This window comes from Acidimicrobiales bacterium (assembly GCA_016794585.1).
Lineage (GTDB): Bacteria > Actinomycetota > Acidimicrobiia > Acidimicrobiales > DATDAH01 > JAEUJM01.
On sequence record JAEUJM010000040.1, the window covers coordinates 1 to 213,734 of the forward strand.

Consider the following 213,734-nt stretch of genomic DNA (forward strand, 5'->3'; position numbering starts at 1 on the left):
GGCGCGTACAGAGGTCGTGGTTGGCCGGGTCGACCTCGTAGGACAGGCCGTCGAGCCAGACCGTGCGCGAGTGGTAGTCGTACGCGAGGGTCGCGGTCGCCCGCTCACTGCAGCCGGGGCGCGCGCAGAGTCGGTTCATGACCACCGAGCGTAGGGCGGGGGGCGCCCGTGGCGGTGGCCCCTCCGCGCCCGAGCATTGGGTCATGAGCCAGGAGCGGGACACGTGAGCCCCGACAACCTGCCGCCCCCTCCCCCGCCCCCCTCGGCGGGCAAGGGCCCGCGGACCACCAAGCCCGACAGCAGCTGGCCTCGCTGGTCGCTCTGGGTGCTGCTCGGCCTGGTCACCGCCTCGATCGTGGCCTCGAGCCTCCTGTCGTCGGGCGACGACGGCTCGGCCATCAGCTACGACGACTTCATGTCCCGCGTCGAGGCGGGTGACGTCAAGAGCGTCGAGATCAACAACGACAACGCCAAGATCTCCGGCGAGCTCGACGACGGCGAGAAGTTCACCACCACGGGCCCGCTCGAAGGCGGCATCCCCGAGGCCGACCTGGCGGCCATGCGCGAGCAGGGCGTCGAGGTCGAGTTCAAGACCCCCGAGTCGGGCATCTTCGCCACCCTCATCCCGCTGTTGCTGCCCGTCGCCCTGCTGATCGGGTTCTTCTGGTGGATGCAGCGCCGGGCCCAGGGCCAGATGAGCGGGATCATGTCGATCGGTCGCTCGAAGGCCAAGACCTACTCCACGGAACGACCCGGCACGACGTTCGCCGATGTGGCCGGCTACGAAGGGGTCAAGCAGGAGATCACCGAGGTGGTCGACTTCCTGAAGCACCCCGAGCGCTTCGGTGAGATCGGTGCGCGCATCCCCAAGGGGGTGCTGCTCGTCGGGCCGCCGGGGACGGGCAAGACGCTCATCGCCCGCGCCGTCGCCGGCGAGGCCGGGGTGCCCTTCCTGTCGGTCACCGGGTCGGACTTCATGGAGATGTTCGTGGGCGTGGGCGCCAGCCGCGTCCGCGACCTGTTCCAGTCCGCCCGCAAGATGGGTCGCGCCATCATCTTCGTGGACGAGATCGACTCCATCGGCCGCAAGCGCGGCGCCGGCCTCGGCGGCGGCCACGACGAGCGTGAGCAGACCCTCAACCAGATGCTGTCCGAGATGGACGGCTTCGAGGCGACCGAGGGCATCGTCATGATGGCCGCCACCAACCGCCCCGACATCCTCGACGCGGCCCTGCTGCGCCCCGGGCGCTTCGACCGTCAGGTCACCGTGCCCCTCCCCGAACTGGCCGACCGCCGAGCCATCCTCGACGTCCACGTGAAGGGCAAGCACATCGGCCCTGACGTGGACCTCGACGTGGTGGCGCGGGGCACGCCCGGCATGAGCGGCGCCGACCTCTCCAACCTCGTCAACGAGGCGGCGCTCTTCGCCGTGCGCAACGGCCAGGAGCAGATCGACATGGCCAGCTTCGAGAACGCCCGCGACCGCGTCCTGATGGGTCAGCGTCGCGAGTCGATGGCGCTGTCCGATGCCGAGAAGGAGGCCATCGCCTACCACGAGGCCGGCCACGCCGTGTGCGCAGCGGTGCTCACCCACGCCGACCCCGTGCACAAGGTGACCATCCTGCCCACCGGCATGGCCCTCGGCGTCACCATGCAGCTCCCCATCGAGGAGCGCCACATCCACCGCCAGGACTACATCGAGGACTCCCTCGTCGTGCGCATGGGCGGTCGGATCGCCGAGGAGCTCGTGTTCGGGGTGTACTCCACGGGCGCCAACAACGACCTCGTGGGCAGCACCGAGCTGGCCCGCAAGATGGTCCGCGAATGGGGCATGAGCAAGCGGGTCGGGCCCATGGCGTGGGGGTCCCAGGGCCAGGTCTTCCTGGGCGAGGACCTCATGCACACCCGCGACTACAGCGACGAGACGGCCCGCATCATCGACGAAGAGGTCGAGCAGATCCTCCGTGCCGGCGAGGAACGCTGCCGCCAGACGTTGCTGCGGGAGCGCAAGGGCCTCGACCTCGTGGCCCGGGCACTGCTCGAGTACGAGACCATCGACGGCGCCGAGGTCAACCGCCTGATCGCCCTGGCTCGCGACGGTGGTGGCAGCAGCGGGGGAAGTACCGACCCCGGCCATGGCGGGCACGCCCCCACCGAAGGCGTCACCATCACCGCCGACGACTGATCGCGGGCCCCGACCCTGGGCATCGCACCCCGAGAGGGTGGGACCCGGCCGAGGACCTCAGATCACGTCGTGCCCCGGCAGACCGTGCCCCGGGCAGGCCCTGCCGCGGCACGCCGGAGAAGGGCCGGTCAGCGCTCGGCGGGCCCGTCGCCCCGGGCCTCGGCCACGCGGGCCCACAGCTCGGCGGACGTGGGCGGCCCGATGAACGAGCCTCGGACCGCGCCCTCGGCGTCGGCGATCACCACGGTGGGCACGGCCTCGATCCCGTAGCGCTCGTGGACCTCCGGCCGAGCGCCCACCTCGACCTCCTCCACCGTCACCTCCGTGCTGGCCAGAGGGTGCGCCTTGTCGACGGTGTCCTGGCACGACCGGCACGTGGCCGAGGTGAACACCACGACGAGCCACGGGGTCGAGGGTGACGAGAAGTCGGCCCGGTCGAGCCACGTCGGCACGGCCCACGAGGTGCGCACGGGCTCGTCGGGCTGGCGCCGGCGCAGCACCAGGGCGAGGGCCACGGCGCCGATCAGCAGCACCCCGGCCACGAGGAGGCGCTCCACGGGCTCAGCCGCCGGGCTCGAAGAGGCTGCCGGCCACGGGCACTGCGATGGCGCTCGACACGTCGCCGTCGAACACCAGCCGGCGCTCGACCACGACGGGCTGATCGGACGACACCACGAGCGGCGTGCCGTCGTCGACGCCGTCCACGACCACGGAGATCCGTTGCCCGGCGGGCACCGTGAGCCCGTCGAGCCCGTCGACCGCGGCGACCTCGCCGCCGACCAGGGCCGACACCGTGACGGTGGCGCCGGCGTCGGACTCGGGGTTGAAGACCATCAGCGCCTGCGTGGCGTCGCCCGAGGTGCCGGCGGCCACGATGACCTCGTCGGCGAGGAGCGGTGCGCCGAGGACGAGGTCGACGCCGGCGAACTCGCTGTCGGGTCCACCGATGCTCTGGCGTTCGGCCACCACGGGCACACCGTTGACGGAGCGGACCACGGTGGCGTGGCGCAGGGCCCCCTCTCCCCCACGGGCCGACGTGATGCGCGCCTCCTCGTTCAGGAGGATCTCCTCGTAGCCCTCCGGCGGGACGGTGAGCTCGAAGGGCTCGATCTCGCCGGTGAGCTCGGGATCGTCGACGATGATCTCGAGGTCGACCTCGGCCCGCTGGTCGGTCGGGTTGTAGACGACGATGCGCTCGTCCACGCCCTCGCCGACGGTGCCCTCGGGGAAGAACCACGCCTCGGCGGGCACCGGGGCCCCGAGGGTCACGGTGAGCCCCTGTACGCCCTCGCTGCCGTCGAAGCTCTGGATGCGGTCGACCACCACCCGACCCGAGCGGGCCACCACGCTCGCCGAGACGTGCTCTCGACGGGTCACGACCTCGCCCACGTCGCGGGCGATGACCGACTGGCCGGGGATGACGAGGCCCTCGAACTGCTCGGGGGTGCGCAGGTCCTGGTCGGTGCGGAACGACACGTCCACCACGGCGTCGTCGGGGAACGGGTTGAAGAACACCAGGGTCTCGACCGCGTCCTTGGTGGTGGCCCCGGCGGCGAAGTACCAGGTGGGCGACGCGGTCGAGGAGCAGGGGCTGACGTCGGTCCCGTCGTCATCGCTCACGCGGTGCTCGACCACGACCTCCCCGCCGTTGAGTTCGACCAGCGCAGCGGTGAAGCCGGGCTGGACCCCGTCGATGTCGCCCAGGTCGACCTCGACGCTCGAGTGGGCGGCCACGTCGACCGGAGCGGACACGGGCGCCGGCGGCGGCACCTCGGTGGTGGTCGTGACGGGGACGGTGGTCGTCGTGGTGGGCGGCGCCGTCGTGGTGGTGGCCTCGTCCTCGCCGTCCTCTCCGTCGGTGGGTGGGGCCGTCGTGGTGGTCGCCACGGTGGGCTCGGGCAGCACGGGGTTGGCGCTGTCGGCGTCGCCGTAGACCGTGATGGTGCCCGTGAGGTCGCGGTCTGTGGGGTTGGCCACGATCACGAGGTGCTCGGCGTCGTCACCGACGACACCGCCGGCGCAGTACCAGGTGGCGCCGAGGGCGGTGTCGGGCGCCGCCACCGGCATGAGGCCCTGCTCCTCGAGGGTCTGGGTGACGTCGCGGCCGTCGACCACCGGCGCGGTGTCCTCCTGGGCGCGGTCGAGGACCACGTACCCGACGAGGGCGGCGGGGATGACCAGCAGGGCGGGCCAGCGGTGGGGCTTCACGGGCGGGCCTTCCGTCGGGAGCGGGGGCCCGCCACCTGGCCCCGGAACAGGGCGAAGAGCACGAGGACCCAGAGGGCGACCTGGACGGCGAGGAGCCCGTAGCGGGTCACCGCGGTGCGATAGCGGAGCGTGGCGTCCCCGGCCTGCTCGACCGTGAAGGCGTTGGCCCAGCCGAAGGCCTCGCGACGCTCGGCGGTCTCGCCGCCCGAGCGCAGTTGCCAGCGCGAGGAGCTGGCCGAGGCCAGGTACACCTCGTCGCCGGCCTCGACGGGGCCCTCGAACTTGTTGAAGTGCACCTCGTCGGGAAGGGCCACCTCGAGACCGGTGAGGTCGGTCGCCACCGACTGCCCGAGCGCCGAGCCCTCGCCGCCACCGACGTCGGCACCGGGCAGGAAGGCGCGCGAGGGCGCCCACGCGATGTTGCGGTAGACGTCGAGAGCGGGGTTGACCTCGATGGCCTCGAGGTCGAGCTGCTCGTCGAGGGTCCTGGTCAGGCTGGGGGGCACCGGTCGCTTCTCGTCGCTGAAGGGCGCGGGGGCCAGCTGCTGCACGACGATGATGTACTGCACGCCCATGGGTGCCAGGAGTCGACCCAGGCGGTTCGTCTGGCGTGAGCCCGCGGCGTCGAGCGCGTCGCCGAGCACCTGGGTGGCGCCTCGGGGGGACCCGGCCCAGAGGTCGGTGACATCGGGCTGGCCCTCGTCGGTGGTGGCGTAGATGACGTCGTCCTCGAGCTCCCACCCCGAGAGCGGGACGACATCGGGGTCACCGAGCCACAGCACCCGGAACGGGGTGTCGGCCGCCTCCTCATCGAGGAAGGACAACGAGGAGTCGAAGTCACCGCGAGGGGCGAACCAGCGGCCGTTGAACATGGCGCCCAGGCTGGGCAGGACTGCGAGGACGAGGGCGGCGACGGCGACGAGCGAGGCGATCTGGCGCCAGGAGAACGAGCTCGGCCGGTCACGCTCGAAGGCGGTGGCGCCGAGGCCCGCCGCCATGGCCAGGCCGGCGGCGGCGGGCGCCAACAGGAGCTCGGCCGTGGACGGCCCGAAGGGGACCCAGCCCGCCTCGGTGGCCCACAAGAGCCCCCAGCAGACCAGGGCCAGGACCCATCCCCGGATGGCCCAGTCGAGGCGCCAGCCCCGACCGAGCAGGAGGGCCAGGGCCGCCACGACGAGGAAGCCGTAGCCCAGGGGCCCGGCGCCGAGCGGGCCGCTGTCGAAGCGGAGCAGGTGGGGCAGGTCGATCCCGCCCGTCGACGCCGTGGCCTCGGCGCCGACCGCCGACCACTGGAAGCGCGGCGGCAGGAAGTCGAGCACCCACGGGACCTGGAGGAGGGCGGCGACGAGCGACCCGAACACCGCGACACCGAGGATGCGGCCGGCGGCGTGGAGCGAGCCGCCGAGCAGGCCGCCGAGGACGAGGGCCACGGCCATCACCAACACGACGGGCACCACGAGCGGCACGAGGCAGGCGACGATGGCGAGGAGGACGCCGAGGGCCAGGACGTGCTGGCGCCGGGTGCGGGGGACGACGCCCTCGGTCGGCTCGGGGAGGTCGTCGGCGTCGACCCCGTCACCGTCGGTCACCTGGGGTGCCTCGATGGGAGCGAAGGGCGGGAGGCCTGACGCCCGCGCGAGGCGGGCCAGGAGCCACGGGGCCGTCCCGTAGAGCACGAGGCCGCCCCAGTGCCCGAGGGCCACGGCGTTGTAGGCCACCGGGATGGCCACGTAGACGATCAGGGTGATGAGGCGCGTCCACCTCGAGCGGGTGGGCGCCAGGAGGCGCCAGGCACCGAAGGCGCCGAGGGGGAGCATGGCGAGGATGAGGGCCTTGCGCAGGAGGCCCATGGCCCCGAGCGAGAGGTAGCCGAGGCCGCCGAGCAGCCCGAAGCCGGTGGGGTTGGGCGCCTCGGAGCCCAACCCGGCGGCCGACCAGCCGCTCGCCCACTGACGGAGGAGGTCGGTGGGTGAGCTGGGGAAGGCCGCGAACTGTCCGATGGCCGGGATCTCGCGGGTGATGAGGTGCCGGCTGCCGAGCACGAGGAACACCGCGACCGCGATCCAGACGATGGCCGACGCGCGGCTCGGCCCCTCGCGGAAGAACGTGGCCAGGTCGCGACCGGCCGAGCCCACCGAGGTGAGGCGGTCGTCGCCGGTCCGGCCGATCTGGCCCCTTGCGAGGGCGTTGATGCGCCCGAAGCCCCCCGCCTGCAGCGGCCGTACGTCGCCATCGGGCACCTGGCGCACGGCGTTGAGCCGCTTGCGGGCCCGCCGGATGGAGCCGTGGTGGCGGAGGTTCCACGTCCAGGCGCCGGCGATGTCGCGCGCCTGACGCCCCCGACCCACGAGCAGGGCGTAGACGACCTCGAAGAAGGCGAGCAGCGCCGCCTGAGGCAGCACCCGGAGTCGGTGGAAGGCGCCGTAGCAGACCATCGACGTGCGCAGACGGTGGCGGGCTTGGAGCCGGCGGCGGTCGTCCGAGGGGCGACGGTCGCCGAGGGCCTCGAGATGGCAGACCCGCGCCTCGGGAGCGACGACGACGCGCGCGCCCGCCACCTGGGCGCGCCAGCAGAGGTCCACGTCCTCGCCCAGGTAGTCGATGGCCTCGTCGAAGCCGCCGAGGGCGCCGTAGAGGTCGGCCCGCACGAGCAGGCACGCGCTCGGCAGGGCGAACACGTCGCGCACGGCGTCGTGCTGCTCCTGGTCGAACTCGCCGCGGTCGACACGGGGGCTGGCGTAGCCGGTCTTGTCCACCGCCAGGCCGAGCTGGAGGATCTCCCGGGGTGCGTCCCAGCGGACCAGCTTGGGGCCGACGAGGCCGGCGTTGGATCGATAGGCCTCCTCGACGAGCACCCGCACGGTGTTGGGCGCGAGCTCGATGTCGTCGTGGCACAGCAGCAGGAACGGCGCGCCCTGGACCATGGCCACGGCCTCGTTCGTGGCGGCGCCGTACCCGGGGTTCTCGTCGAGGCGGCGGACGAGGGCGTTGGGGAACACCGCACCGACGCGATCGCGCACCGGCTCGGTGCTCCCGGCGTCGATGACGAGCACGGCGAGCTGGTCGTAGTCCTGGTCGGCGAGGCTGGCCATGGTCGCCTCGAACCACTCGCCGGGGTCGTGCGCGACGACGACGGCGACGACGGACGGCAGGTTCGCGGGCGCGTCAGTGTCGGCGGGGAGAGAGTCCACGATCGGGCCAACCTATCCGCCTCCGGACCCCGTTTCGGTGACCCCGGAGCAGGGTCCGGAGCGCCGCCGGGTGCTTGCTGTTGTTTCGGTCGACAGATACCGTGGTGAGCATGTCCGGCAACGTCACCGACCTCTTCGAACGCCGCGTGGCCCCCGCGGTGGCCGACCTGGCCGAGGTCGCGATGGACGCCGTCTACCTCGGCGTCGGCGCCGGTGTGCTGACCTTCCAGAAGGTGCAGGTGCAGCGCCGCGAGCTCCAGGGACGCCTCGAGCAGTTCGGCACCCAGGTCTTCAGTCGCTAGCCAGGTCTTCCGCCGCCCGCTGGGCGGTCATGCGCTTCCCGGGCGTCCAGCCGCCGGCCGGCAGCACCGATGGCCGGTCGGCCCCGCTGAGAAGGTAGAACCGGGGGGATGGCCGCACGCCTGCGCGTCGCCTACGACGCCACTCCCCTGTTCGGTCCCCGCACGGGCGTCGGCGTCTACACCTACGAGGTGCTGGCCCGCCTCGGCGCGAGCGACGACCTCGACGTGGTCGCCTACGCAGCCACCTGGCGGGGGCGGGGGCGGCTCGCCGAGCTCGTGCCGGAGGGCGTCCGCGCCGTCGGACGCCCCATGGCCGCCCGCCCCCTCCGGGCCGCGTGGACGCGCCTGGCCACGCCGCCCATCGAGTGGTGGACCGGGCCCGTCGATCTCGTGCACGGCCCCAACTACGTGGTCCCTCCCACCCGGGGCGCCGCCCTGGTGTCGGTCCACGATCTCACCCCGGTGCGCTACCCCGAGCTCTGCACCCGGGACACGCTGGCCTTCCCCGGCCTCATCCAGGCCGCGATCGACCGTGGGGCCTGGGTGCACACCGGCTCGGCGTTCGTGGCCGACGAGATCCGCGGCCACTTCCGCGTCGATCCCGAGCGGGTCGTGGCCATCCACGACGGGCTCACCCCCCTCTCCCCCGCCGACCCCGCCGCGGGCCGGGCCCTGGCCGGTGCCGACCGGTACGTCCTGGCCCTCGGCACGGTCGAGCCCCGCAAGGACCTCCCCGGCCTCGTCGCCGCCTTCGACGAGGTCGCCGGCCACGATTCCGACGTCCGCCTCGTCGTGGCCGGACCCGACGGCTGGGGGGCCGATGCCTTCCACGCGGCGGTGGCCGCCGCCGCCCACCGCGATCGCATCGTGCGCCTCTCCTGGGTGGACGACCCCGATCGGGACGCGCTCGTCCATGGGGCGACGGCGTTCGCGTACCCCTCCCGCTACGAGGGCTTCGGCTTCCCGCCCCTCGAGGCGATGAGCGCGGGCGTGCCCGTGGTCGCCACGACGGCGGGATCGCTCCCCGAGGTGCTGGGCGACGCCGCCGTGCTCGTGCCGGTGGGCGACGTCGCCGCGCTGGCCGCTGCGCTCGGGCGGGTGCTGTCGGACGAAGCGCTCCGCGACCGCTGCCGCGCCGCCGGATCGGAGCGAGCACAGCGCTACTCCTGGGACGACGCGGTCGACCGGCTCATCGACCTCTACCGTCGAGCCGTACACTCGGGTCGGTGAAGGCCCTCATCACCGGTGCACACGGCTTCGTGGGCCACTACCTGACCGACCACCTCGAGTCCGAGGGGGACGTCGTCGTCGGTGTGGACCGCCACGAGGGGCCCGACCTGCTCGACGCCGAAGGCTGGCGCTCGCTCGTCGAGCGCGTGCAGCCGGAGGCCGTCTACCACCTCGCCGGCCAGGCCGACGTCGGCGGGTCGTGGGCCGCTCCGGTCGAGACCTTCCGGGCCAACGCCGAGGGCACCCTGAACGTGCTCGAGGCCTGTGCCGCGGTCGAGGTCCCCCGTGTCCTCGCGGTCAGCAGCGCCGACGTGTACGGCCGGGTCACCCAGGCCGAGCTCCCCCTGGACGAGGACTCGCCGCTGCGGCCGGTCAGCCCCTACGCCGCCTCGAAGGTGTCGGCCGACTTCCTCGCCCTCCAGGCCTTCCTCGGACGCGGGCTCGGCGTCCTGCGGGTCCGGGCCTTCAACCACCTGGGGGCGGGGCAGACCGACCGCTTCGTGGCATCGGCCCTGGCCCACCGGGTGGCCCGCAACGAGCTCGAGGGGGGCGACGTGGTGCCCGTCGGCAACCTCACCCCCCGCCGGGACTTCACCGACGTGCGCGACGTGGTCCGGGCCTACCGGCTCCTCGTGGTCCACGGCGAGCCCGGCGAGGTCTACAACGTGTGCAGCGGCCACGACGTGGCCGTCGCCGAGCTGGCCGAGCAGCTGGTGCAGCTCGCGGAGCGCCCCATGCGCCTCGAGGCCGACCCCGCCCTCCAACGCCCGGTCGACATCCCGGTGCTCCGGGGGGACAACACCCGGCTGCGCACGGCCACCGGCTGGACGCCGGAGATCCCCCTGCACCAGACGCTCGCCGACCTGCTCGCCCACTGGCGCACCGTGGTGGCGCCCGCCGCCGCCCCCTCCGCCTGACCCACCCGCCACCCACACCTGACCCGTCCGCCGCCCATCCCGTGCGTTCCGGTCGCGGGATCGTGACCGCCCCGTCACGATCCAGGTGCCGGAACGGGTGCGCTAGGGGGTGAGGCGCTCGTCGCGGAGGCGGCGCAGGCGCTCGAGGGCCTCGGCCGCGGCCACCTGCTCACGAGGGTCGTGCAGCTCGGCGGCCAAGGCACCGATTCGCACCTGCCACGACTCGAGCAGCGCCAGGGCGTGCGCGTCGGGGGTGTGCTCGATCCAGCCGAGGTCCTGGTCGAGGAGCGCCAGCTGGAGATCGAGCTCGGTGTGGCGGGCCACCACGAGCGGCAACCGATCGGCCTTCGCCACCGGGTAGTCCGTTCCTGCCACCAGTTCGTGGGGCTCGAGACCGAAGACCCCGGCCAGCAGCGCCACGGTGCGCTCACCCGGTGCGCTCAGCGACGACTCGAGGTGCGACACCGCCACGCGCGACACGGCGAGGCGTTCCGCCAGCTCCTGTTGGGTCCATCCGAGCTTGGCCCGGTGCGCGGCGATCCGCCGCCCGAGGCGCTCGCGGGCGTCGGGATCGTGCGGGTCGGGCTGGTGGGGCGAATTCGGCACGTGCCAATCCACTTAGCAGACGGCGGGACCCGGCCAGGGTAGAACGGGCCCATGCAGAAGCGTGCGCTCATCACCGGCATCACCGGCCAGGACGGCTCCTACCTGGCCGAGCTGCTGCTGGCCAAGGACTACGAGGTGATCGGCATGGTGCGCCGCACCAGCACCGTGAACTTCGAGCGCATCGCGCACATCCAAGACCGCATCACCTTCGCCCCTGGCGACCTCCTCGACGAGGCGTCCCTGATCCAGGTGCTCCGCGAGCACCGCCCCGACGAGGTCTACAACCTCGCCGCGCAGTCGTTCGTGCAGACCTCGTTCAGCCAGCCGGTGCTCACCGGCGAGACCACGGCCCTCGGCGTCACCCGCCTCCTCGACGCCCTGCGCATCGTCGACCCGGACGTCCGCTTCTACCAGGCGTCGTCGAGCGAGATGTTCGGCAAGGTGGTCGAGGTGCCCCAGCGCGAGACCACCCCGCTCTACCCCCGGAGCCCCTACGGCGTGGCCAAGGTCTACGGCCACTGGATCACCATCAACTACCGCGAGTCCTACGGCCTCCACGCCTCGTCGGGGATGCTGTTCAACCACGAAAGCCCCCGCCGCGGGCTCGAGTTCGTGACTCGCAAGATCAGCCACGGCGTCGCCCAGATCAAACTCGGGCGCGAGACCGAGTTGCACCTCGGCAACCTCGAGGCCCAGCGGGACTGGGGCTTCGCCGGCGACTACGTCGAGGCCATGTGGGCCATGCTCCAGCAGGACGAGCCCGACGACTACGTGGTGGCCACGGGCGAGACCCACTCGGTGCGCGAGTTCTGCGAGATCGCCTTCAGCCGGGTCGGCCTGGACTACAACGACCACGTCGTGATCGACGAGCGCTTCATGCGCCCGGCGGAGGTCGACCTGCTCGTCGGTGACCCGGGCAAGGCCAAGCGCCAGCTCGACTGGGAGCCCAAGGTGAGCTTCCGGGAGCTGGTCGAGATGATGGTCGACGCCGACCTCGACCTGCTCACCGGCAAGCTCTCGGGCCTGTCCCACCCGTGATCACCGTCCTCGCCGGCGGCGTCGGCGCGGCCCGCCTCCTCCGGGGCGTCCTCGCGGTCCATCCCGCCGAGGAGGTGACCGCGATCGTCAACACCGCCGACGACGTCGAGCTGCACGGGCTGCACGTCTCCCCCGACCTCGACACGGTCACCTACACGCTGGCCGGCGCCATCAACCCCGAGACGGGCTGGGGCCTCGTCGACGAGACCTGGCAGGCCATGGAGACGCTGCGCCGCTACGGCGGGATCACCTGGTTCAACCTCGGGGACCGGGATCTCGGCACCCACCTCTACCGCACGCAGCGCCTGTCCGAGGGCACTCCGCTCTCGGAGGTCACCGCGGAGATCGTGCGGGGCTGGGACCTCGGCCTGACCGTGCTGCCCGTCACCGACGACCGCCTACGCACGATGGTCACCATCGACGAGCAGGGCGACGGCGACGTCACCGAGATCGGCTTCCAGGAGTACTTCGTGCAGCGCCGCCACGCCGTCGAGGTGCGGTCGGTGCGCTTCGACGGGGCCGACGGAGCGCTCCCCGGGCCGGGCGTGCTCGACGCGCTCGCCGGCGCCGACCGGGTCGTCATCGCCCCCTCCAACCCCATCGTGTCCATCGGGCCACTGCTCGCCGTCCCGGGGGTGCGAGACGCGGTCATGGCCCGCCGCGCCGACACCGTGGCCGTCTCCCCCATCATCGCCGGCGCCGCCCTGAAGGGCCCCGCCGACCGCCTCCTCCGCGAGCTCGGTCACGAGTCCTCGGTCGTGGGCGTGGCCCGCCTCTACCGGGACCTCGCCGCCACGCTCGTCATCGACGACGCCGATGCCGATCTGGCGCCGGCGGTCGAATCCGAGGGGATGCGCTGCGTGGTGGCGCCGACGATCATGTCCGGCCCCGACGAGGCCGCCGCCCTCGGCCGCACCGTCCTCACCGCGTGAGCCGACTCGAGGTCTTCGGGGTCGACGGCCTACCCGAGGTGCGGCGCGGCGACGACCTCGCCGGGATGATCGCCGGCGCGGTCGAGCTGGTCGACGGCGACGTCGTGGTGGTCACCCAGAAGGTGGTCTCCAAGGCCGAGGGTGCCATGGTCGAGGTCGACGCCGACGACCCTCGCGGCCACCGTCAGGTGGTCGAGGACGAGTCGGTGCGGGTGCTGCGCCGCCGCGGCGACCTCGTCATCAGCGAGACGAAGCACGGCTTCGTGTGCGCCAACGCCGGCGTGGACCTGTCCAACGTCGAACGGGGCCAGGCGGCGCTGCTTCCTGAGGACTCCGACCGCTCGGCCCGCCGGATCCGCGACGGCCTCCGGGCCCGCGCCGGCGTCGAGGTGGCCGTCATCGTGTCGGACACCTTCGGGCGCCCCTGGCGGCGGGGCGTCACCGACGTGGCCATCGGCTGCGCCGGCATCGGGGCGATCCTCGACCTGCGGGGCACCGCCGACGCGCTGGGTCGCGAGATGCAGGTCACCGAGGTGGCGGTGGTCGACGAGCTCGCCTGCGCCGCCGAGCTCGTCATGGGCAAGTCCGACGGCGTGCCCGTGGCCGTGGTGCGCGGCGTGGACCGCAGCTGGTTCCGCACCGGTTCGGTGCACGACGAGGTCGTCCGCTCCCCCGCCGAGGACCTCTTCCGCTAGCTCCGCCGTTCTCGGAACCGTCTTGCCGCTCCCAGCGGCACCTGCGTTCCGAGAACTCGAGCGGCGGGTTCCGGGCCCACTGCGAGCCGCTCCAGCCGTCGCTCAGGTGCGAGCGCGGAACCAGTCGATGACCTGCTGGGTGCCGGCCTCGAGGGTGGTCCAGGGCTTCCAGCCGAGGTGGAGCTCGGCGCGGCCCGGGTCGAGGGCCGAGCGGTCGAGCTCGCCGGCACGGGCCGGGGCCCGGATGGCGGCGTCGGTGACGCCGGCCGCCCCCGCCATCGTGGTGTAGAGCTCGTTCACCGACACCTCGCGACCGGTGCCGATGTTGGCCAGGAGGCCGCTGCCGCGGTCCGCGGCCCGCACGAAGGCGTCGACCACGTCGTCGACGTAGATGAAGTCGCGGGTCTGCTCGCCGTTGCCGAAGATGGTGCAGGGCTCGCCGGCGAGGAGCCGACCCGTGAAGATGGCCACCACGCCGGCCTCGCCGTGGGGGTCCTGGCGGGGCCCGTAGACGTTGGCGAGGGCCAAGGCCGTGTACTCGAGGTCGTGGAGGGCCCGGTACGCGAAGAGGTAGTCGCCCACGACCTTCTTGGCCACGCCGTAGGGCGACAGCGGCTGCTGGGGGTGGGACTCCTTGACCGGCAGCTCGGACGGGTCGGGCTCGCCGTAGATGGTGCCGCCGCTCGAGGCGAAGACGACCTTGCGGGCCCCGGCCGCCCGTGCCCCCTCGAGCACGTTCAAGCTGCCCACGACGTTGACCTCGGCGTCGAACACCGGGCGGGCCACCGAGACGCGCACGTCGGCCTGGGCGGCGAGGTGGAACACCACCTCGGGCGCCTGCCGGGCCATCAGCTCGCCGAGGCCGGCGTCGCGGATGTCCATCTGGTGGAAGTTGACCCGGTGACCGGCGCCGGCCCGGGCATCGGCCAGGTTGGCCAGCTTCCCCGACGACAGGTTGTCCACCACGTCGACCTGGTGGCCCTCGGCCAGCAGGCGGTCGACGAGGGTGGAGCCGATGAAGCCGGCCCCGCCCGTGACCAGCGCCTTCATCAGCGGGTGCCCTCCTCGTCGGGGCGGCGCTCGCCGTCGAGCACCTCGCCCTCCTCGACGATTGCGTCGTCCCCGACCACCGACAGACCGGTGACGACCGCGCCCTCGCCGACCGAGGCTCCCGGGCCGATGATGGAGCCGGTGACCTCGCCGCCCGAGGCGATATGGGCGCCGGGGAGCACCACCGAGTCGACCACGATGGCGCCGTCGTCGACCACGGCGCCGGCCATGACCACCGAGTGGCGGACGGTGGCGCCGACCACCGAGGCGGACTCGCTCACGCCCGCCACGGCCCCGGCGGCCCGGTGGCCGTCGATGAGGTCGAGCTGGGCCTTGAGGTAGGCCGCCGGTGTCCCGGCGTCGATCCAGTAGTCGTCGGACTCGACCGCGTAGAGCGAGCCGGCCTCGACCATGGCGGGGAAGGTCTCGCGCTCGATGGAGACCCGCCGACCCTCGGGGATGCGCTCGAGCACGCTGGGCTCGAGCACGTAGGTGCCGGCGTTGATCCAGCGGCTGGGCGCCGACTCGCGCGGCGGCTTCTCGATGAAGGCCTGAACGCGGCCCTCCTCGTCGGTGGGGACGACGCCGTAGCGAGACGGGTCGTCGACCGGCGTCAGGTGGATGGTGCCCTCGGCGCCGGCCTCGGCGTGGCGGGAGAGCAACTTCCCGAGGTCGAAGTCGGTGAGCACGTCGCCGTTGAGGACCACGAAGGTGTCGTCGATGCCGGCGTCGAGCGCGGCGAAGCGGATGGCGCCGGCGGTGTCGAGGGGCTCGGGCTCGACGGCGTAGTGCAGGGCCACGCCGGCGCAGTGGCTGTCGGGGTAGGCCTCGAGGAACGCGTCGGGGCGGTACCCCAGCGAGAGGACGGCGTCGTCCACGCCCTTCTCCGCCAGGTGGCTGACCACGTGCTCGATCATGGGGCGATCGACCACGGGCAGCATCTGCTTGGGCGTGTGGGAGGTGAGCGGGCGCAGGCGGGTGCCGAACCCGCCCACGAGCACGACGGCCCTCACGGTGCTGCGGTGGTGGGAGTCGACGCCACCGTGGTCGCGGTGGACTCGCCCGCCGTGGCCGCGGGCACCGAGGTCGCCGTGGCCGGGTCGAACAGCGTCGTGGCCGTGCTGCCGGCGCCGGCGCCCGCACCGGTGGGCTCGACGTCGCTGAGGTTGTCGAGCGTCGGGATGGTGGGCGGCGGCGGGATGTCGGCGCCCTCGGGGGCGAAGGCGATGGTGAACGCCATCGAGTCGTTGGCGAAGCGGATGTCGCGGATGTTCTCGGTGATGATCTCGGGCTCGGTCGAGTCCGCCTCGCGAGCGTTCTCCCACACCGCCACCTGGACGATGCCCGGCTCGTCGTCGGCGCCGCACGTGTCCTCGCCCTCCTTCACGCTGGTCTCACCGCCGAGGTCGATCTCGTCGTCGTCGATGGTGACACCGGCGGCGTCGAAGAACTCGCCGAGGTTCGCGTTCTCGCCGCTGGCGGCATTGGTGAAGGGGTGGACGTGGATGATGCCGTCGGCATGGGTGTGGATGCCGACGGGGTCGTCCTGCACCTGGATCGGGGCGGCGAAGCCCTCGCCGCACAGGCGGATGCCGTAGGCCGCGTGCCAGTGGTCCTGGTTGGCCACGGGGGCCTCGGCCGCCGCCTCGTCCTGCGAGGACCGGGCGAACACGATGAGGGCCACCCCCAGCACGACGATGAGCCCGATCGAGACCGGGAACAGCGGCTTCGCCCGCTTCGACGACTTCGCGCTGCCGCCGGCTCGCGCCACGCGGGCGACCTTCTTCGCTGACGATGCCTTGCCCATAGGGTCGCCAAGGCTACCCGCCGACCACCTGGGTTCCCGTGCACGCCGCCGGGTTCACCCGGCCGGACGCGACCCCTCGGTTCAGCGCTACCGGGCCAGCGACGCGAAGAGCTCGCTGTAGCGGGCGGCGATCTCCGCCGGCGACGGCCAGCTCTCGACGAAGGAACGTCCCGACTCGCCCATGGCGCGTGCCTCCTCGGGCTGCTCGATGAGCTGGCGGAGGGCCTTGGTGAGCGCCTCGGCGTCACCGGGGCGCACGGACACGCCCGCCCCGGCCCGTTCGACCGTGTTGGCCACCTCGGTGCCCGGGTCGACCGAGGCGACGAGGGGGCGGGCCGCAGCGAGGATCGAGTAGAGCTTCGACGGGACGCTGGCGCGCGCCAGGCCGGAGCGCAGCAGCACGACGTGGATGTCGGCGGCCGCCAGCACCTCGGCGAGCCGCTCCTTCGGCTGCAGGCCCACGAAGGTGACGTTGGGCAGCCCCTTGGCCCGGCGGACCAGCGCGTCCTTGGCCGATCCCCCGCCGTTGACCACGAACGCGACGCTCGGGTCGTCCTGCATGGCCGCCGCGGCGTCGAGGAGCAGCTCGACGGGCTGGGAGAACCCGAGGTTGCCGGCGTACATGACCACGGTCTTGCCCTCGAGCCCGTACTCGCGTCGGTAGGCGTTCTCCCGCTCGCCCGGCCCGATGCGGCCGGTGTCGATGAAGTTGGGGATGACGTGGACCTTGCCCGCCTGGGTCGCGGGCAGCTTCGACACCACGTTGTCGTGGAGGTCGTCGGAGAGGACGGTGACCGCGTCGGCCCGCTCGTAGGTGAACCGCTCGAGCCGGTACGCGGCGTCGACCGCCCGCCGGCCGGTGAGCACCCCCGCCTCGATGGCCACGTCGGGGAACACGTCCTGGATGTTGAACACGAAGGGCACCCGCCGTGCCTTCGCCACCAGCCAACCGGCCAAGCCGAGGGTGAGCGGCGGCGACATGGCCAGAACGGCGTCCGGTCGGGTGCGCCCGAGGGCGGCCACGAGGCCGGACAGCACGGTGAAGCCGCCGAAGGCCAGGGCGCGGGCCGGGATGTTGGTCTTGTCCGTCGGGAACGGGTGCACCCGGGTGATGCGGCCCCACGGGACGTCTTCGTGGCGCACGAGGCGACCCTCCCAGCCCGGCTCGATGGCGTGCTGGACGTACCACGGCAGTGCCGTGACGACATGGAGGCGGTGACCCTCGGCCACCCAGCCCTCGGCGATGCTCGTCATGACCTCGCCCGTGGGGGCCAGGTCGGGGGCGAAGTGAGGGCAGATGACGGTGAGGTTCACGACGGCTCCAGGGCCCGGTGGTAGGCGCCGCGCAAGGCGTCGGCCGACCGGCCCCAGGGGTAGGTGGCGGCGCGGGCGCGTCCGGCCTCGGCGAGGACGCGGACGCGTTCGGGATCGGTGACGAGGTCCAGCATGACCCGGCTCCACTCCTCGGGCTCGTCGGGCGGGAGCAAGATACCGGCGTCGCCCACCACCTCGGGCAGGGCGGTCACGTCCGACGCCACGACCGGGCACCCTCGACTCATGGCCTCGAGCACGGGTGCGCCGAAGCCCTCGAAGGTGGAGGGGAACAACAGTGCGGTTGCCGCGTCGAGCAGCCCGTCGAGGTCGGCGCGGGGCACGCGGCCGGGGCGGCGCACGCGATCGGCGACGCCCAGCGCCTCGGCCTCGGCCAGGACGGCACGCTCGAGCTGCGCCGCACCACCGGTGAGCACCAGCACGGCATCGGCGACCGCCGGGAGCGCCCGGACGAGCAGCAGGTGGTTCTTGTGCGGGTAGGTGATGGCCGGGAACACGAAGAAGGGCCGCTCCCCCAGCTCGTAGCGCTCCCGCACGACCTCCTCGGGCGCGCCGGGCGCCGGGTCGGGCGACACGCCGTGGGGCACCACCACGATGTCGTCCGGGTCGGCATCGAGGAGCTCGACGACGGACTGGCGGGTGAACTCGCTCGGGGTGAGCACGAGGCGGGCGGCCTTCACCGACCGCGGGATCGCGATGCGGCTGAAGTTCCGCTTCACGGGGCTGAAGTGCTCCGGCATCACGAACGGCTGGAGGTCGTGGATGGTGAGCACTCCGGGAGCGCCGCGGAGGGGCGGCATGATGCCGCCGGCGTGATGCATCAGCTCGATGTCGTGGTGGTGGCACTGGTAACCGAGCCACGAGCTCTCGGCGGCGAGGCGCATCGACTTCTCCCGGCCGGTCATCGGGAGCGTGACCGTCGGGAAGGCGTCGGCCACCTCGGGGTGGGCGTCGACGAACGGGCGCAGGCAGAAGACCGTGACCGAGAGGTCGTCCCGCCCCTGCTCGGCGAAGCCCAGCAGGGTGCGGATGGTGTACTCCTCACTCCCCCCGACCACCCCGGGCACCAGCCACAGCAGATTCACGCCTACTCGACTTGCGGCTCCGCTCGGCTCCGCCACGTGACCGCTTTCGTCGTCGGGGGTCACGCCGCCACCTCGCGGAGGGCGGCGGCCACCTGCTCGGCGGTGCGGTCCCAGGTGAAGAACTCTGCCCTGGCGCGGGCGGCCGCACCCAGCCGGGCGGCCTCCTCCGGATCGTCCAGGAGGGCGCCCAACGCACCGGCGACGGCGCCGTGGTCGGCCGGGTCGACCAGTACGACGGCGTCCCCGCCCACCTCGGCCATCGACGTGCCGGTCGAGGTGACCACCGCCGTGCCCTGGGCCATGGCCTCGAGCACCGGCAGGCCGAAGCCCTCGAAGAGGCTCGGGTAGCAGAACACCGAAGCACCGGCGTAGAGGCCCGGCAGGTCGCCGGCGGGGACGAAGCCGAGGAGGCGCACCCGGTCGCGGGACACGGACCCCGCCAGCGCGGCCACGTCCTCCCGCCAGCCGTCGGGACCGACGACCACCAGGTCGAGGTCGTCACGATCGAGGCGGGCGAACGCCGCGAACACCGCGCCCAGGTTCTTGCGGGGCTCGGCGGTGCCGACGGACAGGACGTAGGGGCGGTCGAGGCCGTGACGGCCGGCCACTGCGGCCACCTCGCCCGCGTCGGCTCGGCGTTGGTCCACCCCCCACGGCGCCACGCGGAGGCGGTCCGGGGCGAAGCCGTGCTCGGCGCAGTCGTCGGCGGTGACCTGCGACGGACACAGCACGAGGTCCGCGTCCCGCCGCGCACAGGCGGTGGCCTGACGGAAGAACCGGCGGCCCTTTGCGGTGAAGTGCTCCGGGCGATGGAGGAAGGCGAGGTCGTGGATGGTCACGACCATCGGCGCCGAGCGCGGGGGCACGGCCCCGCCCGTCACCCAGATGGCGTCGATCGGGCCCGTGGCGGACTGCACCGACGGTCGGCGCAGCACGTGCCAGGACTCGTAGAGCGCGAGGCGCGGCAAGGGCATCGGCCGGGTGTCGATGGGGGGCACGAAGGGGGCCGGCGGTGGGCCGCCGTGGCGGGCCGAGACCCCGACGAGCTCGACGTCGTTCCGGCGGTCGAGGGCGGCGGTGGCGGCAAGGGCCGAGGTGGCGGTGCCGCCGGGGACGGCATGCCAGCACTGCTCGAGGGTCACGGCGACCCGGGGCACCCCAGTCACCGCAGGAGTGTGTCAGGACCCCCGGTACGATTGCGACCCATGGGTGCGTTCTGGGCTGATCGACGCGTGCTGGTGACGGGTGGCCGGGGCTTCCTCGGCCGAGCCGTGCTCGCCGGCCTCGAGGCGCGGTCGGCCCCTCACGTGGTGGCGCCCGGCAGCGCCGACTACGACCTGCGCCGGGCGGACGCCGCCGAGGCGATGTTCGCCGACGTCGAGCCCGACCTCGTGATCCACCTCGCGGCGCGGGTGGGCGGCATCGGCGCCAACCAGAAGCGCCCCGCCGACCTCTACCTCGACAACCTGCTCATGGGCACCTACGTGCTCGAGGAGGCCCGCCGTCGCGAGACGCCGAAGACGGTGATGATCGGGACGATCTGCTCGTACCCCAAGTTCACCCCCGTCCCGTTCCACGAGGACTCGCTCTGGCAGGGCTTCCCCGAGGAGACCAACGCCCCCTACGGCATCGCCAAGCTGGCCCAGTTGATGCAGGCGCAGGCCAACCGGGCGCAGTACGGCCAGAACGCCGTCTACCTCATGCCCACCAACCTCTACGGCCCGGGTGACAAGTTCCACCCCGAGGTCTCCCACGTGATCCCCGCCCTCATGAAGAAGTGCGTCGACGCCAAGGAGGCGGGCGACGACCACATCGTCGTGTGGGGCACCGGCGCCGCCAGCCGGGAGTTCCTCTACGTCGACGACGCCGCCGAGGGCATCCTGCTCGCCGCCGAGCACTACGACGACGGCGAGCCCGTCAACCTCGGCGCCAACCACGAGACGCCCATCTCCGAGCTCGTCGACATCATCGTCGAGGTCACCGGCTTCGAGGGCGAGGTCCGCTGGGACCACTCCAAGCCGGACGGCCAGCCCCGACGGCGTGTCGACGCCGGCCGGGCGGAGTCCGCGTTCGGCTTCAAGGCGTCCACCTCGTTCGCCGACGGGCTCGCCCGCACCCACGACTGGTACCTCACCCACCGCGACGAGGCCGAGGCCCGCCCGGTCTGATCCGGCCCCCTCGGCCGTCGCGCCCTGGGCCCGAGTACACCTAGAGGCCGAGGCGCTCGCGCAGGTGGTCGGCGGTGCGCTCGAGACCTTCGGCGAGCTCGATGGTGGGCTTCCAGTCGAGGCGCTCCCGAGCGAGCGAGATGTCGGGCCGGCGCTGCGTCGGGTCGTCCACCGGGAGCGGCTCGTAGACGACCTCGGACGACGAGCCCGTCACCGCGAGCACCTGCTCGACGAGCTCGAGCATCGTGAACTCGTTGGGGTTGCCGATGTTCACCGGCCCGGTGAACCCGGGCGTGTCGAGCAATGCCGCGTAGCCGCGCACCTGGTCGTCGACGTAGCAGAAGCTGCGGGTCTGGGTGCCGTCGCCGTAGACGGTGAGGGGCTCGCCACGGAGGGCCTGGACCAGGAAGTTGGACACCACCCGCCCGTCCTCGGGACGCATCGCCGGTCCGTAGGTGTTGAAGGTGCGCACGATGCCCACGCTCACCCCGTGGGTGCGATGGAAGGCCATGGTCAGCGCCTCGGAGAACCGCTTGGCCTCGTCGTACACGCTGCGGGGCCCGACGGGGTTGACGTTGCCCCAGTAGGCCTCGGTCTGCGGGTGTTGGAGCGGGTCGCCGTAGACCTCGCTGGTGGAGGCCATGACGAAGCGAGCCCCCGTGGCCCGGGCCAACTCGAGGCCGTGGCGGGTGCCGAGGCTGCCCACGTCGAGGGTCTCGATGGGTCGGTCCAGGTAGTCCTTCACCGAGGCCGGGCTGGCCATGTGGACCACCCCGTCGACGGGGCCGTCGACCGGCAGGTCGCGGCTCACGTCCTGCTCGACGAAGGTGAAGCGCTCGTGATCGGCGAGGTGGGCGACGTTGGCCGTCGAGCCGGACGAGAGGTCGTCCACGGCGACGACCTCGTCGCCGCGCGCCACCAGGAGCGTCGCCAGGTGCGAGCCGAGGAACCCCGCTCCCCCCGTGATGACCACCCGTGCCACGTCAGCGGCGCCCGATGCCCTCGAAGCGGAACCCGCGGCGCTGGACCGCGGAGCGGTCGAGCAGGTTGCGGGCGTCCACGATGGCCGGGTCGGACTCCATCGTCTCGGCGACCTTGTCGAGGTCGAGCCAGCGGAACTCGTCCCACTCGGTGAGCACGACGAGCACGTTGGCACCGGCACAGGCCGCGTAGGGATCGGCGCACACCTCGAGGGCCGGATGGGTGACCAGAGGCGAGCTCACGGCGGGGTCGTAGGCCCGGACCGTGGCGCCCTCTTCGGCGAGGCGGCCGAGGACGTGCAGTGCCGGGGACTCCCGCAGGTCGTCGGTGCGGGCCTTGAAGGTCAGGCCCCATGCGGCGACGGTCACGCCGTCGAGATGCCCACCCGCCATCTCCGTCACCTTGCGCACCACCCGCTCGAACTGCTCCTCGTTCACGTCGACGACGCCCTTGAGGAGTCGGAAGTCATACCCCCCGTCCTCGGCGATGCGGATGAGCGCCGAGGTGTCCTTGGGGAAGCAGCTGCCTCCGTAGCCCGGCCCCGGCTTGAGGAAGTCGTGCCCGATGCGCTTGTCGTAGCCCATGCCCAACACGACGTCGTTGACGTCCGCGCCCACCGCCTCGCAGACGGCCGCGACGGCGTTGACGAAGGAGAGCTTGGTGGCGAGGAAGGCGTTGCTGGCGTACTTGATGGTCTCGGCCGACGCGGGGTCGGTGACCATCAACGGGGCCGGGACGCCCACGTAGAGCGACGCCACGCGGATGGCCGCACCCTGGTCCTCGCTGCCGATCACCACCCGATCGGGGTGGAGGAAGTCGGAGACCGCCGATCCCTCGCGGAGGAACTCGGGGTTGGAGACCACGTAGACGTCGCTGCGGCCGAGGGCCTGCTCGACCACCCGCGTGGATCCGACGGGCACGGTGGACTTGTTGATGACGACGGCTTCGGGCGGCAGGACCGGTCCGATCTCGCGCGCCGCCGCCTCGATGTACGACAGGTCGGCGCGGCCGTCCGGGCCCTGCGGGGTGGGGACGCTGAGGTACGAGAACTCGGCGTGCTGAGCCGCGGCGGCCGCTCCCACCACGAAGTGCAGGCGACCGGCTCGCACGCCCTCGACGATGAGCTGCTCGAGGCCGGCCTCGAGGATGGGCACCTCGCCGCGCTCGAGCAGTGCGATCCGCTCGGCGTCGATGTCCGCGCAGAAGACCTCGTGTCCCAGGTGGGCGAAGCACGCAGCCGTGGTCAGCCCGACGTAGCCCGCGCCGATGACGGCGACCTTGCTGCTCATGCTGCTCGCTCCTCCTTGGTGGGCACCCCTTCGGCGGGCGCTCCGTCGTGCGCGCGGCCCGGCGGCACCGCCCCAACCTTAGGGGCTGGACCGGCGGTCAGCCGAAGTGGTGCGCCACGGGCCAGGGCCGCGTCAGCCGCACTGCTGGCCGTCGGGCGGCGGGCCCGGCACCTCGCCGATGACCTCGGTCGTGGTGGTGGTGCCCCCGAGGTCGGGAGCCACGGTGGTGCTGGTCGTGGTGGTGACCTGGGCCGGGCCGGGCTCGGCGTTCACGCCGGCGTAGTCGAGGCCGGTGACGACCACCACAGGGGCGGGCAGCTCGGCCACCTCCTCGAGCTGGGCGCCGGCGGCGAGGTAGCGCCGGACGAGGTCGGCGGCCGGCTCGTTGCCCGGCGTGTAGCGCACCACCGTGTTGGCGAAGTCGAAGCGCTCGGCGTCGCCGGTGCCGATCACCGTGAAGCCAACGCTCGACAGATCGTCGGAGACGGTGCCGGCCTGGCCGCTCGTGCCCGAGCCGTTGAGCACCTCGACCTGCACGCTGGCCGGGTCCTCGGCGTTGACGGCGACGCCCCGGAAGATGTCGAGGATGGCCTGGTTGTCGTCCGTGTCGGACATGCGCAGCACCTGCGCACCGTTGATGAGGTCGTCGTACACCTCGAGCGAGTGCGTCTCGAGAGCCGTCGGCTCGAAGGTGCGGAAGCGCTTGCCGAGGGTGAACACGTCCTGCGCCGTGAGGGTGTCGTCCACCGTGACGTTGCCGATGCCGACGTCGATGAGCTGGTTGAGGGTGACCGGGTTGCGGATGCCCTTCACGACGGCCCGCTGGATGGCGCGGCGGATGAAGTCCTGCTGGCGGCTGATGCGGCCCAGGTCGCCGGTGCCGTCGGTGTGCCAGCCCGACTCGTCCTGGTACTCGAAAGACCGGGACCGGGCGTAGGCGAGGGCCTGATCGGGCTCGAGGGTGATGCACCCCGCGCCCACGTTGAGCCCCGTCTTCGCGTCGCGGACGGGGTACTCGAAGTAGATCGGGATGCCGTCGACGGCGGCCACCAGCTCCTTGAAGCCGAGGAAGTCCATCTGGAGGTAGTGGTTGATCTCGATGCCGAAGTAGTCGTCGATGGTCTGGATCAGCGCCTCGGGGCCGCCCACGCTGAGCGCGGTGTTGATGCGCTGCTCGCCTCCGCCGGCGATCGGCAACCACAGGTCACGCGGCAACGACAGGAGCTGCGCCTGCGTCTGCTCGGGATCGACCCGCAGCACCATGATCGTGTCCGAGAGCACCCCGAGGTCGTCGCGCCCGTTCGTGACCGGGTCGGACGGGTCGAGGCGGGCGGCGTCGTCGGTGCCGACCACGAGGAAGTTCTGGGGCTGGCCCGGCTCCTCTTTCGCGGTCAGCACGCTCGGGTCGATCGCCACCGTGGGGAGACGGCCGAACTTGTAGTTGAAGTAGCCGAGGCCGCCGGCGATCACCAGGCAGGTGACGATCAGGAAGACGTTGAAGGTGATGAGGAGGCGCTGGGGCCACGAGCGGCGGCCCGGCGTCCCCGCGCGGGCGGCTGACACGAAGGTCGAGGCTAACGGCTCCGCGGGTCGGGTTGGGGTCAGGTCGTGGCGAAAACCGCCCCCGCCGTACGCTGTGGCCGTGGTCGGATCCGAGCGGGCGCTGGCAGTGGTGGGTGGCACGCTCTGCACCGGCCTGCTCGACGTCACGAGCGACCTGGCCGCCCTCGACGGCACCGGCTTCTGGGCCGTGGTGCTCCCCTTCGACGGCCCACCCGTCTGCGCACGATTCGCCGACACCCGCCCGGCGCAGCCCTGGCCGGGCGCTCCGTGGCGCGGACCCGAGCCGGGGTCGTGGCGGTCCTCGCTCGAGCGGGCGGGCTTCGAGGCCGGGGTCCGCTCCATCCGCGACGCCATCGCGGCCGGGGACGTCTACCAGGTGAACCTCACCCGCCGCCTCAGCGCTCCGCTGCCCCGAGACGCCGAGATCGCGGCGCTGGGCGCCGCGCTCGCCGAGGGCAACCCCGCGCCCTACAGCGCCGTCGTGGACCTGCCTGCGCACGGCGTGCGGGTGGCGTCCGCCTCGCCGGAGCGCTTCCTGCGGCGGGACGGTGACCTCGTGGCCTCCTCGCCCATCAAGGGCACCGCCGCCACCGAGGACGGCCTGCTGCCCAAGGACCGGGCCGAGAACGTGATGATCGTGGACCTCGTGCGCAACGACCTCGGCCGCGTGTGCGAGTACGGCTCGGTGGCCGTGCCGGGCCTCCTCGAGGTCGAGCCCCATCCGGGCCTCGTCCACCTCGTCAGCACCGTCACCGGACGCCTCCGCCCCGGCCACGGGTGGGCCGAGGCGGTGGACGCCACTTTCCCGCCGGGCTCGGTCACGGGCGCACCCAAGCTGGCCGCCCTGGACCACATCGACCGCCTCGAGCCCGTGGGGCGCGGCGTCTACTGCGGAGCGGTCGGGTGGGTCGATGCCGATCGCCGCTGCGGCGACCTGAACGTCGCCATCCGCACCTTCTGGGCCGAGGACGGCGAGCTGCACTTCGGCACCGGCGGGGGCATCACCTGGGACTCGACACCGGAGGGCGAATGGGAAGAGACCGAGCTGAAGGCCCGCCACCTGCTGAGGGTGGCGTCGGCGACGCCGGCGGGGGTGGCCCGATGAGCACCCTCGACCGGTCCCTCGTGTGGATCGACGGTGCGCTGATGCCCGCCGGGCAGGCCCGCGTCTCGCCCTTCGACCATGGCCTGCTGGTCGGCGACGGGGTGTTCGAGACCACCAAGGTGGTCGACGGCGTGGCCTTCGCCCTGCGCCGCCACCTGGCCCGCCTGCGCCGGTCGGCCGGCGGCCTGCGCATCACCGTGCCGTACACCGACGACGAGCTGACGGCCGCCATCGCCGCCGTCATCGAGGCCAACGGGCCCACCACCGGCCGGCTGCGGACCACGGTCACGGGCGGCCCGGGCCCGCTCGGCTCGGACCGCGGCACCGTGCTCCCCACGGTGATCATCGCCGCCGCCCCGGCCACCGCCTGGCCCCCGTCCGCGCCGGTGGTCACCGTCCCCTGGCCCCGCAACGAGCGCAGCGCGGTCGCCGGACTGAAGACCGTCTCGTACGCCGAGAACGTGGTGGCCCTCACCTACGCCCACGAGCGCGGCGCCAGCGAGGCCATCTTCCCCAACACCCGCGACCTCCTCTGCGAGGGCACCGGCTCGAACGTGTTCCTCGTGCACGAGGGCCGCCTGGTGACCCCCACGCTGGCCGCCGGCTGCCTGGGGGGCATCACCCGCGAGCTGGTGCTCGAGTGCTCCGACGCCATCGAGTGCGACGTGCCCCTCGCCGCCCTCGCGGGCGCCGACGAGGCCTTCCTCACCTCGAGCACCCGCGACGTCCAGCCCATCTCCCACGTCGACGGCCACGCCCTGCCGTCCTGCCCCGGCCCCCACACGCAGGCGGCCGCCGACGAGCTCGCCGCGCTCGCGACCCGGACCCTCGACCCGTGAACGGCCGGCGCTGATGGACAAGCTCTTCTGCGTCGGCGACGAGAAGACCGGCACCCACTCCGTGGCGGGGCTCTTCCGCGCCTTCCGTGCGGAGCACGAGCCGGAGGCCCACGACCTGCGGCCCCTCGTCGAGGCCCGTCTGCGGGGCGAGGCCGTCGACGACGCCATCGAGGCCTACCTGGCCGACAAGGAGCGCCGCCTGCACCTCGAGGTGGACTGGTCGTTCCTCAACGGCGAGATCATCGACCTGCTCGTCCGGCGGTACCCCGACGCCCGCTACGTGCTCACCCTGCGTGAGCCCCGGTCGTGGCTCGACTCGAAGCTCAACCAGATGGTGACCTACGCGTCACCCCGCTGGATCGAGCTGCGGGCGCTGCGCCACGGGCCGCCCGCGGGCCACCCGCCCGAGGAGCAGCCACTGGCCGAGCGGGGCCTGCCCACCCTCGACGGCCTCTTCGGCGAGTACGCCCGGTTCAACGCCGGGGTGGTCGATCACGTACCCGCCGACCGGCTGCTGGTGCTGCGCACACCGGACATCCGCGAGCGGGCCGACCGCCTGGCGGCCTTCGCCGGCATCCCCCTCGACACCCTCGATCTCGAGCGCTCCCACGAGTTCCAGGGACCGGTGAAGCACCACGTGCTCGACGAGCTCGACCCGTCCTACCTCGACGCCAAGCTCCACGAGCACTGCGACGCCCTGGTCCTCCCCCTCTACGAGGCCGCCGCCACCTCCTGACAGGCGAACCGTCGTTCTGGGTACGGCAATCCGCTCTCAGCGTTCCGTTTCTGTACCCACAACGGATTGCGGGAGGAGGTCAGGTGGAGGAGCCAGATCGCAGGTGGATGACGTCGCCGACGGGGACGACGACGACGTCGGTGTCGACCTCGAGGCGCAGCGCCCCGTCGGGCTCGAAGCCCACCACGGTGCCGACCAGCTCGTCGTGGCTGCGCACGACCCGCACCTCCCGACCCAAGGTGGCGGAAGCGGCCTCCTCCTCGCGGCGCAGGGCCAGGCGCCCGTCCGGGGCCAGCACGGCGGCGTAGCGGCGCTCCAGCCCCACGAGGAGGGCGGTGACGAGCGCCTGGCGGTCCACCGGGCCACCGGTGAGGTGATTGAGGGCGACGGCGAGGTCGGCGATCTCGGCCGGCAGCTCGTCGGGCCAGTTCACGTTGAGGCCGATGCCGACGACGACGGCGGCGAAGTGCGACCCGGCCAGCGTGGACTCGGCGAGCACCCCGGCGAGCTTGCGCTCCGCCCCGCCGGCGGCGGGTGACGCCACCACGAGGTCGTTGGGCCATTTGAGCCCTGGGCGGACCCCCGTCACCGTCTCGCAGGCCTCGATGGCCGAGAGGGCGACGGCGGTCGTCAGCGCGTGCGCGTGGTCCAGCCCGACGTCGGGGCGCAACAGCACCGAGAGGAGGATCGACGCGCCGGGTGGCGCCGTCCAGACCCGACCGAGGCGGCCCCGGCCGGCGGTCTGGTGGTCGGCGACCAACACCGTGCCCTCGGGTGCGCCGTCGGCGGCGAGGGCCAGCAGATCGGCGTTCGTGGAGCCCGTCTCGGCCACCCAGCGCACGTCGCCGAAGCGGGTGCCCGGGACGGCTGCGGAAGGACCCGAAGGTGTGAAGCTGGCATCACCACCCGACACGGAACTAACCATAGGGGGTGCTCTCGAAGATCTTGATCGCGAACCGGGGCGAGATCGCCGTCCGGGTCATCCGCACGTGCCGCGAGTTGGGCATCGCCACCGTGGCCGTCTACTCCGAGCTCGACCGGGACGCCCTGCACGTCCGGCTGGCCGACGAGGCGTACGCCCTCGGTGGCCAGACCGCCGCGGAGAGCTACCTCAACACCGACGCCATCATGGACGCGATCGAGCGCAGCGGCGCCGACGGCGTGCACCCGGGCTACGGGTTCTTCTCGGAGAACACCGACTTCGCCAGCGCCATCATCGCCAGCGGGTCCGTCGCCTGGATCGGCCCGCCGCCCGAGGCCATCACGGTGATGGGCGACAAGATCTCGTCCCGCCTGGCCGCCGAGGCCGCCGGGGTGTCGGGCGTGCCGGGCCGCAACGATCCGGTGACCGACCCGGCCCAGGTCCGGTCCTTCGGCGACGAGTTCGGCTACCCGATCGCCATCAAGGCCGCGTATGGCGGCGGCGGGCGCGGCATGAAGGTGGTCCGCTCGGCCGACGAGATCGAGTCGGCCATCGAGTCGGCCCAGCGCGAGGCGCTCGCCTACTTCGGCCGGGACGAGATCTACCTCGAGCGCTACCTCACGTGGCCCCGCCACGTCGAGATGCAGGTGATCGCCGACACCCACGGCAACTGCATCTGGCTCGGCGAGCGCGACTGCTCCGCCCAGCGCCGCCACCAGAAGCTGATCGAGGAGAGCCCCGCGCCGGACTTCCCCGACGAGCTGCGCCAGGCGATGGGCCAGGCCAGCGTCCAGGTCTCCCAGGCGTGCGGCTACGTGAACGCCGGGACCGTCGAATTCCTGGTCCAGGACGGCGAGTTCTTCTTCCTCGAGATGAACACCCGCCTCCAGGTCGAGCACCCGGTCACCGAGATGGTGGTGGGCATCGACCTCGTGGCCGAGCAGATCCGCGTCGCCAGCGGCGAGGCGCTGTCGGTCACCCAGGACGAGATCGAGCGCCGCGGCCACGCCATCGAGTGCCGCATCAACGCCGAGGACCCCGCCGGCGGGCGTTTCCTGCCCTCCCCCGGCCGCATCGACACCCTCGTCGTGCCCAACGGGTTCGGCACCCGCTGGGACGGGGGCTACGAGTCCGGCGACGAGATCAGCCAGTTCTACGACAACCTGGTGGGCAAGCTCGTCACCTGGGGCCGTGATCGAGAGGAGGCCCGCCACCGCATGCTGCGGGCCCTCGGCGAGATGCGCGTCGAGGGCATCGCCACCACGATCCCCGCCGACGTGGCCATCCTCAGCCACCCCGACTTCGCCGAGGCGAAGCACTCGACGAAGTGGGTGGAGGAGACTCTGGACCTGTCCGACGTCAAGGCCCCGAAGGCCGAGGCGCCGGCCGCCGAGGGCGAGGAGCCCAAGGTGCGCCGCGACGTCGACGTCGAGGTCGACGGCCGCCGCTACTCGGTGAGCGTGTGGGTGCCGGAGTCCGCAGGAGCCGCCCCCGCCGCGACCGGTGGCCCCGCCGCCGCCCGGCCCCGCCGCGCCGCCGGCGGATCCTCCGGTGGCGGCGCCGGCGCCGGCACGGTGACCGTCCCCATGCAGGGCACCATCGTGAAGGTGCTCGTGGCCGTCGGCGACGAGGTCGAGGAGGGCCAGGCCCTCTGCGTGCTCGAGGCCATGAAGATGGAGAACAACATCGCCGCCGACAAGTCGGGCACCATCGCCGAGCTGAAGGTCGCCGCCGGCGACTCGGTCGGCGCCGGCGACGTCGTGGCCGTCATCGACTGACCCATGGCGCCCCCGGTGGCGGTGCTCGGCATGCACCGCAGCGGCACGAGCAGCCTCGCGGGCTCCCTCGAGGAGGCCGGCTTGCACCTCGGCGAGGTCGTGACCAAGGCGCAGCACAACCTGAAGGGCAACCGCGAGAGCCTGGCCGTGCGCGACCTCAACGACCGGCTCCTCGAGCACAACGACGGCGCCTGGGACCGCCCCCCGGCCACCGTCGTCTGGGACGACGACTTCCGCACGCAGCGCACCGCGGTGATCGCCGCCCACGCAGCGGACTGGCGCTGGGGCTTCAAGGACCCCCGCACCCTCCTCACCCTCGCCTTCTGGCAGGAGGGCCTGCCCGACCTCGCCCTGGTGGGCACCTTCCGCCACCCGCTGGCGGTGGCGGCCTCGCTCGAGCGGCGCGACGGCCTGGCCACCCCGGTGGGCCTGCGCCTGTGGGAGGCCTACAACCAGCGCCTCGTGGCCGCCCACGAGGCCGGCGCCTTCCCCCTCGTCTCGTTCGACCTCCCGCCCGACGAGTACGCCGCCGCCGTGGCGGGCATTGCGAGGGCGCTGGACCTGCCGGGCGAGCCGGGGTTCTTCAGCGAAGAGCTCCGCCACCACGGCCCGGTCGACGAGACCCCGTTGCCCTCGTCGGTGGCGGACCTGTACGACCGCCTCCGGGCCCTCGCCGCCGGCGGCGCGTGAGGCCATGACCCCCCGCCTCACGGTCGTCGTCAACTTCTACGACATGGCCCGGGAGGCCCGGCGCACGCTCCACTCGCTGACCGCCGCCTACCAGGGGGTCGACGGCGCCACCTACGAGGTCCTGGCGGTCGACAACGGGTCCTCCGACCCCCTGGACCCTGAGATGGTGGCCTCGTTCGGGCCGAACTTCCGTCACCTGTCCTTCCAGCCCGAGTGGCCGTCGCCCTCGGCCGCCCTCAACCACGCGGTGGCCGAAGGGCGAGGTGAGCGGGTGATGCTGTGCATCGACGGCGCCCGCATCCTCTCGCCCGGCATCCTGCGCACCACGAACCGGGCCTTCCGGGCCTTCGACAACCCGTTCGTGTACACGCTCGGCATGCACCTCGGGCACCAGGTCCAGAACGACGCCATCCGGGCCGGGTGGACGCAGTCGGACGAGGACGCCCTGCTCGCCTCGGTGCCCTGGGAGTCGGACGGGTACGAGCTGTACCGCGTCGCCTCGGTGGCCCCGTCGAGCAAGGAGGGCTTCTTCTCGGCCCTGGCCGAGAGCAACTGCGTGGCCCTCTCCCGTGCGCAGTACGACCGGATGGGCGGCTACGACGAGGCCTTCCGCTCCCCCGGCGGCGGCCTGGTCAACCTCGACTTCATGAACCGGGCCCGGCTCGATCCCACCGTCGACCCGGTGATGCTCCTCGGCGAGGCCACGTTCCACCAGATGCACGGCGGCGTGGCCACCAACTCGGCGCGCAACCCCGACGAGGTCCACCCCTTCGGGGCCTTCGCCGCCGAGTACGAGCAGGTGCGAGGCCGGGCCTACGAGACGGTCGAGCGGCCGCCCCACTTCCTCGGCACACTGCCGGCGCAGTGCGACCTCGTCGCCCCCCGCTTCCGCCTCCCCGGCGAGCACGACGCGGCTGACGAGGCCTGAGGGTGGGTCCGCACGACGGCGGGCGTCCCGACGGCTCCCCGCTCGTCATCGGGGGGCTGGGAGGGAGCGGGACGCGGGTCTACGCCGTGGCCCTGCGCGACGCCGGCGTCGACCTCGGGCGCCACTTCAACGCCGCGTTCGACAACCTCGTGTTCACCCTGCTTTTCAAGCGCCCGAGCTGGTTCGCCTCGGCGGGCGACGCCGCCATCGGTCGCCACCTGGCCACCTTCACCCGCTATTCACGCGACCGGGCCTTCACCCCCGGCGACCTCGCCCGGCTGGCCCGCAGCGTGGTCGACCACGACCCCACGGTCGGCCGGCGGGAGTCAGCGGAGCGTGCCCGTGCCGCGTTCGCCCGCCGGCCCCGCCCGGAGCGACGGACGGCGCCGGCGTGGGGGTGGAAGGAGCCCAACAGCCACCTGTTCCTCCCGCAGCTCATCGCCCACTACCCGGGCCTGCGGTTCGTCTACGTGGCCCGTCACGGCCTCGACATGGCCTACAGCGACAACAAGAACCAGCTGCGCAACTTCGGTGACCAGTTCGGCTTCCCGTTCCCGACCGAGGGCGGGGAGGACGCGGAGGCCGCAGCTCAGCTCGGCTACTGGATCCACATGACTGATCGGGCCTTCACCCTCGGCGAGGAGCTCGGCGACCGCTTCCTGTACCTGCGCTTCGACGACCTGTGTGCCGAGCCCGAGGCCGAGCTGCGCCGCCTGCTCGACTTCGCGGGCGTCGCCCCGGGGGCCGACCTCGCCGAGATCGCCGCCAAGGTGCAGACGCCGGCGTCGGCGGGCCGGTGGCGCGACCACGCCGACCACCCCTTCACCGACGACCAGCTGGAGGCCGTCCGCCGCTTCGGCTTCGACGTCTGACGCCCGCCCGACCCCGGTCTCAGGCCTGGGGGATCCAGCCGCTGAGGTTCATCTTCCAGGCGCTGTCGGCGGTGGTTCCCGGGGCGTACCAATAGATGTCCTGGGTGCCCTCGCCGTTGAGGTCGAGGGCGAAAGGCTGGTAGTTGCCGCCGACCCGGAGGTCGGCCGACTCCTTCGCGAAGTACGGCAAGGTGTTGGCCCGACCCCGCCACAAGCTGTCCTTGGTGGACCCGGGGCCGTACCAGAGCAGGTCGGCCCGGAAGTCGCCGCTGATGTCGGCGAGGACGGGCCGGTAGTTCTGCCTGGCGCCCACCTGCTCGTTGACCTTGGCGAAGCTGCCATCGGCGCGGCCGAACCAGAGCTGGACCTGCCCGGTGCCCGAGTTGTACCAGAGCAGGTCGTCCCGGAAGTCGCCGTTGACGTCACCCGAGCGCACGGCGCTGTTGGCCGGTACCTGCGCCGAGCCGTTCGTGTAGCCGTTGTCGGTGTAGCGCCGGACGGTGCTCAGCCGACCCCCCTCCGCGAAGAGGATGTCCGAGTGCCCGTTCCCGTCGAAGTCGCCGGCCACCGGCCAGACGTTGGCGTTGCCGCCGGCGGTCGCGGCGACCGTGGTGAAGTCTCCCCCCTGACCGCCCTGCCAGATGCGGTCCCGGGCCGCGCCCGGGCCGTACCAGAAGATGTCGTCGATGCCGTCGTCGTTCCAGTCGCCGCTCACCGGCCGGTAACCGGGCCCGACGGTCAGCGCCTCGTTGGCGAACTGACCGGTGGCCCCCGACGAGATGGCCAACGTGTCGCCGCCGGCGTTCGGGGCGTACCAGAAGATGTCGTCGCGCCGGTCGCCGCTGAACTCGCCGGCGATCGGGAAGAACGAGCCTCGCTGGGACACCGACACCGGGCCCCACCGGGGCGGCTTCGTCGACGCGCCCGTGTACGCGTAGAGGGTGGTGGTCTGACACGCCCGCACGGGGACCTCGTAGAAGCGACGCAGCGAGTGGCCGGACCCGACGTAGGCGTTGACGCTGTAGCGCTGGTCCGGCGCGATGCCATCGAAGGTCTGATTGGCGGCGACCCGGGTCGTGCCCTGGGCCCGGAAGCCCTGGATGCCCGAGGGCGGGTTGTTCTCCGAGAGCGCGAGGAAGTCGTCGATCACCGCGTTGTTGGCGTGCAGGACCCGGATGGAGCCCGTGGTCCCGCCGGGCTGGTCGCAGTTCAGCGGCAGGCGGAGGCGCACGTCCGACAGCCCGGTCGCCGGGATGACCACGCGGCGCTTGGACACCCCGCCGTAGTGGGACCAGTTCCCGGTGGTGCGGTCGCCGACCGACGGGCTGCGGGGATACACCTCGAAGGTGAAGTCGTACGCGGTGTCGGGCACCACGAAGCGCCAGGTGTCGGTACCGCCCACGTCGGAGCCCTCGAGGGGGATGTCCTCGTTGATGCTGAGGGTGTCGGCGTACTGCGCGGCGTTGGGGTTCACCGTGCCGTTGAGCCGGAGGAACTGCCCGGCCGCGTTGCGCAGCACCAGGCTGATCTGGGCGTTGACGAAGCGTCCGTCGATCCCCTTGATGGTCCCGGAGATCACCCGCCCGCCCTCCGGCGCCTCGGTCCTCTCGGGCGCCCCGGCCTCGGCTGGCGCCGCCTCGACGGCCGTGGGAGGGGTGGCCACGGTCGTGGGCGAGGTCGTCGGCTCGACGACGGTCGTCGACGTCGTCAGTATCGAGGGCGTCGTCGGTGGCGACGACGTCGTGGTCGCGGCCGGGCCCTCCTGCGCCCCTGCCGACGGCATCAGCGCCGTGCCGGCCGCGCATGCAGCCACCAGCAGGGCGGTCCCCCAGGCCTGTCGCATCACGCCGTCCCGTCCGTCAGGGCGTCGATCAGACGCCGATCCTCCACCAACTCACCACTCGCCAACCCACGCGCCACCGCCGGCGGGTCGAGCACCACCTTGGCATACACGTCGCCGAACTCGCCTCGACGCTGCGCGTCGAGGAGCCGACGCCAGCGCCGCCCATAGCGCTCGGGCACGTCGTGGTTGCGCTCGTAGGCCGCGCCCCCCTTCGCGATCTTGTTGGCGAACTGTGCCTCGCTGCGGATCGGGAAGTGCAGGATCTCCATGGCGACCTCCTCGGTCACCTCGCCACGGCCCGGCCACTGCACGTCGTGGTTGCCCTGGAGCACCCGGGCCTCGGGGTGGGCGCGGTGCGCCATCTTGGGCTGGATGGGGCCCTGCTTGATGGGGTCGAAGGGCGTGGCGTAGCGGACCGTCATGCGCTCGTGGAACGGGCGGTGATCCGCGGAGGCATCGGCCTCGTCTGCGGGGACCACGAAGTTGAACCGGGGCACCAGGACGGCATCGGTGCCATCGGGGACGGACTGGAGCGTCGAGCGCAGGTCGCCCTCGACCGGGCACCAGAACTCGTCGGCATCGTTGTTGATCACCCAGTCCGCCCCATGCTCGGTCGCGGCCAGGCGAGCCATCCGGGTCACCCAGCGGCCCTGGGCGTAGTCGTCGTCGGGCTCGTGGATCAGGCGCAGGACACCCGCCCGCTCGTACTCCTCGAGGATCTCCACGGTCCCGTCCTCGGACCGGTTGTCGGTCGCGATCACGAAGTCCACACCGCGGTCGAGGTGGAAGTCGAGGTTGGCGCGGACGATGTCCTCCTCGTCGCGGACGAGGAGGGTCATCACGAAGCGCACGTCAGTGGTGCCCGCCCGGCAGGCGCCGGCGCAGGGCCAGGTAGGCCCGGATGGGCGCCCGCCCCCGAATGCGGTCGAGCGAGGCCTGCAGCTCGGCGATCTGCGCCCGTGCCGCCATGACGTCGGTGGCGAGGGCCGAGGCCTCGGCGCTGCGGCGCTCGAGCTCCTGGTGGAAGAACAGGGTCTGGCGGTCGAGCCCGGCACGGGCCTCGTCCATGCCGGCCCGAAGGCGGATGCTCTCGTCCTCGAACTCGCTCATGCGCGCGTGCTCGTCGAAGGCGACCTGGATCCGAGGCGTCTCGGGACCGAGGGGATCGGCGGGAACCGCGTCGTGGGGGCCCACCAAGGCCCGCGACCGCTCGTAGAGGTCCCGCTGCTCGTCCGACACTGCGGGATCGCCGGTGAGCGCGTCGCCGTCCGCCTCGTGGTGGCGCTCTCCTTCGTCGAGCGACGACGCGGCCGCGGTCCGCGCCGCGCCGTCGGGCGCGAGGCCCGTGTGTGCGGCCACGAAGTCGCCGAGGGCCTCCACCACGTCTTCGGGGCGGGCGACCACGGCGTCGTAGTCGACGACCAGGGCGGGCCGGCCCGCCAGGTGGGTCCAGAGGGAGCGCAGGTACCGCTCCCACAGTGCCATGGCGTAGGCGGGGGCGAACCCGTTGCGGCGTTCCAGCGAGGCCGCGATCTCGACGGGGTGGCGGAGACAGACCACCGCCGGGGGGCGGGCACCCAGTACCTCGTGCCAGAACGGCAGGGTCAGGCAGAGCCGCGGGTCCTTCCACGTCCAGGGGGCGTCGGGCAACACGTCGGCCGCGAGGGCGCGGGCCTCGTCACCGGGGGCGCCAGTCGCCGCTGCGGCGAGGCCGGACAGATCGCCCGGCGGGCCCGACCAGCGTCCACCGGCGGCGCGCAGGAGGTCGTCGTTGCACTCGGTCAGGGCGCTGATCTCCCAGTGACCCGATCGGTTGGAAGGCGCCGCCTCCATGAGATCGCCGCGTCGTCCCGTCTCGAGACCGAGCAGGCCGAGGGCGCGCGTGAGGGCCGAGGTGCCGCTGCGGTGCATGCCCAGCACGAGGACGCCCGGCGCCGTCACCGGCGGGCGCTCCCGCACGGCGGGGTCAGCCGACAGCCTTCTCCTCCGTGGCACGGGAGGACGCGCTGGCGGCCGCCAGGCCCGCCTTCGCGGTGCCGGTGTGCTTGGGGAAGGTCCACTCGCCGCCGAGGTCGACGAACCCGGCCTTCTCGTTGCTGCGGCCCGGCTGCACATGGAGCAGGAACTCACGCTCGTGGTGGTCGAAGCGGTGCAGCGAGTGGCTGTCGGTGACGGTGACGCTGAGGTGGTAGTCGCCCGGCACGAGGGGCAGGGACGGCATCTTGTAGTAGATCGTGCCCTCGCCTTCGAGGGTGCCGGTCTCGAACTCCGCCAGCTTCGTGCTGGGCTCGCCCACGAGGGCGCCGCCGTCATGGTGGAAGCCCAGCTTGAACACCGGGTTCTCGACCGGCTTCGTGCAGGAGTAGTGGAGGCGCACCACGAGCGGATCACCGGTGGCACCCACCGGCGTGGGCTTGAGGCGGGCGCTGATGTAATCGACCTTCTCGATCTTGATCTCGCCGGTGCCGGACGGGCGACCCAGCGCGCCGACCTTGCGGCCACCGGCCTCGCCCAGGCGCTCGCCCTCCTGGTCGTTGACCTTCTTCAGGTACTCCTTGGTCACCTTGACGGCCTTGCCCTCGTGGAGGAGCTTGCCCTTCTCGAGCCACGCGGCGTTGTCGCACATGGTCTGCACCAGGCCCATGTTGTGCGTGACCATCACGATGGTCACCCCCTTCTGGCGCAGGGAGTAGAGGTGGTCGAAGCAACGGCGCTGGAACGCCTCGTCGCCGACGGCGATGACCTCGTCGATGAGCAGGATCTCGGGGTTGACGTTGACCGCCACCGAGAAGCCCAGACGAACGTACATGCCGCTCGAGTACACCTTCACCGGGGTGTCGATGAACTTCTCGAGGCCGGCGAACTCGATGATTTCGTCGACCTTGCTGGCGATCTCGCGCCGGCCGAGGCCGAGGATGGAGGCGTTGAGGAAGATGTTCTCCCGGCCCGAAAGCTGCGGGTGGAAGCCGGCGCCCAGCTCGAGCAGCGCCGAGATGCGGCCGTGGGTGACGACCCGACCGCTCGTCGGCCGGTAGATGTTGGCCATCATCCGCAACAGGGTGGACTTGCCCGACCCGTTGTGGCCCACGAGGCCGTACATCGTGCCGTGGGGGATGGTCAGCGACACGTCGTCGAGCGCCTTGAACATCTCGTAGCGCGCCTTGGAGCCGCGGGTGACGCGGTCCTTCAGGTGCATGGGCTTCTCGTTGTAGAGACGGAAGTCCTTCGAGACGTGCTCGACCTGGATCGCCGGCGACCCCGGCTCGTAGGCGCTCACAGCTCCTCGCTCACGTTGAGGGATTTGGCCCGGAAGACGTACCAGCCGACCACGAGTGACAGCAGCGCCCAGGCCAGGCAGGCGAGGCACCGGTTGAGCGACGGCACCTCGAGGTACCAGACCAGGTCGCGTGCCGCCCCCACGTAGGAGGCCATCGGGTTGAACTTCAACAAGGTGGCGATGCTGAAGGGCCCGAGCTCCTTCGCCCCCACCACGTTCACGTTCCACACGATCGGGGTGCAGTAGAAGAGCAGCTGCATGAAGATGGAGATCAGGTACTCGACGTCGCGGTAGTAGACGTTGGCGAGACTCAGCACGAGGCCGAGCCCGATCGAGAACGCGATGACCAGGGCCACGAGCACCGGCCAGAGCAGGAACGTCCACGAGAAGTTCCCCAGGAGGATCAGGACCAGCATCAAGATCCCGGTCTCGATGGTGGCCTGGACCAGCACCGCCAACACGTTGGCGACCGCCGGGCACTCCGGCGGGAAGTACACCTTCTTGAGCAGCGAGGCGTTCATGTTCAGCGCCTGGATCGAGCCGTTCACCGTGTTGGCGAACATGTTCCACACGACGAGGCCCGAGAACAGGTAGACCGCGAAGAGCGTGGTGCCGTTGGCCGACTCGGGCGCCTGGCCGCCGAGGAAGGTGCCGAAGACCAGGGTGAAGACCGCGAGCGTCGACAGGGGGTTCAGGAGCGACCAGAGCCAGCCCAGGACGCTCTTCTTGTACTTCGCCTTGAACTCGCGCTCGGTCAGGTTGACGATGAGCGTGCGGTACGTCCACAACTCGACGAAGGGGAGCTTCGAGGAGAGCTTGACGCCGGCGGGTGCGGTCGCGGAGGCCACGGGTCAGCCGACCCGGGCCGCGGCGCGGCCCTCGATTGAACGACACATGATCGTCACAGGCTACGGCACCGCGCGGGCGGCCCACCATTCACGGCAGGTACCCGAAGCGACGTAGGCCCTCGGCCCCGAGGCGCTCCGCGTGAGCGAGCGACTCCTCGTCGAACGCCTCCTTGTAGGCGCCGATCCCGGCCTGGTCGATGGCGCCGAACGTGCGGGCGTGGTGGGGCATGTCCGGGTGGTTCGAGGCCTGCTGACGGCGCTCGACGTCGACCATCGCGGGGTCGTAGTCCAGCCCGAGGTGGGCGCAGCAGGCCGCCAACTCGGTCTCGGGGTCGCGCACGAGATCCTCGTAGCGGAGGAAGTGGTAGCGCTCGTCCGAGCCCTGGAGGCGGTTGCTGGCGAAGATGTTGTCCGTGGACCAGAAGCGGGGGTACCCGTAGCGCAGGCGAGGGATCCACCCCAGCTTGTGCATCGACACCATCACGTCGCGGACGTCGCGCACGATGTGGATGACCTTGACGAACATGAACAGGCGGTTGTCGAGCAGGATGCGCATGAACTGGAGGTCGTTGGGCGACTTGTCCCCCGCCACCCGCACGCCGGCCACCCGCGCCACCTCGTTGTAGAGCGACACGATCACGCCGGGCACGGTGTACTCGGCCAGCTCGACCACCTCTCGCACGCGGTCGGGGGTGAGGTACCGACCGATGCTGTCGGCGTAGCGCGCCGACCCGCAGATGAGCTCGGTGACCAGCCGGCGGCCGAGGACCGGGTCGGGGATGCGGTCGATCAGGAACGCCGTGGGGACGATGAAGTCGGTCTCGTCGGGCACGACGAGCTGGGGGTGGGCGTTCAGGCACTGGGCCAGCAGGGTCGTGCCCGACCGCGCCGAGCCGAGGATGATGAAGCTGTTGTAGGTCCGCCGGTCCTCGTCCTCGTCGATCACCGCCGGCACCTGCGGCTCAGGCGGCCGTTTGCCCATCGAGGTCATCAGGCCACCACCACCAGGGTCGATGCCGCCTTGTCGTGCCAGCCCTGGCGGCGGGCGTTGGGGATGGCGGTCAGGTACATGACGATCCAGAGGAACTGCCCCACGAAGGGGACGAACAGCCACAGCCACGGGAAGAAGCGCACGGCCGACTCGCCCGGCGTGGGCCGACCGCCGTCCGAGCGACGCACGACCCGGAGGCGCAGCAGCATCTTGCCGAGGGTCTGGCCCCGCCACGCCACCATCCCTGCCTCGTAGGCACCGGCGCACGCCAGGAAGACCGTCTGCACCACGATGAAGGTGAGGACGCTGCTGTCCCCCTCGGCGGGGCTCACCACGACGACGGTCAACAGGCCGGCGACGTTGAAGACGATGAACACGTCGATGAGGCGGGCGATGGCCCGTTGCCAGACCGGGGCGATGGCGCCGCGGCCGGACAACGGGCGCCCTTCGTCGTCGAGGGGGACCTCGCCCTCCTCGTCCGCGCCGAGCGCGGCCAGCTCCTCGTCGGGATCGCTCCAGTCGCGCTCCCACCCCTCGAGGGAGTCGTCGTCGCCCGGCACCTCGCCGGCCCCACCCGTCCCGCCGCTCATTCCGCGGCCTCCGCCAGCGCCTCGGCCAGCGCGGGGTGCACCAGCAGGCTCTCGTGGATGTCGCTCACCCGCAGGCCGGCCGTGACCGCCAGCGCGATCACCGAGATGAGCTCGGCAGCGTTGCGGCCGACGATCGAACCGCCGAGCACCACCCCGGTGGCGGGGTCGGAGAGGATCTTCACGAAGCCGCGAGGGTCGTCGAGGATGAGGGCTTTGGCGTTGGAGGAGAAGGGCACCTTGGTGACCCGGATCTTGCGGCCCTCGGCGAAGGCGTCGGCCTCGGCCAGGCCCACGTCGGCGATCTCGGGCTCGGTGAAGATGGCCGACGCGGCCTTGTCGTAGTCGAGGTGCTTGTGCGCCCTCGCCTGGAGGCCCATGACGTGCTCCGCGATCTTGCGGCCCTGCATCGAGGCCACGGACGACAGCGGCAGCTTCCCGGAGAGGTCGCCGGCGGCGTAGATGTGGGGGACGTTGGAGCGGCAGTGGCGGTCGACGGTGACGTAGCCGCCGTCGGTGACCACGCCGGCGGTCTCGAGCCCGAGCGAGTCGGAGTTGGGGATCGAGCCGATGGCCAGCAGGGCGTGCGAGCCGCTCGGGCGGCGACCGTCATCGCAGCGGACCGTGATGCCCTCGTCGGTGACGTCGATGCCCTCGGCGCGCGCGCCCATGAGCAGCTTCACGCCCCGCTCGATGAAGTTCTCCTCGAGGGCGGCGGCGACCTCGGGGTCCTTGCGGGGCAGCACCTGCTGACGGCTGACGATCAGCGTGACCTCACAGCCGAACGACGAGAACATGTGGACGAACTCGACGCCCGTGACCCCGGAGCCGATCACCACGAGGTGCTCGGGCATGGTCGGCGGCGGGTACGCATCGCGGGTGGTGAGCACCCGGTCGCCGTCGATGGGCGCCCACTCGGGGATGCGGGGGCGGCTGCCCGTGCTGAGCAGGATGGCGTCGGCCTCGAGCTCGATCGGGCCGTCCTCGGTGTCGGCCACCACCTCGTGGGTGCCGACGAGGCGGCCGGTGCCCCGGATGAGGCGGACCGACTGGCTCTCGAGCAGACCGGTGATGGACCGTTCGAGGCGGGCCTCGATGTCGGCGTTGCGCACCCGCAGGGCCTCGGAGTCGAGGCTGGCGGTGACCTCAGTGAGGCCCATGCCCCGGGCCGCTCGCAGCTGCGACAGGGCGCCGCCGCTGGCGATCATGGCCTTCGAGGGGATGCAGTCCCACAGGTGGGCGGCTCCGCCGATGATGTCGCGCTCGATGATGGTGACGTCGGCGCCCAGCTTCGCCGCCTGGGTGGCCGCCTGATTGCCCGCGGGCCCTCCACCGATGATCACGAGCCTGGTCGCCACGGCGGGCAGCCTACCGGTGCGGCTCAGCCCGCCCGGCGGGTGAGGCGGACGAGGCGGTGGTCGGGGGTGAAGAGCTTTCTCGTCAGGCCGATGCTCACGACGGTGACGGTGGTGGCCGCCGAGCCCAGGATGAGGAACATGATCGCCGCCTGCACCAGCACCGCGTCGACGGGGTCGACGCCGGCGAGGATGAGGCCGGTCATGGCGCCGGGGAGGAAGACCAGGCCGACGGCCTTGGTGGTCTCGATCTGGCTGATGAGGGCGGTGCGCACCGCCGAGCGGGTGTACGGGCGGGAGGCGACGGGCCAGGGCTGGCCGAGGGCGAGGCGGGCCTCCACCTCGTCGCGCTTGTCGCCCAGCTCCCCCACCACCCGGCGCGAGGCGACCACGGTGGCCGTCATCGAGTTGCCGATCATCATCCCCGCGAGCGGGACGATGGCCCGCCCCTCGACGGGGAAGATCCCGAACCCGAAGATCACCCCGAGGCTGACCACGGCGGCGGCGCCCGTCGCCGCCAGGGCGATGGGTAGGAGGCCGGGCACCTCGGGGGCACGGCGGGTGACGACCACCGACGCGAAGCCGACCATGAACACCACCCAGGCCCAGGACAGCCACAGCGGGGCGTCGGGGTCGATGATGACCGTGAGGGCCACGCCGACGGCGAGGAGCTGCACGATGGCGCGCAGGCAGGCCCAGAGGATCGAGCGCTCGAGGCCGTAGCCCCGCCACCAGGACAGGCCGACGGCCACCGCCACCAGCAGCAGCGAAGCGGCCAGGCCCGCCCACGTGACGTCGCCGGCCGGGTCCGACGAGGACGCGGCGAGGACCGTCGCGAGCGACGTCACGTCGGGTCACCGCCCTCGACCACGCGACCCTGCTCGACCCGGAGGCGGCGGTCGGCGATGCGGTCCACCTGGTGCAGGTCGTGGGTGACCCACAGGACGGGGATGCCGGCGTCGGCGAGGTCCCGCCCGAGACGTTCGAGCACGTGGGTGCTGTCGGCGTCGAGGGCCGAGGTGGGCTCGTCCATGAGCAGCACCTCGGGCTCGGTCACCAGGGTGCGGGCCAGGCAGGCCCGCTGAGCCTCGCCGCCGGACAGGTCGTCGGCCGTGCGGGTCAGGAAAGAGCGGTCGAGCCCCGCCCGGTGCAGAGCGTCGGCGGCGGCGTCCTCACCGATCGCCGGCTCAGCCACCGCCAAGTTGTCGGCCACCGTCCCGGGGAACAGCGTGGGGCGCTGGAACACCATGCCCACCCTCCGGCGCAGCGCCAGCGGGTCGAGGGCGGCCAGGTCGTCGCCCCGGAACCGGACGGTGCCCTCGGTGGGCACCTCCAACCGGTTGCAGAGGCGCAGCAGGGTGGACTTCCCCGACCCCGACGGGCCCACGATGGCGGTCAGTCCGTCGTCGGGGAGGCGGGCATCGACGCCGTCGAGCACGGTGGCGCCGTCGACGACGAGACGGACGCCCTCGAAGGCGAAGAGGTCGACTTCGGGCGGCACCACCCCAAACCGTACGCTGGCCCCATGGACGATCAGGACCAGGAAGGCGCCGATCAGGCCAAGGCGCGGCTCGACGAGTGGCGGGCGGCCGCCAGCAAGGACCTCAAGGGCGCCGACCCCGACACGCTGACGTGGCACACCCCTGAGGGCATCGACATCGCCCCCCTCTACACGGAGGCCGACCTCGAGGGCGTCGAGGGCCTGGGCACCCTGCCCGGCGCCCACCCTTACGTGCGCGGCGTGCGGGCCACCATGTACGCCAACCGGCCCTGGACCATCCGCCAGTACGCCGGCTTCTCCACCGCCGAGGAGTCCAACGCCTTCTACCGGCGCAACCTCGCCGCCGGCCAGAAGGGCCTGTCGGTGGCGTTCGACCTCGCCACCCACCGCGGCTACGACAGCGACCACCCGCGGGTGGAGGGCGACGTGGGCATGGCCGGTGTGGCCATCGACTCGGTCGAGGACATGCAGATCCTCTTCGACTCGATCCCCCTCGACCAGATGTCCGTCTCGATGACCATGAACGGCGCCGTGCTGCCCGTCCTGGCCTGTTTCATCGCCGCCGGCGAGGAGCAGGGGGTGGCCACCGAGCAGCTGGCCGGAACCATCCAGAACGACATCCTCAAGGAGTTCATGGTCCGCAACACCTACATCTACCCGCCCGAGCCGAGCATGCGGATCGTGGCCGACATCATCGGCTACACGGCCGAGCACATGCCGAAGTGGAACTCCATCTCGATCTCCGGGTACCACATGCAGGAGGCCGGGGCCACGGCCGAGCAGGAGCTGGCCTTCACCATCGCCGACGGCCTCGAGTACGTGCGGGCCGCCCTCGCCGCCGGGCTCGACATCGACGCCTTCGCCCCCCGCCTGTCGTTCTTCTTCGCCATCGGCATGAACTTCTTCATGGAGGTGGCCAAGCTGCGGGCCGCCCGCATCCTGTGGGCCGAGCGCATGCAGCAGTTCGGCCCCAAGGACCCCCGCTCGGTGATGCTGCGCACCCACTGCCAGACCTCGGGCGTGTCCCTCACCGAGCAGGACCCGTACAACAACGTCATCCGCACCGCCTACGAGGCCATGGCCGCCGTCCTGGGCGGCACCCAGAGCCTCCACACCAACGCCTTCGACGAGGCACTGGGCCTGCCCACCGACGCCTCGGCCCGCATCGCCCGTAACACCCAGCTCATCCTCGCCGAGGAGACCGGCGTCACCCACGTGGTCGACCCCCTGGGCGGCAGCTACTACGTCGAAGCCCTCACCAACGCCCTGGTCGAGAAGGCCGGCGCCCTCATCGACGAGGTCGAGGAGCTCGGCGGCATGACCAAGGCGGTGGCCTCGGGCATGCCGAAGCTCGCCATCGAGGAGAGCGCCGCCCGCCGCCAGGCGCGGGTCGACCGCGGCGACGAGGTGGTCGTGGGCGTCAACAAGTACGTCGCCGAGCACCCCGAGCAGGTCGACGTGCTCGACATCGACAACACCAAGGTCCGCGAGAGCCAGGTCGCCCGCCTCGAGCGGCTCCGCGCCGAGCGTGACGACGAGGCCTGCCGTGCCGCGCTCGCCGCCCTCACCGAGGGGGCCCGCGGCGACGCCAACCTCCTCGCCCTCTGTGTCGACGCCGCCCGGGCCCGGGCCACGGTCGGCGAGATGTCGGCGGCCATGGAAGAGGTGTTCGGCCGCCACCAGGCCGAGGTCCGTACCATCTCCGGGGTGTACGGCGGCGCCTACGAAGGGGACGAGGGCTTCGCCCAGATCCGCGCCGAGATCGACGCCTTTGCCGAGGAGGAGGGCCGCCGACCTCGCATCCTCGTGGTGAAGATGGGCCAGGACGGCCACGACCGGGGCGCCAAGGTGATCGCGACCGCGTTCGCCGACCTGGGCTTCGACGTCGACGTCGGCCCGCTCTTCCAGACCCCGGCCGAGGTGGCCCGTGATGCCGTCGAGAACGACGTCCACGTCGTAGGCGTCTCGAGCCAGGCCGCCGGGCACAAGACCCTCGTGCCCCAGCTGGTGCAGGCCCTCGCCGACGCCGGCGGCGCCGACATCAAGGTCGTGTGCGGCGGCGTGATCCCCCCGCAGGACTACGAGGCCCTCGAGGCCGCCGGCGTGGCCGCCATCTTCGGCCCTGGGACCAACATCCCCAAGGCTGCGGCCAAGGTCCTCGCGCTGCTCTGAGTGGCTGAGCGCACGATGACCCAAGGCGTCGACGAGCTCGCCGCGGGCATCCGCTCGGGGGATCGGCGCGCACTGGCGCGTGCCATCACCCTCGTCGAGTCGTCTCGCCCGGACGACCAGGAGCGCGCCGCCGCGCTCCTCGATGAGTTGGTGGCCGACGCCGGCGGCGCCCTGCGGGTCGGCATCACCGGCAGCCCCGGTGTGGGCAAGTCCACCTTCATCGAGGCGTATGGTCTGCACCTCGTGGAGACAGGCCACAAGGTGGCTGTCCTCGCCGTCGACCCGTCGAGCCAGCGCACGGGCGGCTCCATCCTGGGCGACAAGACCCGCATGCCCGGTCTCGCCTCCAGCCCGGACGCCTTCATCCGCCCCTCCCCGTCGGGGGCCACCCTCGGTGGTGTGGCCCGGCGCACCCGCGAGGCCGTCACCCTCTGCGAGGCCTTCGGCTTCGACGTCGTGATCATCGAGACCGTCGGCGCCGGCCAGTCCGAGGGCACGGTGGCCGACCTCGTCGACGTGTTCGTGCTCCTCGTCGGGCCCGGAGGCGGCGACGACCTCCAGGGCATCAAGCGCGGGATCATGGAGCTGGCCGACGTCCTCGTGGTGACGAAGGCCGACGGCGACCTCGCCGCCACTGCCCGCCACACCGCAGGGGACTACCGCCACGCCCTCGAGCTGTTGCGCCCGAAGGAAGGCGCTGGGGCCGCCCCCGTGCTGGCCTGCTCGTCGCTGGCCGGCGAGGGCATCGCCGAGGTCGCGGACACCGTGGCCGGTCTGCGCGCGGACTGGGCCGCGTCGGGCCGCCTGACCGAGCTGCGCGCGGGCCAGGCCGCCGCGTGGATGTGGAACGACGTGCAGGCCCGCCTCAGCGAGGCGGTGCACTCCCACCCCGCCGTGGTGAGGCTGGCGCCCGAGCTCGAGGCCCAGGTGACAGCCGGCACCCTCTCCCCCACGACCGCGGCGCGACGCCTCCTCGACGCCTTCCGGCCCGACGCCCCCTCCTAGCGCCCTGGCACGCGCTCAGCGCACGTGCACCAGCGCCCTCGCCGTGTCCACTGTCCCCGGCGAGCCGGAGATCGTGGCCCGCAGCGTCACCGGCCGGTCGGCCCCCGACGCCGCCGTCGGCGGCACCGCCATCTCGAGGCGGATCGTCGACGAGGCGCCAACGACGAGTCGGGCCGTCCGGTATGTGCCGCTCAGCACCTCGTCGGTGATGTCGCGGTCGGAGCGGCCCGCGTAGAAGCGCACCGCTCGCCGACCCGGCTCAACCCGGTCGATCGTGAACCGGTCGGCGCGGTGGCCGTCGTTCTGCACGGAGAAGAAGAATTCTGCCGCGCCTCCGGCCGGCCGCTCGACGACCACCGCCTGGTCGGCGGCGGCCCCGCCGTAGACGTCGTCACCGATCCGTGGTCCGCCATGGCGACGGACCTTGAGATCGGGCTGGCGTCGGATGTGGACCGTCACCTCGACGGGATCGGAGCTGACCGACGGGGTCTGGTCCGACCGGGCGGAGGCGACGGTGGTGTAAGTGCCGACGTCGTCGGGCGTCGTCGTGTATGCGCAAGAGACCACCTGGGCGGCGCCGACCGCGAGCGACGGGACGGTCGTCGCGCACGCTGGTGCGCTGGGGTCGTCGACGACGACGTTCGTCACGGGCACGTTGCCCGTGTTCGTCACCGTGACGTACAGGTCGATCACGTCACCGCTGGAGACCTCGTCCTGATCCGCCGACGCGGTCACCGCCAACGCCGGTGCGGCCACGACCGACACACCGACGGCGTTCGAGGCGGCGGGCGGCAGCTCCTCGGTGGCCAACGTGGCCACGTTGGTGTAGGTGCCGACGTCGTCGGGTGTCGTCGTGTAGCTGCACTCGACCGCCGTCTCGGCACCGGCGGCGAGGTCGGGCACCGGGCCGGCGCAGTCCAGGGCCGCGGGATCGGCGATCACCATCCCGGTCAGGGGCACGTCCCCGGTGTTCGCGATCGTGAGCGTGTACTCGATGACCGCACCGGCCAGCACCGAGGTCTGCACGGCGGCCTTGGTGAACTGCACCGCGGGGTTGCCGCTCACCGGGGTCCGCACGAGGAACACGTCGGTCGTGGCGTTGGTGTCGTCGGGCACGAGGTTGGTCGCGTCCGAGGTGAAGGCGACGGCGCGGCCGTCCGCCGACATCACGGGCGACTCCGAGACCCCGTTGCCCTCCACGCCGGCCGCGTCGGTGCTGATCCGCCGGGTCGCGCCCGTGGCCAGGTTGCGCACGAAGACGTCGAACGCGGCGTTCGTGTCGTCCACGACGAGGTTCGACGCCGCCGATCGGAAGGCGACGTGACGACCGTCCGCGGAGATGGCCGGATAGCCGGAGTGGCCGTTGCCTTGACCGCCCGCACCGTTGACGGACACACGCGTGGTCTCCTGGGCGACCAGGTCCCGGACGAAGACGTCCCCCGTCCCGTTGGTGTCGTCCGTCACGAGGTTGGACGACTCCGATTCGAACACCACGTAGCGCCCGTCGGCGGAGACCTGCGCGTTGGAGGACCGGCCGTTGCCGAACGCCGTCGCCGATCGGTTCAGCGGGAGGTTCGTGTGGGCGACGAGGTCGATGAGGTAGGCGTCGACCCGGCCGTTCGTGTCGTCCGACCTGAGCTTCGAGTCGGTATACAGGGCAAGGGTCCGTCCGTCATCGGCGATGGAGGTCACCGCCTCGTAGTTGACGCTGTGGCTCACCCCGGAGGGACGAACCTTGACCAGAGACGTGGTCCGGGCCACCCGGTCACGGACGTAGAAGTCCTTCTTGGTGTCCGTGTCCTCTGGCGACCAGGTGGAGGCGTACGAGCCGAACGCGACGAACCGGCCGTTGGCGGAGATCACCGGGTGGTTGGAGTCTGCCGCCGCCTCGACGCCCGTGCTGCTGACGCTCACCCGCTCGGTGGTCTGCAACTGGCGGTCGCGGACGAACACGTCGAGCCTCCCGTTGGTGTCGCCAGGGACGATGTTCGACGCTCGTGACGTGAACACCACGAAGCGGCCATCGGCGGAGATGCCGACGTCGAAGTCCGTCACGTCATTCGCGGGCCCGCCGTCGTGGGTGACGTTGATCCGTTCGGTCGTCCCCTGCATCGTGTCCCGCACGTAGACGCCGCGCGGCTGGCCCACCGGCGGCGGCTCGAGGTCCAGCGCGCCGGAGGTGAACGCCACGTATCGTCCGTCCGCCGACATCGCCGGCGTGTCGCGGGACTCCCCACCCGCCTGCGCCTCGGCGTCGCTGACGCTCACCCGCTCGATCGTCGGCGGGCCGGCGGCCGTCGCCTTTCCAGCCTCCACGAGCGAGACGGCCACGAGACCGAGCAGGAGGACGAACGCCCCTCGCTTGCCCTTCACGAGCACTCCCTCCGCCGGCTGTCTCCTTTCGATCCTACCGAGCACACCGCTCCGGGATCAGGCCAGAGGGACGCGCAGGAAGGTGGGGGCGTCGCCGCCGCCGCCGCCCACGAGGAGCAGCTCCACCTCGTTGTCGCCCTCCTGGAACTGCTGGAAGTCGAGCAGGGCGCTGAAGGTCCAGTGGTCGCCTTCGGGCTCGAAGTCGCCGGCGACCCCGGCCACGGTGCCGTTCAACACGACGAGGGCGCTCTCGTACGGCTCGGCGCCGGCGCCCAACGCCAGGGTGCCGTTGATCACCAGCGGGACCGAGCCGCCCTCGGCGGCGAGGCCCTGGAAGCGCTCGGGGTGCTCGAGGCGCCAGCGGGCATCGGGGTCGACCAAGTCCACCGCCGAGACCGTCAGCTCGCTCACCGGGCGCCCGACGTACTCGCCGAGGCGACCGACCGCCGCCACGCCGCGCCAGCCGGGCTCGGGGAACCGCTCGTGGTTGCGCTCGACCACCGCGAAGAGGCCGTCCAGCGAGCTCGACACGTCGTCGGGCCCGGACGCGTAGAACACGGGCTTGTCCGCCGGCGGCGGCTCGTCGCCGAAGAGGGAGCGGCCGTCGAACTCCCAGTCGGTGTCGATGCCGAGGACGTCGACGAGGGTCGGGAGCAGGTCGGTGTTCAAGACGTTGGTGTCGTCGACCTCGCCCTCGCGCTCGCCGGGCACCCGCACGAAGACCGGGATGCGGTAGATCTCGTCGACGATCTCGTCCGTGGGCGTGCGCTTGGGCTGGCCGGCGGTGAAGGAGATGCCGTGGTCGGCGGTGACCACCACCACGGCGTCGTCCCAGATCCCCTGCTCCTCGAGCCGGTCGATGAGCCCCCCGAGGAGGGTGTCGGCGTAGCCCACCTGGAGCAGGTGGCGCTGCTGGGCCTGGCGGATCAGGAACTCGTCGTTCCCCCAGTCGCCGTCGACCGACCCGGGAGGGCCGCCTTTGCCCCGGTAGGTCCGGCCGTCGGGCGTGGTGAGCCAGTTGAAGTGTGGGAACAGGCCGTCGTGCACGAAGTAGAGGCGGGACTCCGTCTCGGGGCCCACCCGCTCGCTCATGCGCCGGAGCAGCTCGCCGGTGCCGTGGGGCTGTGTGGCGGACATCTGCTGGTTGCGGGCCGTCATGAAGTCGTTGATGCCCGGTCGGGTGGTCGCGGTCGTGGCCGGTGGTGTGGTGGTGGCGGTGGGCCCACCGCCGTCGATGTCGTCCGGGTCCCCCGCGTCCTCGATGAACCCGCCCCAGGACTGGTCCACCCCGGGCAGGCCCTCTCGCAGGCTCGGGGGCAGCGTGGCGTGGCCGTACACGACGGAGGCGTCCTCGAGCGCCCGACCGAGGCCGGGCAGCCACCCCTCGGCCGATGCCTCCTCCACCCGCACGCACACCGTCGTCGGGCACAGCTGGGTGATCGTCTCGGTGACGTCCATGTCGTAGCTGCCGCCGAGCAGGGTGAACAGGTTGCGGGGGTAGTCGATCGACGTCGGGAGGGCTCCCGGCGCCGGCTCGAGGCCGCTCTCGATGGTCGGCACGCTGCCGGGCGTGTTGGGCGAGAGCGACGTGGCATTGCGGAACCACGTGGACTGGTCGGCGAGGCGGGCGAAGTTCGGGAACCGGGTGGCGTCGATCTGACCGTCCTCGCCCATCAACGAGGCGACCGGCAACTCGTCGAAGACCACCATCACGACCGGACGGGGGTCCTCGACCGCCACGCCGGTGGCCGCTTGCGCCTCGTCCTCCCACAGGAGGCGCGAGGTGCCCGAGGTGAGGAGGAAGAGCCCGAGGAACAGCACCGGCGCGAGGGCCAGGTACCGCAGCCCAAGGCGCATCGCCTTGCTGCGCTGCTCGGCCAGGAGGATGGCGCCCCCGATGGCGAGCGACACGCCCACCACGGGCAGGTTGGAGGAGAAGTCGAACTGGCGGGCGACGGTGGCGCCGAAGGCGGTGCCGAGCACGCCGATGAGCACGGCGTGGACGACGGCGCCGACCCGGGGGCCGATGGCGTGGGCCACGAGCTCCAGGAGCACACCAAGCAGCGGGATGGCGAAGGCGATCGCCAGGCCGAACGCCACCACCTGGCCCCGGGTGGCCTCGGCGGCGACGAAGAACTCGGGGTTCTTCCCGAACAGGTCGAGCAGCGGCTGGGCGACGGCCAGGCCGGAGAGGGCCAGCAGGGAGAGGGCGTCGTAGCCCAGCACCCGCCGCAGCTCGAGGCGGGCGGCGACGCGCCGCGTCCAGGGCACGCCGGCGCCCGCGCGTTCGGCCGGCACGCGATCGGCCACGTGGGCCGTCCCGGGTGCGGCCATGTCCGCCATCACGAAAGTGTTGCAGTCTCGAACTGCCGGGAGCCGGATCTCGTCGGCAAAAGCAGGACCACGTCATTGGCGCCGCGCTGCAGGATCTCCTCGGAGATGAGCGCATTGAAGGCGATGCGGCCGTCGTCGCCCTCGTGGAAGTCCCCGGCCACGCCGGCGACCCGGCCGTTGACGACGACGACGCCGCCGTCGGGAACGGCACCGCCGTCGGCCTCGAGTGAGCTGGCCAACAGCATGGGAGCGAGTCCGTCGGCGTCGGGCTGCCAGTCGGCGAGGCGCTCCTGCTGGTCGTTCGTCCAGGTCCGCCCGCTGCCGCCCCGCACGTCGAGGTCCTCGACGTCCTCGCCCACGAGGTCGGCGTACTCCCCTTGGCCGAACACACCGAGCCAGTCGTCACCGTTGGGGAGGTACTCGTGGTCGCGCTCGACCACCTCCATCACCCCGTCGAAGTCGACCGGCACCTCGTCGGGGCCGACGTCCCAGTAGGTCGGCTTCGAGTCCCGGTCGGGCCCGTCGCCGAGCAGCGACTGACCGTCGAACTCCCAGTCGGTGTCGATGTCGAGGGCCTCGACGATGGTCGGCAGCACGTCGAGGTTCAGGGCGTTCACGTCGCTGATCTCGCCCTCGGTCTGTCCGGGGTACTTGATGAACAGCGGGATGTTGTAGATCTCGTGCACCGTGGCGGCGCGGGGGCTGCGGAAGTTCTCCCCGGGGGTGAAGGCCACGCCGTGGTCGGAGAGCACCACCACGAGAGCGTCCTCCCAGAGGCCCTGGGACTCCAGCTGTTCGATCATGTCGCCGACGATGCTGTCCATGTAGCCCACCTGGAGCAGGTGGCGGGCGAACCCCTGGCGGACCAGGTAGTCGTTGTCGTCGGTCCAGATGCCGCCGTTCTCGAGGCCCGGCACGAAGCGGGCGTCGGACACCACGTACTGGTAGCCCTCGGGGCTGAGCAGCCAGGGGATGTGGGGGAACGTGGCGTGGGCGAAGTGGAGGCCCGGCCGCTCGCCGGGCACGATGCCGTCGATCATCTCGCTCATCAACCCGGCCTGGTAGCGCGGCGCCCAGCCCTGGGGCCCGAGGGCCTTCCACTTGTAGGACGGGTCGGTGCTCGGCGCCGAGCCGCTCTGGTCGGCGCCCCCGCTCGGGTCGAGGGCGGCGTTGGGGTCCTCGGCCTCGACGTTGGCGTCCTCGATGAAGCCGCCCCATGCCCGGTCCACCGCCGGCAGCCCCTCGCGGAGGAACGGCGGGAGCGTCGCCTGGAAGTACACGACGGAGGCGTCGAGGAGGGCCTGGCGGCTGCGCTGGTACTGGAATTTCTCCTGGCCGGCGCGGTTCACGCACACCGTGTCCGGGCAGACGCTGGTGACCGGCTCGGTGACGTGCTGCTCGTACTGGTCGCCGAGCAGGGTGAACAGCGTGCGGGGGTGGTCGGCGGACGTGGGCAGGGCGCCGAGCTCGGGGATCAGCCCGCTCAACATGGCCGGGATGCTGTCGGTGGTCTTGGGGGACACCGAGGTGGCGTTGCGGTACCAGGTGCCCTCGTCGGCGAGCCGGGCGAAGTTGGGGAAGCGCTCTGCGTTGATGGTCCCGTCCTCGGTCATCAACGAGGCGACGGGCAGCTCGTCCATCTGGAGGATGACGATCGGCGCGGGCTCACCGATGGTGACGCCCGTGGCCGCGACCGCCTCCTCCTCGGTGAGGAGCTTCGAGGTGGACGAGAACAACAGGAACGAGGCCAGGAACACCACGGGAGCGAAGGCCAGGTAGTGCAGGCCCAGCCGGACGCCCGCCACCCGCCGCTCGCCGTAGAGGATGAGACCGCCGGCGGCCAGGGCCGCGCCGATGCTGAGGACGTCGTTCGAGACCCCGAGCTGACGGGCGAGGTAGAGCCCGAAGAACGCCCCGAGGCCGAACACGAGGGCGACGTGCACCGCCACACCGAGGCTCCGGTGGATGGCGTAGGCCACCACCTCGACGGCGATCAGCACGAGGGGCACCCCGAGGGCCATCACCACGCCGAACGCGGCGACCTCGTACTTGCTGAGGGAGTTGGCGACGAAGAACTCGGGGTTCTTGCCGAACAGGTCGAGCACCGGCTGGGCCACCGCCAGGCCCCACAGGGCCAGCAGGACGAGGCCGTTGTGGCGGACGATCTCGCGCAGGTTGAGGCGCCGGGCCACTCGGCGCCAGCGGGGCGCCTTCGCTTCGCCGACGTCAGCGTCGGGCGACGGGACCGACCCCAACGGGTCGGTGCCGCCCGGCTCAGCTGCGTCGGTCACGCCCGACGCTCAGCGGGGAGTGAGGTGGTACAGGATCCGGGTCCCCGACGGCAGCGTCGTCTGCTCGACGATGTCGAAGTGTTCGGCCAACGCACGTTCGAGGACCGTAGCCGTGTAATCGTCGTGCGTACCTTCACGCTTGTTCTTCAACAGGCGCTTGACCATCTGGTCGTCCGGCGTGGGGAACTCGAGGACGGCCTCGCTGCCGACGTCGGCAAGGAAGGCCACGAACTCGGGCAGCGGCACGTTGTTGGTGATGGCCAGGTGGTGGATCACCGCGAGGCACAGCACGACGTCGGGCTTGACCCGGTCGGTGAAGGCCTTGCGCTCCTTGCCGCGCCACCCGAGGCCGGGCGACTGGCTGGAGAGGTCCATGGTGAGGGGCAGGATGGTGGTGTTGCCCTCTTCGCGCAGCGCCCGGTAGAGCGTGTCGACCACGAGCGGGTCGGCGTCGACGGCGACGACGTAGTCCGAGTTCTTCGCCGCGAGGCGCGAGAAGTGGCCGTCGTTGGCACCGAGGTCCCACACGATCGAACGGTGGGTGCGGCCCACCACCTTGTCGACGAAGGCGGTCTTCCCGTCGAGGTCGGCATCGGTGTAGTGGCCGCGCTCGCTGTAGCCGGACCACGTTGACTCGGAGCGCTTCCACTTGAGGCCGCTGACCAGCTTGGTGAGCTTGTCCAGGTTGGCGGCGATGAGCTCCTTCTTGAAGCCCGCCTTGCCGAGGTCCTTCTTCACGTCCGAGTCGGTGTCGGAATAGCGGTTCTCGAACGCCGCCTGGAGGTAGACGTTGGTGAACACGCCCTTGCGGAACCGGTCCCGGAAGCCCATGACCGAACGCGCCTCGGTGGGCGTGATGCCGTCGATGGAGCCGCGCAGCCAGGGCTGGAAGGGGAGGTCCTTGTAGGCCTGGAACATCAGGGGGTACAGGAACAGCTCGCAGAACTGGCGGTAGCCGTACCAGGGCTCGCCGGCGCGCAGCTTCTCGAACGAGCCCACGTCGATGAAGGTGGGGCGGGCGCCGACGAACTGCACGTTGTAGGAGGTGGCGTCCTTGGTGATGACGTCTTCGTCGAGGGCCTGGCGGGTGAGCTGGAGCTGCAGCAGGGCCGCGTCGCGCAGCATCTCGAAGGTCCACTCGTACGGGTAGGACAGGAACGGGATGCGGTCGTGGCGCAGCGCCGCCTCCCAACGGCCGTCGTCACCGACGAGGGCGGCGACCTCGTCGTCGGGCACCCGCTCGGTGCCCACGATGCGGCCGTCGGCGAGGGCCTTGGCGAAGAACGTCGACGCGGCGGCGGCCTCGTAATCGGCGAGGGCGTCGCCCGACAGGGAGCGGATGACGGCGTCGTCGGAGACGAACACGCGGCTCATCGGGTCGCGGAAGGACCCCGGATCTGCAGGAGGTGTGGTCATGTCTGGTTCGGTCGCCGGGCGAACGGCCCGGCGGGCCGGCGTGGGCCTAGTTGGCGGCCTCGGTGGGCGGCACCGTGGCGGGCTCGGCGTCGGCGGTGGGCTCGGCGTCGGCGCTGGTGTCGCCCTCGCCCTCGGTGAGCTCGTTGTCCTTCTTCCAGAACATCATCCGGCGGCCGAACATCTTGAAGAACACGGCGAGGCCGGCGAAACCGCCGACGATCACCTGGAGCACGATGCTGCCGGTGCCGGGATCGAGGTACGCGAACATGGGTGGGTGACGCCTCCAGACGTGACGAGCCTGTGCGACGGGGTGGTGAACGGCGACGGGCCGAACGGTGTCGCACGGGCGAACCGCGAGCGTACCACCGGACACCTCCGGCGAGGAATCATGGGGGGCGGGCTTGACCCGACCCATCGCCAGCGAGTGGGGTGATCCCCATGGCCTCTCGCACGACCTCACTGCGCTCGACGCTCGGCCGGGTGAAGCGCAAGCTGACCGGCACGCCCACGGCGCCCGCTTCGCCGGTCGCGGCACCCGAGCCGCCCCTTTGGTCGGAGGCCCCGCCCTCGCCGTGGGCGCCCCGCTCGCCGGCCGAGGAGGCCGCCCCCGTCTGGTGCAACATCTGCCGCTGGACGGGCGACGCCTTCGCCGGCCGCTTCCACTCCGAGGCCGCCAACTGCCCGCAGTGCGGCAGCATCTCGCGGGACCGCTATCTCTTCCACTGCTACGTCGCCCGCACGCCCGAGTCGCTCGGCGCCCGGGTCCTCGAGACCAGCCCCCGCCTCGGCGAGGACTACCGCCGGGCCATGGCCGGGTGGTTCGACTACACGTGCAGCGACTACGACGAACGCGCCCACCGGGGCGTCGTGCAGCTCGACCTCCAGGCCATCGACCGCCCGGACGAGAGCTTCGACGCCATCCTCACCCCCCACGTGCTCGAGCACGTGCCCGAGACGGCCAAGGCACTCGACGAGATCCACCGCGTGCTCGCCCCTGGGGGCCGCATGTACCTCCAGGTGCCCGTGCTCCAGGGAGTCACCGCTCCCCCGGTCGAGCCCGAGTTCCACGGCGACAACACCCCGGTCTTCTGGCGCTTCGGCTTCGACCTCACCGCCACCCTCCGCGAGCACGGCTTCACCTCGTCGCTGCTCGCCACCGACGGCTGGCTCTCGTACCTCGACAGCGGCGCGTCCGAGTGGCCCGAGGACACCTCGAAGGAGTTCGACGTCACCTCGATGACCGCCGGCGTGATCCGCGACGACCTCGAGTCCGTCGCCGACGACGCCACCGCCCGGCGCCTCGGCCTCCTTCCCGCGTACATGTTCCTGACGTGGGAGTGCGTCAAGGGCAGCTGAGAGGCGTCAGCCGCCGCCCACCACCCGGTCGACGACGACGCCGAAGGTCTCGGTGAAGGCGTCGACCGAGAAGTCCCGGGCCCGGGCCTCGGCACCCTCGGACAGCCTCGCCCGCAGCTCGTCGTCGCCCACGACGGCCTCGGTGCGCTCGACGAGCTCGTCGAGGGTGGCGAAGTGGAAGCCCGACACACCCGGCTGGACGATCTCGATCTGGCCGGCGAGGCCGATCACCACGGGCACGGCGCCGGCAGACATCGCCTCCACCGTGGCGATGCCGAAGTGCTCGAGGCGGTCGGGGTCGCGCTCGGGGTCCTCCCCCAGCCCGGTGGCCTGCCAGTAGATCGAGGCCTTGGCGTACAGGGCGCGGAGCTCGTCGCCCGGGGCGTCGACGTGCAGCTCGATGGGCAGGCCCTCGGCGGCCGCCTGCACCTGCTCGAGGTAGGGCCGGTCGACGGCGGAACAGCCGCCCACGAGGTGCAGCGTCCAGCCCTCGAGGCCCCGGTCGACGAGGCGACGGAAGGCCTCGACCATCTCCAGCTGCTTCTTGGAGTGGCCCGCCTCGGCGGCGAAGAAGCGCCCGACGGCCAGGATGACGTTCTCCTTGTCGCCACGAGCCTGCATCGTCACGGGCGGGTAGACCACGGTGCTGTCGGTGCCCCAGTAGCGCTGCACCCAGCGGCGGGTGAACTCGGAGTTGGACACCACCGCGTCGTAGCTGGCGATGAAGTCGGTCGACGGCGGCTCGCGGTGCAGCAGCGGGAGCCACGCGCCCAGCTGGGCGCCGATCTTGGCCTTGAGACCCCGTCCGGTGGAGATGGCGGCGAGGGCCACGCCCAGGCTGCGGACGTCGGGGCCTCCCAGCACCTCGGCGGGGACGAAGGGGTTGGCCACCCGGACGGTGACCTTCACCGGCGCCTGCGTCGGGCTCGCCGGGAGCTCGAAGTCGAGGTTGGTCTTGCGGCGGCGTTCCAAGGCCGTGGCCCCGGGGTCGAGGGTGAGCTGGGCGATCTCGCTGCCGTCGACGTCCACCGCGATCTCGGCCGGGTCGAGCCCGGCCGGGCGACGCCGGCAGAACACCAGCCGCAGTGGGGTGGGACGGTCGGCGTGGGGCTCGACGTAGAACGAAGCGTCCTCCGACGCCCAGAAGTAGCGGGGGCGGCGACCCTCGGGTGGGTAGAAGCCCTCGCCGAAGCCGGTGTTGACCGAGCTCGACCGCACGATGCCCCCCAGCGCGCCGATGACCGCTTTCTGGGCCGAGCTGAGGTCCTTCGAGACCTCAGCGGGGAAGTGCACGATGTAGATGCTGTGGCGGGACCGCACGGCCTCGTGGCTCATGAACGAGACGTTGACGACCAGGTCGTACTCGTGGCTGGCCCAGCGCAGGGCACCGAGGTGCTCGGCGATGACCCGGTTGGTGACCCCGGTCAGGTCCAGGTCGAGGCGGTCGGCGAGGGCGTCGATGTCGAAGTCCTCGGGGCCGAGGAGCACGACGTCGTTGTCCGCGGCCAGCACCTGGGCCACGAGGCCGCCGTACTTCTCCGCCCCACCTCCGGTGCTCCAGTACTTGTTGTAGACCGCGACGGTCCGCCGACGCTCCGTGGGGCCGTTCTGCCCGCCCGCCGTGCTCACGGTGCCACGGTCCAGCGCTGGACGATCTCGTCGCTGGCCACGACGGGGTGGCGCTGCAGCCGCCGGCGCTCCACGAGCATGGCCGGGAGCAGGCGCAGGAACGCCAGGTAGGACTTGAGGCGCCGCTTGGCCAGGACGGTGTTGGGTCGTCGGCCCCGCAGCATCGGGCCGACCACGTCGCGGCGGGCGTACGAGGCGGTGCTGAGCAGGTAGCGGAAGGCCGCGCTGGCGGCGAGGCGGGCGGGCGCGTTCTTGGTCAGCACGAGGAGGCGGTTGCGCTCGACGTAGTGGGCGAACACCGCGGAGCCTTCTCCGGCACTGGCGCCGTGGAGGTGACGGATCACGGCCTCGGGCCGGTACAGGTAGTGCCAACCCTGCGACCGCCCCCGCCAGGAGAGGTCGGTGTCCTCGTAGTAGAGGAAGAAGCGCTCGTCGAACACGCCCACCTCGTCCAGGTAGCGGCGGCGGAGCAGCGCCTGGCCGCCGCACCAGGCGAACACCTCGGCGGGCTCGTCGAACTGCCCTCGGTCGGGCTGGAGGAAACCACGGTCGCCGCCGTAGCCCCCCTCGACCAGCTGCGAGCCGGCGTTGTTGATCACGTCGTAGGGCTCGCCGGCGAGGGCGATCTCGGCCCAGCCGGCCTCGGTGCCCACGCTCACGTCCACCGAGTGGTCGCCCGAGCGGAGGGTCACCTGCTTGGGGGCCTCGGCGGCGAGGCGCAGGCGGGCCGTCCCGCCCACGGTGGCCCCCGGGGCCACCGGGACACGGACCGAGGCCCGGCCGGACGACCAGCGAAACAGCCCTTCCGGCGGCGCCCCGTGCTCGAGGCCGTGGAAGCCCTCCACCAACTGGGCGTTGGCCATCTCGTCCTTGCCGTCCACCTCGACACCGCTGACGCGGACGCCGAGCTCGCGGACGTCGCCGCCGGCGCCGGGCACGAAGACCGGGCTCTCGATCTCGACGTCGACGAAGGTGGGGGCGAACAGCATCTTGCCGGTGGCGGCGCCCGCCTGCGGGTCCGCCTCGAGGGCCTCGACCAGCGGCGACAGCCACTGGGGCTCGACGAAGGCGTCCGGGTTGATCAGGGCCACGTAGTCGGCGTCGCCGGGGTCGCGCATGGCCAGGTTGTTGGCCGGAAAGCCGAGGTTGCCGCCGGAGTCCATGACCTGGACGCGAGGGAAGCGCTCGCGCAGGGCGGCCACGCTGCCGTCGGTCGAGGCGTTGTCCACCACGACGACCTCGAGGCGGTCCTGCGGCCAGTCGAGGTGCTCGAGGCAGTCGACGCAGCGCACCACGTCCTCACCGCCGTTGAAGTTCAGCACCACGGCCCGCACGCGGGGCGCGGGTGAGGGGTCGGGAGCCATGACGGCGGACCAACCTATCGGGCGGCTACGTCAGGGCGAGCCAGAGCTTGTCGGTCGCCCCGCCCGTCCCGTACCAGAACAGGTCGCCGCGGCCGTCGGCGTTCCAGTCGCCGGTGAACGGGGCGTCGAAGGTGCCGTTGGCGGTGACGGCGCGTGAGGTGAACGCCCGGGTGGTCGTGCCCAGCCACATCGTGTCGGCGGCGCCGCCCGGCGAGTACCAGAGGACGTCGTCGGTGCCGCCGCCCGTGTAATCGGCGACGAGGGGCACCGCGTTGCGGTTGACGGTGACCGACTTGCCCACGAACCCGTTGACCTCGCCGTACCAGACGGTGTCGGTGGCGGCGCCGGGCCCGTACCAGAACACGTCCGAGCGGTCGTCGCCGTTGAAGTCGCCCACCATCGGGGTGAAGGTGCCGTTCACGGTGACGTCGTCGTCGGTGAAGTTCTCGCTGCTGGTGCCGCGCCAGAGGTTGTCCACGGCGCCGCCGGCGCCGTACCAGAGCACATCGCTCTCGCCGTCGCCGTCGAAGTCGCCGGCGAGGGGCTGGTAGTCGGCCCCCACGGTGAACGCCTTGGACAGGAACGTCCCGTCGGTGCGGCCGTACCAGACCGAGTCCGCGCCGGCGCCCGGGCCGTACCAGAACACGTCGCTGCGCCCGTCGCCGTTGAAGTCCCCCACCGCCGGCCGGTAGGTGCCGCCGACACCCACGGTGCGGTTGACGAAGCCGTTGGCGGTGCCGAGCCAGAGGCGGTCGGGCGCCGCTCCGGGGCCGTACCAGAGGACGTCGTCGTAGGCGTCGCCGTTGAAGTCGCCCGCGAGAGGGACGAAGGTGCCGTTGACCGCGACCTGGCGGCCGGTGAAGCGCCCCGGGCCGACGAGCTCGTCGAACTTGGCCCGGGCGGCGCTGCGGATGGTGCCGAGTCGGCCGTAGAGCGCGTTGCCGGGGCAGGACGACTGGCCCACGTCGCGGTGGCCGACGATGTTGGACGACGACGGGCGGGTGCCGCCGAGGAAGAGCTTCCACCCGATGAGGCGCCCGTAGGAGGTCACCGCCGCCGAGGTGACCGAGCTGGTGGCGTCGCCGAGGAAGGCGACCCCGACCGAGCCGGTGTTGTTGTTCATGGCGTGGGCGCCGATCACCGCGTTGCGGATGCCGCCGGCGCGCGCCTCCCAGATGCCGCCGAAGCGGTCGATGACGAAGTTGTACCCGATGTCGTCCCAGCCCCGGGCGTCCTGGTGGTACGCCTGGACCGAGCGCAGCAGGCTCGGCACCTGGGCCGGGCTGTACGAGTTGGTGTTGACCGTGTGGTGCACGATCGCCCGCCGCAGGTAGGGGTGCACGTCGGGAGTCCCGCGGTACGGGCGTGCGCCCCACGACGACCGCAACCGCACCCCCGGCTCCCCGGCGGCCTCGGGAGCGGCGCTGCCCGTGCCGGTGTCCATGGCCTCGGTGGCCCCGTCGACGGCGACGGGCTCGCCGGTCTCGCGCACGAGGAACACCTCGACGTCGGTGGCGTCGCCCGGCAGGTCCAGTTGGTAGGCGTCGGCCCGGCCGACGGCCACGGGCTCGCTGACGGGGGCACCGGTGCGCTGCGCCTCCCCCACCGACGCCGACTCCGGCGCGGCGGGGTCGGCACCGTGGCTGTCGTCGAGGTGGAGCTCGGCCCACGGCCCCCAGCGGCCGTCGGTGCGCACCCGCACCTGGCCTTCGCCTCCCGACGCCGAGCGGAAGCCGGCACCGATCAGCACGAACTCGTCGACCGCCTCCTCGGCGGTGACCATGCGGGTGCCGGCGCCCTCCTCGGGGCCGGCCGGCTGCTCGCCGTCGAGGACCGGGGCGGGCGCGTCGGCGACGGGCACGGCGTCGAGCGCGGGCTGCACGGTGTCGGTCCGCATGGCGGATTCGGTCGCCAGGCTGCCCTGGTTGCCGGCCGAGGCCTGCGCCCCCGGTCGCGCCTCCTGGGCGGCGGCGCCCGGCACGGCGAGCCCGACGGCCACCAGGAGCGCGGTGCCGCACAGGGCGGCGCGGCGCCGACGGGTGCCACGGAGGGACGGGAGCGAACGAGCCAACGACATGGAAACCACCACTGAGCTGTGTGGCGCGGGCCCGCACGGTCGGGTCCGACCCCCGGCGCTGGACGCCAACGGTAGCCGCGCTCCCCGGCCCGGGAATGAACCCCCAGGTGGTTCGCCCGGTAACCTCAGCCGCCGTGAAGGGTCTGATCCTCTCGGGTGGTGCGGGAACGCGCCTGCGCCCCATCACCCACACGAGCGCGAAGCAGCTCGTGCCCATCGCGAACAAGCCCATCTTGTTCTACGGCCTCGAGGACATGGCCGCCGCCGGCATCACCGACGTCGGCATCATCATCGGCGAGACGGGCGACGAGATCCGCGCCGCGGTGGGCGACGGCTCCGAGTTCGGCCTCTCGATCACCTACATCCCCCAGGACGAGCCCCTCGGCCTCGCCCACTGCGTGCTCATCGCCCGCGACTTCCTCGCCGGCGAGGACTTCGTCATGTACCTCGGCGACAACATGCTCGAGCAGGGCCTCACCGAGTTCGTCGACCGCTTCGAAGAGGACCGGGAGCGCTCCCGCACGCCCACGCTCGGCGAGACCACCCCGGCGCCCGTCGCCCAGATCCTGCTCGCCCAGGTGGACGACCCCCGCCAGTTCGGCGTGGCCGAGGTCGACGCCGCCGGCCAGGTGCTGCGCCTCGTCGAGAAGCCCGACGTGCCCCCGTCGGACCTCGCCCTCGTGGGCGTCTACCTCTTCGACCACCACGTCATCGAGGCCGTCGAGTCCATCGCCCCCTCGCCGCGGGGCGAGCTCGAGATCACCGACGCCATCCAGTGGCTCATCGACCAGGGCCACCGCGTCCGTCACGAGGTGCTGGACGGCTGGTGGATCGACACCGGCAAGAAGGACCCCCTCCTCGAGTGCAACTACCTCGTGCTCGACCGGATCCAGTCCGCCGTGCACGGCGACGTCGACGTCCACTCCCACCTCCACGGGCGGGTCGAGGTCGCGAAGGGCGCCGAGATCATCAACTCGACCATCCGCGGCCCCGTCGTCATCGGCGAGCGCACCAAGGTGGTCAACAGCTACATCGGCCCGTACACCTCGGTGTCCTCGGACTGCGAGATCCGAGACGCCGAGCTCGAGCACTCGGTGGTGCTCCAGGAGAGCCGCATCGCCGGCATCTCCGGCCTCACCGACTCCCTCATCGGTCGTCAGGTGGTCGTCGAGCGCTCGGGCCAGCGCCCGCGTGCCACCCGCCTCATGCTCGGCGACCATTCCCGAATCGACCTGGAGTAACGATGCCCACCATCACCGAATCCGACGTCATCGCCGGCGTGATGCACGTCACCCCGGACGTCCACGGCGACGACCGCGGCTTCTTCGTGGAGACCTACCGCCGCTCGTGGTTCCCGCTGGGCCGCGAGATGATCCAGGGCAACCGAGGCGACCGCCAGCAGGGCGCCGTCGTGGGTCTGCACTACCACCTCCACCAGGCCGACTACTGGTACGTCCCCAACGGCCTCGCCCGCGTCGTCCTGCACGACCTGCGGGTGGGCAGCCCCACCGACGGCGCCACCCTCACCCTGGACCTCGGGGCGCCCCCCGGGGAGCGCCAGGACCACAAGGGCGTGTTCATCCCGCCGGGGGTGGCCCACGGCTTCGCCGCCCTCACCGACATGACCATCACCTACCTGGTGGACGGCTACTACAACCCCGCCGACGAGCTCGGCGTGGCCTGGGACGACCCCGCCATCGGGGCCGACTGGGGCGTCGCCGAGCCCGTGCTCAGCGAGCGGGACAAGAAGAACCCCCGTCGCGCCGACCTCGACCCTGCCCTGCGCCCCCACGCGGCGCTGCGCACCTGAGCGTCGTGAAGCTCTTCGTCACCGGCGGCGCCGGCTTCATCGGTTCCAACTACGTCCGCCTCGTGCTCGGGTCCACCGACGACGAGGTCACGGTCTTCGACGCCCTCACCTACGCGGGCAACCTCGAGAACCTCGACGGGCTCGACGACGGCGGCCGCTTCCACTTCGTCAAAGGCGACATCTGCGACCGCGAGGCGGTCCGTGAGGCCATGACCGGCCACGACGTCGTCGTGCACTTCGCGGCCGAGAGCCACGTCGACCGCTCGATCGTCGACCCCGACACGTTCGTGCGCACCAACTGCGACGGCACCAACGTCTTGTGCGACACCGCCCGCCACCTCGAGGTGGAGCGGTTCGTGCACATCTCCACCGACGAGGTCTACGGCTCGATCGACGTGGGCTCGTTCCGCGAGACCGACCGGCTCGGGCCCCGCTCCCCCTACTCGGCCTCGAAGGCCGGGTCGGACCTCATCGCCCTCTCGTACCACGAGACCTACGGCCTGCCCGTCATCATCACCCGCTCGTCGAACAACTTCGGGCCCTACCAGTTCCCCGAGAAGGTCATCCCCCTGTTCGTGACCAACCTGCTCGACGGCGAGAAGGTCCCGCTCTACGGCGACGGCATGAACGTGCGCGACTGGTGCTTCGTCGAGGACAACTGCGCCGGTGTCGACCTCGTCCGCCGGGAGGGCACCGTGGGCGAGATCTACAACATCGGCGCCGGCAACGAGCTGCCCAACCGCGAGCTCACCATGAAGATCCTGGCCCTGCTCGGCCACGACGAGTCCATGATCCGCCCCGTGGAGGACCGCCTCGGCCACGACCGCCGCTACTCCATCGACTGCACGAAGGTGCGCTCGTTGGGCTGGGCACCCCGGCGCGACCTCGACGAGGCCCTCGAGGAGACGGTCGCCTGGTACCGCGACAACCGGCCGTGGTGGGAGAAGCTGCGCTGATGGCCCGCTCCCGGAGCGGCGCAACCGGCACCCGCCCGTGAGGGTCCTCGTCACGGGGGCCGGCGGCCAGGTCGGCACCGAGCTCGTCGAGGCCTTCGCCGGCCACGAGGTCGTGGCCTGCGACCGGGCCCGGCTCGACGTCGCGAGTCGCGACTCGGTGCTGGCGGCCATCACCTCGGTCGAGCCCGACGCCGTGGTGCACGCCGCGGCCTGGACCGCGGTCGACGACTGCGAGAGCGACCCCGACCGGGCCTTCGCGGTCAACGCGCTCGGCACCCGCCACGTCGCCGAGGCCGCCCGCATCGTGGGCGCCCGGGTCTGCTACCTGTCCACCGACTACGTCTTCGACGGCACCTCACCCACGCCGTACCACGAGTGGTCGCCCACGGCGCCCCAGTCGGTCTACGGGCATTCGAAGCTGGCGGGCGAGCGCGAGCTCGACCCCGGCCACACCGTCGTGCGCACGTCCTGGGTGTTCGGCGAACACGGCGGCAACATCGTCAAGACCATCCTGCGCATCGCCGACGAGCAGGAGACCCTGCACTTCGTCGACGACCAGCACGGCCACCCCACCGACGCCGCCGACCTCGCCTCGATGATCGTGCGCCTCGTCGTGGGCCGGCGCCCCGGCGTGTTCCACGTCACCAACCAGGGGGCGGTGAGCTGGTACGCCTTCGCCCGTTCGGTGATGGAGGCCGCGGGTCTCGACCCCGACCGCGTCCGGCCCATCGCCACCACCGACCTCGACCCGCCCCGACCCGCCCACCGGCCCGCGAACTCCGTGCTCGACAACGCCGCGCTGCGCCTGTCGGGGCTCGAGCTGCTCCCCGACTACCGCGAGCCCCTCGCCCGCCTGGTGAAGACGCTGCAGTCGTGAGCGACGGCGGGACGGCCCCGGGCGCGCACGACGACTGGGTGGCCCGGGACGCCGCGGTCGTGTGGCACGGCTTCACCCAGATGGCGGCGTACGCCGACAACTCGCCGATCATCGTCGAGCGGGCCGAGGGCCGCGAGCTGATCGACGTGGACGGCCGGCGCTACCTCGACGCCATCTCGTCGCTGTGGGTCACCACCCTGGGCCACCGCATCCCCGAGCTCGACGCCGCCGCCGTCGACCAGCTCGGGCGGGTGGCCCACTCCACCATGTTGGGCAACGGCAACCGGGTGGTGATCGAGTTCGCCGAGGCACTGGCCGCCCGGGTCCCCGTCGACGGGCCGCACCTCCTCTTCGCCTCCGACGGGGCCGCCGCGGTCGAGCAGGCCCTGAAGATCGCCTTCCAGTTCTGGACCAACCAGGGCGTCACCGGCCGCGACACCTATCTCGCGTTCGGCGGCGCGTACCACGGCGACACCGTCGGCTCCCTGTCGATCGGCGCCGGCGGGTTCGGCACCGACGTCTTCGACCCGCTGCGCTTCCCCGTCCTGCGCGCCCCCGGCTTCGACGAGCCCGGCTGCATCGAGGCCGCCTGCGCCCTGGTGCGCGAGCACGCCGACCGGCTCGCCGCCGTGGTGGTGGAGCCGCTGGTGCAGGGCGCGGCGGGCATCCACGTGCAGCCCCCGGAGGTCTTCGCCGCACTGGGCGACGCCTGCCGCGACGCCGACGTGCTGTTGATCTGCGACGAGGTGGCCACCGGCTTCGGCCGGACCGGCACGCTGTTCGCCTGCGAGCAGGCCGGCCTGCGCCCCGACCTGCTCTGCCTCGGCAAGGGCATCACCGGCGGCTACCTGGCCCAGTCCGCCACGGTGGCCAACGACCGGGTCTACGCGGCCTTCCTCGGGGAGGACCTCAGCGAGCGCACCTTCTACCACGGGCACTCCTACAGCGGGAACGCCCTCGCCGCCGCGGTCGGCCTCCGCCACCTCGAGCTGCTCGACGAGTGGGACGTGCTGGCCAACGTGACCGCCCGGGCCGCCCAGCTGGCGGCGCTGCTCGCGGAGCGGATCGCTCCCCTGACGGGCGTGGCCGAGGTCCGCCAGCGGGGCCTGATGGTCGGCATCGAGCTGGCCCCGCCCACGGACGGCCTGCGGTGGGGGCGTCGGGTCAGCGCCGGATGCGTGGCCCGGGGCGTGCTCATCCGCCCCCTCGGCGACGTCGTGGTGGTGATGCCTCCGCTGACCACCACCGCCGACGAGGTCGACCGCATCGTGGCCACGTTGGTCGAGGCCATCACCGACGTCTCCATGGGCGATTCGCCCGGCTGATGCCCGCACGCTCGGCCTGGGACGAGTGGGTGCACCAGCGGAATCAGGGTGTCCTCGCGTCGGGACGCCGCCGGGAGGTCCGTGACCTCGACGGCGGGCGACCCGAGACCACGTTGAGCGCCGACGGCCGACCGGTCGTCTCCTTCGCCTCCAACGACTACCTCGGTCTCTCCCAGCACCCGGCGGTCATCGAGGCGTCCCGTTCGGCCACCGCCGAGCTGGGGACCGGGTCGGGGTCAGCCCGGCTCATCGTCGGAGCGCGCCCCGTCCACCGGGACCTCGAGGCCGACCTGGCGGCATGGAAGGGCACGGAGGCGGCGCTGCTGTTCAGCACGGGCTTCGCCGCCAACCTCGGCGTCCTGGCCACCCTCGGCGCCGACCCCGACACCCTGATCATCAGCGACGAGCTCAACCACGCGTCGATCATCGACGGCACCCGCTTGGCCCGCGCCCAGGTGGCGGTGTCGGTCCACGGCGACGTCGACCACGTCGCCGCGCTCCTCGACGCCCACCCTGGCCGGGCGATGGTCGTCACCGACTCCGTGTTCTCGATGGACGGCGACGTCGCCCCCGTCGACGACCTCGCCGCCGTGTGCGCCGACCGGGGCGCCCTCCTGGTGATCGACGAGGCCCACGCCGTGCTGGGCCCGGCCACGCCCCGGCTCTCGGGCCTCGACGTGGTGGTCGTGGGGACGCTGTCCAAGGCCCTGGGGTCCCTCGGCGGCTTCCTGGCGGCGCCGCGTGCCTACGTCGAGCTGCTCACCTCGACGGCCCGGTCGTTCATCTTCACCACCGCCACCCCGCCGGGTGACGCCGCCGCCGCGGCCGCCGCCCTCGCCATCGTGCGCTCGCCGGAGGGGGACGGGCTCCGCACCCGTTTGCGACGCCACATCGACCGGCTCCTCCCCGGCCACCCCTCCCCCATCATCCCGGTGCTGTTGGGCGACGAGGAGCGGGCACTGGCCGTGGCGGCCGCGCTGCTCGACCGGGGCCTGCTGGTGCCCGCCATCCGACCCCCGACGGTGGCGCCGGGCACCTGTCGCCTCCGCATCGCGCTGTCCGCGGCCCACACCGACGAGCAGGTCGAGACCCTCGCCGTCGCCCTCGACGAGCTGGGGTGCACGCCATGACGTCCCGGCCGGATCGTCTCGTGGTCGTCGCCGGCACCGGCACCGAGGTCGGCAAGACGTGGTGCGCCGCTCGGATCATCGAGCACCTGCGGGCGGCCGGCGTCACCGTGGGCGCCCGCAAGCCGGCCCAGTCGTTCGACCCCGACGACCCCTATCCCACCGACGCCGCCGTGCTGGCCGGCGCCACCGGCGAGGCCGAGGACGACGTCTGCGCGCCCGACCAGTGCTATCCCGTGCCCCTCGCCCCCCCGATGGCCGCCACCGCCCTCGACCGACCGCCGATCTTCCTGGCCGATCTCGTGGCGGCGTCGTCCTCGTGGCCCACGCCGGCCCCCGAGATCGGCTTCGTGGAGCTGGCCGGCGGCGTCCGCTCACCCTTGGCGAACGAGGGCGACGGCGACGGCGTCGCCCTCACCGCCGCGCTGGCCCCCGACAGCGTCCTGCTCGTGGCCGACGCCGGGCTGGGCACCATCAACTCGGTGCGCCTCTCCGTCGAGGCGCTGGCGTCAGGGTGCCGGGTTCCGATCGTGGTCCTGCTCAACCGCTACGACCCCGCCGACGACCTCCACGAGCGCAACCGGGCCTGGCTGGCCCACCAGGACGGCCTGGACGTCGTCACCACCCCCGCCGACGCCGCCGGCCGCCTCCGGGTGCTCCGCCCCGCCGACCCCCTCCGCCCCGACCACCCCTGAACGCCCGCCTCAGCCGTTGAGGGTGAGCGCGTCGCGGGCGCCGCCGGGGCCGTACCAGAAGACGTCCTCGACGCCGTTGCCGTTGAAGTCGCCGGCGAAGGGCACGAAGACCTCGTCGATGTCGACGCTGCGGCCTTCGAACGTGCGGCCGGGCGCTCCGAGGTAGAGGACGTCGGCCGCCGTTCCGGGGCGGTACCAGAGGATGTCGGCTCGGCGGCCCCGGTTGAGGCGGCCGGCCACGGGCAGGTAGCTGCCGCCGATCTGGGGCTCGCCCTTCTTCCGGAACGAGCGGCCGGCGTTCCCGTACCAGACCGAGTCGGCGATCCCGTCGGCGCCGTAGAAGAACACGTCGGCCCGCTCGTCGCCGTCGTAGTTGGCGGCCAGGGGCATCAGCCCGGTGCCGTCCTGGGTGTAGGCCTTGCTGGTGAAGCCGCGGGCCGTCCCGAACCAGACGTAGTCGGCCGCCCGACCGTCGCCGTACCAGAAGATGTCCTCGCGCCCGTCGCCGTTGAAGTCGGCGGCGGCCGGGAGGAAGTCCCCGCCCACCCGGACGCCGGAGCTTCGGAACGTGCCGTTGCGCTTTCCCCGCCACAGGACGTCGTCGGGTCCGCTGCCACCGGGCTTGTACCAGAGCACGTCGTCGGTGCCGTTGCCGTCGAAGTCTCCGGCGACCGGGGTGTAGGTCCCGTTCACCGTGATGGCCCGACCCACGAAGCGCCCGTACACGGTGCCCTGCCAGAGGTAGTCCGTGGCCCCACCGGGCGCGTACCAGATGATGTCGTCGACGCCGTCGCCGTTGTAGTCGCCGGCGACCGGCTGGTAGCTGCCGGCCACGCTCACCGGGATGCAGCTACGCGACCCGGGCAGCAGCGGACAACACGCCCCGGCGCCGCTGGACACGTCGCAGAGGGACTCACCGCCGGCCCACTGGAGGCTGGTGCGGGCGTTCTGGCCGAGCGGGCGCCTCGCCCACACGCCGCTGCCGTAGCCGGTGTCCGAACGGAGCCAGTGGCGGTACTCGTAGCCGCCCGCCGCGTAGGTGTAGAAGGGCGCGGTGAGGGGTGCGGGGGCCGAAGACGAGGGGCTCGCCCAGCCCACCCCGCCGGCGCCGTAGCCCTCGGCCTTGGCCGGATCGATCCGCCAGCACGCGAACGTGCCCGAGGCGCCCGGGCCACGGCACGTGCGCTGCACGACGCCACCGGTGTTGGACACCGCCGCGTCCCGGACGACGTCCCGCAGGCGCTGGGTGTTGATGTTGTAGATCTCGATCCAGATGGCCAGGCACCGGTTCTCGTTGCAGCCGTGCCACGGCAGCCACGCCCGGTTGAGTCGATCGGGCACCGAGCCGGTGGCCCCGCAGTACCGGGCGGAGATGGTCTGGGCCATGGCCGTGGCCATGACCCGGATGTCGGCCCGCTGGCTGGCGGTGAACGGCGCCCCGAGGCCGGCCGAGTCGTACTGCCAGAGCCCGACCCCGGGGTGCCAGAAGGCCCGGCGGTAGGGCGTGCCGGCGTTGCCGAACGCGTACAGCGCCGACTGGTTGTCCCACCGGCTGAGGGTCATCGGCGACGGGGAGAGGTTCCCCGAGGCCCCCGTCTCGGGCCAGGAGGGGGCCAGCATCGCGGCGACGAAGGCGTCACGGGGCAGGCCGCAGCGATCGACCGCGTTGGCGGCGGCGTAGACCTCGTCGAGCGGGTCGTCGCCCCAGGACCGGGCTTCGGCCACCGGCGCGGTCGGCGACGCGGCGAGCGCGAACGGGCTGCCGGCGATGACGACCAGCCCGGCGACCAGGGCGAGGAGATGGCGCCTCACGCGCTCATCCCCCAGAGCAGCATCGGCGCACCCTCGAGGCCCGCCACGTCACCTTCGACGGTCAGGGCGAAGTCGCCGATCCCGCCGGGCGCCAAGCGCGCGACGGGCGCACCGCCGGGGCCGACGGCGGCGGCGCTCGAGACCGCCCGTACCCGACCGTCCTCGCCGAGCCAGGCGGCCACGACGGCGGGTTCGGGGGCGTCGACGTCCGCGCGGACGGTCAGCGAGCCCAGGAGCACCATGGGGAAGGGACCGGGGCCCTCCTCCTGGTACAGGTACGTGTCCAACGGCTCCCGGACACCTCCGGGCTCGGTGAAGAACACGCTCAGCTCGAGGTCGCGGGTACCCAGCGGGGGCGACCCGCCGGCGTCGGCGGCCGACCAGTCGACCGAGGCCACCGCGGCGGCGTCGACCTCGGAATCGAGCACGAAGGGGGCCGGCTCACCCGACCGCAGCGGCGCGACGAGGGCCACGGCCTCGACGCGGTCGAGCTCGGCCCCGGCACGGTCGCGCAGGACCGCGGTCACCGTCGGCGCCAGCGCTGGGCTGGTCGTCTCGTTGCGGACCAGGCCCTGCGCCTGCCACGGGCCGGAACCGGAGGTGCTGACCGTGTCGGCGAGCACCGCGAGCGCCCCAGCGCTCACGTCGGTGGTGAAGAGGGGCCCGTGGAAGCCCGCCAGGGTGCGGAAGGTGTCGTCGCCGGCCAGGGCCTCGTCGAGGTCGTCGGCGGTGGCGCCGCAGTCACGCCCCTCCTCCAGCACGAGGCAGCCATCGGCGTCGTAGCTCTCCGGCAGACGCTCCTCGACCGGCGGGAGGGTGGGGAGCGACGCTTCGGCCGCACCTTCCTGCGCGTCGGCGGTGTGGTCGGGCTGCACCCCGCACCCGGCGACGGTGAGGAGGGCGAGGACCGAGACACCGGCGACGGCGGCGCGGACGAGCACTCGGGGCGTGGGACAGCGGGACATCTCGTACACCATCGGTCGTCCTAGCAGAAGATGTGAAGGGCGCGGCCGCGCCCTCACCCCGTCTCGTCGAGCGGCGTGAGGGTGTGGGGCATGGCCCGGAGGTGTTCGCGGAGCCGCTGCCGGGTGAACAGGCCCATGGCCACGGCGGCCACGAGGGAGCCGCCCACGATCCCGAGCTCGACCCGCAGGAACAGGTCGTTGCCGAGCGCCACGAAGGTGAGGAAGGCCACCACGCCGAGGAACCAGCCGAGGGCCACCCTGCGCTGCGACGAGAGGGCGATGAGCGACTGCCCGAGGGCCGTGGCCAGCATGATCGAGGCGCTGCCCGCGGCCAGCAGCGCCAGGTCGCGGCGGGTGAGGTCGAATTCCGGGCCGAACAGCAGGCGGATCACCGGGGGGCCGATGAGGAACGCGACGAGGGTGCCGACGACACCGAGGGCGGCCACCGCGCCGAGCAGCCGACCGAGCCGGCCGCGGAACTCGCTGTACCGGCCGGCGCCGGCGAGGGCCGAGAGGTGGGGCAGGAGCGACGCCTGCACGGCCTGGTAGAGGAACAGGGGCACCCGGGCGATGGTGAGGCCGACGAGGAACACCCCGGCCTCGTGCTCCTGGGAGTCGTCGGCCAACACCTCCACGGCGAGGGTGCCGGCGTTGACGAGGAAGGCGGCACACACGGAGGCGGCCAGGAGCGAACCGAGCGCCGACGTGAGCTCGTCCCAGGGAGCGTCCGGGCCTTCGGAGGTCAGGTCCTTCTCCCCCGCCAAGGCCAGCCACACCGCCACGAAGGGGGCGGCGCCGAGGACCACGCCGTACGGACCGGCGACCTTCACCCCCACCAGGGCGAGCACGAGCGAGCCGGCGAAGCGCACGGTGTTCTCGGCCCCGAAGTAGACGGCGTAGCCCCGGAAGCGCCCGAGGCCGGCCAGTTCGCCCCGGATGAGGTGCGCGAGGGCGTACGCGGGCAGGGCGACGGCGAAGCCCAACAGGATGAGGACCTCGTCGCTGAACAGGTGCGACAGGAGCCAGACCGAGGCCGCCGCGGTGAGCACGAGCAACAGGGCCACGAGGGCCGCGCCGATGGTGCCCGCTTGGCGCACGAGCGTGCCCGTGCCGATGCCTCGCGCCCACCGGTTGGCCAGGCCCCGGGCGACCTCCTGCTCGAGGGGCAGGAAGAAGCCGGGCCCCACGATGTAGATGCTGGCCCACAGCACCCCGAGGGGGGCGAAGGCCTCGGCGCCCAGGACCCGGGCGGTCAGACCCAGGAACACGAAGGCCATCACGCCGTTCACGACGAGGCCCACGCCCACCGTGGTGGTGCCCGACGGGAGGGGGTTCCGGGCGCGCAGGCGCGCGACGAGTGAGGGCGACGTGTTCACGCGGGGACGACGTTAGCGGTCGACCGGCCCGCCTCCGAGGCCACCGGAGCGCCCCGGATCAGGACGCGGCCGCGCGCTTGCGGTTGAAGGCCGTCCCCTTGCGGCGCACGATGGGCACGACCACTTCGGTGACGTCGGCATCGGGCTCGGTGTCGAGCGGCCGCCACTGGTCCTCGTAGCCGTAGCGCTCGGTCTCGCGCACCTTCGGCTTGCCGAACAGCATCAGCCAGAACTTGAAGGTGTAGTAGATGTTCCAGAAGATCTCGCCGTTGCGCACCATGAACACGGCGCGCCGCCAGAGGTACTTCGGGTTCTTGAGGTAGGCCTCACGGTAGAACTTCTGGAAGTAGTCGGTGATGGTCGACCACGGCAGCGTGGGGTGGTCGAAGATGTTCTCGGCGTTGTTGTAGACGGTGTAGGCGTCCCAGTCGAAGGTCTTGATCTTTCCCTCGCGCTGGAGGTCACGGAACATCGGGGTGCCCGGGTAGGGCACGCACATGCCGCACTTCATGGTGTCGAGCCGGACGGTGCGGGCGTAGTCGATGGTGTCCTGCATCGACTCCTCGGTGTCGCCCGAGAGCCCGACCATGAAGAAGCCGTTGGGCTCGAGGCCGGACTCGCGGGCCATCTCGACCGCGTCGATGCCCTTCTCGAGGCTGGCCCGGCCGCCCTTGCCGAAGGCCTTGAGGACCTCCTCGTTGCCGCTCTCGAAGCCGAAGTAGACCCGGTAGCAGCCCGCCCGCTTCATGAGGGTGAAGAGCTCGGTGTTGGCGCTGTCGACGCGGATGCCGTTGTTGCAGGTCCAGCCCACCTTGATGTCGCGGCGGATGATCTCCTCGCACACCGCGGCGGCCCAGTCGTTGTCGGTGGTGAAGATGTCGTCCACCAGGGTGACCTCTCGGTACCCGAGGCTCTGCACGTACGCCATCTCCTCGGCGCACCGCTCGGGGGACTTCTTGCGGTAGCCGCGGCCCATGGTGTTCTTCGAGCCGCAGAAGTCGCAGGTGTAGATGCAGCCTCGGGAGAACTCGATGGTGGTGACCGGGCGCTGACGCACCACGAGGCGGGTGACCCGGGCGTTGGACTCGAGCGGATAGTCGGCCCACGCGGGCATGGGCAGCAGATCGAGGTCCTCGACGAGCGCGGAGCCGGGCGTGGAGGTGATCTCGTCGCCATGGCGGCACCAGACCCCGGGGATGTCCTCGGCGCGCTTGCCGTCCAACAGGTCGGCGACGGTCCAGTCGGCCTCGCCGCTGGCGATGTGGTCGAGGGCCGACTCGCGCATCGTCTCGACGGGAAGCGCCGTGGGGTGGGCACCGCCGCCGATGGTGACGATGTCGGGGAAGCGGTCCTTCACCAGGAAGGAGATGTCGCGCATCTGGTTGGCGAGGGGTGTGGTGGCGGTGATGCCGACGACGTCGGGCTGCGCCCGCTCGATCTCCCTCGCCACCATCTCGGCGTCGTAGATGCGGTACGAGAGGTCGAGGATCTCGAGCTCGTGGCCTCGGGCCTTCACCGCCCCGCCGAGCGCGGCGAGGTTGAGCACGGGGTACACGGGGAAGGCGAGCCCACCCTCGTTCGACCCGTAGGTACGGGCGTACGAGGGGTTGATCAGCATCGCCTTCGCCATGGAGGCCGATGGTAGTCGTGATCGTTTCCCGGCCAACGGCCCGGGCCGCCCGCTTCCGGGCCCGACCACGGCACGGCGGGGGCCGACGACGGCGGCTCAGCGCAGGTAGCCGCCGTCCTCCATGAGGTCCTCGACGAGGCTGCGCACGGCGTCCCGCCAGTCGGGCAGGGCGGGGATGCCGTCGCGGCGGAGGCCGGCGTTGTCCAGCACCGAGTACGCCGGCCGGGTGGCGGCCCGGGGAGGATCGAGCTCCGCGGTGCTGATCGAGCCCATCCGGGCCGGGTCGTACCCGGCCGAGTCCAGCACGTGGCAGGCGAGCTCGTACCAGGACGCCTGACCCTGGTTGGTGACGTGGTACACCCCGGGTCGGCGCTCGGACGAGAGGCGCACCAGCACCGGGGCGAGGTCCTCGGCCACGGTGGGGCTGCCGACCTGGTCGTTGACGAACGAGATGGCCTGGTCGGGGTTGGCCGCCAGGCGCAGCATCGTCTTGATGGTGTTGGCGCCCAACCGCCCGGCGAGCCAGGCGGTCCGGACGGCCGTGAAGCCCTGCTCGACCACCGTCTCGCTGGCGAGCTTCGTCTCTCCGTAGACCGACAGCGGGCGGGCCGGGTCGCTCTCGACGTAGGGGACGTCGTGCTCACCGTCGAACACGTAGTCGCTCGAGATCGTCGTGAGGTGGGCGCCCACGTCGGTGCAGGCGTCGGCGAGCGTGTGCACCGCCGTGTCGTTGGTCGCCCAGGCCAGGTCGACATCGACCTCGCACTGGTCGGCGTCGCGGATCGCCGCGAGGTTGAGGACCACCTGGGGGCGCAGGGACCTCACCGTCGCGAACACGAGGTCGCGGTCGCGGATGTCCATCTCGTCGATGTCGAGCGCGGTGACGTCCCAACCCTCGGCCGCGAAGGCCGGGGCGCAGGCCTGGGCCAACTGTCCGGCACCGCCGGTGAGGAGCACCTTGGGTGCGCTCACGCCATCGCCTCCTGTCGAGCGGCGACCGTCTCGGTGACCGCGTCCTGCGTCGGGCCGTCGAGGACGGTGCCGCGCACCGCCACCACGACGGCGGCCGCGAACACCACCAGCAACGGCATGATCGGGTGGTGGTAGCGCGAGAGCGCGAGACCGCCCCACACCGCCATGAGCATGATCAGCGCGGTCACCCAGAGCGGCAGTGCCCGTCGACAGGCCCGCAGCCACACCAGGCCGGCGGCGGCGAAGGCCAGTACGGACCAGTGCCAGGCGTTGGCGAGCGTCACGTAGATCCCCCGAACCCGTTCCTCGAAGAGCGGGCGACTGCCGAAGTCCTCGGCATCGCTGAGCGCCTCACGGTCGTCGCTCATCGTGTCATAGGTCTTCCACAGCGTGAGTCGGACCTCGTCCACGGGGTGGCGCACGGCCCACGAGATGGCGTTCGAGGTGGTGGAGCGGTACCAGCGCGCCTCATCGGCGTTCCCCTCGTCGAAGGGCGACCCGGTGTAGCAGTAGCGCAGGCCCTCCGGCGTGTCGTCGAACAGGCCGGTGGCCCCGTCGTGGTGGCCGGTGCACAGGAAGGCGGCGTTGTTGGTGGAGATGGGCACGGCCACCCCGATCTGCACGGCGTTGCGGATGGTCCAGGGCGCCAGGACCACCACCATCCCCACGAAGGCCAGCGCGAAGGAGCGCACCGCGCCCTGCCAGGCCCCGGTGGTGGCCCGCAGCACCAGCGCGGGCGCGATGAGCAGGATGACCCCCGGGGTGCGCACCAGTGCGGCGAACCCGATGACGAGGCCGAAGGCGACGAGCCAGCGCGCCGAGGCGTCCCGGCCCTTCCACACCAGGACCGTCGCCGCCAGCAGGAGCCCGGTGGTCAGGGTGGCGAAGAGCGTCTCCGACATCACCACCGACGTGTAGTAGATCTGGCCCGCGGCCACCGCCATGATCCACGCCGCGGGGTTCCGCGCCTTCGGCCCGATCCAGCGTTCGGCGAGGAGAGCGGTGAACACCACCGTGAGGGTCGCCAGCACCACGTTGGCCAGCGACGCGGCGAAGTTCACGCTGATCCAGCCGGTGTTGCGCGCCAGGAGCGACAGCGGCGCGAGGAACAGCGGGTAGCCGGGTGGCAGGAAGGCCGTGGGCTCACCGAACTGCTCGGGGGTCCCGAGCCCGGAGAACCGCTCGGCGTAGCTCAGGTACTGGGCGGGGTCCGAGAGGTCACTCGACACCGGGCCGGTGGCGAAGATCGCCCACGCCAGGCGCAGCCCGAAGGCCACCACCACGGCCATGGCGAAGCTCCGGCTCCGGCGATCGTGCCACGTGCGAGCCGCCACGGCTCCGATGCGCTCGAGCAAGGAGGCGATGTTAGTTGGTGGTGGACGACCTCAGGTCGCCGGGTGCGCGTGGGGCATGCAGAGGTCGTCGTACTCGGCGATCACGATGTCGTCGGGCGACAGCGAGCACGCCGGGCAGTTCGGGTCGCGGTTCACCTTGAACGTGCGGAACGACTGCTCCAGCGAGTCGTAGGCCAGCAGGCGGCCCGACAGGCTGTCGCCCAGGTCGAGGATCACCTTGATGGCCTCGAGCGCCTGGATCGAGCCGATGATGCCCGGCAGGACGCCGAGGACGCCGGCCTCGGCGCACGACGGCGCCAGGTCGGCCGGAGGCGGCTCGGGGATGAGGCAGCGGTAGCAGGGGCCGTCGTAGGGCTTGAACACGGTGGCCTGGCCCTCGAAGCGGAAGATCGAGCCGTGGACGACGACCGTGTCGGTCTTCAGCGCGGCGTCGTTGAGCAGGTACCGGCTGGGGAAGTTGTCGGCCCCGTCGACCACCACGTCGTACTGGCTGAGGATCTCGACCACGTTGTCGGCGTTGAGCCGGAGGTCGTGGGTGACGACGTTGACGTCCGGGTTGATGGCCGTGAGGGTCTTCTTGGCCGAATCGACCTTGCGGTCGCCGATGCGGTCCATGTTGTGGAGGATCTGGCGCTGGAGGTTGGACTCGTCGACGACGTCCATGTCCACGATGCCCAGCGTGCCGACGCCCGCGGCGGCGAGGTAGAGCGCGGCGGGCGAGCCGAGGCCGCCGGCACCGAGCAGCAGCACCTTCGCGTCGAGGAGCTTCAGCTGGCCCTCGATGCCGACCTCGGGGAGGAGCAGGTGACGCTGGTAGCGGTTGCGCTGCTCGGGCGTGAGGGTCTGCGGGGTGCTCCAGTCACGCCCCTCGTCCTTCCAGCGGTTGAAGCCGCCGGCGATCGACACCACGTCGGTGTAGCCGAGCTCCGCCAGGGTCTTGGCGGCGAACGCCGAGCGCACGCCGCCGGCGCACATCACGAGCAGCGGGGTGGCCCGGTCGGGCACGCGGCCCTCGATGTTGCTCTCGAGGTTGCCGCGGGGGATGTGCAGCGCGCCGGGCACCGCGCCCTGCTCGTACTCGTCGGGCTCGCGCACGTCGAGGAGCACGGCGCCGTCGGCGTGGCGGGCATCGTCCGCGGTGGCGGTGTCGACCTCGCGGATCTGTGCCTTGGTCTGGTTCAGCAGGTCACGGAAGGTGGCCATGGGTCCCTCGGGTTCGGCGACGGTCGCCCGTTGGCGACGTGGGTTCGAAATGCTACCGATCCGGTCAACATTTCGACCAGCCCCGGCATTCCCCAGCCCGGGCCACCGCAGGGTGGTCAGTCGCGGGCCACCAGCCGGGGCAGCACCTCGCTGATGGAGCCGGCGACGACGGCGTCGGCGAGGCCGTCGTAGGGGGTGGGCTCGGCGTTGAGGATGACCACCGCGGCCCCGGCCTGCTTGGCCGTGGGCACGAGGCGCGACACCGGCTGCACCGTGAGGCTGGTCCCGACGGCGAGCAGCACGTCGCAGGCCTCCGCCGCGGCGAAGGCCCGGTCGATGTCCTCGGCGACGAGGGACTGCCCGAACGAGATGGTCGCCGACTTCAAGATGCCGCCGCAGCTCCGACAGGCCGGGTCCTCCTCGCCGGCCCGCACCCGGTCGAGGGCGCGCTCCATCGGCGCGGACTCGCCGCAGGAGAGGCAGGAGACACGGCGCATGGTGCCGTGCACCTCGACCACGAGGGCCGGATCGGACCCGGCGCGCTGGTGGAGCTCGTCGATGTTCTGGGTGACGAGCGTGTGCAACCGACCCTGGCGCTCGAGCTCGACCAGGGCGCGGTGGCCGTCGTTGGGCTCGGCGGCCCACGCCGGCGAGTCCAGGCGGTTGCGCCAGGCGGCCCGGCGCACCTCGGGGTCGCTGACGTAGTGGGAGAGGGTCGAGGCCTTCTCGGCGGCCGGGTCCTTGGTCCAGACGCCGTTCGGGCCCCGGAAGTCGGGGATGCCGCTGTCGGTGGAGATGCCGGCGCCGGTGAGGGCGACCACCTTCGACGCCGCCGCCAGCACCGCCCGGGCCTGCCGCTCTGCTTCGTCCATCCCGACAGGCTAGTCCCCCACCAAGACAACATGGGGTTGACGGAAAGTTATTGAAATGATCGACTGGCGCCGCTTCCTCCCTTCCCGGCCCTTCTCCCCTGGACGACCGACATGACCTCTCAGCCCACCAGCGCCTCCGCCGCGACCGCGGCTCCCACACCCCTGCACCCGGCCCCTCCGCCGGGAGCCGCCCCCCGCCCACCTGCCGCCCCCCGCCCACCCGCCGGCCCCGAGCCCGGGGCGCTGCCGGCGGCCCGCCTGCTCGTGCGACCCTGGCTCGACCCGGTGGTCGACCAGGTCGGCCACGACCCCCGCTCGGCCTACGTCGAGCAGTTCTGGCTGGCCACCCTCGGGCCCAGCACCACGTGGCTGCTGCGCCGCCTGGTGGCCGGGCTCGACGACGCCCCCGACGGCTTCGAGCTCGATCTCGCCACCACGGCCCGCTCCCTCGGCCTCGGCGCCCGATCCGGCCCCAACTCGCCGTTCCTGCGCGCCCTCGAGCGCAGCCGACAGTTCAGCCTCACCCGCGACGTCGGCAACGGCGTGCTCGCCGTGCGCCGCCGCCTCCCCCCACTCAGCCGCCACCAGGTCGCCCGCCTCCCCCAGCCCCTCCGAGAGGCCCACGAGGCGTGGCTCGCGAGCGCCCTCGCCGGTCCGACCACCGACGACCAGCGCCGCCGGGCCCGCCGCCTCGCCCTCTCACTGTTCGAGCTGGGCGAGGACCGCGAAGGCGCCGAACGCCAACTCCACCACTGGCGCTTCCACCCCGCCGTGGCCCACGACGCCGTCAACTGGGCCTGGGACCGCCACCGCATCGCCGCCGCCGCGGCCCGCCACCAGCACGAGACCCTCGGCTTCGATCCGCCCGGCGCCGCCTGAGCGCTACGAGCCGGCGAGGAGGCGCTTGACCTTGCCCTTCACCCGTCGGGCGAGCGTCGGCGGCACGGCGGGCGCCGCCACCTCGTCCGACACCCCCTCGTCCGGGCGGTCGGGCACCGGCGCGTCGGGCGTCACCTCCACGACCTCGTCGTCGCCCTCGCCCTCGCCCGGTCGATACACCCGGGGCACCGGCGCCGTCACCTCGTGGGTGGGGACGGGGATCTCGTCGGTCCCGAGGGCGGCGGCGACCGCCTCGGGGGCGGCGCTGACGCGCGCCTCGTCGTACTCACGCAGGAGCTCGTAGCCGTCGGGCATCCCGCCCTCCACGAGGGTCGGGTGGAAGTCGACGAAGAACTGCTCGTCCACGGCGTACACCCGCCGACGGTGCAGGCCCTCCCCCACCACGTGCACCAGGGGAGCCTCAGCGGGCACCACGGCCACGGCGATGGCGGGGCGCACGGCGTCCGACCGGTTCGGGGGCGACCAGTGCAGGGTCTTGGAGTCGTAGATCAGGGCGGTGCCGGCGGGCACCGCCACCCCCACCGAGTGACGCTTGAGGTACTCGTCGTAGGGCTCGAACCAATTGGCGATGTTGGTGCCGCTCGCTGCCTGGAGCACCGTCTGGCTGCCGGGGACCACGCACAGGTACCCGTTGTCGAGCTCGGGGCTGGTGTCGACCAGCGGCACCCACACCGTGCACGCCCGGCCGTGCTGCTCTTCGACGTACGTGCGGTCGTCGTGCAGGGCCATCTCGCTGTGCGGCCCGGCCGGCTTGATGACGAACGTCCAGAAGATGGCCCGGTGGTCGACGAAGTGCTCGGGCACCTTCCGGCCGAACAGCGGCTTCAGCAGACGCGCCACGCCGTCCATGACGGAGCGGTCGTCACGGGTGAAGTCGAAGGCGATGTGCTCCTCGTCGGCCTCCGGGACGAGCGCGGCGTAGCCGTCGAGCAGCGCCTGCACCTCGTCGGGGTCGAGCAGCGGGAGGGTGGTGTACCCCTGGGTGTCGTACTCCGCCTGGCGGGCGGGGTCGAGGAAGAGTGCCGTGGCACCCGCAGCCGGCGGGGGCGTGGCGATGCCGGCCATCATGGTCGACGGCGGCTCACCCGACGGCGGCGCGTTCGGCGACCCTGATCCGGATGTTCTCGGTCACCCGCGAGGCCGGCTCGGGCTCGGGCGGGAGATCGGTCGGCACCTGGTCCTTGAGCGACGTGTAGGTGCCCGCCGCGGCCACCTCGGAGTGGTTCTGCGCCAGCGGCGAGTCGAGCTCCCAATGGCCCGACAACCAGAACTCCTCCATCATGCGCTCGTTGCGCGAGTCGGGCGGGCGGCGCATGCCCTCCTTGCAGCGGCCGGCGGGGTCGCCCACCACGGTGAAGGTGGCGGGGCCGTACTCGCCCAGCGGCCGCCCGGTCGGGCGGTTGTGCCCGTCGGTCCAGAGCGAATACGTGTTGTCCCGGAAGTAGGTGACGTAGTCGTGGTCGAGGTCGACCTCGAGGGGGAAGGGCCGCCCGGTGTCGGGCAACAGGCTCACCTGGACGGCGAGGACGGTGTCGAGCGCCGGCGTGAGGGGGACGTCGAACTCCTGGTTGACGAAGCGGCGGACCTCGGCGGCGTACGAGCCCCAGCCCACGGGCGCCACGTTGAACCAGTCGAAGTAGCGCACGATCCAGTTGAGCAGCGGGTAGCGCTCGGGGTCCTCGCGGGACACCTCGACGATGCGCAGGAAGAGGTCCATGGCGGGGACGCCGTGGTCCCACTGCACGAAGCGGGCGACGTGGCGCAGCAGGCCGTAGCGCTCGAACACCGTGTAGGCGTGGCGGATCCGCAGCATCTCGCGCCGGTCCTCGAACGTGAACGACTTCGTGGACATGATCATCGAGTGCTCGTCGGCGACCACCTGGTGCTCGGCGCGGTACTCGGGATCGTTGATGGGCGCGTTGGGCAGGAGCTGCGCGATCCACATGCGCGCCGGGACGTCGTGGTCCATCAGGAACTGGAGGTCGGCCGAGAAGGACGACACGGTCTGGCCGGGCAGGCCGATCATGAGGTCGGCGGAGAGCGGCAGTTGGCGGCGCCGGAACGAGGCCGCCAGCGAGACGTAGTGGTCCGAGGAGATGTTGCTGCGCCGGATGGCGTCGAGGGTCTCGTCGTCACGGGTCTGCAGGGCCAGCGTGAAGTACGGCGTGACGTTGGCCGACACGAGCCGGTCCACCAGGTCGGTCAGGTGCTTGGTGGTGTTCTTGGCGACGTTGAACCCGAAGAAGGAGGGCGCCCCGGTGCGCTCACGGATCTCGACGATCCGGCTCGCCACCTCGACGTCGCGCGACATGATGCCGAAGTTGGCGTCGGCCACGGCCCACGCCTGGATCCCCCGCTCGGCGGCCCACTCCATCTCGGCGGTCAGGCGGTCGATGTCGAACTTGCGGATCCGCGACAGCGTCGACGAGCCCCAGTCGCAGAAGGTGCACCCGTAGGGGCAGCCACGGTTGGTCTCGTGGATCACGCAGACCCACGCCTCGGGGGAGATGTGGTCGAACTCGCCCGTGAGGTACGGCGACGGCAGGACGTTGAGGTCCGTCAGCCGCTCACGGTCGCCGTTGTGGACCACCTCACCGGTGGCCGGGTCCCGGTAGCTGAGACCCTCCACCCCCGCCATCAAGGCGAGGTCGATCTCGGGCAGCGACGGAGCCAGGGCCTCGAGGATGGCCGGCAGCGTGACCTCGCCCTCGCCGCGGACGGTGACGTCCACCAACGGGGCGTGCTCGCCGAAGTAGCGGACGCAGTCGTCGGCGTACTTGGGGGTGGACGGCCCGCCGTGCACGATCACCAGGTCGGGGTTGATCGCCTTGGCCTCGGCCGCCAGCGCCAGGTTGTGGTCGATGGACCACACGTAGTTCGACAACAGCAGCACCGCCGGACCGGACCGGCCGCGCAGGTCCTCGAGGAACGAGGCCGGGTCCTCGGGGCGGCGGATCTCGAAGTGCTCCTCGAGGGAGCCGCCGTCGTGCGCCCTCGCCGCCGCCGTCAGCATGCCCAGCGAGAGGAGGGGGCCGATCTCCACCTGCCACACCGCGTAGACCGGGGTGCGCCCGGCCCGCTCGGGCCCGACCGTCGGGGCGTCCAGGTAGCGAACGGGCGCACCCGAGCCGCCGCTGGACGCGAACGGGTCGCCCCCGACGGGCGCCGGATCGGCCTCCACCGCAGCCACCACCGGCTCGGCGGCCGGCTCGGCGGGGGCGGGCGCCTCCGCCTCGGGCGCATCCGTCTCGGCCGGCTCGGCACCGACGGGTGCGGTGGCCGGGCGGCCGCGGACCAGGCGCTTGAGCGGGCGGGCGACCCGCCGGGCGCGCCGGTAGAGCGTCGCGGGCACCGGCGCCGCCTCGGGCTCGGGCTCGGGCTCGGGGACCGGGGCCTCGGCGACAGGGGCGGGAGGCGCGGGCTCGTCGACCATGCGCACGCGCCCGTGCACCACGAGGCGACGCAGGCGGGCGCCCCACTCCTCACGGCTCGGCGGCTCGACCCCGAGGTGCGTGCGCACCGACTCGTCGGCCCGGTCGTACAGGGGTGCGGCCACGGTGGCGTCCGTGAGCACGTCGAAGAGGCAGAGGTCGACCACGTCGAGCAGGGCGCGGCCGGTGCCGAAGCCCTCGATGCCGAACCAGCCGCCGCGCACCACCCCCACGAAGGAGTCGGGAGGCTCGACGAACGCGTCGCCGCGGACCGGCTCGAGACCTTCCCAACCGGTCGCCACCCGGTCCTCGCCGCCGATGGCACGGAGCATCCCGATCACGTCCGTGAACGCCAATTCCACCGGCTCGACGCCATCGGCCGGGGTCGACAGCCACCCGTCAGCCGACCGCACCACCAGCGCGCCCGCTCCCGCAACGACCTGAGCATCCATGGCGGGAACGATAACCCATGGACCCCTTTCGGCGACGGGTGTGACGGGGTGGGTTTCGCTCGTGGCGGCGCGGTCGCGCCTGCGGGCCCGCCGGCGCCGGAGGACCTCGCGATGGCCGGTTCGAGCAGGGGTTGCACCGCCCCGGGCCCGCTCTCGGCGCCCCGCCGGGTGCGACCCACGGACTTTGTCGGCCCTGGGGCCTGTCGTAGCATTGCCGGATGCCTGAACGCTCCTCCGCCACCGTCGTCGGCGTCGGTGACCGCATGGAGCGGACGTGGGCGCTGCTCAAGATCCTCACCCCGCGCGAGTTCCGGGTGCGCTACCGCGAGAGCGTCCTCGACCTCGCGTGGGCGGTCATCACCCCCCTCGTGTACCTCGTGGTCTACGGCGTCATCCTGACCCAGGCGTTCGGGGCCACCGGGTCGTGCGCGCCGTACCTGAGCTCGGCGTGGACGGGCCTCGTCGTCTGGACCTTCTTCTCGATGGCCCTGGGCGCGGCAACCAGCAGCCTGATCCTCGCGGCTCCGCTGACCAGCAAGATCTACTTCCCCCGCGAGGCCATCCCCTTGGCCGACGTCGGTGTCCACGGGCTCGACTTCGCGATCGCCTTCTTCACGATCTTCATCGTGGCGGGCATCCAGGGCATCGCCCCGACCCCCACGGTGCTGGGCGCACTGCCGGTGCTGCTGCTCATCGTGGTGTGGACGGCGGCCCTGAGCGTGTGGTTCAGCGCCCTGGCCGTGTTCATCCGGGACCTCACGCAGGCCGTGCAGCTCCTGTTGCGGGCCGGGTTCTTCGCCACGCCGGTGATGTACGAGGCCTCCTTCCTCGGCTCCCTGAAGTGGCTGGCGGTCGTCAACCCGATCGCCGTCGGCATCGACGGGCTCCGTCGCACCATGCTGTGCGGGCTGTGGCCGAACTGGTCGCTGACGGCCATCCACCTGACCATCGGGTCGGCGCTGCTCGTCGCCTCGCTCTTCTACGTGCGCAAGGTCGAGCAGCGCTTCGCCGATGTCCTCTGAGGACGACGGGCTCGCCCCGGGCAGCATCCGCCTCCGAGGGGTGACGAAGTCGTTCGACCGGGCCTCGCGCAAGCCGTTGTCGATGGCCAACCCGTGGTCCGAACGCCACTACCGCCAGGAGCACACGGCCCTGCACGCCGTCGACCTCGACATCGCTCCCGGGGACAGCGTCGGGCTCATCGGGGCCAACGGGGCGGGCAAGTCGACCCTCCTCAAGCTGCTCGCCGGGGTGATCGAGCCCTCCGAGGGCGAGGTCCGCCGCGTCGGGTCCATCGGCTCGATGATCGAGCTCGGCCTGGGCTTCCACCTCGAGCTGACCGGCCGCGAGAACGTCCGGGGCACCGCCACCATCCTCGGCCTCACCCCGGACGAGGCCGAGGCGGCCATGCCGGCGATCATCGAATTCGCCGACATCGCCGACGCGATCGACACCCCGATGAAGCACTACTCGACCGGCATGCGGGCGCGCCTCGGCTTCGCGGTCGCGGTCCACGTGCCCGCGGACATCCTCCTGATCGACGAGGTCCTGGCCGTCGGTGACCAGGAGTTCCAGGAGAAGTGCGTCGAGCGCATCACCGAGATGCACGACGCCGGCACGACCCTGTTGTTCGTGTCCCACTCGACGTGGCTCGTGGCGGCCGTGTGCGAGCGGGTCGTGCACGTCCGCAAGGGTCGGGTGGTCGACGACGGTCCCGCCACCGAGGTGATCCAGCGCTACCTCAGCCCCCAGTCGGTGGAGCTCGCCGACGCCGAGCAGCCGACGATGCAGTTCGGCTCGTTCACCCTCGAGAACCCCCGACTGGGGCCGTGGGACGAGCTGGTGCTCACCGCCGACGTCGAGGTCACCGCCGAGACCCCCGAGCCGGCGATCGGCATGGCCCTGAACTGGGCCACCCTCGCCCCCGAGGTGACCATCGCCCGGGTGACCTCCCCGCTCCCGGCCGCCGTGCGGCGACCCGGCCGGTATCGCCTCCGGGGCCGCACCTCGGGCCTCCCGGCGGACTCCGGCCATGCCCAGGTCCAGGTCGTGCTCGTCGACGAGACCACCCAGCGGGTGCACGGCCGCGACGGGGGTGAGATCTGGATCGAGGGGCCCGTGACCCGCGAGCAACCCCAGATGGCCACCGAGGTCGAGTTCGCACTCGAGCAGGTGACGGGCGACCCCGACGCCGACGCCCGCCGACAGCGGGCCCTCTCGGGTGGCGACGGGCGGGCGACCGGCCCCCTCGTGGTCGAGTGCCGCGGGGTGGAGAAGCGCTACCACGCCGGGTTGCGCAAGGGCGGCTTCCGCGCCGCCCTGCCCAGCGAGGTGATGCCTGCCGAACGCGACGGCGAGGTCCGTGCGCTGGATGGCGTCGACCTGGACGTGCGCCGAGGGGAATGCCTCGGCATCATCGGCCCCAACGGCTCGGGGAAGTCCACGATCCTCAAGTGCATCGCCGGGGTGACCGCGCCGACCGCTGGCGAGGTCATCACCCGAGGCCGCCTCGTCTCGATGCTCGAGCTCGGCATCGGCTTCCACGACGCGTTGACCGGCGAGGAGAACCTCCGGGAGACCGCCGGGCTCCTCGACCTCAGCCGCGCCGACCTCGAGGACGCGATGGACGCCATCGTCGCGTTCGCCGACATCGGCGACGCGCTCCGCGCCCCGGTGAAGCAGTACTCCAGCGGGATGCGCACGCGGCTCGGCTTCGCGCTGGCCATCAACGCCCGTCCCGACCTGCTCCTGATCGACGAGGTGCTCGCCGTCGGGGACCGGGCCTTCCAGAAGCAGGCCATCAACGCCGTGCGGGCGCTGGTCGAGGCCGGCGCGAGCGCGGCCTTCGTCTCCCACGACCTCGAGCTCGTCGAGGAGATCTGCGACCGCGTCGTGCGACTCGACGCCGGCCGGGTGGTGGACGAGGGACCGGCGGCGGAGGTCGTCGAGCGCATCGGCGGCACCGGCTGGGAGAGCGGTCTGGTGCAGTACACCAGCAACGTCCGGGTGGACCGGCTCGAGCTCGCCCGCCGGCAGGTGCCCGAGAACGGCGCCCTCGAGTTCGAGGGCCGCATCGAGGTCGCCGAGCCCAGCCCGACCACGCGGGTCGAGTTCGCCCTCCTGGCCAAGACGGGCAACCCCAACGAGCTCCCACCCGATCGCATCAAGAGCTCGACGGTGTTCAAACGGGTGGTGGTGCCGGCCGGCGGGCTCGAGGTCGGCCACTACCGCTTCCACGGCACCATCCCCCGCGTCCCCATGCTCGGCGAGCTCTATGCCATGGTGACGGCCGTGGACGAGCGCGAAGGTATGGTGACGGCTCGGGTCTGGCAGGACGTGAAGATCGGAACGCGCATCCAGATGGAGATCCTGACGTGGTCGATCGAGCTCGACTGGGAGGTCGTCGACGAGCTCGACGCCGCCGGCTCGCTCACGGGGGACCGGTCGTGACCCCGGCCACCTTCCGGGACCCGGCGCTCGAGCAGCGCCTCGACCGCGACGGATTCGTCCACCTCCCCGGGCTGGGCATCAGCGTGCTCGACCACGCCTGGGACCTCTACCGCGACGCCCCCGTCGGCGAGTCGGTGCCCGTCGGCCCCGAGTTCGCCGCCGCCGAGGCCGCGGCCGACCGCACGTGGCGCAACCGCATGGCGCCCGGGGACAACTGGCGCCTCAGCACCGACGGGTGCACTCCCGAGGAGCGCGTCCGTATCAAGGCGGACCTCGCCCCCATCTGGGAGGAGGTTGCCGGGCCGTTGCTGACCGGGCACCGCATGGTCATGAACTCGTTCCTGACCAAGTTCCCCGGCGGCGACTCCTTCCTCCCCCTCCACCAGGACCCCACCGTCGTCGACGAGCGCGAGCACCGCAGCGTCACGGTCTGGCTCGCCCTCGACGACATCGGCCGGGAGCGGGGCAACGGCGCCCTCCACGTGCTGCCGGGCAGCCATCGCTGCGGGCGCGAGTGGCGGGGCACCCGCACCGAGCCCAGCTACCTCGACGAGCTCGAGGAGCTGTGGGCCGTGGCGCAGCCCGTCGACGTGGTCGCCGGTGACGTCGTCGTCATGGACAGCAGGGTGCTGCACGGCTCGCCGCCGAACTACTCGGATGCGCCCCGGGCCGCGATCGCCGGCGTGGCGGCGCCGATCGACGCCACCCTCGTCCACGCCGTGGGCATCGACGACGACCGCGTCGAGGTGTGGGGCGTCGACGAGCAGTTCTTCTGCGACAACAGCCCCGGGTCGCTCCGCCAGCACCTCCCCGCCGGCTTCCCGGTGATCGACGTCGTCCACCGCGCCGACCCGCCCACGACGGCGGCCGCGCTCCTGGCCCAGCAGCACTTCGAGCGCACCCGCCGCGGCCGGGCGCACGCCCGGCTGGCCCGGGCGAAGGCCCGCCTCCTCGGCCACTGAGCCACCGGCCGGCGGCGAAGTCGCACCCCCCTACGTTCGGCGCGCGAGAGGGCTTGCGGCCTAGAATCGCCCGGGCGGATCCGGACCATCAACGCAAAGGATTGCAGATGCTCGATTCCAACGATCCCGGCCCCGGCGGCGACGCGGCCACGTTGAGCGACGCCGCTGCCAAGACCACGGTCACCATCCTGCGCGCCCCGGTGGTCGTGATGCCGGGAGCGCTGGCCACCCACGGGCCCACGCCACCCATCGGCGCCGCCTACGTGGCGGCCGCACTGCGCGAGTCGGGCCACACGGTGCAGTTGATCGACGGCGCCGGTGAGGCCATCGACCAGTGGATCGAGATCGACTCCCCCGTCGGCAAGCTGCACCAGATCGGCCTCTCGCTCGACGAGATCGTCGAGCGCATCGACCCGGCCGCCACGGTCGTCGGCATCACCACGATGTTCCTGCACGAGTGGCCCACCATCCGCGACCTCATCGATCTCATCGCCGAGCGCCGCCCCGAGATCTTCATCGTGATCGGCGGCGAGAACGGCACGGCGTTCCACAAGATCATGCTCGAGCAGAGCAAGCACCTGGACTGCTGCGTGCTCGGCGAGGGCGAGGCCACCATGGTCGAGCTGTGCGACCGCCTCGCCGCCGGCCGCTCGCTCGGGGGGATGACCGGCATCGCGGTGCGCGAGACCGCCGAGAGCACCACCATCGTCGACACCGGCCTGTCCATCCGCATGACCAAGAAAGAGGTCAACACGGAGATCCCGCGCCCGGCGTGGGACCTCGTCCCCCTCGACGAGTACTTCAAGCACTACCCGTTCTTCGGCGTCGACCGCGGCCGGTCCATCCAGGTGCTCGGCACCCGCGGCTGCCCCTACAAGTGCTCGTTCTGCTCCTCCCCGCAGATGTGGACCACCAAGTACGTCGTGCGCGAGCCCGAGGACGTGGTCGACGAGATCGCCGAGTACGTCGACAAGTACGGCATCGGCAACGTGAACTTCGTCGATCTCACCGCGGCCACCAACCGCAAGTGGACCCTCGGCCTCTGCGACGCCCTCGAGAAGGCCGACCTCGACGTCGACTGGCAGCTCCCGGTGGGTACCCGCATCGAGGCCATCGACCGCGAGGTGCTCCAGCGGATCTACGACACCCGCTGCCGCAACATCACCTTCGCCCCCGAGAGCGGCTCGCAGCGGATGCTCGACCACATGGACAAGCGGGTGAAGCTCTCGCACGTCCAGGAGGCCATCGTCGACGGCGAGGACATCGGCCTGCACACGATGATCAACATCCTCATCGGCCACCCCAAGGAGACCCGCGGCGATCTGTGGAAGTCCGTGCGCTTCATGTTGAAGTGCGCGTGGCTCGGCTGCTCCGACGTGGCCGTCATGATGTTCTGCCCGTACCCCGGCAGCCGCGACTTCGACGACCTGGTGGCCTCCGGCGAGCACGTGCTCGACGACGCCGCCTACTACGTGGGCCTCTCGCGTGGCTCGTCCGAGCACCGCAGCTGGAACCCCCGCCTCGGGGTGAAGGAGCTGCGCCTCATGCAGCTCTTCATGATCTCGGCGTTCTACATCACCAGCTGGGTGCGCCGCCCCAAGCGGGCCTTCAAGTTCTTCAAGGGCCAGCTCACCGGCTCCGAGGACACCTACCTCGACCAGATGGTGCGGACCAAGCGCAAGAACCTCGCGCTGCGCGACGACAACGCCGAGCGCAGCGAGGCCGCCCTGCGCAAGGGCGAGGAGGCCAGCGAGGCCGCCGCCCGACGCCGGGCCGAGCAGACTGCGGGCAAGGGCGCCGACACCGCCGAGCGCGCCGCGGACTCGGCGCTCGCGCCCACGAGCTGACCCGGACCCCCCGGGCGAAACCGAACCGACAGGACGAGCCGTGCAGATCGCCGTGACCGTCGTCGCCTACGAGGCGTCCGACACCATCGAGGGCGTCCTCGATCGCATCCCGGCGACCATCGACGGCCGGGTGCCGTGGGTGCTGATCTCCGACGACGCCAGCTCGGACAACACGTTCGACCTCGCCGAGAAGTGGGCCGCCCGCAATCCGCACTTCGAGGTCGAGGTGACCCACCAGCCCGTGAACCTGGGCTACGGCGGCAACCAGAAGGCCCTGTACCAGTGGGCGCACGACCGTGGCGCCGACATCGCCATCCTCGTGCACGGCGACGGGCAGTACCCGCCGGAGATGGCCGCCGACCTGGTCGCCCCATTGGTGGCGGGCGAGGCGGAGGCCGTCCACGGCTCTCGGATGATCCTGCCCGGCGGGGCCAAGCGCGGCCGCATGCCCATCGATCGCCGCATCGGCAACCGGGTGCTGAGCCGCACCTTCAACTTCCTCAGCGGATCGCACCTGTCCGAGTGGTTCAGCGGCTTCCGGGCCTACAAGGTGGACCGACTGATGGCCATCCCCGACCTGCACGACCTGCCCAACGGCTTCGACTTCGACACGGCCATCACCCTGCGCCTGCTCGAGAACGACGACCGCATCGCCGAGGTGGCCATCCCCACCCACTACGGCGACGAGATCTCCCGGGTGCCCCTGCTGCGCACCGGCCTGGCCGGCCTCGCCCACGCGGTGGAGCACTGGCGCCACTTCGGCCGGCGGGGCGCGGCGGGTGCCGCCTCGCCCGCCCCCGGCGCCGCCGACCCCGCCACCGAGGCCTGACCCCGGGCCGCCCCGGCAGCGCGAGCGACGGGGCCGCGAACCTCAGCCCTGGGTGCTCCCGGGCGAGGTGAACCCCTCGAGCAGGGCCACCAAGGTGCGGACCCCGAAGCCCGTCCCACCCTTGCGGGTGAGGTCGGACGCGTCGTCGGCCCAGGCGGGTCCCGCGATGTCGAGGTGCACCCACGGGAGGTCCTCGGGCACGAACTCGCGCAGGAAGAGCCCGGCGGTCAGCGCCCCACCCCAGCGGGGGCCGACGTTCTTGAGGTCGGCGACCGGGCTGTCCAACAGGCGCCGGTAGTCGTCGGGCAGCGGCAGGGGCCACACCCGCTCACCCGCCCGCTCGGCGGCCTCTCGCACCTGCGCGTTCCAGCCGTCGTCGTTGCCCATGAGGCCGGCGATGTGCGAGCCGAGGGCGACCATGCATGCGCCGGTGAGGGTGGCGAGGTCGACCACGGCGTCGGGTTCGGCCTCCGCGGCCATGCACAGCCCGTCGGCGAGGACGAGGCGCCCTTCGGCGTCGGTGTTGAGGACCTCGACCGTGGTGCCGTTGCGGATGGTCAGGACATCCCCCGGGCGGGTGGCGTCGCCGCCCAACATGTTGTCGGTGGCGGGCACGTAGGCCCGCACCTCGAGGTCGGGGGCGAACGTGCGCACGACGGACATGGCACCGAGGACGGCGGCGCCGCCCCCCATGTCCCCCTGCATGCCGACCATGCCGTCAGCGGTCTTGATGGAGAGGCCGCCCGAGTCGAAGGTGATGCCCTTGCCGACGAGCGCCACCCGCCCGCGGGAGGGCCCCGACGGCACGTGCCGGAGCTCGATGAAGCGCGGCGGCCGGGTCGAGCCCCGGTTGACCCCGAGCAGGCCGCCGAGGCGGGCGGCGACGATGCCCTCGAGATCGAGCACGTGGGCCTCGAGCCCTTCGCGCTCGGCCATCGCGATCGCGGCGGCGGCCAGCTCCTCGGGGGTCAGGGTGCCCCCGGGGGTGTTGGCGAGGTCGCGGGCCCAGCACACGGCCTCGCCGATGCGGGCGGCGCGGTCGAAGCCCTCGCCCACCGCGTCGTCCATGGACACGATCACCGCACTCGCCAGCTTCGACGGCTCGGGCTCGGACTTGTAGCGGTCGTACGAGTAGGCCCCGAGGGCGAGGCCCTCGCCGAGCGCCTGGGCCGCGGCCCGACCGTCGAGCCCGCCGGCGTCGCCGAGGTCGACCGCGACGGTGGCGTGGTGGTCGAGGGCCCGCGCCAGCGCGGCACCTGCCTTGCGCACTGCGTCCTCGTCCACGTCGGCGAGGGTCCCGAGGCCCGCCACGGCCAGGAGGCCACCGTCGGCACCCACCAGCACGCGGGTGGTGCCGGCCTTGGCCTCGAAGCCCAGGCGTTCGAGCACCTCGGCGTCGACGGCCGGGTGGGGGGCGCCACCGTCGGCGACGAGGACGGCGAGCACGTCCGCGTCGTCGGGAGCTTCCGGGGCGGTGGTGAAGGCGATGGTCACGAGACGTCCTCTCGGGCGGTGAGCGACCCTCCCCCCTGCCACCGGGCGAGGGCCCAGAGCAGGTCGCTGAGTCGGTTGAGGTAGGGCACGACCTGGGAGCCGTCCTCGACGGCGGACAGGGCATGGCGCTCGGCCCGGCGCACCACGGTGCGACCCAGGTCGAGCGTGGCGGAGAGGCGGTTCTCGCCGGGCACGACGAACTCGGTGGGGAGCTCGAAGCGCTCGGAGACGGCGTCGATCTGCGCTTCGAGGGCCAGCACCATCTCCTCGGTGACGAGGCTGGCGCCGGGAGTCAGCCGGTCGCGGTGCTCGGGGCTGGTGGCCAGCTCGGCCATGAGGACCCACAGGTCGCGCTCGAGGCCGATCAGGAGCGTGTCGAGCTCGCCGCCACGCTCGGCGTCGGCTCGGGCCAGGCCGAGCACGGCCTGGGCCTCGTCGACCTCGCCGTAGGCGGTCGGGAGCGGCGAGTCCTTGGGCACCCGCCCGCCGTAGAGCAGGCCCGTGGTCCCGTCGTCGCCCTTCTTCGTGTAGATCTTCATCGACCGCGAGCCTCCATCGGCCCACTATGCGACATCGAAGGCGTCTCCTGCGGCATCCGGGAGGTCGGAATCATCGGTCGGGGCCAAGCCGTCGAGCACGCAGAGGACGAACACGACCACGGCGAGGCCGCCGAAGAGCCCACCGATGCCGTACAGCTCGAGGCCGAGCGCCGCGACCACGAGTGAGACGAAGGGTCCCACGTGGATCGAACGGGCCTCGATGCGGCGCTGGAGCACGAGCACCTCGGCCACCTGGTACGCCAGGAACAGCGCCAGCAGGGCCGCGGCGGTCTCGAGCGACACCGTGACCCCGAGCAGGACCACGGCGAGCGAACCGACGAGGACCCCGACTGCGGGGACCAGGCTCCACGCCCCCACCCACAGCCCGAGCAGCACCGCCCCGGGCACGTCGGCGACCACGCACACGGCCCACGTGAACAGGCCCGCCACGATGGCCTTCGCCAACGACAGCGCGACGTACCGCCAGGCCCGCGGGTACGCCTGTTCGAGGACCGACTGGACACCGGCGCGGCGTTCCGGGTCACGGATCTGGGCGAGGCCGCTGTCGATGAAGCGCGGCCCGGAGATCAGGACGAACAGCATGAGCACGAACGTGGCCACGAAGGCCGCACCCCGGCTCGCCGCGGACCGGAGCGCGTCGACCGTGTCACCCCCGCGCAGACGGTCCGGCAGCTCCTCCACGAACGTGGCGACCTTGTCCTCGAGCTGCGCCTGGCGGGCGAACTCACCGAAGCGCTCGGAGCGCTGGAGGTCGCGGGCGGCCGCGGGAGCCGCCCGCTCGACGCGATCGGCCTGGGTGCGCACCTCGTCGATGCCGCGGTAGGTGATGCCACCGACCAGGAGCAAGCCGCCCACGGCCACGACCGCGATCGCGAGGCCGCGGGGCAGGTGGCGGGCGAGCCGCTCGACGATCGGGTACAGCAGCGCCGCCAGCAGGATGGCGACGAGGAGCCAGCCGAGTGGCCGCTTCGCGGCGAGGAAGGCGAACACGCCGAACACGCCGAGGCCGACGACGAGGACGGCCCGTACCAGCGAGAACCCGCTGTAGCGGATGACACGGCGCCGGACCGGCTCACCGGCCACGGCGGCGGGCGGCACAGGATGCGGCACCGTGGGTTCGTCCGGATCGCTCGGCATGGCATCGGTACAGTACCGACGTGCCTGGGCCTGGGGAGGAGGAGCGCGCCGCGAGCGCCGCTGCGCTCTCGACCACGTCGCCGACGGCGACCGTGACGGCTGCCCCGCCCGAGATCGAGATCGTCGACCTCGACTGGCGCACCCCGGCCATGGTGGTGGGCGCGTGCATCGCCATTGCCGCCGTCGCCGGTCTCGTGCGCTCGACCCCCCGCACGCTCACCTGGTTGGTGATCGGCGGGCTGCTGGCGCTGGCGCTGAACCCCGTGGTCGACCGCATCGAGGCCCGGCTCCGCTGCCGTCGTGGAGTCGCGGTCGGCAGCGTGCTGCTGATGGTGCTCGCCGCCCTGGTGGTCATCGGCGTGACCCTCGGGCCCGAGACCGTCCGCCAGGCACGGAATCTGCAAGACGACATCCCCGACGTCGTCGACCAGCTCACGGACCTCCCCCTCGTCGGTGGCACCCTCGCGGACAACGACGTGCCCGCCAAGGTGCAGGACTGGCTCGAGAACCTCCCCGACCGCCTCGCCGGGAGCGAGTCGACGGTCACGGGCGCCGCCCGCTCGGTCGCCAGCGGCGCCCTCGCCGGCTTCACCACCCTGCTGATCGCGGTCACCCTCCTGCTCGACGGGCAACGCCTCGTGCGTGCCGGTCGCCGCCTCGTGCCGACCGAGCGACGGCCCCGGGCCGATCGACTGGGCCGGCTGTTCTACCGCGTGATCGGCAAGTACTTCGCGGGCTCGGTGCTCGTCGCCGTGCTCCAGGGCCTCGCCGTGCTCGTGGTGGGGCTGATCTTCGGCGTCCCCCTCATCCCGCTCGTCGCCGTGTGGGTGATGGTGTTCAACCTGGTCCCCCAGATCGGTGGGGCGGTCGGCGGCATCCCGTTCGTGCTGCTCGCCTTCACCCAGGGCGCCACGACCGGCGTCATCTGCGCGGCGTTCTTCCTGCTCTACATGAACTTCGAGAACCACGTGCTGTCGCCGATCATCATCGGTGACGCCGTCAACCTGCAGGCCGCCACCACCATGGTGGGCGCCATCGTCGGGGTCTCGGTGGCCGGCGTTCCCGGCGCGCTCGTCGCGGTGCCGCTGATGGGTGTCGGCAAGGCCATCTACCTCGAGCTGCGCTCCGACGGGACCCACGAGGAGCCGGGCCACGGGCCGGGTCCCCTCCAGCGGCTGCTGGCTCGCCTCCGACGCCGCGGTGCGCCCGACGGTGCCGGCCCCACGAGCGGGCACGAGCCTGCCCCCTCGGCCTGACGGAGGGGCGGCGCCGTCCGGGAGCCGACGACCGGACCGCAGTCGCCTCTGGTGGGTCGCCCTCGGCGCTTTCGCGGCCGTGTCGGGGGCGTTGAGCGCGTACGTCTCCGTGCGCCACCCCGGCGACCCGCCCTACTTCGGCGACCAGTGGTTCTATCTCCGACTGGCGCGCGAGTGGCGGGCGGGCGACGGCCTCACCACGTCCGCGGAGATCTCGGCGGGCTATCCCCTGTTCGTCGCGCTCGTGGACCTCGCCCGTTCGACCTCGTGGCTGCGCCCCGACCTCGTCGTGAGCGTCGGGCTCGTGCAGTCCGCATTGTCGGGGCTGACGGTCCTGTTGACCGGCGTCCTCGGCCGTCGGGTCGCAGGACCGGCCGCGGGGCTGGCGGCGGCGGCGGTGCTGGCGTTCTGGCCCAACGTCGTGATCGGCGCGGCCGTGGTGCTCTCGGAGCCGTTGGCGACCCTCCTGGGGGTGGCCGTGGTGCTCGCCTTGGTGTGGGAGCGGCAGCCCTCGACCACCCGTCTGCTGGTCGCCGGCGCTCTCCTGGGCCTGGCCGCAGAGGTGCGGCCGGGCTCACTGGTGCTTCTGGCGCTCTTCCTCGCCGTGCCCGCCGGAGGCCCGTGGCTGCGCCGGCTCCGGTCTCTCGCGCTCGGCGGCGTCGCGGTCCTGCTCGTCGTGCTCCCGTTCGCGCTCCGGTCCTCCTACGTGGCCCGCTCGTTCGTCCCCTTCGACCTCCGGGCCGGCTCCAGCCTGTGCCTCGGGCGCCTGCCGGAAGCCGACGGCGGGCCCATCGACTTCGAACGCTGCCCGTACACGCAGGATGCGAGCGCGGTCGAGGCCAACCGGGAGCGCCTCGACCGTGCCTTCCAGCTGCTCCGGGAGAACCCCGGTCGGGAGCCCCGGCTGATGGTGGGGCGCATGGAGGCGACCTTGTGGGACTCGGACCGCTCGGGAATCGACCAGCTGAACTCGCGTGACGGCCGAGACCTCGACCAGCGCCTCAGCAACCGCCTCGCCGGGCTCTCCACGGTGTGGTCGCGGGTCGTCGTGGTCCTGGCGGTCGTCGGGACGGCGCTCGCCCTGCTCCGACGACGCCGCGGCCTGACCATGGTCGTGCTCGCCGGCTGGTCGCTGCTGGCGATCCCCCTGATCAGCCTGGGCGACGCACGGTTCCGGCTCCCGAGCCTCCCCTTCCTCGCGATCGCCGCCGCGAGCCTCCTGAGCGCGAGGAGGCGGCCGTCCGCGGTTCCCGATCCCCTTTCTCCTTCGGAGGGGTCGGTCGGTAGCCTGCACTGATGGCGAGCTTCCTGGACCTGGTGAACGAGCGCGTGGTCGTGTACGACGGCGCGACGGGGACGTTCCTGCAGACCCTCGAGCTCACCGCCGACGACTTCGGCGGCGCCGACCTCGAGGGCTGCAACGAGTACCTGGCCATCACCCGGCCTGACGTCGTGGCCAAGTTCCACGAGACGTACTTCGACGTCGGTGTCGACGTGGTCGAGACCGACACCTTCGGCGGGCTCCCGGTGACCCTCGGCGAGTACGGACTGGCCGATCGGGCCCACGAGATCAACGTGGCCGCCGCCCGCATCGCCCGCGAGGTCGCCGACGGCTTCTCCACCCCCGACCGACCCCGCTTCGTGGCCGGCTCGATGGGCCCCGGCACCAAGTTCCCTTCGCTCGGGCAGATCCGCTACGCCGAGCTGCGCGACGGCTTCGAGATCCAGGCCGCCGCGCTCCTCGAAGGCGGGGTCGACCTCTTCATCATCGAGACGATGTTCGACCTGCTCTCCATCAAGGCCGCCATGAACGGCGCCCGCCGGGCCATGGCCGCCGCCGGCCGCGAGGTCCCCCTCCAGGTGCAGGTCACGATGGAGCTCACCGGCCGCATGCTGCCGGGCACCGAGATCGGCGCCGCCCTGGCCGCGCTCGACCCGATGCACCCCGACGTCATCGGCCTGAACTGCGCCACCGGCCCGTCCGAGATGGGCGAGCACCTGCGCCACCTCAGCCAGCACGCCCGCATGCCCATCTCGTGCCTGCCCAACGCCGGCCTGCCCAGCGTGGTGGACGGCAAGATGCACTACGACCTCACCCCCGAGCAGCTCGTCGAGCACCACACCCGGTTCGTCACCGAGCTCGGCGTCCGGGTCATCGGCGGCTGCTGCGGCACCACCCCCGAGCACCTCCGCCAGGTGGTCGAGCACTGCCGCGACCTCACGCCGGCGCCGCGCACGCCCGTCCACGAGCCCGGGGCCACCTCGATCTACAGCCTCGTCCCCTTCCACCAGGACACCTCGTTCCTGATCATCGGCGAGCGCACCAACGCCAACGGCTCCAAGAAGTTCCGCGAGTCGCTCCTCGAGGCCGACTGGGACACCTGCGTGCAGATGGCCAAGGACCAGGTCAAGGAGGGCTCGCACATCCTCGACGTCTGCGTCGACTACGTGGGCCGCGACGGCACCGGCGACATGGACGAGATCGCCAAGCGCTTCGCCACCCAGGCCAGCGCGCCGCTGGTGATGGACTCCACCGAGCCCCAGGTCATGGAGGCGGGCCTCCAGTGGCTGGGCGGGCGGGCCATCCTCAACTCCGCCAACCTCGAGGACGGCGAGGCCGAGGGCTCCCGCCTCGACCGCGTGTTCAAGCTGGCCAAGGAGTACGGCGCCGCCGTCATCTGCCTGCTCATCGACGAGGAGGGCCAGGCCCGCGACGTCGAGTGGAAGATGCGCATCGCCCACCGGATCCACGACCTGGCCGTGCAGCGCTACGGCCTCGAGGCGTCCGACCTGATCTTCGACGCGCTCACCTTCCCGCTGTCGACCGGCGACGACGACCTGCGTCGCGACGCCATCGAGACCTTCGAGGCCATCCGCCGCATCAAGGCCGAGATCCCCGGCGCCTTCACCACCCTCGGCGTGTCGAACGCCTCGTTCGGCCTCAAGCCCGCGGCCCGCCACGTCCTCAACTCGGTGTTCCTGCACGAGGCGGTCGAGGCCGGCCTCGACTCGGCCATCGTCCACGCCGCCCGCATCATGCCGCTCAACAAGATCCCCGACGAGCAGCGCCAGGTCTGCCTCGACCTCGTCCACGACCGCCGCGGCACCGCCGGCGGCACCGGCGACGACCCCAACTACGACCCGCTCCAGGCGCTGCTGGCAGTGTTCGAGGACGTCTCCACCACCGAGGTGGTGCAGGAGGACCGCTCCGACTGGACCATCGAGCAGATCCTGTCCCAGCGCATCATCGACGGCGAGCGCGACGGCCTCGAGGCGGACCTCCAGACCGCCCTCGACCAGGGCACGCCCGCCCTCGCCATCGTCAACGACACGCTGCTGGCGGGCATGAAGGTCGTGGGCGAGCTCTTCGGCGCCGGCGAGATGCAGCTGCCGTTCGTGCTCCAGTCCGCCGAGACGATGAAGACCGCGGTCGCCTTCCTCGAACCCCACATGGAGAAGGTGGAGGACGGCGGCGGCAAGGGCCGCATCGTGCTCGCCACGGTGAAGGGCGACGTCCACGACATCGGCAAGAACCTCGTGGACATCATCCTCACCAACAACGGCTACGAGGTGCACAACCTCGGCATCAAGATCGGCATCTCCGAGATGATCGAGAAGGCCCTCGAGGTGAAGGCCGACGCCATCGGCATGAGCGGCCTGCTGGTGAAGAGCACGCTCATCATGCGCGACAACCTCGAGGAGCTGAACGACCGCTCGCTGGCGGACATCCCCGTGGTGCTCGGTGGCGCCGCCCTCACCCGCTCGTACGTCGAGCGCGACCTCCGCGAGGTCTACGAGGGTCGCCTGTTCTACGGCAAGGACGCCTTCGAGGGCCTGCGGGTCATGGACCGCCTCGGCGAGCTGCGCCGCGGCGCCGAGGACGACCCCGACTGGGGCCGGGTGCCCTCCGACTCGGTCGTGCCCTCCCGGATCAAGGAGCAGTTCGCCGGCGGCGAAGCCGACGACGGCGAGCGGCCCGCCCGTTCACCCGAGGCCGCCACCGACAACCCCGTGTTCGAGCCGCCCTTCCTCGGTTCGAAGGTGGTCAAGGGCCTCGCCATCGACGACATCGCCGCCTACGTCAACGAGACGGCCATCTTCCGCAACCAGTGGGGGTTCCGCCCCGAGGACGGCGAGTCCGACGACGAGTTCAAGGCCCGCATCCGCCCGACGCTCCGAGAGCAACTGGCCATCGCCAAGCAGGACGCCCTGCTCGTGCCCCAGGTGGTCTACGGCTACTTCCCCGCCAACAGCGAGGGCGACCAGCTGGTCATCTGGAAGGATGAGACCCGCACGTCCGAGTGGCTGCGCTTCGACTTCCCCCGCCAGTCCAAGGAGCCCTGGCTCTGCATCGCCGACTTCTTCCGCCCGGCCGAGTCTGGTGAGGCGGACTACGCCGCGTTCCAGATCGTCACCATGGGCGCCACCGTGTCCGAGCGCACCGCCGAACTGTTCGCGGCCGACCGCTACCAGGAGTACCTCCTGCTGCACGGCCTCGGCGTCGAGATGGCCGAGGCGCTCGCCGAGTACTGGCACCACCGCATCCGCGAGGAGTGGGGCTTCGCCGACGAGGACGGCCCGGACCTCCAGGGCCTGTTCCGCCAGCAGTACCGCAGCGGCCGCTACTCGTGGGGCTACCCGGCCTGCCCGGACCTCGAGGACAACGTCAAGGTGGCCGAACTGCTCGGCGCCGAACGCATCGGCCTCGAGGTGAGCGAGGACACGGGCTTCCAGTACCAGCCCGAGCAGACCACCTCGGCCATCATCTGCCACCACCCCCGCGCCAAGTACTTCGTCGCCCGGTAGGGCGCCGACCCGGAGCGATCCGGGGCACCCGCGGCGGGCGGGACGCCGTGGTCAGCCGAAGTGGGGCTGGCGGGTGCCCAGCGCCGCCGCTTCCTTGCCGGCCGTGCCGTGGGGCAGCAGCGCGAGCGTCTCCTCGGGAGTGAGGCGGCGCACCTCGATGTGCTCCTCCCCCACGGGCTCGAGGCCCTCGGGCGGCGCCCACTCGCCGTGGGTGGCTGCCACCTGCTGGAGGAAGAACTCGGGGTCGAGCTCGTAGATCCGCACGGTGCCGTCGTCGATGTAGTCGTAGTAGCGGAGGGCGGCGTCGCGTGGTGCGACCACGATCACCGCGGTCATGCGGGGGTCCTCGGTGATGTTCGAGTACGAGTTGTGCAGGACGGCGTTGTCGAACACGAGGGCCTGACCCGCCTGGAGGACGACCGTCTCGAGGTGGTTGTCGCAGATGTGCTCGTGCAGTCCCTCGAACCACTCAGGCGTGCGCTCGGCCTTGTGCTGGCCGAGCACCCGGTGGCTCTGGGGCACGACGTTGAGGGTGCCGTTCTCGAGCGAGGTCTCGTGCAGGGCCAGCCAGATCACCGCGCCCCGGTACTTCTCCTCGTCGGTGATCGAGGAGTGCTGGTGCAGCTCGAGCCCGCCGCGGGGACCGGGCCAGTTGACCACGAAGTTCTGGATGAGCATCTCGTGGTCGACCAGGTGCTCGTCGACGGCGGGCTGCACGACGGCCTGGAGGGTCTCGGCGACCTTGCGCTTCACCTCGAGGTCGGGGCTGTAGAAGTCGGACTCCCACATGTGGCCACCGCGTTCCCGGTGGATGTCCTTGGCGAGGGCGAGCAGCTCGGCGGCCTGATCGGGGGTGATCAGATCGACGATCGTGTAGCCGACCGAAGCGAACTCCTCCTGACGGTCCGGGTCCTTCATCGTCGGCGGAGCGACGATGTCGTGCAGCACCGGCGGCGGCAGCGGGGGCGAGGGCGGGGTCGCCGCCTCGGCATCGACCTCGGTCTCGGTCTCGGGGGCGTCGTCTTCGTGGGCCGCGTCGTAGGCGCCGTGCTCGCTGGCGTCGGTCTCGTCGGGGAGCGGCGCCGGCGGCGTCGGGGTCAGCAGGCGCTTCACGCGGCCGGCGATGCGACGGGGCAGGCTGCGGCTCGACATGGGGAAAACGCTACCAGCGCCTTCGCCGGCGCTCACAGAGCCGTTGGTCCCAGGGTCGCGGCCCGAGGTCGCTCACCCCAGCGCCGGGAGCTCCTGTTCGAGGGTCGCCGTCGCCTCGAAGAGGTCGCCGTGTTCTTCGACCCGTTCCAGGACGTCCGGCGCCGTGAAGGAAAGTGGCGCACCCCCGGCGGCGTCGTCGACCTCGTCCCACGCCACCGGGGTCGACACCGTGGGCCGGGGCCGGGCGCGCAGGGAATAGGCCCCGATGGTGGTCTTGTGGCGGGAGTTCTGGCTCCAGTCGATGAAGACCTTCCCCGTCCGCATCGCCTTGGTCATCTGGCTCAGGATCCGATCCGGGTGCTGCTTCTCGAGCACCTGGGCGACCGCCAGGGCGAAGGTCGAGGCTCCTTCGTGGGTGGCCGACGTGTTGAGGGGGAGGTAGAGCTGGAGACCCTTGGAGCCCGAGGTCTTGGCGAACAGCTCGAGTCCCAGCGGCTCGAGCAGGTCGCGGATGTCGAGGGCCACCTGGCAGCACTCGGTGATGGTGGCGGGCTCGCCCGGGTCGAGGTCGAACACCACCATGGTCGGCACGTCGAGGTCGATCGCCGCCCGGGCCATGGGCACGTGGACCTCGAGGCCGGCCATGTTCGCCGCCCAGGCCAGGCTGGCCGTGTCACCGAGGACGCAGTACTCGATGCCCCCTTTGCGGTCCCCCGGGCCCAACGCCACCTGCACGAAATCGGGCCGGTGCGATGCGCAGCGCTTCTCGAAGAACGAGGTGCCGTCGACGCCGTCGGGGTAGCGGCGCAGGGTGATGCCGCGGCCTTCGAGGTGCGGGAGCATCGCCGGGGCGACGCGCACGTAGTAGTCGATCACCTCGGCCTTGGTGAAGTGGGCCTCGGGGTACAGGACCTTGTCGAGGTTGGAGAGCTTGAGCTCGTGGCCCTCGATCTCGACGGTGTGGCTGGTGCCGGCCACGCCCGCCTCAGGCGGACTTGCGCTTGGCGGCGGCCGTCTTCGCCGGGGCCTTCTTCTTGGCGGGCTTGGCCTTGGCCGGCTTCACCGTCGGCTTGCCCTCCTCGGCCTCGTCCGTCCCGCTCGGATGGCGCGAACGAGCGGCCTTGGCCTCCTTGACGCTGGCCTCGAGGGCGGCCATGAGGTCGACCACCTTCTCCTCGCTCGGCGCGGCCGGGGCGGTGACGACCTCGGCCTCGCCGGCGGCCTTGCGCTCGATGAGGGCCAGCACCTGCTCGCGGTAGGTGTCGTGGAACTTCTCGGGCTCGAAGTCGGCGGCCAGCGATTCGACGAGCTGGTTGGCCATGTCGAGCTCGCGGTCGGAGACCTCGATGCCCTCGACGTCGGCCAGCTCGGGGATCTCGGCCGGCGCGTTGACCTCGTCCGGGTAGACCATGGTCGACAGCACGAGCTTGCCGTCGACGGGGCGGATGGCCGCCAGGTACTGCTTGGTGCGCATCACGAAGCGGGCGATGCCCACCTTCTGGCTGCGCTCCATCGCCTCCGCCAGCAGCGCGTAGGGCTTCACCGTGGCCTGGTCGGGCGCCAGGTAGTAGGCGCTGTCGTAGTAGATGGGATCGATGTCGGCGAGGTCGACGAACTCCTCGATCTCGATGGTGCGCTGCGCCTTGGGGTCGAGGGCGGCGAGCTCGTCCTCGGTGACGATCACGTAGTTGCCCGACCCGAGCTCGTAGCCCTTCACGAGGTGCTCCGAGGGCACCTCCTGGCCGTCCTCCGCCGAGACCCGCTTCTGCTTGATGCGCGAGTTGGTGCGGGAGTCCAACTGGTTGAAGTGCACCGTGCGGCGACTCACGGCGTTGTAGAGCTTCACCGGGATCGTCACCAGCCCGAAGCTGATGGACCCACTCCAGATGGCGCGCGCCATGGGAGAACCTTTCCTCGTCGGAGCCTCAAGTATGCGCCGCCAGGCCTCTTCTTGCCCACGGTGCGGGTCGTGCCCAGGGCAGACGCCGGCGGCGCCCCGAACTCATCGCTCTCCCCCCTCGGCGACCCCGCCCTCGCCGCGCCGGCACCGAGATACTCCGAGCCCGCCCCACCGACGGGATCAGCTGCGACGCCGACGTCCTCAACGCGGCGCTCGACGCGCAAGCCGGCGGCGATCGGGTCCCGGGAGCGTGACACGCTCGTGCACGTCCTCGTCGCGTCCACGAAACCGGTCTGCGAGGGAGCCCATCATCGCAGTGAGGAGACCAAGTCCGACCAGGAGGGCAACCGCCTCCAAGGCTTGCCGTGAGTCGCGCCCCGGGCGGATGAGCACACTGAAGTAGACCCCGGCCAAGCCTGCCACCACGGCCAGGATCCTGATGACGACCTGTCCTGTAGGGCTCCGGCGATCGAAGAAGCGGGTGAACGCCGTGCTCGGCGGCGCGACCACCCAACGGTCGCGGGGCATCAGGTCCCAGGGTGGGGTGCGGGTGCGCGGGTCCGCCGCTGTCGACACATCGAGCACCTCAGGCTCGCCGAGCGGGGCCATCGTGACGGTCGTGCCGTCCTGGTTGCCGATCGTCATGCCCCGGGCGGTCGGCAGGACGGCACGGTCGACGACGGCGACCAGAGTGGCGCGCTGGTCGGATGCCGGTCGCAGCGGGTAGACGGCGACGAAGCCTTCCTCGGGCCCGGGGTGCACCCTGCTCTCGAACAGCGGCGCGTCGGCGGTCCACCACACCACCGTCACCGGTTCGGCCACGTGGCGACGGTACCGCCGCGGGCTGGTCGGAGGTGCTCGTAGGTGCCGATCTGAGCTCATCGGCGCGGTGCGTGTCGCGCCATGCGCCAGGCGGCACTCTCCGCCCGAGATCCTGGAGAATTCAGGCCCGATCGCGCCCTCCGTCAGCGTCTCCTCGGTACTTCGCCCTGATGTAGGCATAGACCACGGCACCCAGGATCACCGAGCCAAGAACCGCGGTGATCACAACAGTGGAGTGCCGCGCCTCGACCCGATCGCCATCGAAGACTTCCAGCGCTCGCACGTAGACGACGGGGACGAAGACGATGAACACGATCCCCAAGGCGACCGTCTCCCGCCAGCCGAGCTCCTCGAGGGCGGGAGGTTCCGGGACCACTTCCCACCCTCTTCGGGGCACGAGGTCCCACGGCGGAGTGCGCGTGGAATCGGGGGCCGCTCGGGAGAGGTCGAGCGTGTGGGTCTGAGCACCGCACTGGACCACGACCGTCTTGCCGTCCGCCAACCCCTGCAGCATCCCCTTCGGCGTCGGGAGTGACGCTCGGTCGACGACCGCCACAAGGGCGGCGCGTTGGTCCGGGGCAGGCCATTGCGGGTAGACGGCGACGAAACCTTCCTCAGGGCCCGGGTACACGATGCTGTTGAACAGCGGCGCGTCCGCGGTCCACCACATCACCCTCACCGCATGGGCCACACCGCGACGCTATCGGTCAGGCTCGGCCCGGCCTGGGGGCTTCTGGCTCCCGATTTGATCGTCCCAGAGATCGAATCGGGAGCCAGTTCGGGTCAGGGGGCGGGGCGAGGGAGGGCGAGGAGGTCGGCCGCCTCGGCGCAGGTCGCCACGGGGGCGCCGAGGCGCTCACACACCGCGACGGCCTCCCGGACGAGCTCGGCGTTGGTCGGGGTGCGGGCGCCGGCGAAGAACTCGAGCCCGAGGTGTAGGTGACCGCCGAGCTCGACGGCGGCCTCGGCCAGGCCGGACGCCACGACGTCGCCGCCGACGACCGAGACCGCCCAGGGGACGGGGCAGTCCCCCAGCATGGCGACGTACATCTCGAGGGCCTGGCGGGTCGGGGGCAGGCCGAACGGGGCGCCGAGCAGGCCCTGATCGGTGGACAGGTAGAACTTGATCATCGAGCCGGCGGGCAGGCGACCCGCTTCCCACCAGGCGAGGATCGTGCGCAGGAAGCCGGGCTCGTACACCGCGAAGCTCGGGCCGAGCCGGTGCTCGTCGTGCAGCGCCATGGCGGCCGCGATGGCGTCGAAGTCGTTGGCGTAGACGAACGCCCCTTTGGGCAGGCCGTCGGCGTCACGCCCGCCCAGGTTCACCGAGCCGGGGTCGAGCACGCCGATGCGGATGCCCGGGGTCGGCCGCCAGCGGCACGAGGTGGTCCACGCTGATTCCCCCGGCGCCGAAGGCGACTGTCGGGTACAGCAGGGCATCCGGGCGCTCGGCCAACACCGGTTGCCACCCGAGGCGGTAGCTGGCGGCGATGGCCTCCGGGTCGCCGGCCATGTCGGCGTGGTTGTGCACGATGGCGGCGCCGGCGTCGAAGCAGGCCAGCGCGTCGGCGGCGATCTCCTCGGGCGACCGCGGCACGTTCGGGTTCTGCGCCTTCGTCGTCCCCCCGTTGACGGCCACCTCGATGATCACCGGTCCCCGAGCCATGCTGCGACCGTAGGTGATCAGGCGAGGATGGCGCGGGCCACCAGGTCCATGCCGAAGGCCATGAGGATGGCGAGGTAGAGGAGGCCGGTGGCGGCCATGACCGCGCTGTACTCCTTCTCCTTGAGCGCCGCCCAGGTGACCCCGATCAGGCCGATGGTCGTCACCGTGCAGGCCAGCCAGAACCAGCTCAGGAGGCCGTCCCAGCCGTCGTCGATGGTGCCGTTGAGGGCGGAGATCATGCCGACGGGCCAGAGCAGGAAGAGCAGCTCCACGGGCCAGAGGGCGGCGGTCCACTTCACGAGCTCCCGGATGGGCTCCCGGGGCAGGCCCGGCTGCACCAGGTACCAGTGCCCGAGGAGCATGGCGTCGGTGACGACGCCGAGGAACAGGGCGCCGGTCACCGTGCGGGCCACGGACAGCCAGGCGGGGTCGCCGATGTGGGCGCCGGCGAAGACCAGGCCGACGAAGCCGATGATCGGGGCGATGAGGTCGAGCGCCGGCGGGAACTCGGGGCCGTCGCGCTCGGCGAGGCGCTCGGTGCGGTCGATGCCGGTCATGTCGGCCACTCGGGCGGTGCGGGACTCGACCAGCTCGCGCTGGCGGGCCACGCCGGCCTTGCGGCGGACGTACGAGACGAAGAAGGCGACGGAGGCGGCGAGCGCGACGCCCGCGGCGGCGAGGTCGCGAGGCAGGTAGGGGTCGGTCCGCTGGCCCACCCAGACGGCCCCGATGGCCATCAGGGCGTAGGTACCCCGCATGAGCCAGCCGTAGCCGATGCCGAGCAGGCGGTGGCGGGTGGTGACCCAGAGGAAGAAGAGCCCTCCGGTCGCCCACTGGAGCAGCACGGTGCCCGCGTCGAGGTCCATCAGGCCTTCATCCGATCACACGCCGCCGGGTCGGGACGAGTCAGGCCTCGACGCCCGCACGACCTCGGCCGGGCTCGACCCCTGGAGCGCAGGTGCGTCCGCCATCGATCCCGCGCCACCCGGGACCCGGGTCGGGGACGAGTCAGGCCTCGACGACCACGAGGCCGTGGTCGACGAGGTTCAGCGGGTCGGGGCCGGCGTCGGCGGCCACCACGATGTCCTCGAGGCGGGCGCCCCACTCCCCCGGCACGTAGATCCCGGGCTCGACCGAGAAGGCGTGGCCGGGGACGAGCGCGGTGCAGTTGCCCGCCACGACGTACGGGTCCTCGTGCTCCTCGATGCCGATGCCGTGGCCGGTGCGGTGGATGAAGTAGTCGCCGTACCCGCCTTCGGTGATCACTCGACGGGCGACGGCGTCGACGTCCTCGCAGGGCGTGCCCACGGTGGCGGACGCCACGGCCTGGGCCTGGGCGACCTGGAGGACGGCGTAGAGGTCCCGGAAGGCCGCCGGCGGCTCGCCCGTGTAGACGCAGCGGGTGATGTCCGAGCAGTAGCCGGCGCCCGTCTCGTCGGGCGGCAGGGTGCCCCCGAAGTCGCAGAGGACCACCTCGCCGGCCTCGATGACGCGCTCACCCGGCTCGTGGTGGGGGCTGGCGGCGTTGGGGCCGGCGGCCACGATGGCGAAGTTGACCTTGTGGTGGCCCTCGTCGACGAGGCGGCGGCCGAGGTCGGCGGACACCTCCGCCTCCGTGCGACCGATCAGGGGGATGGCCCCCGACTGGAGCTGGTTTGCCACCCGGTCGGCGGCTGCCGACGCCCGGCGCAGAGCGGCGATCTCGGCGGCGTCCTTCACCGCCCGGATGGGGCCGACGACGTCGCTGGAGCGACGGAAGGTGGTGCCGTCGAGACGGGCCAGCAGCTCGACGAGGAAGCGGGCCCAGGTGCGATCGCCGATGGCGGCCACCGGCACCGGGCCGAGGAGCTGGGCCACGAGCTCGACCGGGTCGTCCGTCTCGTCCCACGGCACAACCGTGAACACGTCGGGCCGCTCGACCACCCGGGGCGCCTCGAGCCGGGGCACCACGAGGTGGGCGTCGCCCTCGCGGGGCACGACGAGCATGGTGAGGCGCTCGAGGGGCATGGCCTCGTAGCCGCACAGCCAGGGCAGGTCGGCGCCCACCGAGAGCAGCAGCGCGTCGACGCCCTGCTCCCCCATCGCGGCCCGCACCCGGTCAAGCCGTTGGCCGTGCACGTCCCCGCTCATCCGATCCTCCCGGCATCAGTCGTTCTCGAGGCAATGACGCGCGCCAGGCGCGCGTCATTGCCTCGAGTTCGCCGTTTGGCGGTCATGACGGCGCCGCGGCCGCGGTCGAGGCGGCGCCGGCGGCGGACTTGGCGTGGTAGCTGGAGCGGGTGAGGGGGCTGGCCTCGACGTGGGCGATGCCGAGGGCCTCGCCGACGGCCGCCCAGCGCTCGAAGTGCTCGGGCTCCCACCAGCGCACGACCGGCAGATGTCGGGCGGTGGGACGCAGGTACTGGCCGATGGTGACGATGTCGACGCCGACGGCGGCGAGGTCGGCCAGGGTGGCCACGATCTCGTCGTCGGTCTCGCCCATGCCCACGATCAGGCCCGACTTGGTCGTCAGGCCGGCGGCCTGGGACCGGGACAGCACGGAGAGGCTGCGGGCGTAGGACGCCGACGGGCGCACGGCCCGCTGGAGGCGGGCCACGGTCTCGATGTTGTGGTTCAGGACCTCGGGGCGGGACGAGAAGATGACGTCGAGCGAGGCCTCGTCGCCCCGGCAGTCCGGGATGAGCACCTCGACCTCGGTGCCCGGCCGGCGGGAGCGGATGGCCTCGATGGTGGCGGCGAAGGCGCCGGCACCGCCGTCGGGCAGGTCGTCACGGGCGACTGCGGTGACGACCGCGAACGACAGGTCCATGCGCTCGACGGCCTCGGCCACGCGGGCGGGCTCGGTGGGGTCGAGCGCCTCGGGGTGGCGGGTGTCCACCAGGCAGAACCCGCACGCCCGGGTGCAGCGCTCGCCGTTGATCATGAAGGTGGCGGTGCCGTCGGCCCAGCACTCGAAGATGTTGGGGCAGCCCGCCTCCTCGCACACCGTCACGAGGTCGAGCGAGCGCAGCGTCTTGCCGAGGCCCGTGTACTCCTCGCCGAGGTGGGCGGGGATGCGCAGCCACTCGGGCTTGCGGTCGGTGATCTGGATGCCGCCGGTGACCCCCGCGTCGCGCAGGCGGCGCTCGATGCGCACCGAGGTGCCCCCCTCCCCTGCCGACGCATCGGCGGCGTCCCGGGTGAAGGCGGCGAGGTCGTCGGGCTGCACCTTCCAGGCGACGTCCTGGCGCTCCCACGAGCCGTCGGGGGCCCACTGGGCGACCGCCCGGGCGACGACGGCGTCGACCACCTCGCGCATCGACACCTCGACCCCCTCGGCGGCCAGCGACGTCACCCCCTTGTCGGGGATGCCGCACGGGACGATGTGGCCGAAGTAGTCGAGGTCAGGCGCCACGTTCAGGGCGAAGCCGTGCATGGTGCGGCCCCGGGTGAGGCGCACGCCGATGGCGGCGATCTTGCGGGGGTCGTCGGTGCCGACGCCGATCCAGACCCCCGGGTAGTCGGGCAGGCGGTCGGCGCCCGGCAGACCGACGTCCGCCAGCACGTCGATCACCAGCTGCTCCACCGAGCGCACGTAGGCGACGGTGTCGGCCATGGGCGCGATCGTGCCGCTCCGCTCGACCCCGTCGGCGCCCTTGTCGGGCAGGTGGAGGAGCGGGTAGCCCACCAGCTGGCCGGGCCCGTGGTAGGTGATGTCGCCGCCACGGTCCGAGCGGACCAGCTCGGCGCCGACCGAGGCGGGGTCGACCAGGAGGTGGTCGAGCTCGCCTCGCCGCCCGAGGGTGAACACGTGCGGGTGCTCGAGCAGCAGCAGGTGGTCGTCGGACGACCGCTCGAAGAGGCCGTGCTGGAGGGCGTGGGCGTCCTGGTAGCGGACGGTGCCGAGCCAGCGGGCGCGCAGCGTCACGATGCCGCCGGGGACGCCGCGCCCCCCACCGTCACAGCTCGGCGACCCAGTCGCGGGTCTGGATGATCTCCCGCAGACGGTCGAGGAAGGCCGCCACGTACGCGCCATCGAAGGCCCGGTGGTCCCACGCGAGGGCGAGCACGCCGACCGAGTGGATGGCGATGGACTCGTCGCCGTCGGCGTCGGTGACCACCACCGGCTTCCGGTGGATGCCGTCGGTGGAGAGGATGGCCACCTGCGGCTGGTTGATCACCGGGAACTGCATCATCGTCCCGTACTTGCCCGGGTTGGTGATGGTGAAGGTGCCGCCGGCGATGTCGTCGGCCGAGAGCTGCTTGCTGCGGGCCCGGGCGGCGAGGTCGTGGATCTCGCGGGCCAGGGCGGTGAGGCGCTTGGCGTCGGCGTCGTGCACGACAGGGGCGAGCAGACCCTGGAAGTCGAGGTCCACGGCGTAGGCGAGGTTGACCTGCCCGTGCACGATCAGCTCGCCGTCGCCCACGGCCGCGTTGAGGTACGGGAACTCCTCGATCGCGTCGACCACGGCCCGGGAGATGAAGGGGAGGTACGTGAGGCTGAAGCCCTCGGCCTCCTTGAACGCCGGGCCGTGGGACCGACGCACCCGCTCGACCGACTCGAAGTCGACCTCGACCGCGGTGAGCACGTGCGGGGAGGTGGCCTTGGAGCGGACCATGTGCTCGCCGGTGCGCACCCGGATGTGGTTCAGCTTCTCGACCCGGTCGTCGCGGGGACTCCCCGTACGGACCGCAGGTGCCGCGGCCGGCGCCTGCCCTGACGCGGCGGATGCCGCGGACGGCGCCGCCGGGCGCGGTGCCGAGCCCCGCTGGGCGTCGATGAGGGCCTCGACGTCGCCCCGGGTGATGCGACCGCCGATGCCGGTGCCGGCGATGGCGCCGGCATCGAGGCCGTGGTCCTCGATGAGGCGCCGGACGAGAGGCGAGAGCAGCTTCGGCGGGCCCGACGGCGCCTCGGCCGCGGGCGCCGGGGTCGGCTCGGCGGGCGGCGTGGGCTCGGGGGCGCGCTCGACGGGGGCGGTCGGCGCCTCTTCGGGCGCCTCCGCAGTCGCTGCCTCGGCCGGGGCCTCGGCTTCCGCCTGCGCCTCGGCGACGGTCTCCGGGTCGGCGGCGGGCTCGGCCGGCGGGGCCTCGGCGGGCGCCTCCTCGGCAGGGGCGGCGCCGTCGCCCGACGGCGGACCGTCGCTCAGCACGGCGAGGCGGGTGCCCACGTCGACCGTCTCGCCCTCGGGCACGAGGATCTCGGCCAGGTAGCCGGCGGCCGGCGAGGGCACCTCGGAGTCGACCTTGTCGGTCGAGACCTCGAAGAGCACCTCGTCCATCGCCACCTGCTCGCCGACCGCCTTGAACCACTTGGTGATGGTGCCTTCGGTGACCGTCTCCCCGAGTTGGGGCATCTCGACATCAGCCATGGAACGACCTCCGGGTCAAAAGCGTGTGCGCCGCAGGTCGGCGCCCTTGGTGATGGTCCGCCCATCGATCGGCTGTGACCGTCTCCCCGAGTTGGGGCATCTCGACATCAGCCATGGAACGACCTTCCCGTCATCGACCTGGACCTCTCGACCTTCGCAGCGCTGACCATCGGACCGTCAGCCATGCAGGGACCTACCCGTCAGCGACATGATCGTCTCGCCGAACAGCTCGCTCATGGTCGGGTGCGGCTGGATGAAGCGGGCGACCTCGGCCGCGGTGGCCTCCCAGTTGACCGCCAGGTACCCCTGCCCCAACTGCTCGGTGACCCAGGGACCGACCATGTGCACCCCGAGGATGCGCCCGCCCGTGCCGTCGTCCTGCTTCTCGGCGATCACCTTCACCAGGCCGTCGGTCTCGCCGACGATCATGGCCCTGCCGTTGCCGGAGAAGCGGTGCTTGGAGGTGACGACGTCGAAGCCCGCCTCCTTGGCGGCGGCCTCGGAGTAGCCCGCGAACGCCACCTCCGGGCTGCAGTAGATGCACCAGGGCACGCTCTTGTAGTCCACGCCGACGGGATCCTCGCCGAGGATGCCGTCGATGGCCACGATGCCCTCGGCGAAGCCGACGTGGGCCAGCGCCGGCGTGGCCACGACGTCGCCGATGGCCCACACGCCGGGCTCGCCCGTGCGGCAGGCCTCGTCGACGACCACGAAACCTCGCTCGTCGACCTCGACGGCGGTGCCGTCGAGCCCGAGGTTGTCCGAGAGGGGCCGGCGGCCGACCGAGACGACCACGAGGTCGACCTCGATGCTCTCGCCCTCGCCGAACGAGACGGTGGTGCCCGACTCGCCCGGTTGGTGGCCGGTGACCGCCACCCCGGTCTTCACGTCGATTCCCCGCTTCTTGAACGAGCGCAGGACGACCTTGGTGACGTCCTCGTCGCAGCCGGGGAGGATCTTGGGCAGCGCCTCGAGCACGGTGACCTGCGTGCCCAGGTCGGCCATCATCGAGGCGAACTCGCACCCGATGGCACCGCCGCCGATGACCGCGGCCCGCCCCGGCAACGTGTCCATGGCCAGGAGCTCGTCGGAGGTGACGACCACGGTGCCGTCGACGTCGAAGCCGGGCATGGTCCGCACAGCGGACCCGGAGGCGAGGATCACGGCGTCGCCGTGCAGGGTGACGTCGCCGGACTCGCCGCCGCTCACCCGCACCTCGTGGTCGGCGTGGAGGGTGCCGACCCCGTGGAAGGTGGTGACCTTGCGCCCCTTCAGCAACCCCTCGAGGCCCTTGTGCAGCTGGTCGATCACCTTCTGCTTGCGCACCTGGGTGACCGAGAAGTCGAGCGTGGGCTCGGAGGTGGTGATGCCGAACTCCGCGGCCTCGCTCACCGAGCGGAACACCGAGGCCGTCTCGAGCAGCTCCTTGGCCGGGATGCAGCCCCGGTGCAGGCAGGTGCCACCGACCTTCGACATCTCGATCATGGCCACGTTCAGGCCCAGACCGGCGCCGTAGAGGGCGGCGGCGTACCCGCCCGGGCCCCCACCGATGATGACGACGTCGAACTGGGTGGGCTGCTCGGACTGCTCGGCCATGGAGCCGACTCTACTGACGGTCGGCCCCGACCGCATCGGCCCGATGGGGGGTGGTGCGGCCCCCCGGTAGGCTCTGCGCCGGTGAAGACCAAGACGCTGATCATCGCTGCGCTGCTCTGCGGCGTGGCCATCCTGGTGGCCTTCACCGTCCAGGTCATGTTGGCGCTCTAGCGCCGCCCCCTGCCCCTTAGGAGCAATCCCATGCGTGACGCCGTCGGCGGCGTGCAGTCCGTCCTCGTGCTCGGTGGCACCTCCGAGATCGCCCTGGCCACCGTGCGCCGCATAGTCGATCAGGGGTGCCGCACCGTCCTGCTCGCCGCCCGCGACCCCGAGGCCTGCCTCGCCGCCGCGGCCGACCTGCGCGCCGCCGGTGCCACCACGGTCGAGACCCTGGCCTTCGACGCCCTGGACACCGCGTCGCACGGCGCGGTGATCGACGGGGCCTTCGCCCGCGACGGCGACATCGACGTCGTGCTCCTGGCCTTCGGCGTGCTCGGCGACCAGGCGGCGTTCGACGCCGACCCCGAGGCCGCGGTCGAGGCCGTACAGGTGAACTACGTCGGCGGCGTGTCCGCCGGCCTGCACGTGGCCCGCAACCTGAAGGCGCAGGGCCACGGCACCCTCGTGGTGCTGTCGTCGGTGGCCGGCGAGCGGGTCCGGAAGACCAACTTCGTGTACGGCTCCTCCAAGGCCGGGCTCGACGGGTTCGCCCTCGGCCTCGGTGATGCCCTGGTGGGCACCGGGGCGAGCGTCATGGTCGTGCGCCCCGGGTTCGTGCACACCCGCATGACGACCGGCATGGACCCGGCCCCGCTGTCCACCACACCCGAGGTGGTGGCCGAGGCCATCACCGACGGCCTCGCCAAGGGCCACGCCGTCGTGTGGGCCCCCGCGCCGCTGCGGGTGGTCATGTCCGGCCTGCGCCACCTCCCCCGCCCGCTGTGGCGCAAGGCCTCCGAGCGGGGCTGACCCGGCAGGAGGGCCCGCCCCCCCATCCACCGCCCCGCCCGCCGCCCCGCCCGAGGCCACGGTCCTAGACTCCGACCGTGAGCGAGACCTCCACGCGCGTGGTGATCGTCGGCCAGGGCTACGTCGGCCTGCCCGTGGCCATGCGCGCCTGCGACGTCGGCCACGATGTCGTCGGATTCGACATCGACGAGCGGCGCGTGAAGCGCCTCGGTGCCGGCGAGTCCATGGTGGAGGACGTCACCGACGAGCACCTGGCGGCCGCCCTCGAGAGCGGCCGCTACCACCCCACCCACGACCCGGCCGACCTCGCCGGGTTCGACGTCGCCGTCATCTCGGTGCCCACGCCCCTCAGCGAGGGCAACCCCGACCTCTCCTACATCGAGGACGCCGCCCGCACGTTGGCGGGCCATCTGACCCGTGGGGCGACGGTCGTGCTCGAGTCCACCACCTACCCCGGCACCACCGAGGAGCTCGTCGGCCCCATCCTCGAGGAGGGCTCGGACCTGAGCGTCGGCACCGACTTCCACCTCGGCTACAGCCCCGAGCGCATCGACCCGGGCAACCGCGAGTGGACCTTCGTCAACACGCCCAAGGTCGTGTCCGGCGTCGACCCCGCCTCGCTGGCGGCCGTGACGGCCTTCTACGACACCCTCGTCGAGCGCACGGTCCCGGTGTCCACGCCCCGCGAGGCCGAGCTCACCAAGCTCCTCGAGAACACCTTCCGCCACGTCAACATCGCCCTCATCAACGAGCTGGCGATGTTCGCGAACGACCTCGGCATCGACGTCTGGGAGGCCGTCGACGCCGCGTCCACCAAGCCCTTCGGCTACCTGCGCTTCACGCCCGGTCCCGGCGTCGGCGGCCACTGCCTGCCCATCGACCCCTCCTACCTCTCGTGGCGCGTGCGCAGCTCGCTCGGCCAGCCGTTCCGTTTCGTCGAGCTGGCCAACGACGTCAACGACCACATGCCCGACTACGTGGTCCGCCGCCTGGTGGTGGCCCTGAACGACCGTGGCCTCGCGATGAAGGGCCGCCGGGTGCTCCTCCTGGGCCTGGCCTACAAGCGCAACACCGGCGACGCCCGCGAGTCGCCGTCGGCGGCCATCGCCCGCCAGCTCCTCGACCTGGGGGCCGAGGTCCGCGCTGCCGACCCCCACGTGCCCGACGGCCTGCTCGACGTCTCCCTCACCCGGGTCGAGGCCACCGCCGACGAGGTCGCCGCCGCCGACGTGGTGGTCCTGCTGGCCGACCACGACGCGTTCGACCTCGACCTCGTGGCCGGCAACGCGCGGTACGTGCTCGACACCCGCCACCGCCTCCAGGGCCCCAACGTCGAGCACCTCTGAGGCGACGAAGGGCCTCCGGTACTACAGCGGCACCGAGGCACGCCCGTACACTCGACCCGTGGCGCAACCGAAGACCGACACGAGCCCGCCCGCGCCCGCCAAGCCGCCGATGTCGCTCGGCCGGGGCCTGCTCAAGACCGCCCGGCCCGTGCAGTGGTCGAAGAACGTCCTGGTGTTCGCGGCCCCGGGAGCCGCTGGTGTCCTCGACAACGCCGAGGCCCTGGGCGACGCCATGGTCGCGTTCGTGGCGTTCTGCCTCGCGGCCAGCGGCACCTACTTCCTGAACGACACCCGAGACCGCGAGGCCGACGCCCAGCACCCCACCAAGTGCCGCCGCCCCATCGCGGCCGGTGTGGTGCCGCCCGCCTTGGGCTACGCGATGGGCTTCGGCCTCATCCTCGCCGGCGTGGCCGTGGGTTTCATCCCCCACTGGCAGCTGGCGGTCACCGTGGCCGCCTATGTGGCCCTCACCACGAGCTACAGCTTCTGGCTCAAGCACATCCCGGTGGTCGACATCGTGGCCATCGCCGCCGGCTTCGTCCTGCGGGCCATCGGCGGCGCCACCGCGACGGGCGTGCCCATCTCCAACTGGTTCTTCATCGTGGCCTCGTTCGGCTCGCTCTTCATCGTGGCCGGCAAGCGCAGCGGCGAGATGGGCGAGCTGGCCGGCGAGGCGGGGACCATCCGGCCGACCCTCGAGGTGTACACGACCTCCTACCTCGCCTACCTGCGCGCGGTGTCGTCCGGGGTCATGCTCGTGGCCTACTGCCTGTGGTCGTTCGAGAAGGCCGACCTCGCCACCGCCGGCGGCTTCCCCTACTACCAGCTGTCGATCGTGCCCTTCGCGGTGGCCATCCTCCGCTACGCCATGCTCCTCGACCTCGGGCAGGGCTCCACCCCGGAGGACATCGCCCTCCACGACCGGCCCTTCCAGATCGCCATCGCCCTCTGGCTGGTGATCTTCGGCTGCGGCATCTACCTGCTGTGAGGGACGGCCGCTGATGGACGCCACCAACGAACTGCTGGCCGGCTGGGGCCGCACGACCCCCTCCTCGGCGGCCGTCGTCCACCCGCTCAACGCCGAGGAGCTGGCCGCTTCGGTCGACGAGGCCCCCGAGCGTGGCGTGATCGCCCGCGGCCTCGGCCGCTGCTACGGCGACGAGGCCCAGAACGCCGGCGGCCGGGTGGTCGACACGACCGCGGTCAGCGGCATCGTCTCCCTCGACCGCGAGACGGGCACCTGCACCGCCCTCGCCGGCACCAGCCTGGACGACCTCATGCGCTGGCTGGTCCCCCAGGGCTGGTTCGTCCCGGTCACACCGGGCACCCGCTTCGTGACGGTGGGCGGTGCCATCGCCAACGACATCCACGGCAAGAACCACCACAAGGGCGGCTCGTGGTGCAACCACGTGTCGGCCATGACGATGCGCCTCGCCACCGGCGAGACGGTGCGGGTCACCCCCGACGGGAACCCCGACCTGTTCTGGGCGACGGCCGGAGGCCTGGGGCTCACCGGGGTGATCGTCGACGCCACCTTCGACCTCACCCCCATCGAGACCAGCCGGCTCCTCGTCGACACCGACCGCACGCCCGACCTCGACACCACGCTCGCCCTGATGGACGAGAGCGACGACGAGTACCCCTATTCGGTGGCCTGGATCGACCTGATGAAGACCGGCCCCGGCATGGGACGGTCGATCCTGGGGCGCGGCTCCTTCGCGCCGCTCGACGCGCTGCCCGCCAAGGACCGCACCCCCGAGCGGGCCCGGGCGTTCGCGCCGAAGACCCGCGCCACCTTCCCTCCGCTGGCGCCGAACGGACTCATCAACCCGCTCACGGTGAAGGCCTTCAACGAGGCCTGGTACCAGAAGGCCCGCCTCAACGGCCACGGCGAGCTCCAGTCGATCACCACGTTCTTCCACCCGCTCGACATGGTCGACCTCTGGAACCGGGTCTACGGCCCCATCGGCTTCCTCCAGTGGCAGTTCGTGCTCCCCTTCGGCGAGGAGGCCGCGCTGCGCCGCATCGTCGAGGCGCTGTGCGCCGAGGGCTGTACCTCGTTCCTGGCCGTGCTCAAGCGCTTCGGCGCCGCCAACCCGGGGCACCTGTCGTTCCCGATCCCCGGCTGGACCCTCGCCCTCGACATCCCGGCGGGACCGACCTCGCTCGCCCGGCTCATCGACCGACTCGACGAGGAGGTCGTGGCCTCCGGGGGCCGCGTCTACCTCGCCAAGGACAGCCGCGTGCGGCCCGAGCTGCTCGACGCCATGTACCCGCGCCTCGGCGAGTGGCGTGCGGTGCGCGACGAGGTCGACCCCGACGCCGTCCTCCAGTCCGACCTGGCTCGCCGGCTCGGGCTGTGAGCCGCCTCCGGGCCGCGGCCCGGGACGTGCGCGCCCTCGGCATCGGGGCGCCGCTGCGGGCCGCGTACGACGGCTCGAAGGCCCTCGGCGGCCACACCCTCGCCTTCGACGCCGCCGTCCGGCGGGCGCCGTCGGGCGTGCGGAGCGCCTCGGTCTACCGTTTCGCAGCGCCGCCCGCCGCCGCGCTCGCCCGGGCCCGGGCCGAGGCCGACGACATCGCGGACGGGACGGTGGTGCTCTTCGGCCGGCACATCGACGTGGGCGATGCACCGGACTGGCACGCTTCGTACGATCCCGCCGCTCCTGAGGTGCGGTGGCCCGAGGGCCCGTGGTGGCAGATCGACGTCCGCCTCGCCGGTCGCCTGGCCGACATCAAGTGGGTCTGGGAGCTCGGCCGCCACCGCCACCTCGTCGTCCTGGCCCGCGCCCTCGACGGGCCCGACCCCGACCCCCGATGGGCCGAGGCGCTCCAGCGCCACCTGCGCAGCTGGATCCACCAGAACCCGCTCGAGCAGGGCGTGCACTGGGCGTCGAACCTCGAGGTCGCCCTGCGGGCGATGGCCTGGCTCGAGGTGCTCGAGCGGGCCGGTCGTCACCTCGACCCGGACCTCCGCCAGGCGCTGGACGACCACCTGTTCCACAGCGGCACCCACCTGCTCCTCGAGCTGCCGTACACGGTCAGCACGATGCGCAACAACCACCTCATCGGCGACGCCGTGGGCCTGATCACCCTCGCCCGGGCCTTCCCCGACCAACCCGCCTCGCGTCGGTGGTCCCAGGCCGGTGAGGGGCTCCTGCGCTCGCAGCTCGACCGGGAGGTGCGCCCCGACGGCTCGATGGTGGAGGACTCGGTGTCGTACCACCGGTTCGTCATCGAGCTGCTCTGCCGGAGGGTGCTCGTCGGCGACCCGACCCCGTCGGTCACCGCCGCGCTCCACCGGAGTGCCCGCTTCCTCCAGCGCCTCGGCGTCCACGACGGGCCGGTCCCGCACCACGGCGACTGGGACGAGGGCCGCGCCGTGGCCACCTCGGGCGACCCGCTCCTGCTCGGCGGCTCGGCCCTGCTCGGCCTGGCCCTGTGCGGCAGCGGTGCGCCCGAGGCATGGCGCGCCGAGCACGACGAGCTCGCCTGGTACGCCGGGATCGGCGAACCGGCTCCCGGCGACGTGGCCGAGGTCGACGGCCACAGCATCGGCGGCGGCGTCGGCCGCATCGAGCGCGGGGCCCTCACGGTCTGGTGCAAGGGCGGCGGCGGCCCGTGGCACGGCCACGCCGACCACACCACCGTGGCCGTGCAGTGGGAGGACGAGTGGCTCGTGGGCGACCCCGGCACCGGCAACTACAACGGCCGCGACGAGAGCCGCTCCTTCCTGCGCTCTTCGGTGGCGCACGCCGTGCTCGTGCTCGACGGACAGGACCAGCTGGTCCCGCACCGCGCCTTCCGGTGGGTGCACCGTGCGACCGGCCGGGTCGGTGCGCCCGTCGCGCTGCCCGGCGCCCGCATCCTCTGGTGCGCGCACGACGCCTACCGCCGCCTCTCGCCCGGCCGTCGCGTCGCCCGGGTCGTGGTCGTCGACGACGAGGGCCTCGGCGTCCTCGTCGCCGACTGGGTCGAGGGCCCGCCCGGGCCCGAGTGGCAGCTCGCCCTGCCCGGCGCCCCGGGCGCGACCTGGGACGACGGCACGCTCACCACCGCCGGGGGCACCACGGCCCGCCTGGACCTGCTCACCGAGGGGGTCACCACGGAGCTCGAGACGGGTCCCTGGAGCTCCACCTACGGCTCGGTGGAGCCCGCTCCCCGCCTCGTTGCCCGGGGACCGCTCGGGGGCCCGGTGGCGTGGTCGTTGTGCAAGTCCGAGGGCGGCGTCCTCGCCGGCGCCCGGGTGCACGGCGACCTGCTCGAGGTGGCCGGCGCGACCATCACCGTCTCCTGGCTCGACGGCGCCGTGGCCCTCGACGTCCGCCACCCCGACGGGTCGGCCGGCCCTCCGCCAGAGGTGGCGCTGCGGTGACCGCTGCCGAGGGGGACGGCCGTGTCCTGGTGCTCAACCACTTCGCGTCGCCGGAGGGCCAGCCCGGGGGGACCCGCCACATCGAGCTGTACGGCGGCCTCGACGGCTGGTCCTGCGAGATCGTCGCCGCCGACCGCAACTACCTCACCCGCCTGCCTCAACGCTCCTACCGTCCCAACCCCACCACCGCCTACCGCACCGTGTGGACCCTCCCCTACGCCGGCAACGGCGCCGCCCGTGTCCTCAACTGGGCGTCCTACGCGGTGTCCGCCACCCTGGTCGGCCTGCTCACCCGCCGCCCGACGGTGGTGGTCGGCTCCACCCCCCACCTCCTGGCACCGGTGGCCGCCTGGCTCGTCGCCCGGGCCCGTCGGGTCCCCTTCGTCCTGGAGGTGCGCGACCTGTGGCCCGAGGTCCTCGTCGAGATGGGCCAGCTGTCGGCGGGGTCCCGGCTGTACCGGGCGCTCCAGGCGCTGGCGGCGTGGGTGGTCGCCCGGGCCGACCAGGTCATCGTGCTCGCCCCCGGGGTGCGCACGGCACTGATCGAGCGCGGCGCCGATCCCGCCCGGGTGCACCTGGTCTCCAACGGGGCCGATCTGGTCCCGAGCCTCGCCGACCGCACGCCGGCGCGGGCGGCGCACGGGGTGGGTCCCGACGAGGTGCTGGTGGTGTACGCCGGTGCCCACGGCCCCGCGAACGGCCTCGACCTCGCCCTCGATGCCGCGGCCGACCTGGCCGACGACCATCCCGAGGTGCGCTTCGTGTTCGTGGGGGACGGCCCTTCGAAGCCCGCGCTCGTCGAGCGGGCCGATCGTGAGCAGCTGACCAACGTCCGCTTCGCCGACGCCCGGCCCAAGTCGGCCATGCCCGAGGTCCTCGGGGCCGCCGACATCGGGCTGCACGTGCTCGCCGACGTCGGCCTGTTCACCTTCGGGGTCAGCCCCAACAAGGTCTTCGACTACCTCGCCGCCGGCCTCCCGGTGCTCACCAACGTCCCGGGCGACGTCGGCGGGCTGGTCACCGGCGCCGGCGCGGGCGTCGCGGTCGCCCCCGACGGCATCGCCGACGGGGTGCGCGCGCTGCTGGCCACCACCGCGGCCGAGCGGGTCGCCATGGGCGAACGGGGCCGCGCCCTGATCGAGCGCGAGTACGCCGTGGCGCCACGGGCGGCGGCCCTCGACGCCGTCCTCCGCCGCGCGCAGGGGTCACGATGATCCTCAAGCGCACCCTCGACGTCGTGGTCAGCGCCGTCGGTCTCGCCGTCGCCGCGGTGCCGATGGCGGTGATCGCCGTCGCGGTGCGGATCTCGCTGGGCGCACCCGTGCTGTTCCGCCAGGAGCGCCCCGGGCGTCACGAGGTGCCCTTCACCCTCTGCAAGTTCCGCACGATGCGCGACCCCCGACCAGGCGAGGACGCGCTGGCCAGCGACGCCGACCGCCTCACCGGTCTGGGGCGCTGGCTGCGGCGCACGAGCCTCGACGAGCTGCCGACGCTCTGGAACGTCCTGCGGGGCGACCTCTCGCTCGTCGGCCCTCGGCCGCTCCTGATGGCCTACCTCCCCCGCTACTCCCCCGAGCAGCGCCGCCGTCACGAGGTGAAGCCGGGGGTCACCGGTCTTGCCCAGGTGGAGGGCCGCAACGACCTCACGTGGGAGGAGCAGTTCGCCCTCGACGTCTGGTACGTCGACCACCGCTCGCTGGCCCTGGACCTTCGGATCCTCGGTCGCACCCTCGGGGCCGTGTTCAGCGGCGCCGGCGTGAGCCAGGAGGGCCGCGCCACCCGCGACGAGTTCCTCGGCTGATGCGGGCCCCGGCTACGCCCCGGGGACCGCGTTGGCGGCGATGACGCCGGCCAGCCAGCGGGCGGACGGCTTGGGGGTGCGCACGAAGGTGGCTCGGTCGACCTCGACGATGCCGAACTTCGGCCCGTAACCGAAGGCCCACTCGAAGTTGTCGAGCAGCGACCAATACGTGTAGCCGCGAACGTCGATGCCGTCGGCGAGGCAGGCGTGGACCCCGCGGAGGGCCCGCTGCACGTACTCGATGCGGGCCTCGTCGTCCTCGGAGCCGAGGCCGTTCTCGGTGACGAGGATCGGCACGGTACCGCCGGTGCGGTCCCAGGCGCGCCGGATGGTGGCCTCCAACGCCTCGGGCCAGTACTCGTAGCCCATGGACTCGACCACGGGGACCCCCTCGAGGGGCCCGACCCACCCGTCGGGGCCCATCACCATGCGGCTGTAGGTCTGCACGCCGACGAAGTCGTCCCCGGCGGTGGCGTCGAGGTAGACGTCCTCGTCGGCCCGGGCCGCGGCGGCCGCCGCCTCCCCACCGTCGCCGGCCTGGTAGTCCATCATCGCCACGGTGATGCCGACCGGCATCCCGGGCGCCGCGGCGCGGACCGCGTCGACCCCGAGGCGGTGCGCCGCCACCATGGACTCCGTCGCCGCGGCGGCGTCAGGACGCCCGGGCGGGAAGATCCCCAGCTGGTAGCCCATGGCCACGACCATGTTGGGCTCGTTCAGGGTGCACACCCGGCGTACGACGTCACCGAGGTGGTCGACGGCCCGGTGGGCGAAGTCCGCGAAACGAGCGGCGGTGTCGGGGTTGGTCCAGCCGCCCTCGGCCACCCACCAGAGCGGCGTGGTGAAGTGGTGCAGGGTCACCGTGGGCTCGATGCCGGCCGCGAGCAGCGCCTCGCACTGACGCCGGTAGTTGTCGAGCGCGGCACGCGACCATTCGCCGGGCGCGGGTTCGATGCGACTCCACTCGAGCGAGAAGCGGTACCCCGTGAAGCCGAGCTCGGCGAGCACCGCCACGTCCTCGGGCCAGCGGTTCCAGGAGTCACAGGCGTCTCCGCTCGACTCGACGCACCCCGACCCCGGTGTGTGCTCGAAGGCCCACCAGTCGTTGTTGACGTTGCCGCCCTCGATCTGGTGGGCGGCCGTCGCCGTCGACCACTCGAAGCCCTCGGGGAACTCGAGCGCTGCCATGTCGCCACCCTTCGTCGTCGAACCGGAACGCGGCCTGTCTACCAGGGCCGCCCAGGGGGCCGGTTCAGCGGTCGGCGAGCGCCGCCTCCCACACGCCGATGAGCTGGCGGGCGTGGTCGTCCCAGCTGATGGGCCAGGTCCACGGGGTCCGGTCACCGCCGGCGACGACCCCCGTGAGGGCCACGGCCAGTTGGTCGACGTCTCCCACCGGGACGTAGGCAAAGGGGTGGTCGGTGCCGGTCTCCCGGTGGGGCGGGATGTCGGAAAGGACGAGCGGGCAGCCCAACGCCCCCGCCTCGGCGGGCGTGTGGGGGTGCGCCTCGAGGGCGGAGGTGGCGACCATGGCCAGGGCGTGCGCCACCAGCCAGCGGAGCACCTCGGGGCGGTCGACCGCGCCGGTGTACAGCAGGCGGGATCGCAGCGCCGGCGTCACCAGCGAGCGCTGCTGCTCACGCCGCTCCTCGGGCAGCCCGCCCACGAACACGAGGGCGGGCGCGTCGGCCCCCTGACCGGAGAAGGCGCGGTTCCAGGCGACGACCAGGTCGTCGAGGCGCTTGTGGGGGGCGTCGTTGGCCAGCGAGAGGAGGTAATCGAGCCCCTCGACGGCCAGCGACCCGGGCCGCTCCTCGCCCTCCACCCACTCGGGCCGCCCGCTCTGGACGACGACGCCCCGGTCGCCGAGGTCGGGGACATCGGCCCGGACCTGGGCCATCATCGACTCGGACACCGCGATCACCCGGGTGGACACCTCGACCGAGCGACGGGCGCCGAAGACCCGGAGGCGCCGGTACCAGGCCTTGTTGTGGGGCAGGTCGCGTCCCACCCCGAAGAGGTTCGGGTTCTGGATGGTCACCGCGGTGACCGGCCGGCGTCCCGGCAGGATCGGGGCGAGGTTTCCCGGGCAGTGCAGGACGGCGTCGTCCGGCACGTGCCGGGGCAGTCCGAACTGCTCGTGGACGAGGCGGCCACGGGTGCTGCGCACCCCGGACGCCTCGACGGGCAGGTCCAGCGCCTCGCGCAGGGCGGCGTCGTTCCACGGTGCCGAGACCACCCGGACGTCGAGGTCGGGGGCCACCCGCTCGACGCCCCGCAGCTGGCGCGACACGTAGGAGAGCCCGCCGCCGAGGCGGATGGCGGTGGCGTCGACCACCACCCGCAGGTCGCTCACGCCCCGGGGCCCTGGTCCCGCCGCGCCCGCATCCAGGCCACGGTGGCGGCGAGGCCGGCGTCGAGATCGACGGGCTCGACCGTGGGGAACAGCGCCTGCAGGCGGCTGGCGTCGGCCGAGGAGTGGGCCACGTCGCCCGGCCGGGGCGCGGCGTGGACCCGCTCGACCGGGTGCCCGAGCAGCGCCTCGAGGCGGGCCAGCACCCCCAGCAGGTCGGTGCGGGTCCCGAAGGCCAGATTCACGGGCTGGTCGTCCACCACCCGCCGGCCGACGGCATCGGCGAGCACGGCGGTGACCGAGTCCACGTAGGTGAAGTCCCGTGTCTGGGTGCCGTCGCCGTGCACCGTCACGGACCGGCCCGCCAGCGCGTCGTCCACGAACGCGGGCACGACGGCGGCGTAGGCGTGCCCCGCCGGCTGGAGGGGGCCGAACACGTTGAAGAACCGGAACACCAGGACGTCGAGCCCGTAGCTGTGGTGGTAGGCCAGCGCGTACGCCTCGGCCGCCAGCTTGGAGGCGGCGTACGGGCTGCGGGGCTGCGGCACCAGGCCCTCGGACTTGGGCAGGACGGGGTTGGCGCCGTAGACGGAGGAGGACGAGGCGACGAGCACGTGGGGCCCGTTCCCCCCGGTGGCGCCCTGGGCCCGGCGGGCGGCCTCGAGCACCGCGAGGGTGCCGTCGGCGTTGGCCCGGTGGGTGGCGACGGGGTCGTCGATGGAGCGCGGGACCGACGGTCGGGCCGCCAGGTGGACGACGGCATCCGCTCCGGCCATGGCCGCGTCGAGGACACCGGCATCGAGCACCGTGCCTTCGTGGAAGGAGATCCGCCCCTCGACCTCGGTGAGGTTGCCGCGGTCGCCGGTGGAGAGATCGTCGACGACCGCGACGCGGTGGCCCCCGGCGAGGAGACGGCGCACGAGGTTGGCTCCGATGAACCCGGCGCCGCCCGTCACCAGGACGGTCGCCGGCGACGCCGCCGTCACGGGGTGGCGGCCGCGTTGCGGGCGCGGTGCCAGGCGACCTGGGCGGCGACGCCTTCGGCGAGGGGGACGGCGGGCGACCAGTCGAGCAGGGCGCGTGCCCGCTCGGTGGCACCGCCCGTCCGGGCGACGTCGCCGGCGGCCGGCGGGCGGCGGTCCAGCACCACGGGCCGCCCGATGGAGTCGCCCACCAGGGCGATGAGGTCGGCCAGGCGGGTCTCGGACCCGCCGGCGACGTTGATCACCGACCCGGGCGCGACCTCAGCGGTGGCCGCGGCGATGGTGGCCTGCACCACGTCGCCCACGAAGGTGAACTCGCGCAGCTGCTCACCGTCGCCGTAGAGCGGGAACGCGGTGCCCGCCAACCCGTGCTCGACGAGACGGTGCAGGGCCATGTCCGGCCGCTGGCGGGGCCCGTAGACCGTGAAGTAGCGCAGCGACACCGTGGCCACCCCGTGGTTGGCGCCGTAGAGCCCGCAGAGGTGCTCGCCGGCCAGCTTGGTGACGCCGTAGGGGCTGTGAGGGGCCGGGAGGTCACCTTCGGAGGTCGGGTAGCGCGCCGCCTGCCCGTACACCGAGGAGCTCGAGGCGTAGACGAGGCGGGCCACCTCCGTGCCGCGGCACGCTTCGAGCAGACGTTGCGTGGCCAGGACGTTGAGGGTCACGTAGTCCTCGAAGCCCTCGGCCCACGATGGCCGCACACCCGCCTGGGCGGCGAGGTGGAACACCGTGTCGACGCCGTCGAGCAGCGGGGCGAGCTCGGCGGTGCGCAGGTCCGCCTCCACGAGCTCGAAGTCGGGGTGAGCCACCGCGCCGGCGAGGTTCCGTCGCTTGTCCGCCTCCGCGTAGAAGGGGACGAAGCAGTCGACGCCCCGTACCCGGTGGCCGGCGGCGAGGAGCTCGTCGACCAGCGTCGAGCCGATGAACCCGGCCGCGCCGGTGACCAGGGCCTGCATGCCCGCCATTCTGGCAGAGCCCTCTAAGAGCGCCCGAGCGGCGCGGCGGGAACGCCGGCCGCGACCACGCCCGGGGCGAGGTCGCCGACCACCACGGCGCCGGCCCCGACCACGCTGCCGGCGCCGATCACCGAGCCGGGGCGGGCCACCACGCCGATGCCGAGGTCGGCGTCGTCGCCGACGCGCACGTTGCCGGCGAGATGGCTTCCAGGACCGATGGTCGCGAAGTCGCCCACCACGACGTCGTGGCTGAGGGTGGCGGCGACGTTCACGATGGTGTGGCGTCCCACGGTCACGTTGGTGGTGAGGACCGCCGCCGGTGCGAGGTAGGCGCCCGGCCCGAGGGTGACCGCCGAGCCCACCTGGGCGGTGGGGTGCACGAGCGTGGCGGGGCGGCGACCGGCCGCCGTCGCGATCTCGTCGACCGTGCGACGCACCGCCGGGTCACCGATGGCGACCACGTAGTCGGCGTCGAGCTCGCGGAGGAGCGCGACCGGTCCCACGACGCCGACCCCCCGCGCCGCGAGGAGCGCCGCCGAGCGGTCGTCGTCGGCGAGGAAGCCCCGGAACTCCCACACGGGAGCGGGCGCGGCGGCGTTGATCGCCTCCACGGTGTCGAGCGCCTCACGGCCCTGGCCGCCGGCGCCGACGATGACGAGGGCCCGCGGCGGGGCCACGCCCTCAGAGGTCGTAGAGGGCCTTGCAGTTGGCGCCGGCGATCAGCTGCTGCTGGTCCTCGGGGAGCGGGGCGATGGTGTCGGCCAGCTCCTTGGTGATGCCGGGGATCTTCGAGTCGGGGTGCGGGTAGTCGGTGGCCCAGACGATGCGGTCGGCGCCGACGTACTTCGAGGCCGCCGTGAACGGGATGGTCGACTCGTCGGCGTCGAAGGAGATCCAGCACTGGCGGCGGAAGTACTCGGACGGGTCCTTGTCGAGCCACGGGACGTCGAAGCCGTACATGTGGAAGTGATGGTCCATGCGCTCGAGCCACGGCACCACCCAGCCGCCGTTGGTCTCGAGGAAGACGACCTTCAGGTCGGGGAAGCGCTGGCAGACGCCCCCGGCGAGGAAGAACGTCATGGCCGCCATCATGTCGACGGGGTTGCCGATCATCTGGCTGAAGAAGATGTTGTCGACGTTGATGTCGGCATCCTCCTGGACCGGGATCTCGGAGGTCTTCATGCGGTGCAGGCGCAGGCCCTGGACGGCGCCCGGCAGGTCCGCCGACATGAGCGGGTGCAGGCCGACGGGCAGGTTGTGCTCGGAGGCGGCCCGCCAGATCGGGTCGTAGACCGGGTCCATGAACGGCTTCCAGTCGACCGCGGGGTTCGGGCGCACCTGCACGCCGACGATCTCGGGGCGCTTGCCCACCCGCTCGATCTCGGCGGCGGCGGCCTCGGGATCGCGGTGGGGCACGACGGCCACGCCGTGGAGGCGGCCGTTGCTGCCCTGCACGTGGTCGGTCAGCCAGTCGTTGTAGGCCTGGCACTGGGCGACCACGACGTCGAGCGGGTGCTGGCTCTGGAACGACAACAGGAAGGTCGGGTACAGCACCGACAGGTCGATGTCGTCGGAGGTCATGTCGGCCATGCGCATCTCGGCGTCCCACCCACCCGAGCGCATGTCGGAGTAGCGCAGCTCGCCCCGGTGTGCGGCCTCACGCTCGTCGGCGGGGAGCCCGCCGGCGGCGGCGAAGGCGAAGACGTCGGCCTCGATGCGCCGGTCGCCGACCACGACCCAGTCCTTGCCCTCGTCGTCGGTCTCGACGTGGAAGACCTTGTCCTCGTAGCCCTTGGGGGCGAACTTCGGCAGATCGTGTGGCGGCTCGATGATGTGGCCGTCAGCGTCCATGAACTCCAGGTCAGCCATTGGTGTCGGTTCCTTTGGGGAGGGGGTCCGCCGTCGTCATGACGAAGGGTCGGTCGGGGCTTCGGGCTTGGTGCCGCTGGCGGCGTCGAGGATCTTCTGGGCCTTCTCGAGCAGTGCCATCAGGCTGACCGGCTCGGCCGGCGGCTCGAACGGTCGGCCGGACGCCACGGGGGTGACGTCGACGTGGGCGGCCTCGGCCCGCAGGGCGCCGGCGGTGCACGCCTCGCGGGCCCGGTGGGCGAACGGGTCGAACTGGAACTCGCGGCAGGCGTTCAGGTGGGTGATCGCGTCGATGTCGGCCCGCGGCACCCCTTCGAGTGCCTTCATCAGCGACTCGGGGGCGGTCGGCCAGGTGGAGTCGCTGTGGGGGTAGTCGTGTTCCCAGCAGATGTTCTCGACGCCGATCTTGTCCCGCAGCTCGATGCCGACGGCGTCGTCGATGAAGCAGGTGATGAAGCGCTCCCGGAAGATGTCGCTCGGCCGCTTGCCCCCGAAGTCCGAGCCCGTCCACGTGCGGTGGTGCTCGTAGACGTAGTCCGCACGCTCGAGCAGATAGGGCACCCAGCCGATGCCTCCCTCGGAGAGGGCGATCTTCACCGGGAACTCGCGGGGCACACGCGACCACATCAGGTCGGCGGCCGCCTGCATCAGCCCCATGGGCTGGAGGGTGATCATCGTGGTGATGGGCGCCTCGAGGGAGGTGATGGTGACCTCCGACGACGACCCGAGGTGCAGGCAGATGACCGTCCCCTCGTCGGCGCAGGCCTTCCAGAACGGGTCCCAGTGCGGGTTGTGGAAGCTCGGCTGGCCGAGCTTCTCGGGGTTCTCGGAGAACGTGACGGCATGGCAGCCCTTGGCCGCCAGGCGACGCACCTCGGCGGCCATGAGCTCGGGATCCCAGAACGGCACGACGCACAGCGGGATGAAGCGCCCGGGGTAGGCGCCGCACCAGTCCTCGACGTGCCAGTCGTTGTAGGCCCGGAGGACGGCGAGGCCGAGGTCCTTGTCGTCGGCCTTGGTGAAGACCTGTCCGCAGAACTGCGGGAAGGAGGGGAAGTTCATCGAGCCGAGCACGCCGCCGGCGTTCATGTCCTCGACCCGCCGGTGGATGTCGTAGGTGCCGGGACGGATCTCGTCGAAGCTCGTGGGGTCGACGCCGTACTCCTCGGGGGGCCGCCCGGCCACCGCGTTGAGCCCGATGTTCGGGATCTCCTGGCCCTCGAAGACCCACACGTCGGTGCCGTCGTCCTGGCGGACCACCCGGGGGGCCCGGTCGGCGTAGGCGGCGGGCAGGCGCCCGTCGAAGAGGTCGGGAGGCTCGACGCAGTGGTCGTCGACGCTCACCAGGATCAGGTCGTCGGGCGACATCGGACGCGATGGTAGCGATGCGGGTGGGGTCGGGGCACAGTCGGGCGGGGCGCTCCTGGGCCGTTTCTCCATCAACCCCCTCACTCGTCCTCGCCCTGCGCCGACGCGTCTGCGTATACTCGTGCGACAGCGGTGAAGCGAGGGGGCGTCCGGTAGGCGCCTCAGGAGGACGGCTGGAGATGCGTTACCCCCTTCCCATGCCCTTTGGCTGGTTCCAGGTCGCGTGGCCCGACGAGGTCCCCGCGGGGAAGGCCGTGCCCCTCTACTACTTCGGGCGGCACCTGGTCGCGTGGCGCAGCGAGGCGGGCGAGGCCCACCTCATGGACGCCTTCTGCCCCCACCTCGGCAGCCACCTGGGCTACGGCCTCGGCGAGGACGGCAGCCACGGCGGCAACGTCTGTGGCGACAACCTCGTGTGCCCGCTCCACAACTGGACCTTCGACGGCGACGGCAACGTCATCGACGTGCCCTACTCGAAGCGCACCAACAAGCGCGCCAAGGTCCGCTCGTACCCCGTGGTCGAGCGCAACGGCGCCCTGTTCGCCTGGTACCACCCCACCGACGAGGCCCCCAAGTGGGAGATCCCCGAGGTGCCCGAGCTCAACGACCACCCGCAGTTCACCAAGACCTACCGCAAGCACTACAAGGTGAAGACCCACTGGCAGGAGATCGCCGAGACGGTCGCGGACGCCGCCCACGTCCAGCAGCACCTGGTCGAGTTCGAGAAGAACCTGGGCATCGAGCCCGGTGCCAGCCCGCCGCCGGCGGTCGAGGAGTACACCACCACCTTCCCCGACTCGCGGATGCGCTTCTACCAGCCGTTCCCCACGCCGCGGGGTCTCGTCGAGGGCCGCATCGACACCGACAGCTGCGGCCCCGGTCACGCCGTCACCTGGTTCACCGGCCTCGTCGACACCATCACCCTGGGGTGCGCCGTCCCCGTCGACCAGGACACCACCGAGCTGCGCATGACCTTCGCGGTCCGCGACCTCGGCGACGAGGCCCTCACCACCTCGGTGGCCGAGGCCTTCGTCGAGGGGATCGCCCACCAGACGGTCGAGGACGTGCCCATCTGGGAGAACAAGGCGTACGTCGTGAAGCCGGCGCTGTCCGACGCCGACGGCCCCATCATGAAGTTCCGCAAGTGGGCCGAGCAGTTCTACGCCGAGGGCCTGGACCTCGACAAGGAGATGTACGAGCCCGCCGCTCCGGTCTGAGCCCTGACGCGGACCGCCCAGCGCACCGGGCCGGTCCCGCACCCTCACCGCTCCCCCGCTTCCGGGGCGAGCCCTGGTCCACCCGGTCCCACGTGCGTGGACGATGGCTGGCGTGTCCGTTCGACGTCCTCGCGTCCGAGGTACCGCGCTCTGGCCGCGTGCTCGACGTCGGGTGCGGCCACGGACTCCTCGCCCTCCACCTCGCCGCCGGGTCCGCCCGCCGGGAAGTCGTGGGCGTCGACATCGACGAAGCCAAGATCACCGCCGCCCGCCGGGCCGCAGCGGCTGCGCCCTCGCTCCCCAACGTCGCCTTCGCATCGGCCGACGACCTCGCGACGATCGACGGGCCCTTCGCCGCCGTCACCGTCGTCGACGTCCTGTACCTCCTGACCGCCGAGCATCAGGAGGCGCTGGTGCGGTCCCTCGCCTGCCGCCTGGCTCCCGGAGGGAGCCTTCTGGTGAAGGAGATGGCGCCCACGCCGCGGTGGAAACACCGCTGGATGCACGGCGAGGAGGTCCTCGCCACGCGGGTGGCCCGCATCACCGCCTCGACCGACGGCGTCCTGCACCACACCGCACCCGAGGACGTCCGGCGGTGGATGACGACCGAGGGCCTCGCCGTGTCGGACCGGCGCCTCGACCGACGGCGCCCCTACCCCCACCACCTGGTGGTGGGGGTGGCCCCCGCCGCGGGCGGGTCGCCTACGCCGACCGGGTGACCGGGCGGGGCACGGGGTCGAGCATCGACGGGTCGAACGGCTCGGGGTCGCGGGCGTCGTCCATGGGGACGGGCGGGTAGATCTCGTCGCTGGCGACCACGACCGACCAGCCGTCCTCGTCGCCCCGACCCGCAGGGAGGGCCACGAGGCGCAGGAAGGTGCCGTTCTTCTCGTACGGCCCGCTGCTCGTGTAGCCGAACAGGACCTCGAACCGTCCCCCCGTGGTGTGGCGGTCCATGACGAACAGCGACGGACCGAGGCGGGAGCGAAGGGCGTCGATGCAATCGTCGAGGTGACGGCCGACGACGTTGGTGGGATCGAGGCCGTAGAACGATCCCTGCAGGGCCTCGAAGGACCGGGCCACCCCGTCGGCGTCGAGTTCGAAGGTGGCGATGCGATCGCCCGCCCACGTCGACAGCTCGTCGATCACGACCTGGCGGGCCTGGCGTTGCCCTCGGCTGCGCAGCAGCACCCGCTTGGGCGCCGGCGCCGACCGCACCGCCCGTGCCTCGGCGGCGTCGGGGACGAGACGTGGGGCCTCGGCGTCGTCGGCACCGCCGAGCACGGTCCCCTCGCCACCCGCGAGGCGCTCGTCGAGGGCACTGCGCAGCTGCGCCACCTCGGAGCGCCAGACGTGGCCGTTGAGGGCCAGTTCGGCCACCACCTCGTCGGTGGACGCCTCCATGGTCTCGACCACCTCGCGTAGCTCGTCGAGGGGGACCTTGTAGAGGCTGAAGGGCTCGTTGAACACGGTGGACGTGCTCACCGGGACCGAGCGCTCCTCGGCGAAGCGCAGCAGGTCGCCGAACTCCCGCCAGTTGTCCCGCATGAGGCAGTGGTTGATGACCACGCTGGTCCCCGCCCCGTCGGCGTAGGTCCGGAACCGGTCGAGGTTGGCCACCACGACGTCGAAGTCGGCGTTGCGGCGGATGGACTCGAACTGCACCTTCTCGGCGCTGTCCATGGACACGATGAGGTGCACCGGCAGGTGCTCGAGCACCCGCTCGACCTTGGCGTTGTACTGCGTGCCGTTGGTGGTCACGTGGCACTCCGGGCGCAGCTCCATCTCGATGAGCAGGTCCCACACGCGGTGGTTCTCCCGCATCATGAACGGCTCCCCGCCGACGAACCGGGCGGTGCGCAAGTGGGGCAGGAACGAGCGCAGGTCCTCGAAGAACTCGTCGCCGTAGACCGAGGGGATGGGCGGGCGCTTCTCGATGCGGGCCCGGATGCGCGACGAGTAGAGCCCGTTGCAGTGGATGCACTCGAGGTTGCAGGTGTTGGAGAGGCAGAAGCCGATCTCGGTGGGCCACGGCAGGGCCCGGTCCTCGGCGGGGAGGCGGTCGTACTGCTTGAACTGCGGCGCCTCCTTGTTGTGCTCGGCTTCCCACCGGCAGGTGCCGCAGCCGTAGCCGAAGTCGTACTGCTCGAGGGCCTCGCGGAGCATGGCGGCGCGGCGGCCGCGCCAAATGTCGGTGAGGCGCTCCTCGGTGACGTTGCCCAGCGGGTAGGCGTTGTTCATGCAGCACGGGAGCACGAAGCCCAACGGGTCCAGCTCGAAGGTCCCGAAGGGCGCGTAGCACGCCGAGCGGAAGGCCTTGCCGGTGAGATCACGGCCCTCGTCGCAGCGCTCCTGGAGCTCTTCGGGGACCGGGGCGAAGGGCACGGCTCAGCCGCTCTGACGTGCGATCGCGGCGTCGAGGTCGGCCCGGATGAGCCCGGCGACCTCGCCCACACCGTCCTCGGCCATCACCTCCCAGTGGCCGGCCGCGACGCGCTGCACGTCGACGGTGCCGCCCACCCACTCGGCCCAGCCCATGGTGGAGTCGGTGGCCCCGGTGCCGCCGGCCCAGTAGAGGGTCAGGTCTCCGCCGTAAGGGGCGGGCGCCCAGTCGGGCCCGGCCAGGCGCCAGAGGCGGTACCACGAGTACCAGAGACGATGGCCGGGGCGGATCTGCCCGGTCCGGCGGAGGTCGAGCTCCCAGAGCACGGGCTGGACCCACCGGTCGATGCGGGCGCGCTTCATGAGCTGGCGTACGAGGCCCTGCGGCGACCGCTTGGCCAGGCCGGCGTAGTACCGGGCCCGCTGCCGCAACGGCCAGTCGGGCTCGGCCGGGGTGGGGATGCCGAGGTAGGGGCTCTGCGGGGGACGCTGACGGGAGTAGTCGATGCCGCGGTAGCCGGGGCCGACGTCGATGATGCCCAGGAAGGCCACCTCGTCGCCGTCGCGCTCGAGGATGCGGGCCATCTCGTAGGCGAGGATCCCGCCGAACGAGTAGCCGGCCAGGTAGTAGGGACCCTCGGGCTGGATACGCCGGACCTCGCTGAGGTAGCGGCGGGCGAGGGTGTCGATGGTTCGGATGGGCAGCCGGTGCCCGTCGAGGAAGGGCGACTCGAAGCTGTAGAGGGTCTGGTCCGACCCCAGGGCCGCGGCCAGGTGGCGGTAGCGGTAGGCGGAGCCGTAGAGGTCGTGGGTGAGGAAGAGAGCGGGGCGATCGGCCGCCCCCGCCTGGACGAGGGCGGCCTCGCCGGCGTGGTGGGTGTCGCCCCGGATGGCCCGGGCCAGGTCGGCGACCGTGGTGCCGTCGAGCAACGCCGACATCTGGACCTGGTGGCCGTGGCGCTCCTCGAGCCGCACGAGCATCTGCGCGGCCAGCAGGGAGTAGCCGCCGAGGTCGAAGAAGTCGTCGTCGACGTGGACCTCGGGGACCCCGAGCAGCTCCTGCCACAGGTCGATGATCTGGGCCTCGAGCTCGTCGGCGGGGGCCGGTCGGCTCACGCCACCGTCCGGGGAGTCCCCATCCGCGGGCCCGTGGCCGCCGCCACCGTCGACCCCGTCGATGAGCGCCTGGCGGTCGAGCTTGCCGTTGGGCAGCTGAGGGAGGTCGTCGCGCAGGAGGACGCGTGAGGGCACCATGGCGGCGGTGACCCGCTCGGCCAGCTCCCGTCGCACCTCGTCGGCGCTGGTCTCCGACGACGTGGGCACCACGTGGGCGATCAGGATGCGCGTGCCCGTGGCGTCGGTGCCGGTGGTGACCACCGCGTCCTTGACCACGTCGAGCGCCAGCAGGGCGTCCTCGACCTCGCCGGGGATGATGCGCTGGCCCCGGATCTTGACCTGGTCGTCGGTGCGGCCCGCCACCTCGAGGTAGCCGTCGGCGGTGACGCGGGCCACGTCGCCGGTGCGGTACACGGGCACGCCGTCGGGCCCGACCGACAGCACCTTGGCGTCGAGGTCGGGACGCCCCCAGTACCCCCGCAGCAGGTAGGGACTGCGCACGAACAGCTCGCCCGCCGCGCCCACGTCGGCCGGGGTGCCGTCCTCGCGGCGGATCTCGAGGCCCATGCCCTCGATGGGGTGCCCCACCGGGACGCCGGCGTCACCGAAGGACTCCCCCGGCGCCACGAAGTAGAAGGTGAGCACGCCGGTCTCGGTGGTGCCGTACCCGTTGGCGACGACGAGGTGCTGACCGAACAGGTCCCGCACCAGGGCCACGGCGTCGGCGTCGACCCGCTCGCCGCCGAGCACCACGAGGCGGAGCGCCGGGTACTCGAACCCGGCCACGACGTCGACCATGAACCGCGCCACCGTCGGCGCGACGTACATGACCGAGATCCGCTCCTCGGAGATCCACTTGCCGAGGTCGACCAGGCCGAGGCCCCGCACGTCGCGTGTGGTCAGCGTCCCGCCGTTCAGCAGGGGCAGGAACATCGGATAGGCGGCGACCGCCAACGACACCGGGAACAGCATGGGGAGCGTGTCCCCCGGCGAGATGGACAGGGCGTCGGTGGCGCCGCGCATGAGGTGCAGCAGCGCACGGTGCGGGATGACCGCGGCCTTCGCCGAGCCGGATGACCCGGACGTGTAGGCCAGCATGGCCCCACGGTCGGGAGCGACGTCCACCGGCGGCGGCGTGGTGGGCGCGCCCTCGACCAGCGCGGAGTCGCGCACCACGGCGACGTCGGGGCCGGCGAGGTCGAACGCGGCCCCGATGCGGGAGGCGTCGGCCACCAGGAGACGGGCGCCGGAGTCGGCCAGGAGGGACTCGGTGACCGACGGCGCCGCCTCGGGGTCGAGGACCAGCACGAGCTTCCCTGCACTCAGCGTGCCGAGCATGGCGGCGACGAGCGGACCGTCGTGGTCGAACAGGAGCGCCACCGGCTCCTCGTCCTCGCCGAGACGGGCGAGCAGGGCGTTGGCGAAGCGGTTGGCGTCGGTCTCCAGCTCGGCGAAGGTCCACGCGCCCGCCGGGCTGCGCAGGGCGACGTGGTCGGCGTGGCGGGCGGCGACGTCACGGAACCTCGCCCCGATCGAGCCTTCCACCGCCGCCGCGGGGAAGGGCTCGTAGCCGTCGGGTCGGGGGCGGTCGGGCCCCCACGGCGCCGCGCCGGGCGGCGCCTCTGCAGGTGGGCTCTGGTCGCTCATAGGCACTCCGGAGCGTACCGCCCCTCGCCCGCCGCCAACAGGACGAAGCGGCTAGCGTCGTCGCATGAACATCTTGGGGATCAGTGGCTTCTACCACGACTCCGCGGCGGCACTCGTCCAGGACGGCGTCGTCACCGCCGCCGCCCAGGAGGAGCGCTTCACGCGCAAGCGCCACGACGCCGACTTCCCGGCCAACTCGATCGCCTACTGCCTGCGTCGCGGCGAGGTGGACGCCGACGGGATCGACGCGGTCGTGTTCTACGACAAGCCCATCACCACCTTCGTGCGCCTGCTCAAGACGTACATGCGTGTCGGCCCCAAGGGGTTCCGGTCCTTCCAGACGGCGATGCCCATCTGGCTGCGGGAGAAGCTCTGGATCCCGTACCAGATCGAGAAGGGCCTGAAGAACCTCGGCTTCGCCATGCCCAAGGACCTGTTCTTCACCGAGCACCACGAGAGCCACGCCGCCAGCGCGTTCTACCCGTCACCGTTCTCATCGGCCGCGGTGCTCACCTTCGACGGCGTCGGCGAGTGGGCCACGAGCAGCGTCGGCGTGGGACGCGGGCACGACCTCACCCTCACCGAGCAGCTCAACTTCCCGCACTCGATCGGCCTGTTGTACTCCGCGTTCACCTACCACTGCGGGTTCCGGGTCAACTCGGGCGAGTACAAGCTGATGGGGCTCGCCCCCTACGGCGAGCCCGTGTACGCCGACCTCATCCTCGACAAGCTCGTCGACCTGCACGACGACGGCTCGTTCACCCTCGACATGTCCTACTTCGGCTACCTGCACAGCCTGAAGATGACCAACGCCAAGTTCGACAAGCTCTTCGGGGCGCCGGCCCGGGCGCCCGAGAGCGAGCTCACCAAGCGCGAGATGGACATGGCCCGCTCGATCCAGGAGGTCACCGAGGAGATCGTCCTTCGCATGGCCCGCCACGCCGCCCAGGTGACCGGCGAGACCAAGGCCTGCCTGGCCGGTGGCGTCGCCCTCAACTGCGTCAGCAACGGCCGTCTGCTCCGCGAGGGGCCCTTCGAGGAGCTGTGGATCCAGCCCGCGGCGGGCGACGCCGGCGGTGCCATCGGCAGCGCCCTCTACGCGTGGCACAAGATCTACGGCAACGAGCGCACCGTGGACGGCGTCCACGACGGGATGTCGGGCGCCTACCTCGGGCCCCGGTTCAACGACGACGAGATCGCCCGCTACCTCGACGACAACGGCTACGCCTACGAGCGCTTCGCCGACTCGGCCCAGCGGGCGGAGCGCATCGCCGAGCTGGTCGACGACGGCAACGTGCTCGGGCTGTTCATCGGACGGATGGAGTTCGGTCCCCGCGCCCTCGGCCACCGGTCGATCATCGGCGACCCCCGGTCACCGAAGATGCAGTCGATCATGAACCTCAAGATCAAGCACCGGGAGTCGTTCCGGCCCTTTGCCCCCGCGGTGCTGGCCGAGCGGGCGAGCGAGTGGTTCGCCATCGACGTGCCCTCGCCTTACATGATGATCACCGCCGACGTCACCGAGGAGCACCGGGTCGAGAGCGGCCCGCACGCCGACGATCTGCGCACCTGGGTCAACGAGGTCCGTTCGGACATCCCCGCGGTGACCCACGTCGACCACTCGGCCCGCCTCCAGACCGTGAGCGCCGAGCAGAGCCCCGAGTTCCACGAGGTCCTCGCCGCGTTCGAGGCCCGCACCGGGTGCCCCGTGCTCATCAACACGTCGTTCAACGTGCGGGGCGAGCCCATCGTCTGCACCCCCGACGACGCCTACCGGTGCTTCATGCGCACCGAGATGGACTACCTCGTCCTCGAGCACTTCCTGCTCGAGAAGACCGCCCAGCCCGACTGGGACAGCGAGGACGACTGGCAGTCCACCTTCGAGCTGGACTGAGCCGGACCCCCCGACCGCACTCCGGCTGCTAATTTCTCCCCCGTGTTGCGCATCAAGCACCTGTTCCGCCTCATGGGCGACTTCGGCAGCTACGCCGTGGTCAACCGGGTGTGGTGGATCATCCCGCTGATGATGGTGCTCGGCCTCGTGGTCGCCTTCATCACCGTGGGCCAGGCGGCGGCGCCCTACACGCTCTACACCCTCTTCTAGGCCCTCCCGCTTCTCGGCCCCCGCTTCTCGGCCCGCCCGGCGCCCGCTCCTCGGGCGCTCCGGCCCACCTGCTTTCCGGGGGCATCATCTCGGCGGCGGGGACGGCGAGCCCCGGCCACGCGACAGCGCGGGCGGCGTCGAGCGCCACACGATCAGCGAGGCCCGAACCGTGACGCGACGATCCCCCGGCCCCGTCCCGCAGGACGGTGGCCGGGGGATCGGTCAGATCCGGCCAGGCGGGTGGCTCAGACGGCCGCCAGCTCGGCTTCCTTCTCGGCGCACGAGGGGCACAGGAGCGTGACGTTGCCGAGCCAGCGGTCCGGCGTGTCCTCGATGCCCTCGGTGGTGCCGCAACGGTGGCACCAGGCCCGACCCGGGTTGAGGGCCCCGTGACGCTCGATCTCGTGGTCGACGGCCTCGCCGTTGGCCACCAGCTCGTCGAGGCGCTCCTCGGTGAGCGCCACGAACTCGAAGTCGCAGATGCCGAGGCTCTGCGCCGCCGGCGGCGGGGTGCCGAGGGTGAACGGGTTGTTGTCGACCCAGAACTCCTCACCGATCTCGAAGGCCTCGATGGAGCCGTCGGGCAGCCCGAAGTAGTGGATGTGCTGGGCGCTGTTCGGGATGAGGTCGATGATGGCCACGAGCCGCTCCTTCTCGGTGCGGTTCGGGTACGAGAAGTGCAGCGTGGCGTGGTTGAACACGATGGCCTCGCCCGCCTTGAGGGGCTCGGGCACCGCGTGGCGCTGCACGATGCGCTGCTCGAGGCCGTAGAACGGCGAGCGGAACGAGTGGATGCCCCGCAGGGTGGGGACCCACTTGTGCGAGCCCGGCACCATCCAGAGCTGGCCGTTGTCGGCGTGGGTGTCCTCGAGGGCCACCCAGATCTCGGCGGAGCGGAACTTGGTCTCGTCCACCAGGGCGAGGTCCTGGTGGAGGCCGAAGCCGCTCATGCCGCCGGGCCACTTCGTGAGGAAGTTGGCGGGCAGGCACTTGTAGTCGTCGAAGATCTCGTCGCAGTGCGGCTTCAGCACGCCGTGCACGCCGTCGCTGATCTTCTGCTTGTAGTCCGCGTCGTAGGTGTGGAAGGTGGAGATGCAGGCTCGCTCGGGGTCGCCCGGGGCCTTGCCCAACCCGTAGTACACGTCCCGCAGCGCCTGGACCTCGTCCGCATCGAGACAGGGGATCTTCACGTAGCCATCACGCTCGAAGGTCGCCTGCCACTCCTCATTCAAGAACGTGGGTTGCACGTCTGCTCCTCGCCAGGTTGCCGGTTTCGCCGAAGTATAGAGGATCACCCCTCGTTGTCGAGGGTCCGCGCCCCGACGGCGGGGCCGTCAACGCCCGCCGTTCAGCTCCCATTCGAGCTTCTCGAGGCGCTCGGCGGCACCCCGGGCCTCCGGGTAGAAGGCGAAGGCCCGCTGGGTGAGGGCGTTGAACTGCCGGTACGGGGTGCGCAGGGGACGGTCGAGCTCGAGCAGCAGCGTCACCCGCGGGGCCGCGGCCCGGTTCCACGCCTCGTGCTCGAAGGTGTCGTCGAAGAGGATGCTCTCGCCCTCGCGATAGGACAACACGTCGTCGAGCACGCGGAGCTGGCACGAGTCCGGGGGGTCGGGGACGATGAGGCCGAGGTGGTAGCGCAGCACGCCCCGGTTGGGAGCCTGGTGGCTCGGGAGGTGGGTGCCCGGCTGGAACACCGAGAACAGCGCCGAGGAGATCCCCGGGACCTGTGCCACCAGCTCGCTCGTGACGGGGCAGAGCTCGGCGTTGAAGTCGACGGGCTTGCGCAGCGCCCGCAGCACGAAGGTGTTCCACTCGCCGTCGTTGCCCTGGCTGACCCCCAGGACCTGCTCGATGCGGGGCACGCGTCGGGTCTCGAGCACGGCCCGGGCCTCGTCGCGGATGTCCTCCCAACGCTGCTCGAGCATCGCCGTCCAGGCGAAGTCGGCCGGGTCGTACACCGGCTGGAGCGTGACCGCATGGCCGACGAGGCGGTTGTTGGCCTGCATCAGGCCCAGCACGGCCGTCCCGATGCGCCCGGGGCCGCCGCCGGCGCCCGAACCCTCGTCACCGCCCGCGACCTGCCCGTCCGCTGCGAGGTCAGACCCGTGGGGGTCGACCGCCGCCGCATCGTCGGCGGGCGCGTCGCCGCTCGGCGCTGGGTCCTGCCGGTCCAGGAGGGCGGCCTCGTCGACGAGCTCCTCGGGCAGGTGGCAGAGGGCGGCGAGGTCGGTCGGCGTGAGCTGGCGGAACTCGATGGGCCGCACCTCACGGCGGGGATAGGTGTCCGGGAACTCGGCGCCTGCCAGCCCGTAGGGCGAGTACTGGACGAAGAATTCCTCGTCGACGTCGTGGAGCGACACCCGGGCGTCGTCGTGGCCCACGGCGTGGATGAGCCCGGCCTCCTCCGGAGCCATCGAGATCGCGACGGCGAGCCGAGGGGACGACGAGCGGTTCGGGAACGAGCAGTGGATGAGCGCGTTGTCCATCATCAGCGCCTCGCCCGCACGTGCGGGCAGGGCCACGGTGCAGTGCTCCTCGGCGAAGTGGGCCGCCTGGTCGTACGGCCACCACGTCCGGGTCCCCCGGGGGAGGCGGTCGAAGCGGTGGCTGCCGGGGATCACCTGGAGCGGGCCGTTGTCGAGCTCCTCGTCGGTGTCGTCGAGGGCGACCCACACCACCGCGGACCGGAAGACCCGCTCGTCGACGTAGCAGGTGTCCTGGTGCAGCGGCAGGGCGCTGTCGTCCCCCGGCCACTTCATGAGGTAGCTCGAGTTGAAGGCGCGGTGGCGGTCGAACAGCGGGCCGATCAGGGGCTCGAGGACCTCCTTGACCAGCTCGTTGGCGCGGGCCTTGCGCTCCGGGGTGGCCACGGCGTAGGTGGGGATGAACCCCTGCATCTGCTCGGGGAAGACCTCGTCGTAGATGGCGCGCAGCCGGGCCACCTGCTCGGGCCCGACGGTGGTGAGGGTGAGGTAGCCGGCCCGGGAGAACTCGGCCTGCTGCTCGTCGTCGACCAGCGTGCGCCGGGCGACGAGGGCCTCGTCGGCATCGGGCGCGGCCAGGTCGGTTTCGGTGCTCACGGAAGCGCGACGGTACTGCCCCGCCCGTCGCCGTGACCAGCGTCGAGCCAGGTCTGGCACATGAGCACGGGCCAGAGCCGGTAGGCGGCGTCCTCGCCGGCGAGGTGGTCCGCCCAGACGGCGTCGACCGCGCTCCGGTCGAACAGATCGTCGTCGAGGCCCGCGAGCACGTCGCTCCCCCACTCGCGCAACGGACCCCGCAGCCAGTCGCCGATGGGCACGTTGAAGCCCATCTTGGGCCGCTCGAAGAGCTCGGTCGGGACGAATTGCCCGAGCAGCCGCCGCAGGGCGAGCTTGCCCCCGTTCGGACCGAGGCGGTCGGCGGTGGGGATGCGCCACGCGACCTCGGCCACCGCGGGGTCGAGGAAGGGCGCCCGGGCCTCGAGGCTGGTCGACATCGTGGCCCGATCGACCTTCACGAGGACGTCGTCGGGCAGGAAGGTGGCGGCGTCGAGCTCCATCATCCAGTCGAGGCGGCGGTCGAAGCGGGGGTGGGCGACCCGCTCGGTGAAGGCGGTGGCCGGCAAGGTGGCGCCCCGCACGACCGCGGCGGGGTCGGCCCAGCTCGCGAGGCGGTCGAGGTGGCCCTGGTGCCAGGCCGGTCGGTCACCGGTCCCACCGGTCCCACCGATTCCGCCGGGCGGCGGCCCGGCCGGGCCACGGCCACGGCGGCGGAGCCGCTGGCGCCAGCCCTGCGAGGCGGACGCGGCGGACGCGGCCGCCTCGTCGTCGCCGTCGGAGGGCTCGTCCTCCAGGCTCCACAGGTGGTGCCAGTAGCCGCCGAAGAGCTCATCACCGCCGTCGCCGGAGAGCGCGACGGTGACGTCCCGGCGGGCGAGGCGAGAGAGCAGGACCGTGGGGATCTGGGACTGGTCGGCGAAGGGCTCGTCGTAGAGGTGACAGAGCTCGGGGATCACGGCCTGCGCCTCGGCCGGGGTGACCTCGAGCTCGGTGTGGTCGGTCCCCAGCACCTCCGCCACGCCCCGGGCGAAGGGCGCCTCGTCGAACTGCTCGTCGGCGAAGCCGATCGTGAACGTGCGCACCGGCCCGTCATGGTGGCGGTCCATGAGCGCCACGATCAGCGAGGAGTCGATGCCGCCCGAGAGGAAGGCCCCCAGGGGCACGTCCGACACGAGCCGGCTGCGCACCGACGCGGTGAGGGCGGCGTCCAGCGCCTCGTCGGCCTCGGCCTCGGACCCGAACGGCCGTCGCCCGGCGCCTTCGGCCACGTCGGCCAGCGACCAGTAGGCCTCGATGCGCTCGCCGTCCGCCGCCGACCACGTGTAGAGACTCGCCGGTGGCAGCTTGCGCACCCCCTCGTACACCGAGTGCGGCGCCGGGATGTAGGTGTGGCGCAACAGCAGGGCCACGGCGTCCCGGTCGATCCCGGGCCCGAACGCAGGGTCGGCCCGCAGCGCGGTCAGCTCGGAGCCGAAACGCAGCACCCCGTCGTGCCACCCGTAGTAGACGGGCTTCTCGCCGAAGCGGTCCCGGCCCAGAACCAGGCGGCGCTCGTGGGCGTCCCACGCCGCGAACCCGAACATGCCGACGGCGCGCTCGGCCGTCCGGCGCGCGCCCCAGGTGGCCAGCGCCGCCAGCAGCACCTCGGTGTCCGATCGGCCCCGGAACGACCACCCGGCGGCGGCGAGCTCGGGGCGGAGCTCCTCGGCGTTGTACAGCTCGCCGTTGTAGGCCAGCAGGTGGCGCCGGTCGGGCGACCACATCGGCTGGTGGCCCGCCGGCGAGAGGTCGACGATGGCGAGCCGGCGGTTGCCGAGGGCGACCCCCCCGGCCTCGTCCACCTCGACCCCGCCGTCGTCGGGCCCGCGGTGGCGCAAGGCGTCGGTCATGGCCGTCGCCACCCCCCGGAGGCTCTCGCCGGTCCGGGTGTGGGCCGGGTCGAGGAGCCCGGCGATGCCGCACATCAGCTGGGCCCGGCGGTCAGGCCGCGCTCGATCTCGGCCAGGGTGGCGGGCCCGCCGACGTCGACGGTGTGGTCGCGACGGACGACCTCGGCGCCCACCGCGCCGAGTCGATCGTGCAGGGACCGGTCGACCAGCAGCTCGGCCACGTGGTCGGCCATGGCGTCGACGTCGAGGTAGGGCACCACGTACCCGCACCCCTTGGCCACCAGCTCGGCGGCGCCGCCGTTGTCGAAGGTGACGATGGGGACGCCCACGGCGCCCACCTCCATGCACACCCTGGGGAACGGGTCCTCCCGCGACGTGAGGGCGAACACGTCCATGAGCGCATAGTACGAGTAGGGGTCCGGCCGGCTCCCGAGGAAGTGGACCCGCTCGGAGAGCGAGGCGGGCACCAGCCGCCGCTCGACCCGCCAGAACGCCGGGCCGCCGGGCTCACCCCCGATCCAGACGAAGTGGACGGGCCGATCGGGGAGCCGTTCCTGCAGCGCCTTGGCCAGGCGTACGAAGAGGTCCGGGCCCTTGCGCCAGTCGGTCGTCCCCGCCGCCCCGACGACCAGCGCGTCATCGGGCAGGCCGAGCGACCGCCGCAGCGCCGCGGTGTCGGCCTCGCCGGCCGGTGCGTACCCCGAGAGATCGATGGAGCCCGGCACGACCGCGATGGCGTCCTCGGCGACGCCGTAGCGCTCGACGAGGAGGCGCCGGACGCTCCCGGACACGGCCACGAAGCGGTCGGCCTCGGCCAGCAACCGGGCCAGGACGGGCTCGTCGAGCGAGCGGCGGAACGACATGCTCAGCTCCGGCACCCGGGCGATGACGTACGGCCGGGGGGAGGGAAGGTGACTGAGGGCACCGGCGGCCAGGATCGAGTTCAGGTAGAGCACCGGGGCGGCCGGAAGGCTCGGTGCCGAGGTCGTGGGGTCGAACAGCTCCGGGGCGAGGCGGGTGGGGACCAGGGACTCGAAGTCGGGCCGCAGCTGGCCGCCGTCCTCGCCCAGGCGGCCGGCCACCACCTCGATCTCGAGGTCGGTGTGGGACCGCAGCCAGCGCAGGACGTGCAGCAGCGACAGCGGGGCGCCGGTCCGGGTGAGCTCGTGGGTGGCGGCGACGACCCGGTCAGCCATCTCGCCCCGCGCCCGCCCGCCAGCGCTCCAGGTCGGCGTGCAGCGCCGGCGCGCCGGCGTGCACGTCGAAGCGGTCGCGCACCGCGGCGGCCGCCCGCTCGCCCACCGACCGGCGCAGGTCCGCGTCTTCGATCAGCGTCACCACCCGGTCGCCCATGGCCTTGAGGTCCAGATAGGGCACGACGAAGCCACACTCTCCGTCCCCGGCGAACTCGGCCATCCCGGTGTTGTCGAAGCACACGATGGGCGTCCCCAGCAACGAGCTCTCGAGGCACACCAATGGGAACGGGTCCTCCCGAGAGGTCAAGGTGAACACGTCGAAGAGCTGGAACCACGGGGCGGGCACCGCCTGCGGCTCGACGACGTGCACGACGTCGCCGAGACCGGCCTTGTCGAGGTCGTGGCGCATCCACCGCGTCTCCTCGGTGTCGGGCGGCGCACCCACCCAGACGAAGTGCACCGGCCGGCCGAGGTCCCGCTCGCGGAACGACTGCGCCAGCGAAAGGAAGAGGTCGGGCCCCTTCCGGGACTCGGTGACACCCATGGCCCCCACCACCGCGGCGTCCGGCGGGATGCCCAGGTCGGCCCGCAGGTCCGTGCTGGTCGCCGGCACCTTCGCGAGGAAGGCATCGACCTCGATGAACTCGTAGTGGCGCACGACGCGCGTCGGATCGAGGCCGTGCTCGTCGACGAGGTAGTCCCGCACGAGGTCGGACGCGGCCACGACCCAGTCCGCGGTGTCGGTCAGCAGACGACGATCGGAGTCGCTGCGGGGCATGCCCAGTGCCCCCATGAGCTCGTGCACGTGGGCGATCACGAGGCGGGGGGCCGGCCCGAGCAGGTGGACCATGCGCAGGCTCACCACGCTGTTGCAGTAGACGGTGCCCACCGACCGCAGGTGGGCGAGGCGCCGTCGGGCGAGGGCGCCCCGCACGAGCGCGGCCTGACGGTCGAGGCGGGCCGCCACCAGTGCACGCGACAGCCAGTGGTCACGGAGATCGGCCAGCACCACCGTCGGGGCCACGGCGGCGAAGTCGTCGACGAGGGGGCCGCCTTCGACCAGCACCACCTCGAAGCGGAGATCGGTGTGCTCACGCAGCCACCGCAGGAAGTAGAGGAACATGAGGGGCGCTCCGGTGCGGGAGGCCTCGTGGCCCACGAACAGCACGTCGACCGACGCGCCGCGGCCCGGCCCCGCCTGCGCCGTGCTCACCGGGTCCGCCAACGCTCGAGGTCCCGGTGCAGCGCCGGCGCCGCGGCCTCGACGTCGAACTCGGTGCGCACCCTCGCCGCGGCCCGGGCCCCCACCGCGGCGCGCTCCTCGGCGTCGTCGAGCAGCGCCATCACGCGGTCCGCCATGGCCTCGACATCGAGGTAGTCAACCATGAAGCCGCAGTCACCGTCCCCGGCGAACTCGGCCATCCCGGTGTTGTCGAAGCACACGATGGGGGTGCCCAGCAACGAGCTCTCCAGGCACACCAGGGGGAACGGGTCCTCCCGGGAGGTGAGGGTGTAGACGTCGAAGAGCGCGAACCAGCGCGCCGGGGTCGGCTCGGGCGGGACGAGGTGCACCCGGTCGGCCAGCCCGGCCCGCTCGATGTCCTGGACCAGCGCCACGGTCTCGTCCCCCGCGGGGTCGGCGCCGAGCCACACGAAGTGGATCTCACGGTCGTGCTCACGCCGGCGGACCAACTGGGCCAGCAGTACGAAGAGGTCCGGACCCTTGCGCCACTGCGCCACCCCGACGGCGCCGACCACGGCGGCGTCCGGCGGGATCCCGCAGGACGCCCGCACCGCGTCGACCGCCGCCGCGTCGGGCGGCGTCGCCACCATCGCGTCGACGTCGATGAACTCGTAGTGACGCACCACCCGGTCCGGGTCGACGCCCAGGCGGTCGATGACGAGGCGGCGCACGAGGTCGGAGGCGGCCACGAAGTGGTCGGTCCGGGTGGCGAGGATCTCGAGGGTGGCCTCGTCCTGCGCCCGGAACGCGCCTTCCATCTCGTGGACGTGGGTGACCACGACCTGGTCGGGCGGAGCCCCGTCGAGCAGCGGCAGGACCCGCACGCTGCTGATGCTGTTGGCGTAGACGAGCGGCGCGGCGCCCAGACCGGCGAGGGCGCGGCGCGCGGTGCGCTCGTGGAGGCGCCCGGCCAGCCCGTGCAGACCGGCCCGACGGGCCACGGACTCGAGGCGTCCGGCCGGCAGTTCGGCCAGGACGGTGGTGGGTGCCACCGCGGCGAAGTCGGCCTCGAGGGGCCCGCCGTCCACCACCACGACCTCGAAGGTGAGGTCGGTGTGCTCGCGCAGCCACCGCAGAAAGTAGAGGAGCATCAGCGGCGCGCCCGTGCGGGTGACGTCGTGGCCGAGGAAGAGGACGTCGACGTCCCGGCTCCCCGCAGGTGGGCGGCTCACCGGGACACCTCCGCCACGGCGAGTCGGACGGCGTCGAGGGCCACCGTCGTGGGGTGCAGCGCGGCCACGGTGTCGGCGGCCCGCTCCCCCGCCACCCGACGGCGGTCGGCGTCGTCGACCAGCCCGGCGACGCCCTCGGCCATGGCCATCAGGTCGAGGTAGGGGCAGACGACCCCGGCTTCGTCGTCGCCGACGAGCGCCGCCAGCTCATGGCCCTCGAAGCACACGGCGGGGACGCCCCGGGCCATGGCCTCGAGGTACGCGCCGGGGTGGTCGGCACCCCAGCCGGCGTGCGCGACCACGTCGCACACGAGGTGGTAGCCGGGGAGCGGCTCGCCCGCGTCGACGACCGTGACGCGGTCGGTCAGACCGGCACATTCCACGTCGTGGCGCACCCACCCGTCCGAGGCGTGCTCGGGGGCCACGAACAGGAGGCGGGCGGTGGTGCCCTGGCGCCGGAGCGCGACCGCGAGGGAGGCGGCGGGCGAAGGCGGGTCGACCGCCGACGCCCCGAACGACCCCACCACCACGTCGTCGGGGCCGAACCCGAGAGCCGACCGCAGCCGGGAGGCCTCGACCCGGGAGGCCTCGGCGCCCGTGGTCGGGGCCACCACCTCGGGGACGCGCACGACGCGTCCGGTGGCGACACGGAGCGGCCCGGTCAGCTCGGCCACCCCCGCCGCGGTGGTGACGAGGAAGCGGTCCACCCGGTCCACGAGCAGGGCGAGGTCCGCCTCCGAGAGCGGCTGGTCCAGCGGGTGCACGGACTCCGGCACCCGGCACACGATCCCCGCGTTCCCGGCCGTCGGCAGGTAGCGGAGGGCCTGAACGCAGAGCACGGTGTGGAGGTACACGGCATCGCCGGACCCCCACCCGTCGAGGCCCAGGCGCCGTGCCCGCACCCGCAGGGCGCCGGCGCGGAGGCCCACCCGGCCGAGGCCGCGCTCGACCAGGCCGGCGACGCTGCGCCCCGCGAGGTCGTCCACGACCGTGGTCGGGGCCAAGCCCGCGAACCGCTCCACGAGGGGCCCGCCCCCCTGGAGGAGCACCCGCACCTGCGGACCACCGGTGTCCGCGGCCAGGCCGTCGACGAGCGCGAGCAGGCTCCGGGTGTCCGCGGTGTCCTCGGCATCGCGGCCCACCACGAGGACGCGACCTCGGCCCGCGCTCACGGCCCGGCCTCGTCGAGGCGGTCGAGCAGTCGGCGCGCCACGGGCCCCGGGCCGTGCACCGACCCTGCCGCCGCGGCCATCGCCGACCGGCGCGACGAGAGGGTGTCGTCGGCCGCCAGCAGGCGGGTGACCTGCTCGGCCACGGCCACCACGTCGAGATACGGCGCCACGTTGCGGTCGTCGCCCAGGCGGGCGAGGTCGGCCAGGCCGTTGCCCTCGAAGCACAGCACCGGCACTCCGGACGCGGCGCGCTCGAGGTAGGCGAACGGGTAGTCGTCGACGCGGGTCAACAGCACGAGCACGTCGCAGAGGCCGAGGTACGGACCGAGGTCCTGATCGGCCGCGACCGCGTGGGTGCCCGCCTCGAGGCCCGTCGAGCGCAGGTCGTGCCCCATCCAGAAGCCCGCCTCGGTCTCCGCCGAGCCCCAGAGGAGCTCCACCGGGCGACCGGCCGCACGCTTCGCGAGCATCGACCACAGCAGGACGCCGAGGTCGGGGGCGTCCGCGTCGGAGGTACCGAAGGAGCCCACCACGAGCGCGTCCGGGTCGATGCCGAGCTCGGCGCGCAGGCGCTCGCGCTCGGGGGCCGGATCGGGCAGGCGCTCGTCGGCGGGGACGAAGAGCTCGGGCACCTTGTGGACGCGCTCGGCGCCGACCGCCCGATCCTCGACCAACTCGTCGCGCAGCACGCTCGTGACAGGGAGGAAGTGGTCGACCCGGCGCAGGAGAAGCGCGACGTCGGCGGCGGCCAGCGGGTGGTCGAGCGGGTGCACGTCCTCGGCGAGTCGGCACAGCACGGTCGGGATGTCGTCGGGCAGGTAGCGCAGCACCTGGACGCCGAGGACCGTGTGGAGGTAGACGGCGTCACCGGCGTGCCACTCGTCGAGGCCGAGACGCCGGGCCCGGATCCGGAACCCGGCCTTGCGGCGGCGCAGGGCGAACGCCAGGCGCTCCCGCAGCCCGTCCGGCGAGCGGGGGTCGAGCGCGGCGACGACGATGGTCGGCGCGAGCGACTCGATCTCATCGAGCAGCGGTCCACCGGCCATGAGGAGCACCCGCACGTCCCGTTCGCCGGTGGCCACGAGGGCGCGGACCAGCTCCACCAGCCCGACCGTCTCGGGTGTCCGGTCGGCCCGGTCGTGCACCACGAGCAGGCGCGGCACCGACGATGCCCCTGCTCCCGCCGTCTCAGCCACGGATCCATGCAAGCACGTGGACGGGGGTGCGCCGGTGCCTCACGCCGCCAGCCCCCGTTCGATCTCGGCCAGCACCAGCGGAGCGCTCACCTCGAGGGTGTGGTGCTCGCGCACGGCGCTCGCCAACCGCTCCCCCACCGCCGCCGCCTCGTCCGGGTGGTCCAGCCAGTGGAGCGTCTGGTCGGCGAGGGCGCGCACGTCGCCGTAGGGCACGACGCCGATCCCGGCGCGGGCCAGCAGCTCCTCCACCCCTCCGCTGTCGAAGGCCACGACGGGGCGTCCCAACGCGGCGGCCTCGATGGCCACCCGGGGGAACGGGTCCTCCCGGGAGGTCAGGGCGAACACGTCCAGCGCCGCCTGGAAGGGGGCCGGGTCCGGACGGTCACCGAGGAGGTGGAGGGTGCCGGTGAGACCGGCGCGGGCCACGTCGTCGGCGAAGCGGCCGAACTGCCAGGAGCGGTCGTCGCTGCCGAGCCAGAGGAAGTGGGTGTCGCCGTCGGGACGGCGGCGACGCAGCTCGACGGCGAGCTCGAGGAAGAGGTCTGCGCCCTTGCGCCAGGAGCGGCTGCCCACGGCGCCCACCAGGGGCGCGTCCGGGGGGATCCCGGCCTCGACGCGCGCCGCGGCGACGGCCGCCCCGTCCACGTCGACGTGGCCGAGGGGGACGGCGCCGTGCACGACGGCCACCGCCGCCGCCGGCACGCCGTGACCCTCGACCAGGTGTCGCCGCACCCGGTCGGCGACGGCCACGAACCGGTCGGCCCGGGCGAGCAGTGCGGCGCGGAGGTCGTCGGGCAGGGCCTCGTCGAAGGCCAGCTCCAGCTCGGGCACGCGGGCGATGACGTACGAGCCCGGCCACGACGAGGCCAGCAGCACCCGGGCGCTGAAGCTGCTGTTGAGGAACAGGACCCGCGGCGGCGGCCCCGCGAGCACGTCGTCGAGCGTGCGCAGTCGGGCGGCGGCGGCGAACTCGTCCTCCAGCGGGCCCCCTTCGACGAGGACGACCTCGACCGCCAGGTCGGTGTGCTCACCCAGCCACCCGAGGAGCTGGACGAGCCCGACCGGTGCCCCGGTGCGGGTGGCCTCGTGGGACACGAACACCACGTCCGCCCGCCCGCTCCCGCTCACGACGGCCCTCCCGGGAGCAGGGACTCGATCTCCGCGACCAACCGGGGGACGGCGCCGGCCAGGTCGTGGCCCGCCTCGACCCGTCGCCGCGCGGCCCCGGTCAGCGCCCGCACCCGGTCGGGGTCGTCCAGCAGGTGGAGGACGGCCTCGGCCATCGACTCGACGTCGGGGTACGGCACCACCACGCCACAGCCGTCGGCGAGGAACTCGCGCGCCCCGGTGCTGTCGAAGGCGACGACGGGCACGCCGAGGGCGGCGGCCTCCAGGCAGGTGAGCGGGAACGGGTCGTCCCGGGAGACGAGCGCGAACACGTCGGAGGCGGCGAACCACGGCCGGGCGTCCTCCTGCTCACCCACGAAGGCGACGACGTCGCGGAGCCCGAGGCGGTCCCGGTCGGCCAGGACGCCGTCGATCTCGGGGCCGGTGGCGGAGCCGCCCACCCAGACGAACCGGACATCCGGGCGACGGCGGTGCACCACCGCGGCGAGGGCGACGAAGAGGTCCGGCGCCTTGCGCCATTCGGTGGTCCCCGAGGCGGCGACCAGCGGTCCGGAGCCGACGGCGGCGGCCGGTGGAGGCCCCTGGACCGCGTCCCGGACCGCCCCCACGTCGACGAACCCGTAGTGGCGGACGATGCGCTCGTCCTCGATCCCGACGCAGCGGCGCAGCGCATCGGCCACCAGGTCGGACACCACGAGGAAGCGGTCGACCCGGTCCCTCAGCGCCGCCCGGTCGTCCTCGGTGATCCAGTGGGTGAGGGCGTAGTCCAGCTCGTGGACGTGACAGACCACGCGGGTGCCCGCCGGCACCTGGGCCAGGGCCGGCGCCGAACCGACGGTGTTGAGGTACACGAGGTCGGGAGCCAGCGAGGCCAGGTCCTCGACCGGGTGGGCCCCACCGGCCGCCTCGAAGTCCTCCACCAGCGGCCCGCCGGCGAGCAGGACGGTGGTGACGTCGAGGTCACGGTGCTCCCGGAGCCACCGCTCGACCTGCAGGAGCAGGAGGGGGGCGCCGCTGCGGCTGGCGTTGTGCGAGACGAACACCACCCGGCGGGGGGTCATCGGTCGGGGCGGAGCAGGCCCAGCAGGTACGCGGTGCGCTGGGCCGGGACGTGCCAGGCGTCGTACCGGCGGGCGACCCGCCCGGCGAGCCCGTCGCGGGCGACGTCGTCGGCCAGGAGGTCGGCGATGGCGCGGGCCAGCCCTTCGAGGTCGAGGAAGTCGAAGAGCCGGCCGGCGTCACCATCGACTCCGTCGACGAAGCGCTCGAGCGGACCCGTGCGGAAGCCCACCAGGGCCTGACCCCGCTCCCCCGCCGGGCGGTGCAGCTCCGGGTCGTCGACCTCGCGGCTGGTCACCACCTGGACGTCGGCCAGCCAGAGTGCGTCCTCGTCGGCCGGGCCGAGCACGTGGAGGTGGTCGGCGAGACCCATGTGGGTGATGTCGTGGTCGAGCTGGCGACGCTCGAGCGGGTCGCCCTCGGCGCCGACCCACACGCCGGCCACGTCGACCCCGCACCGCTCGCGCAGGAGCCAGAGCGTTCGCACGAACAGGTCGGCGCCCCCCTGCCACACCAGGGGCCCCGTCCCGGCGATGACCGGCGTACCGTCGGCCAGCCCGAGCCGCTGACGGAGCGCGGCCCGTTCCTCCGGAGCGGGCGGGTCGGGGCGGGCATCGGGCCTCGGCGCGCCGATGCGCACGATGGCCCCTTCGGGCACGCCGAGACCCAGGAGGCGTACACGGGTCTCCTCGGTCTGCACCACGAAGCGGTCGGCGGCGCCGAGGAGGAGCGACCGGTCCTCGTCCGAGAGCGGCTCGTGCACGTGTTCGGTCATCTCGCCCGCCGGGACCATGACCACGACCGTGGGGCGGTCGGCGCTCGGCAGGGCGCGGAGGAGCGGCGCGGCCCGTGGGCTGGTCAGATAGACGGCGTCGGGACGGTGGCGACCCCACGGACCGATGCCCAGACGTCGCCGGCGCACGGCGAACCCGGCGGCCGGGAGGTGGGCGCGGACCAGGGCACGCTCGACCACCGAGGCGGCGCCCCCCGGCAGGTCGGCCACGACCGACACGGGGCCGGGGCGACGCATCGCGGTGAGCAGGGGCCCGCCCTCCCAGGCGACGGCCTCGACCGCCAGCGCCCCGGACGCGACCCCGATCTCGACGACCTCGAGGGCCTCACGACCCGCCGGATCGTCGGCGGCGTCGGGCAGCAGGACGAGGACCTTCATCGGTGGGGTCACGGCAGGAGGGGCTCCATGGCGTCGTACCAGAGTGGCGCGCAGACGGACACGTCGTAGACGTCGCGCACCCGCTCGCTGCCGAGGGTGCCCCGGCGGCGGCGCTCGTCGTGGTCGACCGCGAGCTCGACCACCCGCTGGGCCATGAGCTCGACGTCGGGGAACGGTACGACCGCTCCGCACTCGTCGGCGCCCACGAACTCGGGCATGCCGCCGGCGTCGAAGCACACCACCGGGTTCCCCACCGAGGCGTTCTCCAGGCAAACGAGGGGGAAGGCGTCCTCGCGAGAGGTCATGAGGAAGAGGTCGAACATTCGGAACCAGTCCCACGGGTTGGACTGGCGTCCGGGGAAGTGGACCCGCCCCGAGAGCCCGGCGCGGTCGATCTCGTCCGCGAGGCGAGCGGCGTAGCCCTGGTCGTCGCCACCGATCCACACGAAGTGCAGGTCGACCTCGGGGGCACGCGCCATCGCCGAGCGGGCGATCTGCACGAACAGCTCGGGTGCCTTGCGCCACTCCATCACCCCCGCGGAGCCGACCACGACCGCGTCCTCGCTCATGCCGAGCTCGGCCCGGTCGACGGCACGGACCGGCGGCGGCGGCGCGGTGTTGACGAACTCCCTGGCCAGGGCGATGCGCTCCGGAGGAACGCCGAGGTCGATGAGGGCGTCCTGGGTGACCTGCACGCCAGCGATGAACCGGTCCGTCTCGCGCCGGAGGCGGCCGCCGTTGTCGTCGAGGTGGACGAGCTGCAGGCCCAGCTCGAGCGCCAGGGTGACGACCTTCGTCCGCCGTGGGCGCACGTAGCGGAGGTAGTCGTTCGGGCCGACCGAGACGATCACGACCGTCCGCAGGCGCGGGATGCGCCAGAGCAGGGCACGCAGGCGCAGGCCCCGGGCCGCATCACCCAGGCGGACCCCGACGGGGCCGAGGCGGTCGAGGGCCTGGGCGAGGCGCCACGATCGGATGCGGTCCACGTCGTGCACCGGGGACAGCTCGGCGAACTCACGCTCGAGCTCGCCCCCGCGCCAGAGCAGCACCTCGAAGCGCACGTCGGTGTTGGCCGAGATCCAGCGCAGCAGGTCGAGCAGGATCATGGGCGGCCCCACCCGGTCGCCGGAGTGGGTGATGAAGAGCACCGTCCCCCGGTCCGGCTGGTCCACGGGCGGCGAGTGTAAGGAGGGGCGCGCGGCGGTGCCAGTGCTCATCGGGGCCGGCGCCCGGCGGCCAGCACCGTCTGGAGCTGCTCGTAGAGGCGGGGCGCGGCGACGGCGGTGTCGTGGCGGGAGCGCACGTCCTGGGCCAGACGAGCCCCCATGGCCCGGCGGTGTTCGGGGTCGGCCAGGAGGCCGCCGACCGCCTCGGCCATCGCCTCCACGTCGAGGGCCGGGACCACGAGGCCGTTCTCGCCGTCGAGCAGCTCGGCCATGCCGCCGTTGTCGAACGACACCACCGGGGTACCCACCAGCCCGGCCTCTAGGCAGACGAGCGGGTAGGGATCCTCCCGCGAGGTGAGCACCAGCACGTCGAAGGCCCGGTACCAGTCGACGGCGTGGTCCTGCTCGCCGACGAAGTGGACCCGATCGGCCAGGCCCATGGACGCGTGGTCGTGCGCGAGGCGCTCGATCTCGAGGTGGGCCGGGCCACCGCCGACCCACACCAGGTGCGGGGCGTCGGGGTGGGGCTCGAGCCGGCGGGCGAGCTGGAGGAAGAGGTCGGTGCCCTTGCGCCACTCCTGGGTGCCCGCGGCGCCCACCACGGGCGCCCCCTCCGGGATGCCGACACGTCGGCGCAACTCGGCCGCGTCGGTGCGCGGGGGCGCGGTGACGACGTCCGCGTCGACGAACTCGTAGTGGCGGCTCACGAGGGCGGGATCGACCCCCTCGGCCTCGACGAGGTTGTCCCGCACCCGGTCGGCCACCGCCACGAAGTGGTCCGTGGCGTCGAGCCACCGACGTCGTTCGGCCTCGTCGGGCAGGGCGAAGGCGATGGCCATGCCCAGCTCGTGCACGTGCGACACCACCACGCCGTCGATCGCCGGGAGGTGCTCCAGACAGTGGGCGCTCTCGGCGCAGTTCAGCCAGTAGAGGTCGTAGCCGGTCAGGTCCTTCATCCTGGGCTTCAACCGGGCGCGTCGGAGGCGCTTGGCCACCCCGCCGAGGCCGACCACGGGGAGGTTCCGCTCGAGGAGCTCCACGGTGCTGCCCCGATCGAGCCGGCCGGCCACGTGGACCGGGGCGACGGCACGGAAGGCGTCCTCGGTGGGCCCACCGCGCCAGAGCAGCACCTCGACGTCCACGTCGCCGTGCTGGTCGAGCCAGCGCAGGAACGAGAGCAGCACCGCCGGCGCCCCGGTGCGGGTGGCCTGGTGGGACACGAAGAGCACCCGGGGACGGCTCATGGGAGCAGGGCCTCCAACTCGGCCCACCAGCGCGGGGCGCCCACCGACACGTCGAAGCCGTCGAGGATGCGCTGACGGGCCCGCTCCCCCACGGCGCGGGCGGCCGCGGGGTCCGCCGCCCACTCCGCGACCTGGGTGGCCATCGCGTCGACGTCGAGGAAGGGCACGAACACCCCCTCGCCCGGCCCGAACACCTCGCCGAGGCAGGTGTTGTCGAAGGCCAGCACGGGCCGACCGGCCCGGGCGGCCTCGAGGCAGACGAGGGGCAGGGCGTCCTCGCGGGACGTGAGGGCGAAGGCGTCGAACATGGCGAACGGCTCGGTGAGGTCCTGCTGGGGCCCGATGAAGTGGACCGTGTCGGCGAGGCGGGCGCTGCGCAGGTCGTGGGCCAGCGGGGCGAACTTGACCCCGTCGATCGGGCCCCCGATCCACACGAGGTGGACCGCTCGACCGCCGGTCGCCTCGGCGTGGTGGCGGAGAGCGACGCCGAGGCGGAGGAAGAGGTCGGGGGCCTTGCGCCACGCCGTGGGGCCGCACCCACCCACCACGAACGCGTCCTCGGGGATGCCCAGGCGGTGCCGCAGCGCAGTGCCGTCCGCCGCCTCGGGACGGGCGGTGCCGTCGATCTCGCGGCGCACGTCGATGAACTCGTGACCCACGACGACCCTCGCCGGGTCGATCCCCGGGCGGAGCAGGAGATTGTCGGCGATGCCCGTGGCCCCGGCGAGGAAGCGGTCCGTGCGCGTGAGCAGGGCCGACCAGTCCGCCGGCGTGAGGACGTCGAGGATCTGGTCCAGCTCGTGCACCGCGGTCAGCACCTTCTGGCCCGGGGCGGCGCGCAGCCCGTGCAGGACGGGCGCGCTCGCGACGCTGTTGAGCCACACCACGTCGTGGCCACGGGTGCGGGCCAGGCGGGCCGCCAGCCGAGCCGACGAGGCGCGGGACGACAGGGCGGGCAGGCCCACCTTGCGTAGGCCCAGCGCCGCCACCTCGGCCTTCGTCCACCGTTCGAACGGGGCCAGCACGGTGACCGGGCCGAACGCGCCGAAGGCGCCTTCGAGAGGACCGCCCCGCAGCAGGACGACCTCGACGTCCACGGCGCCGGGGCGGTGCTCGGCCATCCAGCGCAGGAAGTGCACCAACATGGCCGGCGCCCCCGTGCGGGACGCGTCGTGGGAGACCGCGAGCAGGCGGGGCGCCATGTCCGTCAGGCCGGGGGTGCCGCGAGGACCGGCGTGAACCGAGCGGGGTCGGCCGTGGCACCGGTGGTCAGGGACGCCACCGCCGCGAACACCGTGGCCGTGGTGTGGATGGCCGGCTGCACGTCGAACGGGGCGCCGTCGGTGATGGCACGTCGCACCGCGGTGAGCAGCTCGGCGTGCCCCTTGCCCGGGGTGGCCAGCCGCACCTCACGGCCGTCGATCACCACGGTGGCGAAGTCGTCGATCAGAGCGGAGCGCCCGCCGCCCAGGACCTCGACGCGCTCCTTCGCCATCCCCGGGGTCCCACCCGTCGTGTACACGATGGTGGCCAGGGAGTCGTCGGCGTAGCGGATGGTCAGCACGAGGTCCTCGGCCAGCAGCAGCTCCGTGCCCCGCACGGACGCCGACGCGCCGACCGACACCGCCGGATGCCCCACCAGCGCGCCGCAGGTGTCCACGAAGTGGCAGACCTCGCCGAGCAGGCGGCCGCCCTGGCGCCGGTCGCCGTACCAGTGGCCCGGCGGGGTGGCCTCGGCCGCCACCCGGTACGTGAGGGTGAGCGGTGAGCCCCGATCGGCGAACGCGTCCCGCACGACCGAGACGGCTTCGGCGTGGCGCCGGTTGAAGCCGACCGCGAGCAGGCCCGTCCCGCTCCGCCAGGCTTCCACCACCGAGGCGAGCCCGTCCTCGTCGAGGGCCAGGGGCTTCTCGCAGAAGACGTGCTTGCCGGCGGCGAGGGCCTGGGCGGCGAGCTGGGCGTGCGTGTCGTGGGGCGTGGCCAGGACGACGAGGCCGGCCTCGTCCGAGGCGAGGGCCTCGTCGGTGGTCACGGGTCGGGCGCCGAGGCGCTCGGCCAAACGCTCGGCCGACACCCCCGACGCCGACGCCACGAGCGCGACCTCGAGGCCGGCATCGGTGAGTGCCGGGACCAGCGTCGCTCGTGCGTAGTTGCCCGCTCCCACGAGTGCGACCGTGGCCGGGGCCGCCGACCGGGCGGCGCGGACCGGAGACGGCACGGGGGCGGGGTGGGCCTCGGCCTCCGGGTAGACCAGCTGGATGCCGAGGGGCGCCGCCACCTTGTCCTCGAGGACGGCGTAGGCGGCCTCGGCCTCGGCCACGGGGAAGGTGTGGGTGATGAGGTCGGCCACGTCCAGGTGCCCGCCGGCGAGCAGGTCGACGAAGGCCTCCAGGTTGCGGCGCGCCGTCCACGGGACGTGGCCGACCGGATAGTCGACGCCGGACTCCTCGAACAGCGGGTCGTAGCGACCCGGCCCGTAGCTGCGGGCCACCCGAAGGGTCAGCTCCTTCTCGTAGAGCGGGGTGCGCGCCAACGTGATGGGCACGTCGCCCACGAGCACGATCGTGGCGCGGTCCCGCGCGAGCTCGGGGGCCCGGGCCAGCGGCTCGGGCGAGCGGCTGGCCGCGGTGACGAGCACGGCGTCGACGCCGCGGCCGCGGGCCCAGTCCACCACCGCCTCGGTCGTCGGGTCGCCGTCGTCGACGAGGGCCAGGTCGACCGAGGGCTCGTGGCGCTCGAGCGCGGTGGCGTTGGCCTCGAGGGCCACGACCGTGCAGCCGGCCGCCTGGGCGAGGCGCGCCGTGATCCGGCCCAGCAGGCCGAGGCCGATCACGGCGACCCGCGCGCCGGGGCCGACATCGGCGAGGCGGAGCCCGTTGAGGGCCACCGTGCCGAGAGCGGCGAACGCTGCATGGGCGGGGTCGACCCCCGAGGGCAGGGCCACCGCCAGCGGGGCGGCAACCACCTGCAACTCGCCGTGACCGGCGCCGGCGGCCGCCACGAGATCGCCCACGGCCAGGCCGGAGGCCCACTCGCCCACCTCGACCACGACGCCCGCCGACGAGTAGCCGAGCGGCATGTCCTGGTCGAGGCGGTCGCGCACCGAGCGCGCCGTCCGCCGCAGACCCTCGTTGCGGGCGCGCCGGATGACCTTCCGCGCCAGGTCGGGGCGGGCGCGGGCCTTGGCCAGCAACGAGGACGAGGCCAGTTGGCGCACGGCCCGTTCGGTGCCGGCCGAGACGACCGAGTGGGTCGGCGCCACGAGGACCTCGGTGGGCCCGATCGACGGACGGGGCAGGTCGACCACCCGCAGCCGGCCGTCCCGCACGGACTGGACGACCTGCTTCACGGACCCACCTCCGGAACGACGCGATGCGGGCCCCGGTCGTCCTCGCGTCGCAGCACCATGGCGGTCTGCACGTGGAACTCCTCGGGACGGCGGTCGAGGACCTCGAACCACCCGCCCCACACGCGCGCCAGGTAGTCGCTGCTCTGGAACACCTGCGCGGCGCCCGCTCGGCGGTTGAGCACGGCGACGTCGAAGTCCGGCGCGACCGGCCCCACCCGGGCCTCGAGGGCGTCGAGGCCCGCCCGCAGGTTGGGGCTCTCGCCGGTGCGGCGGATGGCGGCGATGGTGTCCTCGTCGTAGACCGTGAGGTAGGCCAACCCCCCGGGAGCCAGCACCCGCCGGAGCTCGAGCACCCAGGCGTCGGCGAGCTCGCTGATGTGGGGGATCACCGAGCAGGCGTACACGAGCTCGAAGCTGGCGTCGGGGAAGGGGAGATGGGGGGCGGTGGTGCAGGTCGCGAGCCGGAACCCGGCGGGCAGGTGGGCCCGTGCCCAGGCCACGCGCTCCGCCTCCAGGTCGACGCCCCAGGCCTCGACCCCGGGGGCGACCGCCGGCCACCACCGCAACACCCGCCCGAACCCACAGCCGAACTCGAGGACGCGGTCGCCGGCGCCCAGGGAGAGCCCGTGGTCGGCCGCGGCCCGGCGGATGTTCGAGGCGTGCAGCTCACCGCTCGCGAGGTACGCCGAGCGGTCGTCCTCCTCCTCCAGCTCCCACCGGTCGGGGTCGGGCACGGGCCAGTCGGCCGGGCCGGATCCGTCTCCGGGTGGTGCCACCGGCCGGAGCACGTAGGCGTCCTCGTCGGGGCGGAGGGGACGGGCGCGTGCCGCGATGGTGCGGTCGTCCGCCAGCCCGCGCTCGAGACCACGCTTGACCGAGCGCACGCCCGCCGCCCGCGCGCCGGCCCAACGATCCATGCCCCGGATCATCGCACGGTTAGCCTCGGCGCCCGTGGACGCCGTGTGTGTCGCCGCCGCCCGGCCCAATTTCATGAAGGTGGCGCCCGTGCTGGCCGCCCTCGACGCCGCCGGCGCCACCACCACGCTGGTCCACGCCGGCCAGCACTACGACCCCGAGGTCAACGACGTCTTCTTCGCCGACCTCGGCCTGCGTCCACCGGACCACCACCTCGGATCGGGCTCCGGCAGCCAGGCCACCCAGACCGCCCGGGTCATGACGGCCTTCGAACCGCTCCTCGACCGGTTGGCACCCGACGTGGTGGTGGTCGTCGGCGACGTCACCGCCACGTTGGCGGTGGCCCTCGTCACCGCCAAGTCCGAGGCCAGACTGGCCCACGTCGAGGCCGGCCTGCGCTCCGGAAACCGCTCGATGCCCGAGGAGGTGAACCGTCTCGTGGTCGACCGGTTGAGCGACGAGCTGTTCGCACCGTCGCCCGACGCCGTCGCCCACCTGCGCGCCGAGGGGGTGCCCGAGGAGCGCGTCCACCTCGTGGGCAACGTGATGGTGGACAGCCTGCTGGCCAACCTCGGACGGGCGACGGCCGGCCCCACGCTGGAGGACCTGGGCCTCGTGCCCGGGACCTACGGGGTGGTCACCCTCCACCGCCCCGCCAACGTCGACGACCCCGTGGTGCTCGATCGCCTCCTCGACGCCCTGGGCCGGGTGGCCGAGCGGTGCCCGCTGGTGTTCCCCGTCCACCCTCGGACGCGGGCCGCCCTCGGTGACCGCCCCCTCCCCGCCGACGTCCGCCCCCTGCCCCCGCTCGGGTACCTCGACTTCCTGGCCGTCGAGGCCGGTGCCCGCCTGGTGCTGACCGACTCGGGAGGCCTGCAGGAGGAGACGACGGTGCTGGGGGTGCCCTGCCTGACGTTGCGCGACGAGACCGAACGACCGGTGACGGTCACCGAGGGCACGAACGAGATCGTCGGCCGCGACCCCGAGCGCATCGTGGCCGCGGCCGAGGCCGCGCTGGAACGGCCGCCGGCGCCGCACCGCCCCGAGGGGTGGGACGGGCACGCCGCCGACCGCATCGCCGAGGTGCTCTGCCGGGCGTGAGCAACCGGCGGCCCCCAACGGCGCCGTCTACGCTGACCCCGCTCATGGACCACCTCGCCGCACCCGACGCCCGGGGCATCCGACTCGCGCGCCCCGATGTGGGGGACGACGAGCTCGCCGCCATCGCCGAGGTCTTCCGCTCCGGCATCCTCACCGACGGGCCCGCGACCGCCGCGTTCGAAGCGGCCTTCGCCGCCCGCCACGACGTCGAGCACGCCGTGGCCTTCGCCAGCGGCACCGTCGCGCTGGCCGCCATCCACCTCGGTCTCGGCATCGGCCCCGGCGACGAGGTGATCGTGCCCTCGATGACCTTCATCTCGACGGCGACCTCGGTGCTGCACGTCGGGGCCACTCCCGTGTTCGCGGACATCCTCCCCGACACCTTCGACCTCGACCCCGCCGACGTGGCCCGCCGCATCACCCCCGCGACGAAGGCCATCGTGGCGGTGCACTACGGCGGCCAGGCCGCCGACCTCGACGGCCTCCGTGCGGTGGCCGACGACGCCGGCGTGCTGCTCGTCGAGGACGCGGCCGAGGCCCACGGTGCCACCTACCACGGGCGCCCGGTCGGCGGCTTCGGGCGGGCCGCCATGTTCAGCTTCACGCCCACCAAGAACATCACCACGGGCGAGGGCGGCATGGTCACCACCGACGACGGCGACCTCGCCGAGCAGCTCCGGCTGCTCCGCAACCACGGCCAGCCCGGGCCGGGACACCACGTCCTCGTGGGGTACAACTGGCGCCTCAGCGAGATGCAGGCCGCGATGGGCAACGCCCAGCTGGCCAAGCTCCCCGGCATCCTCGAACGAAAGCAGGCGCACGCCCGTCGCCTCACCGAGCTGCTCTCGGACGTCCCGGGCATCACCCCGCCGGCGGTGCGCCCCGGCTGCGGCCACGTCTACATGCTCTACACGCTTCTCGTGGCCGAGGGCCGCGACGAGCTGCGGGACGCCCTGGCCGAGCGCCGCATCGAGACGCGCGTCTACTTCCCCCCGGCGCACCTCCAGCCCATCTTCGCTCCCGCCCGCACCGACCTGCCCGTCACCGACGAGGTGGCACGCCACATGCTGTCGGTCCCCATCCACGCCCAGCTGCCGTCCTCGGACATCGACGAGGTGGCGCGGGCGATCGTGGACCTCCTGCCCTGACGTCGGCCTCCGGCGCGGCCGGCCGACGACGGCCGGGCGACGTCAGGTCGGCTCGGGCTGGGGGGCGACCTCTTCGCCCGTGCGGCACAACTCGGCGAGGCGATCGACGAGCTCGGCCCCCTCCGTGCCTCTCAGCACGTCGATCACGGCGGGGGCGATGGGCTCGACCTCGACCTGTGAGATGAGCGGGTGGGCGCTCGCCGACGGGCGCTCGTGCGCCCCGATGAGCACCTCATGGAGCTTCTCCCCCGGTCGCAGGCCCGTGAAGACGACCTCGATGTGGCGGTCCGAGCGGGCCGCCATGCGGGCCGCGATGTCGGCGATGCGGACGGGCTCACCCATGTCGAGCACGAGGGCCTCGCCGCCCCGTCCGATGGCGCCGGCCTGGATGATGAGCTGCACGGCCTCCTCCACCGTCATGAAGTAGCGCGTGACATCGGGGTCGGTGACCGTGATGGGACCCCCGGCCCGGACCTGGGCCTCGAAGACGCCCATGGCCGAGCCACGGCTGTGCAACACGTTGCCGAAGCGCACGGACAAGAACGTGCCCCCGGTCCGGCGGGCCGCCGCGGCCGCCGTGAGCCGCTCGGCGATGCGCTTCGTGTAGCCGAGGACGCTCTGGGGGTCCGCCGCCTTGTCGGTCGAGACGTTGACGAAGCGGTCCACGCCGTGCTCGAGGGCGAGCTCGAGCAGGATCTGGGTGCCGATGACGTTCGTCTTGACCGCTTCGGACGGGTGGCGCTCGAGCAGGCTGAGGTGCTTGAGTGCCGCGGCGTGGAACACCACCTCGGGCCGGTGCTCGGCGAAGATCGCCGCCATCCGCTCACGGTCCCTGAGGTCGGCCACGACCAGGTTCGGTGAGTCGAGCAGCGCCCGGCCCTCGATGGCGAGCTGGACCGCGTGGAGCGCGGACTCGTCCCGATCGAGCATCACCAGCTGATCGGGGGCGAAGAGGTACAGCTGGGCGCACAGCTCGCTGCCGATGGAGCCGCCCGCACCGGTGACGAGCACCCGTCGGCCGGTGACGTAGCTCGAGATGGACGACACGTCGGTGTCCACCTCGTGGCGACCGAGCAGGTCGGACTCGCTGATGGGGCGGATGTCCTGAACGCCGACGTCGCCGCCGAACAGCTCTCGCACCGGAGGCAGCACCATCACGTCGAGCCCGGCGTCCACGGCCAGTGCCGAGAGCTCGGCGATCAGGCCGGCGCCGGCGCTGGGGATGGCGATGACGATGGCCGACGCGTCGAAGGTCTGGGCGACGTCGGCCATGCGGCTCCGGTCGCCGCTGACGGGCACCCCATTGATGCGCAGGTGCTGCTTGTAGGGATGGTCGTCGAGCAGGGCCACCGGGAGGTAGGGGCTCGACGGGTTGCGGAGCATGGCGTTGATCACCTGGAGGCCCCCCTCGCCGGCGCCGAAGACGAGCACGCGCAGCGCGGTGTCCTCCGACGGGCGCATGCGGCGCTCGAGGACGAGGCGCCAGGTGTACCGGGCGCCCGCCATGAAGAGCAGGGCGAGGCAGCCGGCCAGGATGGTGGCGCTCACCGGGATGAGGTAGTCGAACAGGAAGCGGTTGACGAAGGCGATCGAGACCGTGGCCACGACGACGCACCGGGTGAGCGCCGCGACCTCCTCGAAGCTGCCGAACCGCCACCGCCCCAGGTAGAGGCCACCGGCGGTGCCCACCACGACGTGGATCACGACCGCGATGGGGATGAGCAGGACCAGGCGCGCCCAGTTGATGTCCTCGTAAGCGAGGTCGTAGCGGAGCAGGGTGGCGAGGACGATCGCCACCGACCACGACAGGGCGTCGACGCCGGCCTGGAACCCGAACCGGTGGCGGATCAGCAACCGCCAACGGGACGCGGCGTCGGGCGCCTCGTACGCCGCGTGGTCTCGTGCCAACCCGCCTCCTCCCCATCCTCGTGCTGGTGAAACAGTCCGCCTGGGCCGAGAGGTTAGGCTCACCCGGCTCATGTACACGCAGAACGCGTCCCACGAACGTACCAACTTCGACCTCCGCGACGCGATCGCCGTTCTGCGACGCCGAAAGTGGACGATCATCGTCGTCGTGCTCGTGGTGCTCGGGCTCGGCGCGGTCATGTCCTATCGGAAGAGCCCCGTGTACGAGGCCCAGGCATCGCTCCTGCTCCGGGCGGCGTCGGCCACCTCGGTGCTCGCCGAGCAGACCTCCAGCGACCCCGAGCGCCGCGTCCAGAACGAGGCCGAGCTGCTCCAGGGCGCCCGCACCGCCGCGGAGGTGGAGCAGCGCCTCGGCTTCGGGGCGGGCATCAGCGTGGCCGCGGGCGGCGACAGCGACGTCATCGAGATCACCGCGTCGAGCGGCGACCCCGAGCGCGCCGCGCTCATCGCCAACACCTACGCGGAGGCCCACCGGGACCTCCGCAAGCAGGACAACCTGGTCGCCATCGACGGGGCTCGCCGCGAGGTGCAGCTCCAGCTCGACGAGATCGAGGCCTCCGTGGCCGCCAACGCGCAGCAGCTGGCCGACCTGTCGACTCGCCGCCAGCTCGAGGTCGACCCCGTGATCCAGGCCGACCTCGACAAGCAGATCACCGCGACGCAGCAGGCCGGTGAGGCACTCCTGCGCAACCGCCAGCCCTACACCGACCAGCTCGGCCAACTCGAGATCGAGGCCGATCTGGCGAGCGAGAACGCCCCGCTCCAGATCCTCGCGCCCGCCTCCGCACCGGGTGGGCCGGTGTCGCCCGACCATCGCCAGGATCTCACCGTCACCCTCGTGCTCGGGATCCTCCTCGGCATCGCGGTGGCCTTCGTGCAGGAGCACCTCGACGACTCGGTGCGCAACGTCAACGACCTGGCCAAGGTCACGGGCGGCCTCCCCTCACTCGCCATCATCCCCCGCCACGAGAGCCCGGTCGAAGGCGAGATGCCGCCCATCCTCACGGCCACGAAACCCATGTCCCACACGGCCGAGTCCTACCGGTCGCTGCGGACCTCGGTGGAGTTCCTGGCGCTCGAGAAACGCATGCAGACCATCCAGGTGACCAGCGCCCAGGCCGGCGAGGGGAAGACGAGCACCGTGGTGAACCTCGCGGTCGCGTTCGCCCAGGCCGGGGAGAAGGTCATCGTCGTCGACTGCGACCTCCGCCGCCCGCGCCTGCACGAGTACTTCGGCCTCGACCGCCACCTGGGGTTCACCTCGGTGCTGTTGAACGAGCGCGGCCTCGACGAGGTCGTGCGGGCGGCACCCGGGTTCGAGAACCTCCAGGTGCTGTGCTCGGGCCCGTTGGCGCCCAACCCGTCCGAGTTGCTCGGCGGCGAGCGCTTCGCCGAGATCGTCCGCAAGCTGAGCACCGACCACACCGTCGTGCTCATCGACTCGCCGCCGGTGCTCCCGGTGACCGACGCCCTCGTGCTCTCCCGCGTCGCCGACGCCACCATCGTGGTGGCCTCCTCGGGGACGTCGAGCAAGCGCCGCTTCGCCCGTTCGGTGGATTCGCTGCGCCAGGTCGGCGCGCCGCTCGTGGGCTCGGTGCTCAACTCGGCACCGCTGGACGTGGCCTACGGCTACGTCGACTACGGGTACGTCGCCTACGGCGCGGGCTCGGGCACCGAGCCGACGCACTGGTGGCAGCGCGCCAAGAAGCGCGAGCGGCAGCGGGTCTAGCCCGCCATGTGCGGGATCGCCGGGGTGCTGCGGGCCGAGGGGCGTGCCGCCGACCCCACCGTGCTCGTGGCGATGCGGCGGGCGCTCGACCACCGAGGCCCCGACCAGGCCGGCGCGCTGGTGGACGGCCCTCTCGCCATGGCGGCCGCGCGGCTCAGCCTGGTCGACCTCACCGACGCGGGGGCGCAGCCCTTCGCCGACGACGACGCCGCGCTCACCTTCAACGGCGAGATCTACAACCACCGCTCCCTCGCGGCGGCGCTGGCGGCCGAGGGCGTCGCCTTCCGTGGCCACTCCGACACCGAAGTGCTCTTCCACGCCCTCGGTCGATGGGGGGTCGAGGCCACCCTCCCCCGGCTGCGCGGCATGTTCGCCTTCGCCTACGCCGACCGACGCCACGGCACGGTCTGGCTGGTCCGTGACCGCCTCGGCATCAAGCCCCTCGTGTGGACCGAGCACGGCGGCGACATCGCCTGGGCCTCGGAGGCCAAGGCCCTGGCCCCCGTGCGGGCCCTCGCGGTGGACCCCGTGCAGGCCGTGTTCGCGGTCACCGGCCGCATCGAGCGCTCGGCCCATCTGAGCGCGTTCACCGACGTGCGCCGGCTGCCCGCGGGTCACCTGGCGAAGCTGCAGCCTGGCCACCCGGTGACGCCGCGGCCCTGGTGGCGGCTCGTGGACGACGTGGACGAGGACGCTCACCGTGGGCTGGGGGCGCTCGGTCCCGAGGCGCAGGCGGACCGGCTGCTCACCCTCCTCGACGAAGCGACGGCGGCGACCTCGTCGGGCGACGCCGACCTGGCGACCTTCGTGTCGGGAGGTGTGGACTCCGCGCTCCTCGCGGCCTTGGCGCCCGAACGGTCGCAGGCGCTGTACAACGCGGACGTGGGCGGCGACCGATCCGAGCGCACCGCCGCCGAGGAGGTGGCCGCCCACCTCGGTCGGCCGCTGGCCGTGGCCCCCTTCCCCTCAGGCGCCCTGCTCGACGACTGGGCGCTGGCCACCTGGCACGCCGAGGCGCCGGTCGTCACCCACGTGAACGCCCTTCCCTTCCGCCGCCTCGCCGCCACGGCCCGTGCCGATGGCGTCAAGGCCGCGCTCACCGGCGAGGGCGCGGACGAGCTCTTCTACGGCTACGGCCAGGCCGCGGCCGGCGGCCTGGCCCGGGTCGCCACCGCACCCGTCGACGCGGTCCGCCGGGCCGTCACGCGCCTTCCGGGACCACTGGGGGCGGCCCTGGCGCGCCGGACCACGAGCCAGGCCGACTTCCTCGTCGACCTCGCCGGCGGCTTCGCCTCCCGGCACCTCGCCGACGAGGCCGCCGAGGCCTTCTCGTTCCTGCCCCCGAGCGAAGCCCGTCGCCACGGCGAGGTGCTCGTCTGGCTGGGCGACCACCTCCCGACCCTGCTCCACCGCAACGACGCGATGGGCATGGCGGCTGGGCTGGAGGCCCGCTTCCCGTACCTCGACGAAGACGTGGTCGCGTTCGGGATCAACCTGCCGGTGCAGGCCAAGGTGGCCGTGGGGCGCCGCCTCGGCGATCGCCGCCACCCGTTCCTGGTGGACAAGGCCGTGGTCCGGGCCGCCGCCGGCCGCTGCCTGCCGCCCACCATCGCGCGACGCGAGAAGCTGGGCTTCCCCGTCCACGGCCACGATCGGATCCGCACGACCCGCGCGTTCTGGGCCGAGGGCTACGTCGTCGACCTGCTCGGCCTACCCACCTCCGCCGTGGACCACCTCGTGGAGGGGGCCGACCCGTACCTCGCAGCCAAGCTGGCCTCGGTCGAGGTCTTCGGGCGCCTGTTCGCCCACGGGGACGACGTCGACACCGTCACGGCGCACGTGCGCTCCGCCGCGCGATGTACAGACCAGTAGCGTGGGGCGCCTTGGGGACCCCCGCGTGAGCACGACGTTCACCACACCGCCGGTCGCCGCGCCGCCCACGCCGCCCGTACGACCCCTGCCACCCGTGCTGTTGCTGGTCGGGTTGGCGGCCCACGCCCCCATCGCGATCGCGATGCAGTCGAGCCGCACCCTCGCGACCGCCCAGGCGCTGCTCACCGTCGTCGCCACCCTCTGGGTGCTGGCCGCCGCCCGGAACCCCAGCTCGGTGGTCGCGATGGCCGCCTACGTGGCGGGCTGTGAGGTGCTCTGGCGCCAGACCGAGGCCGCGGTGCCGTGGGAGATCGCCAAATACCTCCTGATGCTCATCTTCGCCGTGGGGATCGTCCGGTTCCTCGGCCGGCTCGAGCGGTGGGGGCTCGTCGGCCTCTTCGTCGCGTCGCTCGTCCCTGCCGCCGTCATCCCCGTCGTGAAGCTGGGGTTCATGGGGGCGATCGACCCCATCAGCTTCAACCTCGGCGGGCTCATCGCCCTCGCCCTCGGCGTCTTGTTCCTGTCCCGGCTCGCCGGGCCGTGGCTGTCGGTGTCCCCCGCACTGTGGGCCTTCGTGGCCCCGGTCCTCGGCATCGCCGCCCTGGCCGCCGACGGCGTCCGCTCCCTCGGCGCCTCCGACTTCTTCAACGACTCGAACTTCAAGTCCTCCGGGGGGTTCGGCCCCAACCAGGTCTCCGCCGTCCTCGGCCTCGGCGCCCTGTTCCTCGTCCTGCTGGCGCTGCGGGAGCGGCGCACGTCGATCCAGGTCGTGGCCGTGGGCCTGGCTCTCTGGTTCACCGCCCAGGCCATGCTCACGTTCTCGCGCGGCGGCGTCGTGAACCTCGCGATCGCGGTGCTCGTCGCCATCCCCTTCCTCCTCCGCCGCAGGGAGACCGCCGCCCGGGTCCTCGCCGTCGGCCTCGCCATCGTCATCGTCGGGATCGTGTTCATCCTCCCGCGTCTCGACGACTTCACCGGCGGCGCGCTCGAGCGGCGCTTCTCCCGCAGCGGCGAGGCGGAGCGCCGCGCCGAGCTCATGGCGAAGGACTACGAGACCTTCACCGAGCACCCAGGGCTCGGGGTGGGGGTGGGACAGAGCGAGTTCTACCGGATCGAACGGCGCCTGATCGCCTCGCACACCGAGTACACCCGGATGCTGGCCGAGCACGGCCTGCTCGGCGTGCTGGCCCTCGGCTGCCTCGCCGCCATGGTGGTCACCGCGTTCCTCCGCCAACGGGAGCCCTTCGGCAAGGCCTGGACGGCGGCGCTCGTCGCCTGGACCGCGCTCGAGCTCTCCCACTCGTCGACCCGACTCGCCGCCATCGCCCTCGTGTTCGCGCTGGCGCAGTTCACCCTGGTCGAGCCTCCCGTCGACCGGCCGGCGCGTCGGCCCAGCCCCTTCGCCAGGCGGGCCCGTTGAGCGCGCTCGACGCCGCGCTCGCCGGCGAGGGCCCGGTCATCGTGGCGGAGGTGGCCCAGGCCCACGACGGGAGCCTCGGCACCGCCCACGCCTACATCGACGCGGTGGCCCGCGCCGGCGCCGGCGCGGTCAAGTTCCAGACCCACCTGGCCCACGCCGAGAGCACCCGTGACGAGCCCTGGCGGGTCCCCTTCAGCCCGCAGGACGCCAGCCGCTACGAGTACTGGGAGCGGATGGCCTTCACCCCCGACCAGTGGGAGGGGCTGCGTCGGCACGCCGCCGACGCCGGACTCGCGTTCGTCAGCTCGCCGTTCTCGCTCGAAGCCGTGGCCCTGTTGGCCGACATCGGCACGGACGCCCTCAAGGTGGCTTCGGGTGAGGTCCCCCACCTCGAGCTCGTGGACGCCTGTGCGGCCACGGGCGTGCCCGTGCTCCTGTCCAGCGGCATGAGCCCGCTCGCCGAGCTCGACGACGCCGTGGCCCGCGTCCGGTCGGCCGGTGCGCCGCTCGCGGTCCTGCAATGCAGCTCGAGCTACCCCTGCCCGCCCGAGGCGGTCGGCCTCAACCTGCTGGGTGCGTTCCGTGACCGCTGGGGCTGTCCCGTCGGCCTCTCGGACCACACCGGGACGATCTATCCGGGGCTGGCCGCCGTCGCGCTCGGCGCCGACGTCGTGGAGGTGCACGTGACCCTGAGTCGCGAGGCCTTCGGCCCCGACGTGGGCTCGTCGGTCACGACCGCCGAGCTGCGCCAGCTCACCGAGGGCGCCCGGGCCATCGCCACGATGCTGCGGCATCCCGTCGACAAGGACCGCGCCGCCGCCGAGCGCTCGGACCTCCGGACGGTGTTCACCCGCAGCCTGGTCGCAGCGTCATCGCTCCCGGCCGGCCACGTCCTCGGCGCCGGCGACCTCCTCGCCAAGAAGCCGGGGGGAGGCCTGCCCCCGGGCGAGCGGGAGGCGCTCCTGGGCCGGCGCCTGCAACGGTCGTTGCAGGCCGACGAGCGCGTGACCCTCGACGCCATCGAGCCGGAGGTGGGGACGTGACCACCACCCCGGACGCGCCGTCCCCCGACGGGCCGCCGCTCGACCTCGACCCACCGGAGGCCACGCCCGACCTCCCCGAGGACGACCGACCCGCACCCCGCAGGGGGCACCCCGAGGTGTCGGTGCCCACGATCACCATCACGCCGGCCAAGGGTTGGATCCGTCTCGGCCTCGCCGACGTCTGGGCCTATCGCGAGCTCCTCTACTTCCTGACCTGGCGGGACATCAAGGTCCGGTACAAGCAGACCGCGCTCGGCGCCGCGTGGGCGGTCCTCCAGCCGTTCATGACCATGGTCGTGTTCAGCCTCTTCTTCGGGCGCCTGGCGGGCATCCCGTCGGAGGGGGTGCCCTACCCGGTGTTCGCTTACGCCGCTCTGGTCCCGTGGACCTTCTTCGCCAACGGGGTCACGCTCTCGTCCCAGAGCATGGTGGGCAACTCCAACCTCATCACGAAGGTGTACTTCCCGCGCCTGATCGTGCCCGTGGCGGCCGTCGTGTCGGGGCTGGTGGACTTCGGGATCGCCATGGTCGTGCTGTTCGGGATGATGGCGTTCTACGGGATCGTCCCCACCTGGCAGGTCGTCACCCTCCCCGTCTTCCTCCTGCTCGCGTTCGTGACGGCCCTCGGCGTCGGGCTGTGGCTCTCCGCCCTGAACGTCAAGTACCGGGACATCCGCTACATCGTCCCGTTCCTGATGCAGTTCTGGCTCTTCGCGACCCCGATCGCCTATCCGAGCACCCTGCTCGACGAGCCCTGGCGGACCATCTACGGCCTCAACCCGATGGTCGGCGTCGTCGAGGGCTTCCGCTGGGCCCTGCTCGACACCCGAACCGCGCCGGGGCTCACCACCCTGCTCTCGGCCGTGGCGGCGGTCGCCCTGCTCGTCTCGGGCGCGTACTACTTCCGTCGCATGGAGAAGACGTTCGCCGATGTCGTCTGAGCCCACGGGCGGGCCGGCGGGTCGCCGGGACGAGCAGCGGCGCCGGGTGTGCGTCGTCATCACCGCGCGCCCCAGCTACAGCCGCATCAAGACGGCGCTCAGCGCCCTCGACGCCCACCCAGCGGTCGACCTCCAACTGGTGGTGGGCGCCTCGGCGCTGCTCGACCGCTACGGCAGCGCGGTGCACCAGATCACCGCCGACGGCTTCACCGTGGCCGCCGAGGTGACCATGGTCCTCGAGGGGGAGAACCCGACCTCCATGGCGAAGACGACGGGGCTCGGCGTGCTCGAGCTGGCGACGGTGTTCGCCAACCTCGCCCCGGACGTGGTGGTCACGGTCGCGGACCGCTACGAGACCCTCGCCACCGCCGTGGCGGCGGCGTACATGAACATCCCGCTGGCGCACGTGCAAGGTGGCGAGGTGAGCGGCTCCATCGACGAGAAGGTGCGCCACGCGATCACCAAGCTGGCCGACGTCCACTTCCCGGCCACGCCGCTGGCCGCCGAGCGGATCATCAAGATGGGCGAGGACCCCGGCACCGTCCACGTGACGAGCTGCCCGTCGATCGACCTCGCCGCGGAGGTGGCCGCCGACCCCGCCCTCGGCTTCGACCCCTTCGAGCGCTACGGCGGGGTCGGCGCCCCGGTCGACCTGGCAGGCGGGTACCTCGTGGTGCTCCAGCACCCGGTCACGACCGAGTACGAGCAAGCACGGTCCCACGTCGGTGAGACCCTCCACGCGGTGGCCGCCACCGGCCTTCCCACGCTCTGGTTCTGGCCCAACGTCGATGCCGGCTCGGACGGCACCTCGAACGCCATCCGCGCCTTCCGGGAGATACAGCGGCCCGACAACATCCACTTCTTCAAGAACTTCGCGCCGACCGACTTCCTCCGCCTGCTCGCCAACGCCTCGGTGCTCGTGGGCAACTCGTCGGTAGGCATCCGCGAGTGCGCGTTCCTCGGCGTGCCGACGGTGAACATCGGATCGCGCCAAGGCGGCCGCGAACGGGGGCCCAACGTGGTCGACGTCGGCTACGACCGGGACGAGATCCGCCGGGCCATCGACGCCCACCGTGCCCACGGCCCCTATCCCCCCGACCACCTCTACGGCGACGGGCGGGCCGGCGAGCGCATCGCCGACCTGCTCGCCACCGTGCCCCTGAGCGTGGAGAAGCGCCTGTGCTACTGACGGCACCCCGACCGGGCGGACGTCCGCGCCCGTGAGCCGGGTGCTGGGCCTGGTGCCCGCACGCGCGGGGTCGAAGGGCGTACCGGGCAAGAACACCCGCGTGCTGTCGGGCCGACCGCTGCTCGCCCACACGGCCGAGGCCGCCACCGCCGCCCGCTCGCTCGACCGGCTCGTCCTGTCGACCGAGGACCCGGCCATCGCCGCGCTGGGTGAGTCCCTCGGCCTCGAAGTCCCGTTCCTGCGACCGCCCGAGCTCGCCGACGACACCACCCCCATGCTGGCGGTGCTCCAGCACGCCCTCGAGGCCCTGGCCGACGACACCATCCAGGTCGTCTGCCTCCTCCAGCCGACCTGCCCGTTCCGGGCACCCGGACTGATCGACCGGTGCGTCGCCCGCCTCGACGAGAGCGGCGCCGACGCGGTGGTCACCATGGTCCCCGTCCCTGCCGAGCACAATCCGCACTGGGTCTACGAGCGGGGGGACGACGGCCGCCTCCGCCTGGCCACGGGGGAGACCGACCCCATCGGTCGGCGCCAGGACCTCCCGCCCGCGTTCCACCGGGACGGCTCGGTCTACGTGTGGCGGGCGGGCGCCATCCTGGCGGGACGACCGTACGGCGACCACCTCGAGGCGGAGGTGCTCGACCCCACCCACACCGTGAACATCGACACCCCCGCGGACTGGGCCCGCGCCGAGGCGCTGGCCGCCGAGCTCGCCACCACCGCGGACGGCCCGGGCCCGGGCTGATGTGCGGCATCGCGGGCATGTTCGGGCCCGGCGCCCGCCGGGAGGCGGTCGCCGCCATGGTCGAGCACCTCCGCCACCGGGGCCCCGACGCGCAGTGGGTGGTGGGGGCCACGGGCGAAGGGGCCGTCCTCGGGATGGACCGCCTCGCCGTGATCGACCGCTCCCCCGCCGCCGACGTGGCCCTGGTGGCCCCCGACGGCACCCGGCTCGCCTTCAACGGCGAGGTGTACAACCACGTCGAGCTCCGGGCCGAGCTGTCGTCGTACCCCTTCGCCTCCCACAGCGACACCGAGGTGCTCCTCGCCGCGCACCACCGGTGGGGGGAGGCCGCCCTCCCCCGGCTCCTCGGCATGTTCGCCGCGCTGCTGTGGAACGAGCGCGGACGACACCTCCTGGCGGTGCGCGACCGGTTCGGCGTGAAGCCGCTCTACTACCACCACGCCACCGACGGCACCGTCACCCTCGCCAGCGAGGTCGGCGCGCTCTTCGCCGCCGGGGTGCCCGCCCACCCGGACCCCGCGGCGTGGGCGACCTACCTCGCCACGGGCCGCTCCGACGGACACACCTTCTGGCAGGACGTCGAGGAGCTGCCCGCCGGGCACCTGCTGCGGTGGCACGACGGCGACGTCACCGTCGTCCGGTGGTACGACGTGGCGGAGAGGACCGGCGACGAGGACGACCATCGTTCCGAGGCGGTCGCCGCCGCGGAGTACCGCGAGCTCCTCGAGGAGAGCGTCGGCCTGCGCTTCCGGTCGGACGTGCCCGTGGGCGTCAACCTGAGCGGCGGCCTCGACTCGGCCACGCTCCTCGGCCTCGTGCGCCGCCGCCCGGACGAGCAGGTCGTGGCGTACACGTTCACCACAGGGGACGAGCGCTACGACGAGACGCCCTGGGTGCGCGAGATGCTGCGCGACGTGCCCCACCGGGCCGTCACCACGATCCTCGAACCGCGGGACGTGCCCGCCCTCGCCGCCGCCGTGCAGCGCCACCAGGACGCCCCCTTCGGAGGCCTGCCCACGCTGGCCTACGCCCAGCTGTGCCAGCGCGCCCGCGACGACGGCACCATCGTGCTCCTCGACGGCCAGGGCATGGACGAGCAGTGGGCGGGCTACGACTACTACGGCCTCGCCGGCACGGGCGACGCGGTGCCCGTGGTGCAGGGCACCTCGGCCCGCCCCGTGCGCCCCGAGGCGCTGACCCCCGACTCCGCCGCGCTGGTCCAGGTGCCCGACGACCCGGACGGCTACCACGACCCGCTGCGCCAGCTCCAGCACCGTGACCTCGTGGCGACCAAGCTGCCGCGCGCGCTGCGCTTCAACGACCGGGTCTCGATGCAGGCCTCCACCGAGCTGCGCGAGCCCTTCCTCGACCACCGGTTGGTCGAGCTGGCCCTGCGGCAGCCGGCCGACCGCAAGCGCCGCGACGGGACGACGAAGTGGCTCCTCCGGCGCATCGCCGCCGATCTCCTGCCGGAGCCCCTCGTCGAGGCGCCCAAGCGGGCGGTCCAGACCCCCCAGCGCGAATGGCTCCGTGGCCCGCTCCGGCCGTGGGCGACCGAGCGCATCGAACGGGCGCTGACCGCGGTCGGCGCCACCTGGCTGGACGAGGGAGTGGTGCGCGCCGAATGGGCCGCGTTCGCCGACGGCGAGGGCGACCATGGGTTCTTCGCCTGGCAGTGGGTGAACCTCGGTCTGGCCGTCGAGCAACGGCCGACCGCGTTCGGGCTGGTGCCGTGACCGGTCCCCGCGTGCTCGTGGCCGCGAAACGCCTCGATCCCGAGGCCAGCTCCGAAGGCATCTGCACCGCGCGGTTCGTGTACGCCGTGTCCGAGGCGGGCACCCCGGTGGCCGTGCTCACCGGCGACGAGGCCGCCACCGAGTCGTCGCTCCGCGCCGACCTCCCGTGGCTGACGGGGCCGCTGCGCCACTGCACGACGCTGCCCCCCTCCCCGACCCGCGGGGGGCACCGCATCCGGGTGGCGGTCGACCTCGCCGGGACCGCGGTGGACGGGCACCCCACCTGGTACCGACGATCCGTGGAGGCCTGGCGGGGCGCGCTGGAGTCGGCCCTCGCCGAGGAGCCGCCGGACGTCCTCGTCACCCGTGGTGCAGGCGGCGGCTTCGAGCCCCACCTCGCGACCCTCTCCCTCGACCCCGACGTCCCGTGGGTGGCGCACTACCACGACCCCTGGCCCGCGAGCCGGTGGCCCGATCCCTACCGCGCCCCCCGTACCCGGGCGATGCGCCTCCAGGAGCGCGGCCACGAGCGCATCCTGCGACGCGCCGACGCCCTGACCTTCCCCAGCGCGCGCCTGCGCGACTGGGTGGTGGGCGGCGACACCGGCCTCTTGGCCAAGTCCCACGTGGTGCCCCACTCGCTGGACCCGTGGCCGTCGCCCCCGGGCATCGACGGCGACCTCGTCGCCGGTGCGCTCGACCGCCCGTTCACGCTGGTCCACGCCGGCACCCTGCTGCGCCACCGCCGCATCGATCCCCTGGTCGAGGCCGTCGCCACCTTCGTGACCGGCGACCACGAGCGGGCGGGCGCCACCCGTCTCGTCCTGGCCGGCCCGGTCAACGCCACCGGCACGGAGGGCCCCTCCACCGACGGCCCCGGCCCGGAGCTGGTCGCCGCGCTCGAGGCGTCGGGCGTCGTGCGACGCCACGAGGGGCGGGTCAGCCGGGCCACGGCCCGTGCCCTCGTCGAGGGGGCCACGGCGGCCGTGCTCATCGAGGCACCGGGAGCCGAGAGCCCGTTCTTCCCCGCCAAGCTGACCGACTACGTCACGGCCGGGCGTCCGGTACTCGCCCTGAGCCCCCGGGAGTCCGTAGCCTCCGACCTCATGGGGGAGGCACATCCGCTGCGCGTCGCACCCGACGACGTCACCGGCGTCGTCACCGCACTCGAGCGGTTGTGGGAGGCCGCGGCACGCGGCACCACCGACACCCTGCGGATCGACCCGGCCCGGACCGCCGACCTGTCGCCCCCGAACATCGCCCGGGCGTTCGCCGGCGTCCTCGACGCCGTCACCGCACCGACCCGGAGCCGACCGTGAGCGACCTCGCCATCGAGGTCCGCGACCTCTCGAAGTACTACACGCTGGGCCAGACCCTCCAAGGCACGCAGACCTTCCGCGAGGCCGTGTCCGACACGGTGGCCCGCCCGTTCCGTCGGCGTGGTGGCGATGACGCCGAGGTCTCACCTCGCGAGAAGGCGCACCTGTGGGCCCTGCGGGACGTCAACTTCGACCTCGCCAGCGGCGAGGTACTCGGCGTGATCGGCCGCAACGGCGCGGGCAAGAGCACCCTGTTGAAGATCCTGGCCCGGATCACCGACCCGACCGAGGGGCACGTCACCATCCGCGGCCGCGTCGGGTCCCTGCTCGAGGTCGGCACCGGCTTCCACTCCGAGCTGACGGGCCGCGAGAACGTCTACCTGAGCGGCGCCATCCTCGGCATGCGCCGCACCGAGATCGACCGCAAGCTCGACGAGATCGTGGCCTTCGCCGAGGTCGAGAAGTTCCTCGACACACCCATCAAGCGGTACTCGAGCGGCATGGGCCTGCGCCTGGCGTTCGCGGTCGCCGCCCACCTCGAGCCCGAAGTGCTCCTCGTGGACGAGGTCCTGGCCGTCGGCGATGCCTCGTTCCAGAAGCGCTGCCTCGGCAAGATGAGCGAGGTGGCCGCCGAGGGGCGCACCGTCCTCCTGGTGAGCCACAACATGGCGGCCATCGAGAACCTCTGCCACCGGTCCATCGTGTTGCACCACGGCGAGCTGACCTACATGGGGCCGCCCACCGAGGGCATCCGGCGCTACCTCGCCGCGGTCCTGCCCGAGCAGGAGGCCGACCTCTCCGACCGTGACGACCGCCGGGGCACGGGCCGGGCCCGGGTGACGAGCGTGCGCATCCACGACGAGGGCGGGGCCCCCATGCCGGTCCTCCAGTGCGGCGCCGCCGCGGTGTTCGAGATCGAGTACGAGGCCGCCCAGGACCGCCCCATCCGCAACCCCATCTTCGAGCTGAAGTTCACCGACCAGATCGGCAACCGCCTCTTCACGGTCTCCACGTTCCTGGCCGGCATCCACTACCCAGAGGTCCCATCCGCAGGTTCCGTGTTCTGTGAGGTGCCGCAGGTGCTGCTCCCGCCGGGTGAGTACACCTTCGACGCCTACCTGATCTCCAACGACGAGCTGTGCGACGAGGTCGAGCGCGCCGGGGAGGTCACCGTCGTGGAGTCCGATGTGTTCGGATCGGGACGCATCCCGAAGAAGATGCTGTACGGGCAGTTCGTGATGCCCCACCGCTGGCACGCCCGCCACCCGGCCGATGGCTGACCGCCCGCCCCGACTCCTGCTCGTGCCGGCGTTCCTCGGGGGCCACGGCGGCCTCGAGAACCACGTCCTGTCCCACGCCCGCGTCGCGGCCCGCGCCGGCTACGAGGTCACGGTGGTCACGCCCCGGCCGATCCCCGCCGACGGCGAGCTCGGCCCCCTCCTACGCGAATGGGCCGAGGTCGACGACGCCGAGCGCCACTGGCGGGCCACCCCCGCCGGTCGGGTCGCCCGTGCCGGGGCCGGCGCCAAGGAGCTCGCCACGCGACGCCGACCGCTCGACGCCCGCCGACGGGCCACCTTGGCCCTCGATCGGGCCCGGCCGTACCTCGACGGCTACTGGCAGGGCGACGGCTCGACCACGGTGCACCGGGCCGACCTCGTCCACACCTTCGGCAAGCCGAAACCCTTCGTCACCGGCGCCATCCGCGCCGCGGCGGACGCCGGCGTCCCCGTCGTCTACACCGAGATCGCGCAGGTCACCGAGGCGTATGCCGCCCGTCCCGACCTCGTCGGGTTCCGTGCCGTCGCCGACCGCTGCGACCACGTCGCGGTCATGGCCGAGCACCAGGGCGACGACGTGCGCGCCCGCTTCGGCTACGAGGGACCCGTGACCATCGTCGAGCAATGGGCCGACGGCGTGGAGGAGGAGCTCCTGGCCATCGATCGGCTCCCCGCCGCCCCCCAGGCGGGCGTCGTCCGCATCGGGTCGCTGTGCCGCCTCAGCGGCGAGAAGGGCCTCGACACCCTGCTGGCGGCCTTCGCCCGCATCGCGCCGGACCGACCCGGCGCCCGGCTCATCGTGGCGGGCACCGGTGCCTGCGAGGCCGACCTGCGCCACCTCGCCCGACGCTCGGGCATCACCGAGCGGGTCGAGTTCCTCGGCTTCGTGCCCGACCGCGCGGCCTTCTACCGCGACGTCGACGTGTTCGCCGTGTGCTCGATCGAGGAGGGCGGCCCCATCACCGGGGCCGAGGCGATGGCGGCGGCCCTGCCCATCGTCACCACTCCGTGCGGGGCCATGCCCGATCGTGTCCGCGATGGCGTCGAAGGCCTGCGCATCGCCGTCGGCAACGTCGACGCCACCGCCGCCGCCCTCGACCGCCTGGTCGGCGACCCCGCCCTCCGTCACGATCTCGGGGCCGCGGCCCGGGCCCGCTACCTCGAGCGCAACACCCGGGCGGCGAACGAGCAGCGCCTGCTCGACCTGTGGCAGGGGCTCCGCGACGATGCCCGCCGGGCGCCGGCACGGGCGACGGCGACGCCATGACCACGATCGTCGACCGGGCCCGGCGGATCGTCGCCGGCGCCACCCGGCGCGGGTGCCGTCGCCACCCGGTGACCGTGCCGCTGCCCGGCGGCCGGAGCCTGCGGTGGCGCGAGGACGATCGCTATCCCGAGTCGATGCTGGACGGCACGTACGAGCCCGATCTCGTGAACCACCTGCTCCGCGAGCTCACTCCGGGAGCCACCCTCCTCGACCTGGGCGCCAACAGCGGCTACCTCAGCTTCCTGTCGAAGGCGGTGGTGGGCGCCGCCGGGCGGGTGATCGCCGTCGAGCCCCACCCAGACAACCTCGCCACCCTGCAGGACCGCAGCCGCCTGAACCCGGACCTTCCCGTCGAGGTGCTGCCTGCCGCGGTCGCACCCGCCACGGGCACCGTGACGATGCACCTCACGCGGAACCTCGCGAACGGCCGCATCGACGAGGCCGGCTGGAGCCACCAGAAGCCCGCGGTGGACACCGCAGTCGTCCCCGCCCGGTCCCTCGACGACCTCCTGACCGACGCGGCGCCCGACGTCGTGAAGATCGACATCGAGGGAGCGGAGGGGGCGGTGCTCGACGCCTCGACCGGGCCCGGCGGATGGCCGACCCGCCCGGTGTTCCTCGTGGAGTACCACGGTCACGACAACCGCGACCGGTGCCTCGCCGTGGCCCGCCGGTGGGGCTGGGAGACGAGCGACGAGCCCGACGCCGGCGAGCTCCCGGCCGGCCTGCTCGTCCTCGGTCCGCCGCGATGAGCCCTGCCGACCGCGCCGACCTGGCCGATGCCGACGTCGTCCACCTCAGTTTCAACCCGCCGTTCGCAGCGGGCTCGTACAACTCGCTCATCCAAGCCCTGCTCCACCACGACGGACCGCTCCGCCAGCTCGCTGTCAGCTTCTGGGACGGTCCGGTCCCCCCGTCCGCCGAGGCCGACCGGACCCTGCTCGTGGGGACGGCGGCGCAGGGTCCCATGGCTTCGGCCGCCCTGCGCCTGCCCGAGCGCGCCCGACGCCTCGCCTTCGAGGGGATGGGGTCACGCGAGCGGATCCGCTACGCCGGCGAGGTGGCGGAGCTGCTGGTGGCCGCCCCGCCGCCCGTGGTCGTGATCTGGGACGACTACAAGCTCGGGCCCTTCCTGCGCCGCCAGGGAGCGGTCGAACCGGCCTTCGTGCTCTCCCAGCACGGTCGCAGCTACCACCTCCCGCCCGAACGGGCACGGGCGCTGTACCGCCTCGACACCCTGGACGCCGTCATCACCCTCACCCAGGCGTCGTACCGGGCCGACCGTGCCGAGCTCTACGCCTACGAGCCGTTGGTCCTGGTGCGTCCCAACGGCGTGGACCTCCGACGCTTCCAGCCCGCCGACGACGCGGCGCGCGCCGGGGCGCGGGCCCGCTGGGCGCTGCCCGAGGACGGCCCCGTCGTGCTCTTCCTGGCCCGCCTGGCGCCGAGCAAGGGCGCCCACCTCCTCCTGCACTCCTGGGCACGCGTGCTCGATCGCGCTCCCGGCGCGGTGCTCTGGCTCGTGGGAGGAGGCGACGAGGGATACCTCGCGCGCCTCCGCCACCTCGCCGATCGACTCGGCATCGCCGATCACGTGCGCTTCCAGGGCCCGGTGGATCGAGACCTCGTGGCGAGCTGCCACGCCGCCGCCGACGTCTACGTGCTCCCGTCCGTGCAGGACGAGGGCCACCCCCTCTCGCTGCTCGAGGCCATGGCCTCGGGACTGGCCTGTGTCGCGTCGGACTCCCCCGTGGTCGCCGAGCTCCACGGCGACGCCATCGAGCTGGTGGTCGACCCGAACGTGGAGGACGCGTTCGTCGAGCCGCTGGGACGCCTCCTCGGCGACTCCACACGGCGGCTGGAGCTGGCCGGGCGGGCCCGCGCCCAGGTCGAGGCCCACCACGACCTCCAGGACTACCTCGACGAGGTGACGGCCTTCCTCGGCCGCCTGGCCGCCTCCCGGGGGGGCCGGTGAGGGAGGGCGTCCACCCGGCCAAGGAAGCCGGCGACCTCCCGCCGTTCGGCCCCCACCGCCTCGTGATCCCGGTGCACATCCCCCACCTGGACGGCTACTTCACCGAGGCCCGCGCCGTGCTGGCCCGCTGCCTCGACTCCGTGCGGCTCACGGCAGGGGGCCAGGTTGCCGTCACGCTCGTGTCGGACGGCTCCTGCCCCGAGGTGCTGGCCGACCTGCGGGCGGCACAGGATGCCGGCTGGGTGGACCAGGTCGTGGTCAACCAGCCCAACCGCGGCAAGGTCGACTCGGTCCTCGCCGTCGCCCGCGCCTCCTTCGAGCCCCTGGTCACCATCAGCGATGCCGACATCTTGTTCCGGCCCGGCTGGGTGGCCGCGGTGGAGGAGCTCTTCACGACGTTCCCCGAGTGCGGGTTCGCCTCGCTGTTCCCGAGCCCGCCGGGCGCGTTCCACCTGACCTCGGCCACGCTGCTCGGCGCGCTCTCCCGCCGCGAGCTCCAGGTGGGATCGGTCGTCGACGAGGACGACCTCGACCGCTTCGCGGCCAGCATCGGCCGACCCGACCTGTTCCCCGAGGAGTGGCGCCGCCACCAACTCCTCGTGCGACGGGCAGGCGTGACCGCGTGCGTCGGCGCCCCCCACTGGGTGCTCACGCTGCGGCGGGCCGTCATCGACGCGACGCCGCCCGAGCCGTCGCGGCGCGCCGTCGGCGGCTCCGAGACACGGTGGCTGGACGAGCCGGCCGACCGCATCGGCCTCTGGCGCCTGGCCACGAGCCGTGCCTACGCGCAGCACATGGGCAACGTGGTGGAGCCCTGGATGGACGACGAGCTGGAGGCCACGAGGGCCGCCGTCGACGGCGGCGGCGACGACCCGGCGGACGCGAGTGGGCCGACCGGCACTCCCCGGGCGCCGATCACGCCGCATGGCCGCATCCCGCTCGCCGGCCGCCTCCCGTGGCCGCTGCGGGCCCGTGTCGCCGATCGTCTCGTGCGGCCCCGCCTCGAGCGTCGCATCCGGCAGGCCGGGGGGGGTGCGCTGACCGTGGCGGCCAGGGCGGCACTCCGTCGCGCGGACCGGTGGGCGCGGGCAGCGGCGCGGCGCTCCTCGGCGACCTGGCGATGGGGCCTGAACGCGGGGCCGACCCTCGCCTACCGCCGGAGCCGACCCGTGGTCACGTCGCGCACCGCGGGCCTCGTCGCCGACCTCGACCGCGACGGCATCGCCACCGTCGCCCTCGACGATCTGGTGGGCACCGAGGCGGCCGCCACCTTCCTGACCGCCGCCGATCGCGCACGACGCGAGCGCACCGCCGCCGTCGACACTGCCCGGGAGGCGCTGGCGCGCGGCGACGACGGGCCGCAGAAGCCCTTCGTCGTCGGCCTGCTGGAGGGCCCGCCGTCCACGGACCCCGACGACGCGCTCACCGGCTTCGCCCTCGATCCTGCGGTGCTGGCCGTCGTGCACGGGTACTACGCGATGTTCGTCCGGCTCCGCTACGTCGACATCTGGCACACCCTCGTCGTCGACGCCCCACCCACGCAGTCCCAGCTGTGGCACCGCGACCCCGAGGACCGCCTCATCCTCAAGGTGTTCGTCACCCTCGAGGACGTCGACGAGGGCGCGGGCCCCTTCCACTACGCCCCGGGCACCCACGCGAAGGGCTCGGTCCGACGCCGGCCGGCGGCGAGCGCCGTCGACGGGACCACCCCCCGCTCCACCGACGACCAGATGGCGGAGGTACTCCCCTCGGCGCAGTGGCGCACCGCGATCGCTCCGCGCGGCACCGTCGTGTTCGCCGACACCCGCGGCTACCACAAGGGCGGTCACGCCGTCGCCGAGGAGCGGGTCCTGTACGTGTGCCAGTACCTGTCCCGGGCGGCCGGGCGTGGGGGCATCCCCACGGACCAGCCCGCGCCGAGGCGGTGAGGGACCGGCGCCTCGCGCGCGACCTCGTCCTGCTCTTCCTCGGGCAGGTGCTCCTGCTCACGCTCTTCCGTGCCGCGCTGCCCGCCGGCGTGGCCGCCAACGAGGGCTCCGACTACGACGCGTTCTACCGCCCGGTGGCCGAGCAGATCGCCGACGGTCACGGCGTCGTCTTCGGCGACGACCGCACGCCGGCCACGCGTTACCCGCCCGGGTACCCCCTGCTCCTCGGCGCCACCTTCACGGTCGCGGACGCCACCGGTGCCGAGCGGCAGTCCCTGGTGACCCCCCTGACCATCGTGATGACGGCGGTCGCCGGCGTGCTCCTGCACCTCGTCGCACGGCGGATCTTCGACCGTCGCCACGCCTGGGTGGCGAGCGTCGCGTGGCTCGCCTACCCCCTGACCCTCTGGACGACCAAGCAGCCCAACAGCGAGATCCCCTTCCTGGTGCTGCTCTACGGCGTGGTGCTCCTGCTCGTGCCGCCGCTGGGGTCCGGTCGCGCGGGCTGGCGGCGCCTGGCGGCCGCCGGCGCCCTGCTCGGGGTCGCCGCCGTCGTCCGTCCCGCCGGGCTCCTGCTCGTCCCCGGCTTCGCCCTCGTGCTGTGGTTGCGCCTGGCCGGCGGCGCCGGTGAGCGCACGCGGCGCGCCGGTACCTTCGTGGCCGCGTGCGCGGTGCCCGTGCTGGCGGTCTCGGCCTGGATGAGCACGGCCGCGGGCACCCCGGTGCTGCTGTCCGACGCCAACGACGCCAACCTCGTCGAGGGACTCAGCTTCGCCGTGGACTCCCCGGCCGAGGCCGAGGACCTCCCCATGCCGGGTGGGCTGCGGGACTTCGTCGTCGAGACCCACGCTCGCGAGGGTGAGCTGCTCCGGGACGGCAGCGCCCGCAGCTACCTGGGCGAGGCGCTCAGGGAGCGCCCGGTGGTCGTGGGCCAGCTCGTGGCCTACAAGGCCGCACGGTCCTGGTACGGGACGGAGTCGTTCCGCTTCGAGGGCGCTCTGCTGCTCACCCAGCTCGCCTGGGTGGGGACGGCCGTGGTGGGAGCGGTGGCCGCCCGCCGGCGCAGCCCGGCCGGCCGCTGGTACGTCTGGCTGGTGCTCGCCCTGACCGGCTGCGCCTGGCTGGCGGCCATCGGCGCCCTGTCCATCGTGCGGTACCTGGTGCCCACCCTGGGCCTCTTCGCCCCCCTCGTCGCCGTCGCCGTCCTCTCCGCGGCCGACGCCGTCGCCGTCAGGCGCGGGCGAGCACGAGGTACTGCGCCCCGCCCGGAAGCCGGCTGAGCGCCCGCTCCGTCGGCCGCAGCGGCGCCAGCGCCCGGGGGAACCAGAACCCCGTGGTGGTGGGCCGGACCTCGGCGAAGCCCGCCTCGTGCACCAGTCGGCGGGCGCGCGGGATGCTGAGCATCACCGCGTCACGATCGAACGGGATCCGTCGCATGACGAGGCGGGCCCCGGGGTTCCAGGGGTTGTTCTCGAACAAGGCCAGCCATCCGCCGGGGGCCAGGACGGCCCGCAGCCCCGCGAGCACGCGGGGCTGCTCGGCGGACGGGATGTGGTGGAAGGCGCCGTTGACGTAGCAGAGGTCGAACGTGCCGGCCGGGAGGTCGGTGCCCGACACGAACGTGATGCCGGGGGCGCCGTGGCGTTCCCGGGCCCGCTCGACCGCCGCCTCGGCCAGGTCGAAGCCGACGACCTCCGCACCGGGGAACGTGCGCGCCAGCGCCGCCGCGGTGTCTCCGACCCCGCACGCGAAGTCCAGGATGCGTCGGGGCCGCGCCTCGGTGGGCAGGCGGCCGGACAACCAGCGCAGGCGCCCCTCGATGAACCAGCCCTTGTCCTCACCGGACAGCGAGAGCCCCTCGGCCAACATCGCGTCGTACTCGTCGGCCCGCTCGAACAGCTCCTCGCCCATCAGGTCCGTGGCCTCACCCGGCGGCACCGACGAGGTGGGGCTCCGCCTCCGGCGGCGGCTGCCGCGCCTCGGCCTCTCGACGCTGGGTGAGGCGTTCGTCGACCAGCACGAGGAACGAGTCGATGACCCGCACGACGATGAGGATGAGGGCGACCGAGTACAGGGTGGTCATGGCGATGAAGCGCGACCAGTGCTCGTAGGTGGCCCCCGTGCGCACGAGCTGGAGGAAGCTGGGGAGCACCAGCAGGCCGCCCAGCAGGAACAGCGCCGCGGGGACGGCCCAGAACCAGCGGCTCGCGGACACCCGCCGCACGGCCGGCCGCACGCCCGTGCGGACCACCTGTGGCATCAACGTGACGTCGACGATGCGGGCGGTGAGGTAGGCCCCGCTGGCGAGCAGGAGCGCGGCGGTGACGAGCAGGCTGCTGACCAGGAAGCGGTAGATCATCCACTCCTGGAGGCGCTGGTTCTCGAGGTAGTAGAGGGTGGGTCCGACCATCAACAGCGTGGCCACGGCGAGACAGAGCGCCGCGGGCGGGCCGAGCAGGCGGGCCGGCCGGTAGAGCGCGGCGGTCCGCAGGATCACCCACAGGAACCGCCCCCCGTCGGACACCGCGGAGAGCTTCGACTCACCCTCGCGCTCGTCGTAGGGCATCTCGATCTCGACCAGGTGGAGGTCGTCGTCGAGCAGCACCCGGGCGCTCATGGCCGGCGTGAAGTGCAGGCCGTCGGGCAGGGGGTACAGCTTTGCCAAGCTCGAGCGACGGACGACCCGCATGCCGCTGGCGGTGTCGGACACGTCCTCGGACGACACCGCCCGGAGCAGGCCCGCGAAGATGCGGTTCCCCACCCGGCGCACGAGCGGCATCTTGCTGGTGGCGCTCATTCGGGAGCCCAGCACCACGTCGACGTCGCGCTCGTCGAGGGTCGCGCACAGGTCGGCGAAGAACACCGGGTCGCACGTGCCGTCGGCGTCGAGGAAGCCCAACAGCTCCGCGTCCGAAGCCGACCACGCCGCCTTGATGGCGGCGCCGTAGCCCTGGTTCTGCTCGAACACGATGAGGTCGACCTGCTCGAGGTGGCGGCTCGCCCGCTCGACGGTGCGATCGGTGGACCCGTCGCTGACGACGGTGACGGCGACCTCGGTCACCGGTGAGCGCTCGATGATCGTCGAGCGCGCCGCCAGGGTGCGCTCGATGATCGACTCGATGCTGTCCTCCTCGTCGAGCGCCGGGATGGCGATCAACAGCTTCACGAAGACGCGCCCCCCAGCACCATGGCGCCAGGATAGGTGCCCGCCCGACGGGGAGGGACCCCTCGGGTCCGTGCGGCCCGTCCTGGGTCGTATGCTCTCGCCGATGGCGGTCCGCTACCTGATCACCGGCGGGTCCGGCTTCATCGGCTCCCACCTCACCGACGCGCTGCTGGCGCGGGGCGACGAGGTCACCGTCCTCGACGACCTCTCGACGGGGCGCCTCGAGAACCTCGCCAGCGCCATGGCCTCGGAGCGCTTCACCTTCGTCCAGGGCTCGGTGCTCGACGAGCTGGCCGTCGACAAGGTGGTGGCCGACTGCGACGTCGTCGTGCACCTCGCCGCCGCGGTCGGCGTCAAGCTCATCGTCGAGCAGCGCCTCAGCTCGCTGGTCACCAACATCCGGGGCTCCGAGAACATGATCGAGGCCGCCCACCGGTACCGCCGCAAGATCCTGCTGGCGAGCACCTCGGAGATCTACGGCAAGAACCCCGCGAGCCCGCTGGCGGAGACCTCCGACTCCGTGCTGGGGTCCCCCACCGTCGCCCGCTGGGCCTACAGCACCGCCAAGGCCGTCGACGAGATCCTCGCCTACGCCTACCACGAGGAGCGGGGCCTGCCCACCGTCGTGGTCCGCCTCTTCAACACCGTCGGGCCACGCCAGAGCCCGGCCTACGGCATGGTCATCCCCCGCCTGGTGCGCCAGGCGCTCGCCGGCGACCCGCTCACCGTCTACGGCGACGGCACCCAGACCCGCTGCTTCTGCCACGTGGCCGACGTCGTGGCGGCACTCGTCGCCCTGCTCGACCGCGACGACAGCGTCGGTGAGGTCTTCAACGTGGGATCCACCGAGGAGATCTCGATGGCCGGCCTGGCCGAGCGCATCATCGCCGCCTGCGACAGCCCCTCGACGATCTCGCTGGTGCCCTACGACCAGGCGTACGAGCGGGGCTTCGAGGACATGGCGCGACGCGTGCCCGACACCGCCAAGCTGCACGCCCACTGCGGGTGGGAGGCCCGACACACCCTCGCGGACATCCTGCGCGAGATGATCGACGAGGCCGCCCTCGAGGTGGTGCCCGACCGGGGATGAGGGCCGCCGTCCTCGTCGCCGACGGCGTCAGCGCCCGCAACTTCCTGCTCGGACGGTTCGGTCCGGCCCTCGCCCGCCACGGGACGTGGGTGGCCGTGCACGGGCTGCGCGACGGCTTCGTCGAGTCGCAGGTGGCCCCCGAGGGTCGACCCGACGCCGAGTACCCACTGGGCACCTACGACGAGACCGCACTCGCCTCCCTGCTGCGCTACACGCTCCTCTACGGGCAGATGGAGTGGTCGGACACCGAGTCGATGCGCCACAACCTCCGTCAGCCCGTCACCGGATCGCGGCGCCGCCGGGCGCTGCACCGCACCGCCCGGCTGGGCGGGCGCGCCATGGCCGGGCCCCGACGCCTGGCCTGGGTCGACCGGGCGCACACCGCGGCCGTGGGCCGGCGCCCCGAGGTCGCTCGCCACCGGGCGCAGCTCGCGGCGGCCGCCCCCGACGTGCTCTTCTGCACCCACCAGCGGCCCCCGACGGTCGTCCCCCCGGTGCTCGCCGCCCGAGCGCTCGGCATCCCCACCGCCACCTTCATCTTCTCGTGGGACAACCTCTCGTCGAAGGGACGCATCGCGGCACCCTTCGACCACTACCTGGTGTGGAGCGAGCACATGGCCGCCGAGCTCTGCCACTACTACCCGGAGATCCCCCGGGACCGGGTGCACGTGGTGGGCACGCCCCAGTTCGACCCCTACGACGAGGAAGGTCGGCTCTGGACGCGTGCCGAGCTGTGCGCCCGGCTCGGCCTCGACCCTGCTCGCCCGGTGCTGTGCTTCTCGGGGGGCGATGCCGGCAACAGCCCGGACGACCCCGGTCACGTCCGGGTGCTCCTCGACCTGGTCCGGAGCGGGGCCATCCGCGGCGACGCCCAGGTGGTCGTGCGCCCGGCGCCCGTCGACGACGGTGCCCGCTACGCGGGGGTGCGGGCCGACTTCCCCGAGCTGTGCTGGGCGCCCCCTCTGTGGGACCGGCCCTCCGGGGCGGACTGGTCCGAAGCCCTGCCGACGGACGCCGACGTCGACCTGCTCGCCAACCTGACCCACCACGCCGACGTCAACGTGAACCTGGCCTCGACCATGACCCTCGACTTCGGCCTCCACGGCCGGCCGGTGGTGAACGTGGCCTTCGACGTCACCGACCCCCCGCCGTTCGGCCTGCCCATCTGGGACCACTACTACCGCTTCGACCACTACCGACCCGTGGTCGAACTGGGCGCGGCACGCTTCGCCCGCTCCCCCACCGAGCTGGCCGAGCACGTCAACGCCTACCTGGCCGACCCGACCCTCGACGCCGAAGGTCGCGAGGCGCTGGCCCGCCTCGAGGTCGGGGTGCCGGTGGGCCGATCGAGCGCCACCATCGCGGAGGTCCTCGCCACCATCGCCACCGGCGGGTGACGCCGGCTCGACTTCAGACGGCCCGGGCCACGAGCAGCAGGTCGTCGGCCCTTGCGGGCGGCAGCGCCCGGGTCCCGCACCAGGCGTCGAGCCGCCAGAGCGCCGGCAGCGCGATCACGTAGCGGTAGGCCCGCTCGACGCGCGGATGGCCCGGGAACCAACCCAGACCCTCGACCACCTCGACCTGGAAGCCGCCGGCGCCGGTCACGGCCGAGCGCAGCGACGCCTCGGTGAAGTGTTGGAAGTGCTTGTCGGGCACGCGGCGGTTGGTGGTGGGGGTGGTGATCACGAGCGTGCCGCCCGGGCGCAGGACGCGTCGCAGCTCGGCCACGAAGGCGCCGACCTCGTCAGGAGGCACGTGCTCGATGACCTCGCGGGCGACGACGAGGTCGAAGGCGCCATCCTCGGAAGCGAGCGCCTCCCCGTCCTGCACCTCGAATTGCAGGTCCGGCGCCATGAGCCGGGCGAACGCGATGGCCCGCTCCGAGAAGTCGACGCCCGTCCAGGTGAAGGCGGGACCGAGGCGGACCGCCAGTTCGTGGGTGCCCCGTCCGTCCCCGCAACCCACGTCGAGGGCGGTGCCGCCCTCGACGCCGCGCTCACGGATCAACGAGGCGAGCCGGTCGGACTTGTGGAGGTAGTTGTGCAGCCCGTGCTTTCGCAGGATCCAGTGGTGCGGGAGGCGGTACTCCTCCTCCTGGAGGGCCCGACGCCGCTCGGCGTCGTCGTCCACGTCGCCGGGAGCCGCGCCGTTCGTCACCTCCCCAGCCTGCCGCGTCACCGCCGAACCGTCGAACCACCCCGTGCCCCGGGCGTACGCTGCGGTCGCCATGGCCGCCCCGCCCCCGACGTTCACGGTGATCATGCCCATCCGCAACGAGGCGGGGCGCATCGCCGGCACCCTCGCCTCGGTGCTCGACCAGGACGTGGATCCCGAGCGCATGGAGGTGCTCGTCGTCGACGGGTGCTCGCAGGACGAGACCCGAGCGGTCGTGGCCGCCACCGCCGCCGGCGATCCACGCGTCCGGGTGCTCGACAACCCCGAAGGCATCGTGCCCACGGCCATGAACCGGGGCCTGGCCGAGGCCCGGGGCGACATGGTCGTGCGGGTCGACGGCCATTGCGCCTTGCCCCGTGACTACCTGCGCCGCTGCGAGGAGCTGTTGGCCGAGACCGGGGCCGACTGCGTGGGCGGCATGATCGAGAGCCTGCCCAGCGGCGACGGCGTGGTGGCCCGGGCCATCGCCCTCGCCATGGCCTCCCGCTTCGGCACGGGGGCCGGGTTCCGCGTCGGTGCGGCCGAGCCCGGCCCGGTCGACACCCTCGCCTTCGGCGCCTACCGGCGGGAGGTGTTCGACCGCATCGGGACCTTCGACGAGGAGCTCGTGCGCAACCAGGACGACGAGCTGAACCTCCGCCTCACCCGGGCCGGCGGCGTCATCTGGATGGACCCGTCGTTGCGCTCGCGGTACTGGACCCGCGCCGACCTGCGGTCCTTGTGGCGCCAGTACTTCCAGTACGGCGTGTTCAAGGTGCGGGTGGCCCAGAAGCACCGCGGGGTCGCCTCCTGGCGCCATCTGGCGCCGCTGGCCCTGGTCCTGGGCCTCGGGGGCGGCGCCGGGCTGGCTCTGGTCACCCGCCGACGGTGGCCCCTCCTGCTCGTCGCCGGCCCCTACGCCGGGGCCACCCTCGCCGCCGCGGTGGTCACCGGCCGCGACGACCCGCCCACCGTGGCCGTGCTGCCGGCGTGCTTCGCCTGTCTCCAGCTCTCCTACGGGACGGGATGGCTGGCCGGGTTGTGGCGGTGGCGGGGCCGCTGGCGCGACTAGCGGCGAGCGCGACTAGCGGCGAGCGCGGATCAGGCCTCGTCGCCGGCGACGAGCGACACGACGGGGCGGAACTTCCCGCTGGGGCCCCGTTCGATGGCGTCGGCGCGTTCGACCCGGACCTCGACGCCCGGCAGACGGTCGCGCAGGCGGGACGCGATGGTCGCCTCGGCGGCGGCGTCGTAGCCTTCGCCCGCCACGACGCTCGCCACCACGAGGTCGACGCGCTCCTGCACCAGTTGCGCCTCGACCACGGGCAGACCGTAGAAGACGGGGTTGAACCAGAACTGGCGTCCGCCGTCGGGGGTGGCGATGAGGTCCTGGGTGCGGCCCTCGACCGGTGGCAGCACCGGCAGTGCCCGGCCGCAGGCGCAACCGGCGCCCCACACCGGGGCCCGGCCCCGGTCACCGTTGGCGTAGCGCACGAACGCCGTGGTGTCGTTGGTGAGGCCGGTGAGCACGAACCGGCCCGACCCGCCCTCGGGCGCGGGGGCGTCGGCGTCGTCGACGACCTCGACGACGCCGCAGTCCGGCCACAGGTGCAGCGTGCCCGCCTCGCACTCGCTGGCGCCCGCCGCCATCTCGGCCATCCCGTAGGTCTCCCGGACCGGACAGCCGAAGGCCTCCTCGATGAGGGCCCGCTGTCCCGCCGAGACCGGCTCGGCGTTGGCGATGACCACCCGGGGGCCGGTCATCCGGAGTCCGGCGTCGAGGGCCAGGCGGGCCAGGAAGGCCGCCGCCGACGGGTAGACCACGAGGTGGGTGGGAGCGAAGCGCGCGAGCGCCGTGACGTACTCCCCGACCGTCGTCGGCGTCAGGTTGTGGGTCGACAGGTAGAGCTGGTGCAGGCCCCGGTTGTGCACCCAGTAGGGCGGACGGTCCCGTCCGGGCGGGACCACGAGCTGCCCCCCGAGGATGGCCCAGCGGTCGTGACGGCTGACGCCGTGCCAGCGGCGGGTGCGGGCCTCGTGCAGGGCGAAGAACGCCCGGAGGTCTCCACGGGAGGTCCAGATCGACAACGGGGACCCACTGGTGCCGCTCGTCTGGTCCCGATAGCGCCACCGGGGGGCATCGTCGGCGACCAGAGCCGCCGGATCGGCCCGGACCGCGTCTTTCGTCGTCACCGGCCAGTCGCCCAACTCGACCGGGTCGCGGTCCGGATGCGCCGTGAACCACCGGCGGTGGTGGGGGACGGCGACAGCGGCGTGCGCCAGGACCGCGGCCTGTCGTTCGGCCAGCCACGAGCGCCATCGGTCCTCGGTCCAGCGGTCGCGCTCGAGGACTGCCGCGGTGAGCGCGTCGGCGCCGGGCCCGTAGCGCCAGGCCCGCAGGCGCAACCCCTGCGCGCCGGCGACGAGGTCCCGGCCCGGCGCCGGCAGCCGGCGGTAGAGGGCGACGAGGCGGTCGCGGCCCGTGCTCGGGCTCACGCCGGCTTGGTCACGGTGCCGAGGAGGTGGGTGGTCAGCGGCCGGACGCGGGCGAGCCGCGGATACAGCGCGTCGGTCGCGGGACCGAGGCGACGGGCCAGCGGTGGCAGCACGGTCAGCGGGCGCAGGCTCGCCGTCCAGCCCGGGAACAACGCCTCGATCTCTGCCGGCGCCAGCGGACGCACCGCGTCGTTGGACGGGTTGGGCCGCCGCAGGTCGTACCAGAGCACCCGTCCGGCCGGGCGCAGGACGCGTCCCAGCTCGGTGGCGACCGCCCGGGCCGCGGCCTCGTCGAGGATGGAGCTGAAGAGGGTGAAGGCGAGCACCAGGCCGAAGGTTGCGTCCGGAAAGGGAAGGGCCGACCCCTCCGCCCGAGCGAATCCGGCGCCGGGGGCCGCATCGGCGGCAACCGAGAGTCGGGCCGCCCGCAGATCGACCCCGACCCGGAGCCCGTCCGTGGGCAGCGCGCGGTCGAGCTCGACGAGGACCTGGCCCCCGCCACAGCCCAGGTCGAGGACGGGGCCGACGGCGCCGGACAGGACCACGCCGGCGCGACGCGCCCGCTCGGCGTGGATGGCCCGGTTGCCGGCGTTGTCGAGGCTCCACCTCGCCCGGGCGGACTCGTCGGCGTCGTAACCCTCGTACACCTGGTGCAGCCGGTCCACCTCGGGGGTGCGGCTGCGACCTGCCATGGCGCCAAGGTAGCGGCCGGTGGGGCGGCGGCCCCGTAGGATCGGCCCCCACCCGATGCCTCTGCACCTCTGCTTCCTCTGCCATGAGTACCCCCCGGAGCCCCACGGCGGGGTGGGCTCGCTCGTCCAGTCGCTGGCCCGTGCGCTCGTGGCACGCGGGCACGAGGTCACGGTCCTCGGCATCTCGCGGACGCGGCCGGGGATCGAGGACGACCAAGGGGTGCGGGTGGTGCGCCTCCCCCACGCGCGCGTGCGCGGCACCGGGTTCCTGGTGCACGGCCGCCGCCTCCGCCATGCCCTTTCAGAACGTCACCGCGAGCAGCCCATCGACGTGGTCGAAGGCCAGGAGCTCGCCCTCGCCGTGCTGCCCCGCCACCGCCCCTACCGCACGGTGATCCGCATGAACGGGGGCCACCACTTCTTCGCCACCACCTTGGGGGACCGGCCCCGGCCGTGGCGGAGCTGGCTCGAGCGCCGCTCGTTCCGCCGCGCCGACCACCTCTGCGCCGTCAGCACCTACGTGGGCGAGACCACCCGCTCGCTGCTCCGCCTCGGCGACCGGCACATCACCGTCCTGCCCAATGCGGTCGACACCGAGCTCTTCCGGCCCGGCCGCGGGGAGGGTGAGCCCGGGCGCATCGCGTTCGCCGGCACGCTCTGCGAGAAGAAGGGGATCCGCCAGCTCCTCGAGGCCTTCCCCGCGGTGCTCGAGCGCCACCCCGAGGCCCAGCTCGACGTGGCCGGGCGCGACTGGGTCGACGGCGACGGGTCCTTCCGGGACCGACTCGAAGCCGGCCTCGACCCCGCCACGGCGGCCCACGTGCACTTCCTGGGCCCGGTCGACCACGCCGAGCTGCCCGAGGTCCTGGCCCGGGCGTCGATCTGCGCCTTCCCCTCCCACATGGAGGCCATGCCCCTGGCCTGGCTGGAGGGCCTGTCGGTCGGACGCGCCGTCCTCGCCGGCGACATCGGCCCCGCCCCCGAGGTCATCGAGGACGGGGTGTCCGGCGTGCTGTGCGACCCCTACGACCCCGGTTCCATCGCCGCCGCATTGAGCGACCTCCTCAATGACGACGACCGACGCGTTGCCCTGGGACGGGCCGGGCGCCGCCGGGCCGAGCGCGAGTTCTCGGTCGACGTGCTGGCGGGACGCAACGAGGCCTTCTTCGAGCACTGCGTCGCCACGCCCCCGGAAGCATCCTCCGGCACCGGGCCCCGGGCCTGAGGACGCCGACATGGGCAACCCACGGACGCTCACCATCGTCTCCTCCGCGCCCCACCACGTGTGGGAGGGCCGGCTCTGGTCGCACGCCCCCTACGTCCGCGAGATCGACCTGTGGTGCCACCTGTTCGAGCGGGTGATCATCGTCGGGCCCACCGAGGCGACCGCCCCCACGGGCGACTGCGTGCCCTTCCCCGACCACGGCCTCGAGCTCCGTCCCGTCCCGCCCACGGGAGGGGACGGCCTCGGGCCCAAGTTGCACCAGCTCGCCCTGCTCCCGCTGCTCGTCTGGCGGGTGGTCCGGGCCCTGCTCGACGGCGACGCCGCCCATGTCCGCTGCCCGGGCAACATGGGCCTGCTGGGTGTCTTCCTCGCCCCGCTGCTGCGCCGGCGGCTCGTGGCGAAGTACGCCGGCCAGTGGAACGGCTTCCCGGGTGAGAAGTGGACGGTCCGGCTCCAGCGGGCGGTGCTCTCCTCTCGGTGGTGGCACGGCCCCGTCACCGTGTACGGCGAGTGGCCGGACCAGCCCCGCCACGTCATCCCGTTCTTCACGTCAGTGCTCACCGACGAGCAGGTGGAGCGGGCCCGCCGCCTGGAGCGGAAGCCGCGGCGGGCCGGCACGCTGCGCGTGCTGTTCGTCGGCCGACTCAGCGGCCCGAAGAACGTGGACACCGTGCTGCGAGCGGTCGCCGCCGTCGTCGCCGACGGTGTGGACGTGCACACCACCGTGGTGGGCGACGGGGCCGAGCGCGGCCGGCTCGAGGCCCTCGTCCGCGACGAGGGGATCGACGAGCGGGTGACCTTCGCCGGCGCCGTGGGCATCGAGGCGGTCCTCGACCACTACGAGCAGGCGGACACCCTCGTCCTCGTGTCCCAGTCCGAGGGGTGGCCGAAGGCCATCGCCGAGGCCATGACCTTCGGGGTCGTGTGCGTGGGCTCGGACCGGGGCATGGTCCCCCAGATGCTCGACGGCCGCGGCGTCGTGGTCCCCTCCGGCGACGTCGAAGCACTCGCGGACGCGCTCCGGACCCTCGCTGCGGATCCCGACGCCGCCGACGCCCTCGGCGCGAGCGCAGCGGAGTGGGGACAGCGCCACTCCCTCGAGGAGCTCGAGTCGGCCATCGGGGTGCTGCTCAGCCACTGGTGGCGCACCACCGTGCGCCCGACCCGGCCGCGCACCTCGGTGCTGCACGTCACCGACAGCCTCGACGCGGGCGGCGCCGAGCGGATGGCCGTGAACCTGGCCAACGGCCTCTCCGTCGACCGCTTCCGCACCGCGCTCTGCACGACCCGACACGTCGGGGTCCTCGCTGCGGAGGCCCGACCCGACATCGACCAGCTCGCCCTCGGTCGGCGTCGACGACGGGAGGACCCGGCCGCCGTGCTGCGCCTCGCCGCCTACCTGCGCCACGAGCGCATCGACGTGGTGCACGCCCACGGCACGTCGCTGTTCATCTCCGCGGCCGCCTGCCTCCTCGTGCCCCGAACCCGCCTCGTGTGGCACGACCACCTCGGCGCCGACCCCGAGACCCGGCGGCCCCGCCGACGGGTGTACCGCCTGGCCTGCACCCAGGTCGATCACGTCATCACCGTCAGCCAGGCGCTCGCCGAGTGGGACGAGCGAGAGCTGTCCATCCCGGCCGAGGCGATCACCACCATGCCCAACTTCGTGGTCACCACCGGTCCACCGACTCCCCCCGAGGGGCTCCCGGGCGTGACCGGCTCCCGCATCGCCTGCGTCGCCAACCTGCGCGCGCAAAAGGACCACGTCCTGCTGGTGGAAGCCCTGGCCGACGTGGTGGCCGACGTCCCGGCCGCCCACGCCCTCCTCCTCGGCGCACCCGTGGACCCCGCGGTGGACGCCGCGGTGCGGGCCCGCATCGCCGAGCTCGGCCTCACCGACCACGTCCATCTGCTCGGCACCCGCACCGACGTCGCCGCGGTCCTCTCGGCCTGCGCGATCGGCGTGCTCAGCTCGCGCTCCGAGGGATTCCCTCTCGCCCTGCTCGAGTACGGCAGCGCCGGCCTGGCGACGGTGGCGACCGAGGTGGGCGAGTGCCCGGAGATCCTCGACCACGGAGGCGCCGGCCGGCTGGTGCCACCGGGCGACCGCGCCGCGCTCGCCGCCGCCCTGGTGGGCCTGCTCTCCGAGCCGGCCGCGGCGGCGAACCTGGGCGAGCGGCTCCGGGAGCGGGTGACCCAGCGCTACGGCGCCGCCGCGGTGATCGACCGGATCTCGCAGGTCTACGACGACCTCACCCCCGAGCCGGCACCGGCGGCCCGTCGGTGACCCGAACGCCGCGCGTCGGCATCGTGGGCCCGCTCCTCGGGACGAACCCCGGCTGGGTCACCGGCCAGGGCGAGGTCCTCACCGAGCACCTCCGGGGCGACGGCGTCGACGTGCGGACGGCATCCGAGGTGGTGGGTCGCGCCGGGCGGGCGCTCGACACGTTCCGACGGGTGCGCTCGTGGCGGGGCGACGTGGACGTCGTGGTGGTCCTGGCCTACAGCGGGGCCGCCTTCGCCCTGACCGACCTCGGCACCCGCACCGCGGCGGGCCTCGGCGTGCCCGTCGTGCTGTGGCTGCACGGGGGGAACCTCCCGGCGTTCGCCGAACGCCACCCCCGGTGGGCGGCTCGCGTGCTCCAGCGGGTGGACGCCCTCGTGGCACCGTCGCCGTACCTCGCCCGGCTGGGCGACCTCGTCGGCCGCGAAGTCGCGGTGATCCCCAACGTGCTGCCGGCGCCCGCGACCCTCCGTCTCCGGGAGCGGTGCCGCCCGACGGTGCTCTGGATGCGGACCTTCCATCCGCTCTACCGGCCCGACCTCGCCGTGGCCGCCTTCGCCGAGCTGCGCGCCAGGCGTCCCGACGCCACCCTCACCATGGCCGGCCAGGACAAGGGCGAGCTCGACGCCACCCGCCGCCTCGTCCTCGACCGCGGTCTCGCTGATGCCGTGACCTTCGCCGGCTTCCTCGACCCTGCGGGCAAGGCCCAGGCGTTCACGACCCACGACCTCTTCTTGAACACCACGCGGACCGACAACGCCCCCGTGAGCCTGCTCGAAGCCGCCGCCCACGGCCTGGTGGTGGTGTCGACCGCCGCGGGCGGCATCGCCGACCTGTTCACCGACGGGACCGACGTGCTGCTGGCCCAGGACGCCGCCGGACTGGCGGACGCCCTGGCATCGGCCCTCGACGACGCGTCGCTGGCCGCCCGGCTCTCAGCGGGAGGCCGCTCGCTGGCGGAGGCGGCGACGTGGTCGCACGTGGGCCCGCTCTGGCACTCGCTCCTCGGCGGGCTCACCGTCGGCTGACGACGGCGCCACCCGGTGGCGCTCGAGCAGGTCGGCCACCTCGGGGATCTCCCGCTCGAGACGACCGTGGAGCGTCGTGGTCGACCGGCGCAACAAGAACCGCTGCACCAGCGCGAGGAGCACGCAGAGGTCGACGACCGGTGAGGCCTTGGCGAGGTACCACTGGTCGATGGCCAGCTTCACCGGCACCATCTCGGCCTCGTAGCGCTTGAGGTCGTCCACGCCGAGACCGGCCTCGAAGTCGTGGATCAGCACCTGGGTGGGACCAGCGATGCCGGGGAGCGCGGCGACGACCGCCTGCCACCGCTCGTCGTCGAGGTCGACGTACAGGGGCGTCTCGGGACGGGGGCCCAGCAGCGCCATCTCGCCCCGCAGGACGTTGACGAGCTGCGGGAGCTCGTCGAGCCGATAGTGGCGCAGGCGTCGCCCGAGCGGCGTCACCCGGGGGTCGGCACCCATCGTGAGGGCGGCGCCGCCGGCGTGGCCCGTGGCGGACTGCACCGTCATCGAGCGGAACTTGTCCATGGCGAACTCCTCGCCGCCCTGGCCGATGCGCGGGAGGCGGACCACCGCGGGCGGGCCGTCGACCACCCGGACGACCAGCCAGATCGCCGCGGAGAGCGGGGCGGTCACCACGACGAGCACGGCCGCCGCCACGCGGTCGAGCACCCACCGGGCGCGCAACCAACGGGTCACGACAACGCGTCCGCGAACACCTCGCACACACGATCGACCTCGGGCTCGGTGAGCCCGGGGTGCAGGGGCAGGGAGATGAGGCGGTGGGCCATCTCCTCCGCCACGGGGACCCCCGAGGGGCCCACGGTCGTGTTGGCCGCGAACCAGTCGTAGTCGTGCAGCGGCCGGAAGTGCAGGCTCGTGCCGATGCCGACCGCATCGAGCCGCCCGAAGACCTTGCGCCGGTCGACGTGGGCCGGCAGCGCCACCGTGAGCAGGTGGTCCGCGTTCCCCTCGTCGAGGTGTCGGGGGACCATGGCGAGCCCGTCGATCCCCGCCAGGTTCTCGCGGTAGCGGAGCACGGCCGCCCGCCGCCGGGCCTGGAGGTCGTCGAAGCGGTGGAGCTGGGAGCGGGCGAGCGCCGCCAGGATGTCGGAGAGGTTCGACTTGTAGCCCGGGCCGACGATGTCGGTGACCGTGTCGGGGTCCCATGCCGCGCCGGGCTTCCGGGTGAGACCGTGCAGTCGGTAGGCGGTGGCGAAGCGGGCCAGCTCGGGATCGTCGGTGGCCAGCGCGCCCCCCTCGCCCGAGGTCAGGTTCTTGGTGGCGTAGAAGGAGAAGGCGGCCCCCGCGGTCCCGGTGCCCGCGACCTTGCCCCGGTGGTCGGAGGCGCCGAAGGCGTGGGCGGCGTCCTCGACGATGGGGATGCCGGCCGCCGCGCAGCGCTGGTGGGCCACCTCGCTGACCGGGGTGCCGCCGAAGTGCACCATCACCAGCGCGTCGAGCCCCTCGTCGAGGGCGGCGTCGAGCGACTCGACCGAGAGGTTCATGGTCTCGGGATCGGAGTCCAACAAGACGATGGAGGCGCCGTGGTGGTACGGGGCGAACGCGCTCGCCGGGAAGGTCCACGTGGGCACGCCCACCCGGGCACCCGCAGGGAGGCCGAGGTAGGCGAACGAGAGCTCGAGGGCGGCCGTGCCCGACGACACCGTCACCACGTGGGGGCAGTCGAGGTACTCGGCGAGCTCCTGCTCGAGCGCGACGGACTCGCGACCGGACGTGAGCCAGCCGCTGCGGAGCACCGCGGCGACCGCCGCGACGTCCTCGTCGGTGATGCTGGGGTCGGCGAGCCCGATGCCCGCCCACGCCTCCGCCGGTTCCCCCTGAGTCATGTCCGCGTCATCGTACCGGACCGCTCCGGGTCGGCCGTTCACCGGGGGTCGGCCTCCGTCGCCGGGCGCACGAGGTCCGCGACGGCGCTGCGGGACCCACCCGTGAAGCGCCGGTACCGGCCGCTGGACCACTCCCGCGCCACCTGCGGGACCCGAGCAGGACGCGAGGCCGGCAACGCCGCCCGGACCCGGAGGTGGGCCACCGCCGACGCCAGGCGCGCGTCGGCGTCGGGGTGGGCGTCGGCGCCGAGGCGGGACCGCACCGCGTCGAGCTGCGCCGCCCGTGTGCGCAGCCCCTCGGCCGAGGACGCGGTGGTGCGCCGGAGTTGGTGAGCCACCTCGCCGGTGGTCAGGGGCTCGCGCAGGCCCGTCTGCTGGCCGGCGTGGCGCCGGAAGGCGATGAGCGGCTCCGCCACCGCTCCCACCTCGGCGACCGAGGCCAGGACGAGTGCGATCCAGCGGTCCTGCAACATCAGCGAACCGGGGCCGTTGAGGGCGGCGGGGAAGGGCAGCAGCCGATCGAGGTGGCGGGACCGGAACATCATCGCCGCGCCCGTCACCACGGAGCGGCGCAGGAGCAGGCCGAGGGGGTCCCGGGCGAAGGCCCGCTGCCTGCGGCGGCCGAAGCCGACGCCCTCCCACAGGGAGGTGGGGACGGGGTCGCCGGCGTCGTCGATGACCGTGCCGTCGCTGAAGGCCATGGCGAGGCCCTGGGCGTCCATGACCTCGACCAGGCGCTCGAGCTTCCGCGGCAACCACACGTCGTCCTGATCTGCCGGTGCGATGAGTGCGCCGGCGCAGGCGGCGAAGGCCTCGGCGAAGTTGAAGGTCGAGCCCAGCCGCTCGGGGGTGGAGGACACGTGCACGGGGAACGGGGCTCGGGACGCGAACGCGGCCAGGACCTCCAACGTGTCGTCGTGGGAGCCGTCGTCGCTCACCACGAGCTCGTCGGGCTGCCGGGTCTGGGCCGCCAGGCCGTCGAGGAAGGCCGGCAGCCACCGTGCACCGTCGTAGGTGCAAAGGGCCACCGACACGCTCGGCCCGCTCACGTCAGCGCCTCGATCTCGGCGAGCAGCCCCGGGGCCGCCACCGACGTCACGTGGCGCTCGGCCACCCGTGCCGCGGCACCGGCGCCGAGGGCCGCCGCGGCGGCGGGGTGCCCGAGCAGGCCCCCGACGGCCTCGCCGAGCGCTCTGACGTCGAGCGCGGCGACCACGACGCCGACCGGCGGCTCCCCCGGCGGCGTCAACAGCTCGGGGGCACCACCCTGGTCGAACGCGACGATGGGACGGCCCGCCTGCGCGGCTTCGAGCGCGACGAGGGGAAAGGGGTCCTCCCGGGAGGTGAGCACGAACACGTCGAACAGGTCGTACCAGTCGCGGGGGTGGTCCTGCTCCCCCACCAGGTGGACACGGCCGGCCAGCCCGCGCTGGGCGATGTCCGCGGCCGTCTCCTGCCACACGCCTCGCCCGGGGGTGCCCCCGACCCAGACGAAGTGGGGTGGCGGCCCGCCGTCCGCACGATCGAGCGACGCGGCGAGGGCCACGAAGAGGTCGGGCCCCTTGCGCCAGATCACGTCGCCCACGGCCCCCACCACGGGGACACCGTCGGGGATCCCGAGACGGTGGCGCAGGGCCTCGGGGCGGAGGAGGGGAGCCGGGCGCACGTCGTCCACGAAGCCGTGGTGGACCGTCACGCGGTCGCGCTCGATGCCGTGGCGCTCCACCAGGTTGTCGGCCACGGCGGCCGAGACGGCCACGTACCGGTCGGGGCGCTGCAACAGTGCCTCCTCCCCGACGGGCAGTGACCGGGAGAGCGCGAACTCGAGCTCGTGGACGTGGCCGAGCACGGGTCCTCCGTCGGCAGCGAGGTGAGGCAAGGCGACGAAGCTGGGCACGCCGTTCAGGTACACCAGATCCGCAGGCGCCCGTCCCCCCAGGCCCCGCCGCAGGCGGACGCCGTCGATGCGCCGGCCCACCGCTCCGAGACCGAGCTCACCGGCGCCGACGGCCATCGTCTCCACCAGCGTGCGTCGGTCTGCGGGAGCCAGCACCCGGACGTCGGCCACCGCTCGCAGTGGTTCGACGAGGGGGCCACCGCGCCAGCACACCACCTCGGCACGTACCCCCGACTCGGCCCGCAGCCAGCGCAGCAGGCGCAGCAGCAGCATCGGCGAGCCCGTGCGGCTGGCCTCGTAGGTCACGAAGGCCACCCGGGGTCGCGCGTTCGTTCCCATGGCCGTGCCGACGATAGAGGCCCACGTGGCCGCAGGACGGGTCCGCTAGGGTTTTCGCTCCGCCGACCCGAGGAGCGACATGGGCAACGGGAGCGGGCCGCGCCACGCCATCGTGATCGCCGCCCACGCCGATGACGAGACTCTCGGGTGCGGTGGCACCATCGCGAAGCTCACGCGAGAGGGCTGGCGGGTGGACGTCGTGATCGTGTCCGACGGCATCGTCACCGCCAGAGGGTCCTCGCAGGACAACCGCGAGGACGCCCGGGCCGCCTGCAAGCTCCTCGGGGTGGACGAGCCGCGCTTCCTCGGCTTCCCCGACCAGCGCCTCGACGAGGTGTCGATGGTCGAGCTGAGCAACGCGATGCTGCCGCTGGTGGACGGGCCCGATCTCGTCATGACCCATGCAAGCGCCGACCTCAACCGCGACCACCAGCTCATCGCCGAGGCGGTGCGCATCGCGTGGCGCCCCCAGGTGACGCCGGTGTCGATCCTCGAGTTCGAGATCCCCGCGTCCGCCTACTGGAACGGCCAGACCTTCGACGCCAACTACTTCGTGGACATCACCGACACCCTCGACGTGAAGCTGGCCGCGCTCTCCACCTACACGACCGAGGCGAAGGCCGCCCCGCACCCCCGCTCCCCCGAAGGCGTCGCCCACCTCGCGCACTACCAGGGCGGCCACGCCGCGACGCAGGCGGCCGAGGCCTTCCGCCTGCTCCGGGGATTCGAGGGTCAGCTCCCCTAGCCCGTGACCGGGTCGCCCCCGGGGCCCCGGCCTCCCCGTGGGGCGATCAGGCGGCGGGGACCAGGCGGTACACGCCGCCGCTGATCGAGACGACGAAGGCCTCACCGTCGTTGCCGGCGTCGACGGACACGATCTGGGACTCGTCGATGGTGGCCAGGGTGAACTCTTCGTAGCCTCCGTCGGGCGCGCCGCGGAGGCCGAGGAGCGCCTTGCTGCACAGGTCCGTGAACAGGTAGTTGCCGGCGAGCTCCGAGAACTGCGCACCCCGGTAGACCTCACCGCCGATCACGGCACAGCGACCTTCGCGGTGGTCGTACTCGTAGCTGGGCGGGGTGGGGGGAAGGCGGGTGGCCGCGGGCTCGTCGATGTAGTACTCGGTGCTGCCGGCGTACTGCGGCCAGCCGAGGTTGATGCCCCGGCCGTAGGCCTCGTTGACCCCGAGTCGGTTCACCTCCTCGAGGGACTCCTCGCCGACGTCGGCGATCCAGAGGTCGCCCGTCTCGCGGTCGAAGTCGATCCGGAAGGGGTTGCGCATGCCCTGCGTCCAGAGCTCGGGCAGCGCGTCGGGCCCGTCCAGCGTGTTCCCCTCCGGCGAGGTGTAGCCGCCGTTGACGGGGTCGGGCTCGATGCGCAGCACCTTGCCGTAGTAGCTGACGGGGTCGGGGGCCTGGAAGGCGCCGGCCCCGCCGTCGCCGGTGCCGACGTAGAGGTAGCCGTCGGGCCCGAAGGCCAGGGACCCGCCGATGTGGTTGTTCGGCGGTCCCGGTGGGCGGTCGACGGTCATGATCTCGACGGCGTCGCCGGCGGTGGCGCCGTCGGCGCTCATCGGCAGGGCGGCCACGACCTGGTCGTGGGCCTTGTCGATGTAGCCGAGGTAGAGCGTGGTGCCGTCCGGCGAGAACGTCAGTGCGACGAGCCCTTCGAGGCCGGCCTGCGCGCTCACCTCGCCGGAGACGTCGGCCACCAGCTCGGGCGCCGGCGTGAACGAGCCGTCCGGGGAGGGCACCAGGCGGACGACCTGGCCGCCGAGCTGGCTGACGTAGAGGTCGTCGGTGCCGGCGCGGGGCGACAGCTGCGTCGGCGCCTCCAGGCGGGCGATCTCCTCCAGGCGGTAAGCGGGGCCGGGCTCGGCCGTGGCCGCGTCGAGCTCCTCGCGCGACACCACGACGAGGTCGCCGCCGGCCGAACCCCGCCCGATGACGAGCACCGCGGCCCCGGCGAAGAGGGTCACCGCGACGCCGACGACGGCGATGACGGTCGGGAGGTGGCGCGAGCCCGGGGTGGTCGGCATCGAGGCGGCAGCCTAGACCGCGGCCCCCGTGACCGATCGGCGGCCCGTCAGCCCGCGGCGGCCCGTCGCCGCCGGGGAAAGCGCAGCCAGGAGGTGCCCGTGCGAGGCGCCCCACGGGCCGGATCGCCGCCGGTCCCGTCGTCGGGAACGTCCCCGCCGCCGACGGCCTCGATGACCCCGCCGAGGGCGTCGTGGGCGCGCAGCACCTGTGACCACTCCGGGAACACGTCGACGAACCGCTCGCCCCGGATCTCGTCTCGGTGACGGGTGACCGCCAGCGACTCCTGCCACTGCACGGCGTCGTCGTCGCGGCTCCCGGACAGGAACTCGACCACCTCGGCGACCTGGGCGGCCACGCCGGGCGGGCACGCCTCCGGGTCGGCGAGGAGGCGCTGGGTGAGGTGGGCGGCGACGGCGTCCTTGACCGAGGCCGGGAGCACCTGGATGCAGTAGTGGCGCGGGTAGTGCACCAGGTTGAGGTTGAGGTGCACGGCCGCCAGCTCGGGGGTGGACGCCAGCCAGTCGACCATCTCGGGCAGGTACCAGACGTTGAAGGGGCTGACCGAGCAGTTGAAGCCGACGTGGAGGCGCTCGGAGGTCATCGCCGCGTAGCGGGCCATGATCCCGGTCGCTTCCTCCCATCGTCCGGGCGAGCGCTCGTAGGTGAAGCGCTCGCCGATGTCGTCGACGCTGAGGGTGACCACCACGTTGCCGAAGGCCGGGAGCAGGTCGAGCATGCGCTCGTCCACGACGGTGGCGTTCGTGGTCAGGAGCAGGGTCATGCGCTCGGGGCGGCCCTCGGTGGCGATCAGCTCGAGCACCTCGCGGTTCTCCTTCGACAGCATCGGCTCACCGCCGGTGAGCTCGAGGTGGTCGAGGTGCGGCAGCCAGCGGCGGAAGGTGGCCAGGTTGGCGGGGTCGTGGGTGATCTTGTTGGCCCGGAAGTAGTCCTTGTTCTCGACGAGGTACGGGTCGGCGTGCTCCCCCGCCGACGCCAGCTCCTCCCGCAGCCACAGCGACGATGCGACGGGGCCGCAGATGCGGCACTTGAGGTTGCAGGCGTTGGTCAGCTTCAGGTCGAGGGCGACCGGGTGGTCGGGCGTGAGGGTGTCGTAGTCGGGCGGGGTGTGGATGCCCCGGTCGGCCACGTAGGTCTGGCGGAAGCTGGGGATCCCGGCCGCCTCCTCGTCCCAGCACGACGAGCACTCCGCGGGCTGGGCGCCCTCCCGGAAGTCGCGACGCAGGCGCTGCATCGCCTCGCCGTTCCAGACCGCGTCGAGGTCGCCGGTCTGCAGGTTGGCGAGTTGGTAGTCCGACTCGGGCGACGGCTGCGCGAACTTGCAGCAGGGCCGGGACGAGCCGTTGACGTCGGTGGAGAGGTTGAGCCACGGGAGCGGGCAGATGGTGTCCGGCACGGGCGTGGCCGCCGAGGGCCCCGGCCCGGCGGGACGCTGTAGGGGATCCGAGGGCGACGCCATCGCCGCCAGTGTGTCAGCTGCCGGGCTGGACCCCTCGACCCGCCGGTGCGTCCCGGGCCGCGAGGAGCCAGACGTGGGTGGTCGGGCCCGTCGGTGCGAGGAAGGCCCGCACGTCGGTGGCGCCGTCGGGGCCACCGAAGCGGAGACGCCGCTCCTCGACACCGTCGGGGTGCACCTCCAGCGCCGACGTCACGATCGGCCCGAGGGAGGCCCGGAGGCGCTCGCCCAGCGCCCGGGTCGGGCCGCCCGGCAGCGTGACGAGGTCCACTCCCAGCACGTCCCGCGGGTCGGGCTCGACCGAGACCACGAGTTGAGAGGCGTCGGCGTGCACCCGGTGGACGCCCCGCCCGTCGGCGAAGGCCGCGGCACGCGCCTCGGCGGCGGCCAGCACGTCGACGCTGCCCCCGTCCTCGGCCAGGCCGACGCGTTCGTGGAGCAGTCCCTCGACTCGGGCGACGGCGGCATCCCACGCCGGCCGGTTGCGCCTCAGTCCGGCCTGCCGGCGCGGGTCCTCGGCGCGCAGACCTGCGGCCACCTCGGCCAGGGCGGGGGCGGCGAGGGTGTGCAGCCCGAGGTGCGGCGGGTTGGTGAGGGTCGAGACGCCGACCAGCAGGTCCAGCTCGTCGCCCCAGGCCAACACGTCCCCCAGCTCGCGCCAGTTGGCCCGTTGCAGGCAGAAGGTGAGGGAGAACCCGCCGCCGTGGGCGCGGGTGGCCTCCCGGTAGCGCTCGATGTTGCGCAGCAGGTCGGCGTGGTGGACCCCGACCCGGATGGCCTCGACGGTGGCCGCCTGGAACCCGTCCACCGAGACCGACACGTCGAGGGGCAACTGGGCCAGGATGCGCTCGATCCGCGGTGACCACTGGGTGCCGTTGGTGGTCACGAAGACCTCGGGGGTGAGGCCGAGCTCGACGAGGCGGTCCAGGACGCGGAGCGGCTCGGCGCCGAGGAAGGGCTCGCCCCCGAGGAGGAACAGTCGGCGCAGGTGGGGCAGGAAGGCGTCCAGCTCGGCGAAGAAGGCATCGCCGTAGACCGCCGGCAGCGGGGCGCGGCCCTCGCGGTGGATGCGGATGGCCGAGGACAGCTCGCCGTTGCACATCGTGCACTGGAGGTTGCAGGCGTTCGAGAGGGCCAGCTCCAGTTGCACGGGCCAAGGTGGATCGGCCTCGGAGGGGGCCAGCGGGTCGAAGCGGCGCAGCTCGGCCGTGGCCGCCGACCCCCGCCCTACCTCTGCGGCGCACAGCTCGCACCCGAGGTCGAGGCGCCCGTCGGCCACCCGGTCACGGAGCGCCCGGGCCGGTCCGCCCCGCCAGATCTCGGTGAGCGTCTGGCTCCGGAGGTCGCCCAGGGGGTGGTAGGTGTTCGCGCAGCAGGCGGTGACCCGCCCGGCCGGGTCGAGGTAGAGCGACGAGAACGGGGCGTGGCAGGCGGGCGCCACGAGCCCGCCGGCCGTCTCCGGGTCCCGACCCGTCCCGAGGTGGACCGCCTGCTCACCCACCGCGGGTGCCGACGGGAGCCACCGAGACGGGCTGCTCCCGCTCGTAGAAGCGGTCGGCCGCGACGAAGGCCACCGTCCCGCCGTCGGTCGCGGCGGTCACCACGCGCAGCACGGCACCAGACGCGCCGCGGGCGGGTGGGTCGTCGGTGGCCAGCAGGGTCTGGTCGACCACACCGTCCTCGTCCCGACGATCGAGGGCGTACAGCGGCCGCCCCCGACCCAGCCCGGCCGAACCCAGCACCTCGTCCGCGGGACTGCCCTCGACCGTCGCCTCGTCGACCAGCGGAGCGCCGTCGACGCCGGCCCGCTCGGTGGCGGCCGCGAGCACGGTCGCGTCCGGCGCGAGGTCGAGGCGCAGCACCGGCCCGCCCGCGGCGAAGCGCCGCGCGAGGGCGCCGGCCCGGTCGGCGGCACCGACACGGACCGCACCGCCGGACGCGACGATCACGGGCCCGTCGACGGCGACCGGCTGGCGAAGGGTGACGGGCACGCCGCGGCCGCGCTCGCCGAGGACGCGGCGGACCTGCTCGACCTCGACCTCCCAGCAGTGGCGGTTGCGCCCGAGGGTCGACCGGCGCTGCTCGTCTTCTGCCTCGAGGCCCGCCAGCACCTCGGCGAGGCCGGCCTCGTCGAGGTCGTGCAGGCAGTGGCCGGGCTCGCTCACGCTGATGACCCGTACGTCGGCATCCCAACCGTCCGCGAGCACGAGGAAGTCGCCGAGCTCGTGCCAGTTGTGGACGGTCAGGCAGAAGTTGAACCCGAAGGCGGTGCCGGCGCCGGCCGTGTACTCACGGAAGCGGGCGGCGTGGGCCATCGCCTCGTCGAAGTCGAGGTTGCGGCGGATGGCCTCCACCGTCGACGCCGTGGTCCCGTCCATCGAGACCGTGATGTCGAAGGGCAGGTGGCGCAGGACGGCCTCGACCTTGGCGTCGAAGCGGGTGGCGTTGGTGACGGCCGCGCACCGGGGCTGCAGGCCGCGTTCGACCAGCCGGTCCCAGATGCGGAAGTTCTCGGCCGCGAGGAAGGGTTCGCCACCGAGGAAGCTGGCCTGGACGAGCGAGGGCAGGAAATCGTCGAGCTCGGCGAAGAAGGCGTCGCCGTAGACCGCCGGCAGCGGCGGGCGGCCCTCGCGGACGCGGATCCTGGAGCTGAGCTCGCCGTTGCACATCACGCACTCGAGGTTGCAGCGGTTGCTCAGGGCGAAGGTCATGCGCGTCGGCGGGGCCGGCGTCGCGTCGGGGATCGGGTAGGCGTCGTACAGGCGGGCCACGGTGGCGTCGTTGCCGTGGTCCTCCGCCCAGCGGCAGCTGTTGCAGCCGAGGGTCAGGTCCCCGACGGCCAGGGCCGCCCGCAGCGCCTGGGCTCTCGACCCTCCCCAGATCTCGGCCAGGGAGGACTCGCCCACCCGCCCCATCGGGTACTGCTGGTTGGCACAGCACGTGTAGACGTGACCCGCGGGGTCGAATTCCATCGACACGAAGGGGGCGTGACAGGCGACCGGGCTCACGGTGGCGGGCTCCCGCCGGCCGTCGCCCACGAGAAGTAGAGGACGGTGACCCCATCGCCCTCGCCCGCGTCGTCGTCGGGGACGGGCGTGGCGACCACGTCAAGGACCCGCCCATCGCGCAGGTGCACCGACGAGAGCTCGACGCGGTCGGCCACGAGCACGTGGTCGACGCGCTCGATGGGGCCGAGCGCCGCGGCCACGACCCCCTGGATCTCGCCGTGGTGACGCCCGTCCAGCGACCCCGGATCGAGGGTGAGCACCCCCGCCGCCGGCTCGCGGCACACCCGACCGTCCTCGTCCAGCGCCACGCACGCTGCGCCGGCCGGGACATGGCGCTCGCACCAAGGGCCGGGTGCGTCAGGCCCGTCCCCCGCCGCGGGCCGACCCGCCGCCGCGTCCCGGGCGGCGCGCGCGAAGGCCTGTGCCTGGTCGACCCCCGGGACCGGGGCCACGACGGGGGTCTCGGCCGGCGGCGCCGGGACCGGGGTGGGTGTCGGCGCGGCCCGTCGCTGCTCGCGCGCCGCCTGCAGCAGGGCCAGCTGCTCTTCCCACATCGGTCGGTTCTGCCCCAGCGCCGCGGACCACCGGTCGTCCTCGCCCTCGAGGGTGGTGACCACGTGCTCGAACTCGTCGTCATCGAGCCCCTCGAGGGTGAGGTGCGCCGGCTGCGACACCTGGTTCACCGTGCCGTCGACCCCGAGCGAGTCGGCCAAGGCGAAGAACGCGCCCAGCTCGTGCCAGTTCACCGTCAGCAGGCAGAAGGTGACGCTCACGAACGTCTCCCGACGCCGGCCCCACTCGCAGAAGCGGTCGAGGTTGGCCCGTACCTGCGCCCACGACGAGCCGCGCCGGATGGACTCATAGGTCTCGGCGGAGGCGGCGTCGAGCGAGACCGACACGTCCACCGGGAGCATCGAGAGGATCCGCTCGACCCGGGGGGTCCACTGCGTCCCGTTGGTGGTGAGGTGGCAGCGGGTGGTGAGGCCCTCCTCGACCAGCATCTCCATGACCCGGAGCGTCTCGGAGGCGAGGAAGGGCTCGCCGCCGTAGAGCTTCACGCGGTCGAGATGGGCCAGGAAGGGCCGGAGCTGGTCGAAGAAGGCGTCGTCGTAGACCGTGGGCAGTGGGGGGCGGTGCTCGACCTGCGCGCGGATCGACGACGACCACTCGCCGTTGCACATGACGCAGCGCAGGTTGCAGGTGTTGGTGATGGACAGCTCGAGCTGTCGGGGCCACGGCGGGTCGGCGCCGTCGAGGTCGAACTCCTCGAACCAACGGGCGTAGGACTGGTCCGGTCGGCCGCGCTCGACCGCGGGCCTGCAGAAGCCACAGCCCAGGTCGAGGTCGCCGGCCTCGATCGCTCGGCGCAGCCGCCGCGCCGCCTCCCCGCGCCAGATCTCCTCGAGAGGCGCCGCCGTGACGTTGCCCAGCGGGAACGTGTCGTTCATGCAGCAGGCCCGCACGTCGCCGTGCTGGTCGAGGTACATCGACGTGAACGGCGCCCGGCAGAGGGGCCCGGACACCGCGGGGTCGGAGCGACGGCGGCGCGAGGGACGCCGCACCGGGGTCGGCAGCGACAGGCGCACGGGGCGAGGCTACCGGAGCCCCCGCTCGCACCACCGGGGCCCCACCTCGCGGGCACGCCGCGGGGCCGTGTGGCCGGTCGCCCTACCCTGTCGGCGTGACGCCGCCCCCGGTGCTGTTCCTCGGCCACGGCGCCGACCGCACGGGTCCCCCGGTGTTCCTCGCCAACTTCCAGCGGTGGCTGGCCGCCCAGGGGGACCTGCCCTTCGTCACCGCCCTGACCCGGGGCGGCCCACTGCTCGCCGAGTACCGGCAGTGGGGCCCGGTGCGCGTCCTCGACCCCCGTTGGACCGCCCTCCGGGTGGCCCAGCACGGCCTCGCCCGCGCCGGTCTCGGTGGGCCCGCCTCCAGGCTGCGCGCCGCCCGGGACCGGGGCCGCCTGCGCACCTGGCGAGATGCTCCCTTCGTGTACCTGAACACGGCGTCGCCCGCGACCTTGCGCACCCTCGCGCTCGTGCCGCCGACGGCGACGGTGGTCGCCCACGTCCATGAGCTCGAGGTCGCCCTGCGATACCAACTGGCGCCCGCCGAGCGCACCCTGCTCCTCGAGCGCCCACGACGCTTCATCGCCGCGTCGCAGGCCGTCGCCGACAACCTCGTCGCCACCCACGGTGTGGCGGCCTCCCGCATCGAGGTCCACCACGAGTTCGTGCAGCCGGTCCCCCCGGTGGACCCGGAGCGCCGTGGTCCGCTCCGAGCCGCGGCCGGCATCGACCCCGAGGCGTTCGTGGTCATCGGCTCGGGGATGACCGAGTGGCGAAAGGGGCCCGACCTGTTCGTCGCTCTCGCCGCCGCGCTGCGCGAGCGGACCGACCGTCCCCTCGCCTTCCTCTGGGTCGGCGGCGCCACTGCCGGCCCGACCTGGTGGCCCCTGGACCACGAGGCCCGACACCTCGGCGTCGACCGCGTGGTGCGGTTCCTCGGTGCGCAGGACGACCCGGGGGCCTGGTTCCGCCTGGCCGACGCCTTCGCCCTCACCTCCCGGGAGGACGCCTTCCCCCTCGCCGCGCTCGAAGCGGCCACCGCGGGGGTGCCTCTCGTGACCTTCGACACCGGCGGCATGGTCGAGCTCGTGCACGACGGCGGTGCGGGCGCCGTGGTCCCCTACCCCGACGTCGAGGCGTTCGCCGACGTGCTCGCCGGCTGGTCCGCCGACGAGACCGAGCGTCGGCGACTCGGTGCCGCCGCCGCGGCCCACACCCGTGCCCACCACGTCACCGAGGTCGCGGCGCCCGTCCTGCGCCGAGCGCTTCAGGATCTCGGCGCATGGTGAGGGATGAACGCCCCTCATCGGTCCTCGTGGTCGTCCACGCCGTGCGCGAGGACCGGGAGCGACGGGCCTACGCCCTCCTGCTCGACCGCCTGCGGGCCGACGGCCACGAGCTCTCGGTGATCTGCTGGGACCGCGGCAAGTCGGTGCTCGACCTGGAGGCCCTGGGTCCGGTCGGCGACATCGAGGACGTGAACCGGTGGCGCCTGCCCATCTGGCTGGCCAAGCACGGCCTCGCCCCGGTCGCCCGCCGGCTGCGCCACGCCCGCATGCGCTGGTGGTGGCACCGGGCCCACCACCCCGCGTCGGTGGTCGTGCTCGGGCTGCTCCGGCCCGAGATGGCCCACTACCTGCCCCCCGGGGTCCCCGTCGGGGCCGTCCTCGGTTGGCGGCCGCCGGAGGACCCCGAGTCCCTGGCGACCACCCTCACGGCCGCCGACACCGTCGTGGCCCGGGACGACGCGACCGCCGCCGCCTGCCGAGCCGAGGATCCCGACGTCGACGTGGCCGTGTTCGAGCACCTGTGGCCCCGGCTGCACTGGTCGCTCCACCTCCGCCTCCCGCCCCTGACCGCACCCGCGGCCGTGGGCATCCCCGACGGTCGCCCCTTCGTCCTCGGCCTCGGCCCTCTCGACTGGGACGGCGGCGCCGACCAGTTCGTGGCGATGGCGGGCCGGGTCCGAGCGGCCCTGCCCGGGGCCCCCGTGCACTTCGGTTGGGTGGGTGGGCACCCGGAGGGGCCGAGCCACTTCCCGTACCGCTTCGACGCCGATCGGCTCGGGGTCGCCGCCACCTTCCACTGGCTCGGTGAGCGCGACGACTACCACGAGCTCGTGCGGCGGGCCGACGTGGTCGTGCTCCCCGGCCATCGCCCCCTGACCCTGCCGTACGACCCGACCGTGGGCTGGTACCTCGCCGAGGACCGGGACCTTCCCGCCGCCTTCACCCCGCTCCCCGAGCCCTTCGCCGCCCTCCTCGACGTGCTCGAGGTGCCGGTCGTGCGCTTCGACCTGCCCGAGAGCGAGGCCCTCACCCTCGGACGCGGCACGACCGTGACCTATCCCGACACCGCGGCGCTCGCCGCAGCCGTGGTGGACGCGCTGGACCGGCCCCGACCCACGACCCTGGCACGGGCGCGGTCCCACCTCCTCGGCGAGGTCGCACCGTGAGCGACCCCAGCGTCTGCTTCCTCGTGCACGAGGGGCGGCGCTCCGGGCCGCCCCTCTACGCCCTGGGCGTGGTCGGCTGGCTGGCCGAGCACACCGACCTCGAGCTGAGTGTGGTGCTGGTCGAGGGTGGTCCGCTGACGGCCGAGTTCGCCGCCCACGGCCCCACGCGGGTCTGGGCGGACGGGCCCGACGCCGCCCTGGCGCTGGTCGACGCGGCCGACATCGTCTACGTCAACACGGCCATCAGCGTGCAGCCGCTGCGCGAGCGCGGGCGCCGACCCCCCGTCGTGGTCACCCACGTGCACGAGCTCGAGGTCGGACTCCGCTACTGGCTACCCGCCGCGGACCACGACTGGATGATCGAGATCACCGACCGGTACCTGGTCGGCCCGGACTGCGCGGCGGACAACCTGGTTCGCCGCCACGGCATACCCCGCGACAAGATCGCCCAGGTGCCCTACTTCGTCCCCTCCGGCAGCGGCCCGAGCGGCCGCGACGCGGTCCGCCGGAGCCTGGGCGTCGGACCCGACACCGTGCTCGTGGGCACCTGCGGTGGCCGAGAGTGGCGCAAGGCGCCCGACCTGTTCGCTCACGCCGCATGGGAGGCCACCCGCGCCGCACCCGGCCTCGACCTTGGCTTCGTGTGGGTCGGCGCGCCCCTTCCCTCGTCCCGGCACTGGGACGAGGCCGCCGACCTGGCCCTCCTCGACCTCGGCGACCGCCTGCTCTACGTCGGCGACCAGGCCGACATCGACCCCTGGTTGGGAGCGTTCGACCTCTACGCCCTGTGCTCTCGTGAGGACGACTTCCCCCTCGCCTGCCTGACCGCGGCCTCGTTCGGCGTGCCCGTCGTGACCTTCGACGGCGGGGGCATGGCCGATCTGGTGCGCGACTCGGGCGGCGGGCGGGTGGTGCCCTACCCCGAGGTGGAGTCCCTCGCCGCCGAGCTGGTCGCGCTGGCCGGCGACCCTGGCGAACGGACGGCCATGGGGACGCGCGTGGCCGCCCACGTGGCCACGCATCACCAGCTCGACCGGTGCGGCACCCGGGTGGCGGCCGAGCTCACCGCACTGGCGGTCCCATGACCGCCGTCTCCCGTCGGCGCCGGAAGGGCCGGGTGCTGTTCCTGTCCCACGCCGCCGAGCGCACCGGACCACCGATCATCCTGTTGCACCTCGCCCGGTGGCTGCGGGCCCACACCGACCTCGACTTCGGGATCGTGTTCCTCCAGGGCGGCGAGCTCGAGGAGGAGTTCCGGTCGCTGGCCCCCGTCTGGATCCTCGACGAGTGGGACCCCCCGCGCCCGGCCGTCGTGCTCGACTCACTCGCGTGGAAGTTCGGGCTCGAGCGCCACGCACCCCGGATCCGTGCCGCCGCCCTCCGGTGGCGCATGCGCGGCGTCCGCGACTTCGACGTGGTCTACGTCAACACCTGCGGCAGTGTCCGGCCGCTGCGCTACCTCCCGCTCGAGGACCCCATCGTGCTCACGCACGTGCACGAGCTCTCGGTCGGCCTCGACTTCCACCTCCCCCCCGAGGACCGGGAGCTCATCAGAGAGGTGACCCGCCACTACATCACGGTGTCGGACGCCGTGTCCGAGGACACCGAGCGGGTCTTCGGGGCAACCCCCGACCAGATCACCCGCCAATACGGCTTCGTCGAGCTTCCTCCGGAGGACGTGCCCCTCGCCGAGACGGCTGCGCTGCGATCCTCGCTCGGCATCCCCGACGATGCCCCGATCGTCGGCGCCGCCGGCCTCACGCACTGGCGCAAGGCCCCGGACCTCTTCGTCCAGGTCGCCCGTCTCATGGGCGACCGCCACCCCGGCCCCGCCCCCCACTTCGTCTGGGTGGGCGGCGAGGCCGGCGGGCCCGAGCTCGAGCCCGTCCGCTACGACGTCGAGCACGCCGGCCTCGCCGACCGCATGCACTTCCTCGGGCACCAGTCGGACCCCCTCCCCTGGTTCCGCCTGTTCGACGTGCTGTTGCTGCCGGCCCGCGAGGACGCCTTCCCGCTGGTGTGCCTCGAGGCCGCGTCGCTCGGGGTGCCCATCATCTGCTTCGACAACGGCGGCATGCCCGAGTTCGTGGGCGACGGCGAGCGCGGCTTCGTGGTGCCGTACCCGGATCTCGCGGCGATGGCCGAGCGGACCCTCGAGGTGCTGGGCGACGACGAGCTCCGGGACCGGCTCGGTGATGCGGCCAGGGCCAAGGCCCGGAGCGAGAACGGCGTGGAGACCGGCGCCGCCGCCATCCACCGGGAGCTCGAACGATGGATCTAGGCGTCCGGCGCATCGTGTTCGTCACCCGCGACGGGGCGGTGGGAGGCGGCCAGGTGTTCCTCCTCTACCTGCTGCGCTGGCTGCGCCTCCAGACCGAGGTCGAGACCGAGGTGCTGTCGTGGCACGACGGCCCGCTGCTCGACCAGTTCGCCGAGCTGGCCCCGGTCCGCGTGCTCGACGAGCTCAACGCGTGGCGCCCGGCCCGGGTGGCCGAGGTGCTCGGGCTCCGCCGGCTCACCAGCCTGCTCAAGAGCACCCGGCTGCGCTGGTGGGTCCTCCAGCGGCGATCGACCGATCTGCTCTACGTCAACGGGCTCGAGGCCGCCCGCATCCTGGGCTTCGTCGTCGGCCCCGGGCCCCGCTCGGTGGTCCACGTGCACGACATCGGGGAGCTGGAGGGGGACCGGGTGAGCGCCTCGGACCGGGCCTTGATCGCGGCACGTGCGTCGGTGTTCGTGGCTGCGTCCGACGAGATCGCCGAGGCGCTCCACCGCGACCTGGGGATCCCCCGGCACCGCATCGTGCGCCACGACTACGTGATCGCCGCCGGGGTGGAGAGCCCGCTCGTGTCGCTGCACCCCCCGACGCGCGACGAACTGGGGATCGCCGCCGACGAGTTCGTGGTCGGGGCCACCGGACCTGCCGACTGGTGGGCCGAGCCCGAGCAGTTCGTCCTGCTGGCCTGGGGGCTGCGCCGGCGCCTCCCGGGCCGACGCCTGCGGTTCCTCTGGATCGCCGAGGACCCGGACGACCGGGTGCTCTGGCCGTTCCGCCACGACCTGCGCAACGCCGGTGTCGACGGCTGCACGACGATCGTCAGCGGACCGAAGCCCTTCGACTTCCTCGACGCCATGGACGTCCTGGTGCTGTCCAACCGCCACGAGCCCGCCGAGCTGCTCGTGTTCGAGGCGGTCGGAGCCGGCACCGCGGTGGTGCGCACCGACAACATCTTGCGCGAGACCCCCGCCGGGGCCACGGCCCTGGCGGTGCCCTACCTCGACGTGGACGCCCTGGTCGAGGCCGTGGCCGGCCTCGCCACCGACGAAGGCGCTCGGCGCGCCCTCGTCGAGCAGGGCTGCCAGGCGGCGCGCGGCCACCACGACGTGAGCGTCGGCGCCCGGGACCTGCTCGCCCGGGTGCTCGAGCGCTGACGCCACGACCGGCTCCCGACGCACCTTCACCAACGGCAGCCCCACCAACAGCAGCCCCCCAACGGCACCAATGGCGACGGGCCCGGCCCGTACACTCCTGGCATCGCCCGCTCCCGCCTCGCCGCCCTTCTCCGCCCTCGCGCCACGGATGCCACGGACGCCTCCGACACGCCAGCCGTGGCGGCCTGGCAGGCGTCGCGCGAGACGCCGTTCCGGGACAGCGTGTGCAACGCGCCGCTGACCAACCTCTACTTCACCGTCGACGGCCAGGTGGCGCCCTGCTGGCTCCACTTCACCGCCAGCACGCCCCGCTGGTCCCCCGACGTCTCCATCGCCGACATCTGGAACGGCCCGCACTTCACCAAGCTGCGTGAGGCCCACCGGCGCCACCAGTTCCCGAACGGGTGCCAGGTCTGCGAGCACAACATCGAGACGGGCAACCTCCCGCTGGCGGCCGCCTACGACAACGGGCACCCGATCGTCGGGTGGCCGACGATGCTCGAGCTCGAGCTGTCCAACCTCTGCAACCTCGAGTGCGTGATGTGCTCCGGGCAGCTCTCGTCGAAGATCCGGCGCAACCGCGAGAAGAAGCCCCCGTTGGTGAGCCCCTACGACGACACCTTCGTCGACCAGGTGGCGGATTTGCTCCCCCACCTCCAGGAGCTCCGCTTCAACGGGGGCGAGCCGCTCATGCAGCCCCTCGTGCACAAGATCGCCGAGCGGGTGGCCGAGGTGCGGCCCGACCTGAAGATCACCATCGCCACCAACGGCACCATCATCAACGCCAAGGCCCGGCGCATGATGGAGCGCTGCAACGTGCACGTGAACATCTCCATCGACTCGCTCATCCCCGAGCGCTACGCCGAGATCCGGGTGAACGGCGACCTCGCCGAGGTCCTGTCCAACTTCGAGGAGTACCGGGCGTACTGCCACGCCGACGGTCGCAACCTGGCCGTGATGGTGAACCCCATGCGCATGAACTGGGACGAGATGGCGGACTTCGTCTGGTTCGCCAGCGAGCGCCAGGTCTACCTGTGGTTCAACACCATCCGGTACCCCGAGGACCTCGCCCTGCACAACCTGTCCGCGGAAGAGCTGTCGCACATCCACGACACCCTGGCGGCCAAGACCCTGCCCGAGCCCGCCGACGGCCCCGAGGGCGACGCCTGCCGGGGCAACCGCGAGGTGTTCGAGCGCTTCGTGCACTCCCAGGTGGCCACCTGGCGGGACGAGGCCGCCGCCCGCGGCGACCGCCGCGCCGGCGTGCCGGTGCGCATCACCAGCGCACCCACCGCCACCTGACCCATCCGCCGGGCCCGATCAGGCCGGGGTGAGCGGCGCACCGCCGAGTGCCGGCATCGGGTCGGGGCTGGCGATCGCCATCCAGCCGAGCACCGGGGCGTAGAGGGTGCGGAAGCGCAGCGTCCCGTCTGTGCGGCGGACCACCGAATCGTTGACCACGACGAGTCGATCGGTCCCCGAGAGGTCCCTCGGGAGCTCGTAGTCGACCTCACCCAGCCACGCCGTGGCCCCGCCGATCGCGTCGATGTCGAGGCCCATCCACCCATCGACCCGAAGCGCGGCGGCCCACCCAGGCGCGAGCACCGCAGTGACCGCGTCGGCGTCGACGGCGAGCTCGATCGGGTCGCGTCCTGCCCATGCCCGGAGATCGTCGATCGCACCCTCCAGCAGTCCCTCCGCGGTGCGCACGCGCACGGCGTGGAGTCGGGCTGCGAGGGCGTCCGCGAGCTGGTTGTGGAGCGAGGTGCGGCGCTCCATCAGCTCGCGACGGCGCACCGCACGACGTTCGTGGCCCGACCGGATGCGCACGAGTTGGACCGAGCGACTGCTCTCGGACCCCGTCCGCGCCAGCTGGTCGCGCAAGATGGCGATGGCGCGGTCCCATTGGCCCTGGTTGCGCCCGAGGCGGGGGCGCACCTCCGCGTCCTCCACCTCCAGCGCCGCCACGATCGGCGCCAACTCGTCGCGCGACAGCGTGAACAACGAGTGATCCGCCGGCCCGAACACCGGGATCACGT

Annotated in this window: 174 protein-coding genes; 75 read left to right on the forward strand and 99 right to left on the reverse strand. The window is 72.7% G+C overall.

The genetic code is table 11. The features are described from left to right. Positions 1-139, reverse strand: a 139-nt coding sequence (locus JNK12_18560) for a DUF3499 family protein (GenBank protein MBL8777947.1), incomplete at its 3' end; no start/stop codon positions are given. Between the two features lie 84 nt (positions 140-223). Between JNK12_18560 and ftsH the strand changes: the two genes are divergently transcribed. Further along, a complete protein-coding gene (gene ftsH / locus JNK12_18565) occupies positions 224-2,185 on the forward strand; it encodes an ATP-dependent zinc metalloprotease FtsH (protein ID MBL8777948.1) in 1,962 nt (653 codons plus the stop codon). 128 nt (positions 2,186-2,313) lie between these two features. On the opposite strand, the gene JNK12_18570 is transcribed toward ftsH, so the two are convergent. The 3 genes from JNK12_18570 to JNK12_18580 are packed head-to-tail and all read right to left on the reverse strand — an operon-like array spanning position 2,314 to position 7,584. Further along, positions 2,314-2,742, reverse strand: a complete 429-nt coding sequence (locus tag JNK12_18570) for a hypothetical protein (GenBank protein ID MBL8777949.1) — start codon at positions 2,740-2,742, stop codon at positions 2,314-2,316. A gap of 4 nt (positions 2,743-2,746) precedes the next feature. Further along, entirely contained in the window at positions 2,747-4,393 is a 1,647-nt protein-coding gene (locus JNK12_18575) for a hypothetical protein (GenBank protein MBL8777950.1), read from the reverse strand. After that, complete coding sequence (locus JNK12_18580; protein MBL8777951.1) at positions 4,390-7,584, reverse strand: glycosyltransferase; 3,195 nt, start codon at positions 7,582-7,584, stop codon at positions 4,390-4,392. The genes JNK12_18575 and JNK12_18580 overlap by 4 nt, the downstream gene beginning before the upstream one ends. A 110-nt stretch (positions 7,585-7,694) precedes the next feature. On the opposite strand from JNK12_18580, the gene JNK12_18585 reads away from it, so the two are divergent. The 3 genes from JNK12_18585 (at position 7,695) to JNK12_18595 (ending at position 10,033) form a co-directional block, all read left to right on the forward strand. Continuing rightward, complete coding sequence (locus tag JNK12_18585) at positions 7,695-7,886, forward strand: hypothetical protein (GenBank protein MBL8777952.1); 192 nt, start codon at positions 7,695-7,697, stop codon at positions 7,884-7,886. Positions 7,887-7,994: 108 nt separating this feature from the next. Beyond that, positions 7,995-9,116 (forward strand): glycosyltransferase family 4 protein, encoded by a 1,122-nt coding sequence (locus JNK12_18590; protein ID MBL8777953.1) that lies wholly within the window; start codon positions 7,995-7,997, stop codon positions 9,114-9,116. Beyond that, on the forward strand, positions 9,113-10,033 hold the full coding sequence (locus JNK12_18595; GenBank protein ID MBL8777954.1) for a GDP-mannose 4,6-dehydratase: 921 nt from the start codon (positions 9,113-9,115) through the stop codon (positions 10,031-10,033). The genes JNK12_18590 and JNK12_18595 overlap by 4 nt, the downstream gene beginning before the upstream one ends. A gap of 102 nt (positions 10,034-10,135) precedes the next feature. On the opposite strand, the gene JNK12_18600 is transcribed toward JNK12_18595, so the two are convergent. Further along, positions 10,136-10,639, reverse strand: coding sequence for a helix-turn-helix transcriptional regulator (locus JNK12_18600; GenBank protein ID MBL8777955.1), 504 nt, complete (start codon positions 10,637-10,639; stop codon positions 10,136-10,138). Between the two features lie 51 nt (positions 10,640-10,690). On the opposite strand from JNK12_18600, the gene gmd reads away from it, so the two are divergent. The 3 genes from gmd to cofE are packed head-to-tail and all read left to right on the forward strand — an operon-like array spanning position 10,691 to position 13,304. Next, a complete protein-coding gene (gmd, locus tag JNK12_18605; protein ID MBL8777956.1) occupies positions 10,691-11,677 on the forward strand; it encodes a GDP-mannose 4,6-dehydratase in 987 nt (328 codons plus the stop codon). Then, on the forward strand, positions 11,674-12,609 hold the full coding sequence (locus tag JNK12_18610; protein MBL8777957.1) for a 2-phospho-L-lactate transferase: 936 nt from the start codon (positions 11,674-11,676) through the stop codon (positions 12,607-12,609). Before gmd ends, JNK12_18610 begins: the two co-directional genes overlap by 4 nt. Next, positions 12,606-13,304 carry a coenzyme F420-0:L-glutamate ligase gene (gene cofE, locus JNK12_18615; protein ID MBL8777958.1) on the forward strand — a complete coding sequence of 233 codons (699 nt, stop codon included), beginning with the start codon at positions 12,606-12,608 and terminating at the stop codon, positions 13,302-13,304. The genes JNK12_18610 and cofE overlap by 4 nt, the downstream gene beginning before the upstream one ends. Positions 13,305-13,406: 102 nt before the next feature. Here the strand turns inward: cofE and JNK12_18620 are convergent, their stop codons facing one another. The 6 genes from JNK12_18620 to JNK12_18645 form a co-directional block, all read right to left on the reverse strand. Further along, positions 13,407-14,354 carry a GDP-mannose 4,6-dehydratase gene (locus JNK12_18620; GenBank protein MBL8777959.1) on the reverse strand — a complete coding sequence of 316 codons (948 nt, stop codon included), beginning with the start codon at positions 14,352-14,354 and terminating at the stop codon, positions 13,407-13,409. Then, positions 14,354-15,367, reverse strand: a complete 1,014-nt coding sequence (locus JNK12_18625) for an NDP-sugar synthase (GenBank protein ID MBL8777960.1) — start codon at positions 15,365-15,367, stop codon at positions 14,354-14,356. The genes JNK12_18620 and JNK12_18625 overlap by 1 nt, the downstream gene beginning before the upstream one ends. Continuing rightward, positions 15,364-16,161 (reverse strand): hypothetical protein, encoded by a 798-nt coding sequence (locus tag JNK12_18630; GenBank protein MBL8777961.1) that lies wholly within the window; start codon positions 16,159-16,161, stop codon positions 15,364-15,366. Before JNK12_18630 ends, JNK12_18625 begins: the two co-directional genes overlap by 4 nt. Positions 16,162-16,248: 87 nt before the next feature. Beyond that, positions 16,249-17,475 carry a glycosyltransferase family 4 protein gene (locus JNK12_18635; protein MBL8777962.1) on the reverse strand — a complete coding sequence of 409 codons (1,227 nt, stop codon included), beginning with the start codon at positions 17,473-17,475 and terminating at the stop codon, positions 16,249-16,251. Beyond that, positions 17,472-18,173, reverse strand: a complete 702-nt coding sequence (locus tag JNK12_18640) for a glycosyltransferase family 4 protein (protein MBL8777963.1) — start codon at positions 18,171-18,173, stop codon at positions 17,472-17,474. The genes JNK12_18635 and JNK12_18640 overlap by 4 nt, the downstream gene beginning before the upstream one ends. A 464-nt stretch (positions 18,174-18,637) precedes the next feature. After that, on the reverse strand, positions 18,638-19,744 hold the full coding sequence (locus JNK12_18645; protein MBL8777964.1) for a glycosyltransferase family 4 protein: 1,107 nt from the start codon (positions 19,742-19,744) through the stop codon (positions 18,638-18,640). 66 nt (positions 19,745-19,810) lie between these two features. Here JNK12_18645 and JNK12_18650 point away from each other — a divergent pair, with 66 nt between their 5' ends. Beyond that, positions 19,811-20,746 carry a GDP-L-fucose synthase gene (locus JNK12_18650; protein MBL8777965.1) on the forward strand — a complete coding sequence of 312 codons (936 nt, stop codon included), beginning with the start codon at positions 19,811-19,813 and terminating at the stop codon, positions 20,744-20,746. Between the two features lie 40 nt (positions 20,747-20,786). Here the strand turns inward: JNK12_18650 and JNK12_18655 are convergent, their stop codons facing one another. From JNK12_18655 to JNK12_18665, 3 genes are all read right to left on the reverse strand, one after another. After that, complete coding sequence (locus JNK12_18655) at positions 20,787-21,719, reverse strand: SDR family oxidoreductase (GenBank protein MBL8777966.1); 933 nt, start codon at positions 21,717-21,719, stop codon at positions 20,787-20,789. Positions 21,720-21,729: 10 nt separating this feature from the next. Then, positions 21,730-23,016 (reverse strand): UDP-glucose/GDP-mannose dehydrogenase family protein, encoded by a 1,287-nt coding sequence (locus tag JNK12_18660; protein MBL8777967.1) that lies wholly within the window; start codon positions 23,014-23,016, stop codon positions 21,730-21,732. Between the two features lie 132 nt (positions 23,017-23,148). After that, entirely contained in the window at positions 23,149-24,579 is a 1,431-nt protein-coding gene (locus tag JNK12_18665; GenBank protein ID MBL8777968.1) for an LCP family protein, read from the reverse strand. 79 nt (positions 24,580-24,658) lie between these two features. Between JNK12_18665 and JNK12_18670 the strand changes: the two genes are divergently transcribed. From JNK12_18670 to JNK12_18680, 3 genes are read left to right on the forward strand one after another with little or no spacing between them, the layout of a single operon-like run. Further along, complete coding sequence (locus JNK12_18670; GenBank protein ID MBL8777969.1) at positions 24,659-25,684, forward strand: anthranilate synthase component I family protein; 1,026 nt, start codon at positions 24,659-24,661, stop codon at positions 25,682-25,684. After that, positions 25,681-26,523 (forward strand): aminotransferase class IV, encoded by an 843-nt coding sequence (locus tag JNK12_18675; protein MBL8777970.1) that lies wholly within the window; start codon positions 25,681-25,683, stop codon positions 26,521-26,523. The genes JNK12_18670 and JNK12_18675 overlap by 4 nt, the downstream gene beginning before the upstream one ends. A gap of 13 nt (positions 26,524-26,536) precedes the next feature. After that, positions 26,537-27,259 carry a hypothetical protein gene (locus JNK12_18680; GenBank protein MBL8777971.1) on the forward strand — a complete coding sequence of 241 codons (723 nt, stop codon included), beginning with the start codon at positions 26,537-26,539 and terminating at the stop codon, positions 27,257-27,259. Positions 27,260-27,338: 79 nt separating this feature from the next. Here JNK12_18680 and JNK12_18685 read toward each other — a convergent pair whose 3' ends face one another. Continuing rightward, entirely contained in the window at positions 27,339-28,172 is an 834-nt protein-coding gene (locus tag JNK12_18685) for a biotin--[acetyl-CoA-carboxylase] ligase (GenBank protein MBL8777972.1), read from the reverse strand. Between the two features lie 17 nt (positions 28,173-28,189). Here JNK12_18685 and JNK12_18690 point away from each other — a divergent pair, with 17 nt between their 5' ends. The 4 genes from JNK12_18690 to JNK12_18705 are packed head-to-tail and all read left to right on the forward strand — an operon-like array spanning position 28,190 to position 32,449. Then, complete coding sequence (locus JNK12_18690; GenBank protein ID MBL8777973.1) at positions 28,190-29,959, forward strand: acetyl-CoA carboxylase biotin carboxylase subunit; 1,770 nt, start codon at positions 28,190-28,192, stop codon at positions 29,957-29,959. Between the two features lie 3 nt (positions 29,960-29,962). Beyond that, positions 29,963-30,649, forward strand: coding sequence for a hypothetical protein (locus tag JNK12_18695; GenBank protein ID MBL8777974.1), 687 nt, complete (start codon positions 29,963-29,965; stop codon positions 30,647-30,649). A 4-nt stretch (positions 30,650-30,653) separates the two neighbouring features. Then, positions 30,654-31,577: a glycosyltransferase family 2 protein gene (locus JNK12_18700; GenBank protein MBL8777975.1), complete on the forward strand. Its 924-nt coding sequence runs from the start codon at positions 30,654-30,656 to the stop codon at positions 31,575-31,577. 2 nt (positions 31,578-31,579) lie between these two features. Beyond that, on the forward strand, positions 31,580-32,449 hold the full coding sequence (locus JNK12_18705; GenBank protein ID MBL8777976.1) for a sulfotransferase: 870 nt from the start codon (positions 31,580-31,582) through the stop codon (positions 32,447-32,449). A 19-nt stretch (positions 32,450-32,468) separates the two neighbouring features. On the opposite strand, the gene JNK12_18710 is transcribed toward JNK12_18705, so the two are convergent. The 10 genes from JNK12_18710 to JNK12_18755 form a co-directional block, all read right to left on the reverse strand. Beyond that, positions 32,469-34,295 carry a VCBS repeat-containing protein gene (locus JNK12_18710; GenBank protein MBL8777977.1) on the reverse strand — a complete coding sequence of 609 codons (1,827 nt, stop codon included), beginning with the start codon at positions 34,293-34,295 and terminating at the stop codon, positions 32,469-32,471. Further along, the gene (locus tag JNK12_18715; GenBank protein MBL8777978.1) at positions 34,292-35,131 is read right to left on the reverse strand and encodes a glycosyltransferase family 2 protein; all 840 of its coding nucleotides are present in this window, start codon (positions 35,129-35,131) and stop codon (positions 34,292-34,294) included. The genes JNK12_18710 and JNK12_18715 overlap by 4 nt, the downstream gene beginning before the upstream one ends. Positions 35,132-35,144: 13 nt before the next feature. After that, positions 35,145-36,251 carry a hypothetical protein gene (locus JNK12_18720; GenBank protein MBL8777979.1) on the reverse strand — a complete coding sequence of 369 codons (1,107 nt, stop codon included), beginning with the start codon at positions 36,249-36,251 and terminating at the stop codon, positions 35,145-35,147. Between the two features lie 7 nt (positions 36,252-36,258). Beyond that, positions 36,259-37,569, reverse strand: coding sequence for an ABC transporter ATP-binding protein (locus JNK12_18725; protein ID MBL8777980.1), 1,311 nt, complete (start codon positions 37,567-37,569; stop codon positions 36,259-36,261). After that, complete coding sequence (locus tag JNK12_18730; GenBank protein MBL8777981.1) at positions 37,566-38,417, reverse strand: ABC transporter permease; 852 nt, start codon at positions 38,415-38,417, stop codon at positions 37,566-37,568. Before JNK12_18730 ends, JNK12_18725 begins: the two co-directional genes overlap by 4 nt. Positions 38,418-38,505: 88 nt before the next feature. Beyond that, positions 38,506-39,363, reverse strand: coding sequence for a sulfotransferase (locus tag JNK12_18735; protein ID MBL8777982.1), 858 nt, complete (start codon positions 39,361-39,363; stop codon positions 38,506-38,508). Positions 39,364-39,407: 44 nt separating this feature from the next. Next, positions 39,408-39,998, reverse strand: coding sequence for an RDD family protein (locus JNK12_18740; protein ID MBL8777983.1), 591 nt, complete (start codon positions 39,996-39,998; stop codon positions 39,408-39,410). Further along, positions 39,995-41,353, reverse strand: coding sequence for an FAD-dependent oxidoreductase (locus JNK12_18745; GenBank protein ID MBL8777984.1), 1,359 nt, complete (start codon positions 41,351-41,353; stop codon positions 39,995-39,997). The genes JNK12_18740 and JNK12_18745 overlap by 4 nt, the downstream gene beginning before the upstream one ends. Before the next feature lie 23 nt (positions 41,354-41,376). Then, the gene (gene fetB, locus JNK12_18750) at positions 41,377-42,198 is read right to left on the reverse strand and encodes an iron export ABC transporter permease subunit FetB (GenBank protein ID MBL8777985.1); all 822 of its coding nucleotides are present in this window, start codon (positions 42,196-42,198) and stop codon (positions 41,377-41,379) included. Beyond that, entirely contained in the window at positions 42,195-42,851 is a 657-nt protein-coding gene (locus tag JNK12_18755; protein MBL8777986.1) for a phosphate ABC transporter ATP-binding protein, read from the reverse strand. The genes fetB and JNK12_18755 overlap by 4 nt, the downstream gene beginning before the upstream one ends. A gap of 24 nt (positions 42,852-42,875) precedes the next feature. On the opposite strand from JNK12_18755, the gene scpA reads away from it, so the two are divergent. Further along, positions 42,876-45,023, forward strand: coding sequence for a methylmalonyl-CoA mutase (scpA, locus tag JNK12_18760; GenBank protein MBL8777987.1), 2,148 nt, complete (start codon positions 42,876-42,878; stop codon positions 45,021-45,023). Beyond that, on the forward strand, positions 45,024-46,028 hold the full coding sequence (gene meaB, locus JNK12_18765) for a methylmalonyl Co-A mutase-associated GTPase MeaB (GenBank protein ID MBL8777988.1): 1,005 nt from the start codon (positions 45,024-45,026) through the stop codon (positions 46,026-46,028). Between the two features lie 15 nt (positions 46,029-46,043). On the opposite strand, the gene JNK12_18770 is transcribed toward meaB, so the two are convergent. The 5 genes from JNK12_18770 to JNK12_18790 all read right to left on the reverse strand — a co-directional run bounded on the left by JNK12_18770 (position 46,044) and on the right by JNK12_18790 (position 54,710). Continuing rightward, on the reverse strand, positions 46,044-48,401 hold the full coding sequence (locus JNK12_18770) for a PD40 domain-containing protein (protein ID MBL8777989.1): 2,358 nt from the start codon (positions 48,399-48,401) through the stop codon (positions 46,044-46,046). 57 nt (positions 48,402-48,458) lie between these two features. Continuing rightward, positions 48,459-50,744 (reverse strand): sulfatase-like hydrolase/transferase, encoded by a 2,286-nt coding sequence (locus JNK12_18775; protein ID MBL8777990.1) that lies wholly within the window; start codon positions 50,742-50,744, stop codon positions 48,459-48,461. Next, a complete protein-coding gene (locus JNK12_18780) occupies positions 50,744-53,026 on the reverse strand; it encodes a sulfatase-like hydrolase/transferase (protein MBL8777991.1) in 2,283 nt (760 codons plus the stop codon). The genes JNK12_18775 and JNK12_18780 overlap by 1 nt, the downstream gene beginning before the upstream one ends. A gap of 9 nt (positions 53,027-53,035) precedes the next feature. Beyond that, on the reverse strand, positions 53,036-54,400 hold the full coding sequence (locus JNK12_18785; GenBank protein MBL8777992.1) for a class I SAM-dependent methyltransferase: 1,365 nt from the start codon (positions 54,398-54,400) through the stop codon (positions 53,036-53,038). 88 nt (positions 54,401-54,488) lie between these two features. Beyond that, positions 54,489-54,710 (reverse strand): hypothetical protein, encoded by a 222-nt coding sequence (locus JNK12_18790; GenBank protein ID MBL8777993.1) that lies wholly within the window; start codon positions 54,708-54,710, stop codon positions 54,489-54,491. 170 nt (positions 54,711-54,880) lie between these two features. On the opposite strand from JNK12_18790, the gene JNK12_18795 reads away from it, so the two are divergent. After that, positions 54,881-55,798 (forward strand): class I SAM-dependent methyltransferase, encoded by a 918-nt coding sequence (locus tag JNK12_18795; GenBank protein MBL8777994.1) that lies wholly within the window; start codon positions 54,881-54,883, stop codon positions 55,796-55,798. Between the two features lie 6 nt (positions 55,799-55,804). Here the strand turns inward: JNK12_18795 and JNK12_18800 are convergent, their stop codons facing one another. Genes JNK12_18800 through JNK12_18810 form a run of 3 tightly spaced genes read right to left on the reverse strand, consistent with a single transcriptional unit; the run spans position 55,805 to position 60,868 of the window. Then, on the reverse strand, positions 55,805-57,427 hold the full coding sequence (locus JNK12_18800; GenBank protein ID MBL8777995.1) for a glycosyltransferase: 1,623 nt from the start codon (positions 57,425-57,427) through the stop codon (positions 55,805-55,807). Further along, positions 57,424-58,791 carry a glycosyltransferase gene (locus JNK12_18805; GenBank protein ID MBL8777996.1) on the reverse strand — a complete coding sequence of 456 codons (1,368 nt, stop codon included), beginning with the start codon at positions 58,789-58,791 and terminating at the stop codon, positions 57,424-57,426. The genes JNK12_18800 and JNK12_18805 overlap by 4 nt, the downstream gene beginning before the upstream one ends. 25 nt (positions 58,792-58,816) lie before the next feature. Then, positions 58,817-60,868: a VCBS repeat-containing protein gene (locus JNK12_18810; GenBank protein MBL8777997.1), complete on the reverse strand. Its 2,052-nt coding sequence runs from the start codon at positions 60,866-60,868 to the stop codon at positions 58,817-58,819. A 134-nt stretch (positions 60,869-61,002) separates the two neighbouring features. Between JNK12_18810 and JNK12_18815 the strand changes: the two genes are divergently transcribed. Genes JNK12_18815 through JNK12_18845 form a run of 7 tightly spaced genes read left to right on the forward strand, consistent with a single transcriptional unit; the run spans position 61,003 to position 67,658 of the window. Further along, a complete protein-coding gene (locus JNK12_18815) occupies positions 61,003-62,109 on the forward strand; it encodes a glucose-1-phosphate thymidylyltransferase (GenBank protein MBL8777998.1) in 1,107 nt (368 codons plus the stop codon). 2 nt (positions 62,110-62,111) lie between these two features. After that, entirely contained in the window at positions 62,112-62,678 is a 567-nt protein-coding gene (locus JNK12_18820) for a dTDP-4-dehydrorhamnose 3,5-epimerase family protein (protein MBL8777999.1), read from the forward strand. A gap of 5 nt (positions 62,679-62,683) precedes the next feature. Beyond that, the gene (rfbB, locus tag JNK12_18825; protein ID MBL8778000.1) at positions 62,684-63,634 is read left to right on the forward strand and encodes a dTDP-glucose 4,6-dehydratase; all 951 of its coding nucleotides are present in this window, start codon (positions 62,684-62,686) and stop codon (positions 63,632-63,634) included. A 37-nt stretch (positions 63,635-63,671) separates the two neighbouring features. Further along, complete coding sequence (rfbD, locus tag JNK12_18830) at positions 63,672-64,511, forward strand: dTDP-4-dehydrorhamnose reductase (GenBank protein MBL8778001.1); 840 nt, start codon at positions 63,672-63,674, stop codon at positions 64,509-64,511. After that, the gene (bioA, locus tag JNK12_18835) at positions 64,508-65,836 is read left to right on the forward strand and encodes an adenosylmethionine--8-amino-7-oxononanoate transaminase (protein MBL8778002.1); all 1,329 of its coding nucleotides are present in this window, start codon (positions 64,508-64,510) and stop codon (positions 65,834-65,836) included. Before rfbD (JNK12_18830) ends, bioA begins: the two co-directional genes overlap by 4 nt. Next, the gene (locus JNK12_18840) at positions 65,836-66,966 is read left to right on the forward strand and encodes an 8-amino-7-oxononanoate synthase (protein MBL8778003.1); all 1,131 of its coding nucleotides are present in this window, start codon (positions 65,836-65,838) and stop codon (positions 66,964-66,966) included. Before bioA ends, JNK12_18840 begins: the two co-directional genes overlap by 1 nt. Then, complete coding sequence (locus tag JNK12_18845; GenBank protein MBL8778004.1) at positions 66,963-67,658, forward strand: dethiobiotin synthase; 696 nt, start codon at positions 66,963-66,965, stop codon at positions 67,656-67,658. The genes JNK12_18840 and JNK12_18845 overlap by 4 nt, the downstream gene beginning before the upstream one ends. Before the next feature lie 9 nt (positions 67,659-67,667). Here JNK12_18845 and JNK12_18850 read toward each other — a convergent pair whose 3' ends face one another. The 8 genes from JNK12_18850 to JNK12_18885 form a co-directional block, all read right to left on the reverse strand. Next, the gene (locus JNK12_18850; GenBank protein MBL8778005.1) at positions 67,668-69,470 is read right to left on the reverse strand and encodes a VCBS repeat-containing protein; all 1,803 of its coding nucleotides are present in this window, start codon (positions 69,468-69,470) and stop codon (positions 67,668-67,670) included. Next, complete coding sequence (locus tag JNK12_18855) at positions 69,467-70,435, reverse strand: hypothetical protein (GenBank protein MBL8778006.1); 969 nt, start codon at positions 70,433-70,435, stop codon at positions 69,467-69,469. Before JNK12_18855 ends, JNK12_18850 begins: the two co-directional genes overlap by 4 nt. A gap of 53 nt (positions 70,436-70,488) precedes the next feature. Then, positions 70,489-71,811: a hypothetical protein gene (locus JNK12_18860; protein ID MBL8778007.1), complete on the reverse strand. Its 1,323-nt coding sequence runs from the start codon at positions 71,809-71,811 to the stop codon at positions 70,489-70,491. Between the two features lie 58 nt (positions 71,812-71,869). Then, positions 71,870-73,441, reverse strand: a complete 1,572-nt coding sequence (locus tag JNK12_18865; GenBank protein MBL8778008.1) for a radical SAM protein — start codon at positions 73,439-73,441, stop codon at positions 71,870-71,872. A 96-nt stretch (positions 73,442-73,537) separates the two neighbouring features. Further along, on the reverse strand, positions 73,538-74,413 hold the full coding sequence (gene rfbD, locus JNK12_18870; protein MBL8778009.1) for a dTDP-4-dehydrorhamnose reductase: 876 nt from the start codon (positions 74,411-74,413) through the stop codon (positions 73,538-73,540). Next, complete coding sequence (locus tag JNK12_18875) at positions 74,410-75,768, reverse strand: hypothetical protein (protein MBL8778010.1); 1,359 nt, start codon at positions 75,766-75,768, stop codon at positions 74,410-74,412. Before JNK12_18875 ends, rfbD (JNK12_18870) begins: the two co-directional genes overlap by 4 nt. A gap of 30 nt (positions 75,769-75,798) precedes the next feature. Next, a complete protein-coding gene (moeB, locus tag JNK12_18880) occupies positions 75,799-76,971 on the reverse strand; it encodes a molybdopterin-synthase adenylyltransferase MoeB (GenBank protein MBL8778011.1) in 1,173 nt (390 codons plus the stop codon). A 116-nt stretch (positions 76,972-77,087) separates the two neighbouring features. Further along, on the reverse strand, positions 77,088-77,843 hold the full coding sequence (locus tag JNK12_18885) for a Sir2 family NAD-dependent protein deacetylase (GenBank protein MBL8778012.1): 756 nt from the start codon (positions 77,841-77,843) through the stop codon (positions 77,088-77,090). A gap of 111 nt (positions 77,844-77,954) precedes the next feature. On the opposite strand from JNK12_18885, the gene JNK12_18890 reads away from it, so the two are divergent. Then, complete coding sequence (locus JNK12_18890; protein ID MBL8778013.1) at positions 77,955-78,722, forward strand: hypothetical protein; 768 nt, start codon at positions 77,955-77,957, stop codon at positions 78,720-78,722. Positions 78,723-78,725: 3 nt separating this feature from the next. Here the strand turns inward: JNK12_18890 and JNK12_18895 are convergent, their stop codons facing one another. Further along, complete coding sequence (locus JNK12_18895; GenBank protein ID MBL8778014.1) at positions 78,726-79,811, reverse strand: phytanoyl-CoA dioxygenase family protein; 1,086 nt, start codon at positions 79,809-79,811, stop codon at positions 78,726-78,728. 13 nt (positions 79,812-79,824) lie between these two features. After that, entirely contained in the window at positions 79,825-82,626 is a 2,802-nt protein-coding gene (locus JNK12_18900; protein ID MBL8778015.1) for a B12-binding domain-containing radical SAM protein, read from the reverse strand. A gap of 218 nt (positions 82,627-82,844) precedes the next feature. On the opposite strand from JNK12_18900, the gene JNK12_18905 reads away from it, so the two are divergent. From JNK12_18905 to JNK12_18925, 5 genes are all read left to right on the forward strand, one after another. Then, positions 82,845-83,648 (forward strand): ABC transporter permease, encoded by an 804-nt coding sequence (locus JNK12_18905; protein MBL8778016.1) that lies wholly within the window; start codon positions 82,845-82,847, stop codon positions 83,646-83,648. Further along, complete coding sequence (locus JNK12_18910; protein ID MBL8778017.1) at positions 83,638-86,076, forward strand: ATP-binding cassette domain-containing protein; 2,439 nt, start codon at positions 83,638-83,640, stop codon at positions 86,074-86,076. The genes JNK12_18905 and JNK12_18910 overlap by 11 nt, the downstream gene beginning before the upstream one ends. After that, entirely contained in the window at positions 86,073-87,038 is a 966-nt protein-coding gene (locus tag JNK12_18915; protein ID MBL8778018.1) for a phytanoyl-CoA dioxygenase family protein, read from the forward strand. Before JNK12_18910 ends, JNK12_18915 begins: the two co-directional genes overlap by 4 nt. A gap of 107 nt (positions 87,039-87,145) precedes the next feature. Further along, positions 87,146-88,885 (forward strand): B12-binding domain-containing radical SAM protein, encoded by a 1,740-nt coding sequence (locus JNK12_18920; protein MBL8778019.1) that lies wholly within the window; start codon positions 87,146-87,148, stop codon positions 88,883-88,885. A gap of 40 nt (positions 88,886-88,925) precedes the next feature. After that, positions 88,926-89,714: a glycosyltransferase family 2 protein gene (locus JNK12_18925; protein ID MBL8778020.1), complete on the forward strand. Its 789-nt coding sequence runs from the start codon at positions 88,926-88,928 to the stop codon at positions 89,712-89,714. Between the two features lie 42 nt (positions 89,715-89,756). Here the strand turns inward: JNK12_18925 and JNK12_18930 are convergent, their stop codons facing one another. Genes JNK12_18930 through JNK12_18940 form a run of 3 tightly spaced genes read right to left on the reverse strand, consistent with a single transcriptional unit; the run spans position 89,757 to position 92,905 of the window. After that, positions 89,757-91,208 carry a leucyl aminopeptidase gene (locus tag JNK12_18930; GenBank protein ID MBL8778021.1) on the reverse strand — a complete coding sequence of 484 codons (1,452 nt, stop codon included), beginning with the start codon at positions 91,206-91,208 and terminating at the stop codon, positions 89,757-89,759. Then, on the reverse strand, positions 91,205-91,747 hold the full coding sequence (locus tag JNK12_18935) for a cob(I)yrinic acid a,c-diamide adenosyltransferase (GenBank protein MBL8778022.1): 543 nt from the start codon (positions 91,745-91,747) through the stop codon (positions 91,205-91,207). Before JNK12_18935 ends, JNK12_18930 begins: the two co-directional genes overlap by 4 nt. A gap of 24 nt (positions 91,748-91,771) precedes the next feature. After that, entirely contained in the window at positions 91,772-92,905 is a 1,134-nt protein-coding gene (locus JNK12_18940) for an AI-2E family transporter (GenBank protein MBL8778023.1), read from the reverse strand. Positions 92,906-92,925: 20 nt separating this feature from the next. Here JNK12_18940 and JNK12_18945 point away from each other — a divergent pair, with 20 nt between their 5' ends. The 3 genes from JNK12_18945 (at position 92,926) to metH (ending at position 98,967) form a co-directional block, all read left to right on the forward strand. Next, entirely contained in the window at positions 92,926-94,161 is a 1,236-nt protein-coding gene (locus JNK12_18945; protein MBL8778024.1) for an AI-2E family transporter, read from the forward strand. Between the two features lie 79 nt (positions 94,162-94,240). Then, positions 94,241-95,458, forward strand: a complete 1,218-nt coding sequence (locus tag JNK12_18950; protein MBL8778025.1) for a glycosyltransferase family 39 protein — start codon at positions 94,241-94,243, stop codon at positions 95,456-95,458. Then, positions 95,458-98,967 carry a methionine synthase gene (gene metH, locus JNK12_18955; protein ID MBL8778026.1) on the forward strand — a complete coding sequence of 1,170 codons (3,510 nt, stop codon included), beginning with the start codon at positions 95,458-95,460 and terminating at the stop codon, positions 98,965-98,967. Before JNK12_18950 ends, metH begins: the two co-directional genes overlap by 1 nt. A 51-nt stretch (positions 98,968-99,018) precedes the next feature. Here the strand turns inward: metH and JNK12_18960 are convergent, their stop codons facing one another. The 12 genes from JNK12_18960 to lpdA form a co-directional block, all read right to left on the reverse strand. Beyond that, complete coding sequence (locus JNK12_18960; protein ID MBL8778027.1) at positions 99,019-100,119, reverse strand: phytanoyl-CoA dioxygenase family protein; 1,101 nt, start codon at positions 100,117-100,119, stop codon at positions 99,019-99,021. 72 nt (positions 100,120-100,191) lie between these two features. Continuing rightward, on the reverse strand, positions 100,192-101,097 hold the full coding sequence (gene ligD, locus JNK12_18965) for a non-homologous end-joining DNA ligase (GenBank protein MBL8778028.1): 906 nt from the start codon (positions 101,095-101,097) through the stop codon (positions 100,192-100,194). A gap of 7 nt (positions 101,098-101,104) precedes the next feature. Continuing rightward, on the reverse strand, positions 101,105-102,019 hold the full coding sequence (locus JNK12_18970) for a Ku protein (protein MBL8778029.1): 915 nt from the start codon (positions 102,017-102,019) through the stop codon (positions 101,105-101,107). Positions 102,020-102,220: 201 nt separating this feature from the next. Further along, positions 102,221-102,841: a hypothetical protein gene (locus JNK12_18975; protein ID MBL8778030.1), complete on the reverse strand. Its 621-nt coding sequence runs from the start codon at positions 102,839-102,841 to the stop codon at positions 102,221-102,223. Positions 102,842-102,962: 121 nt separating this feature from the next. Beyond that, the gene (locus JNK12_18980) at positions 102,963-103,532 is read right to left on the reverse strand and encodes a hypothetical protein (GenBank protein ID MBL8778031.1); all 570 of its coding nucleotides are present in this window, start codon (positions 103,530-103,532) and stop codon (positions 102,963-102,965) included. 92 nt (positions 103,533-103,624) lie between these two features. Further along, positions 103,625-104,185, reverse strand: a complete 561-nt coding sequence (locus JNK12_18985; protein MBL8778032.1) for a 3-keto-5-aminohexanoate cleavage protein — start codon at positions 104,183-104,185, stop codon at positions 103,625-103,627. After that, positions 104,148-104,507 (reverse strand): 3-keto-5-aminohexanoate cleavage protein, encoded by a 360-nt coding sequence (locus JNK12_18990; GenBank protein ID MBL8778033.1) that lies wholly within the window; start codon positions 104,505-104,507, stop codon positions 104,148-104,150. The genes JNK12_18985 and JNK12_18990 overlap by 38 nt, the downstream gene beginning before the upstream one ends. Positions 104,508-104,524: 17 nt before the next feature. Further along, a complete protein-coding gene (locus JNK12_18995; protein MBL8778034.1) occupies positions 104,525-105,376 on the reverse strand; it encodes a hypothetical protein in 852 nt (283 codons plus the stop codon). Positions 105,377-105,515: 139 nt separating this feature from the next. Further along, positions 105,516-106,637: an aminopeptidase P family protein gene (locus tag JNK12_19000; protein MBL8778035.1), complete on the reverse strand. Its 1,122-nt coding sequence runs from the start codon at positions 106,635-106,637 to the stop codon at positions 105,516-105,518. 82 nt (positions 106,638-106,719) lie between these two features. Continuing rightward, positions 106,720-108,522 carry a lipoyl synthase gene (gene lipA, locus JNK12_19005; protein MBL8778036.1) on the reverse strand — a complete coding sequence of 601 codons (1,803 nt, stop codon included), beginning with the start codon at positions 108,520-108,522 and terminating at the stop codon, positions 106,720-106,722. Then, positions 108,446-109,858 (reverse strand): 2-oxo acid dehydrogenase subunit E2, encoded by a 1,413-nt coding sequence (locus JNK12_19010; protein ID MBL8778037.1) that lies wholly within the window; start codon positions 109,856-109,858, stop codon positions 108,446-108,448. The genes lipA and JNK12_19010 overlap by 77 nt, the downstream gene beginning before the upstream one ends. 177 nt (positions 109,859-110,035) lie before the next feature. Then, a complete protein-coding gene (gene lpdA, locus JNK12_19015; protein MBL8778038.1) occupies positions 110,036-111,454 on the reverse strand; it encodes a dihydrolipoyl dehydrogenase in 1,419 nt (472 codons plus the stop codon). A gap of 201 nt (positions 111,455-111,655) precedes the next feature. Here lpdA and JNK12_19020 point away from each other — a divergent pair, with 201 nt between their 5' ends. The 7 genes from JNK12_19020 to JNK12_19050 all read left to right on the forward strand — a co-directional run bounded on the left by JNK12_19020 (position 111,656) and on the right by JNK12_19050 (position 119,945). Then, a complete protein-coding gene (locus JNK12_19020; protein MBL8778039.1) occupies positions 111,656-112,423 on the forward strand; it encodes a decaprenylphospho-beta-D-erythro-pentofuranosid-2-ulose 2-reductase in 768 nt (255 codons plus the stop codon). 77 nt (positions 112,424-112,500) lie between these two features. Next, positions 112,501-113,769, forward strand: coding sequence for a nucleotide sugar dehydrogenase (locus tag JNK12_19025; protein ID MBL8778040.1), 1,269 nt, complete (start codon positions 112,501-112,503; stop codon positions 113,767-113,769). Positions 113,770-113,827: 58 nt separating this feature from the next. Next, a complete protein-coding gene (locus tag JNK12_19030; protein MBL8778041.1) occupies positions 113,828-114,757 on the forward strand; it encodes a decaprenyl-phosphate phosphoribosyltransferase in 930 nt (309 codons plus the stop codon). A 13-nt stretch (positions 114,758-114,770) separates the two neighbouring features. Next, positions 114,771-116,132 (forward strand): FAD-binding oxidoreductase, encoded by a 1,362-nt coding sequence (locus JNK12_19035; GenBank protein ID MBL8778042.1) that lies wholly within the window; start codon positions 114,771-114,773, stop codon positions 116,130-116,132. Further along, positions 116,129-118,144, forward strand: a complete 2,016-nt coding sequence (locus JNK12_19040) for a heparinase II/III family protein (protein MBL8778043.1) — start codon at positions 116,129-116,131, stop codon at positions 118,142-118,144. Before JNK12_19035 ends, JNK12_19040 begins: the two co-directional genes overlap by 4 nt. After that, positions 118,141-119,358: a glycosyltransferase family 4 protein gene (locus JNK12_19045; GenBank protein MBL8778044.1), complete on the forward strand. Its 1,218-nt coding sequence runs from the start codon at positions 118,141-118,143 to the stop codon at positions 119,356-119,358. The genes JNK12_19040 and JNK12_19045 overlap by 4 nt, the downstream gene beginning before the upstream one ends. After that, positions 119,355-119,945 (forward strand): sugar transferase, encoded by a 591-nt coding sequence (locus tag JNK12_19050; GenBank protein MBL8778045.1) that lies wholly within the window; start codon positions 119,355-119,357, stop codon positions 119,943-119,945. Before JNK12_19045 ends, JNK12_19050 begins: the two co-directional genes overlap by 4 nt. A 12-nt stretch (positions 119,946-119,957) precedes the next feature. On the opposite strand, the gene JNK12_19055 is transcribed toward JNK12_19050, so the two are convergent. The 7 genes from JNK12_19055 to JNK12_19085 all read right to left on the reverse strand — a co-directional run bounded on the left by JNK12_19055 (position 119,958) and on the right by JNK12_19085 (position 127,474). Continuing rightward, positions 119,958-121,133, reverse strand: a complete 1,176-nt coding sequence (locus JNK12_19055) for a family 1 glycosylhydrolase (GenBank protein MBL8778046.1) — start codon at positions 121,131-121,133, stop codon at positions 119,958-119,960. Between the two features lie 64 nt (positions 121,134-121,197). Beyond that, positions 121,198-122,301: a glycosyltransferase gene (locus JNK12_19060; GenBank protein ID MBL8778047.1), complete on the reverse strand. Its 1,104-nt coding sequence runs from the start codon at positions 122,299-122,301 to the stop codon at positions 121,198-121,200. Beyond that, positions 122,298-123,284: an NAD-dependent epimerase/dehydratase family protein gene (locus JNK12_19065; protein ID MBL8778048.1), complete on the reverse strand. Its 987-nt coding sequence runs from the start codon at positions 123,282-123,284 to the stop codon at positions 122,298-122,300. Before JNK12_19065 ends, JNK12_19060 begins: the two co-directional genes overlap by 4 nt. Beyond that, positions 123,281-124,237 (reverse strand): NAD-dependent epimerase/dehydratase family protein, encoded by a 957-nt coding sequence (locus JNK12_19070; protein ID MBL8778049.1) that lies wholly within the window; start codon positions 124,235-124,237, stop codon positions 123,281-123,283. Before JNK12_19070 ends, JNK12_19065 begins: the two co-directional genes overlap by 4 nt. Before the next feature lie 23 nt (positions 124,238-124,260). Then, on the reverse strand, positions 124,261-124,914 hold the full coding sequence (locus JNK12_19075; GenBank protein MBL8778050.1) for an acetyltransferase: 654 nt from the start codon (positions 124,912-124,914) through the stop codon (positions 124,261-124,263). 4 nt (positions 124,915-124,918) lie between these two features. Further along, complete coding sequence (locus tag JNK12_19080) at positions 124,919-126,106, reverse strand: amidohydrolase (GenBank protein MBL8778051.1); 1,188 nt, start codon at positions 126,104-126,106, stop codon at positions 124,919-124,921. A gap of 36 nt (positions 126,107-126,142) precedes the next feature. Next, positions 126,143-127,474, reverse strand: a complete 1,332-nt coding sequence (locus tag JNK12_19085) for an amidohydrolase (GenBank protein MBL8778052.1) — start codon at positions 127,472-127,474, stop codon at positions 126,143-126,145. A 197-nt stretch (positions 127,475-127,671) separates the two neighbouring features. Between JNK12_19085 and JNK12_19090 the strand changes: the two genes are divergently transcribed. Further along, a complete protein-coding gene (locus tag JNK12_19090; GenBank protein MBL8778053.1) occupies positions 127,672-128,691 on the forward strand; it encodes a Rieske 2Fe-2S domain-containing protein in 1,020 nt (339 codons plus the stop codon). 158 nt (positions 128,692-128,849) lie between these two features. Continuing rightward, positions 128,850-129,410, forward strand: coding sequence for a class I SAM-dependent methyltransferase (locus tag JNK12_19095; GenBank protein MBL8778054.1), 561 nt, complete (start codon positions 128,850-128,852; stop codon positions 129,408-129,410). On the opposite strand, the gene JNK12_19100 is transcribed toward JNK12_19095, so the two are convergent. Together JNK12_19100 and JNK12_19105 are read right to left on the reverse strand one after the other, a co-directional pair. After that, positions 129,394-131,076 carry a radical SAM protein gene (locus JNK12_19100; protein MBL8778055.1) on the reverse strand — a complete coding sequence of 561 codons (1,683 nt, stop codon included), beginning with the start codon at positions 131,074-131,076 and terminating at the stop codon, positions 129,394-129,396. The two genes, JNK12_19095 and JNK12_19100, sit on opposite strands and share 17 nt — an antisense overlap. 3 nt (positions 131,077-131,079) lie before the next feature. Beyond that, a complete protein-coding gene (locus JNK12_19105; protein MBL8778056.1) occupies positions 131,080-133,836 on the reverse strand; it encodes a non-ribosomal peptide synthetase in 2,757 nt (918 codons plus the stop codon). A 64-nt stretch (positions 133,837-133,900) separates the two neighbouring features. Here JNK12_19105 and JNK12_19110 point away from each other — a divergent pair, with 64 nt between their 5' ends. Both JNK12_19110 and JNK12_19115 read left to right on the forward strand, forming a co-directional pair. Then, complete coding sequence (locus JNK12_19110; protein ID MBL8778057.1) at positions 133,901-135,730, forward strand: carbamoyltransferase; 1,830 nt, start codon at positions 133,901-133,903, stop codon at positions 135,728-135,730. 42 nt (positions 135,731-135,772) lie between these two features. Then, entirely contained in the window at positions 135,773-135,940 is a 168-nt protein-coding gene (locus JNK12_19115; GenBank protein ID MBL8778058.1) for a hypothetical protein, read from the forward strand. Positions 135,941-136,185: 245 nt separating this feature from the next. Here the strand turns inward: JNK12_19115 and JNK12_19120 are convergent, their stop codons facing one another. The 16 genes from JNK12_19120 to JNK12_19195 form a co-directional block, all read right to left on the reverse strand. Beyond that, positions 136,186-137,187 carry a phytanoyl-CoA dioxygenase family protein gene (locus JNK12_19120; protein ID MBL8778059.1) on the reverse strand — a complete coding sequence of 334 codons (1,002 nt, stop codon included), beginning with the start codon at positions 137,185-137,187 and terminating at the stop codon, positions 136,186-136,188. A gap of 87 nt (positions 137,188-137,274) precedes the next feature. Next, entirely contained in the window at positions 137,275-139,020 is a 1,746-nt protein-coding gene (locus tag JNK12_19125; protein ID MBL8778060.1) for an aspartyl/asparaginyl beta-hydroxylase domain-containing protein, read from the reverse strand. Beyond that, positions 139,017-140,945: an asparagine synthase (glutamine-hydrolyzing) gene (gene asnB / locus JNK12_19130; protein ID MBL8778061.1), complete on the reverse strand. Its 1,929-nt coding sequence runs from the start codon at positions 140,943-140,945 to the stop codon at positions 139,017-139,019. The genes JNK12_19125 and asnB (JNK12_19130) overlap by 4 nt, the downstream gene beginning before the upstream one ends. Beyond that, positions 140,945-142,066, reverse strand: coding sequence for a glycosyltransferase family 4 protein (locus JNK12_19135; GenBank protein ID MBL8778062.1), 1,122 nt, complete (start codon positions 142,064-142,066; stop codon positions 140,945-140,947). The genes asnB (JNK12_19130) and JNK12_19135 overlap by 1 nt, the downstream gene beginning before the upstream one ends. Then, positions 142,059-143,279, reverse strand: coding sequence for a glycosyltransferase (locus JNK12_19140; GenBank protein MBL8778063.1), 1,221 nt, complete (start codon positions 143,277-143,279; stop codon positions 142,059-142,061). Before JNK12_19140 ends, JNK12_19135 begins: the two co-directional genes overlap by 8 nt. After that, complete coding sequence (locus tag JNK12_19145) at positions 143,276-144,481, reverse strand: glycosyltransferase (protein MBL8778064.1); 1,206 nt, start codon at positions 144,479-144,481, stop codon at positions 143,276-143,278. Before JNK12_19145 ends, JNK12_19140 begins: the two co-directional genes overlap by 4 nt. Further along, positions 144,478-145,653, reverse strand: a complete 1,176-nt coding sequence (locus JNK12_19150) for a glycosyltransferase (protein ID MBL8778065.1) — start codon at positions 145,651-145,653, stop codon at positions 144,478-144,480. The genes JNK12_19145 and JNK12_19150 overlap by 4 nt, the downstream gene beginning before the upstream one ends. Further along, complete coding sequence (locus tag JNK12_19155; GenBank protein MBL8778066.1) at positions 145,650-146,849, reverse strand: hypothetical protein; 1,200 nt, start codon at positions 146,847-146,849, stop codon at positions 145,650-145,652. The genes JNK12_19150 and JNK12_19155 overlap by 4 nt, the downstream gene beginning before the upstream one ends. Before the next feature lie 39 nt (positions 146,850-146,888). Then, positions 146,889-147,977 carry a glycosyltransferase family 4 protein gene (locus tag JNK12_19160; GenBank protein ID MBL8778067.1) on the reverse strand — a complete coding sequence of 363 codons (1,089 nt, stop codon included), beginning with the start codon at positions 147,975-147,977 and terminating at the stop codon, positions 146,889-146,891. Continuing rightward, entirely contained in the window at positions 147,974-149,038 is a 1,065-nt protein-coding gene (locus JNK12_19165) for a glycosyltransferase family 4 protein (GenBank protein ID MBL8778068.1), read from the reverse strand. The genes JNK12_19160 and JNK12_19165 overlap by 4 nt, the downstream gene beginning before the upstream one ends. Then, entirely contained in the window at positions 149,035-150,219 is a 1,185-nt protein-coding gene (locus tag JNK12_19170; GenBank protein ID MBL8778069.1) for a hypothetical protein, read from the reverse strand. Before JNK12_19170 ends, JNK12_19165 begins: the two co-directional genes overlap by 4 nt. Beyond that, positions 150,216-151,379 carry a glycosyltransferase family 4 protein gene (locus JNK12_19175; protein MBL8778070.1) on the reverse strand — a complete coding sequence of 388 codons (1,164 nt, stop codon included), beginning with the start codon at positions 151,377-151,379 and terminating at the stop codon, positions 150,216-150,218. The genes JNK12_19170 and JNK12_19175 overlap by 4 nt, the downstream gene beginning before the upstream one ends. Before the next feature lie 41 nt (positions 151,380-151,420). Continuing rightward, positions 151,421-152,617 (reverse strand): glycosyltransferase, encoded by a 1,197-nt coding sequence (locus JNK12_19180; protein MBL8778071.1) that lies wholly within the window; start codon positions 152,615-152,617, stop codon positions 151,421-151,423. Continuing rightward, on the reverse strand, positions 152,614-153,819 hold the full coding sequence (locus JNK12_19185; GenBank protein MBL8778072.1) for a glycosyltransferase family 4 protein: 1,206 nt from the start codon (positions 153,817-153,819) through the stop codon (positions 152,614-152,616). Before JNK12_19185 ends, JNK12_19180 begins: the two co-directional genes overlap by 4 nt. A 5-nt stretch (positions 153,820-153,824) precedes the next feature. Next, on the reverse strand, positions 153,825-155,966 hold the full coding sequence (locus tag JNK12_19190) for a bi-domain-containing oxidoreductase (GenBank protein ID MBL8778073.1): 2,142 nt from the start codon (positions 155,964-155,966) through the stop codon (positions 153,825-153,827). Next, the gene (locus tag JNK12_19195; protein MBL8778074.1) at positions 155,963-156,883 is read right to left on the reverse strand and encodes a class I SAM-dependent methyltransferase; all 921 of its coding nucleotides are present in this window, start codon (positions 156,881-156,883) and stop codon (positions 155,963-155,965) included. Before JNK12_19195 ends, JNK12_19190 begins: the two co-directional genes overlap by 4 nt. Positions 156,884-156,917: 34 nt before the next feature. On the opposite strand from JNK12_19195, the gene wecB reads away from it, so the two are divergent. Both wecB and JNK12_19205 read left to right on the forward strand, forming a co-directional pair. Beyond that, a complete protein-coding gene (wecB, locus tag JNK12_19200; GenBank protein MBL8778075.1) occupies positions 156,918-157,982 on the forward strand; it encodes a UDP-N-acetylglucosamine 2-epimerase (non-hydrolyzing) in 1,065 nt (354 codons plus the stop codon). A 44-nt stretch (positions 157,983-158,026) separates the two neighbouring features. Next, complete coding sequence (locus tag JNK12_19205) at positions 158,027-159,130, forward strand: DegT/DnrJ/EryC1/StrS family aminotransferase (GenBank protein MBL8778076.1); 1,104 nt, start codon at positions 158,027-158,029, stop codon at positions 159,128-159,130. Positions 159,131-159,172: 42 nt separating this feature from the next. Here the strand turns inward: JNK12_19205 and JNK12_19210 are convergent, their stop codons facing one another. Next, a complete protein-coding gene (locus JNK12_19210; protein MBL8778077.1) occupies positions 159,173-161,038 on the reverse strand; it encodes a polysaccharide biosynthesis protein in 1,866 nt (621 codons plus the stop codon). A gap of 70 nt (positions 161,039-161,108) precedes the next feature. Between JNK12_19210 and JNK12_19215 the strand changes: the two genes are divergently transcribed. From JNK12_19215 to JNK12_19285, 15 genes are read left to right on the forward strand one after another with little or no spacing between them, the layout of a single operon-like run. After that, the gene (locus tag JNK12_19215) at positions 161,109-162,785 is read left to right on the forward strand and encodes a polysaccharide biosynthesis tyrosine autokinase (protein MBL8778078.1); all 1,677 of its coding nucleotides are present in this window, start codon (positions 161,109-161,111) and stop codon (positions 162,783-162,785) included. Positions 162,786-162,791: 6 nt separating this feature from the next. Next, entirely contained in the window at positions 162,792-164,657 is a 1,866-nt protein-coding gene (gene asnB / locus JNK12_19220) for an asparagine synthase (glutamine-hydrolyzing) (protein MBL8778079.1), read from the forward strand. Positions 164,658-164,682: 25 nt separating this feature from the next. Then, positions 164,683-166,077: an O-antigen ligase family protein gene (locus JNK12_19225; protein ID MBL8778080.1), complete on the forward strand. Its 1,395-nt coding sequence runs from the start codon at positions 164,683-164,685 to the stop codon at positions 166,075-166,077. Then, complete coding sequence (locus tag JNK12_19230) at positions 166,074-167,120, forward strand: N-acetylneuraminate synthase family protein (GenBank protein MBL8778081.1); 1,047 nt, start codon at positions 166,074-166,076, stop codon at positions 167,118-167,120. Before JNK12_19225 ends, JNK12_19230 begins: the two co-directional genes overlap by 4 nt. Beyond that, a complete protein-coding gene (locus JNK12_19235; protein MBL8778082.1) occupies positions 167,117-168,061 on the forward strand; it encodes an ABC transporter permease in 945 nt (314 codons plus the stop codon). The genes JNK12_19230 and JNK12_19235 overlap by 4 nt, the downstream gene beginning before the upstream one ends. Then, complete coding sequence (gene neuC, locus JNK12_19240) at positions 168,051-169,250, forward strand: UDP-N-acetylglucosamine 2-epimerase (hydrolyzing) (protein ID MBL8778083.1); 1,200 nt, start codon at positions 168,051-168,053, stop codon at positions 169,248-169,250. Before JNK12_19235 ends, neuC begins: the two co-directional genes overlap by 11 nt. A 31-nt stretch (positions 169,251-169,281) precedes the next feature. Next, entirely contained in the window at positions 169,282-169,998 is a 717-nt protein-coding gene (locus JNK12_19245; GenBank protein ID MBL8778084.1) for an acylneuraminate cytidylyltransferase family protein, read from the forward strand. Next, a complete protein-coding gene (asnB, locus tag JNK12_19250) occupies positions 169,998-171,734 on the forward strand; it encodes an asparagine synthase (glutamine-hydrolyzing) (GenBank protein ID MBL8778085.1) in 1,737 nt (578 codons plus the stop codon). The genes JNK12_19245 and asnB (JNK12_19250) overlap by 1 nt, the downstream gene beginning before the upstream one ends. Continuing rightward, positions 171,731-173,053, forward strand: coding sequence for a glycosyltransferase (locus JNK12_19255; protein MBL8778086.1), 1,323 nt, complete (start codon positions 171,731-171,733; stop codon positions 173,051-173,053). The genes asnB (JNK12_19250) and JNK12_19255 overlap by 4 nt, the downstream gene beginning before the upstream one ends. Further along, a complete protein-coding gene (locus tag JNK12_19260) occupies positions 173,050-174,333 on the forward strand; it encodes an ABC transporter ATP-binding protein (GenBank protein ID MBL8778087.1) in 1,284 nt (427 codons plus the stop codon). The genes JNK12_19255 and JNK12_19260 overlap by 4 nt, the downstream gene beginning before the upstream one ends. Next, entirely contained in the window at positions 174,326-175,600 is a 1,275-nt protein-coding gene (locus tag JNK12_19265; protein MBL8778088.1) for a glycosyltransferase family 4 protein, read from the forward strand. Before JNK12_19260 ends, JNK12_19265 begins: the two co-directional genes overlap by 8 nt. Beyond that, on the forward strand, positions 175,597-176,352 hold the full coding sequence (locus JNK12_19270) for an FkbM family methyltransferase (protein ID MBL8778089.1): 756 nt from the start codon (positions 175,597-175,599) through the stop codon (positions 176,350-176,352). Before JNK12_19265 ends, JNK12_19270 begins: the two co-directional genes overlap by 4 nt. After that, a complete protein-coding gene (locus JNK12_19275; GenBank protein MBL8778090.1) occupies positions 176,349-177,575 on the forward strand; it encodes a glycosyltransferase family 4 protein in 1,227 nt (408 codons plus the stop codon). The genes JNK12_19270 and JNK12_19275 overlap by 4 nt, the downstream gene beginning before the upstream one ends. Then, a complete protein-coding gene (locus tag JNK12_19280) occupies positions 177,572-179,503 on the forward strand; it encodes a glycosyltransferase family 2 protein (protein MBL8778091.1) in 1,932 nt (643 codons plus the stop codon). Before JNK12_19275 ends, JNK12_19280 begins: the two co-directional genes overlap by 4 nt. Next, positions 179,500-180,783: a glycosyltransferase family 39 protein gene (locus JNK12_19285; GenBank protein ID MBL8778092.1), complete on the forward strand. Its 1,284-nt coding sequence runs from the start codon at positions 179,500-179,502 to the stop codon at positions 180,781-180,783. Before JNK12_19280 ends, JNK12_19285 begins: the two co-directional genes overlap by 4 nt. Here the strand turns inward: JNK12_19285 and JNK12_19290 are convergent. Next, positions 180,734-181,414 carry a class I SAM-dependent methyltransferase gene (locus JNK12_19290; protein ID MBL8778093.1) on the reverse strand — a complete coding sequence of 227 codons (681 nt, stop codon included), beginning with the start codon at positions 181,412-181,414 and terminating at the stop codon, positions 180,734-180,736. The genes JNK12_19285 and JNK12_19290 overlap by 50 nt on opposite strands. A gap of 13 nt (positions 181,415-181,427) precedes the next feature. After that, a complete protein-coding gene (locus tag JNK12_19295) occupies positions 181,428-182,669 on the reverse strand; it encodes a glycosyltransferase family 2 protein (GenBank protein ID MBL8778094.1) in 1,242 nt (413 codons plus the stop codon). A 103-nt stretch (positions 182,670-182,772) separates the two neighbouring features. Between JNK12_19295 and JNK12_19300 the strand changes: the two genes are divergently transcribed. Both JNK12_19300 and JNK12_19305 read left to right on the forward strand, forming a co-directional pair. Next, entirely contained in the window at positions 182,773-183,759 is a 987-nt protein-coding gene (locus tag JNK12_19300; GenBank protein ID MBL8778095.1) for a GDP-mannose 4,6-dehydratase, read from the forward strand. Beyond that, positions 183,756-185,156: a hypothetical protein gene (locus JNK12_19305; GenBank protein MBL8778096.1), complete on the forward strand. Its 1,401-nt coding sequence runs from the start codon at positions 183,756-183,758 to the stop codon at positions 185,154-185,156. Before JNK12_19300 ends, JNK12_19305 begins: the two co-directional genes overlap by 4 nt. A gap of 13 nt (positions 185,157-185,169) precedes the next feature. Here the strand turns inward: JNK12_19305 and JNK12_19310 are convergent, their stop codons facing one another. Then, the gene (locus tag JNK12_19310) at positions 185,170-185,916 is read right to left on the reverse strand and encodes a class I SAM-dependent methyltransferase (protein MBL8778097.1); all 747 of its coding nucleotides are present in this window, start codon (positions 185,914-185,916) and stop codon (positions 185,170-185,172) included. A 70-nt stretch (positions 185,917-185,986) separates the two neighbouring features. Between JNK12_19310 and JNK12_19315 the strand changes: the two genes are divergently transcribed. Further along, entirely contained in the window at positions 185,987-186,985 is a 999-nt protein-coding gene (locus JNK12_19315; protein ID MBL8778098.1) for a glycosyltransferase family 2 protein, read from the forward strand. A gap of 29 nt (positions 186,986-187,014) precedes the next feature. Here the strand turns inward: JNK12_19315 and JNK12_19320 are convergent, their stop codons facing one another. Together JNK12_19320 and JNK12_19325 are read right to left on the reverse strand one after the other, a co-directional pair. Further along, positions 187,015-188,409 carry a phenylacetate--CoA ligase family protein gene (locus JNK12_19320; GenBank protein MBL8778099.1) on the reverse strand — a complete coding sequence of 465 codons (1,395 nt, stop codon included), beginning with the start codon at positions 188,407-188,409 and terminating at the stop codon, positions 187,015-187,017. Beyond that, entirely contained in the window at positions 188,406-189,101 is a 696-nt protein-coding gene (locus JNK12_19325; protein ID MBL8778100.1) for a class I SAM-dependent methyltransferase, read from the reverse strand. Before JNK12_19325 ends, JNK12_19320 begins: the two co-directional genes overlap by 4 nt. Positions 189,102-189,156: 55 nt before the next feature. Here JNK12_19325 and JNK12_19330 point away from each other — a divergent pair, with 55 nt between their 5' ends. Genes JNK12_19330 through JNK12_19340 form a run of 3 tightly spaced genes read left to right on the forward strand, consistent with a single transcriptional unit; the run spans position 189,157 to position 193,638 of the window. After that, complete coding sequence (locus JNK12_19330; protein ID MBL8778101.1) at positions 189,157-190,326, forward strand: glycosyltransferase family 4 protein; 1,170 nt, start codon at positions 189,157-189,159, stop codon at positions 190,324-190,326. Between the two features lie 10 nt (positions 190,327-190,336). Beyond that, positions 190,337-192,613: a glycosyltransferase gene (locus JNK12_19335; protein ID MBL8778102.1), complete on the forward strand. Its 2,277-nt coding sequence runs from the start codon at positions 190,337-190,339 to the stop codon at positions 192,611-192,613. Beyond that, positions 192,610-193,638 (forward strand): glycosyltransferase family 4 protein, encoded by a 1,029-nt coding sequence (locus JNK12_19340; protein MBL8778103.1) that lies wholly within the window; start codon positions 192,610-192,612, stop codon positions 193,636-193,638. The genes JNK12_19335 and JNK12_19340 overlap by 4 nt, the downstream gene beginning before the upstream one ends. On the opposite strand, the gene JNK12_19345 is transcribed toward JNK12_19340, so the two are convergent. The 4 genes from JNK12_19345 to JNK12_19360 are packed head-to-tail and all read right to left on the reverse strand — an operon-like array spanning position 193,546 to position 197,721. Beyond that, on the reverse strand, positions 193,546-194,334 hold the full coding sequence (locus JNK12_19345) for a sugar transferase (GenBank protein MBL8778104.1): 789 nt from the start codon (positions 194,332-194,334) through the stop codon (positions 193,546-193,548). The two genes, JNK12_19340 and JNK12_19345, sit on opposite strands and share 93 nt — an antisense overlap. Beyond that, positions 194,331-195,485 (reverse strand): DegT/DnrJ/EryC1/StrS family aminotransferase, encoded by a 1,155-nt coding sequence (locus JNK12_19350; protein ID MBL8778105.1) that lies wholly within the window; start codon positions 195,483-195,485, stop codon positions 194,331-194,333. The genes JNK12_19345 and JNK12_19350 overlap by 4 nt, the downstream gene beginning before the upstream one ends. Before the next feature lie 38 nt (positions 195,486-195,523). Next, on the reverse strand, positions 195,524-196,534 hold the full coding sequence (locus tag JNK12_19355; protein MBL8778106.1) for a glycosyltransferase: 1,011 nt from the start codon (positions 196,532-196,534) through the stop codon (positions 195,524-195,526). Next, positions 196,531-197,721: a glycosyltransferase family 4 protein gene (locus JNK12_19360; GenBank protein ID MBL8778107.1), complete on the reverse strand. Its 1,191-nt coding sequence runs from the start codon at positions 197,719-197,721 to the stop codon at positions 196,531-196,533. The genes JNK12_19355 and JNK12_19360 overlap by 4 nt, the downstream gene beginning before the upstream one ends. A 79-nt stretch (positions 197,722-197,800) precedes the next feature. Here JNK12_19360 and JNK12_19365 point away from each other — a divergent pair, with 79 nt between their 5' ends. Further along, a complete protein-coding gene (locus JNK12_19365; GenBank protein MBL8778108.1) occupies positions 197,801-198,466 on the forward strand; it encodes a PIG-L family deacetylase in 666 nt (221 codons plus the stop codon). Positions 198,467-198,512: 46 nt separating this feature from the next. On the opposite strand, the gene JNK12_19370 is transcribed toward JNK12_19365, so the two are convergent. Genes JNK12_19370 through JNK12_19390 form a run of 5 tightly spaced genes read right to left on the reverse strand, consistent with a single transcriptional unit; the run spans position 198,513 to position 205,826 of the window. Then, complete coding sequence (locus JNK12_19370; protein ID MBL8778109.1) at positions 198,513-199,757, reverse strand: PQQ-dependent sugar dehydrogenase; 1,245 nt, start codon at positions 199,755-199,757, stop codon at positions 198,513-198,515. A gap of 47 nt (positions 199,758-199,804) precedes the next feature. After that, positions 199,805-201,235 carry a twitch domain-containing radical SAM protein gene (locus JNK12_19375; GenBank protein ID MBL8778110.1) on the reverse strand — a complete coding sequence of 477 codons (1,431 nt, stop codon included), beginning with the start codon at positions 201,233-201,235 and terminating at the stop codon, positions 199,805-199,807. 13 nt (positions 201,236-201,248) lie between these two features. Further along, complete coding sequence (locus JNK12_19380; protein ID MBL8778111.1) at positions 201,249-202,733, reverse strand: SPASM domain-containing protein; 1,485 nt, start codon at positions 202,731-202,733, stop codon at positions 201,249-201,251. After that, entirely contained in the window at positions 202,726-204,240 is a 1,515-nt protein-coding gene (locus tag JNK12_19385; protein MBL8778112.1) for an SPASM domain-containing protein, read from the reverse strand. The genes JNK12_19380 and JNK12_19385 overlap by 8 nt, the downstream gene beginning before the upstream one ends. Continuing rightward, positions 204,237-205,826 (reverse strand): radical SAM protein, encoded by a 1,590-nt coding sequence (locus JNK12_19390; GenBank protein MBL8778113.1) that lies wholly within the window; start codon positions 205,824-205,826, stop codon positions 204,237-204,239. The genes JNK12_19385 and JNK12_19390 overlap by 4 nt, the downstream gene beginning before the upstream one ends. A 95-nt stretch (positions 205,827-205,921) precedes the next feature. Between JNK12_19390 and JNK12_19395 the strand changes: the two genes are divergently transcribed. The 6 genes from JNK12_19395 (at position 205,922) to JNK12_19420 (ending at position 212,997) form a co-directional block, all read left to right on the forward strand. Then, positions 205,922-207,097, forward strand: coding sequence for a glycosyltransferase family 4 protein (locus JNK12_19395; GenBank protein MBL8778114.1), 1,176 nt, complete (start codon positions 205,922-205,924; stop codon positions 207,095-207,097). Then, positions 207,091-208,263 carry a hypothetical protein gene (locus JNK12_19400; GenBank protein ID MBL8778115.1) on the forward strand — a complete coding sequence of 391 codons (1,173 nt, stop codon included), beginning with the start codon at positions 207,091-207,093 and terminating at the stop codon, positions 208,261-208,263. Before JNK12_19395 ends, JNK12_19400 begins: the two co-directional genes overlap by 7 nt. Next, on the forward strand, positions 208,260-209,348 hold the full coding sequence (locus JNK12_19405; protein MBL8778116.1) for a glycosyltransferase family 4 protein: 1,089 nt from the start codon (positions 208,260-208,262) through the stop codon (positions 209,346-209,348). Before JNK12_19400 ends, JNK12_19405 begins: the two co-directional genes overlap by 4 nt. Beyond that, on the forward strand, positions 209,345-210,544 hold the full coding sequence (locus tag JNK12_19410) for a glycosyltransferase family 4 protein (protein ID MBL8778117.1): 1,200 nt from the start codon (positions 209,345-209,347) through the stop codon (positions 210,542-210,544). Before JNK12_19405 ends, JNK12_19410 begins: the two co-directional genes overlap by 4 nt. Continuing rightward, a complete protein-coding gene (locus tag JNK12_19415) occupies positions 210,535-211,695 on the forward strand; it encodes a glycosyltransferase family 4 protein (GenBank protein ID MBL8778118.1) in 1,161 nt (386 codons plus the stop codon). The genes JNK12_19410 and JNK12_19415 overlap by 10 nt, the downstream gene beginning before the upstream one ends. A 177-nt stretch (positions 211,696-211,872) precedes the next feature. Continuing rightward, positions 211,873-212,997, forward strand: coding sequence for a radical SAM protein (locus tag JNK12_19420; protein ID MBL8778119.1), 1,125 nt, complete (start codon positions 211,873-211,875; stop codon positions 212,995-212,997). Positions 212,998-213,015: 18 nt separating this feature from the next. Here the strand turns inward: JNK12_19420 and JNK12_19425 are convergent, their stop codons facing one another. Continuing rightward, positions 213,016-213,699 carry a hypothetical protein gene (locus JNK12_19425; GenBank protein MBL8778120.1) on the reverse strand — a complete coding sequence of 228 codons (684 nt, stop codon included), beginning with the start codon at positions 213,697-213,699 and terminating at the stop codon, positions 213,016-213,018. Between the last annotated feature and the right edge of the window lie 35 nt (positions 213,700-213,734).

What these genes read in the sequence shown, in the direction of transcription:
- JNK12_18585 (MBL8777952.1), top strand. Translation starts at nt 7,695, where the DNA reads ATGTCCGGCAACGTCACCGACCTCTTCGAACGCCGCGTGGCCCCCGCG.
- JNK12_18590 (MBL8777953.1), top strand. Translation starts at nt 7,995, where the DNA reads ATGGCCGCACGCCTGCGCGTCGCCTACGACGCCACTCCCCTGTTCGGT.
- gmd (MBL8777956.1), top strand. Translation starts at nt 10,691, where the DNA reads ATGCAGAAGCGTGCGCTCATCACCGGCATCACCGGCCAGGACGGCTCC.
- JNK12_18620 (MBL8777959.1), bottom strand. Translation starts at nt 14,354, where the DNA reads ATGAAGGCGCTGGTCACGGGCGGGGCCGGCTTCATCGGCTCCACCCTC.
- JNK12_18630 (MBL8777961.1), bottom strand. Translation starts at nt 16,161, where the DNA reads ATGGGCAAGGCATCGTCAGCGAAGAAGGTCGCCCGCGTGGCGCGAGCC.
- JNK12_18660 (MBL8777967.1), bottom strand. Translation starts at nt 23,016, where the DNA reads ATGAGCAGCAAGGTCGCCGTCATCGGCGCGGGCTACGTCGGGCTGACC.
- JNK12_18675 (MBL8777970.1), top strand. Translation starts at nt 25,681, where the DNA reads ATGAGCACCCTCGACCGGTCCCTCGTGTGGATCGACGGTGCGCTGATG.
- JNK12_18680 (MBL8777971.1), top strand. Translation starts at nt 26,537, where the DNA reads ATGGACAAGCTCTTCTGCGTCGGCGACGAGAAGACCGGCACCCACTCC.
- JNK12_18695 (MBL8777974.1), top strand. Translation starts at nt 29,963, where the DNA reads ATGGCGCCCCCGGTGGCGGTGCTCGGCATGCACCGCAGCGGCACGAGC.
- JNK12_18700 (MBL8777975.1), top strand. Translation starts at nt 30,654, where the DNA reads ATGACCCCCCGCCTCACGGTCGTCGTCAACTTCTACGACATGGCCCGG.
- JNK12_18715 (MBL8777978.1), bottom strand. Translation starts at nt 35,131, where the DNA reads ATGACCCTCCTCGTCCGCGACGAGGAGGACATCGTCCGCGCCAACCTC.
- JNK12_18740 (MBL8777983.1), bottom strand. Translation starts at nt 39,998, where the DNA reads ATGAGCGGCGGGACGGGTGGGGCCGGCGAGGTGCCGGGCGACGACGAC.
- scpA (MBL8777987.1), top strand. Translation starts at nt 42,876, where the DNA reads ATGGACGATCAGGACCAGGAAGGCGCCGATCAGGCCAAGGCGCGGCTC.
- JNK12_18775 (MBL8777990.1), bottom strand. Translation starts at nt 50,744, where the DNA reads ATGGCGGACATGGCCGCACCCGGGACGGCCCACGTGGCCGATCGCGTG.
- JNK12_18785 (MBL8777992.1), bottom strand. Translation starts at nt 54,400, where the DNA reads ATGAGCCGCGTGTTCGTCTCCGACGACGCCGTCATCCGCTCCCTGTCG.
- JNK12_18790 (MBL8777993.1), bottom strand. Translation starts at nt 54,710, where the DNA reads ATGTTCGCGTACCTCGATCCCGGCACCGGCAGCATCGTGCTCCAGGTG.
- JNK12_18795 (MBL8777994.1), top strand. Translation starts at nt 54,881, where the DNA reads ATGGCCTCTCGCACGACCTCACTGCGCTCGACGCTCGGCCGGGTGAAG.
- JNK12_18805 (MBL8777996.1), bottom strand. Translation starts at nt 58,791, where the DNA reads ATGGCTCCCGACCCCTCACCCGCGCCCCGCGTGCGGGCCGTGGTGCTG.
- JNK12_18810 (MBL8777997.1), bottom strand. Translation starts at nt 60,868, where the DNA reads ATGTCGTTGGCTCGTTCGCTCCCGTCCCTCCGTGGCACCCGTCGGCGC.
- JNK12_18820 (MBL8777999.1), top strand. Translation starts at nt 62,112, where the DNA reads ATGCCCACCATCACCGAATCCGACGTCATCGCCGGCGTGATGCACGTC.
- JNK12_18840 (MBL8778003.1), top strand. Translation starts at nt 65,836, where the DNA reads ATGCCCGCACGCTCGGCCTGGGACGAGTGGGTGCACCAGCGGAATCAG.
- JNK12_18845 (MBL8778004.1), top strand. Translation starts at nt 66,963, where the DNA reads ATGACGTCCCGGCCGGATCGTCTCGTGGTCGTCGCCGGCACCGGCACC.
- JNK12_18855 (MBL8778006.1), bottom strand. Translation starts at nt 70,435, where the DNA reads ATGTCCCGCTGTCCCACGCCCCGAGTGCTCGTCCGCGCCGCCGTCGCC.
- JNK12_18865 (MBL8778008.1), bottom strand. Translation starts at nt 73,441, where the DNA reads ATGGCGAAGGCGATGCTGATCAACCCCTCGTACGCCCGTACCTACGGG.
- moeB (MBL8778011.1), bottom strand. Translation starts at nt 76,971, where the DNA reads ATGGCCACCTTCCGTGACCTGCTGAACCAGACCAAGGCACAGATCCGC.
- JNK12_18885 (MBL8778012.1), bottom strand. Translation starts at nt 77,843, where the DNA reads ATGGACGAAGCAGAGCGGCAGGCCCGGGCGGTGCTGGCGGCGGCGTCG.
- JNK12_18890 (MBL8778013.1), top strand. Translation starts at nt 77,955, where the DNA reads ATGACCTCTCAGCCCACCAGCGCCTCCGCCGCGACCGCGGCTCCCACA.
- JNK12_18895 (MBL8778014.1), bottom strand. Translation starts at nt 79,811, where the DNA reads ATGATGGCCGGCATCGCCACGCCCCCGCCGGCTGCGGGTGCCACGGCA.
- JNK12_18900 (MBL8778015.1), bottom strand. Translation starts at nt 82,626, where the DNA reads ATGGATGCTCAGGTCGTTGCGGGAGCGGGCGCGCTGGTGGTGCGGTCG.
- JNK12_18905 (MBL8778016.1), top strand. Translation starts at nt 82,845, where the DNA reads ATGCCTGAACGCTCCTCCGCCACCGTCGTCGGCGTCGGTGACCGCATG.
- JNK12_18910 (MBL8778017.1), top strand. Translation starts at nt 83,638, where the DNA reads ATGTCCTCTGAGGACGACGGGCTCGCCCCGGGCAGCATCCGCCTCCGA.
- JNK12_18920 (MBL8778019.1), top strand. Translation starts at nt 87,146, where the DNA reads ATGCTCGATTCCAACGATCCCGGCCCCGGCGGCGACGCGGCCACGTTG.
- JNK12_18935 (MBL8778022.1), bottom strand. Translation starts at nt 91,747, where the DNA reads ATGAAGATCTACACGAAGAAGGGCGACGACGGGACCACGGGCCTGCTC.
- JNK12_18940 (MBL8778023.1), bottom strand. Translation starts at nt 92,905, where the DNA reads ATGCCGAGCGATCCGGACGAACCCACGGTGCCGCATCCTGTGCCGCCC.
- metH (MBL8778026.1), top strand. Translation starts at nt 95,458, where the DNA reads ATGGCGAGCTTCCTGGACCTGGTGAACGAGCGCGTGGTCGTGTACGAC.
- JNK12_18960 (MBL8778027.1), bottom strand. Translation starts at nt 100,119, where the DNA reads ATGTCGAGCCGCAGCCTGCCCCGTCGCATCGCCGGCCGCGTGAAGCGC.
- JNK12_18970 (MBL8778029.1), bottom strand. Translation starts at nt 102,019, where the DNA reads ATGGCGCGCGCCATCTGGAGTGGGTCCATCAGCTTCGGGCTGGTGACG.
- JNK12_18990 (MBL8778033.1), bottom strand. Translation starts at nt 104,507, where the DNA reads ATGGCTCGGGGACCGGTGATCATCGAGGTGGCCGTCAACGGGGGGACG.
- JNK12_19000 (MBL8778035.1), bottom strand. Translation starts at nt 106,637, where the DNA reads ATGAGCGGGGACGTGCACGGCCAACGGCTTGACCGGGTGCGGGCCGCG.
- lipA (MBL8778036.1), bottom strand. Translation starts at nt 108,522, where the DNA reads ATGGCGCGTACGTGGCGGCCTTCCTCGACCGTCTGCGGGAGATCATCC.
- JNK12_19010 (MBL8778037.1), bottom strand. Translation starts at nt 109,858, where the DNA reads ATGGCTGATGTCGAGATGCCCCAACTCGGGGAGACGGTCACCGAAGGC.
- lpdA (MBL8778038.1), bottom strand. Translation starts at nt 111,454, where the DNA reads ATGGCCGAGCAGTCCGAGCAGCCCACCCAGTTCGACGTCGTCATCATC.
- JNK12_19020 (MBL8778039.1), top strand. Translation starts at nt 111,656, where the DNA reads ATGCGTGACGCCGTCGGCGGCGTGCAGTCCGTCCTCGTGCTCGGTGGC.
- JNK12_19035 (MBL8778042.1), top strand. Translation starts at nt 114,771, where the DNA reads ATGGACGCCACCAACGAACTGCTGGCCGGCTGGGGCCGCACGACCCCC.
- JNK12_19050 (MBL8778045.1), top strand. Translation starts at nt 119,355, where the DNA reads ATGATCCTCAAGCGCACCCTCGACGTCGTGGTCAGCGCCGTCGGTCTC.
- JNK12_19055 (MBL8778046.1), bottom strand. Translation starts at nt 121,133, where the DNA reads ATGGCAGCGCTCGAGTTCCCCGAGGGCTTCGAGTGGTCGACGGCGACG.
- JNK12_19070 (MBL8778049.1), bottom strand. Translation starts at nt 124,237, where the DNA reads ATGCAGGCCCTGGTCACCGGCGCGGCCGGGTTCATCGGCTCGACGCTG.
- JNK12_19080 (MBL8778051.1), bottom strand. Translation starts at nt 126,106, where the DNA reads ATGGCTGACCTGGAGTTCATGGACGCTGACGGCCACATCATCGAGCCG.
- JNK12_19085 (MBL8778052.1), bottom strand. Translation starts at nt 127,474, where the DNA reads ATGTCGCCCGACGACCTGATCCTGGTGAGCGTCGACGACCACTGCGTC.
- JNK12_19090 (MBL8778053.1), top strand. Translation starts at nt 127,672, where the DNA reads ATGCCCTTTGGCTGGTTCCAGGTCGCGTGGCCCGACGAGGTCCCCGCG.
- JNK12_19105 (MBL8778056.1), bottom strand. Translation starts at nt 133,836, where the DNA reads ATGAGCGACCAGAGCCCACCTGCAGAGGCGCCGCCCGGCGCGGCGCCG.
- JNK12_19110 (MBL8778057.1), top strand. Translation starts at nt 133,901, where the DNA reads ATGAACATCTTGGGGATCAGTGGCTTCTACCACGACTCCGCGGCGGCA.
- asnB (MBL8778061.1), bottom strand. Translation starts at nt 140,945, where the DNA reads ATGTGCGGCATCGCCGGGCTCCTCGACCCGGCCCACACCCGGACCGGC.
- JNK12_19135 (MBL8778062.1), bottom strand. Translation starts at nt 142,066, where the DNA reads ATGGCTGACCGGGTCGTCGCCGCCACCCACGAGCTCACCCGGACCGGC.
- JNK12_19165 (MBL8778068.1), bottom strand. Translation starts at nt 149,038, where the DNA reads ATGACCCCCCGCCGGGTGGTGTTCGTCTCGCACAACGCCAGCCGCAGC.
- JNK12_19180 (MBL8778071.1), bottom strand. Translation starts at nt 152,617, where the DNA reads ATGAGCCGTCCCCGGGTGCTCTTCGTGTCCCACCAGGCCACCCGCACC.
- JNK12_19185 (MBL8778072.1), bottom strand. Translation starts at nt 153,819, where the DNA reads ATGGCGCCCCGCCTGCTCGCGGTCTCCCACGACGCGTCCCGCACGGGG.
- JNK12_19195 (MBL8778074.1), bottom strand. Translation starts at nt 156,883, where the DNA reads ATGGATCGTTGGGCCGGCGCGCGGGCGGCGGGCGTGCGCTCGGTCAAG.
- JNK12_19205 (MBL8778076.1), top strand. Translation starts at nt 158,027, where the DNA reads ATGGACCACCTCGCCGCACCCGACGCCCGGGGCATCCGACTCGCGCGC.
- JNK12_19215 (MBL8778078.1), top strand. Translation starts at nt 161,109, where the DNA reads ATGTACACGCAGAACGCGTCCCACGAACGTACCAACTTCGACCTCCGC.
- asnB (MBL8778079.1), top strand. Translation starts at nt 162,792, where the DNA reads ATGTGCGGGATCGCCGGGGTGCTGCGGGCCGAGGGGCGTGCCGCCGAC.
- neuC (MBL8778083.1), top strand. Translation starts at nt 168,051, where the DNA reads ATGTCGTCTGAGCCCACGGGCGGGCCGGCGGGTCGCCGGGACGAGCAG.
- asnB (MBL8778085.1), top strand. Translation starts at nt 169,998, where the DNA reads ATGTGCGGCATCGCGGGCATGTTCGGGCCCGGCGCCCGCCGGGAGGCG.
- JNK12_19265 (MBL8778088.1), top strand. Translation starts at nt 174,326, where the DNA reads ATGGCTGACCGCCCGCCCCGACTCCTGCTCGTGCCGGCGTTCCTCGGG.
- JNK12_19270 (MBL8778089.1), top strand. Translation starts at nt 175,597, where the DNA reads ATGACCACGATCGTCGACCGGGCCCGGCGGATCGTCGCCGGCGCCACC.
- JNK12_19275 (MBL8778090.1), top strand. Translation starts at nt 176,349, where the DNA reads ATGAGCCCTGCCGACCGCGCCGACCTGGCCGATGCCGACGTCGTCCAC.
- JNK12_19290 (MBL8778093.1), bottom strand. Translation starts at nt 181,414, where the DNA reads ATGGGCGAGGAGCTGTTCGAGCGGGCCGACGAGTACGACGCGATGTTG.
- JNK12_19300 (MBL8778095.1), top strand. Translation starts at nt 182,773, where the DNA reads ATGGCGGTCCGCTACCTGATCACCGGCGGGTCCGGCTTCATCGGCTCC.
- JNK12_19305 (MBL8778096.1), top strand. Translation starts at nt 183,756, where the DNA reads ATGAGGGCCGCCGTCCTCGTCGCCGACGGCGTCAGCGCCCGCAACTTC.
- JNK12_19315 (MBL8778098.1), top strand. Translation starts at nt 185,987, where the DNA reads ATGGCCGCCCCGCCCCCGACGTTCACGGTGATCATGCCCATCCGCAAC.
- JNK12_19325 (MBL8778100.1), bottom strand. Translation starts at nt 189,101, where the DNA reads ATGGCAGGTCGCAGCCGCACCCCCGAGGTGGACCGGCTGCACCAGGTG.
- JNK12_19330 (MBL8778101.1), top strand. Translation starts at nt 189,157, where the DNA reads ATGCCTCTGCACCTCTGCTTCCTCTGCCATGAGTACCCCCCGGAGCCC.
- JNK12_19335 (MBL8778102.1), top strand. Translation starts at nt 190,337, where the DNA reads ATGGGCAACCCACGGACGCTCACCATCGTCTCCTCCGCGCCCCACCAC.
- JNK12_19350 (MBL8778105.1), bottom strand. Translation starts at nt 195,485, where the DNA reads ATGACTCAGGGGGAACCGGCGGAGGCGTGGGCGGGCATCGGGCTCGCC.
- JNK12_19360 (MBL8778107.1), bottom strand. Translation starts at nt 197,721, where the DNA reads ATGGGAACGAACGCGCGACCCCGGGTGGCCTTCGTGACCTACGAGGCC.
- JNK12_19365 (MBL8778108.1), top strand. Translation starts at nt 197,801, where the DNA reads ATGGGCAACGGGAGCGGGCCGCGCCACGCCATCGTGATCGCCGCCCAC.
- JNK12_19370 (MBL8778109.1), bottom strand. Translation starts at nt 199,757, where the DNA reads ATGCCGACCACCCCGGGCTCGCGCCACCTCCCGACCGTCATCGCCGTC.
- JNK12_19375 (MBL8778110.1), bottom strand. Translation starts at nt 201,235, where the DNA reads ATGGCGTCGCCCTCGGATCCCCTACAGCGTCCCGCCGGGCCGGGGCCC.
- JNK12_19400 (MBL8778115.1), top strand. Translation starts at nt 207,091, where the DNA reads ATGGTGAGGGATGAACGCCCCTCATCGGTCCTCGTGGTCGTCCACGCC.
- JNK12_19410 (MBL8778117.1), top strand. Translation starts at nt 209,345, where the DNA reads ATGACCGCCGTCTCCCGTCGGCGCCGGAAGGGCCGGGTGCTGTTCCTG.
- JNK12_19415 (MBL8778118.1), top strand. Translation starts at nt 210,535, where the DNA reads ATGGATCTAGGCGTCCGGCGCATCGTGTTCGTCACCCGCGACGGGGCG.